At 68.6% G+C, this 226472-nt stretch carries 206 protein-coding genes and 1 riboswitch (1 of these 207 running past the window's edge); of the genes, 116 read left to right on the forward strand and 90 right to left on the reverse strand.

Translation table 11 applies throughout. From position 1 onward, the window contains the following. The 6 genes from QTH86_RS18520 to QTH86_RS18545 form a co-directional block, all read left to right on the forward strand. On the forward strand, positions 1-906 hold a 906-nt coding region (locus tag QTH86_RS18520; protein WP_286649400.1), incomplete at its 5' end, for a type VI secretion system Vgr family protein. A gap of 74 nt (positions 907-980) precedes the next feature. Next, positions 981-1898, forward strand: coding sequence for a hypothetical protein (locus tag QTH86_RS18525; RefSeq protein WP_286647701.1), 918 nt, complete (start codon positions 981-983; stop codon positions 1896-1898). A gap of 48 nt (positions 1899-1946) precedes the next feature. Further along, positions 1947-4877: a T6SS effector BTH_I2691 family protein gene (locus QTH86_RS18530; protein WP_286647702.1), complete on the forward strand. Its 2931-nt coding sequence runs from the start codon at positions 1947-1949 to the stop codon at positions 4875-4877. A gap of 2 nt (positions 4878-4879) precedes the next feature. Beyond that, positions 4880-5869 carry a DUF6708 domain-containing protein gene (locus QTH86_RS18535; RefSeq protein ID WP_286647703.1) on the forward strand — a complete coding sequence of 330 codons (990 nt, stop codon included), beginning with the start codon at positions 4880-4882 and terminating at the stop codon, positions 5867-5869. A gap of 151 nt (positions 5870-6020) precedes the next feature. Then, positions 6021-6251: a DUF2345 domain-containing protein gene (locus QTH86_RS18540; protein ID WP_286647704.1), complete on the forward strand. Its 231-nt coding sequence runs from the start codon at positions 6021-6023 to the stop codon at positions 6249-6251. 79 nt (positions 6252-6330) lie between these two features. Next, positions 6331-7953: an MFS transporter gene (locus QTH86_RS18545; RefSeq protein WP_286647705.1), complete on the forward strand. Its 1623-nt coding sequence runs from the start codon at positions 6331-6333 to the stop codon at positions 7951-7953. Here QTH86_RS18545 and otnI read toward each other — a convergent pair. The 5 genes from otnI to QTH86_RS18570 form a co-directional block, all read right to left on the reverse strand. Next, positions 7943-8764 carry a 2-oxo-tetronate isomerase gene (gene otnI / locus QTH86_RS18550; RefSeq protein WP_286647706.1) on the reverse strand — a complete coding sequence of 274 codons (822 nt, stop codon included), beginning with the start codon at positions 8762-8764 and terminating at the stop codon, positions 7943-7945. The genes QTH86_RS18545 and otnI overlap by 11 nt on opposite strands. A 23-nt stretch (positions 8765-8787) precedes the next feature. Further along, on the reverse strand, positions 8788-9450 hold the full coding sequence (locus tag QTH86_RS18555; RefSeq protein ID WP_286647707.1) for a class II aldolase/adducin family protein: 663 nt from the start codon (positions 9448-9450) through the stop codon (positions 8788-8790). Continuing rightward, positions 9447-10709, reverse strand: a complete 1263-nt coding sequence (gene otnK, locus QTH86_RS18560; RefSeq protein ID WP_286647708.1) for a 3-oxo-tetronate kinase — start codon at positions 10707-10709, stop codon at positions 9447-9449. The genes QTH86_RS18555 and otnK overlap by 4 nt, the downstream gene beginning before the upstream one ends. Further along, positions 10706-11599, reverse strand: coding sequence for an L-threonate dehydrogenase (ltnD, locus tag QTH86_RS18565; protein ID WP_286647709.1), 894 nt, complete (start codon positions 11597-11599; stop codon positions 10706-10708). The genes otnK and ltnD overlap by 4 nt, the downstream gene beginning before the upstream one ends. Before the next feature lie 90 nt (positions 11600-11689). Then, positions 11690-13375, reverse strand: coding sequence for a tannase/feruloyl esterase family alpha/beta hydrolase (locus tag QTH86_RS18570; RefSeq protein ID WP_286647710.1), 1686 nt, complete (start codon positions 13373-13375; stop codon positions 11690-11692). A gap of 312 nt (positions 13376-13687) precedes the next feature. Here QTH86_RS18570 and QTH86_RS18575 point away from each other — a divergent pair, with 312 nt between their 5' ends. Further along, on the forward strand, positions 13688-14140 hold the full coding sequence (locus QTH86_RS18575) for a MarR family winged helix-turn-helix transcriptional regulator (RefSeq protein WP_286647711.1): 453 nt from the start codon (positions 13688-13690) through the stop codon (positions 14138-14140). A 33-nt stretch (positions 14141-14173) separates the two neighbouring features. Here QTH86_RS18575 and mdeB read toward each other — a convergent pair whose 3' ends face one another. Next, a complete protein-coding gene (gene mdeB, locus QTH86_RS18580) occupies positions 14174-16822 on the reverse strand; it encodes an alpha-ketoglutarate dehydrogenase (RefSeq protein ID WP_286647712.1) in 2649 nt (882 codons plus the stop codon). A gap of 106 nt (positions 16823-16928) precedes the next feature. On the opposite strand from mdeB, the gene QTH86_RS18585 reads away from it, so the two are divergent. Further along, positions 16929-17396: an Lrp/AsnC family transcriptional regulator gene (locus tag QTH86_RS18585; RefSeq protein ID WP_286647713.1), complete on the forward strand. Its 468-nt coding sequence runs from the start codon at positions 16929-16931 to the stop codon at positions 17394-17396. 33 nt (positions 17397-17429) lie between these two features. Here the strand turns inward: QTH86_RS18585 and QTH86_RS18590 are convergent, their stop codons facing one another. The 6 genes from QTH86_RS18590 to mltA form a co-directional block, all read right to left on the reverse strand. Continuing rightward, on the reverse strand, positions 17430-19439 hold the full coding sequence (locus QTH86_RS18590) for a PhoX family protein (protein WP_286647714.1): 2010 nt from the start codon (positions 19437-19439) through the stop codon (positions 17430-17432). A gap of 177 nt (positions 19440-19616) precedes the next feature. Beyond that, positions 19617-21059, reverse strand: a complete 1443-nt coding sequence (locus tag QTH86_RS18595) for a glycosyltransferase family 87 protein (RefSeq protein ID WP_286647715.1) — start codon at positions 21057-21059, stop codon at positions 19617-19619. 24 nt (positions 21060-21083) lie between these two features. Further along, positions 21084-22319 carry a hypothetical protein gene (locus QTH86_RS18600; protein WP_286647716.1) on the reverse strand — a complete coding sequence of 412 codons (1236 nt, stop codon included), beginning with the start codon at positions 22317-22319 and terminating at the stop codon, positions 21084-21086. Continuing rightward, positions 22316-23737, reverse strand: coding sequence for a UbiA family prenyltransferase (locus QTH86_RS18605; RefSeq protein WP_286647717.1), 1422 nt, complete (start codon positions 23735-23737; stop codon positions 22316-22318). Before QTH86_RS18605 ends, QTH86_RS18600 begins: the two co-directional genes overlap by 4 nt. Positions 23738-23740: 3 nt before the next feature. Continuing rightward, complete coding sequence (locus QTH86_RS18610) at positions 23741-24145, reverse strand: DMT family transporter (RefSeq protein ID WP_286648398.1); 405 nt, start codon at positions 24143-24145, stop codon at positions 23741-23743. A gap of 62 nt (positions 24146-24207) precedes the next feature. Then, positions 24208-25353: a murein transglycosylase A gene (mltA, locus tag QTH86_RS18615; RefSeq protein WP_286647718.1), complete on the reverse strand. Its 1146-nt coding sequence runs from the start codon at positions 25351-25353 to the stop codon at positions 24208-24210. On the opposite strand from mltA, the gene QTH86_RS18620 reads away from it, so the two are divergent. Continuing rightward, entirely contained in the window at positions 25352-25498 is a 147-nt protein-coding gene (locus QTH86_RS18620; RefSeq protein WP_286647719.1) for a hypothetical protein, read from the forward strand. The two genes, mltA and QTH86_RS18620, sit on opposite strands and share 2 nt — an antisense overlap. A gap of 251 nt (positions 25499-25749) precedes the next feature. Next, positions 25750-26397 (forward strand): YiaD family glycine zipper/OmpA-like lipoprotein, encoded by a 648-nt coding sequence (locus QTH86_RS18625; RefSeq protein WP_286647720.1) that lies wholly within the window; start codon positions 25750-25752, stop codon positions 26395-26397. Between the two features lie 6 nt (positions 26398-26403). Here QTH86_RS18625 and QTH86_RS18630 read toward each other — a convergent pair whose 3' ends face one another. The 4 genes from QTH86_RS18630 to QTH86_RS18645 form a co-directional block, all read right to left on the reverse strand. After that, positions 26404-27030 carry a response regulator transcription factor gene (locus tag QTH86_RS18630; RefSeq protein ID WP_286647721.1) on the reverse strand — a complete coding sequence of 209 codons (627 nt, stop codon included), beginning with the start codon at positions 27028-27030 and terminating at the stop codon, positions 26404-26406. 7 nt (positions 27031-27037) lie between these two features. Beyond that, positions 27038-29056, reverse strand: coding sequence for a two-component system sensor histidine kinase NtrB (locus QTH86_RS18635; protein WP_286648399.1), 2019 nt, complete (start codon positions 29054-29056; stop codon positions 27038-27040). A gap of 76 nt (positions 29057-29132) precedes the next feature. Further along, the gene (locus QTH86_RS18640; RefSeq protein WP_286647722.1) at positions 29133-29948 is read right to left on the reverse strand and encodes a carbon-nitrogen hydrolase family protein; all 816 of its coding nucleotides are present in this window, start codon (positions 29946-29948) and stop codon (positions 29133-29135) included. After that, positions 29945-33994: a YhdP family protein gene (locus QTH86_RS18645; protein WP_286647723.1), complete on the reverse strand. Its 4050-nt coding sequence runs from the start codon at positions 33992-33994 to the stop codon at positions 29945-29947. Before QTH86_RS18645 ends, QTH86_RS18640 begins: the two co-directional genes overlap by 4 nt. Positions 33995-34018: 24 nt before the next feature. Between QTH86_RS18645 and glnE the strand changes: the two genes are divergently transcribed. Beyond that, positions 34019-36805, forward strand: a complete 2787-nt coding sequence (glnE, locus tag QTH86_RS18650; protein WP_286647724.1) for a bifunctional [glutamate--ammonia ligase]-adenylyl-L-tyrosine phosphorylase/[glutamate--ammonia-ligase] adenylyltransferase — start codon at positions 34019-34021, stop codon at positions 36803-36805. Continuing rightward, positions 36789-37877, forward strand: a complete 1089-nt coding sequence (locus tag QTH86_RS18655) for a septal ring lytic transglycosylase RlpA family protein (RefSeq protein WP_286647725.1) — start codon at positions 36789-36791, stop codon at positions 37875-37877. Before glnE ends, QTH86_RS18655 begins: the two co-directional genes overlap by 17 nt. Before the next feature lie 3 nt (positions 37878-37880). Here QTH86_RS18655 and QTH86_RS18660 read toward each other — a convergent pair whose 3' ends face one another. From QTH86_RS18660 to QTH86_RS18670, 3 genes are all read right to left on the reverse strand, one after another. Next, on the reverse strand, positions 37881-38339 hold the full coding sequence (locus tag QTH86_RS18660) for a carboxymuconolactone decarboxylase family protein (RefSeq protein ID WP_286647726.1): 459 nt from the start codon (positions 38337-38339) through the stop codon (positions 37881-37883). 66 nt (positions 38340-38405) lie between these two features. After that, on the reverse strand, positions 38406-39296 hold the full coding sequence (locus QTH86_RS18665) for an RNA polymerase sigma-70 factor (protein ID WP_286647727.1): 891 nt from the start codon (positions 39294-39296) through the stop codon (positions 38406-38408). A 49-nt stretch (positions 39297-39345) separates the two neighbouring features. Continuing rightward, positions 39346-40203 carry a ferritin family protein gene (locus QTH86_RS18670; RefSeq protein ID WP_286647728.1) on the reverse strand — a complete coding sequence of 286 codons (858 nt, stop codon included), beginning with the start codon at positions 40201-40203 and terminating at the stop codon, positions 39346-39348. A 612-nt stretch (positions 40204-40815) separates the two neighbouring features. On the opposite strand from QTH86_RS18670, the gene yajC reads away from it, so the two are divergent. The 4 genes from yajC (at position 40816) to QTH86_RS18690 (ending at position 46535) form a co-directional block, all read left to right on the forward strand. Further along, a complete protein-coding gene (yajC, locus tag QTH86_RS18675) occupies positions 40816-41148 on the forward strand; it encodes a preprotein translocase subunit YajC (RefSeq protein WP_286647729.1) in 333 nt (110 codons plus the stop codon). 41 nt (positions 41149-41189) lie between these two features. After that, positions 41190-43073: a protein translocase subunit SecD gene (gene secD / locus QTH86_RS18680; protein ID WP_286647730.1), complete on the forward strand. Its 1884-nt coding sequence runs from the start codon at positions 41190-41192 to the stop codon at positions 43071-43073. 12 nt (positions 43074-43085) lie between these two features. Further along, positions 43086-44039 carry a protein translocase subunit SecF gene (secF, locus tag QTH86_RS18685; protein ID WP_286647731.1) on the forward strand — a complete coding sequence of 318 codons (954 nt, stop codon included), beginning with the start codon at positions 43086-43088 and terminating at the stop codon, positions 44037-44039. A 135-nt stretch (positions 44040-44174) separates the two neighbouring features. Beyond that, positions 44175-46535: a DUF1631 family protein gene (locus QTH86_RS18690; protein WP_286647732.1), complete on the forward strand. Its 2361-nt coding sequence runs from the start codon at positions 44175-44177 to the stop codon at positions 46533-46535. A gap of 27 nt (positions 46536-46562) precedes the next feature. Here QTH86_RS18690 and QTH86_RS18695 read toward each other — a convergent pair whose 3' ends face one another. From QTH86_RS18695 to QTH86_RS18705, 3 genes are all read right to left on the reverse strand, one after another. After that, on the reverse strand, positions 46563-47078 hold the full coding sequence (locus tag QTH86_RS18695) for a Smg family protein (RefSeq protein ID WP_286647733.1): 516 nt from the start codon (positions 47076-47078) through the stop codon (positions 46563-46565). Between the two features lie 79 nt (positions 47079-47157). Beyond that, complete coding sequence (dprA, locus tag QTH86_RS18700) at positions 47158-48306, reverse strand: DNA-processing protein DprA (RefSeq protein ID WP_286647734.1); 1149 nt, start codon at positions 48304-48306, stop codon at positions 47158-47160. Between the two features lie 24 nt (positions 48307-48330). Next, positions 48331-49536, reverse strand: a complete 1206-nt coding sequence (locus QTH86_RS18705; RefSeq protein WP_286647735.1) for a LysM peptidoglycan-binding domain-containing protein — start codon at positions 49534-49536, stop codon at positions 48331-48333. A 162-nt stretch (positions 49537-49698) separates the two neighbouring features. Here QTH86_RS18705 and def point away from each other — a divergent pair, with 162 nt between their 5' ends. The 6 genes from def to QTH86_RS18735 all read left to right on the forward strand — a co-directional run bounded on the left by def (position 49699) and on the right by QTH86_RS18735 (position 54004). Then, a complete protein-coding gene (def, locus tag QTH86_RS18710; RefSeq protein ID WP_286647736.1) occupies positions 49699-50220 on the forward strand; it encodes a peptide deformylase in 522 nt (173 codons plus the stop codon). Continuing rightward, the gene (locus tag QTH86_RS18715; RefSeq protein WP_286647737.1) at positions 50217-50705 is read left to right on the forward strand and encodes a hypothetical protein; all 489 of its coding nucleotides are present in this window, start codon (positions 50217-50219) and stop codon (positions 50703-50705) included. The genes def and QTH86_RS18715 overlap by 4 nt, the downstream gene beginning before the upstream one ends. A gap of 13 nt (positions 50706-50718) precedes the next feature. Beyond that, positions 50719-51669, forward strand: a complete 951-nt coding sequence (gene fmt, locus QTH86_RS18720) for a methionyl-tRNA formyltransferase (RefSeq protein ID WP_286648400.1) — start codon at positions 50719-50721, stop codon at positions 51667-51669. Next, positions 51669-52406 carry an AzlC family ABC transporter permease gene (locus tag QTH86_RS18725; protein ID WP_286647738.1) on the forward strand — a complete coding sequence of 246 codons (738 nt, stop codon included), beginning with the start codon at positions 51669-51671 and terminating at the stop codon, positions 52404-52406. The genes fmt and QTH86_RS18725 overlap by 1 nt, the downstream gene beginning before the upstream one ends. Then, positions 52403-52741, forward strand: a complete 339-nt coding sequence (locus tag QTH86_RS18730; RefSeq protein ID WP_286647739.1) for an AzlD domain-containing protein — start codon at positions 52403-52405, stop codon at positions 52739-52741. Before QTH86_RS18725 ends, QTH86_RS18730 begins: the two co-directional genes overlap by 4 nt. Before the next feature lie 69 nt (positions 52742-52810). Next, positions 52811-54004 carry a phosphoglycerate kinase gene (locus QTH86_RS18735; RefSeq protein ID WP_286647740.1) on the forward strand — a complete coding sequence of 398 codons (1194 nt, stop codon included), beginning with the start codon at positions 52811-52813 and terminating at the stop codon, positions 54002-54004. A gap of 68 nt (positions 54005-54072) precedes the next feature. Here QTH86_RS18735 and QTH86_RS18740 read toward each other — a convergent pair whose 3' ends face one another. Further along, entirely contained in the window at positions 54073-55182 is a 1110-nt protein-coding gene (locus QTH86_RS18740; RefSeq protein ID WP_286647741.1) for a fatty acid desaturase, read from the reverse strand. 204 nt (positions 55183-55386) lie between these two features. Between QTH86_RS18740 and pyk the strand changes: the two genes are divergently transcribed. The 3 genes from pyk (at position 55387) to QTH86_RS18755 (ending at position 58996) form a co-directional block, all read left to right on the forward strand. After that, the gene (pyk, locus tag QTH86_RS18745; protein ID WP_286647742.1) at positions 55387-56835 is read left to right on the forward strand and encodes a pyruvate kinase; all 1449 of its coding nucleotides are present in this window, start codon (positions 55387-55389) and stop codon (positions 56833-56835) included. Between the two features lie 99 nt (positions 56836-56934). Then, complete coding sequence (fba, locus tag QTH86_RS18750) at positions 56935-57999, forward strand: class II fructose-bisphosphate aldolase (RefSeq protein WP_286647743.1); 1065 nt, start codon at positions 56935-56937, stop codon at positions 57997-57999. Between the two features lie 91 nt (positions 58000-58090). After that, positions 58091-58996 (forward strand): phosphoribosylaminoimidazolesuccinocarboxamide synthase, encoded by a 906-nt coding sequence (locus tag QTH86_RS18755; RefSeq protein ID WP_286647744.1) that lies wholly within the window; start codon positions 58091-58093, stop codon positions 58994-58996. 22 nt (positions 58997-59018) lie between these two features. Here QTH86_RS18755 and QTH86_RS18760 read toward each other — a convergent pair whose 3' ends face one another. The 3 genes from QTH86_RS18760 to QTH86_RS18770 form a co-directional block, all read right to left on the reverse strand. Further along, complete coding sequence (locus QTH86_RS18760) at positions 59019-59456, reverse strand: META domain-containing protein (protein ID WP_286647745.1); 438 nt, start codon at positions 59454-59456, stop codon at positions 59019-59021. 81 nt (positions 59457-59537) lie between these two features. Then, complete coding sequence (locus tag QTH86_RS18765) at positions 59538-60839, reverse strand: aspartate carbamoyltransferase (protein WP_286647746.1); 1302 nt, start codon at positions 60837-60839, stop codon at positions 59538-59540. 40 nt (positions 60840-60879) lie between these two features. Continuing rightward, positions 60880-61800 carry a tetratricopeptide repeat protein gene (locus QTH86_RS18770; RefSeq protein WP_286647747.1) on the reverse strand — a complete coding sequence of 307 codons (921 nt, stop codon included), beginning with the start codon at positions 61798-61800 and terminating at the stop codon, positions 60880-60882. Positions 61801-61836: 36 nt separating this feature from the next. Between QTH86_RS18770 and purE the strand changes: the two genes are divergently transcribed. The 4 genes from purE to QTH86_RS18790 all read left to right on the forward strand — a co-directional run bounded on the left by purE (position 61837) and on the right by QTH86_RS18790 (position 65021). Then, positions 61837-62394: a 5-(carboxyamino)imidazole ribonucleotide mutase gene (gene purE, locus QTH86_RS18775; RefSeq protein ID WP_286647748.1), complete on the forward strand. Its 558-nt coding sequence runs from the start codon at positions 61837-61839 to the stop codon at positions 62392-62394. Beyond that, a complete protein-coding gene (locus tag QTH86_RS18780) occupies positions 62391-63572 on the forward strand; it encodes a 5-(carboxyamino)imidazole ribonucleotide synthase (RefSeq protein ID WP_286647749.1) in 1182 nt (393 codons plus the stop codon). The genes purE and QTH86_RS18780 overlap by 4 nt, the downstream gene beginning before the upstream one ends. Further along, positions 63569-64570: an L-threonylcarbamoyladenylate synthase gene (locus tag QTH86_RS18785; protein ID WP_286647750.1), complete on the forward strand. Its 1002-nt coding sequence runs from the start codon at positions 63569-63571 to the stop codon at positions 64568-64570. The genes QTH86_RS18780 and QTH86_RS18785 overlap by 4 nt, the downstream gene beginning before the upstream one ends. A 136-nt stretch (positions 64571-64706) precedes the next feature. Beyond that, complete coding sequence (locus QTH86_RS18790) at positions 64707-65021, forward strand: hypothetical protein (protein ID WP_286647751.1); 315 nt, start codon at positions 64707-64709, stop codon at positions 65019-65021. A 19-nt stretch (positions 65022-65040) separates the two neighbouring features. Here the strand turns inward: QTH86_RS18790 and dacB are convergent, their stop codons facing one another. Then, positions 65041-66474, reverse strand: coding sequence for a D-alanyl-D-alanine carboxypeptidase/D-alanyl-D-alanine endopeptidase (gene dacB / locus QTH86_RS18795; protein WP_286647752.1), 1434 nt, complete (start codon positions 66472-66474; stop codon positions 65041-65043). 68 nt (positions 66475-66542) lie between these two features. Here dacB and QTH86_RS18800 point away from each other — a divergent pair, with 68 nt between their 5' ends. The 19 genes from QTH86_RS18800 (at position 66543) to QTH86_RS18890 (ending at position 87978) form a co-directional block, all read left to right on the forward strand. Then, on the forward strand, positions 66543-67553 hold the full coding sequence (locus QTH86_RS18800) for a DMT family transporter (protein WP_286647753.1): 1011 nt from the start codon (positions 66543-66545) through the stop codon (positions 67551-67553). Then, positions 67546-68244, forward strand: coding sequence for a tRNA (adenosine(37)-N6)-threonylcarbamoyltransferase complex dimerization subunit type 1 TsaB (gene tsaB / locus QTH86_RS18805; protein WP_286647754.1), 699 nt, complete (start codon positions 67546-67548; stop codon positions 68242-68244). Before QTH86_RS18800 ends, tsaB begins: the two co-directional genes overlap by 8 nt. 9 nt (positions 68245-68253) lie before the next feature. Then, entirely contained in the window at positions 68254-68754 is a 501-nt protein-coding gene (rimI, locus tag QTH86_RS18810; RefSeq protein ID WP_286647755.1) for a ribosomal protein S18-alanine N-acetyltransferase, read from the forward strand. 58 nt (positions 68755-68812) lie between these two features. After that, positions 68813-69601: a uracil-DNA glycosylase family protein gene (locus QTH86_RS18815; RefSeq protein WP_286647756.1), complete on the forward strand. Its 789-nt coding sequence runs from the start codon at positions 68813-68815 to the stop codon at positions 69599-69601. A 42-nt stretch (positions 69602-69643) separates the two neighbouring features. Beyond that, positions 69644-70468, forward strand: a complete 825-nt coding sequence (gene pyrF, locus QTH86_RS18820; RefSeq protein ID WP_286647757.1) for an orotidine-5'-phosphate decarboxylase — start codon at positions 69644-69646, stop codon at positions 70466-70468. Positions 70469-70643: 175 nt separating this feature from the next. Beyond that, a complete protein-coding gene (locus QTH86_RS18825; protein WP_286647758.1) occupies positions 70644-72467 on the forward strand; it encodes a DUF1800 domain-containing protein in 1824 nt (607 codons plus the stop codon). A gap of 19 nt (positions 72468-72486) precedes the next feature. After that, a complete protein-coding gene (locus QTH86_RS18830; protein ID WP_286647759.1) occupies positions 72487-73986 on the forward strand; it encodes a DUF1501 domain-containing protein in 1500 nt (499 codons plus the stop codon). A 75-nt stretch (positions 73987-74061) separates the two neighbouring features. Then, complete coding sequence (locus QTH86_RS18835) at positions 74062-74283, forward strand: hypothetical protein (RefSeq protein WP_286647760.1); 222 nt, start codon at positions 74062-74064, stop codon at positions 74281-74283. A 4-nt stretch (positions 74284-74287) separates the two neighbouring features. Continuing rightward, a complete protein-coding gene (locus QTH86_RS18840; RefSeq protein ID WP_286647761.1) occupies positions 74288-74782 on the forward strand; it encodes a GFA family protein in 495 nt (164 codons plus the stop codon). Positions 74783-74917: 135 nt separating this feature from the next. Then, positions 74918-75961: an L-glyceraldehyde 3-phosphate reductase gene (gene mgrA / locus QTH86_RS18845; protein WP_286647762.1), complete on the forward strand. Its 1044-nt coding sequence runs from the start codon at positions 74918-74920 to the stop codon at positions 75959-75961. A 247-nt stretch (positions 75962-76208) separates the two neighbouring features. Further along, a complete protein-coding gene (locus tag QTH86_RS18850) occupies positions 76209-77336 on the forward strand; it encodes a porin (RefSeq protein WP_286647763.1) in 1128 nt (375 codons plus the stop codon). A gap of 172 nt (positions 77337-77508) precedes the next feature. After that, positions 77509-78363 (forward strand): TauD/TfdA dioxygenase family protein, encoded by an 855-nt coding sequence (locus QTH86_RS18855; RefSeq protein ID WP_286647764.1) that lies wholly within the window; start codon positions 77509-77511, stop codon positions 78361-78363. Between the two features lie 162 nt (positions 78364-78525). Beyond that, positions 78526-80052, forward strand: coding sequence for an ABC transporter substrate-binding protein (locus tag QTH86_RS18860; RefSeq protein WP_286647765.1), 1527 nt, complete (start codon positions 78526-78528; stop codon positions 80050-80052). Between the two features lie 344 nt (positions 80053-80396). After that, complete coding sequence (locus QTH86_RS18865; RefSeq protein ID WP_286649399.1) at positions 80397-81584, forward strand: aromatic ring-hydroxylating oxygenase subunit alpha; 1188 nt, start codon at positions 80397-80399, stop codon at positions 81582-81584. Between the two features lie 36 nt (positions 81585-81620). Next, entirely contained in the window at positions 81621-82697 is a 1077-nt protein-coding gene (locus QTH86_RS18870) for an ABC transporter permease (protein WP_286647767.1), read from the forward strand. Next, entirely contained in the window at positions 82694-83575 is an 882-nt protein-coding gene (locus QTH86_RS18875) for an ABC transporter permease (RefSeq protein ID WP_286647768.1), read from the forward strand. The genes QTH86_RS18870 and QTH86_RS18875 overlap by 4 nt, the downstream gene beginning before the upstream one ends. Positions 83576-83579: 4 nt before the next feature. After that, complete coding sequence (locus QTH86_RS18880; RefSeq protein ID WP_286647769.1) at positions 83580-85508, forward strand: dipeptide ABC transporter ATP-binding protein; 1929 nt, start codon at positions 83580-83582, stop codon at positions 85506-85508. A gap of 99 nt (positions 85509-85607) precedes the next feature. Next, a complete protein-coding gene (locus QTH86_RS18885) occupies positions 85608-86420 on the forward strand; it encodes a TauD/TfdA dioxygenase family protein (RefSeq protein ID WP_286647770.1) in 813 nt (270 codons plus the stop codon). Between the two features lie 34 nt (positions 86421-86454). Next, positions 86455-87978 (forward strand): ABC transporter substrate-binding protein, encoded by a 1524-nt coding sequence (locus QTH86_RS18890; RefSeq protein ID WP_286647771.1) that lies wholly within the window; start codon positions 86455-86457, stop codon positions 87976-87978. 27 nt (positions 87979-88005) lie between these two features. On the opposite strand, the gene QTH86_RS18895 is transcribed toward QTH86_RS18890, so the two are convergent. The 3 genes from QTH86_RS18895 to QTH86_RS18905 all read right to left on the reverse strand — a co-directional run bounded on the left by QTH86_RS18895 (position 88006) and on the right by QTH86_RS18905 (position 91391). After that, the gene (locus tag QTH86_RS18895; protein ID WP_286647772.1) at positions 88006-89286 is read right to left on the reverse strand and encodes a sensor histidine kinase; all 1281 of its coding nucleotides are present in this window, start codon (positions 89284-89286) and stop codon (positions 88006-88008) included. Between the two features lie 51 nt (positions 89287-89337). Continuing rightward, a complete protein-coding gene (locus QTH86_RS18900; RefSeq protein ID WP_286647773.1) occupies positions 89338-90876 on the reverse strand; it encodes an EAL domain-containing protein in 1539 nt (512 codons plus the stop codon). Positions 90877-91178: 302 nt separating this feature from the next. Then, positions 91179-91391, reverse strand: a complete 213-nt coding sequence (locus tag QTH86_RS18905; protein WP_286647774.1) for a SlyX family protein — start codon at positions 91389-91391, stop codon at positions 91179-91181. 65 nt (positions 91392-91456) lie between these two features. Between QTH86_RS18905 and QTH86_RS18910 the strand changes: the two genes are divergently transcribed. The 6 genes from QTH86_RS18910 (at position 91457) to QTH86_RS18935 (ending at position 98471) form a co-directional block, all read left to right on the forward strand. Beyond that, positions 91457-91831 carry a hypothetical protein gene (locus tag QTH86_RS18910; RefSeq protein ID WP_286647775.1) on the forward strand — a complete coding sequence of 125 codons (375 nt, stop codon included), beginning with the start codon at positions 91457-91459 and terminating at the stop codon, positions 91829-91831. Positions 91832-91983: 152 nt separating this feature from the next. Further along, the gene (locus tag QTH86_RS18915) at positions 91984-93246 is read left to right on the forward strand and encodes a TolC family protein (protein WP_286647776.1); all 1263 of its coding nucleotides are present in this window, start codon (positions 91984-91986) and stop codon (positions 93244-93246) included. Positions 93247-93277: 31 nt separating this feature from the next. Continuing rightward, complete coding sequence (locus QTH86_RS18920) at positions 93278-93823, forward strand: hypothetical protein (protein WP_286647777.1); 546 nt, start codon at positions 93278-93280, stop codon at positions 93821-93823. Further along, complete coding sequence (locus tag QTH86_RS18925; protein WP_286647778.1) at positions 93820-94926, forward strand: efflux RND transporter periplasmic adaptor subunit; 1107 nt, start codon at positions 93820-93822, stop codon at positions 94924-94926. The genes QTH86_RS18920 and QTH86_RS18925 overlap by 4 nt, the downstream gene beginning before the upstream one ends. A 10-nt stretch (positions 94927-94936) precedes the next feature. After that, positions 94937-98056: an efflux RND transporter permease subunit gene (locus QTH86_RS18930; RefSeq protein ID WP_286647779.1), complete on the forward strand. Its 3120-nt coding sequence runs from the start codon at positions 94937-94939 to the stop codon at positions 98054-98056. Positions 98057-98090: 34 nt separating this feature from the next. Further along, positions 98091-98471, forward strand: coding sequence for a hypothetical protein (locus tag QTH86_RS18935; protein ID WP_286647780.1), 381 nt, complete (start codon positions 98091-98093; stop codon positions 98469-98471). On the opposite strand, the gene rbsK is transcribed toward QTH86_RS18935, so the two are convergent. After that, complete coding sequence (rbsK, locus tag QTH86_RS18940; RefSeq protein ID WP_286647781.1) at positions 98458-99378, reverse strand: ribokinase; 921 nt, start codon at positions 99376-99378, stop codon at positions 98458-98460. The two genes, QTH86_RS18935 and rbsK, sit on opposite strands and share 14 nt — an antisense overlap. 138 nt (positions 99379-99516) lie before the next feature. Here rbsK and QTH86_RS18945 point away from each other — a divergent pair, with 138 nt between their 5' ends. Continuing rightward, positions 99517-100305 carry an NADPH-dependent F420 reductase gene (locus QTH86_RS18945; RefSeq protein ID WP_286647782.1) on the forward strand — a complete coding sequence of 263 codons (789 nt, stop codon included), beginning with the start codon at positions 99517-99519 and terminating at the stop codon, positions 100303-100305. A gap of 200 nt (positions 100306-100505) precedes the next feature. On the opposite strand, the gene QTH86_RS18950 is transcribed toward QTH86_RS18945, so the two are convergent. The 4 genes from QTH86_RS18950 to QTH86_RS18965 form a co-directional block, all read right to left on the reverse strand. Then, positions 100506-101495 (reverse strand): AraC family transcriptional regulator, encoded by a 990-nt coding sequence (locus tag QTH86_RS18950; RefSeq protein ID WP_286647783.1) that lies wholly within the window; start codon positions 101493-101495, stop codon positions 100506-100508. A 173-nt stretch (positions 101496-101668) separates the two neighbouring features. Next, entirely contained in the window at positions 101669-102577 is a 909-nt protein-coding gene (locus tag QTH86_RS18955; protein ID WP_286647784.1) for a LysR family transcriptional regulator, read from the reverse strand. Between the two features lie 13 nt (positions 102578-102590). Then, positions 102591-103667 carry an acetamidase/formamidase family protein gene (locus tag QTH86_RS18960; protein WP_286647785.1) on the reverse strand — a complete coding sequence of 359 codons (1077 nt, stop codon included), beginning with the start codon at positions 103665-103667 and terminating at the stop codon, positions 102591-102593. A gap of 52 nt (positions 103668-103719) precedes the next feature. Beyond that, complete coding sequence (locus QTH86_RS18965; protein ID WP_286647786.1) at positions 103720-104757, reverse strand: PDR/VanB family oxidoreductase; 1038 nt, start codon at positions 104755-104757, stop codon at positions 103720-103722. A gap of 209 nt (positions 104758-104966) precedes the next feature. Here QTH86_RS18965 and QTH86_RS18970 point away from each other — a divergent pair, with 209 nt between their 5' ends. Genes QTH86_RS18970 through QTH86_RS18990 form a run of 5 tightly spaced genes read left to right on the forward strand, consistent with a single transcriptional unit; the run spans position 104967 to position 106950 of the window. Beyond that, positions 104967-105530, forward strand: a complete 564-nt coding sequence (locus QTH86_RS18970; RefSeq protein WP_286647787.1) for a PAAR domain-containing protein — start codon at positions 104967-104969, stop codon at positions 105528-105530. Next, positions 105527-105982 (forward strand): M35 family metalloendopeptidase, encoded by a 456-nt coding sequence (locus QTH86_RS18975; protein WP_286647788.1) that lies wholly within the window; start codon positions 105527-105529, stop codon positions 105980-105982. The genes QTH86_RS18970 and QTH86_RS18975 overlap by 4 nt, the downstream gene beginning before the upstream one ends. Beyond that, positions 105979-106416, forward strand: a complete 438-nt coding sequence (locus QTH86_RS18980; protein ID WP_286647789.1) for a hypothetical protein — start codon at positions 105979-105981, stop codon at positions 106414-106416. Before QTH86_RS18975 ends, QTH86_RS18980 begins: the two co-directional genes overlap by 4 nt. Before the next feature lie 53 nt (positions 106417-106469). Then, positions 106470-106700, forward strand: a complete 231-nt coding sequence (locus tag QTH86_RS18985) for a hypothetical protein (RefSeq protein WP_286647790.1) — start codon at positions 106470-106472, stop codon at positions 106698-106700. Continuing rightward, entirely contained in the window at positions 106684-106950 is a 267-nt protein-coding gene (locus QTH86_RS18990; RefSeq protein WP_286647791.1) for a hypothetical protein, read from the forward strand. Before QTH86_RS18985 ends, QTH86_RS18990 begins: the two co-directional genes overlap by 17 nt. A gap of 192 nt (positions 106951-107142) precedes the next feature. On the opposite strand, the gene QTH86_RS18995 is transcribed toward QTH86_RS18990, so the two are convergent. The 5 genes from QTH86_RS18995 to QTH86_RS19015 form a co-directional block, all read right to left on the reverse strand. Next, the gene (locus QTH86_RS18995; RefSeq protein WP_286647792.1) at positions 107143-108252 is read right to left on the reverse strand and encodes a type I restriction endonuclease; all 1110 of its coding nucleotides are present in this window, start codon (positions 108250-108252) and stop codon (positions 107143-107145) included. Between the two features lie 136 nt (positions 108253-108388). Next, positions 108389-108871, reverse strand: coding sequence for a DUF6152 family protein (locus QTH86_RS19000; RefSeq protein WP_286648401.1), 483 nt, complete (start codon positions 108869-108871; stop codon positions 108389-108391). A 31-nt stretch (positions 108872-108902) separates the two neighbouring features. Then, positions 108903-109319, reverse strand: coding sequence for a hypothetical protein (locus QTH86_RS19005; protein WP_286647793.1), 417 nt, complete (start codon positions 109317-109319; stop codon positions 108903-108905). A gap of 45 nt (positions 109320-109364) precedes the next feature. After that, entirely contained in the window at positions 109365-110534 is a 1170-nt protein-coding gene (locus QTH86_RS19010) for a GGDEF domain-containing protein (protein WP_286647794.1), read from the reverse strand. A 2-nt stretch (positions 110535-110536) separates the two neighbouring features. Then, a complete protein-coding gene (locus tag QTH86_RS19015) occupies positions 110537-111430 on the reverse strand; it encodes an IclR family transcriptional regulator (protein WP_286647795.1) in 894 nt (297 codons plus the stop codon). A 137-nt stretch (positions 111431-111567) separates the two neighbouring features. On the opposite strand from QTH86_RS19015, the gene hmgA reads away from it, so the two are divergent. The 3 genes from hmgA to fahA are packed head-to-tail and all read left to right on the forward strand — an operon-like array spanning position 111568 to position 115230. Further along, positions 111568-112929 (forward strand): homogentisate 1,2-dioxygenase, encoded by a 1362-nt coding sequence (gene hmgA / locus QTH86_RS19020; RefSeq protein WP_286647796.1) that lies wholly within the window; start codon positions 111568-111570, stop codon positions 112927-112929. A 31-nt stretch (positions 112930-112960) separates the two neighbouring features. Then, a complete protein-coding gene (locus QTH86_RS19025) occupies positions 112961-113947 on the forward strand; it encodes a Bug family tripartite tricarboxylate transporter substrate binding protein (RefSeq protein ID WP_286647797.1) in 987 nt (328 codons plus the stop codon). An 8-nt stretch (positions 113948-113955) separates the two neighbouring features. After that, entirely contained in the window at positions 113956-115230 is a 1275-nt protein-coding gene (fahA, locus tag QTH86_RS19030) for a fumarylacetoacetase (protein WP_286647798.1), read from the forward strand. A gap of 3 nt (positions 115231-115233) precedes the next feature. On the opposite strand, the gene QTH86_RS19035 is transcribed toward fahA, so the two are convergent. Together QTH86_RS19035 and QTH86_RS19040 are read right to left on the reverse strand one after the other, a co-directional pair. After that, on the reverse strand, positions 115234-115707 hold the full coding sequence (locus QTH86_RS19035; RefSeq protein WP_262076009.1) for an acyl-CoA thioesterase: 474 nt from the start codon (positions 115705-115707) through the stop codon (positions 115234-115236). A gap of 43 nt (positions 115708-115750) precedes the next feature. Next, entirely contained in the window at positions 115751-116647 is an 897-nt protein-coding gene (locus tag QTH86_RS19040) for a LysR family transcriptional regulator (protein WP_286647799.1), read from the reverse strand. A 149-nt stretch (positions 116648-116796) separates the two neighbouring features. Between QTH86_RS19040 and gtdA the strand changes: the two genes are divergently transcribed. From gtdA to QTH86_RS19100, 12 genes are all read left to right on the forward strand, one after another. Beyond that, positions 116797-117867, forward strand: a complete 1071-nt coding sequence (gtdA, locus tag QTH86_RS19045) for a gentisate 1,2-dioxygenase (protein WP_286647800.1) — start codon at positions 116797-116799, stop codon at positions 117865-117867. A gap of 110 nt (positions 117868-117977) precedes the next feature. Further along, entirely contained in the window at positions 117978-118682 is a 705-nt protein-coding gene (locus tag QTH86_RS19050; protein ID WP_286647801.1) for a fumarylacetoacetate hydrolase family protein, read from the forward strand. Positions 118683-118704: 22 nt separating this feature from the next. Beyond that, positions 118705-119976: a 3-hydroxybenzoate 6-monooxygenase gene (locus tag QTH86_RS19055; protein WP_286647802.1), complete on the forward strand. Its 1272-nt coding sequence runs from the start codon at positions 118705-118707 to the stop codon at positions 119974-119976. A gap of 108 nt (positions 119977-120084) precedes the next feature. Next, positions 120085-121077: a Bug family tripartite tricarboxylate transporter substrate binding protein gene (locus QTH86_RS19060; RefSeq protein WP_286647803.1), complete on the forward strand. Its 993-nt coding sequence runs from the start codon at positions 120085-120087 to the stop codon at positions 121075-121077. Positions 121078-121105: 28 nt separating this feature from the next. Beyond that, positions 121106-122071 (forward strand): Bug family tripartite tricarboxylate transporter substrate binding protein, encoded by a 966-nt coding sequence (locus QTH86_RS19065; RefSeq protein WP_286647804.1) that lies wholly within the window; start codon positions 121106-121108, stop codon positions 122069-122071. Further along, entirely contained in the window at positions 122068-123417 is a 1350-nt protein-coding gene (locus QTH86_RS19070) for an FAD-dependent oxidoreductase (RefSeq protein WP_286647805.1), read from the forward strand. The genes QTH86_RS19065 and QTH86_RS19070 overlap by 4 nt, the downstream gene beginning before the upstream one ends. A gap of 103 nt (positions 123418-123520) precedes the next feature. Further along, the gene (locus tag QTH86_RS19075) at positions 123521-124426 is read left to right on the forward strand and encodes an acyl-CoA thioesterase (RefSeq protein ID WP_286647806.1); all 906 of its coding nucleotides are present in this window, start codon (positions 123521-123523) and stop codon (positions 124424-124426) included. Next, positions 124423-125535, forward strand: coding sequence for an NADH:flavin oxidoreductase/NADH oxidase (locus QTH86_RS19080; protein ID WP_286647807.1), 1113 nt, complete (start codon positions 124423-124425; stop codon positions 125533-125535). The genes QTH86_RS19075 and QTH86_RS19080 overlap by 4 nt, the downstream gene beginning before the upstream one ends. A 27-nt stretch (positions 125536-125562) precedes the next feature. Further along, positions 125563-126375: a PPK2 family polyphosphate kinase gene (locus QTH86_RS19085; RefSeq protein ID WP_286647808.1), complete on the forward strand. Its 813-nt coding sequence runs from the start codon at positions 125563-125565 to the stop codon at positions 126373-126375. A gap of 256 nt (positions 126376-126631) precedes the next feature. Next, positions 126632-128017 carry a cytochrome c gene (locus tag QTH86_RS19090; protein WP_286649398.1) on the forward strand — a complete coding sequence of 462 codons (1386 nt, stop codon included), beginning with the start codon at positions 126632-126634 and terminating at the stop codon, positions 128015-128017. Positions 128018-128022: 5 nt separating this feature from the next. After that, positions 128023-128592 (forward strand): sugar dehydrogenase complex small subunit, encoded by a 570-nt coding sequence (locus tag QTH86_RS19095; RefSeq protein ID WP_286647810.1) that lies wholly within the window; start codon positions 128023-128025, stop codon positions 128590-128592. Further along, on the forward strand, positions 128589-130223 hold the full coding sequence (locus QTH86_RS19100) for a GMC family oxidoreductase (RefSeq protein WP_286647811.1): 1635 nt from the start codon (positions 128589-128591) through the stop codon (positions 130221-130223). Before QTH86_RS19095 ends, QTH86_RS19100 begins: the two co-directional genes overlap by 4 nt. Here QTH86_RS19100 and QTH86_RS19105 read toward each other — a convergent pair. The 3 genes from QTH86_RS19105 to QTH86_RS19115 are packed head-to-tail and all read right to left on the reverse strand — an operon-like array spanning position 130210 to position 131427. After that, positions 130210-130659, reverse strand: coding sequence for a DUF6691 family protein (locus QTH86_RS19105; protein WP_286647812.1), 450 nt, complete (start codon positions 130657-130659; stop codon positions 130210-130212). The two genes, QTH86_RS19100 and QTH86_RS19105, sit on opposite strands and share 14 nt — an antisense overlap. Positions 130660-130672: 13 nt before the next feature. Further along, on the reverse strand, positions 130673-131107 hold the full coding sequence (locus QTH86_RS19110; protein ID WP_286647813.1) for a YeeE/YedE family protein: 435 nt from the start codon (positions 131105-131107) through the stop codon (positions 130673-130675). A 2-nt stretch (positions 131108-131109) separates the two neighbouring features. Beyond that, positions 131110-131427 carry an ArsR/SmtB family transcription factor gene (locus QTH86_RS19115; RefSeq protein WP_286647814.1) on the reverse strand — a complete coding sequence of 106 codons (318 nt, stop codon included), beginning with the start codon at positions 131425-131427 and terminating at the stop codon, positions 131110-131112. An 80-nt stretch (positions 131428-131507) separates the two neighbouring features. Between QTH86_RS19115 and QTH86_RS19120 the strand changes: the two genes are divergently transcribed. Continuing rightward, entirely contained in the window at positions 131508-132419 is a 912-nt protein-coding gene (locus QTH86_RS19120; protein WP_286647815.1) for an MBL fold metallo-hydrolase, read from the forward strand. Here QTH86_RS19120 and QTH86_RS19125 read toward each other — a convergent pair. The 7 genes from QTH86_RS19125 to QTH86_RS19155 form a co-directional block, all read right to left on the reverse strand. Next, a complete protein-coding gene (locus tag QTH86_RS19125; RefSeq protein WP_286647816.1) occupies positions 132404-133114 on the reverse strand; it encodes an ABC transporter ATP-binding protein in 711 nt (236 codons plus the stop codon). The two genes, QTH86_RS19120 and QTH86_RS19125, sit on opposite strands and share 16 nt — an antisense overlap. After that, on the reverse strand, positions 133111-133866 hold the full coding sequence (locus QTH86_RS19130; protein WP_286647817.1) for an ABC transporter ATP-binding protein: 756 nt from the start codon (positions 133864-133866) through the stop codon (positions 133111-133113). Before QTH86_RS19130 ends, QTH86_RS19125 begins: the two co-directional genes overlap by 4 nt. Further along, positions 133863-134807 (reverse strand): branched-chain amino acid ABC transporter permease, encoded by a 945-nt coding sequence (locus QTH86_RS19135; RefSeq protein ID WP_286647818.1) that lies wholly within the window; start codon positions 134805-134807, stop codon positions 133863-133865. Before QTH86_RS19135 ends, QTH86_RS19130 begins: the two co-directional genes overlap by 4 nt. Before the next feature lie 115 nt (positions 134808-134922). Further along, entirely contained in the window at positions 134923-135843 is a 921-nt protein-coding gene (locus QTH86_RS19140) for a branched-chain amino acid ABC transporter permease (protein WP_286647819.1), read from the reverse strand. Positions 135844-135859: 16 nt separating this feature from the next. Beyond that, positions 135860-137071 carry an ABC transporter substrate-binding protein gene (locus QTH86_RS19145; protein ID WP_286647820.1) on the reverse strand — a complete coding sequence of 404 codons (1212 nt, stop codon included), beginning with the start codon at positions 137069-137071 and terminating at the stop codon, positions 135860-135862. 150 nt (positions 137072-137221) lie between these two features. Continuing rightward, positions 137222-138103 carry a DMT family transporter gene (locus QTH86_RS19150; protein ID WP_286647821.1) on the reverse strand — a complete coding sequence of 294 codons (882 nt, stop codon included), beginning with the start codon at positions 138101-138103 and terminating at the stop codon, positions 137222-137224. Between the two features lie 58 nt (positions 138104-138161). Then, the gene (locus tag QTH86_RS19155; RefSeq protein WP_286647822.1) at positions 138162-139712 is read right to left on the reverse strand and encodes a tannase/feruloyl esterase family alpha/beta hydrolase; all 1551 of its coding nucleotides are present in this window, start codon (positions 139710-139712) and stop codon (positions 138162-138164) included. Positions 139713-139811: 99 nt separating this feature from the next. Between QTH86_RS19155 and QTH86_RS19160 the strand changes: the two genes are divergently transcribed. Continuing rightward, positions 139812-140507, forward strand: a complete 696-nt coding sequence (locus QTH86_RS19160) for a Crp/Fnr family transcriptional regulator (RefSeq protein WP_286647823.1) — start codon at positions 139812-139814, stop codon at positions 140505-140507. A gap of 18 nt (positions 140508-140525) precedes the next feature. On the opposite strand, the gene QTH86_RS19165 is transcribed toward QTH86_RS19160, so the two are convergent. Genes QTH86_RS19165 through QTH86_RS19175 form a run of 3 tightly spaced genes read right to left on the reverse strand, consistent with a single transcriptional unit; the run spans position 140526 to position 143222 of the window. Further along, positions 140526-141443 (reverse strand): EamA family transporter, encoded by a 918-nt coding sequence (locus QTH86_RS19165; RefSeq protein WP_286647824.1) that lies wholly within the window; start codon positions 141441-141443, stop codon positions 140526-140528. Further along, the gene (locus tag QTH86_RS19170; RefSeq protein ID WP_286647825.1) at positions 141443-142843 is read right to left on the reverse strand and encodes an NAD(P)/FAD-dependent oxidoreductase; all 1401 of its coding nucleotides are present in this window, start codon (positions 142841-142843) and stop codon (positions 141443-141445) included. The genes QTH86_RS19165 and QTH86_RS19170 overlap by 1 nt, the downstream gene beginning before the upstream one ends. A 13-nt stretch (positions 142844-142856) precedes the next feature. After that, the gene (locus tag QTH86_RS19175; RefSeq protein WP_286648402.1) at positions 142857-143222 is read right to left on the reverse strand and encodes a nuclear transport factor 2 family protein; all 366 of its coding nucleotides are present in this window, start codon (positions 143220-143222) and stop codon (positions 142857-142859) included. 238 nt (positions 143223-143460) lie between these two features. Here QTH86_RS19175 and pdxR point away from each other — a divergent pair, with 238 nt between their 5' ends. The 6 genes from pdxR to QTH86_RS19205 all read left to right on the forward strand — a co-directional run bounded on the left by pdxR (position 143461) and on the right by QTH86_RS19205 (position 148457). Further along, a complete protein-coding gene (gene pdxR, locus QTH86_RS19180) occupies positions 143461-144987 on the forward strand; it encodes a MocR-like pyridoxine biosynthesis transcription factor PdxR (protein ID WP_286647826.1) in 1527 nt (508 codons plus the stop codon). A gap of 365 nt (positions 144988-145352) precedes the next feature. Further along, on the forward strand, positions 145353-145655 hold the full coding sequence (locus QTH86_RS19185) for a hypothetical protein (RefSeq protein ID WP_286647827.1): 303 nt from the start codon (positions 145353-145355) through the stop codon (positions 145653-145655). A 48-nt stretch (positions 145656-145703) separates the two neighbouring features. Continuing rightward, positions 145704-146738 (forward strand): hypothetical protein, encoded by a 1035-nt coding sequence (locus tag QTH86_RS19190; protein WP_286647828.1) that lies wholly within the window; start codon positions 145704-145706, stop codon positions 146736-146738. A 10-nt stretch (positions 146739-146748) separates the two neighbouring features. Then, entirely contained in the window at positions 146749-147348 is a 600-nt protein-coding gene (locus QTH86_RS19195) for an AbiU2 domain-containing protein (RefSeq protein ID WP_286647829.1), read from the forward strand. Positions 147349-147690: 342 nt separating this feature from the next. Then, on the forward strand, positions 147691-148071 hold the full coding sequence (locus tag QTH86_RS19200) for a VOC family protein (protein WP_286647830.1): 381 nt from the start codon (positions 147691-147693) through the stop codon (positions 148069-148071). After that, entirely contained in the window at positions 148068-148457 is a 390-nt protein-coding gene (locus tag QTH86_RS19205) for a VOC family protein (protein WP_286647831.1), read from the forward strand. The genes QTH86_RS19200 and QTH86_RS19205 overlap by 4 nt, the downstream gene beginning before the upstream one ends. Positions 148458-148476: 19 nt before the next feature. On the opposite strand, the gene QTH86_RS19210 is transcribed toward QTH86_RS19205, so the two are convergent. The 7 genes from QTH86_RS19210 to QTH86_RS19240 all read right to left on the reverse strand — a co-directional run bounded on the left by QTH86_RS19210 (position 148477) and on the right by QTH86_RS19240 (position 157870). Then, on the reverse strand, positions 148477-149256 hold the full coding sequence (locus QTH86_RS19210; protein WP_286647832.1) for a TerC family protein: 780 nt from the start codon (positions 149254-149256) through the stop codon (positions 148477-148479). A gap of 115 nt (positions 149257-149371) precedes the next feature. Further along, entirely contained in the window at positions 149372-150457 is a 1086-nt protein-coding gene (locus QTH86_RS19215) for a sensor histidine kinase (RefSeq protein WP_286647833.1), read from the reverse strand. A gap of 102 nt (positions 150458-150559) precedes the next feature. After that, entirely contained in the window at positions 150560-151447 is an 888-nt protein-coding gene (locus QTH86_RS19220) for an ABC transporter permease subunit (protein WP_286647834.1), read from the reverse strand. Continuing rightward, entirely contained in the window at positions 151440-152228 is a 789-nt protein-coding gene (locus QTH86_RS19225; RefSeq protein WP_286647835.1) for a taurine ABC transporter ATP-binding protein, read from the reverse strand. The genes QTH86_RS19220 and QTH86_RS19225 overlap by 8 nt, the downstream gene beginning before the upstream one ends. 8 nt (positions 152229-152236) lie before the next feature. Continuing rightward, positions 152237-153232, reverse strand: a complete 996-nt coding sequence (tauA, locus tag QTH86_RS19230; RefSeq protein WP_286647836.1) for a taurine ABC transporter substrate-binding protein — start codon at positions 153230-153232, stop codon at positions 152237-152239. A gap of 191 nt (positions 153233-153423) precedes the next feature. Further along, positions 153424-156456: an excinuclease ABC subunit UvrA gene (uvrA, locus tag QTH86_RS19235; RefSeq protein WP_286647837.1), complete on the reverse strand. Its 3033-nt coding sequence runs from the start codon at positions 156454-156456 to the stop codon at positions 153424-153426. 49 nt (positions 156457-156505) lie between these two features. Next, positions 156506-157870 carry a chloride channel protein gene (locus QTH86_RS19240; RefSeq protein WP_286647838.1) on the reverse strand — a complete coding sequence of 455 codons (1365 nt, stop codon included), beginning with the start codon at positions 157868-157870 and terminating at the stop codon, positions 156506-156508. A gap of 102 nt (positions 157871-157972) precedes the next feature. On the opposite strand from QTH86_RS19240, the gene ssb reads away from it, so the two are divergent. The 3 genes from ssb (at position 157973) to QTH86_RS19255 (ending at position 159742) form a co-directional block, all read left to right on the forward strand. Next, positions 157973-158503, forward strand: a complete 531-nt coding sequence (gene ssb, locus QTH86_RS19245) for a single-stranded DNA-binding protein (RefSeq protein ID WP_286647839.1) — start codon at positions 157973-157975, stop codon at positions 158501-158503. A gap of 147 nt (positions 158504-158650) precedes the next feature. Beyond that, a complete protein-coding gene (locus QTH86_RS19250) occupies positions 158651-159259 on the forward strand; it encodes a class I SAM-dependent methyltransferase (protein WP_286647840.1) in 609 nt (202 codons plus the stop codon). 87 nt (positions 159260-159346) lie between these two features. Next, entirely contained in the window at positions 159347-159742 is a 396-nt protein-coding gene (locus tag QTH86_RS19255) for a tautomerase family protein (RefSeq protein WP_286647841.1), read from the forward strand. Positions 159743-159773: 31 nt separating this feature from the next. On the opposite strand, the gene QTH86_RS19260 is transcribed toward QTH86_RS19255, so the two are convergent. Beyond that, positions 159774-161180, reverse strand: coding sequence for a heavy metal sensor histidine kinase (locus QTH86_RS19260; protein WP_286647842.1), 1407 nt, complete (start codon positions 161178-161180; stop codon positions 159774-159776). Next, a complete protein-coding gene (locus QTH86_RS19265) occupies positions 161177-161872 on the reverse strand; it encodes a heavy metal response regulator transcription factor (RefSeq protein ID WP_286647843.1) in 696 nt (231 codons plus the stop codon). The genes QTH86_RS19260 and QTH86_RS19265 overlap by 4 nt, the downstream gene beginning before the upstream one ends. A 123-nt stretch (positions 161873-161995) precedes the next feature. On the opposite strand from QTH86_RS19265, the gene QTH86_RS19270 reads away from it, so the two are divergent. The 10 genes from QTH86_RS19270 (at position 161996) to QTH86_RS19315 (ending at position 175414) form a co-directional block, all read left to right on the forward strand. Beyond that, positions 161996-162502, forward strand: coding sequence for a hypothetical protein (locus tag QTH86_RS19270; RefSeq protein WP_286647844.1), 507 nt, complete (start codon positions 161996-161998; stop codon positions 162500-162502). A 133-nt stretch (positions 162503-162635) separates the two neighbouring features. Further along, a riboswitch (cobalamin riboswitch) is annotated at positions 162636-162891 on the forward strand. 118 nt (positions 162892-163009) lie between these two features. Further along, on the forward strand, positions 163010-165175 hold the full coding sequence (locus tag QTH86_RS19275; RefSeq protein ID WP_286647845.1) for a TonB-dependent receptor: 2166 nt from the start codon (positions 163010-163012) through the stop codon (positions 165173-165175). Between the two features lie 2 nt (positions 165176-165177). Further along, on the forward strand, positions 165178-166059 hold the full coding sequence (locus QTH86_RS19280; RefSeq protein WP_286647846.1) for an ABC transporter substrate-binding protein: 882 nt from the start codon (positions 165178-165180) through the stop codon (positions 166057-166059). Further along, positions 166056-167051, forward strand: a complete 996-nt coding sequence (locus QTH86_RS19285; RefSeq protein WP_286647847.1) for a FecCD family ABC transporter permease — start codon at positions 166056-166058, stop codon at positions 167049-167051. Before QTH86_RS19280 ends, QTH86_RS19285 begins: the two co-directional genes overlap by 4 nt. Beyond that, positions 167048-167833, forward strand: coding sequence for an ABC transporter ATP-binding protein (locus tag QTH86_RS19290; RefSeq protein ID WP_286647848.1), 786 nt, complete (start codon positions 167048-167050; stop codon positions 167831-167833). The genes QTH86_RS19285 and QTH86_RS19290 overlap by 4 nt, the downstream gene beginning before the upstream one ends. Next, complete coding sequence (locus QTH86_RS19295) at positions 167833-168753, forward strand: LLM class flavin-dependent oxidoreductase (protein WP_444814037.1); 921 nt, start codon at positions 167833-167835, stop codon at positions 168751-168753. Before QTH86_RS19290 ends, QTH86_RS19295 begins: the two co-directional genes overlap by 1 nt. 26 nt (positions 168754-168779) lie before the next feature. Then, positions 168780-169838 (forward strand): cobalamin biosynthesis protein CobW, encoded by a 1059-nt coding sequence (gene cobW / locus QTH86_RS19300; RefSeq protein WP_286647850.1) that lies wholly within the window; start codon positions 168780-168782, stop codon positions 169836-169838. 19 nt (positions 169839-169857) lie between these two features. Further along, positions 169858-173688, forward strand: coding sequence for a cobaltochelatase subunit CobN (cobN, locus tag QTH86_RS19305; protein ID WP_286647851.1), 3831 nt, complete (start codon positions 169858-169860; stop codon positions 173686-173688). After that, on the forward strand, positions 173685-174755 hold the full coding sequence (locus QTH86_RS19310; protein ID WP_286647852.1) for a magnesium chelatase ATPase subunit I: 1071 nt from the start codon (positions 173685-173687) through the stop codon (positions 174753-174755). The genes cobN and QTH86_RS19310 overlap by 4 nt, the downstream gene beginning before the upstream one ends. Positions 174756-174841: 86 nt before the next feature. Beyond that, entirely contained in the window at positions 174842-175414 is a 573-nt protein-coding gene (locus QTH86_RS19315) for a vWA domain-containing protein (RefSeq protein WP_286647853.1), read from the forward strand. A 9-nt stretch (positions 175415-175423) separates the two neighbouring features. Here the strand turns inward: QTH86_RS19315 and QTH86_RS19320 are convergent, their stop codons facing one another. The 3 genes from QTH86_RS19320 to ilvB are packed head-to-tail and all read right to left on the reverse strand — an operon-like array spanning position 175424 to position 179015. After that, entirely contained in the window at positions 175424-176233 is an 810-nt protein-coding gene (locus QTH86_RS19320) for a hypothetical protein (protein WP_286647854.1), read from the reverse strand. Positions 176234-176259: 26 nt separating this feature from the next. Beyond that, the gene (locus tag QTH86_RS19325; protein WP_286647855.1) at positions 176260-177156 is read right to left on the reverse strand and encodes an ABC transporter substrate-binding protein; all 897 of its coding nucleotides are present in this window, start codon (positions 177154-177156) and stop codon (positions 176260-176262) included. A 59-nt stretch (positions 177157-177215) separates the two neighbouring features. Beyond that, positions 177216-179015, reverse strand: coding sequence for a biosynthetic-type acetolactate synthase large subunit (gene ilvB, locus QTH86_RS19330; protein WP_286647856.1), 1800 nt, complete (start codon positions 179013-179015; stop codon positions 177216-177218). Positions 179016-179079: 64 nt separating this feature from the next. Between ilvB and QTH86_RS19335 the strand changes: the two genes are divergently transcribed. After that, a complete protein-coding gene (locus QTH86_RS19335; RefSeq protein WP_286647857.1) occupies positions 179080-179574 on the forward strand; it encodes an Lrp/AsnC family transcriptional regulator in 495 nt (164 codons plus the stop codon). A 9-nt stretch (positions 179575-179583) separates the two neighbouring features. Here QTH86_RS19335 and QTH86_RS19340 read toward each other — a convergent pair whose 3' ends face one another. Then, positions 179584-181119 carry a glycosyltransferase family 39 protein gene (locus QTH86_RS19340; RefSeq protein WP_286647858.1) on the reverse strand — a complete coding sequence of 512 codons (1536 nt, stop codon included), beginning with the start codon at positions 181117-181119 and terminating at the stop codon, positions 179584-179586. A 64-nt stretch (positions 181120-181183) separates the two neighbouring features. Here QTH86_RS19340 and QTH86_RS19345 point away from each other — a divergent pair, with 64 nt between their 5' ends. From QTH86_RS19345 to QTH86_RS19355, 3 genes are read left to right on the forward strand one after another with little or no spacing between them, the layout of a single operon-like run. Next, complete coding sequence (locus tag QTH86_RS19345; protein ID WP_286647859.1) at positions 181184-182212, forward strand: glycosyltransferase family 2 protein; 1029 nt, start codon at positions 181184-181186, stop codon at positions 182210-182212. 7 nt (positions 182213-182219) lie between these two features. After that, positions 182220-183053, forward strand: coding sequence for a ChbG/HpnK family deacetylase (locus QTH86_RS19350; RefSeq protein ID WP_286647860.1), 834 nt, complete (start codon positions 182220-182222; stop codon positions 183051-183053). 59 nt (positions 183054-183112) lie between these two features. Beyond that, positions 183113-184114 (forward strand): LLM class flavin-dependent oxidoreductase, encoded by a 1002-nt coding sequence (locus tag QTH86_RS19355; protein WP_286647861.1) that lies wholly within the window; start codon positions 183113-183115, stop codon positions 184112-184114. Positions 184115-184462: 348 nt separating this feature from the next. On the opposite strand, the gene QTH86_RS19360 is transcribed toward QTH86_RS19355, so the two are convergent. The 11 genes from QTH86_RS19360 to QTH86_RS19410 all read right to left on the reverse strand — a co-directional run bounded on the left by QTH86_RS19360 (position 184463) and on the right by QTH86_RS19410 (position 193899). Next, positions 184463-184921: a PH domain-containing protein gene (locus QTH86_RS19360; protein WP_286647862.1), complete on the reverse strand. Its 459-nt coding sequence runs from the start codon at positions 184919-184921 to the stop codon at positions 184463-184465. Between the two features lie 109 nt (positions 184922-185030). Continuing rightward, entirely contained in the window at positions 185031-185405 is a 375-nt protein-coding gene (locus QTH86_RS19365) for a nuclear transport factor 2 family protein (protein ID WP_286647863.1), read from the reverse strand. 134 nt (positions 185406-185539) lie between these two features. Further along, positions 185540-185920 carry a RidA family protein gene (locus tag QTH86_RS19370; protein WP_286647864.1) on the reverse strand — a complete coding sequence of 127 codons (381 nt, stop codon included), beginning with the start codon at positions 185918-185920 and terminating at the stop codon, positions 185540-185542. Between the two features lie 92 nt (positions 185921-186012). Further along, positions 186013-186327, reverse strand: coding sequence for a hypothetical protein (locus QTH86_RS19375; RefSeq protein ID WP_286647865.1), 315 nt, complete (start codon positions 186325-186327; stop codon positions 186013-186015). A gap of 100 nt (positions 186328-186427) precedes the next feature. After that, the gene (locus QTH86_RS19380) at positions 186428-187072 is read right to left on the reverse strand and encodes a hypothetical protein (RefSeq protein WP_286649397.1); all 645 of its coding nucleotides are present in this window, start codon (positions 187070-187072) and stop codon (positions 186428-186430) included. Between the two features lie 879 nt (positions 187073-187951). Continuing rightward, a complete protein-coding gene (locus tag QTH86_RS19385) occupies positions 187952-188620 on the reverse strand; it encodes an aspartate/glutamate racemase family protein (protein WP_286647867.1) in 669 nt (222 codons plus the stop codon). A 656-nt stretch (positions 188621-189276) separates the two neighbouring features. Then, positions 189277-189453 carry a hypothetical protein gene (locus QTH86_RS19390; RefSeq protein ID WP_353505999.1) on the reverse strand — a complete coding sequence of 59 codons (177 nt, stop codon included), beginning with the start codon at positions 189451-189453 and terminating at the stop codon, positions 189277-189279. Between the two features lie 162 nt (positions 189454-189615). Further along, complete coding sequence (locus tag QTH86_RS19395; protein WP_286647869.1) at positions 189616-189846, reverse strand: DUF7661 family protein; 231 nt, start codon at positions 189844-189846, stop codon at positions 189616-189618. A 210-nt stretch (positions 189847-190056) separates the two neighbouring features. Then, the gene (locus QTH86_RS19400; protein WP_286647870.1) at positions 190057-191208 is read right to left on the reverse strand and encodes an alpha-hydroxy acid oxidase; all 1152 of its coding nucleotides are present in this window, start codon (positions 191206-191208) and stop codon (positions 190057-190059) included. Further along, positions 191205-192866, reverse strand: coding sequence for an L-lactate permease (locus QTH86_RS19405; RefSeq protein ID WP_286647871.1), 1662 nt, complete (start codon positions 192864-192866; stop codon positions 191205-191207). Before QTH86_RS19405 ends, QTH86_RS19400 begins: the two co-directional genes overlap by 4 nt. A 22-nt stretch (positions 192867-192888) precedes the next feature. Next, complete coding sequence (locus QTH86_RS19410; RefSeq protein ID WP_286647872.1) at positions 192889-193899, reverse strand: Bug family tripartite tricarboxylate transporter substrate binding protein; 1011 nt, start codon at positions 193897-193899, stop codon at positions 192889-192891. A gap of 127 nt (positions 193900-194026) precedes the next feature. Between QTH86_RS19410 and mnmA the strand changes: the two genes are divergently transcribed. After that, the gene (mnmA, locus tag QTH86_RS19415; protein ID WP_286647873.1) at positions 194027-195160 is read left to right on the forward strand and encodes a tRNA 2-thiouridine(34) synthase MnmA; all 1134 of its coding nucleotides are present in this window, start codon (positions 194027-194029) and stop codon (positions 195158-195160) included. Positions 195161-195176: 16 nt separating this feature from the next. Here the strand turns inward: mnmA and QTH86_RS19420 are convergent, their stop codons facing one another. From QTH86_RS19420 to QTH86_RS19440, 5 genes are read right to left on the reverse strand one after another with little or no spacing between them, the layout of a single operon-like run. Continuing rightward, complete coding sequence (locus QTH86_RS19420) at positions 195177-195692, reverse strand: NUDIX hydrolase (RefSeq protein ID WP_286647874.1); 516 nt, start codon at positions 195690-195692, stop codon at positions 195177-195179. A 17-nt stretch (positions 195693-195709) separates the two neighbouring features. Further along, positions 195710-196129 carry a DUF4019 domain-containing protein gene (locus tag QTH86_RS19425; protein WP_286647875.1) on the reverse strand — a complete coding sequence of 140 codons (420 nt, stop codon included), beginning with the start codon at positions 196127-196129 and terminating at the stop codon, positions 195710-195712. A gap of 17 nt (positions 196130-196146) precedes the next feature. After that, the gene (locus QTH86_RS19430) at positions 196147-198555 is read right to left on the reverse strand and encodes a CHASE2 domain-containing protein (protein ID WP_286647876.1); all 2409 of its coding nucleotides are present in this window, start codon (positions 198553-198555) and stop codon (positions 196147-196149) included. 8 nt (positions 198556-198563) lie between these two features. Next, the gene (locus QTH86_RS19435; RefSeq protein ID WP_286647877.1) at positions 198564-200285 is read right to left on the reverse strand and encodes a FecR family protein; all 1722 of its coding nucleotides are present in this window, start codon (positions 200283-200285) and stop codon (positions 198564-198566) included. Continuing rightward, positions 200282-201010: a response regulator transcription factor gene (locus QTH86_RS19440; protein WP_286647878.1), complete on the reverse strand. Its 729-nt coding sequence runs from the start codon at positions 201008-201010 to the stop codon at positions 200282-200284. The genes QTH86_RS19435 and QTH86_RS19440 overlap by 4 nt, the downstream gene beginning before the upstream one ends. A gap of 270 nt (positions 201011-201280) precedes the next feature. On the opposite strand from QTH86_RS19440, the gene QTH86_RS19445 reads away from it, so the two are divergent. The 6 genes from QTH86_RS19445 (at position 201281) to QTH86_RS19470 (ending at position 207177) form a co-directional block, all read left to right on the forward strand. Further along, positions 201281-201694 (forward strand): outer membrane protein assembly factor BamE, encoded by a 414-nt coding sequence (locus QTH86_RS19445; protein WP_286647879.1) that lies wholly within the window; start codon positions 201281-201283, stop codon positions 201692-201694. A gap of 116 nt (positions 201695-201810) precedes the next feature. After that, positions 201811-202941 carry a Re/Si-specific NAD(P)(+) transhydrogenase subunit alpha gene (locus QTH86_RS19450; protein WP_286647880.1) on the forward strand — a complete coding sequence of 377 codons (1131 nt, stop codon included), beginning with the start codon at positions 201811-201813 and terminating at the stop codon, positions 202939-202941. 3 nt (positions 202942-202944) lie between these two features. Beyond that, positions 202945-203280 carry an NAD(P) transhydrogenase subunit alpha part 2 gene (locus QTH86_RS19455; protein ID WP_286647881.1) on the forward strand — a complete coding sequence of 112 codons (336 nt, stop codon included), beginning with the start codon at positions 202945-202947 and terminating at the stop codon, positions 203278-203280. Beyond that, entirely contained in the window at positions 203277-204701 is a 1425-nt protein-coding gene (locus QTH86_RS19460) for an NAD(P)(+) transhydrogenase (Re/Si-specific) subunit beta (protein WP_286647882.1), read from the forward strand. The genes QTH86_RS19455 and QTH86_RS19460 overlap by 4 nt, the downstream gene beginning before the upstream one ends. Before the next feature lie 74 nt (positions 204702-204775). Then, positions 204776-206455, forward strand: a complete 1680-nt coding sequence (locus tag QTH86_RS19465) for a long-chain-fatty-acid--CoA ligase (RefSeq protein ID WP_286647883.1) — start codon at positions 204776-204778, stop codon at positions 206453-206455. A 38-nt stretch (positions 206456-206493) separates the two neighbouring features. Beyond that, on the forward strand, positions 206494-207177 hold the full coding sequence (locus tag QTH86_RS19470) for a 5'-methylthioadenosine/adenosylhomocysteine nucleosidase (protein WP_444814038.1): 684 nt from the start codon (positions 206494-206496) through the stop codon (positions 207175-207177). A 97-nt stretch (positions 207178-207274) separates the two neighbouring features. On the opposite strand, the gene QTH86_RS19475 is transcribed toward QTH86_RS19470, so the two are convergent. Then, on the reverse strand, positions 207275-208264 hold the full coding sequence (locus QTH86_RS19475) for a magnesium and cobalt transport protein CorA (protein WP_286647885.1): 990 nt from the start codon (positions 208262-208264) through the stop codon (positions 207275-207277). A 216-nt stretch (positions 208265-208480) separates the two neighbouring features. Here QTH86_RS19475 and QTH86_RS19480 point away from each other — a divergent pair, with 216 nt between their 5' ends. The 4 genes from QTH86_RS19480 (at position 208481) to hprK (ending at position 212786) form a co-directional block, all read left to right on the forward strand. Then, on the forward strand, positions 208481-210601 hold the full coding sequence (locus tag QTH86_RS19480; protein WP_286647886.1) for an ATP-dependent helicase: 2121 nt from the start codon (positions 208481-208483) through the stop codon (positions 210599-210601). Positions 210602-210918: 317 nt separating this feature from the next. Beyond that, positions 210919-211248, forward strand: a complete 330-nt coding sequence (gene hpf, locus QTH86_RS19485) for a ribosome hibernation-promoting factor, HPF/YfiA family (protein WP_262077167.1) — start codon at positions 210919-210921, stop codon at positions 211246-211248. A gap of 94 nt (positions 211249-211342) precedes the next feature. Next, entirely contained in the window at positions 211343-211810 is a 468-nt protein-coding gene (locus tag QTH86_RS19490) for a PTS sugar transporter subunit IIA (protein WP_286647887.1), read from the forward strand. A gap of 19 nt (positions 211811-211829) precedes the next feature. After that, entirely contained in the window at positions 211830-212786 is a 957-nt protein-coding gene (gene hprK / locus QTH86_RS19495; RefSeq protein WP_286647888.1) for an HPr(Ser) kinase/phosphatase, read from the forward strand. A 15-nt stretch (positions 212787-212801) separates the two neighbouring features. On the opposite strand, the gene fur is transcribed toward hprK, so the two are convergent. Continuing rightward, on the reverse strand, positions 212802-213221 hold the full coding sequence (gene fur, locus QTH86_RS19500) for a ferric iron uptake transcriptional regulator (protein WP_286647889.1): 420 nt from the start codon (positions 213219-213221) through the stop codon (positions 212802-212804). An 88-nt stretch (positions 213222-213309) separates the two neighbouring features. Between fur and QTH86_RS19505 the strand changes: the two genes are divergently transcribed. The 4 genes from QTH86_RS19505 (at position 213310) to QTH86_RS19520 (ending at position 215932) form a co-directional block, all read left to right on the forward strand. Further along, positions 213310-213864 carry an outer membrane protein assembly factor BamE gene (locus tag QTH86_RS19505; protein ID WP_286647890.1) on the forward strand — a complete coding sequence of 185 codons (555 nt, stop codon included), beginning with the start codon at positions 213310-213312 and terminating at the stop codon, positions 213862-213864. Positions 213865-213953: 89 nt separating this feature from the next. Beyond that, entirely contained in the window at positions 213954-214754 is an 801-nt protein-coding gene (gene dapB / locus QTH86_RS19510) for a 4-hydroxy-tetrahydrodipicolinate reductase (protein WP_444814039.1), read from the forward strand. A 13-nt stretch (positions 214755-214767) separates the two neighbouring features. Then, on the forward strand, positions 214768-215460 hold the full coding sequence (locus tag QTH86_RS19515; protein WP_286647892.1) for a MotA/TolQ/ExbB proton channel family protein: 693 nt from the start codon (positions 214768-214770) through the stop codon (positions 215458-215460). Between the two features lie 13 nt (positions 215461-215473). Beyond that, positions 215474-215932 carry an ExbD/TolR family protein gene (locus QTH86_RS19520; protein WP_286647893.1) on the forward strand — a complete coding sequence of 153 codons (459 nt, stop codon included), beginning with the start codon at positions 215474-215476 and terminating at the stop codon, positions 215930-215932. Here the strand turns inward: QTH86_RS19520 and QTH86_RS19525 are convergent. The 4 genes from QTH86_RS19525 to glgX are packed head-to-tail and all read right to left on the reverse strand — an operon-like array spanning position 215929 to position 223302. Then, positions 215929-218409, reverse strand: coding sequence for a glycogen/starch/alpha-glucan phosphorylase (locus QTH86_RS19525; RefSeq protein WP_286647894.1), 2481 nt, complete (start codon positions 218407-218409; stop codon positions 215929-215931). The genes QTH86_RS19520 and QTH86_RS19525 overlap by 4 nt on opposite strands. 32 nt (positions 218410-218441) lie before the next feature. Then, entirely contained in the window at positions 218442-219902 is a 1461-nt protein-coding gene (glgA, locus tag QTH86_RS19530) for a glycogen synthase GlgA (protein WP_286647895.1), read from the reverse strand. Continuing rightward, positions 219902-221206 carry a glucose-1-phosphate adenylyltransferase gene (gene glgC, locus QTH86_RS19535; protein WP_286647896.1) on the reverse strand — a complete coding sequence of 435 codons (1305 nt, stop codon included), beginning with the start codon at positions 221204-221206 and terminating at the stop codon, positions 219902-219904. The genes glgA and glgC overlap by 1 nt, the downstream gene beginning before the upstream one ends. Before the next feature lie 26 nt (positions 221207-221232). Further along, positions 221233-223302 carry a glycogen debranching protein GlgX gene (gene glgX / locus QTH86_RS19540; protein ID WP_286647897.1) on the reverse strand — a complete coding sequence of 690 codons (2070 nt, stop codon included), beginning with the start codon at positions 223300-223302 and terminating at the stop codon, positions 221233-221235. 649 nt (positions 223303-223951) lie between these two features. Between glgX and leuS the strand changes: the two genes are divergently transcribed. Beyond that, positions 223952-226472: the 5' portion of a leucine--tRNA ligase gene (gene leuS, locus QTH86_RS19545; RefSeq protein WP_286647898.1), read on the forward strand. It continues 125 nt past the right edge of the window; only the first 2521 of its 2646 coding nucleotides appear in the window; it begins with the start codon at positions 223952-223954; its stop codon lies off the right edge, out of view.

Raw genomic sequence — 226472 nt, forward strand, 5'->3', positions numbered from 1 at the left:
ATCCAGGCGCAGCTCAAGAGCGACCACCAGTCGAGCTCGCTGAGCCTGGGGTTCATCACGCGGGTGGAGGACAACGCGGGGAGGAAGGACCCGAGGGGGGAGGGGTTCGAGTTGAGGACCGATGGGCACGGGGCGCTCAGAGCGAGCAACGGGATGCTGATCACCACCGAGGCTCGAGCCAACGCGGCGAATCATGTCAAGGACTCGGGCGAGACGGTGCAACGTCTGGCGCAGGCCCAGGCGCAGCACGACGCACTGGCACAGGCCGCCAGCACCGCCAAGGCACAGCACAGGGGCGCAGACCAAGGCGCGGTCGCCAAGGCCTTGACGCGTCAGAACGACGCGCTCGAAGGTCAGGGCAAGGCCGACCCGGAACGCGGGCGCTTCCCCGAAATCGACCAAGCCCACCTGACACTCGCCTCGGCCGCGGGCATCGCCGCGACGACAGCGCAAAGCATGCACCTGCAGGCCGGCGAGCACATCGCCTTCACCAGCCAGCGCCACCTCAGCATCAGCGCGGCCAAGCGCCTGCTTGTCAGCGCGAAGGATGGCATCCGGCTGTTCTCCCTCAAGGGCGGCATGAAGTTCATCGCCGGCAGCGGCAAGGTGCAGATCGAAGCGCACAAGGACCGGATCGACATCATGGCCAGACAGGCCGTGCGCATCACCAGCACCACCGAATCGATCTTCATCACCGCGCCGAAGAAGGTGGTCTTCAACGGCGGGGGCAGCTTCTCCGAGTGGAGCAGTGCGGGCATCGTGCACGGCACCAAAGGTTCGTGGGTCGAGCATGCGGGCAGCCATGGGAAGAAGGGGCCGACGAAGTTGGCGTTGGAACCGGAAGCCTTCAAAAAATGCGCTCCGAACGACTCCAGCGCCGTGACTGGCGGCGGGGCAGTCATATGAGCTCGACTTATGGAGATTTGACGACTCATCCGGGCACCACGCAAAACACGCTTTCCGGATGGCCATGGCGCGACTTGCCTGACGCCCTGGTGCCGCAGTTGACGGACACCTTGGCGCACCATCTCACGACCGGTCCGTTGTATGTACTGATCGATCCATTCGCAGGTGACCTCGACCTTGGCATCGATGCCACGGGCAAACCCCACCGGCGCATTCAAGTTTCTGGTACAGATTTGAATCAGGCCGCCGAACAATTGCCCTTTCTGGTCGAAATCGAGGACGCCCTTGATCCTCTGTTGGCTCAAAGCGTCGAATGGGCCGCTCTGGAGCACATGGTCGCTTGCGGCGCTGGCGACGGCCCCTATCGCATTGGCGGTTGGCTGCAGCCGCACGCCACCGGAACCGGCGCCACCCTCGCGCGGCAGGTCGATGCGTTACTTCACGCCAGCGGCGAGCCCCATGGTGGCCGATATCTGCGGCTTGCGGATCGACGGGTGCTGGCGCTGCTGCGGCACGCCCCGCTCTTGTCTGCGGCCATGCCCGCCACATCCACCTTGCGCCCCATCGATTGGCACACGCAGTTGCAGGGCATTGCCACCTGGACCTACCTCGACGCGAACTTCGGGCTGCAACGCCTGGAAGGCCGCCAGGGCGCGTCGACCAACGCTCCGCTGAAGGTGGACGACGCGTACTGGCAGTTATTGGGCGACTCCGAAACCATCAACCGAACCCTGATGGCGTGGCAGAGCAAGCAACATCCGCTCCCCGCCGATGCCTTGGTGCGAACAGTGCAGCGCCTGGTGCTCGCTCGGGAGGCCGGCTTGCGCGATCCGCAGGACTGCGTGGCCTATGCCACCGAGGCGCTGAACTTTCCGGCCTTTTCAACGTGGAAGAACCTGCAGGGCTACATCGCGCATTGCCAAAAGAAACAACAGGCCTTCGCCGAAGAATTGCCGGCGTTGCGCCGGCACTGGGCCACAGCCCCTTTTTGACTTCTTCCTTTCAGCCCCCGCACGCGCGGCACAGAAAACACCGACCCCATGGCCGACACCTCCTGCAAGAAGTGCGAAAACAAAACCGGCATCTCGATCCTGCCGGTGCGCCTCACTGCCCTCGCGATCGATCCACAGCTAGCACCGCCCGGCGCCTTTGCCCTCAAGCCTGCCAACGACATCGGCGTCGCGCTTGGCGCAGGTCTGATTCCCCGCAAGAAGTCGAACTTGGCGCTACGCCTGCTGCGCGAAGAAGGTTTTGTCTATGTCTACTTTCCGGGTGCCACGCCGAACGGTCAGACGAGCAAGTGGAACATCTACAAAGTCAGCGCGCGTGCCGGGCTGTTGCCGGTGGGCGAGTTCTCGCTGGGCCAGAGCGAAAAGGCCTGCAGCAAGAAACCGTCCCACCCGCACGACCTGCGCACCATCTGCATCGCAGAGCCCGACAAAGTCAAGACTGCGTGGATCGGCTTCAGCATGAACTGGTGGAGCGAGAAGGTCAAAAACCGCATGGCCACCAGCGCAAAAACCCGCCAGGCCGCTTGTATGGTCGAAGTGCAACTCAACCAAGGGCCGCCGGCCAGCGGTTTCGAAGCGACCGAACAAGCGCTCTTCACGCGCGTGGCCGACTACTCGCTGCAACGTCTTCAACATGCCGGGGTCGAGAGCGCCGCGCGCTTCACCACGTCCGACCTCAGCACTTCGCTGCAGGAGTCGCAGACGCTCGCGAGGGTCATGCAAAAGCAAAGCACCAGTAGCAAGCCCATGGTGCTGGGCCTGTTCGACCCCGTGGGCCTGGCCGCCGACCTGAACGGTATCCGTCAGGCGCGCGACAAGCTCTTCAAGGACGAGGGCCTCAAAGCCGACACCAACGGCTGGCCCAACGTGTGCAACGCGTCGTTGAACACCCTGCAAGCCAGCATGCAGATGGCCGGCGCGATGCGTGCTGAACTCCAAGGCCATGGCACACCCATCTCCAAAAGTGAGTGGGAAACGCGGCTCAAGTCCCTGCCTTACTACCAGGGCTACGAATGGGTTCCCTCTGCCGAAGGCGCCAGTGTCGGACACGTCGAGCTTCCTGGCAACTCCCTGCAGAAGCGAAATGTCGACCGTTATGGCAAACGAATCGGCAAGCTCGACTGGAGCGGCATCCAGAGCCAAATTGACACCGGCCAACGCGAAGCCTGGCAAAAGGCACGCGACGCAACATTCGAAAAAGAGGCCACCGAACTCGGCGAGTACGAGGCCGACTGGCTGGCGGCCATGAAGGCCAAACCCACGCTCGATTGCTTTGCACACCACTACGACCCCGAAGACGACACGCCGCCTCACGCCTATTTTCAGCCGGGGCGTGTCTACGCCAGCGAGAGCCACCTCATCCACTTCCCCCAGCCCCTGAGCACCAAAGAGCGGCGCGAGGAGTACGTCAAGCAAACGCTCGACCAGGCCGTGGTCGAAGAAGCGGCCGTTGCCCTGCGGGCCCTCGTCGGCAACCAGAAAGCGGCCATCACGCTGATGCACGAAATGCTCGTCGGCCGCTGGGATCGCTATTCCGACGAGAACGAAGGCATCCCCGACAACCTTCGCGACAAAACCTACGACTTCATCAAGGGCCTGGTGCCTGAAGCGGCCAGACTGAAATACGGTTGGCTGACCAACGCCGTGATGGCGTTCTCGGCGGGCCAGATCGCCGCGTTGAGCGCCGCTGTCACCAGCCTGATTCAGAGCAAGGCCGACATCGACAAGCTGGAGCCCCGCCTGACCAGGACACTTCAAGTCGTGCTGGTGCAACAAGCCACCGAAAGCGCGCTGGGTGCCAGCCGGCGTGGCGGCACGTTGGACATGCCGCTGCTGCGCAAGCTGGACTTCGATGCGAAAAGCGCGCTGGGCTTGATGGCCGGCTCGGCGGCAACCCGGGCGCCGACGTCGGCCTGGATGCAAAGCGCCGAGCAGTGCCAGCAGAAGGTGCGCATGCTGGTGATGGTGCGCCTGAGCGAATGGAATGCCGCTGGCGGCATGCCGAGCACGGGCGACTTCGAGGTCCGGGCCGAGAACGTGCGCCTGTTGCCCAACGACAAGGCCCTGGCGCTGGTCAAGGCCCAGCAGCAGCAAGCCCAGGCGCTGGCGGCTGCCAACGAAGAAATCTTCAAAAGCAACGTGGAAGCGCGCCTGGCCATCGGCGGGCTGATCGTGCAGGGCTTGGGCATGGTGTGGGCCGTGCCCAAGCTGTGGGCGGCCCTGCATGCCGAGAAGCGAAACCCGGCGCAGTTGCGCGAAGCCTGGCTGGGGGTGGCCGATGGCACATCGGGGCTGGTGGCGGCGCTGGCCGAACTGGCCAAGGCGGGGCTCACGATGCGGTTGGCGAAGACGGGGGGCAAAGCGGCGGTGGTTGCCAGCATGCGCTTGCCTGTGTTGTGGATGGCGGCGGCGCTGGCGGGCATTGCAGGGGGACTCATTAACGGGATGGCTTGTGCGGACAAGGCGGAGGGAGCGGCGGGCAAGGGGGATAGAGATGCCGCCTCTGCTTATGCGGCTGCGTCTCGCGCGTTTTACGTAAGCGTCTTACCGGCTTCTACTCTCACTATGCAAGCCGGCGCCACCGTTATCGCCAGATTTCTGGTGCGGCAAGGCATTGTGGTCGGCGCCACCGTTACGGCACTGTCCGAACTCACGGTCGGCGGCGTGGCGATCGGCAGCGCGGTGTCAGGTTTAGGTGTCGTCCTTCTAGGCGTGGGCATCGTGTCCCTGTTGGTGGCAACGCAGGAGCCCACGGAGCTGGAACGCTGGGCCAGCGGTTGTTATTTCGGCAGGTCGCAGCGCCGGACCAAATTCGAGAGCTTGGAGAAGGAGCAGGAAGGCCTGGAAGACGCCTTGCATCCAAAGCCTAAGGAGGCACTCAAGTTCGATGTGGAGAAGGTCAACGAAGAGAACCGGCGCTTGGCATCCAAGCCCGGCCAGACGCCCGTGTACGGAGATTGACGATGGGCACCAAGGCAACCAAAAGGCGCATCGATGTCCTGACGCGCTTCGAGCGGCACCGCATGGCCAGCGGCGATGCGACCGACCTTGGGCTGGTTCAGAAGGTCTATGCGCAGGCGATCACGTTTGGGGGGGAGAGTGCGCAGTTCATGAGGGGGCTGTCGCAGGTGGTCGGGCTGTGGGGAATAGGGTTCTGTTTTTTCTTAGGTGATCTAGGATGGTCGGACCTTTCCAAGCCTGATACGTTCAGTCGAGGACTTGGCACCATCACATTGCTGTTTTGCGCGTTATTCGGTGTTGCCTTCTTTGTCTACACCTACTTCCTCACCTTCTTCCTCCCCGGCGACAGCAGCGTGGTCTTCGACCGCAAGAACAAGTGCGTCCACTGGGTCACGGCCGACCGCGCCAAGGCCACCCGGCTGTCGGCGCTGGGCCGCATGCCCCTGCGCGTGGTCAGCGTCCCCTGGTCTCAGATCGATGCCGAGCACCGAGCCGTCTTCCGGGCCAACACCGCCTCGGCCAGCTACGACCATGACCTGGCCTTCATCGTGCACCGCAGTGCGACCGATCCCACCGTGGTGGAAGAGTTCGGTCTGGCCCCCAGCATGCTGCTGGGCCGCGAGACGGTGCCTGCGCTGTACGAGCACATCCGCCGCTACATGGAAGAAGAGGGGCCACCCTGGTCGCCCGGTGTGACCGAACCTGCGCCCTTCATCCCCAAGCCCAGGAACTGGTGGCAGAGCATGGGCTTGGTCGGCCCCTTCGGCCCCAAGTACTTGGCGTGGTGGAAACAGCATCCTGGCCTCACGCTGGCCGTGCATATCCTGCTGCCCATCACGCTCCCGGTCTATCTGCTGTGGAGTCTGTTCAACTGGCTCAGCTACGCCACCGAACAGAAGGTGGTCTGGCCGCAGAAGGTGCTGGACACGCTGGGGCCGGTGCTGACCGACGATGAAGTGCGGGCCGGCAAGGGCGGGAAGCTGGTGGCGTGATCGTGCGGGGTTCCATGAATTCGATCACTGCCGCAGATGGGCCGGGTGCAACGGGCCGATTTTCATCTGGGGCTCTTGTTGACAAGGCTCGCATCCAGAATTTGCGACGCAGGTCTGGCGCAGGCTGCGAGCGCCGCCAGGGCGCAATCCAATGGGCAGGACCAGGGAGGCGATCGCCAAGGTCCTCGAAGCCCAGCACGATGCCCTCGAGGGCGAGGGCCAGGTCGACCTCGACAAGGCGGTCTTCCCGGAGATGTCCGGGGCGCACCTCGTGCTCGCGTCGACCGCGGGCGTGGCGGCCACCACGTCGCAAAGCGTGCACCTGCAGGCGGGCGAGCACATTGCGATCACCAGAGTTGTGGCGGTGGATTCGATCAAGTGAACAAGCGCGGCACCAACAGATTCCCGTGTCCGTCCGTACGCGCATCGCAAGCGAGGCGATCGAAGGACAATAGCCCTCGATGCCTCCCATCTCCCCCGACGAATCCCCCGTCCCGCCGATGCGCGTCACGCCTGCGCGCATCGGCCCCTTCACCCCGCTGAAGCTGCCGGTCTTCCGCATGCTGTGGAGCACCTGGCTGCTCGCGAACATCTGCATGTGGATGAACGACGTGGCGGCGGCGTGGATGATGACGACGCTGACCACCACGCCGCTGTGGGTGGCGTTGGTGCAGTCGGCCTCGACGCTGCCGGTCTTCCTGCTGGGGCTGCCGAGCGGCGCACTGGCCGACATCCTCGACCGCCGCCGCTGGCTGATGGCGACGCAGTTCTGGCTGGCCGGGGTGGCGATCGTGCTGTGCGCGGCGGTGGCGCTGGACATGATGACCGCGCCGCTGCTGCTGGCGCTCACCTTCGCCAACGGCATCGGCCTGGCGCTGCGCTGGCCGGTGTTCGCGGCCATCGTGCCGGAGCTGGTGCCGCGGCCGCAGCTGCCGGCGGCGCTGGGCCTGAACGGCATCGCGATGAACGCCTCGCGCATCATCGGCCCGCTGGTAGCGGGTGCGCTGATCGCCAGCGCCGGCAGCCTGTGGGTCTTCGTGCTCAACGCAGTGATGTCGGTGGCCTCGGGCTTCATCGTGCTGCGCTGGCGGCGCGAGCACACGCCCAACCCGCTGGGCCGCGAGAAGCTCATCAGCGCGATGCGCGTGGGCGTGCAGTTCGTGCGCCAGTCGCTGCGCATGCGTGCGGTGCTCACGCGCATCTCGATCTTCTTCCTGCATTCGACCGCGCTGCTCGCGCTGCTGCCGCTGCTGGCCCGTGGGCTCGAGGGCGGCGGGGCCGGCACCTTCACGCTGCTGCTGGCGGCCATGGGCTCCGGGGCCATTGGCGCGGTGCTCGTGATGCCGCGGCTGCGCCAGGCCTATGTGCGTGACCAGCTGGTGCTGCGCGGCGCGCTCCTGCAGTCGGCCGCGACGGCGGTGATGGCCGTCGCGCCCAACACCTGGGTGGCAGTGCCGGCCATGTTCTTCGGCGGCGCGGCGTGGATCACGGTGGCCAACTCGTTGTCGGTGTCGGCACAGCTCGCGCTGCCCGACTGGGTGCGCGCGCGCGGCATGTCGATGTTCCAGATGTCGATCATGGGCGCGAGCGCTTTCGGCGCGGCGCTGTGGGGGCACATCGCGACCGTTAGCTCGCTGCAGGCCAGCCTGCTGATCGCGTCGGTCACCGGCGTGCTGATGATGGGCGCGGCCCTGCGCTACGTGCTGGACGGCGGCGTCGACGACGACGTCAGCCCCGCTGCACCGGGCTGGGCCGACGCACCGCCGCATGCGCCGCCGGGCGATGGGCGGCTGGTCATCAACGTCGAGTACCTGATCGACCCGGCCCGCGCCGCGGCCTTCCACGTCGTGATGCAGCAAACGCGCCGCACGCGGCTGAGCGAAGGCGCGATCGGCTGGGAGCTGCTGCACGACATCGCCGAGCCGGGTCGCTACGTGGAACAGATCATCGACGAGTCATGGACCGGCCACCTGCGCCGCTTCCACCGCGCGACCGCGGCCGACCTGGCGCTGCGCGAGCGCCGGCTGGCCTTCCACCTCGGCGACGGGCCGCCGCTGGTGACGCGCTACGTGGTCAGGCGCTGAGCGCCTTCGCGGCGCGCAGCCAGCCCAGTCCGTCCGACGTGCCGTTGGGCACCGCGCCGCGCGCCGGGCGGTACTCGCCGCCGACCCAGCCGTCCCAGCCGCACTGAGCCGACACTTCGTCGATCACCTTGAACAGGTACGGATGGTTCAGCTCGCCGATGTCCGGTTCGTGCCGCTCGGGCACGCCGGCGATCTGGATGTGGCCGACGCGGCCGGTCGGCAGGTACTGGCGGATCTTCATCGCCACGTCGCCCTCGACGATCTGGCAGTGGTACAGGTCGAACTGCACCTTGAGGTTCGGCGCGCCGATGGCTTCGGCGATGGCGTGCGCCTCGTCCTGGCGGTTGAGGAAGAAGCCGGGGATGTCGCGCGTGTTGATGGGTTCGATCAGCAGGTCGCGCCCGGCCTTCGCGGCCTCGGCGGCGGCCCACCGGAGGTTCTCGATGTAGGCCGCCTTGGCCGTTTCGCGCGGCAGGCTTGCCGGCAGTAGGCCGGCCATCACATGGACGCGGGGGCAGTCGAGCGCAGCGGCGTAGTCGAGTGCGCGGGCGATGCCGTCGCGGAACTCGCTCTCGCGCCCCGGCAGGCAGGCCAGGCCGCGCTCGCCGCCGTCCCAGTGGCCGGGCGGCGCATTGAAGAGCACCTGCTTCAGGCCGTTGGCCTGCAGCCGTGCCGCGATCTCGGCCGCGGGAAACGCATAGGGGAACAGGTATTCGACGCCTGGGAAGCCGTCCTTGGCGGCGGCATCGAAGCGGTCGAGGAAGTCGAACTCCGGGTAGAGCATCGAGAGGTTGGCGGCAAAACGGGGCATGGTGATCTCTGGAAAAGATGGGGTTACCAGCGCGCGCCGAAGGTGCGGCGCAGCTCGTCGATCGCGTCCTCGCCGAGCGGCGTCGGTTCGGTGGCAGACAGCAGGCGCAGGCGCGCCGTTTCTTCGAGTTCTTCGAGCACCGCCATGGCCGCGGCCGGCGTGTCGTGCCAGACGTTCGGGCCGAGCCGCGCGAGCATCACGGCGCGGATCGGCTTGCCCGCCTCGCCGTACTGCGCGATCGCGGCGGCCACCGCTTCGGCCGCTTCCGCGGCGCCGGGCCGGTGGTACGGAATCACCGGCACGTGGCCGACCTTCATCACGAAGTAGGGCGTCAGCGCCCCGAGCAGTTCCTCGCCGGTCGGGCGCAGCGTGAGGCCGACGCAGTGCGTGCTGTGCGTGTGGATGACGCAGGCCGTGGCGGTGTCGAAGCGCCGTGCCGCGGCATAGATGCGGGTGTGCAGCGCGATGGTCTTGCTCGCCCGGTCGCCCGACAGCTGCGAGCCGTTCGGGTCGAGTCGCGCGAGTTTCACCGGCTCGAGAAAGCCCAGGCACGCGTCCGTGGGCGTGATGAGGAAGCCATCGTCGAGCCGCACGCTGATATTGCCGGCCGTGGCATGCACGTAGCCGCGCTCGAACAGGCTGTGCCCGACGCGGCAGATCTCGTCGCGCGCCTCGTTCTCGGTCATGCGAGCGCCTTGAAGGCCTTGGTGAAGAAATCCGCGCTGCCGAAGTTGCCCGACTTCAACGCGACGTGCAGTGGGACCTCCCCCGACAGCGCATGGCACCACGGCACGCCGGGGTCGATTTGCGCGCCGATCTGCAGCTGCGTGATGTCGAGCGCTTGCACGCACGCGCCGGAGGTCTCGCCGCCGGCGACCACCAGCTGACGCACGCCGAGCGCGACCAGGCCGCGCGCGATGGCGCCGAGCGCCCGTTCGACCATGGCGCCGGCCTCGTCGACGCCGAGCTGCGCCTGCACCGCCTTCACGGCCGACGGCTCGGCGGTCGAATAGACCAGCACCGGCCCCTGCGCCAGCAACGGCGCGGCCCAGGCGAGGGCCTGCGTGACCACGTCGTCGCCCTGCATCAGCCGCAACGGATCGACCGCGAAGGCCGGCCCGCCGGCCTCGACGAAGGCCTTCACCTGCTGGTTGGTCGCCACCGAGCAACTGCCCGACACCACCGCCTGCCACCCCGTCGCCGGCGGCAGCGCACTGGCGGTGGACGACGGCGCGAGCCCGAAGTTGGCCGGCAGCCCGATCGCCACGCCCGAGCCGGCCGTGACCAGCGGCATGCCGGCCAGGGCCTTGCCCAGCCGCACGAGGTCGTCGTTGCTCACTGCATCGACCACCGCCACGCCCACGCCGTCGGCGCGCAAGGCCGCGATGCGCTCGCGGATCGCGCCGTCGCCCTGCGCCACCGTGCGATGGTCGATCAGCCCGACCTTGCGCCGCGTCTGCGCCTGCATCACGCGCACGAGGTTGGCGTCGGTCATCGGCGTGAGCGGATGGTCCTTCATGCCGCTTTCGCTCAGCAGCACGTCGCCGACGAAGAGATAGCCCTTGAAGACCGTGCGACCGTTGTCGGGGAAGGCGGGTGTGGCGATGGTGAAGTCGCTGCCCAGCGCGTCCATCAGCGCCTCGGTCACCGGGCCGATGTTGCCGGCCGCGGTGCTGTCGAAGGTCGAGCAGTACTTGAAGTAGATCTGCTGCGCGCCTTGCGCCTGCAGCCAGCGTAGCGCAGCGAGCGACTGGTCGATGGCGGCCTGCGGGGCGATGGTGCGCGACTTGAGCGCCACCACCACCGCATCGACTTCCGCCGCCAGGGGGCCTTCGGGCACGCCGATGACCTGCACCACGCGCATGCCGGCGCGCACCAGGTTGTTGGCGAGATCGGTCGCGCCGGTGAAGTCGTCGGCGATGCAGCCGAGCTGGATGAGGCTCATGCTGTCTTGCCTTTCGGCAGCTCGATGCCCGGGAAGATCTTGATCACCGCGCTGTCGTCTTCCTTCGCGAAGCCGGTGGTCGAGGCCTGCATGAACATCTGGTGCGCGGTCGAGGCCAGCGGCAGCGGAAACTTGCTGGCGCGCGCGGTGTCGAGCACCAGGCCCAGGTCCTTCACGAAGATGTCGACGGCCGACAGCGGCGTGTAGTCGGCCGCCAGCACGTGCGCCATGCGGTTCTCGAACATCCAGCTGTTGCCGGCACTGTTCGTGATCACCTCGTACAGCGCCGCCGCGTCGACGCCCTCGCGCAAGCCGAGTGCCATCGCCTCGGCCGCGGCGGCGATGTGCACGCCGGCCAGCAGCTGGTTGATGATCTTCACCTTGCTGCCCGCGCCCGCGCTGTCGCCCAGCCGGTACACCTTGCCCGCCATCGCATCGAGCACCGCGCCGGCCGCTGCATAGGCCTCGGGTTTGGCGGCCGACATCACGGTCATCTGGCCGCTGGCCGCCTTGGCGGCGCCGCCGGAGATCGGCGCGTCGATGTAATGGATGCCGGCGTCGTTCAGCCGCTGCTCGAGCGCGACCGACCAGTTCGGGTCGACCGTCGAGCACATCACGAAGGTGCTGCCCGGCTTCATCGCGGCGGCGGCGCCGTGCTCGCCGAAGAGTACGGCTTCGGTCTGCGCCGCGTTGACCACCACGCTCACGACCACCGCGCAGGCAGCAGCGACGTCGGCCGGGTTGGCGTGCGCCACGCCGCCCTGCGTGACGAAGGCGTCGGCCACGCCCGGCCGCACATCGCAGACGTGCACTTCGTACCCGTGGCTGCGCAGCGTGTGCGCGATGCCGGCGCCCATGGCCCCGAGGCCGATCAATCCCACTGTGTTCATGGCGAGGCCCGCAGGCATGCTGATTCAGAGGGAACGAACATACCGCGGGATCGGCGCGGCACCATCGGGGCAAGCCCGCGATGCGGGGCGCTACTGGCAGCTGAAGTTCGCCGCGTCCTCGATGCTGCCCGAGCCCTTGTAGATCGCCTCCTTCGGATAGGCGCAGATCGGGCGGGTACGGCCCGGCCAGGCCACGCCGGCGGCGGCGCGGGCGGTGGAGATCATGACGTCGGGAGCCGTGCCCTTCTCGACCCAGTCGACCATGGCCGTCATGGCGTCGAACTGGTCGGTACCGTACGAGCCGCCGCTGCAATGCGCCATGCCGGGAATGAAGAAGGCCCGTGCGAAGTTCGCGGTCTGCTCGGCGCCGTAACGGCCCTGAACCGACTTGTAGTACGTCTCGACGTCGCGGATCGAGAAGGCCAGGTCGGCCGACCCGTTGTAGATCATGAGCTTGCCGTTGCGGGCGCGGAAGGCGTCCATGTTCGGCGACTCGGCGTTGGTGAACGAATTCCCCGAGCGCACGAAGGTCGTGTTGGTGGCCGACAGCTTGGCGTATTCCAGATCGATGTTGGCCGTGAGCGAATAGCCCACCAGGTCGGTGGTGATGGTCGGCGGGGTGGTGTAGATGTGCGACGCTTCGCCCGCGAAGATGGTGAGGAAGGGGTTGCTCGTCTGCGCGGCCATGCCCGGATCGAAAGGCCAGGGCGCGTAGATTTGCTCGCCGCTGCTGGTCTTCGCGCCGTCGAACAACTTCTTCACGTAGTCGGCCTTCGCCGTCGACAGGCAATTGGTGGTGTTGCCGGCGCTGCAGGCCCAGGTGAGCGGATCCGGGAGGCACGCACTCATCTTGCTGACCATGCCGTCGACGGCGCCGTCGAGCGCGTCGCAGGCGCCGAGGATCCGGCTGCGCACGACGGCCTGCTCGTCGGGGCTCAGCGTCTTGGTGATGTCGGGCCGGCCATCGGCACCCAGCGGTGCGACCGCGGCCGCGATCTGCGCCTGGTACGGCGCGCCCTGGATGGATGCCTGCGTCAGGCGGAAGCCCGGGGCGGCGGCGATGATGCCGTCGAAGAGTTCCGGATAGCGCTGTGCGGCGATCATCGCCTGCCGGCCCCCGTTGGAGCAGCCGAAGAAATAGGACTTGGCGGGTGGCGTACCGTACATCCGGCCGATCACGGACTTGGCCGCGCCGGTGACGGGCTGGATCTGCTGGTCCCCATATTCGTAACGGGCCTGCGGGTCGGCACCGAAAAGAAAGCTGCCATTGGCCGGGCCGACTTCGGCGACGTGGCCGGAATCGGTCGTGACCACCGCGAAGCCGTCGAGCAGGGCATTGCGCGTCGTGCCGCCACCGCCGTAGGTACCCACCGCCGTGAACAGCGTGCCGTCCACGCCCGAGCCGCCCTGGTAGTAGAAGCGGCTGTTCCAGGTGCGCGGCAGACGCAGTTCGAAGCGCAACGCGTAGGGCTTGCCGTCGATGCCGGTGCGCTTGTTCATTGCGCCACGGACCAGGCAGTGCTGTGGCACTGAGGCGGCGGTGACATCGCCGGTCGAGGCCGGGGTGTACGTGGCCTCCGTCACGGCACCGCCGTCGACCGCCACGCCGTTGAGCGCGACGCAGGCCGCGGTGAATGCTTCGACGCTCAGCGGGACGGCCGCCACCGGTGCGGTAGTCGTCGAGCCCGATCCGCCACCGCCGCCGCAAGCTTGCAGGGCCAGCGCGGCAAGGAGAGAAAGAGGAATGAACGCAGGGCGAAAGACAGCGTGGGACATGGGCACTCCTGAAAGGTGGTGGGCATCATGCGAACCTCGAATCTGCAGGGCTGCAGTCTCGAAATTGCAGCGTGTGCGCTGCAATTGCTTCAACGCATAACCCATGCCACCGGAGATCGATCGAAAATCGCCTATGAATCTGTCTAGACCGCCATCGAGAGGTGCGTCTGCAGTATCGAATTTGCAGTGTATGCACCATGCATAGCCCGTGCCGGCAGCATGAATGCGCCACGCGCACCTCGAAGGCGCACGTGCGCACGGCTGCGCTTTCTAGAATCGCCCACCGCGCTTTGCGGACCCCGAAAGTCCACCTTGACTGTCCTGAAAGATTCTCCTGCCGAGCCCCCGTACGACGTGACCGCCCAGGTCGGCCATCTGCTGCGCCGGGCCTTCCAGCGCCACACGGCGCTCTTTCAGCAGGAAATACCGGCCGGCCAGCTGACGGCGGCGCAGTTCGCGGCGTTGTGCGCGGCGCGCGACCTGGGCGCCTGCTCGCTCACGGACCTGATGCAGAAGACGGCGATCGATCAGGCCACCATCCGCGGCATCGTCGAGCGGCTGGCCAACCGGGCGCTCGTCTCCGTCGAAGACGACAAGAGCGACGGCCGAAAACGGCTGATCGCCCTGACCCCGGCGGGCGCCGCCTTGCTCGAGACCACGGTGCCGTTGGCCCGCCAGGTCACCGAGCAGACCTTCGGCGAACTGAATGTCGCGGAGCGGGTGGCCCTGGTGTTCCTGCTGCGCAAGATGTGCGCGATGGAATAGGCGTCGTGGGACCGCGGCCGGACAGGCCCGCGCTCAGCGCAGCGCGTGCTTCGCCGCCCGCACGATGCTCGCCGCATCCACGCCGAAGAAGTCGCGCAGCGCGGCGCGCGTGTCGCTGCGGCCGAAGCCGTCGGTGCCCAGCGTGAGGTAGCGCCGCCCTTCGGGCAGGAAGGCGCGCACGCTCTCGGGCACGGCGCGCACGTAGTCGGTGGCGGCGACGATGGGGCCGCTGGACGCCGCGAGCTGCTGCGCGATGAAGGGGGGGCCGGCGTCTTCGCCGTTCAGGGCACGCGCCTCGCAGGCTTGGCCGTCGCGCGCCAGTTCGCTCCAGCTGGTCACGCTGATCACCTCGGCGGTGATGCCTTCGGCCGCGAGCTGCTGGGCGGCCTTGACGACCTCTGTGAGGATGGCGCCCGAGCCCATGAGCGTCACCTGCGGCGAGCCGCCTTTCGCCGATCCATCGCGCCAGCCCTCGTAGCGCCAGCCGCCGCGCAGGATGTCCGCGGCGGCTTCGACCGGGACGTCGGGCTGCGCGTAGTTTTCATTCATGAGCGTGACGTAATAGAAGACGTCCTGCTGCTCGAGCATCATCTCGCGGATGCCCGCGTCGACGATCACGGCCATCTCGCCGGCGAAGCCGGGGTCCCAGGCCTTGCAGTTCGGGATGGTCGCGGCCACCAGGTGGCTGCTGCCGTCCTGGTGCTGTAGCCCTTCGCCGCCGAGCGTGGTGCGGCCGGAGGTGGCGCCGAGCAGGAAGCCGCGTGCGCGCTGGTCGGCGGCGGCCCAGATGGCGTCACCCACGCGCTGGAAGCCGAACATCGAGTAGTAGATGTAGAAGGGCAGCATCGCCAGCCCGTGCACGCTGTAGCTGGTGGCCGCGGCCGTCCAGCTGGCGATGGCGCCGGCTTCGCTGATGCCCTCTTCCAGGATCTGCCCGTCGGTCGCTTCTCGGTAGCTGAGGATCGAGTCGATGTCTTCCGGCGAATAACGCTGGCCCACGCTCGAGTAGATGCCGACCTGCTTGAACAGGTTGGCCATGCCGAAAGTGCGCGCCTCGTCGGCCACGATGGGCACGATGCGCGGGCCCAGCGCCTGGTCCTTCATCAGGTTGCCGAGCATGCGTACGAAGGCCATGGTCGTGCTCATCTCCTTGCCGGCGGCCGCCACGGCGAACTGCGCGTAGGCCGCGAGCTCGGGCTTGGGCACCGCGTCGCAGGCTGTCTCGCGCCGCGGCATCGAGCCGCCGAGCGCCGCGCGATGCTGCTTCAGGTAGCGCATCTCGACGCTGTCTTCGGCCGGCTTGTAGAACGCGAGCGAGGTCGCCTGCTCGTCGGAGAGCGGCAGGTTGAAACGGTTGCGAAAGCCGATCAGGTCCGCGCTCTCGAACTTCTTGTGCGAGTGCGTGGTCATCTTGCCCTGGCCCGCCGCGCCCATGCCGTAGCCCTTCTTGGTGTGGGCGAGGATGACGGTCGGCTGGCCGACGTGCGCGGCAGCCGCGGCATAGGCGGCGTGGATCTTCACCAGGTCGTGCCCGCCGCGCTTGAGGCGATCGATCTGCTCGTCGGTCATGCCCTGGGCAAGGCGCGCGAGCTCGGGGTCCTGGCCGAAGAAAGACTCGCGGTTGAAGCGGCCGTCCTTCGCCGCGAAGGTCTGCATCTGGCCGTCGACCGTGTGCGCAAAGGCACGCGCGAGCGCACCGGTGGTGTCGCGGGCGAAGAGGCCATCCCAGTCGCTGCCCCACACCAGCTTGATGACGTTCCAGCCCGCGCCGGCGAAGAGCTTCTCCAGCTCGTCGATGATGCGGCCGTTGCCGCGCACCGGCCCGTCCAGGCGCTGCAGATTGCAGTTGACCACCCACACCAGGTTGTCGAGCTTCTCGCGTGCGGCGAGCGTCAGCGCACTCATCGACTCGGGCTCGTCCATCTCGCCGTCGCCGAACACGCCCCACACCTTGCGGCCGCTGCAGTCGATCAGTTGCCGATCGGTGAGATAGCGCATGAAGCGCGCGTGGTAGATCGAGCTGATGGGGCCGATGCCCATCGAGCCGGTCGGGAACTGCCAGAAGTCCGGCATCAGGTACGGGTGTGGGTAGCTCGAGAGGCCGCGTGCGCCCGTGCCTTGCGTGAAGGCGGGTGCGGTCAACTCCTGCCGGTAGTGCGCCAGGTCGTCTTCGCTCAGGCGCCCTTCGAGGAAGGCCCGGGCATACACACCGGGCGAGCTGTGCGGCTGGAAGAAGACCAGGTCGCCGCGATGCGCTTCATTCCGCGCATGGAAGAAGTGGTTGAAGCCGACCTCGAACAGATCCGCCGCGCTCGCGTAGCTGGCGATATGGCCGCCGAGTTCGCCATACGCCTGGTTGGCGCGCACCACCATCGCGAGCGCGTTCCAGCGCATCAGCGACGCGAGCCGTTCCTCGACGGCGAGATCGCCCGGGAACGCGGGCTGCAGGTCGACGCCGATGGTGTTGACGTACGGCGTCGCCAGCTCGGGCTGCCAGCCGATGCGCCGATCGCGCGCGACCCGGGCGAGTTCGTCGAGCATCTGCCGCGCGCGCTCGGCGCCGTGCGCCTGCACCAGCGCGTCGAAGGCCTCGCGCCATTCCGCGGTTTCCTGCGGATCCGGGTCGGTTGCTGCGGGGCTCAGCAGCGCGTGCATCTGGGAGGCGGAGATCGGGGCGTTCATGCTCGGCACTTTAGGCCGCTCCGCGCCGAATGGGCTGCTGTCCCGCCGGATGGTTATCCTCACTCAAGAAATAATATGCCGTCAAAACGAGAAATGGCGGCATTTCATGAAACTCGACCCCATCGACCTGCGTATCCTGGATGAACTGCAGCGCGACGGCGCGCTGTCCAACGTCGAACTCGCGCGCCGCGTGCACCTGTCGCCCTCGCCCTGCCTGGCGCGGGTCAAGGCGCTGGAGACGGCCGGCGTGATCGACCGCTACGTCGCGCTGGCCAGCGCGAGCGCGCTGGGCCTGGGGCTGAACGTCTTCATCTCGATCAGCCTCAAGACGCAGAGCAAGGAGTCGCTGGGCGACTTCGAGCGGCGCATCGCCGAGCACGACGAGGTGATGGAGTGCTACCTGATGACCGGCGACAGCGACTACCTGATCCGCATCGCCGTGGCCGACATGGCGGCGCTGGAGAAGTTCATCCTCGAACAGCTCACGCCGATCCCCGGCATCGAGAAGATCCGATCGAGCTTCGCGCTCAAGCAGGTGCGCTACAAAACGGCGCTGCCGCTGCCCCGGGGATGAGGCAGCGGCAGCGCGGGGTGGCGTGGGCGCCGGTCAGGCCTTCGCGAGCGCAGGCTGCTTCGGATCGGCCGTGAGGTAGCCGACGGCCGAGCCGAACTTGTTCTTGTAGTTGGCATCGATCAGCGGATTGAGCGCGGTGTAGACCTTCGCGTGCAAACCGTCGGCAGGCGTGCCGGAAGCACCCTTGCCCCAGTCACCGGCGTGCTGGAAGTTGCTCATGATGTAGGTCCAGCCGTTGAGTTCGTCCACAGCGTGCAGGCCGGTCGACTCGCCGCCCGCAGGGATCGACATCAGGCGCGACAGCGCCTTGGTGTCGACGTTGTAGGCCCACAGGAAGTTGTTGACGTGCTGGCTGCTGTCCTCGCCGATGAAGAGCGTGCGCATCTTCTCGGAGAACTTCAGGTTGTCGGGGTTGCCGACCTTCGCGGGATTGGCCGTGTTGCCGATGGCGTCCGCCGTGATGTCCTCGCCGACGAGCAGGGCCTTGGTGTCGACCGGCATCCATTCGCTGTTGATCGCCGCGCCGAGTGTGTCCTTCACGCCGCCTTGCAGCTTGAGCGCCATGACGGCGCCGGCGTTGACCGCCTTGGCGAGCGCCACGCCCTTGGCCGGGTCGTTCAGCGCGTTGCCGGCAACCATGGAGGTCTGGCAGTTCTGCAGCGCCGAGTAGGCGATCTTGTCCTTGATGTTGACCGTGGTGCCTTCCATCTTGGTGAACGCCGTCGAGGCGCCGACCAGGCTGGCGTAGCGGTGCGTCTCGAGGAAGGCGGCCGCCTTCTCCATGCCCGGCACCAGCTTGATCCACTCGGTCTTGCCGTTGGCGGCCACTTTGGTGAACGTCGGGTCGACCGGGTCGGCCGTCCGCACGTCCATGATGTCCGTCGCCTTGAGGGTGGTGGCCAGCTTCTTGATCTCGGCGCTGGTGGCGGAGCCCAGCTTGATCCAGGTCAGCGGCGCGCCGGCGGCGGCGGGGTCGAGCGAGAAACCGGCACCGACCTTGGCGGCATAGAGGCTGCCCGAGGACAGGTCCTTTTCCTTGTCGGCCACGAAGACGAAGTAGGCGCTGTTGGTCGCGTCGTCGCCCATGAAGACGGTGCGGTTGTCCGGCATCACCTGTACCAGCTCGTGCGAGATGCGGCCCAGGCAGTAGTGCTTCTTGATCGAGCCGGTGCCGTCGGCATTCACCGTCACTTCCGGCAGGTGGCCGTAGTTGTACGGGTTGGCGGCGGTTTCGCTGCCGTAGACGTTCTTGCTGAAGGCCTTGAATTGCGCGTCCGTCGCGGCCGTGAAGGCGTTGGGTTCGTACTCTTCGCTCGAGAGGTGCGTGCCCCACGGCGAGAGGCTGGCGCCGCAGGTGATCCAGAGGCCGGCCACGTTCGACGTGTCGACGTTGTGGTACTTCACCAGGCTGAGCTTGCCGGTGGCCGGGTCCTGGTCCAGCGTGAGCACGGCGATCGGCGAGGGTAGCTTGCCGTACATGTCCGTCACCTTGTCCTGCGCCCAGGTGGTGTACTCGAACTGCACCACGGCGAACACCGTGTTGCCCTTGACGCCGTCGACCTTGGCGCCGGGGATGCTCAGCAGCGAGGTGCCGTCCGGCGAGTCGGAGAAGAACTGGCGCGGGCTGGCCGGCACGGTCGTGTCGATGATCGGCTGGTTGTAGATGTCGACGTAGCCGCCGGCGAGGATGGTGCCGCCCTTGCCGTCCGGCACCAGGTCGCCGGTGATGAAGAAGGGCTTGTACGACAGCGTGTAGTCGGTGCTGCTGCCGTCGTCGTAGGCGATCTTGAGCGACGAGCCGACGCTGGTCGTGGCCATCGCGGCCGCATCGGAGAGGGTCGGGGCGGCCATGCCGGTGAAGGTTGCCGACACGTAGTTCGGCTTCGGCGTCGGGGCGGGCGCAGGCGCCGGGGCCGGCGAATCGTCACCGCCGCCGCCGCAGGCGGTCAGAAAGGCGACGCCGCCCAGGGGCAGCATGGGGGCGGCGCTGAGGAACTTGAGGGCTTGGCGGCGGGATGCGCGGGGTGCGGCGGTTTCGGACATGACGGTGCTTCGCTTCCAGGGTCGTGGGTGATTTATGACCGAGCAGCGAATGCAGGCGTGCGCCCCGGGCCGCGTCGGCCAGCCGAGCTTAGGAAGCCCTTGTGACGCGGTTGTGCAGCGTGTGTGACGGAACGGTGACGGTCACGTGGCGGCTGCCGCCACGTTTGGGGACTCGACTCAGCTGAGGCGCGCTCGCGCGATGGGCGCGCGTTCCATCCACGAGAGCCGGTACAGCAGCGCCAGCACCAGCAGCCCGCCGAAGAAGATGTACGACTGCAGGACGTTCAGCCGTGTGTCGGCCAGCAGGTTCACGGCAGTCATGAAGGTCTGGCCCGTGAGCGCGAGCGCCAGCCACAGCAGCGGCTCGGTGCGTCGGCCCCAGGGGCGGGTCTGGAGTGCCATCGGGAACGCGAGCGCGAAGATCGGGAACAACACGGCGTAGTGGTGCTCCCAGGCGATCGGCGAGGCGATCGTCAGGCTCAGCATGATGAGCGCGAGGTCGATGGCGGTCGGCGCCTTGCGCAGGCGCCAGAACATCGCCAGCGCCAGGATGACGGCCGAGGACACCACGGTCGCGACGTAGACCGTCGCGTGGTAGGGCGGGAAGTCGGTGCCCGACCAGACCAGACCGCGCCCGAACAGGTTGGCGCCGTTGAACAACAGCCGGTTCATCAGGCCGTTGACCGACTGGTTGATGAAGTAGCTCTCGCCGTGCCGGCCGAGGAAGGAGACGACCGTCAGGTAGTCGAGGTTGTTGCGCAGGCCGTAGTAGGCCACCGACACGGCCAGGAACGCGACGCCGGTGAGCGTCGCCGCGATCGCGAACTTCCATTGCCGGCGCAGCAGCGCCCACACGACCACCAACGCCCACTGCGGCTTGATGATGCAGCACAGGGCCACCAGGAAACCCGACAGGCGCGGCTGGTCGCGCTGCCAGGCCAGCAGCGCCAGGCCGGCGGCCAGCGTCATGGCGGTCTGGATCTGGCCGTGGTGCTCGCTGCGAGCGAGCGGGTAGAACAGTGCCGCGCTCACCAGGCACAGCACGAAGAGCGTGGCCGTCGACTTTGGCAGCAGCGCTGGCGCGCGCTCGCCGGCCGGCGCCAGCTGCTGCGATGCGCCCATGAAGAGCTTCATGAAGACGAGCGCGATCACCGGCACGCACAGCCGCGAGAGCACCTTGTAGACCACCACCAGCTGCTCGCCGCTGATCGGGAGCAGCGCCAGCGGAATGTCGATGAAGAGCAGCGCCGTCAACGGGTACTGGAACTTCACGTGCTGCTCGAAGAAGATGGCCTGGTAGAACGGCACGTCCGGGTGCGCGTGGAACTGCGCCGAGGCGCGCAGCATCGGCATCCACGAATCGTCGCCCGCATAGGCGCGCAGCAGGGTGCGCACGTAGGCCGTCGCACTTTCGTAGGGGTCGCCGCCCACCAGCGCGACGAGGCTGCTCAGCGCCACGCCGCTGAAGACGAAGCAGGCCCACAGCCGCCATTGGCGGGACAGACGGTCGGTCGAGGGGCTGCCCGGCTGCGCGGCCAGCAGCGGTTGCCGGCGCCAGAGGTAGGCGACGATGGCGGCCGAGATCAGGGCGGTCAGCAAGACCCCGATGAACATCTTCATGGTGCGATTCCCTCCGGGGCGCTCTCAGGGCGCCGGTGTCGCGTGCTGCAGCAGGTGGGCCGCGGCGGCATGCATGTCGAAATTGTGGAAGCCGACCAGTGCGGCGAGCAGCACGGCCAGCACCGGCGCCGCGCGGCCCAGCGGCGATCGGCCTGCGAAGAGCGCGACGGCCATCAGCAGCGGCAGGAAATGCGCCGCGTACAGAAAGGTCTCGTCGCCGTACACCAGGTGCAGCGCGATCTGCGCGGCCAGCGTCAGCCCGAGCACCTTGCCGAAGGCATGCCAGCGCGGCGAACGGACCAGGCCGACCACGCCGGCAGCCAGCAGCAGCGCCCAGATCAGGACGGCGGCCCAGCTGGCCGCGTCGACGAGGCCGGCGCCGTTCATCTGCACCGAGATGCTGTTGAGCGCTGGTGGCACCTGCTCCTGCACCCGCACCTCGGGAAGGCGGATCGGGTACCACAGCATCCCGATCAGGCGGTCGCCGAGCGAGCCGCCGCCGGCCTGGTTGATGTAGTGCAGTTCCTCGCGGCTGCCGAGGAAGAACAGCATCGACCAGTGGTAGAGCTGGCGCTGTACCAGGGCCAGGACCGAGACGATCAACAGCGCCACGGCGCTGAGCCCCACGGCGCGGCGCCACGGGCGCTGCACGATCGCGAGGGCGAGCCCGGCCACCCAGTTGGTCACGGTGATGCTCAGGCTGGCCACGCTGGCCGCGACCAGCCAGCGGTCGCCGACGGGGCGGTGCACCGCGACGGCCGCCACCAGCAGCACCATCAGCAGCGTGAGCGAGCCTGCGAAGAAGGTCTCGGCCAGCGAGAACCAGAACTGGAAGGCGGCGCTGGCGACGGCGAGCGCCGTGAAGCAGACGCTGGCGATGCGCCCGGCGCCGGACAGGCGGCCCAGCGCGTAGAAGCCGATGGCCCAAAGCACGCCGACGAACTTGACGACCCGCATCGCGGCTTCCAGGTCGCTGCCGGCCCAGACCGAGCGCACGGCCACCGTCACCGGATGCAGCAGCAGCGAGGAAATGGGGTGGACCTTGGTCCGGTAGTGGTTGCTCTGCGCATCGACCATGTTGGCCAGCGTGCGCGGCGTGTCGGCGCCGAACCAGACGTCCCCACCGGACTGCTGCTGGTACAGGCCTGGCGGCAGATGCAGCATCAGCGCGCGCAGCAGCCACACCACCGCCAGGCCCAGGAGCACGGCGATCAGCACATCCGGCGCCCAGCGGCGCCATGTCGATGCCGGCGCGCTCAACCTGCGATCCAGAGAAGCAGGGCGCCGATCCCCACGGCCGTGAGGCTGACCCAGTCGCGTGCCGCGAAGACCACTGGGTCTTCGTGGAGCAGCCCGCGCACGGCCTTGAGCCAGATGCGCATCGTCCAAAACAGGAACACCGGGATCAGCATCCAGAGCCACACCGGGTTGTCGTAGCGGCCCATCATGTCCTGGTCGTTGATGTACAGGCCGAGCAGCAGCACCGACATCTGGCCGGCCGACACGCCGCCGCACAGGACGAAGGTCAGGTCGTTCGGCAGGTAGCCGCGGTCGGTGTTGAGCTTGCTCGGATCGTCGACCGCGCTGGCCAGTTCGACATACCGCTTGGCCAGTGCCAGGCTCAGGAAGATGAACAGCGAGAAGGACAGGACCCAGAACGAGAGCGGCAGGCCGGTGGCCGCCGTGCCCGCGGCGATGCGGATGGTGTAGAGCGCGGCCAGCGAGAAGACGTCCACCACCGCCCGGCGCTTGAGGTGCACCGAGTACGCGGTGGTCAGCGCCATGTAGATGAGCAGCACGTAAAGGAACTCGATCGGCAGCGTGGCGATCGACAGCGCGAGCGATGCCGCGCTGAGCCCCACGGCCATCAGCAGGCCGCGGCCGACCGAGATCTCGCCGGCGGCGAAGGGGCGTCGGCGCTTGCGGTGGTGGCGCCGGTCCGAGCCGAGGTCGAGCAGGTCGTTCACCACGTAGATGCCCGAGGCCATCAGCCCGAAGGCGAGGAAGGCGAGCGACGCATTGACCACCAGGCCCAGCGTCAGCTCGTGCAGCGAGGGCAGCAGCGGCAGGAAGATCAGCAGGTTCTTGAGCCACTGGTGCAGACGCATGCCGTAGATGTAGCGCTGCAGCCGCGCGGCCTGCGGCCGGATCACGGCTTCGATCGTCGTGCGCTGTGCCGCGCGCTGGTTCAGCCGGCTGGAGCCGCTGACGACCACGGCGGCGTGTGCGCGCTGCCAGATCGGTAGGTCGACGTGGTGATCCCCGGCATAGGCGAAAGGCAGGCCCCCGGCGTCGCGCTGGATGGCCGCGAGCTTGCCTTCGCCGCGCAGGTTGTCCACGCCGTTGGAGGCGATCACCTCGTCGAACAGGTCCAGGTGGTGGGCGATCTGCCGGGCGAACTTCATGTCGCTGGCGGTGGCGAGCACCACGCGCCGTCCGGCGGTCCGGGCCTCGCGTGCCAGCCGCAGCACTTCCTCCCGATAGGGCAGGGTCGTCACGTCGATCTCGACGCGCTGCGCGACCTCGTGTTTGAGCGTTGCCTTTCCACGCGCCAGCCAGGCCGGCAGCATGAACAGCGACAGGGGGGACGCCCGCACCAGTTGCAGCAGGGACTCGTGCAGCAGATCGGTGGTGATCAGCGTGCCATCCAGATCGATGTAGAGCGCCGGTGCCGTCATGGGTCAGGCCCGGCTGAGAACGACGACGCCGACCAGGATGATCGCGATGCCGGCGATCCGCCCGGGCGTCAGCGCCTCGCCGAAGATCTGCCAGGCCAGGACCGCCGCGATGACATAGCCCATGGACAGCAGGGGATAGGCCACAGTCACATCCACGCGCGTGAGGGCCACGATCCACAACCCTGCACTGAGAAAGTAGCAGCACAGCCCGGCCAGGATCCAGGGGTGCACGGCGGCCTGCATCGCGGCGTTCAGCATCGAACTGCCGCTGGTCATGGAAATGCCCTGCAAGGTCCTGGCGCCGGCCTTCAACATCAATTGGGCACCGGAGTTCAGCAGGACACCGGCAAAGATCACCAGAAAGGTGGAAAAGGTCATGGAAGGCAGGGGGTTGATGGTCAACGCCATCATGCGCGGACCCCGGCCATATTCTGCAACACTTGTTAAAAACTTAGTGCAAAAGTTGTCAACTAGGGAAACTGTTTAGGCCAAAAGGCCCATAGCCTTAAGGTCTGGTTCACAGTGGCTGCCAGTTTTCCAGCCTCTGGCCCCGTGCCCGCGAAGTAGTCGGCCCGCACCGCACCGAGGATGGCGCTGCCGGTGTCCTGCGCCACCACCAGCTTCTGCAGCGCCACCGTCGGCCCCGGCGAGGCCAGCCAGACGGGGGTGCCGTACGGGATGCTCTCGCGGTCGACCGCGATCGAGCGCCCGGCCGTCAGCGGCACGCCCTGCGCGCCGCGTGGGCCGAAGGCGGCGTCGACCTCGTTGAGCGCCTCTTCGCGGAAGAACACGTAGCGCGGGTTGCTCCACATCAGCTGCGGCACCCGCTGCGGGTTCTGGGCGACCCAGGCCTTGGTGTCGTCGGGCCAGCGGCTCACGCGCGTCGCGCCCTGGCTGACCAGCCACTGCTGGATGCTGCGGTAGGGCTGCTCGTTGGTGGCGGCGAAGGCCACGCGCACGGTGCGCTGGCTGCCGTCGGCTTCGGTGATGCGCAGGCGCCCCGAGCCCTGGATGTGCAGCATCATCGCGTCGACCGGGTCCGCCATCCAGGCGATCTCGCGGCCACGCAGCGCGGCCTGCGCCTCGGGCAGGGTTTCGATCTGCTGGCGGGTGTACCAGGGGCGGCGCGGCACCAGGCCGGCGGGCGGCGCGTACAGCGGCACGTTGAACTGCGCCGTCGGCTGGCGCGTGGCGTCATAGACCGGTTCGTAATAGCTCGTGAGCTGGCCGTCGCTCTGGCCGGTGAGCGATTCCACCCGGTAGGGCTGCAGCCGCTCGGTCATCCACTGGCGCTGCGCGTCCGGCTCGGCGATGGCCAGGCGCCGCACCTCCGGGCACAGCGGTGCGAAGGCGGCGTTGGGGCGGGCGCAGTTGCTGACCATCGCGTCCCAGCCCTCGTGCAGTTCGTCGTCGGCGAAGCCCGGCAGTTCGGACCACGCCACCGGCACCCATCGGCTCTTCGGATGGGTGAGCGGACCGGTCAGCGGACCTTGGACCGGCGGTTGAGCAATCGTGGGTGGCGTGGCCTGCGTAGGCGGCAGGCGTGTGCCGGTCGAGCAGGCGGCCAGCATTGCTACGATCGCCAACCCAACCAGCCTCCGGAGTCCTTGTGTCATGGGCCTGATTCTCCTTGAAGCGTTCGGCGCTCTCGTGCTGCTGGTGTTCATCGTGTGGTGGACCATGTTCTCGGGCCGCAAGGGCGGCGAGATCGACGAGCCGCAGACGCGTGACGGCCCGGACGACGGGGGACCGCGCGGTTGAATGTCACGTTTTCCCTGTCGGGCGATGGCTCAAGGTATCGTGGGGTAACAGAGGGGTTGCTCCTGTTCCAGGAGCGATGAACTCCGCTGCGACAAGGCTTTCGAAGGGACTGCCCCGGCGCCATGGTGATGCGTCGGGTGGGGCCGCTGCTCGCGAACCGGGCGGTCGATGACCATAATCCGACCACGTTCCGCAGCCATGGCGCCATCGCGCCGTTGCGGTGTAGTCCTCATCGATCGAAGGGAAACTCCATGAAAAAAATCGTCCTCTCCACCGCCGCCCTGGCCGTCCTCCTCACCGGCTGCGCCGGCGGCATGACCGACACGCAACGCAACACCGGCATCGGCGCAGGCGCCGGTGCGCTGGGCGGCGCGGCCATCGGCGCCATGACCGGCGGCCGGGCCGGCACCGGTGCCGTGATCGGCGCCGGCGTGGGTGCACTGGGTGGCTACCTGTGGTCGCAGCGCATGGAAAACCAGAAGCGCGAAATGGAAGCCGCCACCCGCGGCACCGGCATCGGCGTGACGCAGACTGCCAACAACGAACTGAAGCTGGCGATCCCGAGCGACGTGTCCTTCGACACCGGCCGCTCGGCCATCAAGCCGAACTTTGCGCCGGTCCTGAACCAGTTCGCCAACGGCCTGCGCAACAACCCGAACGCCGAGGTGCGCATCATCGGCCACACCGACAGCACCGGCTCCGATGCCATCAACAACCCGCTGTCGGTCGACCGCGCCGCCAGCACGCGTGACTACCTGATCGCCCGCGGCGTGCCATCGACGGCCTTCCGCATCGAAGGCCGCGGCTCGCGCGAACCGGTCGCCGACAACAACAGCGATGCCGGCCGCGCGCAGAATCGCCGCGTCGAGATCTACGTGGGCGAGCGCCCGCAAGGCTGATCGCGCTCAGAGCCCTCTGAGCAGGTTGGCCAGTTCCACGGCCGACTTCACTTCCATCTTCTCGAACACGCGCGCGCGGTGGACCTCCACCGTGCGCACGCTGATGGCCAGCTGATCGGCGATCAGCTTGTTCGGCAATCCCTCGACCACCAGCCGCATCACGTCGCGCTCCCGTTCGGTGAGCTCGTCGATGTGCGCGCGCAGGGCGGCGCGCGTGACTTGTGCCTCGACGGCACGCAGCGACGCGCCCAGGGCCTTCTCGATGCGGTCGACCAGCGCGTTGTCCGAAAACGGCTTCTCGCAAAAATCGAAGGCCCCGCGCTTCACGGCATCGACGGCAGTCGGCACGTCCGCGTGGCCGGTGAGGAAGATCACCGGCATGGTGTCCAGCAGGCCCCGTTCGGCCAGCCGGTCGAATAGCACCAGTCCGCTGGTGCCGGGCATGCGCACGTCCAGCAGCAGGACGTGCGGTTGCGGCGGCAGCGACTGGGTGTCGAGGTAGGCCTCGAACGCATCGGCGCTGGCGAAATGCTCGCTGGCCAGGCGGCGTGAGCGCAGCAGCCAGGCGAGCGCCTCGCGCACGCTGGCGTCGTCGTCCACGATGAAGATCAGGCCGTCGATGAGGGGTTGCATGGGGAGTTCACGCGATCGGTAGAGTGAAGCGGAAGATGGTGCCGCGGGGGTGGTGGGGCTCGTGCATGAGCACGCCGCCGTGCTGCTCGACCACCGTGCGGCACAGGCTCAGGCCGAGGCCCATGCCGTCGGCACGCGTGGTGAAGAAGGGCGTGAACAGGCGCTCGGCGACGTCGGGACTGATGCCGCTGCCGATGTCGGCCACCGAGAACGCGAGCCACTGGCGCATGTCGGCCGGTGCATCGGGCGCCCCGATGCGACCGGCACGGGTCACGCGCAGGGTCAGCACACGCTCGCGCAGCTCGGGCATGTCCATCGCTTGCATCGCGTTGCGGGCCAAGTTGAGCAGCACCTGCTCGACCAGCGTGCGGTCGCACAGCACGGTGGGCAGCGCGTCGGCCAGCACCAGGTCGATGCGCACGCCGAGCTTGCGCGCCTGCAGCCGCACCAGCGGCAGCACCGCGTCGATCAGCGCTTGCGGCACCACTGGCTCGCGCGTGCGGTCGCGCCGCCGCACGAAGTCGTGCACGCTGCGGATCACCTGGCCGGCGCGGTCGGCCTGCTCGGCGATGCGTCGCACCGCCATGGCCACCTCGGCGCCGTCGCCCTTCGCCCCCTGCAACAGGTTCAGCGAGCCGCTCGCGTAGCTGGCGATGGCGGCCAGCGGCTGCGTCAGCTCGTGGCTGAGCAGTGAGGCCATCTCGCCGACGGTGGCGAGCCGGGCGCTGGCCTGCAGCCGCTCCTGCGTGGCGCGCGAGAGCTCTTCGACGCGGCGCTGTTCGCTCACGTCGATGAACGCGCTCATCCAGCCGGTCTGCACGCCGTGCGCGTTGATCAGCGGCGCTTCGAAGATGAGCACCGGAAAACGCGAGCCGTCCTTGTGCATGAAGACCGACTCGAAGCCTTCGCGCGGTGGCATGCCGCCGGCCAGCCGCAGCGTCTGGCGCTTCTGGTATTCGTGCGCCAGTTCGGTCGGCCAGTAGGGCGCTTCGCCGGTGCCGGCCTGGATCAGCTCCTCGGCGCTGAAGCCGACCATCTCGCAGAAGGCGGGGTTGACGTAGGTGATGCGGCCTTGCAGGTCGCGCGCGCGCAGGCCGGTGATGACCGAGTCCTCCATCGCCTTGCGGAAGGCCAGCGTGTCGGCCAGTTCGTTCTCGGCGCGCAGCCGGCGCCGCGTGTCGCGCGCCAGCAGCACCAGCACCGACACCAGCGCGATCGAGATGGCCGTGACCAGGCCGGTCAAGAGGTTGGGGAACACGTCGGGCGCCGCACGCCAGCCGTCGACACGCAGCACCAGTGCCGCGCCGGGCAGGTCGATCAGCTGCTGCGTGCTGAACACGCGGCTGCCGCTGCGCCGTGCGGTGCCCACCGATGCGAGTCGCGTACCGTCGGGTTCGGTCAGCGACACCTCCTGGCCCCGCCGCAGCGTTGGCGCGACCAGCTCGATCAGCACGTCGCGCAGCGTGTACGTGGCGATCAGGTAGTCGCCGCCTTCCGTCGGCAGGCACAGCTCCATCACCTCGATGCCGCCGCTGTCGGGCAGCGCGACGTAGTGGCTGGGCGAGTAGGCGGCGCCATCGGTCTTGCGGGCCGAGGCGCAGGCCAGCGCGACGTCGGACTGTGCGCTGCGACGGCTGTCGTCGTCGAAGTGGCGCACGCGGTAGGGCGTGTCGGCGGCGGCCACCGTGCGCAGCGTGCGGTCGCGCCATTCGAGGCGCAGCCACTCGCGGTGGCCGCGCATCAGCGCCGTCGACTCGGTAGCCCAGCGCTCGGGGTCCAGGCCCGGGGACTGCAGCGCGTGCAGGCTCTGCACGTTGCGCTGCAGGCCGGCCCGCAGGTCGGCGGCGGCGTCGGCCGTGTCGCGGTCGAGCGCGGCCTGCACCTGCTCGGCTTCGTGCCGGCCCGCCAGCCACACGACGGTGACCAGCAGGGCCGACACCAGCACCGCCAGCAGCACCCACAGGAACCAGCGCTGCCACACCGAGCGCAGGCTCAGGAAGGCCTGCCCGCCGACGCGGATCGCCAGCCGCGTGGCGAGGTTCTCGCGCGCTGTGGCGGTGCCGGCTGGGTCGAAGGGCGGTGCGGACACGTCTCGGGGTGGGCTAGAGCACGGCGTGCGACAGCGCCGGCAGCTGCGCGCGCGACGCGGCGGTGCGCGCTGCGTCGATGTCGAACAGCACCACGCCTTCGCCCGTCGCCTGCTGCGCGACGACCGTGCCCCAGGGGTCGACGATCATCGACTGGCCCCAGGTCTGGCGGCCGTTCTCGTGCAGGCCGCCCTGTGCCGGCGCCACGACCCAGGCGAGGTTCTCGACGGCACGCGCGCGCAGCAGCAGCTCCCAGTGCGCGGCGCCGGTGGTGTGGGTGAAGGCGCTGGGCACCAGCAGCAGGTCGGCGCCCTGCCTGGACAGCGTGCGGTACAGCTCGGGAAAGCGCAGGTCGTAGCAGACCGACAGCCCGATGCGCCACGCATGGCCGTCGCGCGAGGGCAGGTCGAACAGCACCGGCTCGCTGCCGGGCACGATGACGCGGCGTTCGTCGAAGCGCTCGCGGCCGTTGTCGAAGAAGAAAAGATGGATCTTGTCGTAGCGCGCGACGTACTCGCCCGACGGCGCATAGACCACCGAACTGTTGAAGACGTGCTGGTCGTCGCCGGCCTCGATCGGCAGCGTGCCGCCGACGATCCACAGCCCGAATTCGCGCGCCGCCTCGGCCAGGAAGCGCTGCACCGCGCCGTCGCCCGGCACCTCGCGAATCGCGAGCTTGTCCGTGTCCTTCGCGCCCATGAGGCAGAAGTACTCGGGCAGCACCGCCAGCTCTGCGCCGGCCGCTGCGGCCTCGGCCAGCAGGGCGTGTGCGCGCGCCAGGTTGGTCTCGCGGTCGATGGCCGAGACCATCTGCAGGGCAGCGACTTTCATGGGGTGATCTCCTTCGTCAGCGCATCGCGTGCGGCCGGCAGCGCACGGCGTGGCACCTTGGTGATCTTCGGGTCGGTCCAGGTGCCCTCGATCTGGAACTCCTGCGTGGCCGCGGCCGCCAGCGGCTTGCTCAGCAGCGCCTGCGCGAGGAAGGTGCTCAGGCCGATCAGCGGGTTGATGGCGGTGGCCACCAGCGCGGCGGTGCCGGCGCTGATCTCGGGCACGACCACCACGCGCAGGTTCTGCGTCTCGTGCGCGATGTCGGCCGAGCCGTCCATCAGCACCGCGGCGTTCACGCCCTTCATCTGCAGGTTGTTGGTGCTGGCCACGCCGTTGGCGATGGTCGCATCGCCGCGCACGAAGTCGAAGGCGAAGCCCTCGCTGAAGATGTCGCGGAAGTCGAGCGTGAGCCGCCGCGGCAGCGCCTGCAGGCTCAGCACGCCCAGCAGCTTGGCCAGGCCCGGGTCGGCCTTGAGGAACTGCCCGGTCGCCACATCGAGGTGCACCTGGCCATTGAGGCTCGGGTAGTCGAGCGACAGTGGCGAGCCGCGCCAGTCGACCGAGCCTTCGAGCTGACCGCGGCCACGACGGATCACGTCCTTCATGTTGAAGCGGCCCAGCAGCTTGCCCGCGTCGGCGATGTCGAGCGTGAAGTCCATGGCCGTGCGGCGCTGCGCCGTGTCGGTGCCGGTCCAGCTGCCTTTGGCTGTGAAGCTCGCCTCGGGCATGGTGAAGGCAAGCTTGTTGAGCCGCCATTCGCGCTGGGCGCCACCGCGGTTGACCGCATCGATCTCGGCGCGGCCGAGGTGCCGGCCGAGCAGTTCGAAGTCGTCCACCACGATGTCGAGCGCGGGCAGCGTGCCCGGCTTTTCGTCGAGCAGCGACTCGACGTTCTTCGCCTCGCTGGCGGCGATCTTCAGCCGCGACAGCCGTGCATAGATGCGGCCGTCCTGCGCCTGGCGGTATTCCATGTAGCCGCTCAGCTCGGCGGCGTCGACGTTGGCGCGCCACACGGCACCCTCGCGCGAGCCGCCCAGCACCACGTCGTGCAGCGTGCGGCCGCCGCCGATGTCCAGCGCCCGCGCGCGCACCGCGATGGCGGTCGGCAGGTAGGCCGAGGGCTCGGTGCCGTTGCCGCCGCTGTCGCCGGTGCCGACCGCGCTGCCCGTGGCTTCGCCGAAGAGCGCTTGCCAGGCGGGCAGATTGAAGTCGTCGAGGTGGAAGGTGGCCTGCACCCCGCGCGTCGGTGCGACGGGCGTCTCGCCGGCCGGCATGCCCACGCCGAGCGCGCCCTGCAGCACCCGTGCCTCGGCGCCCCCCAGGTCGCGCACGTAGAAGGCCGAGGCGACGTTGCCGAGTTCGACCGAGATGCGGTCGTGCAAGAAGGGCGGCGCGCCCGCACGGGCTTCGCGCAGCACCACCTTCTTCTCGACCTGCAGCGGCATCGACGCGTCGGCGGGCTTGGACAGCGGTGCCGGCAGTTCGAGCCCCAGGCCCTGCAGGGTGCTGGAGAGCGAGAACTCGGGTGTGCCGTCGCGCACCGACAGCGTCGCGGCGTAGGCCGTGCCGCCGCTGGCCTTGGCCGCCAGACGCGGCAGCCAGTCGACCTCACGCATGGCGCGCAGGCCGTCGGCCGTGATGCTGCCCTGCGCGCGGAAGCTCATCTCGGACGACGCGCCGGTGGCATAGCGGCCGCGGCCTTCGACGCGGGTCTCGCCGCCAGCGATGCGCCCCTGCACCCCCGTCAACTGGAAGCCGCTCTCCGTGAAGCTCAGGGTGCCGCGGGCCTGGCCGACGACCGGCGCGTCGGGTGCCAGCTGCAGGTCGTTGCCGCCGAGCACCACGCTGGCCTGGACCTTGGTCTTGTCCATGTTCTCCAGCGGCAGGTCGAGCTTGAGCTGGTAGTCGGCGTTCCCGGTGGCGCGGATCGCGGCGACCGAGGCGGCCACCTCGCCCGTCAGCGGTGCGCCGGCCTTGAGCAGCTCGCCCAGCGGCCCGCGCGCCTGGGCGTCGACCCCGAGCATCGGCGCCGGATGTGCCATGTCCTCGATCTGGACGTCGGCCTTGGTCACCTCGATGCCCGGTGCGCCCACGATGCGGCCGCGTGCGTTGCGCACCCGCATGCCGTTGCGCTCGAAGATCAGGTCGCCCGAGACGCCGGTGAGCGCCGGCCACGCCTGCGTCTTGCCCGTCGTCACCAGCGACGGCGGCACATAGGCGTAGTTCACGTCGCTCACCTTGGCGGCGATGCGGAAATCGCCGTCGCGCGGGTCCGGGAAGGGCACGTCGTGCAGGTCGCCACGCACCCGGAAATCGACCGTGCTGGCCACACCCTTGGTCACGCTTTCCTGCACGTAGCTGCGCGTATGTTTCGGAATTTCCAGCGGCAGGTAGCGGTGCACGCGGGTCCCGTTGGCGCGGGTGAGCTGGCCCTGCAGATCGAGCACGCCGGGGTAGCGTGACTTGCTGCGCGAGGTGGCCGGGTCGCTGGTGCGCCAGGTGGCGCGGGCCTCGCCGGCGGCATCGACGTTCTCGAAGCGCAGCTCGCTCACCTGCAACTGCACCTGGTCGCCGTCGCGCTTCCACTGGAGCTGGGTAGAGAGCTGGTCGATGGGGATGCGCGGTTCCTCGAACACGCCCGGGAAGTCGAGCACGCCCTGCGCGATGGCCAGCGTGGCCTTGCCGCCGTCCTGGGTGGCGTCGAAGCTGATGGCGGCGCCGCTCAGGCCGGGCGTGCCGGTGTGCGGCGCCGGCGCGGGTTGCGAGGCCAGGCTGAAGGCGCTCACGCTGCCGCGGGCCTTGTACTGGTGCGGGTCGCCGAGGGCGCCCTGCCAGCTGGCATCGATGTGTTCGACCACGCCGCGCGGCGCGTAGGCGGCCAGCACGCGGTGCGTGGCGTCGCCCAGCGGCAGGCGCGCGGCGATCAGGCTCAGCGCGGCCAGGTCGAGCCGGTCGGCGCGAAAGGCGCCGCGCTCGGGCGTGCGGCCCTGCACGGGCGTGTGCTGGAACCACAGGTTGCCGCCGGGCCAGCGCAGGCCGTCGGCGGTGTCGAACTGCAGCGCTGTCGTCGAGAACTCGAGGGTCTGGTCCTTCAGCTGGCCGGCCACGCGGCCCGTGACCGCGCGCAGCACCAGCGGCTCGAGGGCCGCGTCGAGCGAGGCGTCGATGCGGTCGAGCGCGAGGTCGACCGCGCCGCCCGCGACCTGTCCCTCGCGCACATCGGCCCAGGCGCGCAGGCCGCCGCGGCCATCGCGGATGCGCGCATCGAGCGACACGTAGTTGCCGAGCCGGCGCACGTCGATGTGCGGCAGCTCGGCGTAGAGCTGGCCGGCCCAGCGCTGCCAGTTGCCGCGGCGCACCGACAGGAGCGGCTGGCGGAATTCGCCACGCAGGGTGAAGCGGTCGCCCCAGCCGGCGGGCGGGGTGGCGTCCAGGCGCATCGCGTGGCGGCGGCTGCCGTTGCGGGCGATGAAGCGCACGTCGGTCAGCAGCAGCGGCTCGGCGCGGCGGCGCTCGTCGGTCCAGCGCACCGTGCCGCCTTCGATGACGAATTCGCGCTGGCTGAAGAACCAGTCGGCGGCATGGGTGTCGCTGCCGCCGGTGTCGCCCGACATGTCGAGCCCGGCCACGTGGAGCTTGCCCAACGCGTCGAGCCGCACGTCGAGCTGCGGGTTCTGGATGTAGAGCTGCACGAAGCTCAGACGCCACAGCGAGCGCGGCGACACGCTCGCGACCACCCGCGCCAGGCGCAGCGCCTCGCGCCCGCTGGCGTCGCGCACGACCACGTCGTTCAACTCGAAGGTGGGGAACAGGGTGCCAGATTTCGCACCGATGGCGCCGATCTGCACCGGTACCCCGATGATCCGGCTGGCTTGTGCTTCGACGAAGCCGCGGTACTCGCCGATTCGCGGCACAATCCAGCCGTGTAGGACCACCACCGACACCGCGAACAAGAGCCACGCAGCGATCAGCACACCGAGCAGCCACTTCGCCGAGACAGCGGTGATCTTGAGCAGCCGTGAAGGGTGAGTCGCCGTGTCGTTCATTGAGGATCGCGCTGTGCAGGAATTATGACCCCCAGCCTCTCGACAGGTTCCGACCCGACCGATGCCCTCGTGCATCCCTCGCCTGCCGCCGAGACGCCGCAGTCCACGCTGCCGTTGTCGTCTCATTCGCGCTTCGTGCAACGCCTGCGCCGACGCTATGCCGACGAGCTGCACCTGCTGCCGGCCGGTGCGCCGCTGCGTCCGGCCATGGCCCAGGCCTACGCGCAACTGCGTGTGCGCGGCGACAGTGCCGCCGATGCGCTGCGCATCGTCCGCCAGCTGGTCATGGAGCGGCTCGTCACGCTCGATTGCGACGCGCAGGCGCCGCTGGCGGTCGTCACCACGGCCGTCACGCAGCTGGCCGAGTTCGCGCTCGACATCGCCTGCACCGAGAGCGCCGCCGAGCTCGACGCGCGCCACGGCGCACCCATCGGCCCGGATGGCCGCCGCGCGCAATTCTGGGTCGTGGGCATGGGCAAGCTCGGCGCGCGCGAACTCAACGTGTCGAGCGACATCGACCTCATCTACCTCTACGACCAGGACGGCGAGACCGCCGGCGACGCGGCCGGCCGCGGCCGCATCTCGAACCACGAGTACTTCGCCCACGCGGTCAAGCGCCTCTACGCGCTGATCGGCGACACCACCGAACACGGCTTCGTCTTCCGCGTCGACCTGGCACTGCGGCCCAACGGCAACTCGGGCCCGAGCGTGGTGTCGGTCGATGCGCTCGAGGAATACCTGCAGGTCCAGGGCCGCGAATGGGAGCGCTTCGCCTGGATGAAGAGCCGCGTGGTCGCACCGGCCTCGGTCATCGCCGACGGCTCGGCCCAGGCTTTGCGCAGCGTGGTGCTGCCCTTCGTCTTCCGCCGCTACCTCGACTACAGCGTGTTCGATTCGCTGCGCACGCTGCACCGCCAGATCCGCGAGCAGGCGCTGCGCCGCTGCGCCGGCCGCCCCGAGCGGGCCAACGACGTGAAGCTGTCGCGCGGGGGCATCCGCGAGATCGAGTTCACCGTGCAACTGCTGCAGGTGGTGCGCGGCGGCCAGTTCCCCGAACTGCGCACCCGCCCGACGCTCGATGCGCTGCAGCGGCTGGCCCGCGCCGGCCTGATGCCGCAGGAGACGGCCGATACGCTGGCGGCGGCCTACACCTTCCTGCGCCGGGTCGAGCACCGCATCCAGTACCTGGACGACCAGCAGACCCATGTGCTGCCGGTCGACGACGAGGACGTGCGCTGGATCGCCCGTTCCCTCGGCCTGGCCGACAGCTGCGTCTTCCTGGCCGAACTCGACAGCCACCGCGAGTTCGTCGCCGAGGAGTTCGACAAGCTGCTGGGCGGCGACAAGCAATGCGTCGGCTGCAACGGCAAGACCAAGCTCGAGCCGCCGATCGACCTGAACGACCTGATCGCGCAACTGCCCGCGGCCTTCGGTGCGCGCATGGAACGCTGGCGCGAGAGCCCGCGCATCCTGGCGCTGCGCGACGAGACGCGGGCCCGCCTGCGTCAGCTGGTGCGTCGCACCGGCCACTGGATCCACGCGGCCGACGGCGACGAGGCCGCCGCGCAGCGCACCGATGCCGCGCTGCGCTGGGCCGACTGGATCGAGCCGCTGCTGCGCCGTGAGAGCTACCTGGCGCTGCTGGTCGAGCGCCCGACGGTGCAGGAGCGGCTGCTGCGCCTGCTCGGCGCGGCCAAGTGGCCCGCGCGCTACCTGATGCAGCACCCGGGCGTCATCGACGAACTGGCCAGCGACGAGATGCTGGCGGGCCGCTTCGTCGCGGAGGAATTCGAGCGCGAGCTGGAGATGCGCCTGGCCTCGCTGCGCCGTACCGGCGAGGACGACGAGGAACGGCTGCTCAACCTGCTGCGCCATGCGCACCATGCCGAAGTCTTCCGCACCCTGGCGCGCGATGTCGACGGCCGCATCACGGTCGAGCAGGTGGCCGACGACCTGAGCGCCATGGCCGATACCGTGCTGCGCATCACCGCGCGCTGGTGCTGGCCGCATGTGCGCAACCGCCACCGCGAGACGCCGCAGTTCGCCATCATCGGCTACGGCAAGCTGGGCGGAAAGGAGCTGGGCTACGGCAGCGACCTGGACATCGTCTTCGTCTACGAAGACGACGACGAGCGCGCCGGCGAGGTCTATGCGGCCTACGTGCGCAAGCTGATCAACTGGCTCACCGTCAAGACGCGCGAGGGCGACCTGTTCGAGATCGACACCGCGCTGAGGCCCAACGGCAACTCCGGCCTGCTCACCACCAGCTTCGCCGCCTACGAGAAGTACCAGTTGGGCCGCGGCGGCAACACGGCGTGGACCTGGGAGCACCAGGCCATGACGCGTGCCCGCTTCGTGCTGGGCGACCCGGCCCTGGGCGCGCGCTTCGACCGCGTGCGCGACGCCGTCATCTGCGCGCCACGGGACCGCGATGCGCTCAAGGCCGAGATCGTGGCGATGCGCGACAAGGTGCGCGCGGCGCACCCGGTCAAGGCCGGGCGCTTCGACGTCAAGCACAGCCCGGGCGGCATGGTCGATGCGGAATTCGCCGTGCAGTACCTGGTGCTGTCGCAGGCCTGCCTGCACCCCGAGCTGGTACCCAACCTCGGCAACATCGCGCTACTGCAGCGCGCCGAGGCGACCGGCCTGCTGCCCGACGACGTCGGCCGCAGCGCGGCGGTTGCCTACCGCGAACTGCGCCGCGTGCAGCACCGCGCCCGGCTCAACGAAGAGCCCACGCAGGTGCTGCTGCCCGGCCTGGCGGCGGAGCGCGAGGCCATGCTGGCGCTGTGGCATGCGGTCTTCGGCTGAACGGACGCCTTCGTGCAACGGCCGTGCCGCGCTGGCGTTGATCGGCGTGGCCTTGGTGCTGGCCGGCTGCGCGAGCAGCCCCAAGGGCGGGTCCTTCGGTCGCGACGGTGCACCGGCGACGCCGCCCTCGAACCTGGGCGCCGTGCCCGATGCCGAGCCGCGCGTCGAACCCATTCGCGGCAGCGGCGGCACCAGCAAGCCGTACACCGTGCTCGGCCGCGCCTACGTGCCGATCACCGACGACCGGCCGTTCCGCGAATCGGGCCTCGCCTCCTGGTACGGCACCAAATTCCACAGCCAGTCGACCGCCAGCGGCGAGCCCTACGACATGTACGCGATGACCGCCGCGCACAAGACGCTGCCGCTGCCGAGCTACGTGCGCGTGCGCAACCCGGCCAACGGCCGCGAAGTGATCGTGCGCGTGAACGACCGCGGCCCGTTCCACGACGGGCGCGTGATCGACCTGAGCTACACGGCGGCGCTCAAGCTCGACCTGCTGCGCGGCGTCGCGCCGGTGGAGATCGAGCGGCTGACGAACGAGGACATCCGCACCGGCGCCTGGCGCCGTGGCGGCGACACGATGCTGGCGGCGGCGCCGGCCGTCGGCACGGCGGTGTCGGTGCCTTCGGGCTGGACCGCCAACGTCGCAGCGACGCCCATCGAAGCGGCGGCTTCCGAGGCGTCGGCGCAGGCCGTCGTCTCCGCGGCACCGCCCCCGCCCGCGCCGCTGGTCGTGACCGAGCTGCCGCCGATGGCGCCCATCGCGTCGGTGCCGGCCGCCGCGTCCATGGCGTCGACTGCAACGCAGACGGTCGATGCGCCAGCGAGCGTCGCGCCCGCCGGCTTCTGGGTCCAGCTCGGCGCCTTCCGCGAACGCGACGGCGCCGAGAGCCTGCGCACCCGTGCGTCGCGCGGCCTGCCGACATTGGCGCCGCTGCTGCGTGTCTTCACCGACGCCGAAACGCACCGGCTGCAGGCTGGCCCCTTCGCCACGCGCGAGGCGGCGTCGGCCACCGTCGCGCAGGTGCGCGACGAGCTGCGCATGGCGGCGATCGTCGTCGAGCGCCGATGAGGCTTATTCGATCGGCTTGTCGGCCACGGGCAGGTGCATACCGACGCCCAGCCGGTTCCACGCATTGATCTGCGCGATCAGTACCGTCAGGTCGACGATCTCCTGGTCGCTGAAGACGGCCTGTAATTGCGCGAAGTCGGCATCGCGATCGCCATGGTCCTCGACCAGGCGCGTGATGCTCTCGGCCCAGTTCAGCGCGGCGCGCTCGCGGGCGTCGTAGAAGCCGACTTCGCGCCAGGTGGCGATGCTGTTGATGTGCTGCCAGGGCGCACCGGCCTTGCGCAGGTCGCGCACGTGCATGTCGAGGCAGAAGGCGCAGCCGTTGAGCTGCGAGACGCGGGTCTGGACGATCTCGTACAGGCGCTGGCCGAGGGTATGGGTGGCGATGGCGCCGTTGACGCCGAGCATGGCCTGGTAGGCCTTGGGCGCGATCTTGAACCAGGGGAGGCGGGGGCTGTTCATGGTGGTTTCCTTTGCTTGAAAAGTGATGACACCCTCAAGACGCGCCAGCCCTCCGGTTTGTGACGCTCAGCGTGAAAATTCTGCGGCGATGCGGGCCAGCTTGTCCGGATTGCGCTGGGCATGGATGCGCACGATGCGCTCGCCGTCCCATTCGATGCCCTGCACCGATTCCAGCACGCCGTCGACCCAGCGCAGCAGGCCGGGGACGCCGTTCACGTCGACCACCTCGATGCGCACCGCGCCGGGAAAGCGCCGCGCCACGGCGAAATAGATCTGCGCCACGCGCTGGCCACCGACGACCGGCTGGCCGAAGGACGGCACCTTGCCGCCGCCGTCGCCGATGATCGCGACGTCTTCCGTCAGCAGCGCCTTGAGCGCATGCAGGTCGCCCCGCTGCGCCGCGTCCGCAAAGCCCCGGAGCAATCGCAGATGGATATCGCGCGGCACCGCCTGTTTCGGGCGATCGTCCTCGCGCACCTGCGTCTTCGCGCGGTGCACCAGCTGGCGGCAGGCCGCCTGGGATTTGCCCAGCGTCTGCGCGATCTCGTCGTAGTCCACCTCGAAGACCTCGCGCAGCAGGAAGGCGGCTCGCGCCTCCGGCGCCAGTCGCTCCAGCACCGTGAGGAAAGCCATCGAGAGGTCCTCGGCGCGGCCCAGCAACTGTTCGGGCGTGGCCGGGCCCTCCGGGTCGTCATTCACGAACGGCTCCGGCAGCCAGGTGCCGACGTAGTGCGTGCGCTGCGCCTGGGCGGCGCGCAGCCGGTCGATGGCGATGCGGGTGGTCACGGTGACGAGCCAGGCCTCGGCGCTCTCGAGCGCGTCGTGCGCCGCCTCGTTCCAGCGCAGCCAGGCGTCCTGCACCACGTCCTCGGCCTCCGCCACGGAGCCCAGCATGCGGTAGGCGATGCCCTTCAGCCGAGGGCGGTGGCGGTCGAAGGCGAGGGTGGCGGCGTCCATGCGGCGATGATGGCACCGCCCGCCCACGGCGCCATCCGGAGGGTCGCCCTCAGGCGCCTTGGTACTCTGGCTTCGGGCCGAGCGCGGCGGCCAGTTCCTTGCGGTACTTGTTGAGTTCCTGCACGCTCTTGAAGCTGCGGTTCATCAGCAGGCTCAGGTTGTGCAGGATGCGCTCGCCGACCTTGGTCTCCCACACGGCGTCGAACTTGATCTGGTTGTCGAGCCAGTGCTCGAGCCAGTCCGGGTCGGGCATGCGGCTCTGGATGGTGTCGTTCGGGAACAGGGCCTTGCTGACGTGCAGGTTGGTCGGGTGCAGCGCCTGGGCTGTGCGGCGCGCGCTGGCCATCAGCACGCCGACCTTGGTGAAGGCGGCGCGGGCCTCGTCGCCGAACTTCTCCATGGCGCGCTTCATGTAGCGCAGGTAGGCGCCGCCGTGGCGGGCCTCGTCCTGGCTCAGCGTGGTGTAGATGTGCTTGATCACCGGCTCCGTGTGCCACTCGGCGGCCCGGCGGTACCAGTGGTTCAGGCGGATCTCGCCGCAGAAATGCAGCATCAGCGTTTCCAGCGGCGGCGCCGGGTCGAAGTCGAAGCGGATGTCGTGCAGTTCCTGCTCGGTCGGTGCGTGCTGTGGGCTGAAGCGCTTGAGGTATTCCATCAGCACCAGCGAATGCTTCTGCTCCTCGAAGAACCAGATCGACATGAAGGCGGAGAAATCGCTGTCGTGCCGGTTGTCGCGCAGGAACATCTCGGTGGCCGGCAGCGCCGCCCATTCCGTGATGGCGTTCATCTTGATGGTTTGGGCCTGTTCGTCCGACAGCTTGGTGCCGTCGAACGACTGCCAGGGAATGTCCTTGTCCATGTCCCAGCGGACGGACTCGAGCTGTCTGAAGAGTTCTGGATAGAGCATGGTCGTCCTTCGTGAGCCGGCGCATTCTAGTGTCGCGATGTGACTGCGCGAACCGGCTTCAAAAACACGAGCCTAAGCGCCCCAGCAAGGGGCCGCGTCATCCACCCTGGGCCTCGCAGGGTCGGACGGCACGCCGCGTCGCGAAGCAATTGGTCACAAAACCCCGGCGCGACATGGGGAACCCGGTTCCTCGGCTGGCGCTCATACCGGCTCGTGCTCTTCAGGAGTCCACTGTTTTCATGTTGCGAGGTCTTCGTGGCGCTGTCATGGTGCCGCGTTGAAATCCCGGAGCGATTCTCCTCCTCCTCCCTCCTCCCTCCTTCGCCCGGGGCGCCTCGCAACATTTTTGTCTACCCGACGCGCCCGTTCTGGGCGCGTTCCCGCGATCCCACGCTGCACCTGTTCCTGCCCTTTGGCAGGGCAGCGTGCCGTGGCGCCTCCGGAATGCCCCGAGGCGTTCCGCGGGGAAGGTCCCGATGCGCTGCGGCCTGCCGAATACAATGCTCGGTGCTGCGCGCAGCTCCCTGCTGCGCGCCGTGGTCGCCCATCGCGGCCACGTAGGCGCGAACTCCGTCCGCGCTCTTTCTACTCTCTCTTCTGCTGGAGACTCTCTTGTTCATTTCCTCTGCTTTCGCCCAGACCGCACCGGCCGCTGCCGCGGGCGGCGACATGTTGTCCTCGCTGGGCAGCATGCTGCCGCTGGTGCTCATGTTCGTGGTGCTGTACTTCGTCATGATCCGTCCGCAGATGAAGCGCCAGAAGGAAGCACGCGCCATGATCGAAGCACTGGCCAAGGGCGACGAAGTGGCCACGGCCGGCGGCCTGCTGGGCAAGATCACCTCGCTGGGTGACCAGTACCTCGGCCTGGAGATCGCCGGCGGCGTGGAAGTCAAGATCCAGCGTACCGCCGTGGTCCAGGTGCTGCCCAAGGGCGCCATCAAGTAAGTTGTGTCAGTCCATGCGGCACTGCCGCACAAAGCGCGATCATGAACCGTTACCCGGTGTGGAAGTACGCGATCATCGTGATCGTGCTGCTGGTGGGGCTCGTCTATGCCCTGCCCAATTTCTTCGGCGAGGCCCCTGCGGTGCAGGTGTCGGCGGCCAAGGCGACCGTGAAGGTCGACGCGGGCACGCAGGCCCGCGTGCAGGAAGCGCTCAAGGCCGGCGGCCTGACGCCCGACATGCTGACCCTGGACGCCACCTCGGTGCGCGCCCGCTTCGTCACCACCGACGACCAGCTCAAGGCGCGTGACGTCCTGCAGCGCGCGTTCGTGCCCGACGCCAGCGACCCGCCCTACGTGGTGGCGCTCAACCTGGTGTCGCGTTCGCCGACCTGGCTGACGGCGCTGCACGCCTTCCCGATGTACCTGGGCCTGGACTTGCGCGGTGGGGTCGACTTCCTGCTGCAGGTCGACATGAAGGGCGCGATCGACAAGCGGGCCGAGTCCTTCGCCGGCGACCTGCGCACCAGCCTGCGCGACAAGAACATCCGCGGCAGCGCGGTGAGCCGCAACGGCCAGACCATCGAGGTCCGGTTCCGCGACGCGGCCAGCCTCCAGGCGGCCAAGCAGCTGGTGCAGGACCAGTTCGCGGACCTTTCCACCGTCGACAGCCAGGAAGGCAGCGACTGGAAGCTGACCGCCTCGATCAAGCCCGAGGCGGCCCGCCGTCTGCAGGACGCGGCGCTCAAGCAGAACATCACCACGCTGCACAACCGGATCAACGAACTCGGCGTGGCCGAGCCGGTGATCCAGCAGCAGGGCATCGACCGCATCGTCGTGCAGCTGCCCGGCGTGCAGGACACGGCCAAGGCCAAGGACATCCTGGGCCGCACCGCCACGCTCGAGATGCGCCTGGTCGACGAATCGACCGAAGGCCGCGCGGCGGAGCTGGGCAACGGACCGGTGCCGTTCGGCTCGGAACGCTTTCTCGACCGCGAAGGGCGAGCCATCATCGTCAAGAAGCAGGTGCTGGTCACCGGCGAGAACCTGACCGACGCGCAGCCCGGCTTCGACTCGCAGACCCAGCAACCGAAGGTCGACCTGACGATGGACGCGAAGGGCGGCCGCATCATGCGCGACGTCAGCCGCGACAACTATCGCAAGCGCATGGCCATGCTGATCTTCGAGAAGGGCAAGGGCGAGGTGCTCACGGCCCCGTCGATCAACGGCGAGCTGGGCAACCGCTTCCAGATTTCCGGCTCGATGAGCGTGGTGGAAGCCAACGACCTGGCGCTGCTGCTGCGTGCCGGCTCGCTGGCCGCGCCGATGGAGATCATCCAGGAACGCACCATCGGTCCGAGCCTGGGGGCCGACAACATCAACAAGGGCTTCAAGAGCGTGATGTACGGCTTCATCGCCATCATGGTCTTCATGTGCGCCTACTACGCGCTGTTCGGCGTGTTCTCGTCGATCGCGCTGGCCGTCAACCTGCTGCTGCTGGTCGCCATCTTGTCGATGCTGCAGGCCACGCTCACGCTGCCTGGCATCGCGGCCATGGCGCTGGCCATCGGCGTGGCGATCGACTCCAACGTGCTGATCAACGAGCGCGTGCGCGAAGAGCTGCGCAACGGCGCCTCGCCGCAGGCGGCCATCCATGCCGGCTACGACCGCGCCTGGGGCACCATCCTCGACTCCAATGTGACGACGCTGATCGCCGGCGTGGCGTTGCTGGCCTTCGGCTCGGGCCCGGTGCGCGGCTTCGCGGTGGTGCACTGCATCGGCATCGTGACCTCGATGTTCTCGGCCGTGTTCTTCTCGCGCGGCCTGGTGAACCTCTGGTACGGCGGCAAGAAGAAGCTCAAGACCGTGTCGATCGGCACGGTGTGGCGGCCCAAGACCGACGGCACGGCCGTGGTCGAAGCGAAATAAGGGGCGCAGGCCATGGAATTCTTCCGCATCCACAAGACCATCCCGTTCATGCGCCATGCCAAGGTGCTGAACATCATCTCCTTCGTGACCTTCGCGCTGGCGGTGTTCTTCCTGGCCCATCGCGGGCTGCACCTGTCGGTGGAGTTCACCGGCGGCACGGTGATGGAGGTCGCCTACCAGCAGTCGGTCGATGTCGGCAAGGTCCGCGAGACGGTCGGCAAGCTCGGCTACCCGGACGTGCAGGTCCAGAACTACGGCACCTCGCGCGACGTGCAGATCCGCCTGCCGGTCCAGAAGGGCCAGACCTCGGCGCAGCAGAGCGCGCAGGTGATGGACGCGCTCAAGGCGGTCGACCCGACCGCCGTGCTGCGCGGCAACGAGTTCGTGGGCCCGCAGGTCGGCGAGGAGCTCACCACCAACGGCATCAAGGCGCTGGCCATGGTGGTGATCGGCATCATGATCTACCTGGCCTTCCGCTTCGAGTGGAAGTTCGCGCTGTCCACCGTGCTGGCCAACCTGCACGACGTGGTGATCATCCTGGGCTTCTTCGCCTTCTTCCAGTGGGAGTTCTCGCTGGCGGTGCTGGCCGCGGTGCTGGCGGTGCTGGGCTACTCCGTGAACGAATCGGTCGTGATCTTCGACCGGATCCGCGAGAACTTCCGGCGCTACCGCAAGATGAGCACGGTCGAGACGATCGACAACGCGATCACCTCGACCATCAGCCGGACCATCATCACCCACGGCTCCACGCAGCTGGTGGTGCTCTCGATGTTCTTCTTCGGCGGGCCGACGCTCCACTACTTCGCCCTGGCGTTGACCATCGGCATCTGCTTCGGCATCTATTCGTCGTGCTTCGTCGCCGCGGCGATCGCCATGTGGCTGGGCGTCAAGCGCGAAGACCTGATCAAGGCGCCGCCCAAGCGCGACGGCGACCCGGACGACCCGAACGCCGGCGCCACTGTTTGATCGACCGCGTCGTGGTCAAATCGGCCATCCCCATACGCCGTTCGGGTAGCCGAGCATGGTGCGCACTTGTGCAGCGCGTCAGACCCGGGCAAGCTCGCAGGGTCCGATGACGTTTACTTGCAATCCTGACTTTTCATGAGCACTGCGCGGCCTCACGCCATCTCCCTGCAAATCGCGCGCGAAACGCGCGAGCGCTTCGTCTCCGCCACCGTCGCGGCGATCGAGCCCACCGAGCAGGCGATCCGTGAGCGGCTCACGGCGGCCGCCAACGCCATGGGCAGCGCCCGCGACATGCAGAACTGGCGCGACGATTTCCTGGCGTTCCAGGGCCAGGGTGCGCATTGGGTGACGGCGTCGCAGGTCGCCTGGCGCAAGACGCTGGGCGTGGCGGTCGCCAGCGGCAACGCCAACTCGCTCCGGCTGGAGCTGATGGGCGACGACGTCGTCGAAACCACCATCCTGTCGTCCCGGCTGGCGCAGGCCATCCAGGGCAAGGCGAATTTCGAGATCAACGACCTGCGCCTGCGCGTGCAGTACCTGGAAGACGGCGTCGAGCTCGACAGCAAGGACGTGCTGCGGCCCGAGGCCCTGGCCAAGGTGCTGGTCGAGCAGTGGCTGGCGGTCGGCCTGACGCGGGTGCTCTGGATCCGGGTGCAGGACGTGATCGAGCGCCAGATCGTCGAGGCCGCGGCCGAGGCCTACAAGGCGGCCAACACCTACCTGATCGACAAGGGCGTCATGCCCGAGATCGACCTCAAGAGTTTCGTCAAGCGCACCGGCGGGGCCGGCTCGGGGGCCATGCCGCTCGGTGGCGGCAATGGCGGCGGCTTTCACAGTGGCCAGGTGGCCACCGGGACGCAGCACTTCACGCCGGGCACGGGTGGGGCCGGCATGACGGGGGCCTTGCAGGGACGACCGTTGGGCGGGAGCGCGGCGGGCGGCAACGGGCCGGGCGCCACCGGCGGCACGCCCTTGCTGATGGCCCGCCAGCGCGCCCAGGGCGTGCTGATGAACCTCAAGCGCTTCGTCACCGCTCGCATCGGCGGCGACTTCTCGCAGCAGCGCGGGCCCGCCGGCCAAGGCGCCATGGCCGGCGGCGGTGGCGTGCTGGTGCCGCAGGCCTTCGCCGCCGCCATCGCCGACGCAGGTGCCGCCTACCAGGCCGCGTCGTCCCAGTACGTGGTGGGCAACGATGCCACCGCCTTGCAGCACAGTGCGGCCGACCTGCGCCGCCGCAGCAGCGAGCTCAAGCGCCGTGCGCCGACCACGGCCGACAAGGCGACGGTCGAGATCGTGGCGCTGATGTTCCAGGCCATTCTGGCCGAGGAGCGCATTCCTTTTTCGGCGCGCGTCTGGTTCGCGCGCCTGCAGATGCCGGTCTTGCGGGTGGCGATCGCCGAGCCCGAGTTCTTCGGCACGCTGCAGCACCCGGCGCGCATGCTGATCGACCGCATGGGCTCGGTCGTGATGGGCTTCGACGCCGCCGCCATCTCGGGCAGTGCGCTCGAGGGCGAGATCCGCCGTGTGGTGCAGGTCATCGAGCAGTACCCGGAAACCGGCCAGCGCGTCTTCAAGCTGGTGTTCGACGAATTCGTCGCCTTCCTGAACAAGTACCTGACCCAGAGCGATACCACGCAGCGCGTGATGAGCGTGGCGCAGCAGGTCGAGCAGAAGGAGACGATGGCGATCCAGTACACCATCGAGTTGCGCAAGATGCTCAACGACATGCCGGTGCGCGACGAGATCCGCGAATTCCTGTTCAAGGTGTGGGCCGAGGTGCTGGCCATTGCCGCGCTCAAGTACGGCGCGCAGGACGACCAGACCGTCACGCTCAAGCGCGCCGCGTCCGAGCTGGTGTGGGCCGCCAGCGCCAAGCCCAACCGGAACGATCGCACCCGCGTCATCCAGGACCTGCCCAAGCTGCTGCAGCGCCTGCGCGCCGGCATGGCGCTGCTCGGCATCGTCGGTGATCCGCAGGAGGCGCACATCAAGACGATCGGCGCCACGCTGTCGGACGCCTTCATGTCCAAGACCGAGGCGATCCCCCAGGCCAAGATCGAGGCCATGGCCGTGCGTCTGGCCAACCTCGAGGACTTCGTCAGCGACGAGGGCACCGGCGACCTGCCGCTCGACGCCGCCAGCATCGAACTGCTGCTGGGCGTCGACGCCGCCTCCATCGAGGTGGTGCCGGACACCGGCGTCAAGGTCGAGGAAGACATGCTGGCGTGGGCCCACGAACTGCAGGTCGGCAACTGGTTCATGCTCGACCACAACAACCGGGCGAGCCAGGTCCAGTTCGTTTGGCGCAGCACGCGCAAGCAGCTGCACCTGTTCGCCTCGGCCGACGGCCGCAGCTTCCTGATCCAGGCCGGTCGCCTGGCGTCCTACCTGCAGGCGGGTCTCCTGGTGCCGGCGGAAGAAGAGACGCTCACGGTGCGCGCCACGCGCGAGGCGCTGGCCAAGCTCGACGCCAACCCCGAGCGCTTGCTGGATTGACGGCACTGGCGGCCGGAGCGCCGGCGTTCAGTGGGCGATGCGGCCTTCGCGCCCGTCGCACAGTTCGTCGAGCACCAGCGCGTCGGGCTCGATGCCGCTGCTCCAGTGGACCATCAGCAGGATGATCTTGAGTTCGTCGAGCGCCATCGGCTGCTCGGACGTCGCCATGGCGCGTTCGATCACGATCTCGCGCAGTGCACCCGACAGCACGCCCGCTGCCTCGAGGAAATGGATGAAGCCCAGGCATTCGGCGCCAAGGTGGTCCTGCTCGGCGGCGGAATAGATGCGCATCGCGTCGGGCGAGGGGGCGCGCACGCTGTCGGCGGAGGCGCGACGCCCGATCGTCACCTCGGACGCATCGATGCCGCGCTCCAGGGGCAGGCCCTGCATTGCGGCGCTGAGGTCGTCGAGCCATTGCAGCGCGGCGCGGATCTCGTCGGCCTCGAAGCCGTGCGCGCTGAGCTTGCGGCTCAGTTGCTCGGGTTCGGGACACGCGTCGCCGCGCCAGTAGTTTTCGTAAACGAACACGAGCACTTCAAACATGGGTTCAATATAGCCCAGCGGCGGCGCTGCGCCCGTGCTGTTGCGCGGATGCTGCGCGTCCGGAGCCGCCGACCGTGCGTCAGCCGCGTGCCTGGCGCTGAAAGAGCCCGCCGGGCAGCCGTGCCACATGGTCGGCCAGCTCGAGTTCGAGCAGCAGCGCCTGCAGCCGCGCGGTGGTTTCGCCGGTGCGCGCCACCAGGTCGTCGAGGCCGACCGGGTCGAAGCCCAGCGAGGCCAGCAAGGCGACGGCCTCGGGTGGCACGGTGAGGTGGTGGTGCGCCGTGCTCGCGGTCGATGTCACAGCGGCTTCGTCCGTCGGCAGTTCCTCCAGCACGTCGTGCACCGACTCGACCAGCTTGGCGCCCTGGCGGATCAGTGCATGGCAGCCGCGCGACTGCGGCGAGTGGATCGAGCCCGGGATGGCGAAGACCTCGCGACCCTGCTCGGCCGCCATGCGGGCCGTGATGAGCGAGCCGGAAGCCAGCGCGGCCTCGACCACCAGCGTACCGCGGGTCAGGCCCGAAATGATGCGGTTGCGCCGCGGAAAGTTCTGGTTCAGCGGCGGCGTGCCGAGCGCGAACTCGCTGACGATCAGTCCCTGCGCCGTGATGCGGTGCGCCAGGGCGCGGTGGCGCGCCGGGTACACGCGGTCGAGGCCGGTTCCCACCACCGCCACGGTGGCCAGTCGGCCCGGCGCAGCGGCGGCACCATCGAGCGCGCCCTGGTGCGCCGCGCCGTCGATGCCCAGCGCGAGGCCCGACACGATCGGAAGACCGGCCTCGACAAAGGCGCGTGCGAAGGCCTTGGCATTCGCCTCGCCCTGCGGCGTCGGGTTGCGGCTGCCGACGATGGCCAGGCTCCGGCCCAGTTGGGTGAGGTCGAAGTCCACCGCGCCGAGCAGATAGAGCATCACCGGCGGGTCAGCTGTCTCGAGCAGCGACGTGGGATAAGCAGCGTCGCCCAGCGTCACCAGGCGCCGCACCACACCGTCGGGCTCGGCCTCCTGCAGCCAGCGCAGCGTCAGGCCGATCTGGGCGGCCAGCCCTTCGGGCGCCTGCCGCAGCGCGGTGGTCTGGGCGGGTGTGACGATCTCGCGCAGGGCCGCGGCCGGCTGCCGGAAGATGTTCTCCGGCAGGCCGAAGGCGGCCAGCAGCCGGCGTGCCGCGGTGTCGCCGATGCCGGGTGTCAGCGTGAGCCGAAGCCAGTCGGCAAGTTCGTCGCGGTCCACGCGGACGGGCGGTGAAGCGTCAGTTCAGGGGTTGACGAGCAAGTCGCCGACCTTCGGCGTGTCGCTGATCTCGAGCACCAGCGCGTACGACACCCGGTCGAAGGGGCGGAACACCATCAGCAGGCCGATGCGTTCGTTGGGCAGCTTGAGCGTTTCCTTGGCGCCGCCGGTCTTGTCGACGATGGTTTCGCCATTCTTCAGAATGGCCAGCACGTGGCCGTTCTCGATGCCGTCGCGCAGGCCCTTGTTGATGGCCACCACTTGGTTCTGCGCCGCGAACTGCACCGCGTTGCCGTAGACCGAGACGATGCGGCCGTCGAAGGTGGCTGTCGGCGCGTGGGGCGTGTAGCTCAGCAACTGGCGGGCCGGCTCGGGCAGCAGGCGGTCGCCGGCGCGCATTTCCTCGCGGGCTGCCACGATGTCGATGGTCGCAGGCACGACGGTGGTCAGCTCCTTGCCGCCCTCCAGCGAGCGCTCGACGGTTTCGCCGCGCTGCAATTGCGCTTTGCCCAGGTACTGGGCCTCGTAGCCCAGGATCTCGCCGGTGCCCGGGTCCTGCAGCGGTGTGGCGTTGCGGAAGATGCGGAAAGTCTTGATCGGGCCGGCCGTCTCGACCAGGGGCGAATTCACCTCGCCGCGGGCGTAGGCGCGGTCGCCGCGCGCCAGCAGCACGCGGCCGTCGTTGCCCGCCACGATGCGGGGTGCGGCCAGGAGCGTGCCCTCGTCCACCACGATGGGCTCGCTGAGGAAGGGTTCGATCAGGGACGGATTGAGCGTCGGCAGCGCCATGCCCGAGAGGGACTCGTAGCGGGTGCGGGGCGACAGCCGGATCGTCTGGTCGCCGCCCGTGCCGCCGCGGCGCGTGCTGAGGCGGGCCCGGCCACCGGTCTTGTCCAGGTACAGCACCTGGCCGGGGTAGATGCGGTGCGGGTTGCTGATTTCGGCGAGGTTCATGCCCCACAGTTCCGGCCAGCGCCACGGGCTGCGCAGGTACAGGCGCGAGATGGCCCAGAGCGTGTCGCCGGACTTGATGGTGTATTCGTCCGGGGCGTTCGGCGCAAGTTCGCTGACGGGGATGCCGGCCTGGGCGGTCTGCTGCGCGGTGGCGCGCTGCTGCGGCGTGACGGGATAGTTCTGCGCCAGCGCCTGGTTGCCGAAGCCGATCGCGGCGAGCGTCGCCAGCGTTGTGAGGACGGCCGGCCGCCGGCGAAGGATGCGGAGTTTGTTCATGGTTGGTTCGATGGTCACGCAGTCGCCACGCCGGGCGTACGAATCCTCACAATTTGCAACGAATTTTGCGCTGAAGCCCTTGAATGGGCAACGCTTATCGCGTTTGGCGGCGGCGGCACGGCTTGGAATTGGCGAAAATAGCCACAATTTCCTTCCCGTTTCATGGCCAAAAGAACCATCCTGAGCTTCCCCGATCCGCGCCTGCACACCGTGGCCAAGCCCGTGCAGGGCGTGGATGCGCGCATCAAGGCGCTGGTCGCCGACATGCTCGAAACCATGTACGACGCCAAGGGCATCGGCCTGGCGGCGACGCAGATCGACGTCCACGAGCGGCTGGTCGTCATCGACGTTTCCGAAGAGCGCGACGAACCGATCGTCCTGATCAACCCGGAAATCGTGTGGGCCAGCGACGAGAAGGTGCTCAACGAAGAGGGCTGCCTGTCGGTGCCCGGCATCTACGATGGCGTGGAGCGCGCCACCGCCGTCCGCGTGACGGCGCTCGATGCCGACGGCAATCCGCAGACGATCGAGGCCGACGGCCTGCTGGCGGTCTGCATCCAGCACGAACTCGACCACCTGCTGGGGAAAGTGTTCGTCGAGTACCTGTCGCCGCTCAAGCGCAACCGCATCAAGAGCAAGTTGCTCAAGCAACAGCGCGAAGAGCTGCGGGACGCCGGGCGGTGATCGGTCTTCGCGCGCTGTCGCTCGCACTGACCGGCGTGTTGCTGGCGGGGTGCATCAGCGAGCCGACCCGCCTGCCGCTGGGAACGATGCGTGCCGATGCCCTGCAGCGCCTGGGCACGCCAACCGCCGTGTACCCGCTCGCCGACGGTGAACGCCTGCAGTATTCGCGCGCACCGATGGGTACCGAGGTGAACAATGTCGACCTCGATGCCGGCGGTCGCGTCGTTTCGATCCGCCAGGAACTCGACCCGTCGCTCTTCGACCGCACCATCCGCCCCGGCGTGTGGCGCGAAGCCGACGTGCTGCGCACCTATGGCCGACCGTTCGAGATCACCCGCGTGTCGTCCTTCGACGGCGTGATCTGGACCTGGCGCTTCAAGGCCCTCAACGAGCCCCGCCTTCTCCATATCTACATCGACCCGACCGGGCTGGTGGCGCGCTATCACACGGCCGACGACCTGATGCGCGACGACTTCCGCTGGTGAGGCCTTCTTGACCCTGAAGATCGGATTTGCGGGCACGCCCGAGTTCGCCCGCGTCGCCCTCGAGGCGCTGCACGCCGGCGGCTTCGACATCGCGCTGGTGCTGAGCCAGCCCGACCGCCCGGCCGGCCGCGGCATGAAGCTGCAGGCCTCGCCGGTCAAGCAGTTCGCGCTGCAGCACGGCTGGCCGGTCGCGCAGCCGCGCAGCCTGCGGCTCGACGGCAAGTACCCGGACGAGGCGCAGGCCGCGCACGGCACGCTGCAGGCCGCCGCGCTCGACGTGCTGGTCGTCGCGGCCTATGGCCTCATCCTGCCGCAATGGGTGCTCGACATGCCGCGCCTGGGCTGCCTCAACATCCATGCGAGCCTGCTGCCACGTTGGCGCGGCGCCGCGCCGATCCACCGTGCCATCGAGGCGGGCGACGCCGAGACGGGGGTGACCATCATGCAGATGGACGCCGGCCTGGACACCGGCGCCATGCTGTTGCGCGAGTCGCTCGCCATCGGCGACGACAGCACGGCGCAGCTGCACGATCGGCTGGCTGCCATGGGCGGGCGCCTGATCGTCGATGCGCTGCACCAGGCCGCCGCCGGCACGCTGCAGCCGGTGCCGCAGCCGGCCGAGGGCGTGACCTACGCGCACAAGATCGAGAAGCACGAGGCGGCGGTCGACTGGACGCAGGATGCCCAGACGATCGCCCGCCGCGTCCGCGCCTTCGACCCCTTCCCCGGCGCCAGCAGCACCCTCGATGGTGCCGCGGTCAAGTTCTGGGCGGCCCAGGCGCGCGCCGCCACGGTGGCCGAAGCGCCGGGCACGGTGCTGGCCGTCTCGCCGGCCGGCATCGAGGTGGCCGCGCGTGATTCCATCGTGAGCTTCACCGAACTGCAACGCCCCGGCGGCAAGCGCCTGCCGGTGGCCGACTTCCTGCACGGCTTCGACGTGAAGGCCGGCCAGGTGTTCGGCTGATGTTCCTGAGCGCCGACATCCGCCGCCGCCCCACCTTCCGGGAGGGCGTCGCTCAGATGGCGCCCATGGCGGTGGGCATCGGCGCCTGGGGCCTGATGACCGGCGTGGCGATGGTCAAGTCGGGCATGAGCGTGATCGAGGCGCTGGCCATGACCTTCCTGGTCTACGCCGGCAGTTCGCAGCTGGCGGCCATCCCGCTGCTGGTGGCCGGCGCGCCGGCCTGGGTCATCCTGGCCACGGGCTTCTGCGTCAATCTGCGCTTCGTGGTGTTCAGTCTGCACCTGCGGCCCTACCTCATGCACATGCCGCGCTGGCGCCGGCTGGTGCACGGTTACCTGACCGCCGACCTGAGCTACGCGACCTTCACCACGCGCTACCCGTCGCCACCGACCCACCGTGACGAGGAGCGCGCCCAGGAGGCCTACCTGACCGGCGGCTACTTCATCACCTGGAGTGCCTGGATGGGCATGAGCACCGTCGGCATCGCGCTGGCCAACCTGATCCCGCAGGCCTGGGGGCTGGGCTTCGCCGGCGTGCTGAGCCTGGTGGGCATCCTGTGCTCGATGGCCACCACGCGCCTGCGCGTCCTGTCGGCGCTGATCGCCGGCGCGACGGCGGTGGCGGCCTATGCGCTGCCGCTCAAGCTCAACATCGTGACCGGCATCGGCGTGGCCGTGCTGCTGTGCTTCTGGCTGGAAAAGCAGTTCGTGCGCGATCCGGCGGAGGCGGATGAATGAGCGGACAGACCGACCTTTGGAGCCTCGCGGTCATCGTCGGCCTGGCCGCCGTGACCGTGCTGACGCGTTGCTTCTTCTTCATCCTCGACCGGCCCTGGGGCCTGCCGGAGTGGGCGCACCGCGCGCTGCATTACGCGCCGGTCGCGGCGCTGGCGGCGGTCATCGTGCCGGAAATCGTGATGACGCAAGGCCATCTCGTGTCGACTTGGCAGGACGCGCGCATCTTCGGCGCCCTGGCGGGCGCGGCCTACTATTTCTGGCGGCGCGGCGTCCTGGGCACGATGCTGGTGGGCATGGCGGTGTATCTGCCGCTGCACCTCGGCCTCGGCTGGTAACGGGCGGGAAGCGCAAAACTACAATAGTTAAAGCTTTCTTATTCCTTTCATCTTCATCCCACCCCTCCCATGAACGTCATCCGCTTCACCGATCTCTGTGCGCAAGGCAAGGTTGCCGGCCAGCGTGTCTTCATCCGTGCCGACCTCAACGTGCCGCAGGACGACGCGGGCCGCATCACCGAAGACACGCGCGTGCGCGCCTCGGTGCCCTGCATCCAGGCTGCGCTCGACGCCGGTGCGGCGGTGATGGTCACGTCGCACCTCGGCCGCCCGACCGAGGGCGCCTTCAAGCCCGGGGATTCGCTCGCGCCGGTGGCCGAACGCCTGGCCGAGCTGCTCGGCCGCCCGGTGCCGCTGGTGGCGAACTGGGTCGACGGCGTCGACGTGGCGCCGGGCCAGGTCGTGCTGCTGGAGAACTGCCGCGTCAACAAGGGCGAGAAGAAGAACGACGAGACGCTCGCCAGGAAGATGGCCGCGCTCTGCGACATCTACGTGAACGACGCCTTCGGCACCGCGCACCGCGCCGAAGCCACCACCTACGGCATCGCGCAATTCGCCAGAATCGCTTCGGCCGGCCCGCTGCTGGCGGCCGAAATCGACGCCATCACCAAGGCGCTGGCCCACCCCGCGCGGCCGCTGGTGGCGATCGTCGCCGGCTCCAAGGTCAGCACCAAGCTCACCATCCTCAAGGCGCTGGCCGAGAAGGTCGACCAGCTCATCGTCGGCGGCGGCATCGCCAACACCTTCATGCTGGCCTCGGGCCTGTCGATCGGCAAGTCGCTGGCCGAGCCCGACCTGCTCGACCAGGCCAAGGCGGTGATCGAGGCGATGCGTGCCCGCGGCGCCGACGTGCCGATCCCGGTCGACGTGGTCACGGCCAAGACCTTCGCGGCGGATGCCGTGGCCACCGTCAAGGCGGCCGATGCCGTCGACGCAGACGACCTCATCCTGGACATCGGCCCCAAGACCGCCGAGATGCTGGCCGCGCAATTGCGCGAAGCCGGCACCATCGTGTGGAACGGCCCGGTCGGCGTGTTCGAGTTCGAGGCCTTCTCGCACGGCACCGAAGCCATCGCCCGCGCCATCGCCGAGAGCAAGGCCTTCTCGATCGCCGGCGGCGGCGACACGCTGGCCGCCATCGCCAAGTACGGCATCGAGAAGGATGTCGGCTACATCTCGACCGGTGGCGGGGCCTTCCTGGAAATCCTGGAAGGCAAGACGCTGCCGGCGTTCGAAATTTTGAGCAAGCGCGCGGCCGGCTGAACCTCCCCCTGGCGCCCATGAAAAAGCCCGCATCCGCGGGCTTTTTGCTGTCGTCGCGGGCCTGAGCCTCAGGCCATGGCGGTCGCTGGTGCACGCAGCGCGCTGGTCGCGCGGCCCTGGAAGTCGGTCCAGCACTGGCGCGAGAAGTCGTAGAGCTTGCAGGCGCGCGCGGTCGAGAAGTACCACTTCCACGAGAAAGGCTGGACGATGATGCGTTCGGGCAGCAGGTGCTCGAGCATCTTCTGGGCCTCCTTCAGTTTGTAGAGCGGGATGCTCATGTCCACATGGTGCGCCGTGTGCTCCATGATGTGGTGAATGAGCGCGCCGATCTGCAGCGGGAAGGTCAGGTGCACGGTGGTCGACACGAAGGGCTGCGCGCGCTGCCAGGCGGCCTTCTCGTCGTGCCACTGCACCTTGACGTGCGTGTGGTGCCCGTAGATCACGAAGCCCATCATGTTGAACCAGAAGGCCATCGGCACCACGAAGCCGAGCAGCAGGGCCAGCAGCACCGACTGGCTGGTGGCCAGCGCGGCAGCGGTCAGCGCGGCGATCCAGAGGGCGGCGAAGCCGGTCACGAGCGCGCAGTCCTTGGCGAAGATCGGGCGGTAGCTGTTGCCCATCGTGGCCCGGGACGGGAACATCATCTTCTTCCACCAGATCTCGACCATGTAGTAGAGGCCCGGGCCCCAGCCGCTGCGGTAGATGCGCTCGAGGGCGCGGCGCACCGGCGACAGCGCACGGTATTCGGCCTGCGTCAGCGGCGCCCAGACGAAGTCGACGCCCTTGAGGTTGGTGAAGCCGTGGTGCACCACGTTGTGCCCCATGTCCCAGAGGCTGTAGGCGGTGAGCGAGGGCAGGAAGGCGATGCGGCCCAGCCACTTGTTCAGGCGACGGTGCGGCGTCAGGCTCTGGTGGCAGCCGTCGTGGCCGATGATGAAGAGCCGGCCGATGACGAAGCCCGCCAGCAGGCCGGCGAGCAACTTGAGCCAGACCGGCTTGAGCAGCACCGTTCCCGTGACGAGCGCGCCGAACAGCAGGTAGTCGATGGCCAGCAGCACGAAGGCGCGCACGGTCGTGCGCTGCGAGATCGGGATCAGCCAGGAGCGGATGACCTTGCGGTGCGGCAGCGGCATTTCCGGCGACAGGGGCGTGGGAACAGGATCGGTTGGGGTCTGCATAAGACGAGGCGAAAGAAAGGAAAAACGACGGCGCGGGTGGGCACCGTAACGCATTCATCGGAAGGGGTGATGACGAAGATCAAGCTGCGTGGGGTTGTCGAAGCAACCGTGTCGTATCGCGCAACGACATCTCCACATGTGAGAATTGTGCCAAAACCCCGGTCCGCCCCCGGAACGGATCCCCCGACAGCCCCAGGAGACACTGTGGACACGACTCGCCTTCCCCGCCATGCCACCAAGATCGTCGCGACGCTCGGCCCCGCGTCGAACACGCTCGAACTGATCGAGCAGATGATCGTCCACAAGGTGAGCGTGGTGCGGCTGAACTTCAGCCACGGCACCGCGCAGGACCACATCGACCGCGCCGCCATGGTCCGCGAAGCCGCGCGCCGCGCCGGCCGCGAGGTCGCCATCATGGCCGACCTGCAGGGGCCGAAGATCCGCGTGGGCAAGTTCGCGCAGGGCAAGATCTGGCTCGAGCCGGGCGCCAAGTTCGTCCTCGACGCGTCGCGTACCGAACTGGGCGACGTCGACGCGGTCGGCCTCGACTACAAGGACCTGCCGCGCGATGTGAAGGCCGGTGACCGCCTGCTGCTCAACGACGGCCTCATCGTGCTGATCGTGAACCTGGTCAAGGGCCAGGCGGTGCACACCACGGTGCTGCTGGGGGGCGAGCTGTCGAACAACAAGGGCATCAACAAGCAGGGTGGCGGCCTCACGGCGCCGGCGCTGACGGCCAAGGACATGGAGGACATCAAGACCGCCATGAGCTTCCAGGCCGACTACGTGGCGGTGAGCTTCCCGAAGAACGCGACCGACATGGAGATGGCGCGCCAGCTCTGCAACGTGGCGGCGGCCGAGTTCGGCCACCGGCCGGGGATGATCGCCAAGATCGAGCGTGCCGAGGCGATCCCGAAGCTCGAAGAGATCCTGCGCGCCAGCGACGGCATCATGGTCGCCCGCGGCGACCTGGCGGTCGAGGTCGGCAATGCGGCCGTGCCGGCGCTGCAGAAGAAGATGATCCGCATGGCGCGCGAGATGGACAAGGTCGCCATCACCGCCACGCAGATGATGGAGTCGATGATCACCAACCCGGTGCCCACGCGCGCCGAGGTGAGCGACGTGGCCAACGCGGTGCTCGACGGCACCGACGCGGTGATGCTCAGCGCCGAGACCGCGTCGGGCCGCTATCCGCTGGAGACCGTGCAGGAGATGAGCCGCATCTGCGAGGCCGCCGAGCAGGCCGAGGACACGGCCCGCGACACCGATTTCAGCGGCCACACCTACGCCCGCATCGACCAGGCCATCGCCATGGGCGCGCTCTTCACCGCGCACCACCTGGGCGCCAAGGCGATCGTCGCGCTGACCGAATCGGGCTCGACGCCGCTGTGGATGAGCCGCCATTCGGCGCACATCCCGGTCTACGCGCTCACCTCGCGCCTGTCGACGCAGCGCAGGATGGCGCTGTACCGCAACGTGCGCCCGCTGCTGATGGATTCGCACACCGACCGCGACACCGCCCTCGAGCAGGCCGAGTCGCACCTGAAGAAACGCGGCATCGTGCAGAGCGGCGACGTCTATGCCATCACCTGCGGCGAGCCGATGGGCGCGCCGGGCGGCACCAACATGCTGAAGATCTGCCGCGCCACCTGAGCGCGCCACAGGCCGTGGGACCCGTCCCACAAGGGGGCTCGGTAGAATTGAGGCAGTTTTTCTTCATTCTTCATCTTCCATTCCCGCGAGGTATTTCCCATGGCTCTCGTCTCGATGCGCGAACTGCTGGACCACGCAGCCGCCAACGGCTACGGCATTCCGGCTTTCAACGTCAACAACCTCGAACAGGTGCAGGCCGTGATGGAAGCCGCCAAGGAAACCGGCGCGCCGGTCATCCTCCAGGCCAGCGCCGGCGCCCGCAAGTACGCGGGCGAGGGCTTCATCAAGCACCTGATCCAGGCGGCGATCGAAAGCTACCCGAACATTCCGCTGGTGATGCACCAGGACCACGGCCAGAACCCGGACGTGTGCCAGGGCGCCATCGACCTTGGTTTCTCGTCCGTGATGATGGACGGCTCGCTCGAGGCCGACGGCAAGACCATCGCCAGCTACGAGTACAACGTCGAAGTCACCAAGAAGGTGGCGCAGCTGGCGCACCGCGTGGGCGTTACCGTCGAAGGCGAACTGGGTTGCCTGGGCTCGCTCGAGACCATGAAGGGCGACAAGGAAGACGGCCACGGCACCGACGCGACCATGACGCGCGAGCAGCTGCTGACCGACCCGGAGCAGGCCGCCGACTTCGTCAAGCGCACCCAGATCGACGCGCTGGCCATCGCCATCGGCACCAGCCACGGCCCGTTCAAGTTCACCCGCAAGCCCACCGGCGACATCCTGGCGATCGATCGCATCAAGGAAATCCACCAGCGCATTCCGAGCACCCACCTGGTGATGCACGGATCGTCGTCGGTGCCGCAGGACCTGCTGGCGATCATTCGCCAGTACGGCGGCCAGATCAAGGAAACCTACGGCGTGCCCGTCGAGGAAATCCAGGAAGCCATCAAGCACGGCGTGCGCAAGATCAACATCGACACCGACATCCGTCTGGCCATGACCGGCGCGGTGCGCAAGTTCATGTTCGAGAACCCGGAAAAGTTCGATGCCCGCGAATGGCTCAAGCCGGCGCGCGAAGCCGCCAAGCTGGTCTGCAAGCAGCGCTACATCGAGTTCGGCTGCGAAGGCCAGGGCGCGAAGATCAAGGGCGATACGCTGCAGGTCGTGGCGGCGAAGTACGCCAAGGGCGAGCTCGCACAAGAAGTGCGCTGAGCATCTCCCGTCTGCTCAAGCCACCGCTCGCGGTGGCTTTTTTCTGCGCGCACAATCCGCCTTTCCCTTCCGTTTTCTTCACGTCTTCGCCATGACCACCGTCCACACCTCCTCCATCCAAAGCCTGCCCCTGCTCGCGCGTGGCAAGGTGCGCGACAACTACGCCGTGGGCGACGACCGCATCCTGATGGTCGCGAGCGATCGGCTCTCGGCCTTCGACGTGATCATGGGCGAACCCATCCCCGGCAAGGGCGTGATCCTCACGCAGATGGCGCTGTGGTGGTTCGACCGGCTCGGCCACCTGTGCCCCAACCACCTGACCGGCGATGCGCCGGAAAGCGTGGTGACCGAGGCCGAAGTACCGCAGGTCAAGGACCGCTCGATGCTGGTCAAGCGCCTGAAGCCGATCCCCGTCGAGGCGGTGGTGCGCGGCTACCTCGCTGGCAGCGGCTGGAAGGAGTACCAGGAGAACCGTGCCGTCTGCGGCGTGCCGCTGCCCGAGGGCCTGACCAATGCCAGCCAGCTGCCGCGGCCGATCTTCACGCCCGCCGCCAAGGCCGCCGCCGGCGAGCACGACGAGAACATCAGCTACGACCGCGTGGTCGAGGTCGTCGGCCCGGCGCTGGCGCAGAAGATCCGCGAGACCAGCATCGCCATCTACGAGGCCGCCGCCGAGATCGCGCTGACCAAGGGCATGATCATTGCCGACACCAAGTTCGAGTTCGGCCTGGACGAGGCCGGCACGCTGGTGCTGATGGACGAGGTGCTCACGCCCGACAGCTCGCGCTACTGGCCGGTCGAAGGCTACGAAGAGGCGCTGCGCAACGGCACCAACCCGCCGAGCTACGACAAGCAGTTCGTGCGCGACTGGCTCGAGGCCACCAAGGTCAACGGCAAGCCCTGGGACAAGACGCCGCCGGCCCCGCGCCTGCCGGCCGAGATCATCGAGAAGACCGCGGCCAAGTACCGCGAGGCGCTGGAGCGGCTGACGGGCTGAGGCCCGTTCCGAGCGGTGCCGCTCAGCGGCTGTCCAGCACCGCCAGCGTCCGCCCGCTGTCGTCGAGCAGCGTGAGTTGGCTGCCGAGCCGGCTGTAGCCCGTGGTGGCCTGCAGCGCGGCGAAGAAGCTGCTTTCCATCGCGCCGCGTTCGGGTTCGATGCAGGCCATGCGCGTCGCCGCCAGCGGGCCGATCGTCAGGCGGTGGCCGGTGCGCTGGTAGGGGCCCGAGACGCGGTTGCAGCCGCCGGAGCCGCTCACGCGCGACCCATCGAACTGCAGCTGCGCATCGCGCCGCGGGTCGGCATCGCGCGGGGCTGGCTGGGTGCCGACGCTGAGCAGGCGCCAGGTCTGCGATTCGATCGGCTCGTCGAGGCTCACGCTGGTGCCGCAACCGGCCAGCAGGGCGATGCCGAGGACCGGCAGGGCGAAGCACAGGGAAAGGTGGCGGATGAGCGGCATGGAAATCCTGTGTCGGTGCTTGCGGCGACGCCCGCCGCGCCGCGATGGTAATGCGGCGTGCGTCGCTGCTGCATCAGGCTGTCAGGCTTCGAGCGCGTCGAAGGCCGCGTCGTCGGGGCCGATCGCCGCGGGCGGCCGCCAGCCGGCGTCGCGCATCGAGCGCGGCACCTGGTCTTCCACGCCGAGCAACACCGCGAACAGCGCCATGCGCACCGGGATGCCGTTGTCGGTCTGGCGGAAGATGGCCAGCCGCGGGTCGTGGTTCAGGTCCGTGCTCAGGTCGTTGGCGCCGGGCCGGCTGTCGCGCGGCAGCGGGTGCATCACCAGCGTGCGCGGGCTGCAGTGGGCATCGATCAGCGCCTGGTGGATCTGGAAGTCCGGCGTGTAGCCCTCGAACTGCTCCTGCTCCTTCGGCTCGAAGCGTTCCTTCTGGATGCGCGTGGCATACACCACGTCGGCGCCCGCCAGGCCTTCGGCCAGCGACGCGGTCTGTACCACCACGTGGCCGTTGCGCGAGATGCGGTCGGCCAGGTGCGCCGGCAGTTCGAGCCCCGCGGGCGCGATCAGCGTGAACTTCAGCCCCCGGTAGAGCGACAGCAGCTTCACCAGCGAATGCACCGTGCGGCCGTACTTCAGGTCGCCGACGAAGGCGACATGCGCACCGTCGACGATGCGCCCGAGCCGCGAGAACTCGCGCTGGATCGTGTACAGGTCGAGCAGCGCCTGGCTCGGGTGTTCGCCGGCGCCGTCGCCACCGTTGATCACCGGGATGTTGGTGGCCCGCGCGAATTCCGCGACCGAGCCCTGCTCGGGATGACGCACCACCAGCGCGTCGACGTAGCCGCTCATGACGCGGCTGGTGTCGTAGATCGACTCGCCCTTGGCCATCGACGAGAAGGTGAAGCCGGTGGTGTCGCAGACCGAGCCGCCGAGCCGGCAGAAGGCCGCGCCGAAGCTCACGCGCGTGCGGGTGCTGGCCTCGAAGAAGAGGTTGCCGAGCACCGCGCCCTCCAGCACCCGCGACACCTTCTGGCGCCGCGCGATGGGCTGCATGATGTCCGCCACCCGGAACAGCGCCTCGACCGACTCGCGCGAGAACTGGTCGACCGACAGCAGCTGCGGCCGTCCCTCGAACAGGATGCGGTCGCGCAGGGCGCCGGAGTGTACGCTCTGCGTCGCCTCGGTAGCGCTCGCCGCCTGCAGGATCTCCGAGACGAAGCGCTGGACGATCTCCGGCATGCCCCGCGCTTCCGACGATCCTTCCGGCAGCAGCCAGGTATCGAGCGCGCGGCGCGTCACGCCGATGCGCTGCGAGAAGGCTTCGCGGGTGAGGTTGAGACGCCGCATGGCGTCACGAAGAAAGGTCTGCTGGTCGGCGTTCATGTCAGAAATGTACGCGATGCGTACATTTCTGTCGACGCCCTCAGCTCAGGACGACGCTGCTCAGTCGGCGGCGGTAGGTCGCCACGGTCGGGTCGTCCGGCGGGATCTGGCCGTCGGCCACCTTGGGCTTGGGCGGCTCGATGATCTCCAGGATGGCGATGTAGGTCTTGCGCGCCAGCTCGTCGTTCCAGGCCTTGTCGCGCATCAGGATCTCGAGCAGTTCGTCCATCGCGTCGGTCCAGCGTTGCTCGGTCATCAGCAGTTGCGCGCGCGCGAAGCGCGCATCGAAGTCGCGCTTGCCGGCAGCGATGCGAGCGTCGGCATCGGCCAGCGTCGGTGCGGCGCCGGTCGGCGGCGCGGCGAAGTCGATGGCGTTCATCCAGCGCTGGAGCGCGTCGAAGCGGCGCACGGCCGGCGCCTTGGCGATGACCGGCGCGAAGGCGACCTTGGCGTCGTCGCTGCGGCCCAGCTGCAGCAGCAGCTTGATGTAGTCGAAGCGCGCGTCGTCGTTGGCCGGGTCGGTGGCCACGGCGTGCTGCAGCTTCTCGAGCGCGCCTTCGGTGTCGCCTTCGGCCAGGGCTTCCTGCGCGGCTTCTTCCTCGGCGGCGGCCTCCAGTTCCTCCGCGGCCGGCACATGCTTGTCGAGGAACTCGCGGATCTGCGCGGCGGGGATGGCGCCGACGAAGCCGTCGACCGGCTGGCCGCCCTTGAACATCACGCAGAAGGGAATGCTGCGCACGCCGAACATCTCGCTGAGCTGGCCCGAGATCTGCGGCACCTTGTCGGCGTCGAGCTTGGCCAGCGTGAAGCGGCCGCCGTAGTCGACTTCGAGCTTTTCGAGCACCGGCCCGAGCTGCTTGCACGGCCCGCACCATTCGGCCCAGATGTCGAGCAGCACCGGCGTGGTCATGGAACCGTCGATCAGCGCGGTCTGGAAGTTTTCGAGGGTGATATCGATCATCGGGTGGAGATGGGGGCGAAACGTAAAATTGCGACCATGAACCAAACAATCCAGGTCGGCGTGGTGATGGGCTCGAACTCCGACTGGGAGACGATGCGTCACGCGGTCGAGATTCTCCAGCAATTCGGCATCGCCCACGAAGCGCGGGTGGTCTCGGCCCACCGCATGCCGGACGAACTCTTCGCCTACGCCGAGAGCGCCGCCTCGCGCGGGCTCGCCGCGATCATCGCCGGCGCCGGCGGCGCGGCCCACCTGCCGGGCATGCTGGCCGCCAAGACCACGGTGCCGGTGCTGGGCGTGCCGGTGGCGAGCCGCCATCTCCAGGGCGTCGATTCGCTCTACAGCATCGTGCAGATGCCCAAGGGCGTACCGGTCGCCACCTTCGCCATCGGCAACGCGGGTGCGGCCAACGCGGCGCTGTTCGCCGTGGCCATGATGGCGGTCGGCAATCCGCGGCTGCGCACGCAGCTCGACACCTTCCGCGCGGCGCAGACCGCCGCGGCCCAGGCCATGACGCTGCCACCGCCCGAGGCCGGCGCGCCCGCCGCGGCGCCGGTGTCGCCCTTCTCGCCGCAAGGCGGGGGCGCGCTGTGAGTGCGCCGACGCCCCATGTGCTGCCCGGCGCCACGCTGGGCGTGATCGGCGGCGGGCAGCTGGGCCGCATGTTCGTGCACGCGGCCCAGCGCATGGGCTACTTCACCGCGGTGCTCGACCCCGACGCCGAAAGTCCGGCGGGCCGCGTGAGCCACCACCACATCCACACCGATTACACCGACGTCGACGGCCTGGCGCGCCTGGCCGGTCTGGCCGAGGCGATCACGACCGAATTCGAGAACGTGCCGGCGCCATCGCTGGAGAACCTCGCCGTGGCGCGCCCGGTCGCACCGGCCGCCGCGTCGGTGGCGATCGCGCAGGACCGCATCCGGGAGAAGGCGCATTTCGTCCGCTGTGGCGTGGCCTGCGCGCCCTATGCCGTGATCGAGACGGCCGAGCAGCTCGCGGCAGTGGCCGACGACCTGCTCCCGGGCATCCTGAAGACCGCACGGCTCGGCTACGACGGCAAGGGCCAGCAACGCGTCGCCACCCCGGCAGAGCTCGCAGCGGCATGGGAGGCCACCGGCGGCGTGCCCTGCGTGCTGGAGAAGCGGCTCGCGCTCGACTACGAATGCTCGGTCATCGTGGCGCGCGGACAGGACGGCCAGATGGTCCACTTCCCGCCGCAGCGCAACCTGCACCGCGACGGCATCCTGGCCGTCACGGAGGTCTACCCGGGCAACATCCCGGTGGGCCAGGCGGCGCGCGCCATCGAATCCACCCGCGCCATCGCCGACGGCCTGGGCTACGTGGGCGTGCTGTGCGTCGAATACTTCGTGCTGGCCGACGGCACGATGGTGGTCAACGAGATGGCGCCGCGCCCGCACAACAGCGGCCACTGGTCGATGGACGCCTGCGACCTGTCGCAGTTCGACCTGCAGGTGCGCACCGTCGCCGGCCTGCCCCTGTCGACGCCGCGCCAGCACAGCCCGGCCGTCATGCTCAACCTGCTGGGCGACCTGTGGTTCGTCGATGCGAGCGACACGACGGTCGAGCCGCCGTGGGCCGACGTGCTGGCGCTGCCGGGCGTGCACCTGCATCTCTACGGCAAGACCGACGCGCGGCGTGGCCGCAAGATGGGCCACCTGAACATCACGGGGCCGGACATCGACACCGTGCGCAGCACGGCCGACTTCGCGGCGGCGGTGCTGGGGTTGCCGATCCCCTTGTCCGAATGATTGTCGACGGCCAATCGTCCGAGGCCATCGCCGCCGCCGCCGACCGGCTGCGCGCGGGCGATCTGGTGGTCTTCCCGACCGAGACCGTCTATGGCCTGGGCGCCGACGCGGGCAGCGATGCGGCGGTGGCCGGCATCTTCCGGGCGAAGGGCCGGCCGTCGGACCATCCGCTGATCGTCCATGTCGCGGCCGGCGCCAAGGGCACCCAGGCGCTGTCGCATTTCGCGCAGCCGCTGCCGCCCTTCGCCGAGAAACTGGTGCGCGCCTTCTGGCCCGGCCCGCTGACGCTGATCGTCACGCGCCAGCCGGGCGTCGGCGCCGCCGCCGCTGGTGGGCAGGACACCATCGGCTTGCGCTGCCCCGCGCACGCCGTGGCGCAGGCGCTGCTCGAGGCCTGCGCCGAACGCGGCGTGCTCGGCCTGGCCGGCCCCAGCGCCAACCGCTTCGGCCGCGTCAGCCCGACCACCGCACAGCACGTGCAGGACGAGTTCGGCGACGAGCTGCTCATCGTCGACGGCGGCGCGTGCGCGGTGGGCATCGAATCCACCATCGTCGACTGCAGCCGTGGCGCGCCGGTGCTGCTGCGGCCAGGTGCCATCACCCGCGACCAGGTCGAGGCGGCCTGCGGCGAGCCGTTGCGCGACAAGGCCGACCTCGCCGCGCCCGACCCGCGGGCGTCGGGCACGCTCGAGGCGCACTACGCGCCCGACGCCAAGGTCAGGCTGATGGACGCCAAGGCGCTGCAGTCGGCGCTCGACGTGCTCGGCGCGCAAGCGGCGCACATCGCGGTGTGGGCGCGTTCGCCGCTCAAGAGCCGCTCGCAGCGCGTGCTGCAGCGGCGCATGCCCGACGATGCGGCGACCGCGGCGCAGCAACTGTTCGCCGTGCTGCGCGGCTTCGACGCCGAGGGCGCGAAGCTGATCTGGATCGAAACGCCGCCGGACACGCCCGAATGGGAGGGCGTGCGCGACCGCCTGCAGCGCGCCGCCGCGGCCTGACGGGTCGCGATCGGCCGCCGCCGGGTCGTTCGCCGCAGAATACTTTCGTTGACGTTCGTGAAATTGTTGCACTCCGATGGCCGGGCCCGCTGGCAACATCTGCGGTTACAAAAAAAGTAACTTCAGGGAGAAGCCGATGATCACGACGCTCAGCGATGCTGCGCTGATCGACAGTGCCGTGGCCGCCATAGGCGATCTGCTGGCACGCATCGAAGACGATGCCAGCGGTCGTCAAAGCACCGAACGACCCGACGAGAACCGCGCGATCCAGCGCTGCCTCACCTCCGCCGTCGCCCTGCTCGACGTGAGCCGCACGCTGGTTCTCAAGCCCGTCTCGCCCACCCCGCTGGAAACGGTGCGCCACTGGGACGCGCTGGTGCAGCAGACCAAGACCGCCGGGCGCGCCGCCTACGAAGCGGCGCTGATGCTGGCCGAGGGCCATCCCACGTGAAGCGCGGCCCGCCGAGTCCTCAATCCTGGGTCGCCCAGTCCACCAGCGCGTCGAAGGCCGGCCGGGCGGCCGCGGCGTTGGCGTGGTTGGCGATCGCCACCACCACGTAGCGCCGCCCGCTGGCGCCGTCGACGTAGCCGGCCACACCCGCCGCGTCGCGCAGCGTGCCGGTCTTCAGGTGCGCGGCGCCGCCCGAGCGCAGCGCGCGCCGCCGCAGCGTGCCGTCGACGCCGGACGCCGGCAAGGACGACATCAGCTCCGACATCACCGGCGAGCGCCAGGCCACCTGCAGCATCTTGGCCAGTTCCCCCGCCGTGATGCGCTCGTCGCGCGACAGCCCCGAGCCGTTGTCGAACACCGGCTGGCCCTCGCCGGTGCCGATGCGATTGTTCCACCACTGGCGCATCGTCGTGCGCGACGCGTCCAGCGAACCGCGCTTCTTCTGCTGCAGCCCGAGCGTGAGGAACAGCTGCTGGGCCATCACGTTGTTGCTGTACTTGTTGATGTCGCGGATCACCTCGGCCAGCGGTGGCGAAACGATCTCGAAGGCCGGCTTCAGCTCGGCCGGCACGCGGCCGTCGCGCACCGTCCCCTTCAGGCGCCCGCCGACCTCGGCCCACATGCCACCGACGGCGCGTGCGGCGTAGCTGCGCGGGTCGGCATAGGCCAGCGCCCAGGTCTTCTCGCCGCAGGCCGTCGGGTAGCTGCCGGAAAAGCGCAGGCGCGCCGGGTCGGCCACGTCGGCGGCCAGCGTGCCGTGCCAGTCGCCGCAGTCGCCGGCCGACAGCGGCACCGTCGGCTGCATCGCCACGCCGGCGAGCGGCGGGTCGAAGCTCACCTGCGCGGTCGCCGCGCCGCGGTTGGGAACGAAGGTCATGACGACCGACTTGAAGTTCACCAGCAACGCATCGGGCGAGGCGTTGTAGGGCCGCAGGCCCTCGCCGTCGAAGGCGTTCGGGTCGGCTTCGATCGCCTCGAAGGCGCTGCGGTCGAGCACGATGTCGCCCTCGATGGCCTGGATGCCCAGGCCCTGCACGCGGCGCAGCAGCAGCCAGAGCCGTTCGATGACCAGCTTCGGATCGCCCTGGCCCTTGATGTAGAGGTTGCCCTGCAGCACGCCGTGGCGGATCGGCCCGTCGACGTAGACCGGTGTGGCCCAGGTGAAGGCCGGGCCCAGCAGGTCGAGGCCGGCGTAGGTCGTCACCAGCTTCATGATCGACGCCGGGTTCACCGGTACCTGGCTGCGCCAGGCCAGGCGCGGCGGCTGCACCGCATCGGCGTCGGCCACCAGCAGCGTGACCGCGTCGCGCGGCACCTTGGCGCGGGCCAGGGCGGCGTCGACCTCGGGGGGCAGCTGCTGGAACGGCTGTTGCGCGGCGGCGCTGGCGCCGACAAGAACGGCGAAGGCGGCGACCAGGGCGGCGCGGCGGGCCGGGAGGAAGGCGAGAGGCATCGGGCCATTATCCGGACGGCATGGCCCCACGGCGGCGGCCGGTCACGCCCGGCCCGGATAATCCCGGGATGCCTGCCGCCGTCCGCTTCTTCCCGCGCCTCTCCGCGCGCCAGCTGGGCATCGGTGCGGCCGTCGTCACCGTGTTGGTGTGGACGGCGTTCATCCTGATCGCCCGTGCCTCGGCGGCCCGCTCGCTCACGCCGTTCGACCTCGCCTTTGCGCGCATCGTCGGCGCCAGCGTGGTGCTGGTGCCCTGGGGCGCGTGGCTGGTGGCGCGGGAGCGCTTGCGCCACCCGGGCCGGCCGGCCGGTTCGCTGCTCGGCCTCTCGCCGCTGGCGCTGCGCATCACGGTGCGCGCCGGCATCTTCGGCGGGTTGCTCTACGCCCTGCTGGCGTACTGCGGGTTCTTTTTCGCGCCCGCCTCGCATGCGTCGGTGCTGCTGCCCGGCAGCCTGCCGCTCTGGACCACGCTGCTGGCCGCGGTCGTGCTGCACGACCGCATCACGCCCGCACGTGCGGTGGGGTTGGGATTGATCGTCGTCGGCGACCTGTTCGTCGGCGGCCGCAGCCTGCTGCACGCCTTCGAGGGCGGCGATGTCTGGAAAGGCGACCTGCTCTTCATGAGCGCGGCCTTCTGCTGGGCCTGCTACAGCGTGGTGGCGCGCCGCCACGGGCTCGATGCGGTGCGCGCCACCGTCGCGATCACCGTCTTCGCCTTCGTTACCTACGTGCCGGTCTACACGCTGCTGGTGGCCGGCGGCTGGGTGGCCAGCCGGCTGGGCAGCGCGCCGGCCGGCGAGATCGTCTTCCAGATGGCCTTCCAGGGCATCGGGTCGGTGGTGGTCTCGGGCATCACCTTCACGCGGATGATCCAGTACTTCGGGCCGGTGCGCTCCACCATGATCACGGCGCTGGTGCCCAGCCTGTCGGCCCTGGGCGCGGTGCTGCTGCTCGACGAGCCGATGCACTGGACGCTGCTGGCCGGGCTGGTGCTGGTCACCGGCGGCATCCTGTTCGGCGTGCGCCGGGCCGTGGTGGCACCGGCCCCGACCCCCTTGCCGCGAGGCTGCGATGCCTGAACCGAAACTGCTCGCCTTCGACACCAGCACCGACGTGCTGTCGGTCGCCGTGCGCCATGGCGATCGCATCGTCGCCCACAGCGGCGCCGGCGGTGCGCAGGCGTCGAGCACGCTGATCCCGCTGATCCGCCGCCTGCTGGCCGAGGCCGGCGTCACGCTGGCCGAGCTCGACGCCATCGCCTTCGGTCGCGGCCCGGGCTCCTTCACCGGCCTGCGCACCGCCTGCGCGGTGGCGCAGGGCCTGGGCTTCGGCGCCGGCGTGCCGCTGTTGCCGATCGACACGCTACAGGCCGTCGCCGACGAGGCGCGCCACCGCTTCGGCGTCGTGCGCGTGGTGGCGCTGCTCGACGCGCGCATGGACCAGGTCTATGCCGCGCACTACGCCTTCGACGGCGACAGCGCGGCCGTGCCCGCGCTGCTGGCGCCCGAGCAGGTCGACGTGCCCGACGGCTGGGCGCTGGCCGGCAACGCCTTCGCGGCCTATGGTGAGCGCCTGCCCAGCGGCACCGCGCGACACGCCGTGCTGCCCACCGCCGAGGCGCTGCTGCGGCTGGCGCCGGCGCTGCTGGCGGCCGGCGGCAGCGTGGCGCCAGCCGATGCGTGGCCGCTGTACGTTCGCGATAAAGTCGCGCAGACCACCGAAGAACGCGCGGCCCTCAAGGCTGCTGCGGCATCCGCTGCCACCCTCTGAACCCCTGACATGAGCGCCGTCCTGCAACCGCTGGAAGCCCGCCTCGACGCGATGACCGTCGAGCGCCTGGACGCGGTCTGCGCGGTCGAGAACCAGGCCTACACCCATCCCTGGACGCATGCCAACTTCATCGATTCGCTGGCGGCCGGCTACCACTGCCAGCTGCTGCTGGGGGGCGAGACGGTCATCGGCTACTTCGTCGCCATGAAGGGCGTGGACGAGGTGCACCTGCTCAACATCACCGTGGCGCCCGAGTTCCAGCGCCAGGGCTGGGCGCCGCTCATGCTCGAGGCGCTGGCCGGCTGGTCGCGCGGGCAGGGCGCGCAATGGCTGTGGCTCGAGGTGCGCACGGGCAACGCCCGGGCATTGCAGATCTACGAGCGCAACGGCTTCCGCCGCGTCGGCGTGCGCAAGGGCTACTACCCGGCGCACGGCGGCCGCGAAGACGCCGTCGTGATGAGCCTGAGGCTGCACGAACCGACCAGCGCCTGGGGCGGGTTGCTGCCATGAGCGCCGCCCGGCCGCCCGAAGGCGCTCAGCACCGCAGCCCGCAGGGCGGAGGTTATCAATGAGCGCCTCATCAATGAACCTCGACGCCCGCCAGCGCGCCATGCTCGACGAGATGGGCGTGAAGGTCTGGTGGCCGGTGGCGGCGGCGCCCGTCGACGTGGACGTCGCCGTCGCCCCGGTGGCCGAGCCTCCTGCGCCGCACCGTGTCGCGGCGGTCGAAGAAGCGCCGTACGAGGCACCGCGCGCTGCGCCGACACCCGTGCGCGCGCCGATCGCTGTGCCGGCACCCAGTGCGCCTGCTCCACCTGCTCCACCTGCCGCACGCGCCCACGGCGCCGCCGTGCTGGTGGCGCCGCCGCACCGCCTGTACGCGACCGAGGGGGCGGCCGAGGGCGGCTGGCTGGTGGTCGCCGACATGCCGCCCGAGGCCGACGGCCGCCACGGCGAGCCCCTGGCCGGCGACGCGGGTCGGCTGCTCGACAACATGCTGCGCGCCTTGCAATTGCACGCCGGCGACATGCCGGTGCATCTGATGCGCACCCACCGCGGCGTGGCCTCCGGCCGCGATGGCAGCCCGCAGCCCTTCGCCGACGCCTTCCTGCCGCAGGCCCAGGCGCTGGCGCCCCGCCTGATCTTCGCCATGGGGCCGCTCGCCGCGCAGACCCTGCTGCAGAGCGCGGAGCCGCTGGGCAAGCTGCGCGGCCGTGCCGCCCGCCTCGACGCACTGGGCGGCACGCCGGTCGTGGTGAGCTACCACCCGGCCTACCTGCTGCGCAATCCGGCCGATAAGGCCCGCGCGTGGGTCGACCTCTGCCTGGCGGCCGACGCGCTCGCGGCCGTCCGCTAGCGCCCCGCGGTCGGCTCGCCGGCCCGCCACCTAAAATTCGGCATGACTTTCATCGACCAGCTGCGCGCCGCCGAGCGGCAGAACCGCTCCCTCCTGTGCGTCGGCCTCGACCCGGAACCCACCCGGTTCCCGGCGCGCCTGAAGGGCGACGCCAACAAGATCTACGACTTCTGCGCACGCATCGTCGACGCCACGGCCGACCTGGTGATCGCCTTCAAGCCGCAGATCGCCTACTTTGCGGCGCACCGCGCCGAGGGCCAGCTGGAGCGGCTGATGGAGCACATCCGCCGCGTTGCGCCGCAGGTGCCGATCATCCTGGACGCCAAGCGCGGCGACATCGGCTCGACCGCCGACCAGTACGCGATCGAAGCCTTCGAGCGCTATGGCGCGGACGCGGTCACGCTGTCGCCCTTCATGGGCTTCGACTCGGTCGCGCCCTACCTCAAGTACCCCGAGAAGGGCGCTTTCCTGCTGTGCCGCACCAGCAATCCGGGCGGCGCCGACCTGCAGGGTCAGCGCCTGGCCAGCGTCGACGGCCAGCCTTTGTTGTATGAACATGTAGCCCGCCTCGCCCAGGGCCCGTGGAACCTGAACGGGCAACTGGGGCTGGTCGTGGGCGCCACCTACCCGGCCGAAATCGAGCGCGTGCGGGCGCTCGCGCCGACCGTTCCGCTGCTGATCCCGGGCGTCGGCGCGCAGGGCGGCGATGCCGTCGCCACGGTGCGCGCCGGGTGGCGGACGGATGCGCCGATCGTCGTGAACTCCTCGCGCGCGATCTGCTACGCGTCCGACGGCGACGACTTCGCGGACGCCGCGCGCCGCGAGGCGCTGCGCACCCGGGACGGTCTCGAAGCGGCCAAGCCCTGACCGACATTTCGTGTCACTTCAAGCCCCTGGTTGTGTCCAGGAGACGGAAAAAGTCACGTTTATTAACAGCGCTTGTCTGACAGACGGCGCTTAGAGTCCTTGCAGCCCGGTGAACGCCGGGCATGGCGTTTGCCTTGAAAGGCATAGGGCGCATCGCGCCGAGGAGCGGGGACTCATGGTGGAAGCAATGGTGACGGGCCGCGTCGGCGTGCCCGGGGAAGGCGTGCGCGAGGACGAACGGCCCGGTGCGGCAGACGCGACGTCGGGCGCACCGGCACTGTCGCTGGCGGCGACCCTGGCCGCCGCGGCGGCGCTCGCGGCCTGCGGGGGCGGCGGCGGTGGTGGCAGCGGCAGCACCGGTTCGGCCAGCACGAGCGACGGGGCGGGCTCGCTGTCGGCACTGGCGACCACGGCGACCGCCCAGACCTATGTCTACACCAAGCCGCAGAACGACGCCGAAGCGGCGCGCTTCCTGCTGCAGGCGCAGCTCTCCGCGTCCGAGACGGAGATCGCCGACGTGAGCGCCAAGGGCTACTTGCCGTGGCTGGGCGAACAGTTCGACGCGGCACCCACCCTCACCGGGTGGGCCTGGATCGCCAGCAAGGCCTACAACGCGGTCGACACCGACGGCATGATCTGGCAGCAGCTCATGACCTCGCGCGACAGCCTGCGCAAGCGCATGGCGCTCGCGCTGACGGAGATCTTCGTGGTGTCGGCCAACGACATCGGTTCCAACTGGCCGCAGTACATGATGGCCCAGTACTGGGACATGCTGGTGGCCGGCGTCACCGGCAACTTCCGCACGCTGCTGGAGAACGTCACGCTGAACCCGGCGATGGGCTACTACCTGAACACGCGCGGCAACCAGAAAGAAAATTCATCGGGCCGCCAGCCCGACGAGAACTACGCCCGCGAGGTCATGCAGCTGATGACCATCGGGCTGTACCAGCTCAACCCCGACGGCACGGTCAAGCGCGGCGCCGACGGCACGCCGCTCGACAGCTATACGCTCGACGACGTCACCAACCTGGCACGCGTCTTCACCGGCTACGACCTCGACATCGCCACCGCCGACAAGGGGGCCTTCACCCCGCCCGGCGCCACCTACACGATCGAGAGCAACGCCTGGACCACACGGCCGATGGCGCTCACCGCCAGCCGGCATTCGACGCTGGCCGCCACGTTCCTCGGCACCACGGTGGCCGCGGGAACCGAAGGCAAGGCCGCACTCAAGACGGCGCTCGACACCCTCTTCAACCACCCGAACGTCGGGCCCTTCATCGGCAAGCAGCTGATCCAGCGGCTGGTCACGAGCAACCCGAGTGCGGCCTACGTGGCACGCGTCTCGGCGGTGTTCGCGAACAACGGCGCGGGCGTGCGCGGCGACATGAAGAGCGTGATGGCCGCGGTGCTGCTCGACAACGAGGCGCGCAGCCCGGCCGGCCTCACGGATCCCGGCTTCGGCCGGCTGCGCGAGCCCATGCTGCGCTTCGTGCAGTGGGGGCGCACCTTCGGCATCGGCTCGACGCTCGACACCTGGAAGATCGGCAACCTTTCGGGCACCGCCAACCAGCTCGGCCAGAGCCCGCTTCGCTCGCCCTCGGTCTTCAACTTCTTCCGGCCCGGTTACGTGCCGCCCGGCACCGCGCTGGTCGAAGGCGGCCAGGTGGCGCCCGAGTTCCAGCTGGTCAACGAGACTACGGTGGGCGGCTACCTCAACTTCATGCAGGGCGCCATCCAGAACGGCTTCAGCAGCAAGGATGTGATCCCGACCTACGCGGCCGAGAAGGCGCTGGTGCTCGAGCCCGCGAAGCTGGTGCAGCGGCTGAACCTGCTGATGACGGCCAACCAGCTGCCGGCCGACACGCTCAAGCTGATCACCGATGCGCTCGCGCAGCCGGCGGTCACTGCGACGAGCACCGATGCCGTCAAGGCCAACCGGGTCTACGCGGCCGTGCTCATGGTCATGGCGTCGGCCGAATACCTCATCCAGAAGTAAGAAACCGGAAGCCAAGGCCATGCACTTCATCGATCCCCAGGGCCACACGCGCCGCGCCTTCCTGCGCCGTTCGGGCCAGCTCGCGATGGCCGGCACGGCGCTGCCCTTCGCACTCAATCTCGCCGCCATGGGTGAGGCCGCCGCGCAGAGCGCCACCGACTACAAGGCGCTGGTCTGCGTCTTCCTGTACGGCGGCAACGACTACGCCAACACCGTCGTGACGTACGACGACCCGAGCTACCTGGCCTACAGCCAGATCCGTGGCGGCAACGGATTGGCCGGCGGCGGCGTCGCCATCCCCAAGGCGGCCCTCACGCCCACGCTGCTCAGCCCGACGACCGCGCTGCCCGACGGCCGGCAGTACGCGCTGCACCCCGCCATGACGCAGCTGGCGAACCTGTACAACACCGACGGCAAGGTGGCGGTGCAGCTGAACGTCGGCCCGCTGGTGGTGCCGCTCACGCGGGCGCAGTACCAGGGCAGCGACCGCCGCAACTACCCCGTGCCGCCGAAGCTCTTCTCGCACAACGACCAGCAGTCGACCTGGCAGTCGTCGTCGCCCGAGGGCTCGACCGTCGGCTGGGGCGGCAACCTCGGCGACCTGGCGATGACGCAGAACGGCAACTCGCTGTTCACCTGCATGTCGGTGTCGGGTAACGCGGTGTTCCTGTCGGGCGACAACGCGCTGCAGTACCAGGTGAGCACCAACGGTGCGATCCCCATCAACAGCGTGAAGAGCAACGTGTACGGTTCCTCGTCGGTGAAGGCCGCGATGACGCAACTGGTGCAGCAGACGCGCGGCCACACGCTGGAGAACGAATACAACCGCATCACGGTGCGGGCAGTGCAGGCCGAAGGACAGGTGAACTCGGCGAGCGGTATCGCCTATCCGAACGGCGAACCGGGTGTTGCCGGCACCTTCCCGTACAACGTCACCACCGGCGGCGTGCCGTACAACGGCAATGGCCTGGCCTCGCAGCTGGCCATGGTGGCGCGGCTTATCCGCGGTCGCAGCACGCTCGGCGCCAAGCGCCAGGTGTTCTTCGTGTCGATGGGCGGTTTCGATCTGCACGACAACCTGATCGCCAACCAGCCCGGCCTCATGGCGCGCCTGAGCGACGCGATGGCCGCCTTCCACAAGGAGATGGTCGCGCTCGGCCTGGGCAACAACGTCACGAGCTTCACCGCGTCCGATTTCGGCCGCACGCTGGCGAGCAACGGCGACGGCTCCGACCATGGCTGGGGCGGCCACCACCTCGTGGTCGGCGGCGCCGTCAAGGGCAAGGACAAGCTCTACGGCAAGGCGCCGGTGGTGAGCATCAACAACGACTCGAAGCTGGCCGGCTACGAAGGCCACGTGGGGCAGGGGCGCCTGATCCCCGGCACCTCGGTCGACCAGTACGCGGGCACCCTCGCCAAGTGGTTCGGCGTGCCGGCGGCCGACCTGGGCAGCATCCTGCCGAACCTCAAGAACTTCGGCAGCGCGGACTACCCGACGGACCTGGGCTTCATGGCGTAGCCGCACGGCCTGCTGCGTAACGGGGGGCACAATGCGCGGGCCGGCGCACCTGCCGGTCGAAGGAGGACCCTCACCATGAACGCAACCCGCATCGTCGGCATCCTGCTGATCGTCGCCGGCATCGCCGGCCTGTCGATCGGCGGCTTCAGCTTCACCAAGGAAACCCACCAGGCCAAGCTCGGCCCGCTGGAGTTGTCGGTGAAGGAGCGCGAGAACGTCAACATCCCCACCTGGGCCGGTGTGGCCGCCATCGTGGTGGGCGGCATCCTTCTGGTGGTCGGCGGCAAGAAGGGCTGATTCCGTGACGGCCGCGCAAGGCGGTTGCACCTGCCGCGCGGTGCGCTACTGCCTCACCGATACGCCACTCTTCGTGCACTGCTGCCACTGCCGGTGGTGTCAGCGCGAGAGCGGCAGCGCCTTCGCCCTCAACGCCATGATCGAAGCCGATCGGGTGACGCTGCTGGCCGGCGCGCCCGAGCCGCTGCACACGCCGTCGGCCAGCGGCCGTGGGCAGACGATCGTGCGCTGCCCGCAGTGCCGCGTCGCGCTGTGGAGCCACTATGCCGGCGCCGGCCCGTCGGTCAGCTTCGTGCGCGTCGGCACGCTCGATGCGCCGGATGCCTTCCCGCCGGACATCCACATCTTCACCGCGTCGAAGCAGCCCTGGGTGCAGCTGCCGACCGGCGCGCTGGCCGTCGACGCGTACTACGACCGCACGACCTGCTGGCCGGCCGCTGCCCTGGCGCGCATGGACGCGCTGCGGGCGCACCGCGACCCGCCGCCGCCTGCGGCCTGACGCTGCCGCCCGCCGCCGCGGGCAAGAACCCGGACGCGCTGGAACAAGAAGCGCCGACTCGATCCGCGTAGCCTTTCTCTGCAGGCCGGCCGTCCTGGCCGGCATTTCCTTGCCTCACAGAGAAAACGCGAATCCATGACCTACATCGCCGCCGCCGAACGCTACCAGCAGATGCAATACCGGCACACCGGCCGCAGCGGGCTCAAGCTGCCCGTGCTGTCGCTGGGCCTCTGGCACAACTTCGGCGACACCACCCCGTTCGAACGCCAGCGCGACATGCTGCGCACCGCCTTCGACCTGGGCATCACGCACTTCGACCTGGCCAACAACTACGGTCCGCCCTTCGGCAGCGCCGAGCGCAACTTCGGCCGCCACCTGAAGGACGATTTCAAGAGCCACCGCGACGAACTGGTGATCTCGACCAAGGCCGGCTGGAGCATGTGGCAGGGCCCGTACGGGCGTGGCGGCGGTTCGCGCAAGCACATCTTCGCGAGCCTCGACCAGTCGCTCGGCCGCCTGGGGCTGGACTACGTCGACATCTTCTATTCGCACCGCTTCGACGCCGACACGCCGCTGGAGGAAACCGCCGCGGCCTACGCCAGCGCGGTGCAGCAGGGCAAGGCGCTGTATGTCGGCATCTCCTCGTACTCGGCCAACAAGACGCGCGAATTCGCACGCCTGCTGGCCGAGCACCGGGTGCCGCTGCTGATCCACCAGCCGGCCTACAACATGCTCAACCGCTGGATCGAGCCGGAGCTGACCGGCACGCTCGAGACGCTGGGCGCCGGCTGCATCGCCTTCACGCCGCTGGCGCAGGGCCTCTTGACCGACAAGTACCTGAACGGCATTCCGCCCGATGCACGCATCAACCAGCCGGGCGGCGATTCGCTGCCGGCCTCGCACCTGAGCGAGCGCAATCTGGCCGCCGTGCGCATGCTCAATGAACTGGCGCAGGGCCGCGGCCAGACGCTCGCGCAGATGGCGGTGGCGTGGATCCTGCGGGACCCGCGCATGACGTCCGTGCTCATCGGTGCCAGCAGTGCGAAGCAGATCCGAGAAAACGTCAAGGCGCTGGAGCGCCTGGATTTCACCGCCGAGGAATTGGCTGAGATCGATCGCCACCTGATCGATGGCGGCGTGAACCTCTGGGAAAAGCCCTCGACGGACCAGCGGATCTGAACCCTGGCGACATGTCGCCCGAAGGCAGGACTTGATCGCAAATGAACCGAAAACCGCCAAAAGACGCCAATGCGGTTATCTGCAAGTTCTTGAACATTCTCGAACAAGAAGGAGTGCAGTGCTCTGAAATAACCTGAAAGAACTGATGCGGCATATCGGAGGAGGAATTCCAAGTGCCTGTCGGAGCTGCGTTTTTTCAACGTTGAAAACGCAAGGTTCTTCATCTCGGAACACTGAGGGTATTGAAATGATCAAGCGTTGTCTTTGGGGTGCGATGGCCGCCTTGTCCTTGTCGGCCCATGCGCAGAGTTCGGTCACCATCTACGGCATCATCGATGCGGGTATTACCTATATCGACAATCAGGGGGGCGGAACGCAATACAAATTCGCCGACGGGGTCAATTACGGAAATCGTCTCGGATTTCGAGGCACCGAAGACCTGGGGGGCGGCTTGCGTGCGCTGTTCAATCTCGAAATGGGCTTCAACCTGCGCAATGGAACCCTGGGCCAGGGCGGTCGCGCCTTCGGCCGGCAATCGTGGGTCGGGCTGGAAAGCGCTTCGCTCGGCACCGTGACCCTGGGCCGCCAGTACGACTTCGTGCGGGACTATCTCACCCAGTTCAACTACGGCGGCTTCGCCAGTGTCTACGCCGGCCACCAGGGCGACTACGACCGCATTTCCGGCAAGCAGATGGACAACACCATCAAGTACGTGACGCCCAGTGTCGGCGGCTTCACGGCAGGCGCCATGTTCGCGTTCGGCGAGCAGATCGACGCCTTCAACACCAAGACGGCCTTCAGCCTGGGCAGTGGCTACAAGAACGGTCCGCTGAGCGTCGGCGCTGCCTATGTACGGCTCAACGACACCAACGTCTATCCGTACGCGCAGACCGGTGTGTTCTCGTTCATGGGGGTTCCCGTGGCGGTCGCCGATCCCGCCACGAACACCGTGACCGATCTCTACGGGACGACGGGTTCGGGCTTTCTCGTGGACAAGCAGGAAATCGCCGGCATCGGCATCAGCTACAACTTCGAGAAGTTCCTGCTCGCGGCCAACACCACGGCCACCAAGTTCACCAAGGGCGACAACAGCACGACACAGCACGTGTACGAGCTCGGCGGGATGTACTTCCTCGGCGGCCCGTGGGCACTCGTCGGCGGCTACCAGCACGTGACCATGGCCGACGACAAGTGGGACCAGTACACCGGGGGGGTGCGCTACAGCCTGTCCAAGCGCACCACCCTCTACGCATCGGCGTCCTATCTGCATGCGTCGTCGAATGTCGATGCCTCGCAAGGCGCCGGCTTCTACACGCTGCCCTCGAACGACAACTCGCAGACGACCTACCGCGTCGCGCTGGTCCATACCTTCTGACGACGGGGAGGGGCGCGCGCATGAACCCGTCGATGCCGCTGCGCTACTGGTGGCTGTGCCTGTTCCGAGCGGCCGAGCATGTTCCGCCTGACCGGCATGTGACTTGCAGCCCCGTCGGTGCAACTCGCCGCCGGACGCCTCCTTTTCCTGAACGAATGCCCGAAAGAACCCCATGACCATCGCAGAGACCCTTTCCATCCGCAAACTCAAGGACAACTACGGCGCCGAAGTGCTCGGCGTCGACGTGTCCGCCCGCGACGCCGACACGCTGCAGGAGGTCGTGAACACCTTCAACCTGCATGGCGCCGTGCTGCTGCGCGGCCAGTCGCTCACCCCCGAGCAACTGGTGAACTTCGCGCGCGCCTTCGGCCAGCCCGAAGGCCACACCATCAAGGAGCACACGATGCCGGGCTTTCCGGAGATCTACATGCTCTCCAACCGCGAAGTGAACGGCAAGCCGATCGGCAGCCACCGTGACGGCGTGGGCTGGCACACCGACTACTCCTACAAGGAAGAGCCGGTGATGTGCACGATGCTCTACGCGGTCGAGGTGCCGGCCGAGGGCGGCGACACGCTGCTGGCCGACATGTGCGCGGCCTACGACGCGCTGCCCGAAGCCAAGCGCGCCGAGCTCGACGGCCTGAAGGTGCACCACAGCTACGAGCACCTGATGACCACGCGGCTCTATGCCAAGCGGGAACTCTCGCCCGAACTCAAGGCTGAGAACCCCGACGTGATCCATCCGCTGATCCGCACGCACCCGGCCAACGGGCGCAAGGCGCTGTGGCCCAGCAGCGGCACGGTCAAGGGCGTGATCGGCATGGAGAACCCCGCGGGCGTCGACCTGGTCGATTCGCTGGTCGCGTACGGCACGCAGGATCAGTTCGTCTACCGCCACCAGTGGCAGGTGGGTGACCTGCTGGTGTGGGACAACCGCTGTTCGCTGCACACCGGCTCGCTGTTCGACGACAAGAAGTACATCCGCGAGGCGCATCGTCTCTGGGTCAAGGGCGACCGTCCCTTCTGAACGCACGAATGAGCCTGCTGCGCGACCCGATCTCGCACCTGCGGTCCTCGCCGCACGAGAGTGCGGCTCCGGTCCTCGATGCAAGCTCGGGCCGCTCGCGACGGCTCCTTCGCACGTTCATCGCTCCCTGATGACGCTTTGTTTTTCCGCTGAGGAACCGCCATGATCAATCGCCGCAATTTCACGCAGTCCGTTCCCGCCGGCATCGCCGGCCTGCTGCTCGCGCAATGGGGCATCGATGCCAACGCCGCGGCGGAGCAGGTGCGCATCGCCTACCCGATCGATGTGCCGAGCTGGGACCCGAGCAAGAGCGCGGCGCCCAACCCGACCGCGCTCTTCAAGTGCGTATTCGACCAGCCGCTCGAATACACGCCCGACTCCAAGCTGCAGCCCGGCGTAGTCAAGCACTACGAGTGGCTCGACAAGGAGGGCCTGGTGCTGCAGGTCGACCTGCGCGACGACGTGTTCTTTCACAACGGCGACAAGCTCACGTCGGAAGATTTCAAGTTCACCTTCTTCGACCGCCTGCGCGCCGAGAAGGGGCTGCAGCTGAGCTTCATCTGGAGCGGCATCACGGCCATCGAGACGCCGTCGCCCACGCGTGCGGTCATCCGTTTCAGCAAGCCGATGGTCACGGCGCCGCAGTTCCTCGGCTACAGCGCGGCCTTCATCCTGCCCAAGGCCTATTACGAGAAGGTCGGGCTCGACGGCTTCCTCGCCAAGCCTGTCGGCTCGGGGCCGTACAAGCTGGTCGACTACCAGCGCGACTCGAGCATCACGCTCGAGGCCTTCGACCGCTACTGGCGCGGCCCGGCGAAGATTCGCAAGATCGTGTTCCAGGTCGTGAAGGACCCGACCACGCGCGTCTCGGCCGTGCAGTCCGGCCAGGTGCAGCTGGCCGCTGCGCTGCCGATGCGCGAGGCGCTGCGCCTGGGCCAGAGTCCGGGCCTGGCCAACAGCCTCACGCCCACGGTCGACACCTACCTCGTGCAGATGGTCAACAGCGGCCCGCTGGTCGACAGGAACGTGCGCCTCGCCATGCACCACGCGATCGACAAGCAGGCCCTCTCCAAGGCCTTCTTCAACAGCATCGCGGCGCCGCTCTCGACCGCGGCGGCGCCCGGCACCCCGGCCTATGCACCCGACTACACCTTCGCCTTCGACCCGGCCCGCTCGCAGGCGCTGCTGAAGGAGTCCGGTTATGGCCCCGGCAAGCCCGTGCAGTTCCGCTTCTTCGCCACCAACGGCATCTACCCCAACGATTTCGAGATGGCCCGCGCCCTCGTGCAGATGTGGAAGAAGGTCGGCATCGACGCGGCGCTGGAGGTGATCGAGCCGGCCCAGTACTACACCAAGGTGCAGGCCGGCAAGCTCGAGGGCCCGACGCTCTGGTTCTGGACCAACGCCACCGGCGACCCGGAGCTGTCGGCCGGCTACTACCTGGACCCGAAGAAAAGCTTCTCGGTCTGGCGCAGCCCCGATGTCTCGACGCATCTCGATCCGCTGCTGGTCGAACTCAATCTGGAGAAGCGCATCGAGGGCTACAAGAAATTCCACGTCTGGGCGGTGGAGCAAGGCTATTCGCTGCCGCTGGTGCAGGGCGTGTCCACCGTGGCCTATGCCAAGGCCGAGGCCGGCTACAAGCCGTTCCGGAACGGGTGGATCCTGCCGTACTACTGGAGCGCCTGAGCGCGGCATCGATCTGAACGTCCGGCGGAAGGCCGCGGCGCCGGTGCATGCCGGACCGCGGCCTTGTCGCATCCGCGCGCACCGATGGCGCGGTTCTCGCTACGAGGTCGGACCTCATGTTTTTGCTGCTTTTGCGTTCGATCGCCCACGGCCCAAGATGGTGCGCCCCCAGGCCATTGGCCGTGCGCCTGATGGCAAGACCCACCCGGGGACGGCTCCTAAGATCGTTTGCACTCCAGGCCTTTTCGGGGAACGAGACTCCCGCGAAAAGAATTCATCTCGAAGGCGCAGCAATGACTTTTTCTCCCACGGACCAATTCTTTGAAGAACTCGACAGCTCGGTCTTGTCCGTTCAAAAGGCGCAGGCACTGCCCCCGGTGTGCTACACGGATCGCAATTTCTACGAGTTCGAAAAAGAGGCGGTCTTCAACCACGAATGGCTGTGCGTCGGCCGCGAGTCGTGGGTGACCCGGCCCGGCGATTACTTCACCACGAAGATCATCGGCGAGCCGCTCGTCATCGCGCGCAACCGCGCCGGTGAGATCAAGGCGATGTCGTCGGTGTGCCAGCACCGCGCCATGCTGGTGGCCGAGGGCCACGGCAACACCAACGCCTTTCTCTGCCCGTACCACCACTGGGCCTATTCGCTCGACGGCGACCTGATCGGCGCGCCCGCCATGGAGCAGACCCTGGGCTTTGACAAGAAGGCCTTCTGCCTGCCGACGCTGAAGGTCGAGGTCTGGCAGGGCTTCGTCTTCGTGAACTTCGATCCCATGGCCGAGCCGCTGGCACCGCGCCTGGCCGAGGTGACCGAAGCGCTGGCCAACTTCGACCTGGCCCATCTCGACGGCCCGCGGCCCGACAAGCCGGCTCACTTCGCGTGGAACTGGAAGGTCATGTTCGAGAACAACAACGACGGCTACCACGCCAACCGGCTGCACCACGGCCCGCTGCACGACTTCGTGCCGAGCGCGATGGCGAGCTTTCCGGACCTGCCCGAGACCACCGCCGGCTACTACCGCTTCAACGGCACGCTGCACCAGGACGCGAGCTTCAACGCGACGCAGAAGGCCATCCTGCCGGTGTTCCCCAAGCTCAACACCGAAGAGCGCAACCGCATGATGTTCGCCAACATCCCGCCCACGCTGTCGCTGGTGATGATGAGCGACATGGTCATCTACATGATCCTGCGCGCCGACGGCCCCGAGACGCACGAGATGGACACCGGCCTCTTGTTCGCGCCCGGCGCCATGAAGGACCCGCTGTTCCAGCAGCGCATGGCGATGAACATGCACGCGGCCAACGAGATCATCGCGCAGGACCTGCATGTCGACGAGCTGGTGCAGGTGGGCCTGCGCTCGCGCTTCGCCACGCGCGGACGCTATTCGTGGCAGGAGCAGGCGCAGCGCGAGTTCAACAACTGGCTGGTGCCGCGCTACCAGGCCGCCTGGAAAGCCAGCGGCAAGAAGGCCGCGCGCATTCCGATCCACCAGGCCGAGGCCCGGACCGACGCTGTCACCCACGACTGCTGATCGCCCTTCGGGGCGCGTCACCCACCACCCATCGCCATGCTCACCTCTCCCGCCCTGTCCACGCCGGCATCGACCGGCCGCCTGAGCGCCATCGCCGGGCGCAGCCTCGCCGCGATGCCGACCGTGTGGCGCATCCTGTGGCGCGTGCCGATGCTGCTGGCCCTCGCGGCGCTCGTGTTCTTCGTGCTGCGCGTGTTGCCCGCCGACCCGATGGGCATGTTGCTGCCGCCGAGCGCGACGCCGGCCGACGTGAAGGCGCTGACCGAAGCGCTCGGCCTCGACAAACCGATTCCGGTGCAGTTCGGCATCTGGCTGGGCAACGCGTTGCACGGCGACCTCGGTCGCACGCTGACGTCGGGGCTGCAGGTCACGCCGCTCATCCTGAAGGCGCTGCCGACCACGCTGCAGCTGATCGCCTGCGGCCTCTTGCTGGGCATGGTGTTCGGCATCGGCGGCGGGCTGCTGGCCTTTCGCTACCGCGGCACGCGCATCGAGCGCGCGGTGGAAGTCGTCAACAGCATCTCGATCTCGGTGCCCGAGTTCCTCTGGGCCATCCTGCTGATCCTCGGCGTGGGCATCGGGCTGAAGCTGCTGCCCTTCCTCGGGCAGCTCGACGCCGGCCTGACGGTGCCGAACGTGACCGGCTTCCTGCTGGTCGACGCCGTGGTGGCCGGTGACTTCGCCGCGCTGTGGAGCGCGCTGAAGCACCTGGCACTGCCCGCCTTCGCCCTGTCGCTGGGCATCGCGCCGCCGCTGATGCGCATCCTGCATTCGAGCCTGCTCGACGCCTACACCGAGGACTACGTGTCGGCCGCCCGCCTGCGCGGCCTGAGCGAGAACCGCATCCTGGTGCGCCATGCGCTCAAGAACGCGGCGCTGCCGACCGTCAGCATGCTGGGCATCCAGGCCAGCACGGTGATCGGCGGCACGCTGCTGATCGAGACCATCTTCGGCTTTCCCGGCATCGGCAGCCTGATGGTCAACGCCATCGGCGCGCACGACCTGCCGATGATCCAGGGCCTGGCGCTGACCTACGCCGTCGCCGTGCAGGCGGTGAACATGGTCACCGATGCGGTCCTGCTGCTGCTCAACCCCCGACTGCGCACGCCATGAGCTCCCTCGCACTCCCCGCATCGGCACCGCTTCGGCGCGTGCTCGGCGAACCCCGCGTCGTCATCGGCGTCAGCCTGCTGCTGCTCCTGATCGCGCTCGCGATCTTCGCCCCCTGGCTCGCGCCGCACGCGCCCAACGAGCAGGACCTGCTCAATACCGTGCTGCCGCCCGCGTGGGCGCCGGGCGGCGATCCCAGCTTTCCGCTGGGCACCGACGCGCTCGGCCAGTGCATCCTCTCGCGCCTGATCTACAGCACACGCGTCACGGTGATCATCGCGCTCACCGCCCCGCTGGGGGCTGCGCTGCTGGGCTGCACGCTGGCGCTCATCGCGGGCTACCGCGGCGGGCGCATCGAGTGGGCCATCCTGCGCATGGTCGACCTGTGGATGTCCTTCCCCGCCATCGTGCTCGCACTGGTGCTGATGGTCGCGCTCTCGCCCGGCCTGCTCAACGTGATCGTCGCCATCATCCTGGTCGACTGGACGCGCTTTTGCCGCGTGATCCGCGCCGACGTGGTGGTGCTGCGCCGCAAGGACTACGTGGCCGCGGCGCGCATCACCGGCGCCTCGCACTGGCAGGTGGTGATGAAGGACATCGTGCCCGGCATCCTGCCGACGCTGATCTCGCTGATCAGCCTGGAGATGGGCATCTCGGTGGTCGCGGAAAGCATCCTGTCCTTCGTCGGCATGTCGGTCGAGCCCAACGTGCCGACCTGGGGCGTGATGATCGCCGACGGCCTCAAGAGCGTGTTCAGTTCGCCGTGGGGCCTGATCGCGCCGGTGGGGTGCACCGTGCTCACGGTGCTTGCGACCACCTGCCTGGGCGACGGCCTGCGCCGCACCACCGACCCCCGCCTGTTCAATCGTTCGGGGACCTGACCTCATGAGCCTCGCCCACGCCATCCCCTACGCATCGGCCGTGCCGCCGCTGCCGCCCGTTCAGGCCAGGCCCGCCGGCGCCGTCCTGCTCGAAGCCCGCGGTCTGACCGTCTCGGCGCCCGGCCGGCCCGAGCGCCTGCAGGTGCTGCGCGACGTGAGCTTCACACTGCGCGCCGGCGCGACGCTCGGCCTGGTTGGCGAATCCGGCGCCGGCAAGAGCATGCTCGGCCGCGTGATCGCGCGCCACCTGCCCGACGGCTTCACGGTCGATGCCGGCACGCTGCGCTTCGGCCATGGCGATGGCGATGGCGAGGGCGGCGTCGACCTGCTCGGCATGCCCGCTGAGGCGCACCGCGCCTTGCTGGGCGCGCGCATCGCCTTCATCCCGCAGGAGCCGATGACCGCGCTGAACCCGGTGCTCACCATCGGCCAGCAGCTGCAGGAGCACCTGCTGCGCCTGGGCGTGGCGAAGGACGAATGGCGCGAGCGCGCCACCGCGATGCTGGCCGAGGTGCGCATCCACCAGCCGGCGCAGGTGCTCGACAAGTACGCCTTCCAGCTCTCGGGCGGCATGTGCCAGCGCGTGATGATCGCGATGGCTTTCGCCGGAGACCCGCAGCTGGTGGTGTCCGACGAGGCCACCACGGCGCTCGACGCCAGCACGCAGGCGCACATCGTCACGCTGATCCGCGGGCTGCAGGAGCGGCGCGGCACCGGTGTGATCTTCGTGACGCACGACCTCGGCCTGGCCGCGCACGTGTGCGACGAGCTGGTGGTGCTCTATGCCGGCGAGATGGCCGAGCGCGGCCCGGCCAAGCGCATCTTCACGCGCTCGCTGCACCCCTACACGCAGGCGCTGCAGCGCGCCAACCCGCACCTCACCGGCCCACGCCGCCTGCTGTTTTCGCTGCCGGGCCAGATGCCGGGCATCAGCGACTTCCCGTCGCTGAAGGGCTGCCGCTTCCAGCCGCGCTGCGCGGTGGCGACCGAGGCCTGCGCGACGGCCGTGCCCGCGATGCGCGAGGTGCTCCCCGACCACCACGTGCGCTGCGTGCATGGCGCAGCCGCGCCCGAGCCGCTGCTGGCCGCCGACGCGAGCGACGCGACGATCTTCCACGCACCGCGCATGAGCGACGCGCCCTTTCTGCAGGTCGAGGGCCTGTCGAAGGTCTACACCCCGCGCGGCGGCTGGTTGCGGCGCGATGCCGGCGTGCATGCGGTGAAGGATGTCGACCTGACCATCGCGCCCGGCGAATTCGTCGGCATCGTGGGCGAGAGCGGCAGCGGCAAGTCGAGTCTCGCCCGGCTGGTGATGGGGCTGGAGACGCCGAGCGAAGGCCGCATCCTGCTCAACGGCAAGGCGTTGGTCGCGAGGGCGGAAGACTGGGCGCGCCGCATCGCATCGATCCAGATGATCTTCCAGGACGCGCGCTCGGCGCTCAACCCGCGGCGGCGTGTGCAGAGCCTGGTCACGCAGTCGATGGAGAGCCGGCCGAACCTGCACAGCGACCGCCAGGCGCGTGCCCGCGAGCTGGTGGCCGACGTCGGCCTCGCACCCGACATGCTCACGCGCTTTCCGTCGCAGATGTCGGGCGGCCAGCGCCAGCGCGTGAACATCGGCCGCGCGCTGTGCGACCTGCCGCAACTGCTGGTGGCCGACGAGATCGTCTCGGGCCTCGACGTGTCGGTGCAGGCGCAGATCCTCAACCTGCTGCTGCGCATCCGCCGCGAACACAAGATTTCGCTGCTGCTGATCTCGCACGACCTCGCGGTGGTGCGCTACCTGTGCAGCCGCGTGCTGGTGATGCACCAGGGCGTGGTGGTGGAAAGTGGTGAGACCGAGGCGGTGCTGGCCAACCCGCAGCACGCCTACACGAAGAGCCTGCTGGCGGCCGTGCCGCCGCGTGACCTCGGCGTGCGCTGGCCGCAGTGACCCGCGCTTGCGCATGGCGCGCAAGTCGCCATGCGCCGCGAAGCAAGAGCAATCGTGCCCCTCGGGCCAAGAATGGATGCATCCAGGAGTGAATGGACCATGCAGTACGAGACGATCCAGGTGGCGCCGATGACGCTCACCATCGGCGCCGAGATCGGTGGCGTCGACCTCACGCAGCCGCTGCACGCGCAGCAGGTGCACGAGATCCACGAGGCCCTGATGAGGCACCAGGTGGTGTTCTTTCGCGACCAGAAGCTGGACTTCGAATCGCACCAGCGCTTCGCGCGCCACTACGGCGATCTGGTGCTGCACACCGGTGGCTTCGGTGTCGAGGGCTATCCGTACGTGGTGCCGATCCATGGCGATGCGAATTCGAAGTCGGTGGCCGGCGAGAGCTGGCATTCGGACCTCAGCTGCAACGAGGAGCCGCCGATGGGCAGCATCCTGCACCTGCACATCGTGCCGCCGATCGGTGGCGACACGCTGTTCTCGAGCCAGTACGCGGCCTACGAGGCACTGTCCGACCGCATGAAGGGCTACCTCGACGGCCTGACGGCCGTGCACGACGCCGAGCACATCTACCGCAAGTACACGACCGACCCGAACAAGCGTTTTCCGGCGACCGCGCAGCCCATCGTGCGCACGCACCCGGTGACGAAGCGCAAGTGCCTGTTCGCCGACGCGCAGTACACGACGCACATCGTGGGCCTCGACAAGCCCGAGAGCGACGCGATCCTGAAGTTCCTGTTCGCGCACTGCCAGAACCCGAACTTCCAGGTGCGCTTCCGCTGGCAGCCGCACTCGGTCGCTTTCTGGGACAACCGCTGCGTCGAGCACCACGCGGTGTGGGACTACTTTCCGCAGACACGCTCCGGGCATCGCGTGACCATCCAGGGCGACAAGCCCTTCTGATCCCTTCGATCCTTTTCACGGAGCGCTTGCTGCCATGACCCACCGCAGAGATTTCGTCACCAGGCTGCCGCTCGCGCTGTTCGGCGCGTCGATGGCCACCACCTTCGGCACCGGCGCCTTCGCGCAGGACGCGCGCACCGTCACGGTCGCGTTCCCGATGGACATCCTGAGCTGGGACCCGGTGTCGCTCAACCCGACGCAGTCGGCCGTCATCAAGTGCGTGTACGACCAGCCGCTGGAACTCGCGCCCGACCTGAAGTTCGCGCCCAGTGTGGTGTCGAGCTACAAGTGGCTCGACACCACCTGCACCCTGCTGGAGCTGAACTTCCGCGACGGCGTGACCTTCCACAACGGCGACAAGCTCACGTCCGCCGATTTCAAGTTCTCCTTCTTCGACCGGCCGCGCGCACAGAAGGCGTCGCTGCTGGCCGGCGTGTGGTCGGCCATCGAATCGATCGACACGCCCACGCCGCTGAAGGCGGTGGTGAAGTTCAGCGCGCCGATGGCGATCGCGCCGGTGATGTTCGCGGACATTCCGGCCTACATCCTGCCCAAGGCCTACTACGAGAAGGTCGGCAAGGACGGCTTCGAGGCCAGGCCCGTCGGCTCCGGCCCGTACAGGCTGGTCGAGTACCAGCGCGACCAGCGCATCGTGCTCGAGGCCTACGAGAACTACTGGCGCGGTGCGGCGAAGGTCAAGCGCCTGGTGTTCCAGGTGACCAAGGACCCGACCGCACGCGCCGCCGCCATGCAGGCCGGCCAGGCCGACCTGACGATGAACATCCCGGTGCGCGAAGCCGAGCGCCTGGGCGCACTACCCGGCCTGTCGCCGCACCTGGACGCGACCACCGGCGTGGTGTTCCTGCAGATGGCGAACAAGGGCCTCCTCACCGACAAGAACGTACGGCTGGCCTGCCACCACGCGATCGACAAGGCGGCCATCTCGAAGGCGCTGTTCGGCGGCCACGCCACGGCGGTCTCCATGCCGGCCGGCCCAGGCTTCCCGGCCTATGTGCCCGACTTCAAGATCGCCTTCGACCCCGAGAAGGCCAAGGCACTGCTGGCGGCCTCGGGCTACAACGCGGCCAACCCGGCGAAGCTGAACTTCTACACGAGCAAGGGCGTGTTCGCGAGCGACTTCGACACCGCGCGGGTCATCGCGCAGATGTGGCAGAAAGTCGGCATCGAGGTCAACCTGCAGGTGCTCGACAGCCCGACGCTCTACGAATACCAGCGCACCGGCAAGTTCGACGGCCCGGTGCTCAAGCCCTTCAATCCGGCGGCGGGCGATCCGGGCACCTACTCGGGCTACATGCTCGACCCGAAGATGAGCTTCTCGATCTGGAAGGGCGAGGACATCCCGCCGAAGCTCTACCCGCTGATGGGTGAGTCCGACGATGCCAAGCGCATCGACGGCTTCAAGGCCTTCGACATGTGGCAGGTGGAGCAGGGCTACTCGATCCCGCTGTTCCTCGGGCTGAGCACCATCGTGGCGAAGAAGTCGCTGGGCTTCAAGCCGTACAAGAGCGGCATCCTCATTCCGTACAGCTGGGCCTGAGGCGCGGGGCGCCAGGCCTGCCGCGTGTCAGGCCACGTAGGTCTTGGGGAAGAGCACGCGGAAGGTGGTGCCCATCCCCGCGTCGGACTCGAGTTCGATGCTGGCGTCCAGCAGATCGGCCAAGCGCTTGACGATCGACAGGCCGATGCCCTCGCCCGGTCCGATGCGCGCAGGAGCGGCGCTGCCGGCCGGCGCGGTGATGGTGTGCGCGACCGCCTCGTCCACGGACACGCCTTTCTCGACGCCCAGGGTGAGCTGGGTCGCGCCCTGCAGGGCCACGGCCATCTGCGAGCCAGGCCCGGCCTGGATGCCGGGCCCCGTGTCCTGGACGCTGAGCACCCAGCGCGGGTCGTCGTAGGCCAGCGTTTCTTCCCACAGCACGTCGACGCCGCCGGTCGGCGTGTACTTCAACGCATTGAGCACCAGGTTCTGCACCAGGCGCCGCGTCTTGACCGGATCGCCGGTCACGACAAAGGGCGCCGGGCCGCGGGTCCGCAGGTACAGGCCGCGCTCCTGCGCGAGCACCTGCAGGCCTTCGCACAGGCTGCTCACCTCGACCGCCACGTCCATCTCGACCAGCTGGCGGGTTTCGGTGCCGGCCTGCAGCCGCGCGAGGCTGGTGACGTCGTCCAGCAGGTGCTTGAGCGAGCTCACGTTGTGCCCCAGCGCGCGGATGAACTTGTCGCGCGAGGCATCGGCCGCGGCGCCTTGCGACAGGCCGCGCGCCGCGGTCGCCACGACGCCGACGTTGCCGCGCAGGTCGTGCGCGATCTGGCGCCACAGCTCAGCCCGTTGCGATTCGAGTTCGTTGAGGCGTTCCAGCGCGGCTTCCAGGTCCTTCACATGCCCGGCCGCTTCCACCCGCTGCAAGCGGAAGTACTGCGAGGTGCTCTCTTCGAGATCGGTCGACGTGGAGGCGGCCCAGATCTGCCGCGCATGGGCCATCACGGCATGCGGCACCTCGGGGCGGGTCTCGGCGTAGGCGTCGAGCTCGGTGACCATGCAGCGGTTGAGCGTGCCCAGCTCGCGCGTGACCTCGTGCAGGTCGTAGCCCTGCTGCCAGCGGTGCACCCCGTGGGCGCTGGCTTCGGCACTGGGCGCGAGCTGCGTCACCGGGGCGGGTGGCGCGCGCAACGCGTCTTCGAACGCGGCCAGCACGCCCGGGACGTGGTCGTTGAGCTGCGAGCGCGGCAGCGCGTGGCTGGTCGTCAGTGCCGGGTCGCGGCGGACCGCCGTGCGCCAGGCACGGAGGATCTCTTCACGGCGCTGTCCAAGGTGGTCGGCCAGCCTGGCCAGTTCGGGGTGCATGGCTCAAGTGTGCCCGTTGCCGCGCCCGCCGCGAAACTTTTCGTGGCCGGTTCAGGCGGCGAACAGCCGACCCGCCTCGACCGGTTTGCTGAAGAGCCAGCCCTGGGCCAGCGCCGTGGGCGCGAGTGCCAGGAAGTACGCGGCCTGCTGCTCTTCCTCGATGCCTTCGATGACCATGCTCAGGCCCAGTACCTCGGCCATCGCGACGATCTGCGGCGCGATGGTGTCCTGGTCGCTCTGGTCGTGCAGGGCCTGCATGAAGGCCCGGTTGATCTTGATGGCGTCGACCCGCAGCCGCGACAGGTACGACAGGCTGGAATAGTCGGTGCCGAAGTCGTCGATGTAGACCTTGTGCCCGGCCTCGCGCAGCCGGGCGATGGCCTTGCCCAGCTCCCGGCTGTTGGCCGTGGTGCGCTCGGTCAGCTCCAGGCCGATGCAGGTCGGCGGCAGGCCGGCCGCCTGCAGCCGCGCGCTGAGGAAGGGGGCGAAGGCGTTGTCCAGGATGTCGCTGGCGGCGACGTTGACCGTGACCTGGAAATCCGGCCGGCGGCGCAGCTCGTCGTGCAGTTCCTCCAGCACGCGGGTCACCACGAAGCGGGTGACCTGCCCGATGAAGCCCTCGTTCTCCGCCGTGGCGATGAAGGCGTCCGGGCTGACCGGCTTGCCGGTCGGGTCGGTCCAGCGCAGCAGCGCTTCCGCGCCGACCTGGCGCCGGTCGGACAGCCGCACGATCGGCTGGTAGACCACCTTGAGCTGGCCCGAGCGCATCGCGACGCGCAACTGCTTGCCGAGCGACCGGGATCGCCCGATGGCCACGCTCGCCGCGAAGCCGCCGCTCAGCCCCATCAACAGGCCGAACATGCCGAACTCGACGATGACCGGCGAATGGAAGATCGAGGGGGGCTGGTGCAACGTCGCAATGAGGCAGCTGGCATAGCGCGGCGAGCAGCGCACTTCGTAGCGGCGGCCGCTCAGGTGCAGCGGCTGATCCGCCAGCAACTGAACCCCCTCGAGGTTCGGCAGGGGGCCGACGGCCCGGAGCACCCGCAGCGGTGCCTGCCGACCGCTCACGATCAGGTAATCGAGCCGGGGATCCACGGCTTCGATGTAGGCCTGGCCGTTGAGGCTGACGGCGGCGTCGCCGCGCTGCATCAGCATGGCGTTCGCGCCAGGCACGCCCACCTGCGGTACCTTGAAGCTGATGTTGAGGCCGTTGTCGCTCAGCACCTCCGGCGGTGGTACCGGGACCGGCGGGTCGATGACGCCCACGGTCGAGCTGCAGAACGCCGCGCCGTTGCGCAGGCGGCTGGTGCTCTTGAGGTAGCGGGACGTCAGCACGATGCGGCGCAGCCGCGACACCTCGGCGTCGGAGCAGGTCGTGTCGCTGGTGCGCTCGATCTCGGCCAGCGCATCGATCGCTTCACCGCTGATCCGGTCAGCCCGGTCGATGTAGGCGTCGGCCATCTCGGCGACGTCGGCTTGCTGCTGGCGGCGCACCGTCCAGTCCCCGACCACGAGCGCGAGCACGCAAGCGATCAGGGCGCCGCACCCCATCGCAATCACGGTACGTGCCAGCGGCTTGCGGATCATGGGCGAGGTGTGTGGCGGGTGGCGCGCCCGGTGGCAGGGAGCCCGTCGGGGGCCACGAAAGGATGACGCATGGTGCAGCGGGTGTGATGACAGTGTGGTGAGCTGCGTCGCGGTCGATCGATCCGGGGGCGGCGCGGATGCGCGACAGACGCACAGCTGCTCTGGGGCCGATCATCGCTGCTTATGGACGAATTCTGTACGAACGTGAAGGGCGGCACTTCCATACCACGCACTTTCTTCAGACGCTGTCGCCTGAAAGCCTCATATGTGACTCAACGTAGCGCAATTTGTATCTAAATGAATCAGTAGTGCGGTGGCAGCTCGTCGCGCGCGCTGCGTGTGCCGCTGCCTTCGGGCATCTGCTGTCGCAGCTGCGCCAGTTGTTGAACGAGACGGTCGATCTGCTCCTGCTGCCGGAAGATCGTCAGATTCAGCTGGTCCAGCAGGTCATCGGCAAAGCTGGCCTTGATCTCCAGGTCTTCGATGCGTCGTTCGAGCGCTTGGGTGTGTTCCATGCCCCTATTGGACAGGACGATTTGTCCCAGGCGGCCGCGATGTCGAGCCCCTACACTCGCCACCCATGCGTCATTGGTTGTGCGTCCTTCTGCTCGCCCTGCTGCCGATCCAGTTCAGCTGGGCGGCGGTGACGGGCTATTGCACGCACGAATCCAGCACGCAGGTGCGGCACCTCGGCCATCACCAGCATGCGCACGGCGATGCCGCGGCCGACTCGACCGCCGATACAGCGGCCAGCGCCGCCGACGATGGCCGTGCCAGCGCCAGCATCGACCCCGACTGCGGCCACTGCCATGGTCTGGGGGTCGGCCTGCCGATGCCGGGGGACGCCATGGCAGGCCCGGCCAAGGCGCGCGACAGTGTCCCGTCGACCGCCCCCGGCCGATGGCTGCGGGTGATCGCCCCGCCCGACCGCCCGCAGTGGCTGCCCCTCGCCTGATCGGCGAGGCGGACCGGCCCTTCACACCCCGTTCCCGTCCGCGCGACAGCGCGCCCTCGATGCCCGAGGGCGGCTGACGCGCCGCAGCGCGATCGTTCCGATCGCGCCCCTCGCCGATCTCCCCGTGGCTTGTTCCATCAACGGAGATCCGGATGCACCGACAGATATCACGACGTTCGATCCGCGTGCGCGCCCTCGGCGCGGCGCTGTTTTTCATGGGGGGCGCGGGCCTGGCCGGCGCGCAGGCTTCCGCAGGCCTGGGCCCGCTGCGGCAGGCCTTCGAGGCGGCCTGGGCGCGCCAGCCCGAAGCCGCCACGCTGCAACTGCGTCGCGATGCCGCTGCTGCGCAGGGCCGTGCGGCACAGGCGTGGACGCCCGAGGCGCCCGCGCTGGAGCTGTCGAACCGCTCTGACCGCTGGCATGACAACCAGGGCGTGCGGGAGTTGGAGGCCGGCGTCTCCGTGCCGCTGTGGCTGCCCGGCGAGCGCGACCGCAGCGGCGCGCTCGCCGACGCCGGCGCGCGCGCGGTCGAAAGCCGCGCCGACGCTGCGCGGCTGCGTGTCGCCGAGGCGCTGCGCGAGGCGCACTGGGCCTGGCAGCGCAGCGCGGTCGATGTCGCGGTGGCGCGCGACCAGCAGGCCGCCGCGCGCCGCCTGGCCGACGACGTCGCGCGTCGCCTGAAAGCCGGCGACCTGGCGCGGTCCGACCAGCACCAGGCCGACGGCGCCGTCGCTGCGGCCGACGCGGCGTTGGCCCAGGCGATGGCCGCACGCACGCTGGCCGAGCAGCGCTGGCGCGCGGTCGTGGGGCCGGTGTTCACGGCCTCGGCGACGGACGACGCCACCCCCGCGATGGAGCCCGAGCCGCTGGCGCCGGCGACCGAGGCCCATCCCGCTCTGCGAGACCTGCAGGACCGCGCCGCCGTGGCCGACCGCGCGGCGGCGCTCGCGGCCTTGCGCACCCGCGCCAACCCCGAACTGCTGCTGGCCACCACGCGCGAACGCGACGGCCGCGGCGAGCCGACGCTGCGCACCCTCACGCTCGGCATCCGCATCCCCTTCGGTGCGGGCGAGCGGCAGGCCGCCGTGGCCGCCACCGCGCGTGCCGAGGCGACCGAGCTGGATGTCGAGCGCGCGCTGGCCGCCGACCGCCTCGCTGGCGAGTCCGACGCGGCACGCGCCCAGGTCGAGGCCGCGAAGGTGCAGCTCGCCGCGTCCGAGCGCCGCGCGCAGCTCGCGACCGAATCGCGCGGCTTCTTCGACCGATCCTTCCGCCTCGGCGAAACCGACCTGCCGACACGCCTGCGCATCGAGGGCGAAGCCGCCGAGGCGCAACGCCAGGCGGCCCGCAGCCGCATCGACCTGGCGGCCGCCATCTCGCACTGGCGCCAGGCGCTGGGCCTGCTGCCCGAATGACGGCCATCTCCTCTTTCTCGAAAGCATCGACATGATTTCCCGACACCTTCTCGCCGCGCTCTGCGCGACCCTTCTGCTGGTGGCCGGCGCCCCCGCGCAGGCCGATGCCGGCCACGACCACGGCGATGCGCCCGCCGTGCCCACTGGCTCCGCACTGCCGCGCTTCACCGCGGTCTCCGACACCTTCGAACTCGTCGGCGTGCTCGACGGCAAGTTGCTGACGCTGTACCTCGACCGCTTCGCCGACAACAGCCCGGTGCCGAAGGCCACGCTCGAGCTCGAGATCGGCGGAACGACTGTCAAGGCCGAGCCGCATGGCGAAGGCCTCTTCGAAGTGCAGCTGGCCGACGCGCCCGCGCCGGGCGTGCTGCCCGTCACCGCCACGGTGATCGCCGGCAGCGAGACCGACCTGCTGGCCGGCGAGCTCGACATCCATGCCGATGCGCACGAAGACGCCGCGGCGCAGCGCAACTGGCGACGCATCGTCGGCGGCGCGCTTGGCGGTGCCGTCGTCCTGGCGTTGCTGTTCGCATTGGCGCGACGCGCGCGCACTCCGCAAGCGGGAGGTGCCGCATGAACGCCGCACGCATGCTCATCGCGCTCGCTCTGGGCGCCGCATTGGTCAACAACGCACACGCCGACGAAGGCCACAGCCATGGCGAGGCACCTGCTGCCGCCAATGCCAACGGCCCGCAGCGCCTGCCCGACGGCAGCGTGTTCCTGCCCAAGCCCGCGCAGCGGCAGCTCGCGGTGCGCACCGTCGTCGCCGAATCCGCCGAGCTGCCCCGCACCACCGAACTGGCCGGCAAGGTGCTGATGGACCCGAATGCCGGCGGCAAGGTGCAGGCGCTGGTGGCAGGCCGCGTCGAACCCGGCCCGCGCGGCCTGCCCGAACCCGGGCAGACGGTGCGCAAGGGCGAAGTGCTGGCGTACGTGGTCGCATCGGCCGCGCCGGTCGAACGATCGAACCAGGCGGCGCAACTGGCCGAGCTGCGCGCCGCCAAGGCGCTGGCCGACCGGCGCGTCGCACGGCTGCGCGAGCTGGCCGACACCGTGCCGCGCAAGGACATCGAGGCGGCCGAGAGCGATGCTGCGAGCCTGCAGCAGCGCGCGGCGGCCATCGGCGCCGGCCTGTCGCATCGCGACGCGCTGGTCGCCCCGGTGTCGGGCGTCATCGCCTCGGCCAGCGTGGTGGCAGGCCAGGTGGTCGATGCACGCGAGTTGCTGTTCGAGGTCATCGACCCGACCCGCCTGCGCGTGGAGGCGCTGGCCTTCGACACGGCCATCGGCGCCGACATCGCCGACGCCGCCATCGCGGTCGGCGACGCGCGCGTGCCGCTGGCCTTCGTCGGTGCGGCGCGCAGCCTGCGCGAACAGGCCCTGCCACTGCAGTTCCGCGCGGAAGGCGCGGCGCTCGCGCGGCTTGCCGTCGGCCAGTCGGTGCAGGTCTTCGTGCGCAGCAAGCAGACGATCACGGGTATCGCCGTGCCGAGCGCGGCGCTGATGCGCAACCCGGCCAACCAGACCATCGTGTGGGTCAAGACCGAGGCCGAGCGCTTCGTGCCGCGCACCGTGACCACCGTGCCGCTCGATGGCGTGCACGTGGCCGTCACCGCCGGCCTGCAGGCCGGCGACCGCGTGGCGACGCAGGGCGCCACGCTCATCAACCAGCTCCGCTGAAGGCCGCACGATGTTCAAGTGGCTACTCGACTTCAGCCTCGGCAACCGGCTGCTGGTGCTCATCGCCGGCGTGGTGCTGATGGGCTATGGCGCCTTCACGCTGTCACGCATGCCGGTGGATGTGTTCCCCGACCTCAACAAACCCACCGTGACCATCGTCACCGAAGCCGGCGGCATGGCGCCCGAAGAGGTGGAGCAACTCATCACGCTGCCGCTCGAAACCACGATGAACGGGCTGCCCGGCGTGGAGTCGGTGCGCTCGGTCTCGTCGGCCGGGCTCTCCTTCCTCTACGTCACCTTCGACTGGTCGACCGACATCTACCGCGCGCGCCAGCTGGTGGCCGAGCGGCTCGGTTCGATGGAAGAGAGCATGGCCGCCGGCATCACGCCGCGCATGGGGCCGGTGAGTTCGATCATGGGCGAGATCATGCAGATCGCGATCCCGATCGACACCACCAAGGTCAGCCCGATGGCGGTGCGCGAGTACGCCGACTGGGTGCTGCGGCCGCGGCTGCTGTCGGTGCAGGGCGTCGCGCAGGTGATCCCGATCGGCGGCGAGGTGCGGCAGTTCCAGGTGCAGCCCGACACGGTGCGCATGGGTGATCTCGGCATCACGCACGAACAGCTCGAGGCCGCGCTGAAAGGCTTCTCGGGCAACACCTCGGGCGGCTTCCTCGAGCTCAACGGGCGCGAATACCTCATCCGCCACCTGGGCCGCACCTCGCGGCTCGACGACCTGAAGAACCTCGCGCTCACGGCCAAGGGCGGCCAGCCGATCCTGCTGCGGCAGATCGCCGAGGTCACCTTCGCCGCGGCCATCAAGCGCGGCGACGCGGGCTTCGAAGGCAAGCCGGCGGTCATCCTCGGCATCCAGAAGCAGCCGACGGCCGACACCATCGCGCTGACGCGGTCGATCGAGGACGCGCTGGTCGGTCTCAAAGCCTCGCTGCCCGCCGGCATGGAGGCGCCGAAGGTCACCTTCCGGCAGGCCAGCTTCATCGAGGCGTCGATCACCACGCTGCAGGGCAAGCTGATCGGCGCGTCGGTGTTCGTCGCGGTGATCCTGTTCTTCTTCCTCGGCACGATCCGGCCGACGGTCATCGCGCTGGTCGCCATACCCGTGTCGATCTTCATCACCGCGCTGGTATTCCGCTGGTTCGGCCTGTCGATCAACACCATGACGCTCGGCGGCCTGGCCATCGCCATCGGCGGTCTGGTCGACGACGCGGTGGTCGACGTTGAGAACATCCTGCGCCGCCTGAAGGAAGACCGCGCCAAGCCGGCCGCGCAGCGCATGAACCTGCTGGCCCTGGTGGCCAAGGCGTCGATGGAGGTGCGCTCGGGCATCCTCTATGCGACGGTGATCATCGTGCTGGTGTTCATCCCGCTGTTCGCGCTGCCGGGGCTGGAGGGCAAGCTCTTCGTGCCGCTGGGCATCGCCTTCATCGTGTCGACGCTGGCCTCGCTGGTGGTGTCGGTCACGGTCACGCCGGTGCTGAGCTACTACCTGCTGCCGAAGATGAAGCGACTCGAGCATGGCGACACGAAGGTGCTGGCGTGGCTGAAGGCTGGCTACCGCGGCGGCCTACAGTCGGTGCTGGCGCGGCCCAAGGCGGCGCTCGTTGCGGCCGGTGCGGCGGTGCTGGTTGCGGGCGCGGCAGTGCCCTTCTTCCCCACCACCTTCCTGCCGCCCTTCAACGAAGGCACGCTCTTGATCGGCATGCGCCTGAACCCCGGCGTGACGTTGGCCGAGAGCGCGGCGCTCGCGCGCCAGGCCGAGGTGCTGGTCAAGCAGGTGCCCGAGGTGACGCACGTCGGCCGGCGCAGCGGCCGCGCGGAACTCGACGAGCATGCCGAGGGCGTCCACGTGAGCGAGCTCGACGTCGGCCTCAAGCCGACGGCCGAACTCACGCGCTCCATGGACGAGATCGGTGCCGACATCCGCGCGCGCCTGGCCAACCTGCCGGCCTCCATCGGCGTCGGCCAGCCGATTTCGCACCGCATCGACCACATGCTCTCGGGCGTGCGCTCGCAGATCGCGATCAAGATCTTCGGCGAAGACCTGGACGTGCTGCGCGGCCAGGCCGATGCATTGCGCGCCAAGCTCGCAGCCATCCCCGGGCTGGCCGACCTGGAGATCGAGAAGCAGGTGCTGGCGCCGCAGATCAAGGTGCGCATCGACTACGCCGCCGCGGCGCGCTACGGCGTGCCGGCGCCGCAGGTGCTCGCCACGCTGCAGAGCCTGGTCGAAGGCGAGAAGGTCGCGCAGATCGTCGAGGGCAATCGCCGCTTCGCGCTGGTGGTGCGCCTGCCCGAGACGGCACGCTCCATCGAGGGCCTCGGCCAGATCCTGATCGACACGCCCACCGGCCGCGTGCCGCTGTCGAAGATCGCCAGCATCGAGGACGGCGACGGCCCCAACCAGATCAGCCGCGACGATGGCAAGCGCCGCATCGTGCTCTCGGCCAACGCGCAGGGGCGGGCGCTGTCCGACGTGGTGGCCGACATCCGCGCGGCCGTGGCGGCGACGCCGCTGCCCGAGGGCTATTTCGTGACGCTGGGCGGCCAGTTCCAGGCGCAGGAAGAGGCGTCGCGCCTGATCGGCGTGCTGTCGCTGGTGTCGCTGGCGCTGATGGCCGTGGTGCTCTACAGCCGCTACCGGTCGATGGTGCTGTCGGCGCTCATCATGGCCAACATCCCGCTGGCGCTGGTCGGCGCGGTGCTCGGCCTGTGGCTGTCGGGCCAGCCGCTGTCGGTGGCGGCGCTGGTCGGCTTCATCACGCTGGCCGGCGTCTCGGTGCGCAACGGCATCCTGAAGGTGAGCCACTACGTCAACCTGATGCGCTACGAGGGCGAGGCCTTCGGCGTGCCGATGATCGTGCGCGGCTCGCTGGAGCGATTGGCGCCGGTGCTGATGACCGCGCTGGTCACGGCCTTCGCGCTGGCGCCGCTGCTGTTCGAGGCCGAGCGGCCCGGCACCGAGGTGCTGCACCCCGTGGCCGTGGTGATCTTCTGCGGGCTCATCAGCTCGACGCTGCTCGACACCTTCCTCACGCCTGCGATGTTCTGGCTGTTCGGCCGCAAGGCCGCGCAACGGCTGGCCGACGACGACAGCGCCGAAGCGCTGTGACCTGTTCTTCCCTCATCCTTCCAAGGAGTCTTTCATGACGTTGCGTTCCCTTCTTCTCGCCGCATCCCTCGTTGCCTTCGCAGGCTCGGCCCTGGCGCACGGCGACGAACATGCCCACACGCCGCTGCATGGCGGCGTGGTCACCGAGGTCAAGGACATGGACTACGAACTCGTCGCCAAGCCCGGCGTGGTGCAGCTGTACCTGCGCGACCACGGCAAGCCCGCCGACGTCGCCAAGGCCAGCGCCAGGCTCACGCTGCTGGCCGGCACCGACAAGCAGGACATCGATCTCAAGCCGGCCGGCGACCGGCTCGAAGCCGCCGGCAGCTTCAAGACCGCAGCCGGTACCAAGGCGGTGGTGGTGGTGCGGATCGACGGCAAGCCGGCGTCGACTGCGCGCTTCACGCTGCGCTGATCTCGCGCAGCGTCGGGATCGACGTCTGCGCCCCGTGCCGCGTGACCGACAGCGCCGCGGCGGCCTGGCCGAAGCGGATCGCCTCGGCCGCCGAAGCGCCTGCGGCCAGCCGCGCCGCGAAGCCGCCGATGAAGGTGTCGCCGGCGGCCGTGGTGTCGACCGCTTCGACCACGGGCGCGGGGTGGTGCTGCATGCCGCCGGCGTGCGCATGCAGCACGCCTTGCGCGCCGAGCGTGATCAGCACGTGCGCGCAGCCCCTCGCCAGCAGCACCGCAGCCGCCTGCTGTGCCGAGGCGATGCCCGTCACGGCGATGCCGCTGAGCATCGATGCCTCGACCTCGTTCGGCACCAGCCAGTCGACCTGCGCCAGCAGCGCCGCGTCGAGCGGCCGCGCGGGCGCCGGGTTCAGCACGGTGGTCTTGCCGGCGGCCTTGGCACGCTGCAGCGCCTGCTGCACGGTGAGCATCGGCACTTCGAGCTGGCAGACGACGACGGCCGCCTCCGCCAGCGACGCCTCGGCCGCGTCGAGGTCGGCGGTGCCCAGCGTGTCGTTGGCGCCGGGCACTAGCACGATGTGGTTGCGGCTCGCACGGTCGACCGCGATCAGCGCCATTCCGGTGGGTTGCGTGGCATGCGTGCGCAATGCGCGCAGGTCGATGCCTTCGTGCCGCAGGCCGTCGCGCAGCAGGCGGCCGTGCGTGTCGTCGCCCACGCAGCCGACCATCGCGGTGGGCGCACCCAGCCGCGCCGCGGCCACGGCCTGGTTGGCGCCCTTGCCGCCAGCGACGGTGGCGAAGCCTTCGCTGGCCAAGGTCTCGCCCGGCGCGGGCAGGTGCGGCACGCGCGCCACCAGGTCCATGTTGAGGCTGCCGATGACGAGAACCCAAGCGTCGTTGGAAGAGGGCATGGCGTGACAGTGTAGGGAGCGTGTCGGCGCGGGAACTTGTGTGGACGTGCACGACCTCTGGGCTGCGCTGTCGGGCGTCGACGGGCATGGCGCGCGGCGGGACCCGCGCAACCCCTTGTCGCGCATGGGCCGTGTGCGATGCATGGGCGCCGCCTGCGTCGATTGTCCCGTCGGCCGGGACAGTCGTCGCGCTGCGCGGCGTTTATCGCCACTGTGCTTCTGGCTATCTTGCGACCCGTGCCGCACGGCGTGCGGCGCATTCATCGCCAACGCTCCACCTCACATTTCTCCAAGGACATCTCCATGACGCTCACCATCGTCGGTTACGGCAACGTCGGCTCCGGCCTCGCCAAGCAATTCGTCAAGGCAGGCCACAGCGTGACGCTGACCGGCCGTTCGCTCGACAAGGCCCAGGCCGTGGCCGAAGCCGTGGGTGCCAAGGCACTGCCGATGGCCGAGGCCGCGAAGAACGTCGAAGTCGTCGTGCTCGCCGTGCCCTACGACCAGGCCCCCGCTGCGCTCGCCGCGCTCGGCGACCTGAAGGGCAAGGTCATCGTCGACGTCTCGAACCCGCTGACCGCCGACTACATGGGCCTGACCGTCGGCTTCAGCACCTCGGCCGCCGAAGAGATCGCCAAGGCCGCGCCCACGGCGTACATCGTGAAGGCTTTCAACACCTTGTTCGCACAGGTCATGCACCAGGGCGCGGGCTTCGGCGACGCCAAGGGCAGCGTCTTCTTCGCCGGCGACGAGCCGAAGGCCAAGGACACAGTCAAGGCGCTGATCGAGAGCATCGGCTTCGACGCGGTCGACGCCGGCGGCCTGAAGAACGCGCGCTACCTCGAGCCGGTCGCCGGCCTGAACATCTACTTCGGCTACGGCGCGGGCCTGGGCACGCAGATCGCGCCGGCCTGGCTCAAGCGCTGAGCGCGTGTGAATGAACCTGCTGCGCGCCCCGATCTCGCCTCTGCGGTCCTCACCGCACGCGAGTGCGGTTCCGGTCCTCGACGCAAGCTCGGGGCGCTCGCGACGGTTCCTTCACACGTTCTGAGACCCGCGGACCCGAGGCCGCCCATGGGTCCTGAAATCGAAACCCGGCGCGGCCGGGTTTTTTTTGAGCGCGCGGCTCAGGCGTGCAACGCCTCCGCCACCTCGGCCGACTCGCTCTCCGTGATACCCAGCTGCGCCTGCCGGTACGCCCGCGGCGTGGTGCCGAATTCGGCGCGGAAGGTGCGGCTGAAATGCGCCGGGTCGCTGAAGCCCCAGCGGAAGCAGATGTCGGAGATCGACAGGTGGCGGTGCAGCGTGCTCTGCAGGTCGGAGCGGCAGCGCTCCAGCCGGCGCTGGCGCAGGTACTGGCCGAAGCTGTGGCCGGCGGCTTCGAAGAGCTTCTGGATGTAGCGCAGCGACGCGTGCTGTTCGGCGGCGATCTTGCCGACGGTGAGTTCCGGGTCGCCCAGCTGGTTCTCGATCGACTGGCAGATGCGCTGGTAGTGCACCAGCCGCGCGGTACTGCCGAAGGCCTGCACCGCGGTGCTGCCGGCCAGGCTCACCACCACGAACTCGGTCAGTGCGAGCTCGATGGGGCGCAGCTCGGCGGCGTCGAGTTCTTCCATGTTCTCGGCCACCGACGTGAGCATGCCCGCGAAGATACGGTTGATCGCCTTGTGGCCCGAGAGCGTGCCGGTGCGCAGCGAGCCCAGGTTGATCAGGCGCGGGTGCAGCATCAGTTGCGGGATCTTCACGTAGAGCATGCGGAAGTCGCTCTTGAGCGTGAGCGTCGAATCCACGCCGGTGGGCCCGTAGATGATGTCGCCCGGTGTCAGGTCGATCACGGGTTCGCCCTTGCCACCGCCGAAGGCGAAGCGGCCTTCCATCAGGATCGACAGCCACACCGAGAAGGGCTGCTCGCCCGAGCGCCCCGAGATGGTCTGCGGCGACGCGCTCATGCGGGCGAACTCGATGCCCTGCGGCGACACCAGGCTGGCCACGTCGCCGTGCACGCCGGCATCCGGCTGGTCGACGGTGGGCAGATGCAGGCGCGAGAGGGCCTGTTGCCACACGCGGGGGCGCTCGCCCTGGATGTAGGCGTTGGTCGAGAAATTCCATGCGTTCACGATGAACCTCCGGTGGCTGGTTCTGAAAAGGTGCGGCGCACCCCGTCTTCGACTTGCGTCAAGGAACAGAGCAATTTCCCGGCCACCGGGGCGCGAATTCGCGAAATGGCAAGAGTTCGTGCGCTTTCAGCCGGTCCGGCGGCGCGCGGGTGTGCGCAAAGAGAGACGACGGCTCAGCGCGCGAGCCAGTCGGCGCCGGCCAGGGACTCGACCAGGAAGTCGATGGCCACGCGCACCTTCATCGGCAGCTGGCGCCGGCTCGGGTACACCGCGTGGATGCCCACGCTGCGCAGCGGGTAGCGCTGCAGCACCGGCACCAGCTCGCCGCGCCGCAGGCTGTCGGCCAGCAGGAAGCTGGGCTGCATGACGATGCCGAGCCCCGCGCATGCCGCCGCCAGGCAGGTGTCGCCGTTGTTGGCGCACAGCCGGGCCTGCGTGCGCACCGCGATCGGGCCTCGGTCACTGTCGAAGTGCCAGACGTCACCTTCCGCGGCGTAGGTGTAGCCGATGACGGCGTGGTCCGCGAGTTCGTCCGGGTGCATCGGCTCGCCGTGCCGTGCCAGGTAGGCCGGTGCCGCGCAGGCGATCAGCCGCGTGCTCCCCAGCGGCCGGCTGATGAAGGAGGGGTGCTGGCGGTCGGAGATGCGCACGGCCAGGTCGAAGCGCTCGTCGTTCAGGTCGAGCAGTGCGTCGCTCAGGTGCACGTCCAGCCGCAGCCCCGGATGGCGTGCCAGCAGTTGCGGCCAGAGCGGCGCCAGGTGCTGCGTGCCGAAGCTCATCGGCGCCTGCACGCGCAGCAGGCCGGCGGGCTGCTGCGCATCACCGGCCACCAGCTCGTCGGCCTCGTCCAGCGCCTGCACGATGGGCTTGCAGCGCGCCAGGTACAGCGTGCCGGCCGGCGTGAGCGACACGCGGCGCGTGCTGCGCTGGAACAGCCGCGCCCCCAGGCGCTGCTCCAGCTCGATCACGCTGCGCGAGACCGCCGTCTTCGACACGCCGATGGCGTCGGCCGCGCGCACGAAGCTGCCCGACTCCGCGACCGAGATGAAGCACTCGATCTCGCGCAGCTTGTTGCTGCTCATCTGGCGTGAGCGTTCAGAAGCCCTTCGGCGGAAAGATGTTGCGCGGGATGCGCACGTGTGCGCCCTGCGTGGCGTCGACCACCTGCGTCACGCCGAAGTCGGCCGCCACGCTCATGAGCGAGTAGCTGTCGTTGCGCGACAGGCCGTGGTGCTCGTTGAGCAGCCTGAGCATGTCGAGCGCGGCGTTGCGCGTGGCCACGTTCAGGTCGGGGTCGAAGCCGTGCACGATGAAGGCGTCTTCGGTCTCCAGCAGCGGCGAGGGGAAGAAGAAGTCCTTGCGCAGGATGATCTGCATCGTCACGTTGAGCGAACTCTCGATGGCGGTGCCGCTGATCTCGCCGTCGCCCTGCGACACGTGCGGGTCGCCGATGGAGAACAGCGCGCCGTCGACCTGCACCGGGTAGTACATGGTGGCGCCGGCGCCGATGCGCCAGTTGTCGATGTTGCCGCCGTGCAGGCCCGGGGGGATGGTGCTCACGCGGCCGTGCACGTCGGGTGCCACGCCGGCCGTGCCCAGGTGGGGACGCACCGGCACGCGCACACCCTTGAGCGCCTCCTGCCGGTCGCACACCGGGCATTCGGTGACGGTGCCCGGCACCAGGTACTTGCCGGGGAAGTCGTAGGCGTACAGGGCGCGTGCGTTGTTCGAGTTCGGGTCCAGCTCATAGATGGTCACGCGTTCCTTCTCGCCGAACTCCTTGTACAGATAGCCCCAGTTGGCCGCGAGGTTGGAGCCGTAGTTGTTGCGCGGCGTCATGCGGTGGTAGCGCACCTCGAGCATGTCGCCCGGCTTCGCGCCCTCGACGAAGATCGGCCCCGTCATGATGTGCACGCCGGGGTTGCGGTCCTCCTCGGGGATCTCCTTGAAGATCTTCCACACCGCGTCGTCCATCATCAGCGCGGGCGCGTCGCCCGCGTGGTGCGTGATCGCCTCGGCGACCACCAGGTCGCCGCTCTTCACGGTCAGCGACGGCGCCTGGGCCGGATCGAAGTAGCCCCAGTGCACGTTCTGCGGCGTGGCGCGCAGCGTGTGCAGGGCGCTGGGTTCGACGTGGGCGCGGCGTTGGTTGTGTTCGCAGATCAGGGCCATCGTGGTGCTCGTGACGTGTGGTGAAAGAGAAGAAAGGTCGTGCGCTTGCGGGTCAGAGGTCGAGCACGAGCAAGGGGGTCTTCGAGCGCGAGCAGCAGGGCGTGAACTCGGTGTTCGCCGCCTGCTCCTCGGGGCTCAGCAGCAGGTCACGGTGGTCGGGCACGCCGGCCAGCACGCGGGTGCGGCAGCTGCCGCACACACCGACCTCGCACGACATCGGGATGTGCACGCCGGCCGCGGCCAGCGCGGTCACGATGCTCTGGTCCGCCGCGATCGGGATGCGCCTGCCGGTGGAGGCGATCTCGACTTCGAAGGCCTCGCAGGTGTCGCCGCCGGTCGCAGTGCCGGGCGGCAGGGCGGCCGGTGCGCCGAAACGCTCGAAGTGGATATGGTCGCCGGCCCAGCCTTGTGCTCGCGCGATGCGGTCGGCCGCGTCGATCATCCCGCCCGGCCCGCACACGTACAGGTGGCGCCCCGGCTTGCCGCTGCCCAGCAGCGTCGGCAGGTCCATCGGCGCCACGCCCCGGCCGTCGTCGGCATACAGGTGCACGCGGTGGCCGAACACGCCCGAGCGCAGCAGCGGCAGGAAGGCCATGTGCTCCAGCGAGCGACCGCTGAAATGCAGCTCGAAGTCGAGCCCCGCGGCCGTCAGTTCCAGCGCCATGCACAGCACCGGCGTCACGCCGATGCCACCGGCCAGCAGCAGCGGCGGCTGCGCGGCGGGCTGCTGCAGCGCGAAGTGGTTGAAGGGGCCGCGCACCGCCAGCGTGTCGCCGGGGCCGACGGTGTCGCACAGCAGCGCCGAGCCGCCGCGCCCGGCCGTCTCGCGCTGCACCGCGATGCGGTAGTGCGCGCGGTCGTCCGGCGAACTGCACAGCGAGTAGTGGCGGATCAGCCCGCCGACCTGCACCTCGAGGTGCGCGCCGGCCGTGAAGGACGGCAGCGTCGCGCCGTCGGCCAGCGCCAGGTCGAACACGACGATGTCACGCGTCTCGTTGCGCCGCGACACCACCTGCAGCGCGAACCACTGGCTCGGATCGATCAGGGACGCAGGCGCAGCGGGGCGCTGGACGAGGGGCGCGGAAGACATGCGGTGAAGGGGCTGGAAAGTCGCTTGGATCACGGTGAGGTGATCCTAGGGACGCCGCTTCAGGGTGTCTTGCGCGTGGGTGCACGGGGGCTTGATGGTGGGGCGCGACCGCGGCTCTGTGCGGAAAGTCACAGGCTGCCCAGCGCGCCTCAGGCTATTCTTGAATCACCGGCCGGCACAGACCGGCGGGTAGAACAGGGAGCGAAAAAATGATGCGAAGAACCATCGTGGTCGGCGATGCGCCGGCCTGTGGCGGCCGTGTGTTGCCGTACACGGCCGAGTTGGCGTCCACCATCCAAGGCCACCCCGTGGCGCTGATCGGCGGACGGGTCTACTGCGAGGGCTGTCACAGCGTCGGCATCATCGCCAAGGCCGGCGGCCCCCGGCGCGAGGGGTTCATCAGCGAGGTGGCGCTGGAGGGCGATGTGGTCGTCTGCCACTGCCCCAAGCCCCCGCCGCTCATCTCGACACTTCAGACCACCTCGTACAACGACGATGGCGCCGGCACGCATCGAGCGGCCGATGTCGCCGGCCTCGCGGCATTGTCCGTCGTGTCGGGTGCCCAGGACATCGCGGCGGCCAAGAAGCTGGTCGATGCGGAGGTCGTGCATCCGCCGGAGGCGGAGCAGACAGAAAGGATCTGTCCGAATATGACGAACAAGGCGTTCGCCACCCTCGTGATGGAACTGCGGGACACAGCCTCGGCTACATCACCGAGCGGCGGCTGCCTGAACTTGAGCGCTGGGACAAAGAGGCTCGGGCACGTGTTGTGACGTGGTTCGGAACAGCGGACAGAGAGATACGCGAGTACCTGCATAGAGGCCTGACCGAATGCGCTCGCGTGCTACGAGAGCTCGAACCTGGAAACTTCGTCCGCTTTATCGAAGGCGGAAAACTGGCAACATGCGTGATGGGGAGTGCGATTGGAACTGTTGCTGCGGTCTGCAAATCGGACACGGCGTCTCACACCATCGCTATCAACATCGACTTCTGTACTTTGGCAAAGACGACTGCATTACATGGCATGGATGTGATGGTGGATGGCGACTCGCAACTGTTGGCATTGCTCCATGAGGTCACGCATTTCAATGACACCTTCGGATCGGACGATCCGTGGTACGGGACGAGAAAGTCCCGGGCTCAGGCGGCGAAGCCGGGCAAACAGGCCGAAGTACGCACGACCGCGGACAACATCGCTGCGTACGTTCTTGGAGTTGGAAATTGAAGCGCTTTTACCGCGCCGTAGTCGTCGCTCTGATGGCGCTTCCGATGTGTGTCTTGGCATGTTCCTTTGCCGGGCTCGAGCACGAAGTGAGATTCCGCAGAGATAGCTTGGCTCTGGAAGGCGCCGAGGTTCGTCGTCTTGCAGACTGGTACATCGACAAGCGCGACGGACTCAAAATCGGGGAAGTGGACGTCTTTGCCAAGGCGGAAGGGGGCAGGCCCACCTCGGTGCGGAAGGCCAGGGCCCGGGTGGCCAGCCTGGCGCGCCTGATTGACGCGCTGGGAGCGCGCGCGCCGGTGCCGGTACACACGACGATCGAGACTGTCGATGAATCGCGACGTCGCGAGCCCGGATACCTCGACACAGTGGTCGTCGGCGTCCAGCCTGCATGCGTGAAGACCCAGTCATGTTGCAGCTCGACAGTCGTGAAATAGAACGGGTCATCTGTGCTCGTTCAGTCATACCTGCACGCTCTCGAGGTCTCTTCATGAGCGATCACCGGTACCGCGCTTTTTTGTCTCTCATGGCCGCGCTACTGCTGCCTGCCTCAACCGCGCTGGCCTGCAGCCCGATCAAGAGCATCGGCATTCTGTTTGAGCGGAACTCCGCGCAAGTCCCTGCCGAGCAGCTTTTCAAGCTCGCGAACTGGACCGCCATGCTTCGTGCCAGGTATCCGAACCGCGAGGCTGTCTTCATTCTTCATGTCTACGCAGGCTGATTTCGGTGAGCGCGACGCCAGCAGGTTGGGCGTGCAACGTGCAAGGAATGTGGCAAAAATTCTCGAGCAGGATCTGCAGTTCACCGTGCCCAAAGTCAAGCTTCCCAGCGAAGGCGACGTCGCTGCAATCCCGGCGCCCAAGGGCAGCGAGTTGGTCAAGCGCGTCGATGTCGAATTTTTGCCCGCGTGCCCGCACGAGTGCCCGTGTCAGATGAACGATCCGCTCTATGTGCCGCGGCCGGGTCGATGAAGCGCTCGAACAGATGCGTCTTTGTCTATTTGGCTCGGATGCGATGAGTGATCCACGCAGACGAAGATCTGCGCCGTGCTTGGCCGACGACGACCATGCCAGCTCAGTTGAGCCCGAACTTCAGTGCTAACGCCGAAGCTTGCAAGCCATGTTGTTCACACGTTCCTGCGTGGTGCGTGTTGACGCTGTGGGCTAAGCAGCGCCCGCCGCGGCCGGTTCTGCAGCCTTGCCTGCATTGAGGTAGCCAACGACGCATGCACTAAGCCTGTCTGCAAAGTCGAAGATGTCGTCAACGCTTGAGATGGCGACTCGCTCCTCTTCTTTGCTTTCGCCGAACACACCGATCACCAGTTTGCTTTCGTTGTTGAAACGGAGTCGGCAAATCGGTTTGCGGTTGTTGTCATCGAAGAGGATCGCGCAGTAGCTTGCTGCGTCGCGGATGAAGATTCGCCCGGGTTTCACAACAGGGCGAAGAATCGCGCGGATGACTTGAAAAGCTTCCAGTTCGAGAGTGGATGGAACGAAGGCCTCAGCTGCTGTTGCTTGGTCTTCCGCAATAACGGCGACCTCGGGCGTCAAGACAGGTTCTGGCGTCATTGCGCCTTTCAAGCGCTCGTTGATCTTGTCGCCGACAAGCTGCTGGAAAGCGCGCTTCGTGATCAGCGTGAATTGATCCTTGACTGCGCTCCTAAACTGCTTTCCCGCCAAGAACTCTGCCGACACCAGTCGGACGAAATCTTCGGGCGGGTTGGTCATCCAATCCGTCAAAGTGTTCTGAATCGCACGTGTGTACTTCAGATGGTGGGCCGTGGTCAGGATGCTTTCGACATCGAACGCAGCTTTGGCGAACTTCTTCAATTCATCGACATCCTGATCGCGAAAATCGAGAATGTTGAACTCAAAAAAAGGCTTCTCGTCCATCTTGTTGGGTTTCTCTAAATCGGTGAAGAACCGATACACGAGACCATTCGTGAGTACCCCGAATCGCGCTTCGGTAACGTGGAAGTAGCGAAACAGCTGGCTCGCGTGATTGATGCTTAGATCGCCGCCGCTCTTCTTGCACTCGAACAACATGATGGGTTTGCCATCTTTCAAGATGGCGTAGTCGACCTTCTCGCCCTTCTTAGTCCCAACGTCGGCTATTAACTCGGGCGTGACCTCCATCGGGTCGAAAACGTTGTAGCCGAGAAGCTGGATGAAAGGCATGACCATTGCATTTTTGGTCGCTTCCTCTGTCTGCAGAAGATTCTTAGCAACTGCAACTCGGGATGCGAGCGCTCTGACTTGATCGATGAAATCCAATTTCTGCTCCTCGTTATATGGCCGGGCGAGCCACATTCTGGGCAAGAGCAGTCAGCGCCGCAAGGTTTGCTTACAAATGTCAAATTAACTAAGCCGCAGTTGCCAAGAAGTTCGCGTCCGTTACGAAGCCTCGCCCTCACACCGGGCTCGACCTCAGCCCATACGTCTTCCCGCCCACGAACAGGTACTCCACCCGCATCACGGCCTCCCCCGCCTCGTCCTTGAAGGTGAAGCCCACCGCCGAGACCGCATCGCCCGCCTTGATCTCGGCCACCTTCCACGCCGACATGCGGGTGAGCGGCGCCAGTTCCAGTTCCCAGCGGCGGTCCTTGCGTTTGGGCAACACGGCCTTGGCCAGCAGGGCGGGGCCGTCGACGCCTGCGCTTTGCGCCGGCAGCGGGCGCTGCTTGAGGTCGGCGGGCAGCGCCAGGCCGGGACTCAGGTCGATCAGCAGTTCGGCATGCGGGTTCTGCCACTTGCTGCTGACCACCTTGCCTTCGAGGTAGATCGGCCGGTCCTGGTCGAAGCTGCTCCAGCCGTGGTGGGCCCACGCAGTCGGTAGTGCAAGAGGTGTCGCCGAAGCGGCGGCGGTGGCGAGGACGAGGCGGCGGCGGGACATCGGCATGGCGGCACTCCTGGAGGGTTGGGAATCAGTAGGCGATCCAGCGTCCGCAGACGACGACGCCCAGCCAGATCGCAGTGGACACCAACATCTGAACCCGCGCCGTCAGGTCGAGTTTTTCCAGCGAGCCGCGGCCATGGAACCACGCGGCATTGCAACCGGCGGCGGCGAGCAGGCCCATCTTCAGCACGAAGCTGCGGTTGGCGAGCAGTTCGGCCGGCTGGGTGGCGAACATGAGCAGGCCGCTGGCGGCGGCCAGCGCGAAGCCGCCGAGCGCGATGCCGAGCGACAGCCGCGCCAGCGCCTTCACCGGCAAGGCCGCGGCGCCGCCCCAGACGCGGATTTCGAGCGCCAGCAGATTGCCCAGCAGCAGGGCGATGCCGACGATGTGGACCACTTCGAGCGCGGGATAGGCCCAGACGTGGGCGCGGAGTTCGCTGAGCATGGGTGGGCCTTTCCGTGGTCGTGAATCGCGCAGCGCGGCGAGCCCCTAGACCCGCTCCGTCCGCCCCCGCCCGTCCGCCTTCGCCTGGTACAGCCCGCGGTCCGCCCGGTCGATCGCCTGTTCGATGGCCTCGTCTACGCGGTGCTCGCTGATGCCGGCAGAGAAGTTCAGGCGCAGCCCCGGCACACCGGGGGCGATCGGGGTGTCGGCCAGCTGCCGGCGCAGGCGCTCGAGGCTGGCTTCGGCCGTGCGGTCGGGCGTGTACGGCAGCAGGATCAGGAATTCCTCGCCGCCCCAGCGCGCGATGATGTCGGTGTCGTGCAGCGCGCGGCGGGCGATGTCGGCGAAGCCCTGCAGCACCTCGTCGCCGACGGCGTGGCTCCACACGTCGTTGATCTGCTTGAAATGGTCGAGGTCGACCAGCGCGATCGAGAAGGCGTCACCGCCGTTGCGGTGCACCTCCGCCCGCAGATGGAGCAGCAGCGTCATGTGGCGCCGGTTCATCAGGCCGGTCAGGTCGTCGTAGGTGGCCAGCCGGCGCATGCTCTCGTGTGCCGTGGCGAGTTCCTCCGCGCGCCGTTCGAGCAGCACGTGCGCACGCTGCCGCGCCTCGTAGTCGCCCGACACCAGCGCGATGATCTTGAGGGCGTAGAAGAAGAACAGCACGAAGACGGTCGCCAGCGCCCAGTTCGCATAGCCGCCCTGCAAAGCCAGCACGACGCAGGTCGGGCCGAGCAGCAAGGGCGCATACCAGCGTGCCAGCGGCGCGTCGATGGCCATGATGGCCGTGGCGCCGGCGGCGAGACCGATGGTGGCCATCAGCATCGACCAGCGCATCGGCTCACTCTCGGCCGTGCCCACGATGTACGCGCACAGCAGGCCCCAATAACCCTGAAAGATCCACGATGCCCAGGCGAAGCTTCGTTGCGCCAGGCGGAAGTCATGGCTTGCGAAACGCGCGAGCCGCCCCTCCAGCCCATACCGCGCGGCTGCCCCGACGACCAGGCCCAGGGCGGCAATGAGCGTGAACACCGGGTGCGTGGACGCATACGCGTAGACGTGCACGATCACCAGCCAGAACAGCGGGTACAGAAACAGGCCGCTGCGAGAGCGTTTCGCGACGTCGAGCAGGCGCTGGCGCTTGCAGGCCAGCGGGAGCTCCGCGCCGTCGTCGACCAGGCTCGGGCGCGGCACGTTCGGACGAGCTGCGGGCATGGCTAGTCCTCGGCGTCGACCGCCGGGGCCGACGGCCGGCGAGGCGCCTGTGCCGGCGTGCCGAGCCGGTCGGACACCTGCCGCGCACAGCGCACGAGCGCCGTCGCCACCGAGCCGGCCCAGCGGGTGTCGAAGATGCCCGACGGACCGATCGCGGTCACGGCCAGCACGATGGCGCCGGTGTGGTCGAACACCGGGGCGGCCATGGCGCTGACGCCGGGGATCACCTCGTTCTCCGACCGGCTCGCGCCGTGCGCGCGCACCTCGTCCAGCTGCGTCTCGAACGCGCTCCACGACGGCAGCGGCTGCACCGGCGGCAAGCCGGGCTGGGCGGGGGTATCGGCCTTGCGCTGCTTCTCGCGGCGGCGTTCGTCTTCCAGCATCCGGCGGACCTCGGCGGGCGGCAGGTAGGCCGCGAACAGCCGGCCCGAGGCGGTGCGCGTCAGCGAGAAGACGGTGCCGTGCCGCAGGCTCACGTGCACGGGCGAGGGCGCTTCGGCGATGTGCACCATGGTCGCGCCGCGCGCGCCCCACACGGCCAGGCCGACGGTCTGGCCGATCTGCTCGGCCAGCGGCGCCATCAGCGGCGTGGCGATGTGCACCGGGTCGGCCTGCTGCAGTCCGATCAGTCCCAGTTGCAAGGCCAGCGGTCCGAGCCGATAGTGGCCGCTGGCGCTGTCCTGTTCGATGAGGCCGAGCCGGCCGAAGCTCACCATGTACGGGTGCGCCTTGGCGGCCGTCATCTCGGCCTCGCGCGCCAGGTCCTTCAGCGCCATCGGACGGCCGTGGTGCACCAGCGCCCGCAGCAGCTGGCCACCGACCTCGATGCTCTGGATGCCCCGTTGGGCGGGGCCTTCCCGCGTGCTGACGCTGCGCTTGCTGCTGCTGCTGGCCATCCGGTCCCGTCTCTTGCCATGGGGTCGTTCGTGAAGGAAGAAGCGATTAGACATGAACTCGCACCGGCATTACACTTCGCGAATTCGCTCAATGCGAACGCATTTGGATTAGACGAATTCCCGATGGAGGCAAAGCCATGAACACCACGCTGACCGACCGCCTGCCGACCCGGGCCGATGCGTCCCCCCGGACACCGCCTGCCGAGACCGCCCTGCGCTACCAGCACGGCTTCGGCAACGAGTACGCGAGCGAGGCCGTGCCCGGCGCGCTGCCGCAGGGTCGCAACAGCCCGCAGCGCGCGCCCTTCGACCTGTACCCCGAGCTGATCTCGGGCACCGCCTTCACCGCGCCGCGCCACACCAATCGCCGCACCTGGCTGTACCGCCGCCAGCCGTCGGTGGTGGCAGGCCGCTACCAGCCCTATGCGCAGCCGCTGTGGGCGACCGGTGCCGACCGTGACATGGCGGTGGCGCCCGAGCCGCTGCGCTGGCATCCGATTCCGTTCGACGCCTCCGCGGCCACCACCGACTTCGTCGACGGCATGCACACGCTGGCCGCCAACGGCGACGCCGAGATGCAGGCCGGCGTCGCCGCGCACGTGTACCTGGCCGGCCGCTCGATGGAGCGCCGCGCCTTCGTCAACGCCGACGGCGAGATGCTGCTGGTGCCGCAGCAGGGGCGGCTGGTCATCACCACCGAGATGGGCGTGCTCGACGTGAAGCCGGGCGAGATCGTGCTGCTGCCCCGCGGCGTGGCCTTCAAGGTGGCGCTGCCCGATGGCGTGTCGCGCGGCTACGTCTGCGAGAACTACGGCGCGCAGTTCCGCCTGCCCGAGCTGGGCCCGATCGGCTCCAACGGCCTGGCGAATGCGCGCGACTTCCAGGCGCCGGTGGCGGCGTACGAGGACGGCGAGGGCGCCTACGAGGTGGTCAAGAAATTCGGTGGCCGCTTCTGGCGCGCGCCGATGAAGCAGTCGCCCTTCAACGTGGTGGCGTGGCACGGCAACCTGGCGCCGGTGAAGTACGACACGGCGAACTTCATGACCATCGGCTCGATCAGCTTCGACCACCCGGACCCGTCGATCTTCACCGTGCTCACCTCGCCGAGCGACACGCCCGGCACCGCCAACTGCGACTTCGTGATCTTCCCGCCCCGCTGGCTGGTGATGGAAGACACCTTCCGTCCGCCGTGGTACCACCGCAACCTCATGAGCGAGTTCATGGGCCTGGTGTACGGCGAATACGACGCCAAGCCCGGTGGCTTCAAGCCCGGTGGTGCCAGCCTGCACAACCCGATGGTGCCGCACGGCCCGGACGAGGAAGCCTTCGACAAGGCCAGCCACGCATCGCTCGCACCGCAGAAGCTCGACAACACGCTGGCCTTCATGTTCGAGAGCCGCTACCGTTTCGTGCCGACGCCCTTCGCGATGCAGAGCCCGGCGCTCGACGACGCCTATGCGGACTGCTGGGCCGGGCTCAAGGACCAGTTCAAGAAGTAAGCCCGTTCAACCCACAAGAAAGACAAGAGACATGCGATTCGATTCGTCCCGCCGCGCGAGCTTCGCCGCGCTCGTCGCCACTGCCGCGATCGGCCTGCCCTTCGCTACCGCGCAGGCCGCCGACTACCCGAGCAAGCCGATCCGCTTCGTCGTGCCCTATACCGCCGGCGGCACCACCGACCTGGTGGCGCGCACGGTGGGCCAGAAGGTGTCCGAGAAGCTGGGCCAGCCGGTGATCATCGAAAACCGCGGCGGCGCCGGCGGCAACATCGGCATGGACGCCGTGGCCAAGGCCGCGCCCGACGGCTACACGATCGGCTTCGGCGCCATCTCGACCAATGCGCTCAATCCGCACATCTACAAGTCGATGGCCTTCGACCCACGCAAGGACTTCACCGCGATCAGCCTGCTGGGCACGTCGACCATCGTGCTGGAAGTGCCCGCGACCTCGCCCATCAAGAGCGTGGCCGACCTGATTGCCGCCGCGAAGAAGGCGCCCGGCCTGCCGTACGCCACCGCGGGCGCCGGCACCTCGATGAACCTGGCCGGCGTGATGTTCGCGCAGATGACGGGCACCGAGCTCACGCACGTCGCCTACAAGGGCAGCGGCCCGGCCATCAACGACATGCTGGGCAACACCATCGGCGTGATGTTCGACAACCTGCCCGCGTCGCTGCCGCACATCCAGGCCGGCAAGCTGCGCGCGCTGGCGGTGGCCGGTCCGGCGCGCTCGCCGTCGCTGCCCGACGTGCCGACCATCGCCGAGGCAGGCCTGAAGGGCTACGCGCTCGACCCGTGGTTCGGCGTGTACGGCCCGGCCCACCTGCCCGCGCCGATCGTCAAGGCGCTCAACGACGCCTTCACCGAAGCGCTCGCGCTGCCCGAGGTGAAGGACAAGCTCACGCAGGCGGGCTTCACGCCACGTGGCTCGTCGGCCGAAGCGCTGGCGAAGCTCACCCAATCCGAATACCAACGCCTCGGTGAAGTCGCCAAGAAGGCCGGCATGACCGCAGACTGAAAGCACCCATGACCACACTCGACGCCACCCACACCCCGACGCTGCGCAGCTGGGTCGAATCCGCCAACGTGGCGGGCACCGACTTCCCCATCCAGAACCTGCCCTTCGGCCGCTTCCGGCCAGCCGGCACCGACGAAGCGTTCCGCATCGGCGTGGCCATCGGCGACCAGGTGCTGGACCTGAAGGCCGCGAAGCTGGTCGACCATGCCGACATGAACCTGCTGATGGCCGCCACACAGGCCGAGCGCGCGGCGCTGCGCACGGCGCTGTCCGAGGGCCTGCAGGAAGGCAGCGCCAAGAAGGGCGAGTGGGAGATCGCGCTGTATGCGCAGGCGGCGGTCGAGATGGCGCTGCCCTGCCGCATCGGCGACTACAGCGACTTCTACACCGGCATCCAGCACGCGACCACCGTCGGCAAGCTGTTCCGCCCCGACCAGCCGCTGTTGCCCAACTACAAGTGGGTGCCCATCGGCTACCACGGCCGTGCGTCGTCCCTCCGCGTGAGCGGCCAGCGCTTCAAGCGCCCGCAAGGCCAGACGAAGGCACCCGATGCCGAAGTGCCGACCTTCGGTCCGTCGAAGCGGCTCGACTACGAACTCGAATTGGGCTTCCTCATCGGCCGCGGCAACGAACTGGGCGAGCCCATCCCCATCGCCGATGCCGAGCAGCACCTGTTCGGCGTGACGCTGCTCAACGACTGGTCGGCGCGCGACCTGCAGGCCTGGGAATACCAGCCGCTCGGCCCGTTCCTCTCGAAGAGCTTCGCATCGACGCTGTCGCCCTGGATCGTCACCATGGAGGCGCTCGCGCCCTTCCGCGCGAAGTTCGAGCGCCCCGCGGGCGACCCGCAGCCGCTGCCTTACCTCGATTCGCCCGCCAACCGCGAACGTGGCGCATTGGCCATCACGCTCGAGGTCTGGCTGCAGACCGCGAAGATGCGCGAGGCCGGCGAGCCCGCCGTGCGGCTGACGCGCGGCAACACCCTGCAGGCCGCGTACTGGACGCCCGCGCAACTCGTCGCGCACCACACGGTCAACGGCTGCAACCTGCAGCCGGGCGACATGCTGGGGTCGGGCACGCTGTCGGGCCCGACGCCGGACGAAGCCGGCTCGCTGCTGGAGATCACGATGGGCGGCAAGCAGCCGATGACGCTGCCCAACGGCGAGACGCGCGCCTTCCTGGAAGACGGCGACACACTGACGCTGCGTGGCTACTGCGAGCGCGACGGCGCGGTGCGCATCGGGCTGGGCGAGGTGAGCGGCACGGTGCTCCCGGCCGCCTGAACTTCAGTTGTCGGTGGGGGCGGGCGCCGGGGCCGATGCGCCCGCCGCGCGGCTCGCATCGAGGTGCGCCCGCGCGCGCTCGGCCAGTGCCATCTCGCCCGGTGTCGCCGGCGTGAAGCTGTCGACCGGCAGCGGCTGGCCGTGCGAATCGACCGAGACGAAGACGATCAGGCATTCGGTCGTCTTGTGCATGCCGCCCCCCTTCATGTCGCCGCTGCGCACCTCCACCGAGATGTTCATGCTGGTGCGGCCGGTGTAGACCAGGCGCGCTTCGACTTCGACCAGGTCGCCGATCATGATCGGCCGGTGGAAGCGGATGCTGCCGATGAACACGGTCACGCAGTAGCGCTTCGACCAGCTCGTGGCGCAGGCGTAGCCCGCCTCGTCGATCCACTTCATGACGGTGCCGCCATGGACTTTGCCGCCGAAGTTGACGGTGCTCGGTTCGGCCAGGAAGCGCAGGGTGATGGAGGACATGGCGTTTTTTCGTGGGGCGGTGGGAGCGGATTATGTGCGCGGCTCAGCCGCCGCCGAACAGTTGCGCCACCGTGCGCCGCAGCCACGCATTCCCGGGCTCGGCGTGGAAGCGCTCGTGCCAGTGCTGCTTGACCGCGTACGAGGGCAGGGCGAAGGGCAACTCCATCAGCCGCACCGGCTCCTGCGTCGCCAGCACCTCGCCGAGCACGCGCGGCACGGTGACGATCAGCTCGGTGTGCGCCACGATGCGCGCCACGCTCAGAAAGCTCGACAGCCGTGCCACCACGTGGCGCTGCACGCCCAGCCGCGCCAGCGTCTTGTCGACGATGGCGTGGCCCGTGCCCGATGACGAGATCACCGCATGCGCCTCGGTTTCGAAGCGCTTCTTCGTCAGCCGCGCGCCGATGCGTGGATGGTGCTGCGCGACCAGGCAGACGAAGTTCTGCATGAAGAGCGTCTGCTGGTAGAAGCCGGCGTCGAGTTGCGGCATGAAGCCCACCGCCAGGTCGACCTCGCCGTTCTCCAGCCGCCGGCCGCTGTCGGTCGAGACGATCTCCGTCTCCAGCTGAACGCCCGGCGCTACCCGGCGCAGGTGGTCGAGCAGGCCGGGCAGCAGCACGACCTCGCTGATGTCCGTCATGCAGATGCGGAAGCTGCGCTGCGCGCGCGCCGGGTCGAAGGCCGCATGGCTGCCGCGTGCGGCCTCCAGTTGCGACAGCGCCTCGCGCAGGTGCGGACGGATGCGCTCCGCATGCGGCGTCGGCTGCATGCCGCGCGCGGTGCGCGTGAACAGCCGGTCGTCGAAGTGCACGCGCAGCTTGTTGAGCATGGTGCTGGCCGCCGCCTGCGCCAGCCCCAGGCGGTCGGCCGCCTTCGACACGCTGCCGGTCTGGTAGACCGCGTCGAACACGGCGATCCAGTCGAGGTCGAGCTTGGCCATGGTGCAACTCCTGGAAGGCGAGAGGCGCCATTATCGAAAAACGCGATAACGGGTATTGGTGGGCGGTCTTGATTCCATAGTGGGGCGCGACGAACAATGGCGCACCGAGGCACGGCACCGATGCCCGTCCTCCCCAGGAGACAAGCCCCATGAACACCGCCACCCTGCGCGCCGTCGCACCCCAGGCCGACGAACGCCGCGCCTACTACGAGCGTATCCGGCCGCTGCACCTCACGCCGCTGTGGGAGTCGCTCCACGCACTGGTGCCGCGCGAGCCGCAGACGCCTTGCGTGCCGGCGCTCTGGCGCTACGACGACATCCGCCCGCTGCTGATGGAGTCGGCCGAACTCATCACCGCCGAAGAGGCCGTGCGCCGCGTGCTGGTGCTGGAGAACCCGGCGATCCCGGGCCGCTCGTCCATCACGCAGTCGCTCTACGCCGGCCTGCAGCTCATCATGCCGGGCGAAGTGGCGCCGTCGCACCGCCATGTGCAGTCGGCGCTGCGCTTCATCGTCGACGGCAAGGGGGCGTACACCACTGTCGGCGGCGAGCGCACCACGATGCACCCCGGCGACTTCATCATCACGCCCTCGTGGGCGTGGCACGACCATGGCAACGAAGGCATCGAAGGTGTCAGCGAGCCGGTGGTGTGGCTCGACGGCCTCGACATCCCGATGGTGCGTTTCTTCGACGCCGGCTTCGCCGAGAACGCCGACGCCAAGGTGCAGCACGTGGCCCGACCCGAGGGCCACAGCCTGGCGCGCTTCGGCCACAACATGGTGCCGGTGCGGCACGACCACACGTCGGCCACCTCGCCGATCTTCAACTACCCCTATGCCCGCAGCCGCGAGGCGCTGGCGCAGTTGCAGAGGCAGGAAGCGCCCGACGCCTGGCTGGGCCACAAGCTGCGCTACATCAACCCGCTGACCGGCGGCTCGCCGATGCCGACCATCGCGACGAACCTGCAGCTGCTGCCGCGTGGCTTCGCCGGCCGGACGCACCGCATGACCGATGGCGCGGTCTACAGCGTGGTCGAAGGTCGCGGCCATGCCGACATCGGCGACCAGCGCTTCGACTTCGGACCGCGCGACACCTTCGTCGTGCCTTCGTGGGCACCGCTGAAGTTGGTGGCCACGGACGACGTCGTGCTCTTCAGCTTTTCCGATCGTCCGGTGCAGCAGGCCATGGGCGTTCTGCGCGAAGCCTTCGTCGAAGACTAGGGCCTGTTAACGCTATTCCCGGAAATTGCGTTAACAGGCCCCTGGCCAGCACCGGTTCGCCCTCTGCTTTTCATCTCGACCATGCGCCGCCGCGAGCGGCAGGAGTTCCCATGTCCTACGTCTTCACCCCCACGCCCACCGTCGGCCTGCCCATCGTCGGCAGCGACGCGCTGTTCCCGGTGCGCCGCGTCTACTGCGTCGGCCGCAACTACGCGGCGCATGCCCGCGAGATGGGCTTCGACCCGACCCGCGAGCCGCCCTTCTTCTTCTGCAAGCCGAACGACGATGCGTCGGTGGTGCCGGTGGCCGAAGGCGCGACGGCCACGCTGCCCTACCCGCCGCTGACGAAGAACTACCACTACGAGGCCGAGCTGGTCGTCGCCATCGGCCAGGGGGGGCGCGACATCGCGCAGGCCGATGCCGCCTCGCACATCTACGGCTACGCGGTGGGCCTGGACATGACGCGGCGCGACCTGCAGATCGCCGCCCGCGAGAAGGGCCGACCGTGGGAAGTGGGCAAGGCCTTCGACTTCTCCGCGCCCATCGCGCCGATCGTGCGCCGCGCCGACGCGGCCGGCATCGACAGCGCGGGCATCGCGCTCGAGGTCGACGGCACGGTGCGCCAGCAGGCCACCATCGCCCACCTGATCTGGTCGGTCGACGAGGTGATCGCCAACCTGTCGTCCCTCTTCACGCTGCAGCCCGGCGACCTGATCTTCACCGGCACGCCCGAAGGCGTGGGCGCGGTGCAGCGCGGGCAATCGATGGTGGTGCGCATCGACGGGCTGCCGTCGCTGTCGGTCCGCATCGCGTGAACCGCCACGCAGGAGGCCCACGATGAACGCATCCCCTACGACAAACGACACACCCCGCGTCCTGCTCATCGGCGGCGGCATCGGCGGCATGGCCGCGGCCCTGTCGCTGGCCCGGCTCGGCCTGGCGGTCGACCTGCTGGAGCAGAGCGCCACCATCGGCGAGATCGGTGCCGGCCTGCAGCTCGGCCCCAACGCCTTCGCCGCGCTCGATGCGCTGGGCGTGGGCGACGCGGTGCGCAGCGGCTCGGTCTTCACCGACCGGCTGGTGATGATGGACGCCGTCGACTGCGGCGAGGTCGCCTCGGTGCCGGTGGGCGAGGCCTTCCGCGCGCGCTTTGGCAACCCGTATGCGGTGAGCCACCGGGCCGACCTGCATGGCGCGCTGGTCGGCGCGGTGCAGCGGCAGCCGCTGATCCGCGTGCACACCGGCGCGCAGGTCGATGCGCTCGAGCTCGGCGGTGTGCGCGTGCAGGCACACACGCACGACGGTCGGCACTTCAGCGCCGACGCGGTGGTCGGCTGCGACGGCGTGAAGTCGATCGTGCGGTCGCAGCTGATCGGCGACGCGCCGCGCGTGTCGGGCCACGTGGTCTACCGCGCGGTCGTGCCGGCCGACGACATGCCGGCCGACCTGCGCTGGAACGCGCCGGTGGTGTGGGCCGGCCCCAACTGCCACCTGGTGCACTACCCCTTGCGCCATGGCGAGCTGTACAACCTGGTCGTGACCTTCCATAGCCGCGACAAGGAGGTGTGGGGCGTGAGCGAGGGCAGCCAGGCCGAGGTGCTGTCGTACTTCGACGGCGTGCATGCGCGCCCGCGGCAGCTGCTCGACCGGCCGAGCTCGTGGCGCCGCTGGAGCACCGCCGACCGAGACCCGGTCGCCAACTGGAGCGAGGGCAACGCGACGCTGCTGGGCGACGCGGCGCATCCCATGATGCAGTACCTCGCGCAGGGCGCCTGCATGGCGCTGGAAGACGCGGTCACGCTGGGCGCTGCCGTGCAGGCCTGCCGCACCGGCGACGGCCGCTTCGACCTGCCCGCCGCCTTCCGCCTCTATGCCGCGGCTCGCGTGCCGCGCACCGCGCGCGTCGTGCTGTCGGTGCGCGAGATGGGCCGGCTCTACCACGCGAAGGGCGTCGAGCGCCTGGTGCGCAACAGCCTGTGGGTGGGTCGCACGCCGGAGCGCTTCTACGATGCGGTCGAGTGGCTCTACGCGTGGCGGCCGGAGCGTTGCCTCGACGACGCCGACCCGGCCTTGCGCCTGTCGGCACGCGACTTGCACGCGGCGCACTGACCATGCTGGCGCTGCGTGTCGAGGTCCGGACACACGGGCACGGCATGATCGCGCCCTGCGGCCATCACGGCACCACCGATACCCATACCAACCGCCCGGAGACACGCCATGCCATCGACCCGCCGACTGTTCACCGCGGCCACCGCCGCTGCCGCCTTGCTGCTGAGCGCAGGCGCACAGGCCCAGACGGCCGCCGCCGACTTCCCCAGCAAGCCGGTGACGCTGGTCACGCCCTTCGCGGCGGGCAGCGGCCCCGACGCGGTGCTGCGCCTGGTCTCGGACAAGCTCTCGCGCCTGTGGAATCAGCGCGTGGTGGTCGACAACAAGCCCGGCGGCGGCGGCTTCATCGCCATCGAGCAGGCGCGCCGTGCGGCGCCCGACGGCTACACGCTGCTGCAGCTCGACAGCGAGCACATCGCCGCGCTGCCGCACCTGTACAAGTCGCGCAACTTCGTGACGCTGCAGCACTTCGACCCGGTGGCTTCGCTGTTCCGCACGCCCTTCTTCGTGGCGGTGGGCACCGACGCCAAGTACAAGACCATGACCGACCTGATCGCCGACGCCAAGGCGCACCCGGGCCAGGTCAGCTACGGCTCGTGGGGCGTGGGCAGCCCTGGCCACCTGGGCGGCCAGCAGCTCGAGGCGCTGACCGGCATCCGCATGCAGCACGTGCCCTACCGCGAGGTGTCGCAGCTGTTCGCCAACGTCGGCACGGGCGACGTGCCGTGGAGCTTCGCGAGCATCCCGTCGAGCCAGGGCATCTACAAGGCCGGCAAGCTGCGCTACATCGCCGTGGCCGCGTCCAGGCGCGTTCCGCAGATGCCCGACGTGCCCACCATGGCCGAGGCCGGCGGGCCGCCCTCGCTCGAAGTGAATTCCTTCGTCTCACTGCTCGCGCCCAAGGGCGTGTCCGCCGCCATCAAGGCGAAAATCAACGCCGATGTCGCGAAGGTCATCGCCGATCCGGAGATCCGTGCGCGCTTCGACACCTTTGCCTTCGAGCCCCTGGCCTGGTCGCCGGAGGAGATCGAACGCAACGCCGAAGCGAAGTCCAAGGTCTACGGCGAGCTGGTGCGCATCGGCAACATCAGCCTCGAATAGTCCCGTTCTTTTGTAGAAAGCGAATTCCATGCGTCGTTCCCTTCTCGTTCTCGCCCTGGCCGCTGCAATGGCACTGCCCCTGGCTGCATCGGCACAGGGCGCCGCCTGGCCCGCCAAGCCGATTCGCCTGCTGGTCGGCTTCCCCGGCGGGTCGACGCCGGACATCGCGGCGCGTGCGATCGCCGAGCCGCTGTCGCGCGCGCTGGGGCAGCCGGTGGTGGTGGACAACCGGGCCGGTGCGTCGGGCAACATCGCGGCCGACATCGTGGCGAAGGCGGCCGACGACCACACGATCGGGATCGTCATCAACGGCAACCTCACCTCGTCGAAGATGTTGTATTCGCGGCTGCCCTACGACCCGGCCAAGGACTTCACCTACCTGTCGCTCATCGCCACCGCACCGCTGGTGCTGGTCGCGCAGAACAGCCTGCCGAGCGGCGCTGCCTTCTTCGATGCCGCCCGCAAGGCCGGCGACACGTGGAGCTATGGGTCGGTCGGCGTGGGCTCGGTCGGCCACCTCGGCACCGAGTTGCTCAAGAGCAAGGTGCCCGGCATGAAGGCCGTGCACGTGCCCTACCAGGGCAACCCGCAGGTCGTGACCGACCTGATCGGCAACCAGATCCAGTTCGCGCTGATCCCCCCGGGCGTCGCGCTGCCGCAGATCAAGGCCGGCAAGCTCAAGGCCATCGGCCTGACCAGCGGCCGCAGCCCGCTCGCGCCGGAGATCCCGCCGCTGGCCGACGCCGGCGTGAAGGACCTCAACCTCGAAGTGTGGGTCGCGCTGCTCGCCCCGGCCACGTTGTCGAAGCCCGCGCAGGAGCGCATCACGAAGGAGCTGGCCGTGATCATGAAGGCCCCCGAGGTGCGCCAGAAGCTCTTCGAGCAGGGCTGGCAGGCGGTCGGCACCTCGCCCGAGGGCATGCAGGTGCGCGTGAAGGAAGAGGCGGCCATCATGAGCCGCATCATTTCGTCGCAAGGGATCAAGCTCCAATGACCGCCGTGTCGATGCAGGAGCCGGCGCGTGCATTGCCGGTCTACGGTGCATACGACGTCGTCGTGGTCGGCGGTGGGCCGGCCGGCCTGGCGGCGGCGGTGAGCGCAGCGCGCCACGGCGCGCGCACGCTGCTGGTCGAACGCTACGGCTTCCTCGGTGGCATGGGCACCGCGGGCGGCGTGACCAACTTCGCCGGCCTCTACGCCAAGCGCCGCGGGAAGATGACGCAGGTGGTGCACGGCGTGGCCGACGACCTGCTCGCGCGCATGGACGCGATGGGCGGGCTGAACAAGCCGCAGGACGGCATGCAGGGCCGCATCCGCGTGCGTTCCTACGACACCTCGGTCTACAAGTGCGCGGCCGACCAGCTGCTGCTCGATGCCGGGGTGGAGCTGCTGTTCCACGCCTACGCCGCCGCCGTGCTGATGGACGGTGCGCGCATCGCGGCGCTGGTGGTCGAGACCAAGTCGGGCCGCCAGGCGATCCGTGCCAACGCCTTCGTCGACGGCAGCGGCGACGCCGATGTGGCGGCCTTCGCCGGCGTGCCCTTCGAGGTGGGCGACGGCCACGGCAGCGGCCTGTTCCCGACCACCATGTTCCGCGTCGGCCAGGTCGACGCGCCGCGGGCGCTGGCCGCGGTGGGCGAGTTCAAGGCGATCAACGACCTGATGAACGTCGTGCGCGAGCGCAGCCCCGACGCCTACCGCTTCCCGCGCGACGGCGCCATCCTGCGGCCCAACATCGACCCGCGCGAATGGCGCGCCAACGTCACGCAGATCCGCAATGCCGGGGGCACGGCGATGAACGGCGTCGACGCGCGCGAGCTGAGCGACGGCGAACTCGAAGGCCGCCGCCAGATCGCCGAGTACTTCCGCTTCCTGCGCGCCGAGGTGCCGGGCTTCGAGCAGTCGGCCATCGTCGAGATCGCGCCGCAGGTGGGCCTGCGCGAGACGCGCCGCATCGAGGGCGTCTACGCGCTGACCGGCGAGGACATCCTCTCGTCCGCGAAGTTCGACGACGTGATCGGCCTGAACGGCTGGCCGATGGAGATGCATGCCGACGGCCGCATCCAGTGGGCCTTCCCGCGCGACGACGCCAACACCTACAACCACCTGCCCTGGCGCATGCTGGTGCCCCGGGCGGTCGACAACCTGCTGGTGGCCGGCCGCTGCGCCGCCATGACACACGAAGGCCAGTCGGCCGCACGCGCGAGCGGTGGCTGCTTCGTGATGGGGCAGGCGGCGGGCACGGCGGCGGCCACGCTGGGCGGCGCGCGCTTCGCGGAGGTGGATGTGGTGGCGCTGCAGAAGAAGCTGGCGGCGGACGGCGCCGACCTCGACCGCTGAGCCCTGCACGCCCCGGAGGCGCTGCCACGGCCGACGCCCCGGCGTCAGCGCGACGGCGCCGCCTTTGTTATCGTGCAAGGCTCTCCCCGCCTTCGACCGCCCGATGACCGAACCCGCCAGCGCCGCCCGTCTTGTCGACGACCTCGTCGACCTCATGCAACTGGAGGTGCTGGGCGACGACCGCTTCCGCGCGCAGAGCGAAGACCTGGGCACACCCGCGGTGTTCGGCGGCCAGGTACTGGGCCAGTCACTGATGGCGGCGAGCCGCACGGTCGACGCCGACCGGCCGGTGCATTCGATGCATGCCTACTTCCTGCTGCCCGGCGAGCATGCCCCCATCGACTACGCGGTGGACCGCGTGCGCGACGGCCGCAGCTTCACCACCCGCCACGTGGTGGCACGCCAGGGCGACCGCATCATCTTCGAGATGTCGGCCTCGTTCCAGACGGTGGACCCGGGCGTCGAGCACCAGTGGCCGATGCCCGCCGTGGCCGGCCCCGAGGGCGTGAAGAGCGACCTGCAGCGGCGCATCGACCTGGGCGACCGCCTGCCCGAGCGGGCGCGCATCAAGGGCGTGCAGCCGCACGGCATCGAGTTCCGCTCGGTGGAGGCCGACGACCTGCTGGCGCCGGCGCGGCGCGAGGCCGAGCGATCGATCTGGATGCGCACGGTCGCGCCGCTGCCGGACGACCCGCTCATGCACCGCGCCCTGCTGGCCTACGCATCCGACCACGGGCTGCTCGGCGCGGCCCTGCTGCCGCACGGCCTGAGCTACATGCAGCCGGGCGTGCGCATGGCGAGCCTCGACCACGCGATGTGGTTCCACCGCGATTTCCGCCTGGACGACTGGCTGCTCTACCGGCTCGATTCGCCCAGCGCCAGCGGCGCGCGCGGGCTCGCGCGCGGCAGCATCTACACCCGCGACGGACGCCTCGTCGCATCGACCGCGCAGGAAGGCATGGTGCGCGCCCGCGACCCCCATCCCAACGTCAATCCAAGGACTTCATGAGCACGCTCTTCTCTCCGCTGCAGGTCGGTGCCCTGACGCTGCCCAACCGCATCGTGATCGCCCCGATGTGCCAGTACTCCGCCGAGGACGGCAACATGACCGACTGGCACCTGATCCATCTCGGCCAGCTCGCGCTGTCGGGGGCCGGTCTGCTGATCATCGAGGCCACCGGGGTCGAGGCCATCGGCCGCATCACGCCGCAGGACGTGGGCCTGTACAACGACGACAACCAGGCGGCCATGGCGCGCGTGCTGAAGGCGATGCGCCAGCACTCGCGCATGCCCATCGCGATCCAGCTCGGCCACGCCGGGCGCAAGGCATCGAGCCACATCCCCTGGGAAGGCGGCCAGGCCCTCGGGCCGGACGAGGGTGCATGGCAGACGGTGTCGGCCTCGGCCCTGCCGCATGCGGCCGGCGAGCCCGCGCCGCTGGCGCTCGACGCGGCCGGCCTGGCGCGCGTGAAGGCGGCGTTCGTGCAGGCCGCGCAGCGCGCGCAGGCGCTGGGCATCGACGCGATCGAGTTGCACGGCGCGCACGGCTACCTGCTGCATCAGTTCCTCTCGCCGCTGTCCAACCAGCGCGCCGACGACTACGGTGGCGCGCTCGAGAACCGCCTGCGCTTCCCGCTAGAGGTGTTCGAGGCGGTGCGTGCTGCGGTACCGGCGTCGATGCCGGTGGGCATGCGCCTCTCGGCCACCGACTGGGTCGAAGGCGGCTGGGACATCGACGGCAGCGTCGCGTTCTCGAAGGCGCTGGCGGCCCGCGGCTGCGATTTCGTGCACGTGTCCTCCGGCGGCGTCTCGCCGCAGCAGAAGATCCCGCTGTCGCCGGGCTACCAGGTGCCACTGGCCGAGCGCATCAAGGCCGAGGTCGAGGTGCCGGTCTTCGCGGTCGGCCTCATCACCGAGCCGAAGCAGGCCGAGGCGGTGATCGCGGCAGGGCAGGCCGATGCGGTGGCCATCGCGCGCGCCGCGCTGTTCGAGCCGCACTGGCCGTGGCGCGCCGCCGCCGAACTGGGCGCGCAGGTGGAGGCGCCGCCGCAGTACTGGCGTTCGCAGCCGCGCGAGCTCAAGGCCCTCTTCGGCGACACGCGCATCGGCGCCCGCTGACCCTCTTCACGCACCCGGGAGACGACCATGGCCAGCTTCAAGAAGTACCGCGTCGGCGCCAAGGTGGGGCTGGCCGACATCGACCCGGGCGACGAGCGCTTCCTGGAGGACTGCGAGAGCGACAGCGAACAGCGGCTGCGGCTCGATGCGCTCGCCGAGTCGCTCGACGAGCTGCAGAACCTGCTGCATGCGGAGGGCAAGCGCAAGCTGCTGCTGGTGCTGCAGGGCATGGACACCAGCGGCAAGGACGGCACCATCCGCTGGGTCTTCTCGCGCACCTCGCCCCTGGGCGTGCGCGTGGCGGCCTTCAAGGCGCCGTCGATCGAGGAGCTGGCCCACGACTTCCTATGGCGCTGCCACGCGGTGGTGCCGCGCAGCGGCGAGATCGCGGTGTGGAACCGCAGCCACTACGAAGACGTGCTGGTGCCGGTGGTCGAAGGCTGGATCGACAAGGCCGAGACGCAGCGCCGCTACGCGCACATCAACGACTTCGAGCGCCTGCTGACCGAGACCGGCACGGTGGTGCTCAAGTGCATGCTGCACATCGGCGCCGACGAGCAGCGCGAACGCCTGCAGGCGCGCATCGACGAACCTGCGAAGAACTGGAAGTTCGCCATGGGCGATCTCGACGCCCGCAAGAAGTGGGGCCTCTACCAACGCGCCTATGCGCGTGCGCTGGAGGCCACGTCGACCGATGCGGCGCCGTGGTACGTGGTCCCCGCGAACCACAAGACGCATCGCAACCTGATGATCGCGCAGCTGCTGGTGAAGACGCTGAAAGATATGAAGCTCAGCGTGCCGCCGGCCGATCCGGCGTTGCGCGGGTTGATCGTTCCCTGACCGTCGTTCGACGCGCTTGGGGTGCGTGCAATACAGATTGCCAGATCCAACGGCGCCGCGTGCGCAATCAGGGTAAACGTGACTAGATCGCACGGGTAAGCGCGGCGTCGCGCCTTGATCCACGTCATCGAAGCCAGAATGAATCTTCAAAAAAGGTCCGCCGCGGATGTGCCGAGGCGCGGGCGCTACAACAACACGAAGGTTCGGCACGATGCGTTCACGCGAGTCGGTTTTTGGCATCTCTCTTTGGAGGTGGATGCTGGGGTTGGGGGTGATGGTGGGTATGGGTCTGGCGCAGGCGCAGACCGCAGCGACTGACACCACCCTGGTCGAGAAGGGCCGCCTGCTGGCGGTCGCCGCCGATTGCGCGGCCTGTCACACGACGCCGAAGGGGGGTGCGCCTTTCGCGGGCGGCTACCGCATCGAGTCGCCGCTCGGCGCCATCGTCGCGTCGAACATCACGCCCTCGAAGTCCGCCGGCATCGGCGACTACACGCTCGACGAGTTCAGCCGCTCGCTGCGGCAAGGCGTGCGCAAGGACGGCGCACACCTCTACCCCGCGATGCCGTACACCGCGTACACGCAGCTGAGCGACGACGACACGGCCGCGCTCTACGCGTACTTCATGCACGGGGTCGCACCGGTCGACAAGCCGGCGCCGCAGACCGAGTTGCCCTTCCCGTTCAACCTGCGCATCTCGATGGCGGTGTGGAACGCGCTCTTCCTGAAGGACGAGCGCTTCGTGCCCGACGCATCGAAGACCGCCGAGTGGAACCGCGGCGCCTACCTGGCCGGCGCGCTCGCGCATTGCAGCACCTGCCACACGCCGCGCAATGCGCTGATGGCCGAGCAGGGCGACAAGGCCTTCCTGTCGGGCGGTTCGCTGGGGGCGTGGTATGCGCCGAACATCACCGGCGATGCCACCAGCGGCATCGGCGCGTGGAGCGAGGCCGAGCTGGTGCAATACCTGCGCACCGGCCGCGTGGCCGGCAAGGCGCAGGCGGCCGGCCCGATGGCCGAGGCCATCGAGCACAGCCTGCAGCACCTGCCCGACGCCGACCTGAAGGCCATCGCCGTGTACCTCAAGCAGGTGCCCGGCGTGGCCAGCGCCGAAGCCAAGCCGCGCTTCGCCTATGGCGAGGCCTCGACCACCGAGATCGACCAGCGCGGCCTCAAGGATGGCGTCGACCCCGGCTGGCGCGTGTTCAGCGGCAGCTGCGCCCATTGCCACCAGGAAGGCGGTGCCGGCACCCAGAACGGCGCATACCCCTCGCTGTTCCACAACACCGCCACCGGTGCCGACCGGCCCGACAACCTGGTCGCGACCATCCTGCATGGCGTGGACCGTACCGTCGACGGCAAGGCGCACTTCATGCCCGCCTTCGGCGACGCGGCCTCGTTCACCGATCGCCTGAGCGACCAGGAGATCGCCGACGTCAGCAACTACGTCCTCCGCCAGTACGGCAACCCCGCGGTCAAGGTGAGCGTCGGCGACGTGCAGACACTGCGCGCCGGTGGCAAGCCGCCCCTCATCGCGCAGCTGCGGCCGTTGATCGTGCCGGGCATCGTGGTGCTCGCGGTCCTGCTCGTTCTCATCGCGGCCCTTCGTTCGCGCGCCAGGCGCCGCACCCAATGGAGCTGACCCCCATGTCGAATCCGATCCCCGACCGCACCGAACACATCGTCCGCATGCCCGTCTCGCGCCGCGCCCTCGTGGCGGGTACGGCCGTGGTGGGCGCCGCCATCGCCCTCGGTGGTGTGTCGGTGCTGGGCACCACCAACGCCTTCGCCGCGGCGACCGCGTCGAACGACTTCCTGCGCCTGTCCGAATTCCTCACCGGCGGCAAGCCGCTCGCGGCCGGCCTGGCCACGCGCTACCAGGCTTCGCTGGCGCGCCTCGACCCGAAATTCGCCGCCGCGGCGGCCGAACTGCAGCGCTATGTGAGCGATGCCAAGGCCTCGCACATCGATGAATTGCTGGCCCGCCCCGACCTGAGCGAACCGCTGCGCAAGACCATCACGCAGATCGTGTCGGCCTGGTACCTCGGCATCGTCAACAACGACACCGAGGTCGAGCTGATCAGCTATGCGGATGCGCTGATGTACCGGCCGACGGCCGATGTGCTGGTCGTCCCCAGCTACGGCGGCGGCCCCGATTCGTGGGGCGAGAAGCCGGCCAACCTGTCGACCACGCCGAACAAAGAGATGACACGATGAGCGCCAAGGAATTCGATGCAGACCTGATCGTGATCGGATCGGGCGTGATGGGCGGCGTGATCGCCAGCCGGCTGGCCAAGGCCGGCAAGTCGGTGATCATCCTGGAAGCCGGCCCGCGGGTGAAGCGGGCCGACATCGTCGAGACCTACCGCAATTCGCCGGTCAAGCTGTCGCTCGCGAACATGAAAGCGCAGGGTTCGGGCTCGCCGTTTCCCAACCCGCCGCACATCCCGTCGACCTACGGCAATTACCTGCAGCAGACCGGCCCGGTGTCGTACCCGACCAAGTACCTGCGGGTGGTGGGCGGCACGACCTGGCACTTCGGCTCGGCGCTGTGGCGCATGATTCCCAACGACTTCAAGCTCAAGACGCTGTACGGCCGCGGCCGCGACTGGCCGCTCAGCTACGAGGAGCTGGAGCCCTACTACTGCGAGGCCGAAGCCGAGCTGGGCGTGTCGGGTGTCGACGGGCAGGACGAGAGCGGCCATGGCGGCCCCGCCTGGCCACCGCGCTCCAAGCCCTTCCCGATGAAGGGCCTGAACGAGCCGTACTTCATGACGCGCGCCGCCGAGCTGCTCGCGCCCGGCGGCTACAACCCGGTGATCGAGCCGCACGGCCGCGCGACGCGCCCGTACGGCAACCGCCCGGTCTGCGCCGGCAACAACAACTGCAACCCGGTGTGCCCGATCGGCGCCAAGTACGACGGCTCGATGCACATCGACGAAGCAGAACGCGCCGGCGCCAAGCTGCTCGACAACGCGGTGGTCTACAAGATCGAGGCGGGCGACGACGGCAAGATCACGGCCGTGCTTTACAAGAAGCCCGACGGCACCTCGCACCGCCTCACGGCGCGCCACTTCGTGCTGGCGGCCTATGCCATCGAGGGGCCGAAGCTGCTGCTGATGTCGACCTCGGAGAAGTACCCGAACGGCATCGCCAACTCGTCGGACCAGGTCGGCCGCAACCTGATGGGCCACACCGGCATCAGCATGAACATCATGATGAACGAGGACGTCTGGCCGGGCCAGGGGCCGACGGAACTGCTGGTGTACCTGAACTACCGAGACGGCGAATTCCGCAAGGACATCCCGAGCTACAAGACCAAGTTCCGCAACACCGTGCCGAGCTCGCAGATCGCGTCCTCCCTGCTCGCCAAGGGCGTGCTGGGCAGCAAGCTCGATGCCGAGATCCGTCGCCAGTCGGCGCGCTCGCTCAACGTGGCCGTCGACTTCGAGACTGAAGCGCAGCCGCAGAACCGCATCGTGCCGAGCAAGACCAAGACCGACGGCATCGGCCTGCCGGTGCCCGAGATCTACTACAGCGTGAACGACTACTGGAACGCCGGCCGCGACTTCGCGCTGAAGGACCTGGCACGCATGGCCCAGCTGCTCAATGCCGATGTGCTGAACGTCGACACCAAGCACCAAGACCGCCAGCACATCATGGGCACCACGATCATGGGGGACGATCCGAAGAACTCGGTGGTCGACCGCGACTGCCGCACGCACGACCATCCCAACCTGTTCATCGCAGGCACCGGCGTCATGCCCTCCGCCTCGTGCATGAACCCCACGCTCACCGGCGCGGCGCTCAGCGTGCGCATTGCCGAGCAGCTGATCAAGGAGATCTGAGCGGCGGGCGCGTGCGTTCGCGGGCACGTCGCCGCTCGATTGCTTCGAACAGGCCCATGCCGGCCAGCATCGCGGCCACGAAGACCAGCGCCGGCGCCAGGCCCATGCCGAGCGCGACCAGGGCGGGGCCGGGGCAGAACCCGGCGATGCCCCAGCCGATGCCGAACAGCAGGCTGCCGCCGACCAGGCGCCGGTCGACCTGGCGCGCCTTCGGCAGGCGCATCGGCGCACCAATCAGCGACACCGCGCGCCGGCGGGCCAGCGCGAAGGCCGGCAGGCCGACGGCGATCGCGCCGGCCATGACGAGGGCCAGCGACGGGTCCCACGCGCCGGCGAGGTCGAGGAAGCCCAGGACCTTGGCCGGGTCGGCCATGCCGGAGAGGATCAGGCCGAGGCCGAACACCAGGCCCGCCAGCAGAGACGTCAGGATCTGCATGGAAAGGCGCCTTTCAAACACCGACGACGTGCCGTGCCACGAACACCGTGGCGAAGCCCGCGCCCATGAAGGCCAGCGTGGCGACCAGCGAGCGCGGCGACAGGCGCGACAGCCCGCACACGCCGTGGCCACTGGTACAGCCCGCACCGTAGCGCGTACCCACGCCGACCAGCAGCCCCGCCAGCACCAGTGCGCCGGTGCCCGCATCGATGCGCGGCACGGGCAGCGTGTCGAACAGCCGGTAGGCCAGCGGCGCCGCGACCAGGCCCGCCACGAAGGCCACGCGCCAGCCGATGTCGTCGCGGGTGGGATTCAGCAGCCCACCCAGCACGCCGCTGATGCCGGCGATGCGGCCGTTGAGCAGCACGAACATCGCGGCCGCGAGACCGATGAGTGCGCCGCCGGCCAGTGCGGACCACGGCGTGAAGTGCTGCCAGTCGATCGTCATCGTCATTCCTTGGGACAGTAGAGCTTGTAGAGCAGCGCGAGGATCTGCAGCACGGCGGGGTCGACCACGCTGTAGAAGATGTTCTTGCCTTCGCGGCGCGTCTGCACCACGCCTTCGTTGCGCAGCACGCCCAGTTGCTGCGACAGCGTGGGCTGGTGGATGTCGAGCGCCTGTTCCAGGTCGCTCACGCACATCTCGCCCTGCGAGAGCTGGCACAGCAGCAGCAGGCGCTCGGGGTTGGCCAGCAGCTTGAGCACGCCGACGGCCTGGCCGGCGGCGCCGCGCAGGGCTTCGGGATCGATGACGGGGGCGCGAGGCATGGATGTTCAGTCTGTCTTTTGATAGTATATCGATAAATATAATGTAGGTCGATCGATCCAGACCGTCACGAGGGCACCGCATGACCGCACGTACCACCACCGAAGGCTTCTTCGACCCCCGCACCGGCACCATCTCCTATGTGGTGTGGGACACGGCGAGCCGCCATGCCGCGGTGATCGACCCGGTGCTGGGCTTCGACGTGAAGTCCGGTCACACCGACACCGGCGCGGCCGACGAACTGCTGGCCTGCATCGCACGCGAAGGCCTGCAGGTCGACTGGATCCTCGAGACCCACGCGCATGCCGACCACCTGTCGGCCGCACGCCATGTACAGGCGAAGGTGGGTGGGCGCATCGGCATCGGCGCGAACATCCGCACGGTGCAGGCCACCTTCGGCAAGCTCTTCAACCTCGAACGGGGCTTCCTGCCCGACGGCAGCCAGTTCGACCATCTGTTCGAGGACGGCGAGACCTTCCGCATCGGCGATGCCGAGGTCACGGCGCTCTGGGTGCCGGGCCACACGCCGGCCGACATGGCGTACCTGGTCGACGGCGCGGTGTTCGTCGGCGACACGCTCTTCATGCCCGATCTGGGCAGCGCCCGCGCGGACTTCCCCGGCGGCGACGCGCGGCAGCTCTATGCGTCGATGCGGCGCCTGCTCGCGCTACCGCCCGAGACCGTGGTCTATGTGTGCCACGACTACCCGCCGGCCACGCGCGCGCCGGCCTGGAAGACCACGGTCGCCGAACAGCGCGCAGCCAACATCCATGTGCGCGACGGCATCGATGAAGAAGCGTTTGTGGCGATGCGCACCGCGCGCGACGCGACGCTCGAGGTGCCGTCGCTCATCCTGCCGTCGATCCAGGTGAACATCCGCGCCGGCCACTTCCCGCCGGCGGACGACAACGGCGTGGCCTACCTGCGCATTCCTCTGAACGCGCTGCCGTTGCAAAGCACGCCCGGCGGGGCGGACGCTCAGACGCCGAGGTAACGCGTCCAGAGCCCGCGGTCGGCGTCGAGCGCGGCGGAGTCGCCCGTCCACACCACCCGGCCGCGTTCGAGGATGAGGTGCCGGTCGGCCAGCGGCAGCAGGCGCTGCACGTACTTGTCGACCACCAGGATCGCTTCGCCCTCGGCCTTGAGCGTGGCCAGGCAGCGCCAGATCTCCTCGCGGATGACCGGCGCCAGGCCTTCGGTCGCTTCGTCGAGGATCAGCAGCTTGGGGTGCGTCGACAGCGCACGCGCGATGGCCAGCATCTGCTGCTCGCCGCCCGAGAGCTGGTTGCCGGCGTTGGCCTTGCGTTCGCCGAGCCGCGGGAACAGGCCGTAGAGCGCATCGGCCGTCCAGCGCGGCGCCTGCCCGGCACGGGGCCGCGCGAAGGCGCGCAGGTGCTCGTCGACGCTCAGGTTCGGGAACACGTGGCGGCCTTCGGGCACGATGGCCACGCCGCGCCGGCCGATGGCGTCGGGTCGCGCACCACCGATGTCGGCGCCCTCGAAGCGCACGCCGCCGCGCATCGGCTTGAGGGTGCCGGTCAGCACCTTCAGCAGCGTGCTCTTGCCCATGCCGTTGCGCCCGAGCAGCGCCATCACCTCGCCGGGCTTCACGTCGATGTCGATGCCGAACAGCACCTGGCTCGCGCCGTAGCCGGCCTCGATGCCGGTCGCCTCGAGCAGCTTGCTCATGAATGTCCCTCTGCTTCGGTGCCCAGATACACGGCCTGCACGTCCGGGTGGCCGCGCACCTCGTCGGCGGTGCCGGTCATCAGCACCTTGCCCTGCACCAGCACCGTCAGGCGGTTGGCCAGGCGGAACACCGCGTCCATGTCGTGTTCGATCAGCAGGATGGCCATCTCGCTGCGCAGCGATTCGATCAGCGCCACCATGCGCGCCGATTCGTCCGGCCCCATGCCCGCCATCGGCTCGTCGAGCAGCAGCAGCTTCGGATTCGCGGCCAATGCCAGCGCCACGTCGAGGGCGCGCTGCGCACCGTGCGGCAGCGTGCCCGCGATGCGGTGGCGTTCGCTCGCGAGGCCCACGCGTTCGGCCAGTGCCTCAGCTTTGGAAACCAGTTCGCTTTCGCTGGCACGCGGCGCCATGAAGCGCAGGCTGCTGCCCGCGTGCGCCTGCACCGCGAGCATCAGGTTGTCGTGCACCGTCTCCTTCGCGAAGACGCGCGTCACCTGGAAGCAGCGCGACAGGCCGGCGCCCACGCGCTGGTGGTCCTTCAGCGGCGTGATGTCGTGGTCGCCGAGCCAGATGCGGCCGGCGTCGGCCTTCAGCAGGCCGGAGATGAGGTTGACCAGCGTCGTCTTGCCGGCGCCGTTGGGGCCGATGAGCGCATGGATCTCGCCGGCATCGACCGTGAGGTTCACATGGTCGGTCGCCAGCAGGCCGCCGAAGCGCTTGACCAGTCCTTCGATGCGGAACAGGCTCATGCCGTCACCGCCTTCTTCCTGCGGGACAGCGCAGCGAGACCCTTCGGTGCCCACAGCGCGACCGCAATCAGCAGCAGGCCGAGCGGCAAGTGCCAGTACTCGCTGTATTGCTTGAGCACCTCTTCCAGCAGCAGCCACACGGCGGCGCCCACCGGCCCGCCCCAGCTGCGACCCAGGCCACCGATGACGACCATCACCACCAGCGTGGCCGACTGCGTCCAGTGCATGGCACCCGGGCTGATGAAGCCGTTGCCGCCGGCCAGCAGCGCACCGGCCAGCCCCGCCACCGCGCCCGCGATGGCGAAGGCCACCAGCTGGATGCGGAACACCGGGTAGCCCAGCGCGCGCATGCGCGTCTCGTTGTCGCGGATGCCCATCAGCGCATGGCCGAAGCGCGAGCGCGTGGCGCGGTGCATCCAGCCCAGCGCCAGCGCCACCAACACCAGCACCACCCAGTAGAAGGTCGACTCGTTGGCGAGGTCGATGCCCCGGCCCAGTTCGGGCCGGGCCGGCAGCGTGTAGCCGTCGTCGCCGCCGTATTTGCGCAGCGATACGGCGATGAAGTACAGCATTTGCGCGAAGGCCAGCGTGGTCATGATGAAGTACACGCCGCGGGTGCGCAGGGCCACGGTGCCGATCAACGCGGCGACGAGGCCGGCCACCAGCGCGGCCATCGGCCACAGCACCCAGGCCGACATCACGCCGGCGTCGGCGAAGGCGACCACGGTGTACGCCCCGACGCCGATGAAGCCCGCATGCCCCAGCGCCACCATGCCGCCGAAGCCGAGGATGAAGTTGAGGCTGGCCGCGGCCAGCGCCATGATCAGCACACGCCGCACGAAGCCGATGTAGAACTCCATGCCGAAGAGCGGCGCGACCAGCGGGAAGGCAGCCAGTGCGACGAGCAGCACCAGCGTTGGGATGACGACGCTCTTCTTCATGGCTGCGCTGCCTCTTCGTGAAACACCGCGGAACCGGCTTTGCCGGGCCGCTGGTGTTGCCCCCTGACAGGGGGTTGGCGAAGCGACACGCAGTGCGCGAAGACTGGGGGGGAGCTCATGTTCTGGCCGAGAAGAGGCCCGAGGGCCGGAAGATCAGGACGACCACCATCAGCGCGTACATCGCGACTTCGGCGAAGAGTGGGCCGAGGTCGGCCGCGGTGGCCGGCGGCAGCGTGGCACGCAGCAGCATCGGTAGGAAGGCGCGGCCGATGGTGTCGACCAGGCCCACCAGCAGCGCGGCCACGAAGGCGCCGCGCACCGAGCCGATGCCGCCGATGACCAGCACCACCAGCGCGGGGATCAGGATCTGCTCGCCCATGCCGACCTGCACCGCGACGATCGGGCCCATCAGCGCACCGGCCAGCGCAGCGAGCGCCGCACCCAGCAGGAACACGCCGTTGAAGATGCGGCCCACGTGCACACCCATCAGCTCGGCCATCGGCCGGTCCGACGCACCGGCACGCACCCGCATGCCGACGCGCGTGTGGTTCACCAGCAGGTACAGCGCCAGCGCGACGAGCACGCCCGCGCCGAGGATGACCAGGCGGTACGCGGGGTAGGGCAGGCCGTCGATGATCTCGATCGGCCCGCTCAGCGCGGCGGGCGTTGGCGCCATCACCGGCGACGGGCCCCAGATCATCTTGACGAGGTCGTCGGCCACCAGGATCACGCCGAAGGTCGCCAGCACCTGCGCCAGGTGGTCGCGCTTGTAGAGCTGGCGCATCAGCAGCACTTCGAGCAGCGCCGCGACGACGACGGTGACGAGCACCGCCAGCGCGATCGCCGCCACGAAGGAGCCGCTCTGCTGGTGCGCCTGCGCCGCCACGTACGCGCCCGACATGAACAGCGAGCCGTGCGCCAGGTTCAGCACGTCCATGATGCCGAACACCAGCGTCAGGCCGGCGGCCAGCAGGAACAGCATCAGCCCGAAGCCGAGGCCGTTGAGCAGTTGCTCGAGAAAAAGAATGCCAGTCATGCGCCGAGAAAACGATTCACTTCATCGGGCATTTGTCGGAATACGTGTCGCCGTAGTTGGTCAACAGGGTGCTCACCGTCTTGTTCGTGATCTTCCCTTGCGCGTCCTTGCCGATCACGCGCAGGTAGAAGTTCTCGATGGGGTAGTGGTTGTTCGCGTACTTGAAGCTGCCGCGCGTCGACGCGTAGTTGGCCTTCTTCAGCGCGGCGATCACCGCTTCGCGGTTCTGCGCGTTGCCACCGGCCTGCTTGACGGCGGCGTCCATCGCCAGGATCACATCGTAGGCCTGGGCGGCGTACACCGACGGGTAGCGGCCGTTGTATTCCTTCTTGAAGGCGTCGACGAAGGCCTTGTTGGCGGCGTTGTCCAGGTCATGCGCCCAATGCGAGGTGTTGAACAGACCCAGCATCGGCTCGCCCACGGCACCGATCACGTCTTCGTCGGCCGAGAAGCCGCTGGTGACCAGCGTGATGTCCTTCGACAGGCCCGCGCCCACGAACTGCTTGATGAAGTTGATGCCCATCGCACCGGGGAGGAAGAAGTAGATCGAATCGGGCTTGGCCGCGCGGATCTGCGCGAGCTCGGCGGCGTAGTCGATCTGGCCGAGCTTGGTGTAGAGCTCGTCGGCCACCTGGCCCTTGAACTGGCGCTTGGCACCGCCCAGCGCATCCTTGCCCGCCGGGTAGTTGGGGGCGATCATCACCATCTTCTTGAAGCCGCGGTCTTGCGCGAACTTGCCGGCCGCCTCGTGGAACTGGTCGTTCTGGTAGGCCGTGCCGAAGAAGTAGGCGTTGCACTGCGCGCCGGCGAATTGGCTGGGGCCGGCGTTGGACGAGAGGTAGGGCACCTTCGCGGCGAACAGCGTCGGGCCGACGGCCAGGGCGATGTTCGAGCCGATCGGGCCCGAGAACAGGTCGATCTTGTCGCGCTGGATCATGCGGTCGACCAGCTGCTTGGCCTGGTCGGGGCTGCCGGCCATGTCGGCCTGGACGAACTCCACCGGCTGGCCGCCGAGCTTGCCGCCCAGCTGCTTGATGCCCAGCGCGAAGCCGTCGCGGGCTTCGGCGCCCAGGGCGGCGAAGGGGCCGGAGATGTCGAGCGCCAGGCCCACCTTCACGGGGGCGGCCAGTGCCGCGCCGGCCACGCCGAAGGCGGACGCGAGCATCAGGGAGCGCAGCGTGCGGGACAGGGCGGTCGCGACGGGCGGCTTGGTGGACTTCGAGCGCATGGGGAAGACTCCGGTTAGGTCAGGTTGGCACCACTTCGATGCACGTGGCCCCGGCATTGTGCGGGCCACTTCATTCACAAGTAAATACTTTATGCATGAAGCATCTGGTGTCAATCGGGCTTGCACGAACAGTGCCAGCCTGAATACCTGCTAAGTGCCCCGAGCCGGCGCCAGCACCGCGGCGATCGCCACCACCATCAGCACCACGGCCGCCCAGTCCTGCCAGTGCAGCACCTCGCCCAGCCAGATGGCGCCGCTGAACACGCCGAGCACCGGGATCAGCATCACGCTCAGCGTCGAGGCAATGGGCGGCAGCCCGCGGGCCAGCGAGAACCAGGCCGCGTGCGCGAAGCCGAAGATCAGGATCGCGTTGTAGAGGACCGACCCCCAGGTGACGGTGCCGGGCATCGTCCATTGCGGCCGCTCGAACAGCGTCGCCAGCACGGTGATCACGACAGCGGCGAGCGCGGTCATCCAGAACGAGATGGCCAGCGTGGGCACCGGCATCGTCGAGCGGCGCAGCAGCTGCGTGCCCAGCGCCCAGGTCGCCGCGGCCAGCAGCGCCAGCGCCATGTAGCCGGGCTTGCCGGCCATGCCGACGAGCTCGTGCCACAGCAGCAGCGCCACGCCCAGCGCCGCGGCGGCGACGCCCATCCAGGCGCGCGCGCTCGGGCGATTCGAGAAGAGCCACGCGCCGATCACCGCCGAGAAGATCGGCATGGTGTAGCCGAGGATGGCCGAGCGCCCGCTCGACAGCGCCTTGACCGCCAGCATCATGCAGGTGTGCCACACGAACATGTTGGTGGCCGCCAGCCACAGCAGCTCCGGCCAGTGGCGACGCGGGATGCGGAACGGCACCTTCATCGCCACCAGCGCCAGGCCGAGCACCGGCAGGCCGATCCACAGCGACAGCGCGCGAAAGCTCAGCGGCGGAAAGTCCGTCACGCCCAGCTTCATCACCGGCCAGTTGAGGCCCCACACCAGCGTGAGGGGAACGAGCAGCGCGAGCTGGCGGCGGGTGAGGGTCTCCATGCGCACGCATTGTGGCGGCATGCCGATGCGCATGCCGACCCGCCTGCCGCCCGTGCGGTCAGCTGCTCTGGCAAGTGAAGCTGTCGGCCGAATTCAAGTCGCCGCTGCCCTTGTACTTCGGGAAGGTCGGGTACTTGCACAGGGGGCGTGTCTGCACGGTGGCCTGGCTCGTCGGATTGAGCTTCCTGGCCACGATGCTCTGGGCCGAGGGCTTGGCGCCGCCTTCTCGCCACTTGGCCACGGCGTCCACCAGGTCGACGGTGTCCGGGCCGACCCCGCCGGCGCAATGCTGAACGCCCGGCTGGAGGAAGAACTCCATCGAGGCATCCCGGGTGGACGCGCCACCGACCGCCGTCGCGACATCGTTGAAGTACTTGATCGAGCCCTTGTAGCTGATCGCCCAGTCATGCGTGCCGTGGACCAGGATCATCTTGCCGCCTTGGCCGAAGAAGGAGCGAAGGTCGGGCGTCGCATCGAGCGTGGTGGCTGCCAGCCGCAATCCGGCCGTGTAGATCTCGGGGTCGAAGGTCAGGACGTTGAAGGCCGGATCGCCGGTCACCCAGTACTTCACCAGACCGCTGCCGAACTGGAACTGGAGGCCGGTACCGCCGACCGCGGAGCCGGTGACCCACACCGGCCAGCCCAGGTCTTCGCCGCCCGGTCCCCAGCCCGGGTACACGCTGGTGCTGTCCGCGCGCTTGAGCTCCGAATAGATCGTGTTGGCCGTCGCGATCTGCGCGTCGGTCAGGCAGGTGTCCGCGTCGCCCGAGGCGCATCGCAGCACCGCCGGGTTGAAGGTGCAGGCGGCCTGGTTGCTGACGATGCCATCGGCCGCACCATCCAGCCCGTCGCACTGCGCGGTGACGGTCTTGCCGATGAGCGAGGCCTTCGCGTCGTTGATTTGGCCGCCCGGCGCGGCGAGCGCCTTTCCGTTCGCCACGAAGGCCTGGAACAGCTCGGTGAACGAGTACGCCGGCGCACGCACGACGATGCCGTCGAAGTCGTTCGGAAAGCGGGTGGCCTGGATCAGCGCTTCGCGTCCCCCGTTGGAGCAACCTTCGAAGTAGCTGAACTGCGCGTCGGTGCCATAGCGCTGGCGAACGATCTCGTTGCTGACCTCCTTCACCGAGTGGATCGAGAGGTAGCCGAAGTCGGCTTGCGCGGTGGAGTTGTTCAGGAAGACCGACGCGTCCAGTGCATTGCCTTGCCGGCCCCCGTCCGAGGCCACCAGAACGTAGCCGCCCGTCGAGCCGCTCGGAGAGCTGGGCACGATGTTGATGCTGCCGTCCCAGCCGCCGCCGCCGGCGTACAGCAGCTTGTTGTTCCAGACGGTAGGCAGGTGCATCTCGAAATTCAGCGTGCTGTGCAGCGTGCCCGTCACCTTGCAGTACTCCGCGGACGCGGCGCTGGCCGCGACCAGGCTGGCGTCGTTGATCGACGCGCCGGCGACCGACGTGCCCGCGAACGCCTTGCACTTGTCGGCCGCCGATACGACCGGCGGTGCCGATGCGGCGGGCGGGTTTCCGTCACCGCCACCGCCGCCGCAGGCCACCAGCAAGAACGGAATGCCCAGCAGGGCCACGCGGGCCCCTGAGAGAGGGTTTCTCATGATTTGTCTCCTGTTTGTACAGTCGCCTAATCAGGCCGCCGCGAGCGGGGCCTGCGACATGGATGCTAGGCAGCGAGGCGGCAAAAGAAAGTCCTTCTGATGACAAAGCATGTGCAGACCATCGAGATGTTGCGCGCGGCCGCCTGGGCCCAGGGCCTCTCCGACGAAGAGTTCGGGCGGGTCCGGGCGGAGACGGTGGACCGCTTCTATTCGGCGGGCGAGGTGGTCTGCCGCAAGTCCAGCCTGGCCACGCACTGGATCGGCGTGGTCGACGGCATGCTCAAGGTGGACATCCTGTCTGCCGACGGTCGCAGCACCACCTTGAGCGGCACCTCCGTGGGCGGATGGCTGGGCGAGGGCTCGGTGCTCAAGCGCGAGCACCGACCGTACGAAGTGGCCGCGTTGCGCGACAGCCGGGTCGCACTGGTGCCGAGCCACACCTTCCACTACCTGCTGGAGACCAACCTGGCGTTCTGCCATTTCATGATCAAGCAGCTCAACGCGCGGGTGGGTCAGTTCATCGCGCTGGCCGAGAGCTACCGGATGCACGACCTGAGCTCCAGGGTGGCGCACTGCCTGGCCGAACTGTTCAATCCGCAGCTGAACCCCCATACCGATCCGATCCTGCAGATCTCGCAGGAAGAGATCGGTCGACTCGCGGGGATTTCACGTCAGCATGCGCACCGCGCCTTGCACGAGCTCGAGGATGCCGGGCTGGTCTGCATCGCCTACGGCAGCATCGGTGTCGTCAACATCGACGGCCTGCGGGCCTACGCGCGAGAACACAGCGAGTGAGTTCCGGGGCGCCTGCCGTCAGCCCCGGCGCCACCGCCCGCCGAACATCACGACGGCCAGCGCCATCACCACGCACGCACTGCCGGCCCATTGCCAGGCTGAGACCGTCTCGCCCAGCGCGAGCATGCCCGCCGCCAGCCCGATCACCGGCACGCCGAGGCTGAAGGGCGCCACGCGATTGGCCGCATGGCGCTTGAGCAGCCAGGTCCACATCGCATAGGCCGCGACGGTGGCGAACCAGCCGAGGTAGGCCACGCCGGCCCAGGCGCCGAAGCTCGCGTGCGTCCATTGCCAGCGCGTGGCGGCGGGCTCGAAGCACCACGCCATCACCGCGAACGGCAGGATGGGCACCACCGACATCCACACCACGAAGCCCAGCGGGTCGTAGCCCGGCTGCGACTGTTGCGCGCGCCGCACGATGATGTTCGACACCGCCCACATCGACGCCGCGCCCAGGTTCAGCAGCAGGCTCAGCAGCGTGATGCCCCCACTGCCACCGCCGAGGTTCACCGCGAAGCAGGCCAGGCCCGCCGCGGCCAGGACCAGCCCCGCGCGCAACGGCCCGCTGAGCCGCTCGTGCAACAGGATGATGCCCAGCAGCGTGGTGAAGAACACCTGCGTCTGCATCAGCACCGAGGCCAGCGCCGCCGTCATGCCCACCTGCAGCGCGACGAACAGCAGGCCGAACTGCCCCAGCTGCGCCAGCCCCGCCGGCAGCAGCCAGCGCCACGACAGCGCCGGCTTCCTGATGAAGAGCAGCAGCGGCAGGACCGCGAACACATAGCGGAAGGTGCCGAGCTGGAAGGGCGTGAAGTCGCGCAGCGAGAACTTCATCGCGACGAAGTTGAGCCCCCAGATCACGACCACGCCGAGTGCGGCGAGGAGGTCCAGGCCCATCAGGGGCGCTTGTGCATTCGCCAGTGGCCGAGCGCTCATCAGAGCACTTCGTCGCGCAGTTGATACCAGCGGTACAGCATGCTTTGGCCAAGACGGCGGAAGGGCGCGGCCCACTCGCCCTGCGCGGGAAAGGGCAAGGGGCTGTCGTAGATCGGAAGGTCGAACATGGCGTCATCATGCCCTGCGATGCGCTGGGCCATCCGCCGCCCCGCATGCGCCGAGAACGACACGCCGTTGCCGCCATAGCCCAGCGCATAGAACACGCTCTGCTTGGCATCCGGCTGCACGATGCGCGGCATCATGTCGTGGGCCACGTCGACCCAGCCCCACCACGAGTAGTCGATGGGGATGCCCTTGAGCGCCGGGAACTTGCGCTCCAGCCCGTCGACCAGCAGCCTGTAGTGTGCGTCGCGGTGCGCATCGGCGCCGGTGATGGCGCTGCGGCTGCCGATCTGCACGCGCTTGTCGGGCAGCAGGCGGTAATAGAAGCGCAGCGTGCGTGTGTCGGTGATGGCTTCGTGCGTCAGGAAGTTCGTCGCCTTCAGCTCGGCATCGGTCAGTGGCCGCGTGACGCTCGAGTTCGACAGCACCGGGAACAGGCGGTTCTTCAGCGTCGGGTGCAGGCCAGGCGCGGTGTACGCACCCGTCGCGATGCCGACCGCGCGGGCGCGCACCGTGCCGCCGGGCGTCTTCAGGTGGTGCACGCCGTTCTTCGTTTCCCAGCCGATCACCGGGCTCGACGGATGCACGCGCGCACCGCCGGCGCGGGCGCGCTTGAGGTAGCTGTAGGCCAACTTGAGCGGGTGCACGCAGATGCCCTCGGGCTCGTGCATGGCGCCGTGCGCGTCGCGGTCGTCGCAGTAGCGGCTGCGCACCTCGTCGGCGCTGAGCATGCGGGCGTCGTAGCCGAAGTGGTCGCGCATCACGCGCGTCTCGTTCTCGAGAAAGGCCAGCTTCTTCGCGCGGTGCGCGATGTACAGGTGGCCGCCGCCCTGCGGCTCGCAGTCGGCCGTGGCCACCAGGTCCTTGAAGGTCTGGAAGCCGTAGCGGATCTCGGCGTCGAGCCGCTTGGCCGTGGCCAGGCCCCAGCGCTCGATCCACTGCGAGCGGTACAGCCGCCCGCTCGCGTTCTGTCCCTGCCCGCCGTTGCGGCTGGTGCAGCCCCAGGCCACGCGGTTGGCTTCGAGCACCACGGCCTTGATGCCGTGTTCTTCCGCGAGGAACAGCGCCGTCGCGAGGCCGGTGAAGCCCGAGCCGATGATGACCACGTCGGCATCGACATCGCCCGCCACCGGGCCGTCGTCGTCGGGTGCCGGGCCGGCGGTGGCGGCCCAGTAGGTCGGTGCGTAGTCGCGGTTGCGGCCGGGCCCGTCGGACACCAGCGGGTCATAGGCCGGGTCGTAGGGCGCGAAGAGTTCGCGCGGCGTGGTGATGCTCATGGCAGCGCCCGGGTCAGAGTGGTGGCAGGGCGGGGCGGGCCTTGCGGAACACGTTCTTCACGAGGATCTTTCCGTCCTTGAAGGTGAACAGGTCGACCCCGTCGGACTCGCTGCGCGTGCCGTCGAGCGCGGTGCCGGTGAAGGTCCATTCGGACAGGCCGCGGTCGCCCATCACCATGTGCCGGCCGTTGCGCCACTGCGCATCGGGGAAGTTCGTCCACGCCGCAGCGAAGGCCTTGGCCACGGCCTCGTGCCCGGTGTGGCGCGTGCCGAAGGCCTCGGGCCCGGCGGCGGTGTCGAACACGCAGTCCACGTGCATGAAGGACATCAGCGCGGGCAGGTCGTGGCGGTTCCATGCGTCGGAAAACGCGGCGAGCATGTCGGTGGTGACGGCGGTGGCGGGGGTGGTCAAGAAGCTTCCTTGGCAGGGTCGGATCGGTGTGGCGAACGGCACGCAAACTGCGTGTGTGTGCGAGTGACCAAAGGTTAAGCTCCGCCCCTTCCGACCCATAGAGCCAGTCCGCCCCCATCGTGAAAGCCAGACCCGACACCGCATGCACCATCGACGTCCGCGCGCCCTCTTCGGGTGCGTGCGCACGCCAGGCGCGACGCGAACGATGAGCGCGCTGCCGCCCGCGTCGAGCCCGCTGTGGGCCCAGCTCTTCATGCTGGACGACAACACCCGCCTGCCGCTGCAGGCGCGGCTGCGGCTCAAGGTGGTGCAGGTCATCCTCGACGGCCGCCTCGCCCCCGGTGCGGCATTGCCGTCGTCACGCGACCTCGCGCAGGCGCTGGGCCTGAGCCGCAACACCGTCACCGCCGTGTACCAGCAACTGGTGGACGAGGCCTACCTCGAAGCGCGCCCGCGCTCGGGCGTGTTCGTGCGCCAGGGCGCACGCCCCGCCACCATCGGCGACCCCGCGCACATCGTCGACCCCTTCAGCCGAGAAGGCGCCGCGAGCGGCACGCCGCCGCACTGGGGCACGCGCGTGCTGCGCTCGCTGACCGACCAGCCCACGCTGTCGAAGCCCGACCGCTGGCGCGAAGTGCCTTACCCCTTCGTCTACGGCACGCACGACGCGCAGCTCTTTCCCACTGAAGACTTCCGCGAGTGCTGCGTGCGCAGTCTGGCGCGCTCGCAGCTGCCCCACTGGACGCCCGACTTCGAGACCGACGACGTGCCCGACCTCGTCGAGCAGATCCGCACGCGCCTCTTGCCCAAGCGCGGCGTCTTCGCGCGGCCCGAGGAGATCCTCGTCACCGTCGGCGCGCAGCACGCCTGCTACCTCATCGCCGAAGCCCTGTTCGACCGCCACACGCGCGTGGGCTTCGAAGAGCCCGGCTACCCGCATGCGCGCAACACCTTCTCGCTGCGCACGTCGCAGATCATCGGCGTGCCGGTCGACGAAGAGGGGCTGGTGGTCGAGTCGCTGCCCGCGCTCGACTACGTCTTCGTCACCCCGTCGCACCAGAGTCCGACCACGCAAACGCTGAGCCTGGAGCGCCGCCAGTGGCTGCTGCGCAAGGCCACGCTGCAGGACTTCGTCGTCATCGAAGACGACTACGAGGCCGAGAACCTCTACGCCGGCGAACCCACGCCCGCCCTCAAGAGCCTCGACAAGACCGGCCGCGTCATTTACATCGGGTCTCTGAGCAAGAGCCTGTCGCCCGCACTACGGCTCGGCTACATCGTGGCGCCGAAGGAACTGGTGAGCGAACTGCGCGTGCTGCGCCACGCCATGGTGCGGCACCCCAGCGCCTTCCTGCAGCACGCGTATGCGCTGTTCCTCTCGCTCGGCCACCACGACTCGCACGCGCGCCGCGTGAACCAGGTGCTGCGCCAGCGCATGGACGCCGCCACGAAGGCGCTGGCCGATCACATCCCCGAATTCGAATGCACGCCCGCGCAGGGCGGCGCGTCGCTATGGGTGAAGACGCCCGATTGGCTGGATGGCGGCGAGTTGGCCGTGCGGGCACGCGAGCATGGTGTGTTGATCGAACCCGGTGACGTGTTCTTTGCGCAGCCGCCGCGGCCTTGTCCGTATTTCAGGCTGCGGCTGTCGTCGATCGATGTGGGGCAGATCGAGGCGGGGGTTCGGGCGTTGAGGGAGGCGGTGAAGGGGATGGGGCGGGAGCGGGGGTGATAGGTCTGCTTCAGGTTGGCTGATCATAGGATCGCTCAGTGCCTGATAGCCGGCGTCCAGCGGTCTGAAAGGGTTGTGTGAGGCTGCGGCGTGCCGGCACTTTGCTTCAGCCTGCACCCCGGCTTTGATTCTGGCTCGTTCGGCAGAGTCTAGGATGTAGCCGCGTTCGACCATGTCACGCAACGCCTGAAAGCCCTGCGAGGTATTGCTGAGGCACTGTATTCGCTCTTCGAACGTCACTTCCATTGATCAATCTGTACCGGCCAGCGGCCGCTCGCCACAGTACACATTGCTTCAAGCTGACGCCGGCTGCGGCTCAATTTCGCATCGCCCGAGTACCATGCACCCAACAACGGAGAGACGGGATGAAGCAACTTGCAGTCTTGGCCTCAATGCTCGCCGGCGCCGCGGCGGCGCAGTCAATTCAAGTGCTGCCGGCGCCACGAGGTGAGCCGATGGCTGTTGCTATGCGCGTGATCCGCGAGGCCGAGCACCCTTGCCCCAAGGTGGTACGCGCCAGCCGAGCCCAGGATCAGTCGATCCTCGCGGCCTGTTCGAACAAAGAGAGTTATCTCGTGTTCTCGATTCGGAAGAGTTCCGGCGCGGTCATGGACGTCGCGATGAAGTGCAGCGCCGCCCGGGCCTTGGGCGTCAAGGGCGCCTGCTAGGCCCAGCGGAGACGGCGAATGCGGTCATCAATTCCTGGACTCGAGGCCGTGTACTACGGCTCCCCCATTCCGCGCGGAAAAGCTCAGCTGACCGCGCTTGCGTTGGTGTTCGATCGGATTCACTTTCCCAACGTACAGCTGCCATACGAGGGGGTGGACTTCGAAGCAGTCGAGCATGAGGCGCGGCGCATCGAGGGCTATGGGCATAGGGATCACGACACGTTGCTCGTGGTAGCCATGCTCCGCATCCTCCCCCACGTCGGCGATCTCCGAGAGTTCTGTACGTTCACAGGCGACTTCGATTCGATCTTCGGAAGCAAAGAGTCGCCCCGAGCGCATGCGCTTGTTGCCGCTCTCGAAGAGAAGCTATGGGGGCCACGTCCAGAAGGCTTTATCCCGACGTACCAACCAGCTTCCCACAAAGCCATCCCAGCTGACCGGACGGCGTCGCTCAACTATGCGAGCCCGCTCTTCTATCCGGCCAAGGCAATGATCTACGCAGCCGAAAAGGGCCTACCCTTAGTCAACGACAGCGGATTGCCCGTGCCTGGATTAGGCGGCGACTCTGTGAAAGACAATGCGCCATTGCTCGCCAGTATCTTGGCCCTAGAGTGTGTGTTCCTGGCCCTGCCTACCGTTCCGTCGTTGTCGCCGAAGGAGATCATCGCGTTGCGGGCCGAACTGCGCGGATCGATCGTCCCGTTCCGGGCGGGTTTGCTGCGCCTAGCCGTTCAGCTGAATGAGGGAATTGCGAAGGGTGCGGTGCACCAGGACATCATGGCACGCGCGCGCTTCCTCGTACAAACCGAAGTGGCCGCGAATCTTGAACAACTGCGAGCAGACGTTGAGAGAGCATCGAAGCCGTTTCTGTCCAAGGCGTTTGAAGTCGTCAAGCACGCGCCTACGCTTGCGTCTACCTATGCGACGATGGGTCTGGAGATGGCGATTGCGCAGGCGTTGGCCGCCGTCGGTGCCATCGTTCTAGACCAACGAGAAAACGGTCCCAACGCTGTCGCTGCTCGATCGCCGATGTACTACCTGTTGCGGCTGCAGCAGGTTGCTGGAGAACGCAGGGTCTTCTGATACTTCTCGCATGTCAATCCAATCGCCACTCGCAATGCCAGGTGGGCTGCGTCAGCAGTACGACCAGCTCTATCACGAAATCTTGGATCTGCACTTCACTTGGTCGCACTACCTGACGCTGTTTGGAAAGGATGCTGCGCGCGTTGACCTGCTGAACGCATGCAGTCCCAACTTCTTCGCGTTGGTGGAGCGAGAATTGTGGAACTCCATGCTTTTGCGCCTCACACGAATCACTGCCGAGGCTCAGAGCGGCCACAAGGCGAGCACGCAGATGAACCTCACCATTCGAACCTTGCCGCGCTTAGTCGATGTGCCCGCTAAGAGCGCGGTCAAATCAGCGGTGCGGAATGCGATTGAAGGCATTGAGTTCTGCGCGGCGGCTCGAAATAAATACTTGGCGCACTTGGCAGTCGGCGTGGCACTGGATCGCGAGAATGCCGGCTTCGATCTTGGCAGCCGAAAGCAAATCAATGGCGCGCTCCGTACCTTGGTGACTGTGCTGGATGCAGTCACCTCGTATTACGACGGAACCACGCACCTTTTCGACGTTCACGCTGACGCAGAGGCGCTACTTCGCGTGCTCGGACACCCAAGGTCGTTGGCAACTTGACCGCGAGCAAGGCTTTATGCGCGGGAGCGTTCCTTCTTATCGCGGCCCCTAACTGCGGGGGCAGCGTCTGCAACACTGCATTGCAGACACTTGCTCACTTACAGGGGATAACCCCGATCGCCCAAACACATCAGTAAGAAAACCCACTCCGCCCCCGATCGCGACGTTTGTGCACAGGCGCCGATGCGTTCAAGAGCACCATCTGACCCAGGCGGACGTTGGCGGTGACCACATCGACGTCACCAGCGTCGTTCACTCGAAACCGATGGCGATGCGCGCATCGTGTTGAGCTTGCCCCTACGCATAGAAAATGCCGTCCTCACCTTCCTCAGAGGAGTGCCCGTGCCACTTCGCAATGACCCACGTCCCTTCGCATTCGTACTAGCCGTCCCCGACCTCGACCGCAACACCGCGTACTTCCGCGACGCACTCGGCTTCACCGTCGAATGGCCGGGCCGGACGGACTGGCAACTCGTTCGTCGTGGCAGCGTCAGCATCATGCTGGGCCATTGCCCGGACGCACTGTTGCCTTCGGCCACCGGCGACCATGCCTACTTCGCCTACCTGCACGTGGACGATGCCCACGCCCTGCATGCGGAGTGGGCGCAGCGCGGCGCCATCGTGCTGCACCCACCCATCGACCGCGACTGGGGCATGCGCGAATTCGCGATCGCCACACCGGATGGACATCGCCTGATGGTCGGCGAGATACTGCCCTCATGATCGACCACACCGGCCTCCAAGTCTCGGACCTCTCCCGCAGCAAGCGCTTCTACGAACCCGTGCTGGCCACCCTGGGCCATGTGCCGCGGCGTGACCTGGGCGATGCTGTTGGGTACGGCAAGGCAACGCCGGGGCCGTTCGATGATCCGGCCGGGGAGTTCTGGCTGATCGAAGGCACGCCGCTCGAGCCGCGGATCCACATCGCTTTTCGCGCGCACAGCCGCGAGAGCGTGGATGCGTTCCATCGCGCCGCGCTCGCCGCGGGTGGCACGGACAACGGCGCGCCGGGCATCCGGCTGGTCTACCACCCGCACTACTACGCCTGCTTCGTGCTGGACCCGGACGGCTACAACGTCGAGGCGGTCTGCCACGCGCCGCCGGGCTGAAGGCCCGCGTGGCGCGCGGTCAGGCCGACCGGCTCTTGGCGCGCCGCGAGAGCATGTTGAGCACTTCGACCAGCGTCGAGAAGGCCATCGCAGCGTAGATGTAGCCCTTGGGCACATGCACGCCGAAGCCGTCCGCGATCAGCACGGCGCCGATCATCAGCAGGAAGCCGAGCGCCAGCATCACGACGGTCGGGTTGCGGTTGATGAAGTTCGCCAGCGGCTCGGCGGCCAGCAGCATCACGGTGACGGCGGCGATCACGGCGATCACCATCACGGCCAGGTTGTCGGTCATGCCGACGGCGGTGAGGATGGAGTCGACCGAGAACACCATGTCCAGCAGCACGATCTGCACGAGCACCGACGAGAACGCGATGGTCGCCACGGCGGCGCCGTTGGCCGTGACCGTTGCGGGGACCGGGTCGACATGGTGGTGGATTTCCTTCGTCGCCTTCCAGATCAGGAAGAGGCCGCCGGCGATCAGGATCAGGTCGCGCCACGAGAACAGCGTCTCGAAGCTCGGCGTGCCGTGCGAATCCACGGTGCCCGTCCAGCCGAGGTCGAACACCGGCGCCGTGAGCCCGACCAGCCACGCGATCATCGACAGCAGGGCGAGCCGCATGATCAGCGCCAGGCCGATGCCGATGCGCCGCGCCCGCTTGCGCTGGTGTTCCGGCAGCTTGTTCGACAGGATCGAGATGAAGATCAGGTTGTCGATGCCGAGCACGACTTCCATGATCACCAGGGCGACCAGTGCCGCCCAGGCGGTCGGGTCGGAAAACAGGGCTTGGAGGCTTTGCACGTCGTTCGGGCGGAGTGGGGGTGGGCGGATGATGCCCGCTGCGGGCGCCTCCTTCGTCGATGTCCGGCCTTTGGCTGGGCCTTTGGGCGGAGCGCCCGCTGCGCGCGTGGCGCCGTCAGGCCGGCGCCAGCGGCAACATCACGCTCACCGTGCTGCCCTGCCCAAGCCCCGCGCTCGTGGCCGACACGGTGCCCCCATGCCGCTCGACGATCTTCTTCACGATCGCCAGCCCCAGTCCCAGCCCACCTTCCGCATTCGACGCAGCCCCGGGCGCCTGCACGAAGGGCTCGAACAGGTCGTTGATCGACTCGGGCTGCATGCCGATGCCGTTGTCTCGCACGGTGACGGCCACCTTGCGTGCGGCGGTGGTGCGCAGGGCCAGCGTCACGTCGCCGCCCGGGTCGGTGTATTTGGACGCGTTGTTCAGCAGGTTCGCGAACACCTGTACGAGGCGCGTTGCGTCGCCAAGCACTTCCACCGGCTCGGTGCCCAGGTCGGTGTGGAGCCGATGGCCCTTCTTCGCGATGAGCGGCCCGCTTTGTTCGAGCGCCTGGGCCAGAACCTTCCGCAGGTCGACCGGCTGCTGCGCGATCTGGAATTCGCCGCGCATCACGCCCGAAAGGTCGACGAGGTCGTCCGCCATGCGCGTCATCTGCAGCACCTGTCGCCCGATGAGTTCGCTGGCCCACACCACCCGCTTCGCGTCGTCGGGCGCGCGGCGCAGCACTTCCTGCGCGGTGTGCAGGGCCGACAGCGGGTTGCGGATTTCGTGCCCCAGCGTGGCCATCGCGTTGTCCTTGGCGCGGTTGCTGGCCCGCAACTGCCGCACGCTTTCTGCCAGGTCGTGGCGCGACGTACGCAGTCGGCCGCCGATCACCGCGATGCTCAGCCCGATGAGCAGGAACAGCACGGTCCGGCTGATGTTCTGGGGCTGGAAGAAGTCCTGTCCGAGGCCGCTGCCGATGAAGAAATAGGTGCCGATGGAAACGCTCAGCACCGTCGCGAACAGTGCAGGCCCGAAGCCGCCGTAGAACGCGGCGACCACGATGGCCAGCGACAGGATGAGGTACGGCCCCTGCTGGCCCAGCAGCGGGTTCATCAGGAAGCGCAGTCCCAGTGCAGCCAGCACGGCCGCGAACGCGACAACATAGTCGCGCTGTTGTGCGCCGGCGGTGGGTTGCTCGGGTGGCAACAGCTGCATCGGTCTGGGCTTGGGTTCGCGGCGTCGGAAGTGGGGTTCGAGCCTGGCGCCCGAGCAACAAAGTCTAGCGAGCCTGCCAACCGGCGATGTCGGCGGAGGCGCCTACATGCGGCCTTTCCACGGCACCACCTTGCGTTCGACCCAGCGCATCAGCAGGTCGAACAGATACGCCACCACGCCGATCACGATGATGCCCATGATCACGATGTCGGTGCGCAGGAAGTTCGATGCGTTCAGCACCATCTGGCCCAGGCCGACGTTGGCGGCCACCATCTCGGCGGCGACCAGCGTGGTCCAGCCGAAGCCGATGGCGATGCGCATGCCGATCAGGATGTCGGGCATGGCCGAGGGCAGGATGACGTGGCGGATCACCTGCAGGTAGGTCGCGCCCATCGAGTAGGCAGCGTTGATCTGCTCCTGCGACGCGCTGCGCATGCCCGATCGCGCAGCGAGCGCCAGCGGTGCGAAGCAGCTCAGGAAGATCAGCAGCACCTTGGGCACTTCGTCGATGCCGAACCAGATGATGATCAGCGGCAGGTAGGCCAGCGGCGGCAGTGGCCGGTAGAACTCCAGCGGCGGGTCGAAGATGCCGCGCACCGTGCGCGACATGCCCATCGCGATGCCGATGGGAATCGCCGTCACGCAGGCCAGCACGAAGGCCGAGAACACGCGTAGCATGCTCGCGAGGAAGTGCTGCCACAGCGGCTTGTCGTTGGCCTGGCCGGTGAGGTAGTCGTAGAACTGCTGAAACACGGCCTGCGGTGTGGGCAGGAAGATCGGCTTGACCCAGCCGAGGTTGGTCACGGCGAACCACACGGCGATGAGCACCGCCACGGTGACCACGCTGATGCCCGCGCTGTTGCCTTCTCCGGGCACCTTGAAGCGCGTGGTCTTGGGCTTGGCGGCGGTGGCCGTCTGCATGGGCGCTGCAGGGGAGGCGGGTGCGGTCGGCACGGCGGCTGCCGGGGCGTCGATGGCGAGTTCAGGCATGGGCAGCCTCGCGTTGGTGAATGATGGCGAGCACCTCTTCGCGCATGCGGATGAAGGCCGGCTCCGACTTGACCTTGCGGGCGTCGCCGTGCGCCAGGAACTGGCGCGAGAAGGGCACGTCGTCGTAGACATGCGAGATGCGGCCGGGGCTGGGGCTCATCACGATCAACCGGGTGCCGAGGAACAGCGCCTCTTCCACCGAGTGCGTGATGAAGAAGACCATCTTGTTCGACTGTTGCCACGCGTGCAGCAGGATCTCCTGCACGGTCTCGCGCGTGAAGGCGTCGAGCGCACCCATGGGTTCGTCCATCAGCAGCACGGCCGGGTCGCTGGCCAGTGCACGGGCGATGCCCACGCGCTGCTGCATGCCGCCCGACAGCTCGTACACCGCGCGGTCGGCGTACTTCTCGAGGCCCACCAGCGCGAGCTTCTGTTCGGCGATGGCGTCGCGCGCAGCCTTGTCCATGCCGGCCAGGCGCAGGCCCAGTGCGACGTTGTCGCGCACGTTGAGCCACGGCATCAGCGCATGCTTCTGGAAGACCACGCCGCGGTCGGCGCCGGGGCCGGTCACGGGCTGGCCGTCGAGCAGCACCTGCCCGCTCGACGGCGGCAGGAAGCCGGCGATGCAGTTGAGCAGCGTGCTCTTGCCGCAGCCCGACGCGCCGAGCGCGACGACGAAGTCGCCGTCGTGCATCGTCAGGTTGACGGGCGCCAGTGCCTGCAGCGAGCCGCCCTTGACGGCGTAGTGGACCTCGAGGTCGCGGATGTCGAGCGTGGGCATGGGGGCGCCTACTTGGCCATCGCCTTCTGCACGTACGCGGTCGTCACGAACGCGCTGTAGTCGGGCTTGACCTCCTGCACGCGGCCCTGCTCCTTCAGGAAGGCCGCGGTGTTGGCCATGGCCTTGGCCGCGCCGCCGCCCAGCCACGCGGGCGACACCTGCTCGGCCAGCGTGGGGAAGGTGTAGAGCGCCATGGCCGGGCCGACGTCGGCCGGGTTGGCCTTGGTCCACTTGGCCATTGCCTTGGTTTGGGCGGAGTCGGCGGTCCAGCTCTTGCCCGAGGCCTTGTACTCGTCGTTGGCGCGGTTCAGCGCCTTCACGAAAGCGACCATGAAGGGCTCGTTGGCAGCGGCCCATTGCTTGTTGACGATGAGGCCTTCGAAGGTCGGTGCGCCCTTCTTGCCGATGCTGCCCGACGTGGCGATGACCTTGCCGTTGCCCTTGATCTTCGACAGCACCGGGTCCCAGATGAAGGTGGCGTCGATGTCGCCGCGCTCCCAGGCGGCAGCGATCTCGGGCGGGCGCATGTTCATCACGTTGACGTCGCGGCCGGCCACGCCGTCCATCTTCATCGCGGCCATCAGCTGGTAGTGCGCGGTCGAGACGAAGGGCGTGGCGACCTTCTTGCCCTTGAGGTCCTTCAGGCTCGTGATGTTGCTGCCGTTGCGCGCGACCAGCGCCTCGGCGTCGGCGATGTCGGCCGAGATCCAGAACAGCTGGATGTCCTGGCCCTGGCTGGCGGCCGCGGTCAGCGGGCTGGAGCCGGCTTCGCCCATCTGCACGTCGCCCGACGCCATCGCGCGGATCACGTCGCCGCCGCCCGAGAACATGCGCCAGTTGATCTTGTAGCCGGTGGCCTTCTCGACTTCGCCCGACTCCATGACCAGGCGCAGCGGCACCAGCATGTCCTGGTGGGCGAAGGTCAGTTCCTTGGTTTGCGCCGTGGCCGCACCGCTCAACACGCAGGCCGCGAAGGCCATCGACAGACAGGGGATGAATTTCATGGGAGCTCCTGAGATCGACATCTGGAATGCAGCATCTCCACGATGCCGCGCCGATGTCGACTGTGCAGGCAAGCCCCGCGCCCGGTAAGTGCCAGCCAGGCGCTGCGTTTGGGGCCAGTGGCGGCCGGCACGCTGTCGTTCTGGTGCGTGGCCGGCGGGTCGCACTCAGGCGGTGCGCATCATTCTGGCGCCTACAGCAGGCGCTTGAGGTACTTGCCCGTATGGCTCGCCTCGTTCGCCGCGATGTCTTCCGGCGTGCCTTCGCCCACCACCATGCCGCCGCCGGCACCGCCTTCGGGGCCCATGTCGATGAGCCAGTCGGCGGTCTTGATGACGTCCAGGTTGTGCTCGATCACGACGATGGTGTTGCCGGCGTCGCGCAGCTGGTGCAGCACCCGCAGCAGCAGCTCGATGTCGGCGAAGTGCAGGCCGGTGGTCGGTTCGTCCAGGATGTAGAGCGTGCGGCCGGTGTCGCGCTTGCTCAGCTCCAGCGCCAACTTCACGCGCTGTGCCTCGCCGCCCGAGAGCGTCGTGGCGGCCTGGCCCAGCTTGATGTACGAGAGGCCCACGTCGAGCAGCGTGTGCAGCTTGCGCTCGATGGTCGGCACTGCCTTCAAAAACTCGTGCGCGGCCTCGACCGTCATCTCCAGGATCTGCGCGATGTTCTTGCCCTTGTACTGGACCTCGAGCGTCTCGCGGTTGTAGCGCTGGCCGTGGCAGACCTCGCAGGGCACGTACACGTCGGGTAGGAAGTGCATCTCGACCTTCACCACGCCGTCGCCCTGGCAGGCCTCGCAGCGGCCGCCGGCGACGTTGAAGCTGAAGCGGCCCGGGCCGTAGCCGCGTTCGCGCGCGGTGTTGGTCTCGGCCATCAGCTCGCGGATGGGCGTGAACAGGCCGGTGTAGGTGGCCGGGTTGCTGCGTGGCGTGCGGCCGATGGGGCTCTGGTCGACGTTGATGACCTTGTCGAAGTACTCGATGCCTTCGATCGCTTCGTGCTCGGCCGGCTCGTCGTGCGCGCGGTAGAGCGTGCGTGCGACCGCGCTGTAGAGCGTGTCGTTCACCAGCGTGGACTTGCCCGAGCCCGACACGCCGGTCACGCAGGTCAAGAGGCCGACCGGGAAGGCGACGCTCACGTTCTTCAGGTTGTTGCCGCTTGCGCCGACCACGCGGATTTCCTGCAGGTCGGTTTGCGTGGCGAGGTGGGCCGCTTCGCGTGCGGCGCGGCGTTCGGCCGCCGGGCTCTGCGGGAAGCGCGAGGCCTTCTTGCCTTCGTTGAAGGCCGGCTTGGTCACCACCGGCAGCCACGCGGTGCGGTGCTTGGGCACCTCGATCTTCTTCGCGCCCGACAGGTACTGGCCGGTCAGCGAGTTCGGGTTGGCCTTGACCTCTTCGTAGGTGCCCTCGGCCATCACCCGGCCGCCATGCACGCCGGCGCCGGGGCCCATGTCGATGACGTGGTCGGCGGCGGCGATCATGTCCTCGTCGTGCTCGACCACGATCACGCTGTTGCCGATGTTGCGCAGGTGCTTGAGCGTGCCGATGAGCCGGTCATTGTCGCGCTGGTGCAGGCCGATGCTCGGCTCGTCGAGCACGTACATCACGCCGGTCAGGCCCGAGCCGATTTGCGACGCGAGCCGGATGCGCTGCGACTCGCCGCCCGACAGCGTCTCGGCGCTGCGGTCCAGGCTCAGGTAATTGAGACCCACGTCGTTCAGGAACTTGAGCCGCAGCCCGATCTCGCGCACCACCTTGTCGGCGATCTCGGCCTTGGCGCCGCGCAGCTTGAGCGTCTGGAAGTAGGCGAGGCTGTCGCGCAGCGTGAGGTGGCTCACCTCGTAGATCGCCAAACGTGGTGGCGTGCTGCCATCGTCGCGCGGCGTGTCGTCGACCAGGAAGACGTTGCGCGCCTCAATGCGCAGCCGCGAGCCGCCGCAGTCGGGGCAGGGCTGCAAGTTGCGGTAGCGCGCCAGGTCTTCGCGCACCAGCGTGGAGTCGGTCTCGCGGTAGCGCCGCTCCATGTTCGGGATGATCCCTTCGAACGGGTGCTTCTTCGTGAGCTTCTTGCCGGCCGAGGCGCCCGACTCCATCGTGTAGTTGAACTTGATCTCTTCCTCGCCGGAGCCCTGCAGCAACACCGCCTGCACTTCGGGTGTGAGCGATTCGAAGGGTGCGTCGATGTCGAACCGGTAGTGCTTGGCGATGCTCTCCAGCATGCTGAAGTAGTAGCCGTTGCGCCGGTCCCAGCCCTTGATCGCGCCGCTGGCGAGCGACAGCGACGGGAAGCCGACCACGCGCGCCGGGTCGAAGAACTCGCGGTGGCCCAGGCCGTCGCAGCTCGGGCAGGCGCCCACCGGCGAGTTGAAGGAAAAGAGACGCGGCTCCAGCTCTGCCAGGGAGTAGTGGCAGATCGGGCAGGCGAACTTGGCGTTGAACAGGTGTTCCTTGCCGTTCGCCCCCTCGTCGCCCATCTCCATCGCGATGGCGCGGCCGTCGGCCAGGCGCAGTGCCGCCTCGAAGCTCTCGGCCAGGCGCTGCTGCATGTCGGGGCGCGCGCGCAGGCGGTCGATCACCACGTCGATGTCGTGCTTCTCGGTCTTCTTGAGCTTGGGCAGGTCGTTGTATTCGTAGGTCTGCCCGTCGACGCGGAAGCGCACGTAGCCGGCCGCCTGCATCTCGGCGAAGAGCTCGAGGAACTCGCCCTTCTTCTCGCGCGCCACCGGCGCCAGGATCATCAGCCGAGGCTCGTCGGGGATGGCCAGCGTGGCGTCCACCATCTGCGAGACGGTCTGGGCCTGCAGCGGCAGGTGGTGGTCGGGGCAGAAGGGCGTGCCGGCGCGCGCATACAAGAGGCGCAGGTAGTCGTGGATCTCGGTGACGGTGCCCACGGTGGAACGCGGGTTGTGGCTGGTCGCCTTCTGCTCGATGCTGATCGCGGGCGACAGGCCCTCGATCACGTCGACGTCGGGTTTGTCCATCAGCTGCAGGAACTGCCGTGCATAGGCCGACAGGCTCTCGACGTAGCGGCGCTGGCCTTCGGCGTAGAGCGTGTCGAAGGCCAGGCTCGACTTGCCCGAGCCCGACAGGCCGGTGATCACCACCAGCTTGTTGCGCGGAATATCGAGGTCGACGTTCTTCAGGTTGTGGGTGCGCGCGCCGCGGATGCTGATGCGCTGCTGCGCGAGCACGGCGCCGAGGTAGACGTCATCGGGGGGCGAATTCACTGGGGGCGGTCCGTTCGGGGCAACCGAACATGATAGACGCCCGCGTGTTTCAGGGCAGGGTCGGCGGCGGGTGCACTTCGGCGGGCACGGGCTTTTGCGGCGCCCGCGCGCTGGCCGCACCCACCAGGTGCTCGGCCAGCGCCTCGTACAGCGGCCGGCTGATCATGCGCGACACCAGGCTGGCCAGCATGGCGCAGGCCATCAGGCTGAGCACCATCGAATGGCCGTCGACCATCTCCATCACGATGATGAAGGCGGTGAGCGGCGCCTGCGTCACCGCGGCCAGGAAGCCGGCCATGCCCATGGCGATCAGCGCCGGGCCGAGATCGGCGCCCGCCAGTTGCGCGATGCCGTCGCCGATGCCCGCGCCGATCGACAGCGACGGCGCAAAGATGCCGCCCGGCACGCCGCACCAGGCGGTGAGCCAGGTGGCGATGAACTTGAGCAGCGTGTAGAGCGGCGTCAGTTCGTCGTGCCCGGCGAGCATCTGCTTGACCGCCTCGGACCCCGCGCCGAAGGTGACGCCGCCCGTGACGAGACCGATCACCGCGATCAGCAGCCCGCCGACCGCCGCGAAGCGCACCGGCCAGCGCGCCCGCCAGCGGTTCAGGCGCTGCGGCGCGCCGGTGAGCGACGCGATCATCAGCCGCGAAAAGAGGCCGCCGGCCACACCGCTCGCCAATGCGACCGCCAGGCCGGGGCCGAGCAGGTTCCAGCCGACCGGCGGCACGCGGATCACGCCGAAGTAGCTCAGGTTTCCGAACACCGAGACGGCCACCAGGCCCGCCAGCACGATGCCGGTGATGATCACGCCGCTGGCGCGCGCCTCCAGCCGGCCGCTCAACTCCTCGATGGCGAAGACCACGCCGGCCAGCGGTGCGTTGAAGGCGGCTGCGATGCCGGCCGCGCCGCCGGCCACCAGCAGCGAGCGCGTGTCGATGGTGCTGTGCGGCGACAGCCAGCGCTTCGCGTGCTGCATCACGCCGGCCGCCACCTGCACCGAGGGGCCTTCGCGGCCGATCGACAGGCCGGCGAGGAAGCCCGCCGCGCCCAGGCCGATCTTGGCGACGGTCAGGCGCAGCGAGGCGAAGAGGCCGCGCTGCTCGGGCGGCAGGTCGGGGTTGAGCGCCGCCTTGATCTGCGGAATGCCCGAGCCCGAGGCGCCGCGGAACCACCGGCGCGTGGCCCAGACGATGGCGGCCGTGAGCGCCGGCGTCCAGACCAGCACCGCCCACGGGTGGCTGCCGTGCAGCGACTGGAACATCGAGAACGCCCATTCGCTCGCCATCGTGAAGCCGACCACGAACAGCCCGGCCGCCACCGCATAACCCAGCACGATGGCCCGGTCGACCCAGAGGCGAACGCTGGACAACTCGGCGCGCAGGTTCTGGAAGAAGTCGGGTTCGTGATTCACCGCATCGATTCTGAACGTTCCGCAGCGCCGGTCGGCGCGCGGCGTGGATAATCGCCGGTTCTCTTTTCCTTCCCTTCCATCCATTCATCAGGGGCAGTGCACATGGCATCGGTCAACAAAGTCATCCTCGTCGGCAATCTCGGCCGCGACCCAGAAACCAGAACCTTCCCGAGCGGCGACCAGATCTGCAACGTGACGCTGGCCACCACCGACAAGTGGAAGGACAAGGCGAGCGGCGAGATGAAGGAGGCCACCGAGTGGCACCGCCTGGTGTTCAACGGCCGCCTCGCCGAGATCGCCGCGCAGTACCTGCGCAAGGGCTCGCAGATCTACGTCGAAGGCCAGATCCGCACCCGCAAGTACCAGGACAAGGACGGCGTCGAGAAGTACGCCACCGACATCCGCGTCGACCAGATGCAGATGCTGGGCAGCCGGCAGGGCATGGGCGGTCCGTCGGGCGGCGGTGACGACGACGGCGGCTACTCGCAAGGCGGTGGCGGTGGCGGTGGTGGTGGCGGCGGTTACTCGCGCCCCCCGGCCGCGGCGCCGCGCGCACCGGCCGCACGTCCGGCCCCGGCCCCGGCCAAGTCGTCGTCCGGCTTCGACGACATGGACGACGACATTCCGTTCTGACGCCTGTCGACGGGTCGTCCACGAGGGCCGGCAGCGTTACGCTGCCGGCCTTTTTTGCGCCCGCCGTTGGGGGTGAGGGTCTTCCCCTGGCCGCGGTCGAGCGGATGGAAGCACGAAGCGCGACGGCGCGTGCAAGTAGGATCGGGCATGGAATCTGTCGACGCTGCCACCTTTGACGAGGCGTACTACGCGCGCTACTACTTCGACAAGAAGACCAAGGTGGCCGACCCGCAGCACGTCGAGCGGCTCGGTGCCTTCGTGAGTTCGTACCTCAAGTACCTCCGCGTCCCCGTCCGGCGCGTGCTGGACGTCGGCTGCGGCGTGGGCCTCTGGCGCGACATCGTCGCCCGGCACTTCCCGCAGGCGAGCTATCACGGCGTCGAGGTCAGCGAGTACCTGTGCCGCCGCTACGGCTGGGAGCGCGGCTCGGTGGTGGACTACCGTGCCCCGGAACCCTTCGACTTCGTCATCTGCCAGGGCGTGCTGGCCTACCTGAATCCCGTCGACCTGAAGCAGGCCCTGCGCAACCTCGGAACCTTGAGCCGTGGCGCGCTCTACCTCGAGGCGGTGACGCTCGAGGACTACGAGAACGACATCGTCGACGAGGACCTGACCGACCCGCTGCTGTTTCGGCACCGTGCCGATCTCTATCGGCGCGGGCTGTCGAGGAAGTTCCAGGCCTTGGGTGGCGGCATGTGGCTGAGCCGACGGGCCGATGTGCCGCTGTTTGCGCTGGAAGGCGCGGGGGCGACCTAGCGCGGTTGGCGCTGGGCACCCCTTCGGCTGGTCAACAACGGTCGCAGGTCATCACGGCCGCGGAAGGCCGCCTAGGAAAGGGTTTCGATGCCATACCTTCAGCTCGACGTGACCGGACATTATTCGACTGCAGACAAGCGCCGGCTTGCCGCTTCGATGAGCCAGACGTACGCACGCATGATGTCCGTCGACATCCGGCGGATCAGTGTGGCCGTGCGCGAGCTCGGCGATGGATCCATCTGGCGCATTGCGGCAGAAGGCGAAGCGCCCACGGCGGTCTCGGTGATGATGCTGGACATCCGCAAGGGCCGCTCTGCCGAGCTCCGCATGGCGGTGGCCCAGGCCCTGTGCGCGCACTGTGTCGAGATCCTGGGGCTGCGCGAGGACCGTCTCAACGTGGAGTTCACCCAACACGACGGCGATGAGATGTACCACCCGGCGCTGGGCGGCTACAGCCCCGACTGGACGCCGGACGAGGGCTGAGCGGGACCGGAGCCATCGGTCGTTCTTCGTCTCAATGAGGAAACCGTAGCTCGAACCGGATGGTGCCCGTCGCGGAACTCGATGCCGTGACTTCGCCCCCGTGCAAGTCCATGATGGCCTTCACGATCGCCAACCCCAGGCCGCTCGACTCGGCAGGGCGGGCGTGCACCGCATCGGCACGGTAGAAGCGGTCGAACAGCCGCTCCATCTGCGCGGGCGGAATGGGCATGCCTTCGTTCTCGACCGCCATGGTCGACATCGCGTCGCCGTGACGGGCGCTCAAGCGCACGATGGTGCCCGGCGTGCTGTAGCGCACCGCATTGGCCACGAGGTTGTGGAGGGCGCGCCGACACAGTGCGGCGTTGACCCGTGCCGTTCCGCTGGCCTGCACGTCGAACCGCAGGCCCGCCTCGTCCGCGGGGCCTTCGAAGTACTCGGCGATCCGCCCCAACTCTTCGGCCATCTCCAGCGTCGCGCGCTCGATCTGGAGGGTGGCGTGGTCGGCCTGGGCCAGAAACAGGATGTTGTCGACGGTCAGGCTGAGCCGGTTCAATTCCTGCAGGTTCGATTCGAGCACCTGCTGGTAGTCGTCGGCACTGCGCGTGCGGCTGAGGGCGACCTGCGTCTGTCCGATCAGGGCGCCGACCGGCGTGCGGATTTCGTGCGCGAGGTCCGCCGACGACTGCGAGAGTCGGTCGTAGCCGATGGCGATGCGGTCGAGCATCGCGTTGAAGGCCGCCACCATGTGCTGCAGCTCGAGCGGCGCGTCGTGCTTGGGCAGCCGGATGGCCAGGTTGGCCGGTGCGATCAGGGAGGCTTGCGCGGCCACCTGATGCAGCGATCGCAAGCCCCGGCGCAGCACCAGATAGACCAGCAGCAAGGAGGCCAGGACGGCAAGGACGGTGCTGAACAGCACCTGATTGCGGGCGCGACCGATCATCTGCGCTTCGCTGGCCAGCGGATGGCCCGTCGTGATCTCGACCAGGGCGCCGTCGTGTCCGGATCGTGCCAGGGCGGTGATCCAGCGTCCGCGCGGCAGGTCGGGGGCTCGGGCATCGCACACATCCGGCCGACCGATCGGCCGATCGGATGCGACCGGCGGCGCACAGCCTGGCAGCGGGAGACGCTCGGGATTGACGTCCACCCAAGGCAGCGCCTCGCCCGGGTGGCGCACGACGAGGACATCGCCTGCATTGCCGAGAATGGCAACGAGCAGCAGGGACTGGTCGCGCAGTTCGCTGGCCGTGCGGGCATCGCCGACCAGGCGTCGAAAGTGCTCGGTGCGCGCGATCAGCTGTTCGTCGGCATGGGTCAGGACGGCGGTGCGTACGGCGAAGAAGTAGTTGGCCCCCAGCATGCCGGTGATCGCCACGGCGATCAGCCCGCACAGCAAGGTCACGCGGACCGCGAGTGAACGCGGGCGCCACGCAGCGGTCAACGATCGCTCCCGACCGTGTCGCCCGCCGGGTCTCCGAAGGCGTAGCCGACGTTGCGCACGGTGTGAATCAAAGGCGTCGCGAACGGGCGATCCACCTTGGCGCGCAGACGCTTGACGGCGACGTCGACGACGTTGGTGTCACTGTCGAAGTTCATGTTCCAGACCTCCGAGGCGATCAAGGTGCGCGACAGGGCCTCCCCCTGCCGCTTGACCAGCAGGTGCAGCAGCAGGAACTCCTTGTTCGTCAGCGAGATCTCCTCGCCCTGGCGCGTGACCTTGCGTCGGAGCACATCGAGCTTGAGGTCGCCGATCTCGTAGGCATCGGCGTCGCGCACGGGCCCGCGGCGCAGCAGGGTGCGGATCCGCAGCACCAGCTCGGTGAAGGAGAAGGGCTTGACGAGGTAGTCGTCCGCGCCGAGTTCGAGCCCGCGGATGCGGTCGCTCAGCTGGTCGCGCGCGGTCAGGAACAGCACGCGCAGATCGTCCTTCTCGCGCAGCGCCGACATGATCTTCCAGCCGTCGATGCCGGGCAGGTTGACGTCGAGAACGACCAGGTCGTAGGCGTTGGTCAACGCCATCGCCAGGCCGTCGGTGCCCGTGCGCGACAGGTCGACGGTGTAGCCGCTTTCGCGCAGGCCCTTCTTCAGGTAGTCGCCGGTCCCGGGGTCGTCCTCGATGATCAGGATCTTCATGCCGATGGATTCTCCGCCCCGGAAACGCACGGGCCGATGACGATTTTGTCATTCACCTGTCACCCCCGGCCGCTGCCGGAATTCCTACAGTCTCGCCATCCCCACGACGAGAGACCGCTTCCCATGCCTCACCCGCTTTCCTCCCTCGGCATCGCCCATACGGTGATCAGTCTCCTGCCGCTCGGCGCAGGTCTCTACAGCCTGGCCCGCTTCGGCACCATCGAGCCGAGTGCCCGGTCCGGCCGCGTCTACCTGGTTGGCATGGTGCTGTCGGTGCTGACGGCGTTCGGCCTGTCGAGCACCGGCAAGTTCAATGCAGGGCATGCGCTGGGCATCCTGGCGTTGCTGGCCATGGTCGGCGCATGGTCGGTGCCGAAGCTGCAATTCCTCGGCAGCGCCCGCACCTACCTCGCGACGCTGGGTTGGTCCTTCAGCTTCTTCCTGTTGCTCGTGCCCGGCATCAACGAGACGCTGAGCCGTCTGCCACCGTCCCGGCCACTGGCCAGCGGTCCGGATTCGCCGCTGGTGCGGGGGGCGTTGCTGGCATGGCTGGTCGTGTTCGTCGTGGGCTATGCATGGCAAGCGAGGACCCTGTATCGACGCCGGCGACCCGGTGCGACGCAGCGCTGAAGCATCGATCCGGCCAAGCCCCGGGCATCCATCCCGGTTGGCGCTGAACTGAACCGGCTGGCGCAACGCCGCCGCTCCGGCCGCCAGGCCGCGTTCCTATAATCCGCGCGGGTTCGAGTCGGCATCAGGCCGGCTCGCCCACGGTTCGAAGGTGCCCCGACTGCGTGATGCGTCGGGGTTAAACGGGAAGCAGGTGACGCGCGTCGCAACACGCGCCAGGCCTGCGCTGCCCCCGCAACGGTCAGCGGATTGGGACCTCCTCACGGGCTGCTTCGGCAGGCCAGCCACTGCGTCTTTCGACGTGGGAAGGCGAGGAGTCCGGTCTGGGTGCGCGCCATGCACGCAGACGCTCCGCGAGCCCGGATACCGGCCTTCGCAACCGCTTCGGACGCTGCGGGCGTGCGTCGTTCCGGGCCGGTGGGTGTGCATGCACTGCGCCTGCCTGCGGCGTGCCCTGCGGCGAATTGCAATGGGTCCCGCGGGGTCGCGGGACGCTTTGGAGCACGCATGCGCACGTTGTCCCCCGTTCCCGCCCGCCTGGGCCTCCTGGCCTTGTTGTCGCTGGCTGCCGGCGACGGCATGGCGCAAGAGGCCGATGCGATGGCCGAGATCTTCGTCACCGCCACTGCGCGGCCCGAAGCGCGCAGCCGCATCGCGGCCACCACGCAGGTCATCGACCGCGCAGCCATCGAGCGTTCGACCGCCAAGTCGGTCACCGACCTGCTGGCCGAGAACGCCGTCGGCTTCTTCAGCGAATGGACCGCTGCACAGACCTCCATCAACATCCGCGGCGCCACCAGCGACGGCCAGGGCCGCGACTACAAGGGCCAGGTGCTGGTGCTGGTCAACGGCCGGCGCGCCGGCACGGCCAACATCTCGAAGCTCGGCACCCGCGAGATCGAACGCATCGAGATCGTGCGCGGCCCGGCGTCGGTGATCTACGGCAGCCAGAACATGGGCGGCGTGATCAACATCATCATGAAGAGCGGCGAGAACGCACCGCCCAGCGAGGTCGGCATCACGGGCGGCTCCTGGGGCCTGGTGAACGGCTATGCGCAGAGCAGCGGCGGCAACGACAAGATCGACTGGTACTTCGGCGTGTCGGGCGGCAAGCGCGACGACTACCGCTCGGGCAAGGGCGGCAGCACGATGGAGAACACGTCGTGGGAGCGCCGCGGCTTCGCCGGCAGCGTCGGCCTGCAGATCGACGAGCTCAACCGGCTCGAATTCAAGCTGCGCACCGACGGCATCTACAACGCGGGCTTCCGCGGATCGGGCGCCAACACGATCAGCCAGGACGATCGCACCAACGCGTCTTTCGACGCGACCTACGAAGGCCGCACGAGGGACGACCGCATGGGCTGGATGGCGCAGTTCTATTCGGTGAAGGACGAGGACGAATTCAAGTGGGCGTCGCCGGTGGTGCGCACGGGCACGGCGGCCACGCCGGGCACGTCACGCGACCACAACGACCGCCAGCTCGACATCATCGGCACGCGCCTGCAGCCGCGCTTCCAGCTGGGCGAGGGCAACGACCTGCTGCTGGGCTACGACTGGGAACGCAGCCGATTGCGCTCCGAGCGCTTTCGCGTGGCGCTGCCCGGCGGCCCGACCGGCCAGGTCGCGCCCTACGACAACAACCAGACCGAGCACGTCAACGCACTGTACTTCGAGGACGCGCAGAAGTTCTTCAGCGACAAGCTCACGGTGCGCGGTGGCGCCCGCCGCACCTGGGGCACGACCCGCTTCGACCCGACACCCAACCTGCCCCTGCAGCGCAGCGGCAGCCAGGACTACAGCGAGACCACCTGGTCGACCGGCGCGACCTGGCGCGCGCTCGACGTGCTCAACCTGCGCACCGGCATCTCCACCGGCTTCCGCGCGCCCACGTCGACCGAGCTCGGTGCCGACTTCACCGCGGTCGGCGGCGGCCGCACTTTCGGCAACCCCAGCCTGAAGCCCGAGAGCAACCGGCAGATCGAGTTCGGCAGCACGCTGCAGATGCCGGTGTGGACCGTGGACATGGCGCTGTTCCAGAACACCATCGCCGACCGCATCGTCACGGTGTCGCGCGGGCCGACGACCAACACGTCGGACTACGCCAACAACGCGGCCGACATCGTGGTGCGCGGGCTCGAGACGAATGTCGACGTGGACCTGGCCAAGGCGCTCGACTTCGGCGCCGGGGCCCACAGCCTGCACGCCTACGGCAACGGCTATTACAACTTCACCATGCGCGACAAGGGCGCGACCGCGCTCGACACCGACCGCGTGCAGCGCATGTACAAGTACGAAGCCTCGGTGGGCCTGCGCTACGGCCGCGGCACCGGCAAGCTGGCGAACGACTGGAGCCTGCAGATCGGTGCCCTGCTGCGCGGACCGATGTGGTACGACACCGAAGAGGTGCTGCTGATCCCGCAGGGCGAACCGCGCAGCACCTTCATCCACCGCAAGGGCGCCTTCACCACCTGGAACCTGCGCGGCGACTGGCGCATCGCGCCGAACGTGAAGGTGTTCGCGGGCATCAACAACCTCTTCGACCTCAACCGCAGCCCGATCTTCATCGCGCTGGACCAGAAGCCGTGCATCGCCGACGCGCGCTTCCAGAACGGCGGATGCGGCACCTCCATGCCTGGCCGCGAGTTGCAGGTCGGCATGCAGGTCACGTTCTGACGATGAAGCGAATCGCGCTGGCCTTCGGTGTGTGCGTGGCGGCGCTGGCGCACGCCGCGCCCATCGAAGTGCGCGACGCACTGGGCCGCACCGTGGTGCTGCCCGCGCCGCCGCAGCGGCTGGTGACCATCTTCGCGTCGAACACCGAATTGGTCGCCGCGCTCGGCCTGGTCGACCGCATCGTCGGCGTCGAGGAATACACGCGCTTCCCACAGGAGGCCGCGGCCAAGCCCAAGGTCGGCGGGCGGCTGGGCTTCTCGGTCGACGCGGTGGTGGCGCAGCGGCCCGACCTGGTCATCGTCACGCCGGCGCGACAGGCGGCCCACCAGCTGGTCGATCCGATGGAACGCCTCGGCGTGCCGGTGATTGTGCTGCTGAGCCGCTCGGTCGGTGAGGTGCTCGACAACATCCGCCTGATCGGCCGCGCCACCGGCGTGTCCGAGCGCGGCGATGCGCTCGCGCAGTCGCTGCAGGTGCGGCTCGACCGCGTCGCGCAGCAGGTGGCCGGCCGGCCCGCGCCGCGCATCGTGATGGTCACCGGCCGCGTCGGCAACGGCATGCTGCTGGTCGCGCGGTCGGACACCTACACCGGCGAGGCGATGGTCCTGGCCGGTGGCCGCTTCGCCATCGCCGGGCGCGGCGCCGTCGCGCAGGTGTCGCCCGAGGCGATCCTCGCGTCGAACCCCGACGTGCTGCTGTTCGCCGGCACGCAGGCGGCGCTGGACGACTTGGTCCAGTTGCCCGGCTGGCGCGACATGCGGGCGGTGCGCGAGCAGCGCGCCGTCACGGTGTCGCGCAGTGAATTCCTCATCCCCGGCCCGCGCACCATCGACGGCATCGAAAGCCTCGCGCGCTGGCTGCATCCCGTGAAGGCCAGCCCATGAATCGCCGCAGCACGCGTGCCTGGTTGATCGCGACGGCGGTGCTGGTGGCCGCGCTCCTGCTCGCCGCCTGCGCGGGCCACGAATGGTCGTCGCCGTGCGCCATCGTCCGTGCGCTGGCCGGCGACGACAGCCTGCGCAGCCGGCTGCTGCTGCAATGGCGCCTGCCGCGCGTGTTCGCGGCGGCGCTGGTCGGCGCGCTGCTGGGCCTGTCGGGCGCGGTGTTCCAGGGCGTCTTCCGCAATCCGCTCGCGGAGCCCTACCTGCTCGGCGCATCGGGCGGCGCGGCGCTCGGCGCCACGGTCGCGCTGCTGGTGCCGCTGGGCGTGCCGCAGGCGTATGTGCTGCCGGTGCTGGCCTTCGCTGGCGCGTGGGGCGCGACCGCGCTGGTGCTCGGCGTGTCGCGCGTCGCGGGCGCGCTCGATGCGGCGGGCATGCTGCTGGCCGGCGTCGCCATCGCGGCGATGCTCGGCGCGTTGCGGTCCTTCCTGATGCTCGCGCTGTCCGACGAAACGGTGAGCTTGCAGGTCGTGATGAGCTGGGTGCTCGGTGGCATCCAGACGCCGTCGTGGCCCGGCCTCGGGCTGCTGGCCGCCTTGTGCGTGGCGTGCCTGCTGGCGACGTCGCGCATCGCGCACGGGCTCGACCTGCTCGGGCTCGGCACGCGCGCGGCGCAGGGCTTCGGGCTCGACGTGGCGCGCTTCACGCCGCGGGCGGTCGTCGTCGGTTCGCTGGTGGTCGCGGCCGCGGTGGCCTACGGCGGGCTGGTGGCCTTCGTCGGCCTGGCGGCACCGCACATCGCGCGCTGGATGGTCGGGCCGCTGCACCGGGGGCTGCTGCCGGCATCGGCATTGACGGGCGCCATCGTCGTGACGGTGGCCGATGCCATCGCACGCTCGGCGCTGCCGCCGGCGGAGATTCCGCTGGGGCTGGTCACGGCCGTCGCGGGCGGCCCCTTCTTCATCGTGCTGCTGGCGCGGCGGCTGCGATCATGAGCGACACATCGCCCCTGCTGCTCGCAGCCCGAGGGCTGGGCGTATCGCGCCGCGGCCAATCCATCCTGCGCGACGTGTCGATCGGCTTCGGCGCGACCGGCTCCGTCGCCATCATCGGTCCCAACGGGGCCGGCAAGTCGACGCTGCTCGCGCTGCTGGCCGGCCTCGAGAAGCCGGCGACGGGCGAGGTGCGGCTCGGCACGCATCCGGTGGCCGACGTGCCTGCGGCCGAGCGCGCGCAATCGATCGGCTTCATGCCGCAGCACTTCGAGCCGCATTGGGACCTGGTGCTGGAAGAGCTGCTCGGCATGCGGCTCACGCCGCCGCGCGGGCAGGCCGCCGGCGTGTGGCCGACCGTCGACGAAGTGATCGCGCGCCACCAGCTCGAGGCCTTCCGCGGCCGCCGCTGGTCGACGCTCTCGGGCGGCGAGCAGGCGCGCGTGCTGCTCGCGACCGTGCTCGCGACCGACCCGCCGATCCTGCTGGCCGACGAACCCGGCGCCGCGCTCGACGTGCGGCATCGGCTCACGCTGGTCGAGGCGCTGGCGCAGCGCGGCCGCACGCGGCTGGTGATCGTGGCGATGCACGACCTCGACCTGGCCTTTCGCCACTTCGACCGCATCGTGGTGGTGGCCGACGGCCGCATCGCCATCGATGGTGGCGAAGAACTCATCCATGCCGCGCTACTCGACGAGAGCTTCGGCGTGGTGTTCGACCGCATCGGCGTGCCGCCGGGTGTGATGCTGCGCGCGCGCCTGCGCCAGCAGGGTGCGGCCCCATGATGCGCATCGACCTCGCCGGCTGGACCCGCGAAGCCACGCAAGGCGACCCGCGTGCCTTCTTCGCGCTGTTCGACGCGGCCGATCGCCTCGGCTTCGACGGCGTGTGGTTCAGCGAATTCCGGCTGCCCAGCGCCGACTGGCCGTACCCGTCGCCGCTGCTGCTGGCCGCCGCGCTGCTGGCGCGCACCGAGCGGCTGCGCGTCGGCACGTCGGTGCTGGTGCTGCCCCTGCACCAGCCGTTGATGCTCGCGGACGAGATCGCGCAGCTGGCGTTCCAGAGCGGCGGGCGCATCGACATCGGTGTGGGCCGCGGTACCGAGGCGGCGACGCTGGCCGCGCTGGCGATCGATCCATCGGAAACGCGTGCGCGTTTCGAGCAGCACTGCGCCGTGCTGCAGGCGAAGGCCGCGCAGGTGCCCCTCTACATCGCCGGGTCGACCCCCGAGACCCTCGGCTTCGCCGTTGCGCGGGACATCCCGCTGCTGCTGAGCCTGGAGCCGCCGGAGACCACGCAGCTCGGCCATGTCGCCGACATCCTGCAGGGGCGCCCGTCGACCCTGCTGCAACGCTCGTCGCTGGCGCGCTACGTCTGCATCGGCGCGACCGCGGCGCAGGTGACGGCGCAGCTCGACGGCCTCTGGCCGAAGCTGCAGGAACGCCGCAACTTCTTCGCGGCGAAGCGCGGCGTGCCGCCCGACCAGGTGCCGCGCATCGACCCCGAGCGCATGCTGCGCGAACAGTTCATCCATGGCGACCCGGCGCAGTGCCATGTGCAGATCGCCGCCCTGCGGCAGCGCAGCGGCATCGGCGCGTTGCGCTGCGTCTTCAACGCCAACGGCCTGCTCGACAACACCCAAGCCCTCGCCGGCATGACGCTCTTTGCGAACGAGGTGCTGACCGCGCTTCGCGCGCCGGCATGATTCCTCCCCTCTTCGAAAGTCACACCATGCAAAGCGCAAAGATCCCCGTCACCATCGTCACCGGCTTCCTCGGCAGTGGCAAGACCACGCTGCTGCGCCACATCCTCGGCAACGCCGAAGGCAGGCGCATCGCCGTCATCGTCAACGAGTTCGGCGAACTGGGTATCGACGGCGAGATCCTGCGCGGCTGCGGCATCGGCTGCGACGATGAGGGCAACGAACGCGAAGGCGCGCTCTATGAACTGGCCAACGGCTGCGTCTGCTGCACCGTGCAAGAGGAGTTCCAGCCCGTGATGCTGCAACTGGCCGCGCGCCGCGGCGACATCGACGCGGTGATCATCGAGACCTCGGGCCTCGCGCTGCCCAAGCCGCTGGTGCAGGCCTTCCAGTGGCCGGAGATCGCGAACGTGTTCACCGTCGACGCGGTGGTCACGGTGGTCGACGGCCCGGCCGCCGCGTCGGGTCAGTTTGCCGAAGACACCGACGCGGTCGACGCGCAGCGCCGTGCCGACCCCAACCTCGACCACGAGTCGCCGCTGCACGAACTCTTCGAAGACCAGCTTTCGGCCGCCGACCTCGTGGTGCTCAACAAGAGCGACCTGATGGACGACGCCACGCGCATGCAGGTCGAGGCGCTGGTTCGCGCCGAGATCCCGGCCGAGGTGAAGATGGTCACGGCCAGCCAGGGCCGGCTGCCGCTCGCGCTGCTGCTGGGCCAGGGCCGCGCCGCCGAGACCACCATCGACCAGCGCACCAGCCACCACGACCATGAAGAGGACCACGACCACGACGAGTTCGACTCGCTCGTGATCGAGCTCCCCGCCGTCGACCGCGACCGCCTGATTGCCGCGCTCGAGCAACTGGTCGCGGCGCACACCATCTACCGCATCAAGGGCTTCGTCGCGATCCCGGGCAAGCCAATGCGTCTGCTGGTGCAGGGCGTCGGTAAGCGCTTCGACCACCACTTCGACCGCGCCTGGCGCGAGGGCGAGGCCAAGCGCACGCAACTCGTCTTCATCGGCGAAGACCTCGACGAAGCGGTGCTGCGCGAGGCGCTGCAAGGTGCGCTCGCCGCGATGGTCTGAATCTGCGCGCCGGCCCGCCATGCACCTGCTGAGCACCCAGCCCGGACGCTTCGTCGAAGACGACAGCGTCGTCACCCGGCTCGACCAGACGCCGGGCGACATCGTGGTGCTGAGCTCGGCCGACACCACGCTGGCGCTGCTCGCCGCGGCCCGCACCGCGCTCGCCACGAGCGACCCGGGCTATCCGTCGCTGCGGCTGGCCAACCTGCAGTACCTGCGCCAGCCCGCGTCGCTCGACCTGTACGTCGACGAGGTGCTGCAGCACGCGCGCGTCGTCATCGTCGACCACCTGGGCGCCGAGTCGGCCTGGTCGTACGGCCTGCAGCAGATCGAGAAGCTCGCGCGCCGCCAGGGTCAGCAGCTCGCCATCTTCTCGGGTGACCTGCAGGAGGACGAAGACCTGCTCGCACGCAGCACGCTGCCGCAGGCGGTCGGTCGGCAGCTGTGGCAGTACACGCGGTCGGGCGGCGCTGCGAATGCGCTTCAGTTCCTGCGCGCCATCGCCTTCCACGGCATGGGCCACGGCGAGGCGCCGCAGCCGCCGCGCAGCCTGCCGCAGGTGGCGCTGCATGTGCCCGGCGTGGTCTTCGGCGCCGGCCGCATGGTGGCCGGCATCGACGACCTGCGCGCCGGCTGGCGTGATGGCGCACCGGTGGTGGCGCTGGTCTTCTACCGCTCGCACCTGCAGTCGGGCAACACGGCGGTGTTCGATGCGATGGCGGCGGCCTTGCAGGCCGAAGGGCTGAACCCGCTGCCCATCGCGCTCGATTCGCTGAAGGACCCGCTGTGTCTCTCGACCTTGCGCGACCTGTGCCGTGAACATGCCGTGCAGCTGGTGCTCAACACCACGGCCTTCGCGGCGTTGGGGCAAGGCGGCAATGCAGGCGACGCGCTGACCGAATTGGCTGGCGATGCGCCGGTGCTGCAAGTGATCGTGAGCGGCGGCAACCGCGAGGACTGGCTGGCCGACAGCCAGGGCCTGCGCCCGCGCGACATCGCCATGCAGATCTCGCTGCCCGAGATGGACGGCCGCATCGTCACGCGTGCCATCAGCTTCAAGGGACTGTCGCACCGCGACGAACTCACGCAGACCGAGGTTGTGACCTACCAACCCGAGCCCGACCGCATCGCCTTCGTGGCCGAGCTCGCGCGGCGCTGGTGCCGGCTGCGCAGCCTGCCGGCGGCGGACAAGCACATCGCGCTGATCCTCGCCAACTACCCCGGCAGCGAAGGGCGCATCGGCAGCGGCGTGGGGCTGGACACGCCGGCGTCGGTGATGGTGATCCTGCGCGCGCTGGCGGGCGAGGGCTACATGCTGGGCGATGCATCAAAGCAGCCCGCCGACGGCGACGGGCTGATGCGCACGCTGCAGCAGGGCATCGCCAACGACCCCGCGCAATGGCCGACGCGGCCGGCCTGGCAGAGCTACGCGCTGGCCGACTACCGTGCACGCCTCGCCGGGTTGCCTGAGGGCATGGCCGCGGCCATTGACGCGCGCTGGGGCACGCCCGAGCAGGACCCGTCGCTGCGGCAGGGCCGCTTCATGATCGCGGGGCTGCGGCTCGGCCAGGTCTTCATCGGCATTCAGCCCGCGCGATCGCTGGCGATGCAGGGGACGCCAGAGCCAAATGCCTACGCGAGCTACCACGACGCCGAGCTGGTGCCGCCGCACGCTTACCTTGCCTTCTACTTCTGGCTGCGCGACGTGTTCGCCATCGATGCGGTGGTGCACGTCGGCAAGCACGGCAATCTCGAATGGCTGCCGGGCAAGAGCCTGGCGCTGTCGCAGACCTGCTGGCCCGACGCCATCCTCGGGCCGCTGCCCAACATCTACCCCTTCATCGTCAACGACCCGGGCGAAGGCGCGCAGGCCAAGCGTCGCACGCAGGCCGTGATCGTCGACCACCTGATGCCACCGCTCACGCGGGCCGAGAACCATGGGCCGCTGCAGGACCTGGAGCGTCAGGTCGACGAGTACTACGACGCGCTGCTGGTCGACGCGCGCCGTGCCCGTGTGCTGCGCGCTCAGATCCTCGCGACGGTGCGCGAGCAGCATCTGGTGGAGGAGCTGGCGCTGAACGCCGCTGCTGCCGACGACGACGCGGTGCTCGCGCGTGTCGATGCCTACCTGTGCGAGCTCAAGGAAACGCAGATCCGCGACGGCCTGCACGTCTTTGGCCAGTCGCCCGAAGGCCGGCTGCGACGCGACACGCTGCTCGCGCTGGCGCGCTATCCGTTGGGCGACGGCGCGGGCGAGAACGCCGGTCTGCTGATGGCGCTGTCGCGCGACCTGCTGCCCCACGATGCCTTCGACCCGCTCGACATCGATGCGGCCGCGCCGTGGCAGGGTGCGCGGCCGGCGCCGCTGCAGTCGGTGGGCGACGACGCGTGGCGCCACCAGGGCGACACGCGCGAGCGGCTGGAGCTGCTGGCGCAGCGGCTGCTCGATGACGCAAAGCTCGCGGACGAACTGCCGCACACCCGCGCCGTGCTCGCCCGCATCGAACGCCGCCTCGCGCCAGACCTCGACGCCTGCGGCACGCAGGAACTCGCGCAGCTGTCGCGCGCGCTGCAAGGCCGCTTCGTGCCCGCCGGCCCGAGCGGCTCGCCCTCGCGCGGCCGGCCCGACGTGCTGCCGACCGGGCGCAACTTCTACTCGGTCGACACGCGCGCCATCCCGACGCCGACGGCCTGGATGCTCGGCCTCCAATCCGCGGCGCGGCTGGTCGAACTGCATCTGCAGGAACACGGCGAGTACCCGGTCGCGATGGGCCTGTCGGTCTGGGGCACGGCGACGATGCGCACCGGCGGCGACGACCTGGCGCAGGCCTTCGCGTTGATCGGCGTGCGCCCCAAGTGGGCGGCGGGCAGCCAGCGCGTGGTCGACTTCGAGGTGTTGCCGACCGTCGGCATGGGGCGCCCGCGCATCGATGTGACGCTGCGCATCTCGGGCTTCTTCCGCGATGCCTTTCCCGCGGCCGTGCAGATGTTCGACGCGGCCGTGCAGGCCGTGGCCGCGCAGGACGACGAGGACGCCGAGCGCAACCCGATCCGCGCACGCATCCTGCGCGAAGCGGCTGCGCTGGAAGCGAGCGGCGTCGCTGCCGAGGCCGCGCGTGCGCAGGCCGGCTGGCGCGTCTTCGGCTCGGCACCGGGGCACTACGGTTCGGGCCTGCAGCCGCTCTTCGACCGTGGCGACTGGCAGCGCGACGAGGATCTCGCGCGCGCCTATGTCGACGGCGGCGCGCACGCGTACGGGCAGGGCAGTGACGGCGTGCCCGCGCAGGACGCGCTGGTGCGCCGCCTGCAGACCATGGACGTCGTGCTGCAGAACCAGGACAGCCGCGAGCACGACCTGCTCGACTCCAACGATTACTACCAGTTCCAGGGCGGCATGGTCGCTGCCGTGCGGCACCTGAGCGGTCAGCAACCCGCGATGTACCACGGCGACCACGGCAACCCGCAAGCGCCGCGCATGCGCACGCTGAAGGAAGAGATCGCGCGCGTCGTCCGCGCGCGCGTGGTCAACCCGAAGTGGATCGACGGCGTGAAGCGCCACGGCTACAAGGGCGCCTTCGAGATGGCCGCGACGGTCGACTACCTGTTTGGCTTCGACGCCACCGCGCGCGTGGTCGGCGACCACCAGTACGCGATGGTGGCCGACGCCTACGTGCGCGATGCGGCGACGCGTCGGTTCATTCAAGACCACAACCCGCAGGCGCTGCATGACATCCTGAGTCGCCTGCTCGAAGCGATGCAGCGCGGGCTGTGGCAGGCCCCGGGCGATTACCGACAACAACTGGAAGACCTGCTGCTTCAACAGGAAGCGCAGATGGAAGGACGCCGATGACCACCCCCGACAGCGCGGCCCTGCCGCTGCCGTTCCCCTTCGCCGCCATCGCGGGCCAGCCGCAGCTGCGCCAGGCGCTGCTGCTCGCCGCGGTCGACCCCGGCCTCGGCGGTGTGCTGATCGAAGGCCCGCGCGGCACCGCCAAGTCGACGGCGGCGCGTGCGCTGGCCGAACTGCTGGCAGGCGCGCCCTTCGTCACGCTGCCGCTCGGCGCGAGCCTGGAGCACCTGGTCGGCACGCTCGACCTGGGGCAGGCACTGGCCGGCCATGAAGTCCACTTCGCGCCCGGCCTGCTGGCCCGCGCGCATGGGGGCGTGCTGTACGTGGACGAGGTCAACCTGCTGCCCGATGCGCTGATCGATTCGCTGCTCGACGTGGCGGCGAGCGGCGTCAACCGCGTCGAGCGCGACGGCATCTCGCACCGCCATGCCGCGCGCTTCGTGCTGGTCGGCACGATGAACCCGGAGGAGGGCGAACTGCGCCCGCAGCTGCTCGACCGCTTCGGCCTGTGCGTGCGGCTGCACAACATCGACGACGCGGCGGCGCGCACGGCCATCGTGCGGGCGCGGCTCGCCTTCGATGCCGACCCATCGGGCTTTCGCGCCGCGCATGCCGACGCGCAGGGCGCGCTCGCGCTGTCGCTCGGACGCGCCCGCGCGACCGTGGCGGACCGCGACGCGCTGCCCTATGACGATGCGGTGCATGCCGCCGTCGGCGCGCTGTGCCTGGCCGCACAGGTCGATGGCCTGCGCGCCGACCTCGTGATGCTGCGGGCCGCGCGCGCGCTGGCGGCGTGGGAGCAGGCCGAGCGCCTCACGCCCGGCCACGTGCAGCAGGTGGCCGAACTGGTGCTGCTGCACCGGCGCAAGCCCGGTACCGAACGCGACGCGGCGGCGGCGGCGACGAGCCCGTCGGCGGGCGGCCCGGCATCCGGCACCCCGCCGAGCGCCTCCGACGATGCCGACTGGGGCGCACTGTCGCCCGAGCCCGTCGGCATCGAGCGCGTCAAGCCGCTGCGCCCGTTGATCGCCGCACCCGTACCGCAAGGCGCCGCAAAAAAAGCCTGAGCCTCCGGGACGCCGTCCCCGCTGGCGCGCGCCAGGGTGACCGGAGGCAGGGCACGCAACGGGACGCAGGGCGCATTGCATCGTCGATGGGCAACGCCTACGACTGGCCGCGCACGCTGATGGCGCGCGGTGCCGATGCGCTGCGGGCCGAGCACCTGCGCCGCCGCCCGCAGGAGGCGTGCAGCGGCGCGCTGCATTGCTTCCTGCTCGACTGCTCGGCCTCGATGGTGACCGGCGGCAAGCTCGCGCGCGCCAAGGGCGTGCTGCTCGCGCTGATGGACGAGGCCTACCGGCGGCGCGACCGCGTGGCCTTGCTGTGCTTCGGTGGCGACACGGTCGAGCTGCGCGTGCCGCCACGCCGCGCGGGCGCATGGGACGACACATGGCTGGCGCCGATCGGCGGTGGCGGCGGCACGCCCCTGGCCCTCGGCGTGCAGCAGGCCGCCGCGCTGCTCGCCAAGCACGACAGCGCGCGGCGATGGCTATGGCTGCTGACCGACGGCCGCAGCACCGAGCACCCGGCACGGCCCGCGGGCCTCGACGCGATCTCGGTGCTCGACTTCGAGCCGCCGCGTCAGGCGCTGCGCCGTGCCGCGGCACTGGCCGAACGCTGGCAGGCGCGCTACATGCACGCCGACGAAGCGGCCGTCATCGGCTGAGCCCGGCGACTACTGCGGCCCGCTGCAGAACGGCGCGGCATCGCCGCCGCGATCGGTGAAGCGGGTCACGCGGGTGCGTGTGGCGCGTGCCGGCTCGTGCGCCGCCCAGTCGCTCTGGCGCCAGGTGTACGACCAGCCGTAGTCGCCGCCAGGCTTCGACGGCGCCGCGTAGGCGATGCGCAGGCTGCCGGTGCTCTCGTCGTGGCAGTGCGGCGAGGTCCTGTATTCCTTCTCGCTGAAGCAGGCGCGGACCATCTTGTAGCAGTCGAAAGGCACGCCGGTATGCGCTAGGCCGTCGGCCTGCTTCGGCCCGTCCACCGGCACGAAGTCCGCCGTGCGGAAGGACGCGCCGCCGCCCGAGTAGCTCTCGGTGACGGACCACAGCACGGCCACCGCCCAGCGGCCGTCGGCCAGCGGGTACAGCGCCGGCGCGAGCGACAGCGGTGGCGGTTCCGAGGCGCCGTTGTCGGTCTTCGGGTCCGCCATCGAATGGCGGTAGCCGCGAAAGTCGTGCAGGGTGTCGAGCTTCCAGCCGGCGCCCGGCACGTACGTGGCGCGCGCCATGGCGAGCGGCTGCGCGGACAGCACGACATAAGCATCGGCGCCTGCCGCACGCGGCCGCAGCAGTTGCAGCGATGCCGCCTCGCACGGCTGGGGCATCAGCGCGCAGAGGCCGGTACGCCATTGCGGGTCGATGCGCTCGGGCTTGTCGACGGCATCGAAGGGCTGGGCCGCCGGGCCGGCTGGTGCGGCCGATGCGTGGAAGGCCGCGGCGGCGGACAGCAGAAGCAACGCGGGCAGAAGAAGGGGAGATCGCATGGGCGCATGCTAGCGCCGCGATGCCCTCAAGGCAGCCGCGTGCTCAGCCGAGCGAGGCAGGCGACCACCTCGTCGGCGGCCTCGTCCAGGCGCGGGCCGGGCCGCATCATCACGTCGAGCCGGTCGGGCGCGAACGCGCAGGTCTGGCTGCCGCGGATCGCCTTCATGCGCGACCAGCCGGGCCGGCCGGTCATGGCGATGAGTTCGCTGTGCGCCGAGGCCATCAGCAGGTCGGGGTCGGCGCGCACGACGAACTCCGGGTTGACGCGCGCGAAGGGGCCCGATGCGGCGGGCACGATGTTCTTCAGCCCCAGCCGCGCCAGCGTCTCGCCGATGAAGGACGCCTCGCCGGCGGCCGAGGCGCCGTGCACCTCGAAGTAGACGCGTGCGCCCGACCAGGCCGGCGGCACGCGCGCGGCGGCAACGGCGAGGTTCTTCTCGATGCGCTGCCAGGGCGCGTCGCCGGCACCGGGCCGCCCCACCGCGACGGCCAGCGTCTGCATCACCCGCCGCACGTCGGCGTGCGTCTTCGCGTCCAGTGCCAGCACGGGGATGCCCAGGCTTTCCAATTGATCGGCGACCTTGCTGCGCGGCTTGAGCAGCACCAGGTCGGGCTTGAGCGCCACGATGCCCTCGACCTGCGGATGGTCGACGCTGCCGACCTTGGGCAGCGCGAGCACCGACGCGGGCCAGCTCGCGTAGCGGTCGACGCCGACCAGGCGGTCGCAGGCGCCGATGGCACAGACGGCTTCGGAGAGCGATGGCGTGAGCGAGACGATGCGCCGGGCCGGCGCCGGCAGGGTGACGGCCTGCCCGCGGTCGTCGACGATCCGCACCTGGGCGCGGGCCGGCTGCGCCGTCGCCAATGCCGCCGCAACGAGCAGCAGCACAGCGAGGGAACGGGGAGCGCGAAAGAGGGTCATGCAGGCGGGGCGGAATCCTAATCGATCGCCGCCTGCGCCTCTCTCCCGCGCAACGGCGATCAGCCTTCCTCGTACCAGCGGTCCTTGCCCAGCATCACGCGGTGGTGGCCCTGGCCCGACGGCATCATCGGGAAGCAGTTCTCCTCTGCGGCCACCTGCACGTCGAGGAAGAAGGGCCCGTCGTAGGCCAGGCATTCGGCCAGCGCGGCGTCGAGTTCGGCCGGGTCGCTGACGCGGGCCGCGCCCCAGCCGAAGGCCTTGGCCAGTGCGACGAAGTCGGGCAGCGCCTCGTTCCAGCTGTGGGAGAGGCGGTTGCCGTGGTTGAGCTCCTGCCACTGCCGCACCATGCCCATGTAGCCGTTGTTCGACAGCACCAGCTTCACCTTCGTGCGGTGCTGCACGGCGGTCGACAGTTCCTGGATGTTCATCAGCACCGACGCGTCGCCGCTGACGCACACCACCAGCGCGTCGGGGTGCCCGATCTGCGCGCCGATCGCGGCGGGCAGGCCGTAGCCCATGGTGCCGGCGCCGCCCGAGGTGAGCCAGCGGCGCGGGCGCTCGAAGCGCAGGTACTGCGCGGCCCACATCTGGTGCTGGCCGACGTCGGTGGAGACGATCGCATCGCGGCCGTGCAGGCGCTGCTGCAGCGTGGCCATGAGCTGTTGCGGCAGGATGGCATCGGTGCGCGGCACATAGGCCAGGCAATCCACCGCGCGGCGGCGCGCGATGCGTTCCCACCAGGGCGCCAGGCGCTCGGGCGCGAGGCCGTCGAGCTCGGGCATCGCGAGCAAGGCGTCGAGCACGGCCCCGCAGTCGCCCACCATCGGCACGTCGACCTTCACCACCTTGTTGATGCTGCTGGGGTCGATGTCGATGTGGATCTTGCGGGCGTGCGGGCAGAACTCGTCGAGCTTGCCTGTCACGCGGTCGTCGAAGCGCGCGCCGACGCACACCACCAGGTCGGCCTCGTGCATCGCCAGGTTGGCCTCGAGCGTGCCGTGCATGCCGAGCATGCCGATGAACAGCGGGTCGGACGCGGGGAAGGCGCCCAGGCCCATCAGCGTGAGCGTGCAGGGCGCGCCAAGCCGCCGCACCAGGTCCGTGAAGGCGGCGCAGGCGGCGGGCCCGGCATTGACGAGGCCGCCGCCGCCGTAGAGCACCGGCCGGCGCGCGGTCGAGAGCAGGTCGGCGGCGCGCTGCAGGCTGCCGCGCGGCGGCAGGGCGCGGGCGCTGCGGCCTTCGTCACGGCGCGCGCGGGTCGGCACGGCCGCTGCGGCGCCGGTCAGGGGCATCAGCTGCACGTCCTTCGGCACGTCGAGCAGCACCGGCCCCGGCCGGCCCGAGCTCGCGATCTGCAGCGCGCGCCGCACCGCGGCCGGCACGTCGTCCGGCGCGCGCAGCTGGTGGTTCCACTTGGTGACCGACCGCGACATGCCCAGCGCGTCGCTTTCCTGAAAGGCGTTGGTGCCGATCACGGCGGTCGCCACCTGCCCGCTGATGCACAGCACCGGCACCGAGTCGCTCATGGCGTCGAGCAGCCCGGTGATGGTGTTGCCCACACCCGGCCCGGAGGTGACCAGCACCACGCCGACGCGGCCGGTGCTGCGCGCGTAGCCTTCGGCCGCGTGCACCGCCGCCTGCTCGTGGCGCACGAGGACATGCCGTAGGCGCGGCTCGCCGTGCAGGGCGTCGTACAGCGGCAGCGCGGCGCCGCCGGGGTAGCCGAAGATCGTGTCGACGCCGCAGGCGACCAGGGTGTCGAGCAGCGCTTCGGCGCCGTTGCGCAGGGTAGGGGCCGGGGCGGCCGGCGCCTCGTGAGCGAAGGCCGATGCGGCGGTGACGGTGGCGGTGAGGTTCATGCCTCGATTCTTCCGACGTCGAGGCAGAATGTGCTTTATTCTTTCGACTGAATCGGGGCATAAATTGAAAGCTATTCGCGAAACGGGCAAATCGTCCGAAGATTCTTTCGACAAGACCGATCTGGCCATCCTGGCGATCCTGCTGAAGGACTCGCGCCGCACCCTGCAGGACATCGGCGCCGAGGTCGGCCTGTCGCCCACCACCTGCTGGGGGCGCATCAAGCGCCTGGAGGCCCAGGGCGTGATCCGCCGCTACACGGTCGACATCGACCCGGCCAAGCTGGGCTACCACGACTCGGTCATCGTGCAGGTCACGCTCGAGAGCCACACCGACGAGACGCTCTACGACTTCGGCCGCGTGCTGGCCACCATCCCGGAGATCCAGGAGGCCTACCTGGTCTCCGGCGACTACGACTACTACATCCGCATCGCCGTGCGCGACACGCGCGATTACGAGCGGCTGTTGCGCGAGAAGCTCTACAAGATCCCCGGCATCCGCCACAGCCAGTCGCACTTCGTGCTGCGCGTGCTCAAGGAAGCGAGCGTGCCGCTGGGGTGATGCCGGGCGTCACGGCGGCGCCGGCGGCAGGATGGCCCAGCCGGCGCGCACCGTGAAGTCGCGGCCGAAGCGGCGCACGTCGAGCGTCAGCGGCGGCTGTACCTGCAGCGCAGGGAAGCGCACCAGCCAGTCGGCCGGCGGTGTCTCCAGAGCGCGGCCGGGCGCCGCTTCCCACACGAACACGCCGCCGCGCGCGCGGGTCTTCGCGTCGTCCAGCCACTGCGCCGCCACGGGATCGACCTGGATGTAGACCGACGGGCGGCCACCGGCCTGCGGCGGCAGGTACGCGGCCACGTTGCCGGCGGCCCACATGTCGCCCGCGACGATCGGCACCGGCACGCCGGCGCCACGGGCCTGCTGCCAGCCTTGCGAGATGGCGGCGGCCAGTTCCCTTCCCGGGTAGTGGATGCGCGAGAGATTGCCCCGCAGCCACGGCCCGCCGATGGCCAGCGCGCCATACAGCGCGACCAGGATCAGGGCCCAGCCGCCAAAGACGCGGGCGAAGCGCTTCGGGTGCCGCAGCTGCAGCCCCCAGGCCATCGCGAGCGCCGGGCCGGCGACCAGCAGCACCGGCGACCCCCACATGTCGTGCAGGCGCACGCCCACCACGCCGGCCACCAGGTAGACCGCGAGCGGCCCGCCGCCCATGGCCAGCAGCACCCAACCGTCGCGCCCGGGGCGGCGCCAGAGACGCCCGCCGTCCGTGGCCGAACGGGGCCGACCGCCGGCAGCCCATAGCAACACCAGCATCGGCGCCAGCGCAGCGAGTTGCGCAGCGCTGAAGCTCAGCAGCACCTCGAGGCGGCTCAACACCGGGTTGGCGATCGTCGATTCGCCCCGGCCGGTGGCGTAGCGAAGCGTCGGGAAATCGTGGGCCTGCGCCCACAGCAGGTGCGGCGCGAACACCGCCGCCGCGATCGCCAGCGCGAGCCAGGGGCCGGCACCGCGCCACTGGCTGCGCAGCGCAGGCACGGCGACCAGCGCCAGCACCATCGAGGCCGGCAGCAGCAGGAAGGAGTATTTGCCCAGCAGGCCGCCGCCGCAGGCCAGGCCCAGCAGCGCCCACCAGCCGAGGCCGGCGCCCTTGGTGCAGCGCACCGCGCGCCAGAAGGCCAGCGCCCCAAGCCCCCAGAACGGGTACTGCACGACGTTGGCGTTGAACTCCAGGCTGGTGAGGTTGTAGTAGTGCACGCCCTCCAGCGCCATCGCAGCGACCAGCGCCGCCGGGGGCGACAGCACGTCGCCCATCATTTCCCACACGGCCCAGAACGCGACGCCGACGGCCAGCTGCGGCAGCAGGAGCAGCGGCCAGTCGGCCGTGCCCCAGCGGAAGAGCTCGGCCAGCCAGCCGGACATCGGCGGATGCTTCGCGTACCCGGCGGCCCATTCGCGGCCCCAGCTCAGGGCCTCGATGGTGTCCAGCGGGAGGTTGTACGTCAGCAGCACGGGGAGCAACGTCCACACCAGCACATGCAGGGTGACGAAGATGCCGAAGGCCCGGGCCGGTGCACCGGCCTTGCGGCGAGAATTCGCGGATATGTCCATGGGCCGCGAGCGTACATGTCCCCCGGGGCCCGCCGCCGGCCCCGACCTCCTTCAGACCGAGACCATGACCCTCCCTACCCCTGCCGCCGCGCCGGTCGTCCGCCCGCCGCTTCGCCTGACCTGCGTGGTGCCGGCGTACAACGAGGCGGCGCACCTGGCCGCCTTTCTGGAGGCACTGCACGCCACGGCGAAGACGCTGACGAGCGAGGTCGAGATCATCGTGGTCAACGACGGCAGCCGGGACGCCACGCAGGCGATCGCCCGCGAACTCGGTCCTCGGCTGGGCCTGCGCTACCTCGAGCTGTCGCGCAACTTCGGCAAGGAGGCCGCGCTGACGGCCGGGCTCGCCCATGCGCGCGGCAATGCGGTGCTGCTGATCGACGCCGACTTCCAGCATCCGCTGTCGCTCGTGCCCGAGATGGCGGCCCTGTGGCGCAGCGGCTACGACATGGTCTACGGCGTGATCGCCGAGCGCGCCGGCGAAGCCTGGACCAAGCGCGTCGGCACGCGGCTCTTCTATGGCCTGCTGCACGCCGGCAGCTCGATCGACATGCCGCAGCACGCCGGCGACTTCCGGTGGATGGACGGCCGGGTGGTCGAGGCCCTGCGCCAGATGCCCGAGCGCAACCGCTACATGAAGGGCCTCTATGCCTGGGTCGGTTTCCGGTCGGTGGCGCTGCCCTTCACGCCCGATACGCGCCGCAGCGGCGAGTCGCATTTCAGCCTGCGCAACCTCGTCATGCTGGCGCTCGAGGGGCTGACCTCGTTCAGCTCGCTGCCCCTGCGGGTGTGGAGCGCGGCCGGGTTGATCATCTCCTTCCTGGCCATCTGCTATGGCCTGTGGATCGCCATCGAAGCGATGCTGTTCGGCAACCCGCTGAACGGCTGGCCGACGCTGGCTGCCGGCCTGATGCTGTTCTCGGGCGTGCAGCTGCTGTCGATCGGCATCCTGGGCGAATACATCGGCCGCATCTACACCGAGGTGAAGGGGCGCCCGCTCTACCTGCTGGCCGAAGATCTGGACCACAGTGCGTTGAACCCCGCGGCGAGGGCCGCGGCCGACGACGCGGACGACCGGCCCCGTGATGCATGAACGCCTGATGCCCGCCGTGTCCGCCGCCCCCGCCGGCGGCAAGCGCGTGCTGCTCTGCGCGGACGACTTCGCGCTGCATCCGGCGGTCGACACCGCCGTCGTCGCACTTGCCCGGCAGGGCCGGCTGAGCGCCACCAGCTGCATGACCACATCGCCCCGCTGGGCCGAGGCGGCACGCCTGCTCGAGGCCGTGCCTGCCCTGGCGCGCGGGCTGCACCTGAACATGACCGAAGGGCACGGCCAGCCCGCGCCGACGCTGGGCGCGGTGCTGCGCAGCGCCTATGCGCACCGGCTGTCGCCGGCGCAGGTGCGCGAGCAGGTCACGCGCCAGCTCGACGACTTCGAGCGGGTGCTCGACATGCAGCCCGACTTCATCGACGGGCATCAGCACGTGCACCAGCTCCCGGGCGTGCGTGAGGTGTTGCTGGCCGTGCTGGCCGAACGCTACGGCGCGGCGGCTCCGTGGGTGCGCACGACGGTGCCCGCGACCTGGCGCTGGGGCGCGGGCAAGGCCGGCGTGCTGGCGTTGCTGGGCGGATGGCGCCTGCGGCGGCAGCTCGCGGCGCGCGGCGTGCCGCACAACGCCGGCTTCGCCGGCGTCTACGGTTTCGACGCACCCACGCCGGCCGCCTACGGCCAGCACATGGACCGGTGGCTGGCGGCCAGCCCCGACGGCACGCTGCTGATGTGCCACCCGGCCGACGCGCGGGTGGACGGCGACGCGATCGCCGACGCGCGGAGGGTCGAGTACGCCTACCTCTCCTCCGACGCCTTCGCCGACAGCCTGCGCAAGCACGGCGCTCAGGTGGGTGTCCTCAGGCGCGGTGCAACGCCCGCCTGAGCGTCGGGACAAAAATCCCCGGGCCGGCGGCGGGGCGCGAGCCAGAGGATGATCCGCCCATGACCGCGTTCTCCATCCTCGACCTGTCCCCGATCTGCGAAGGCAGCGATGCCGCGCAGTCGTTCAAGAACTCGCTCGCGCTCGCGCAGCACGGCGAGAAGTTCGGCTACCGACGCTACTGGCTGGCCGAGCACCACGGCATGCCGGGCATCGCCAGTGCCGCGACCGCGGTGCTGCTGGCCTACGTGGGGGCCGGCACCTCGACCATCCGCATCGGCGCTGGTGGCGTGATGCTGCCCAACCACTCGCCCCTGGTGATTGCCGAGCAGTTCGGCACGCTCGAGTCCCTCTACCCCGGCCGCATCGACCTCGGCCTGGGCCGCGCGCCGGGCTCCGACCAGCGCACGGCGCAGGCGCTGCGGCGCAACCTCGAGTCCGACTCGGACCAGTTCCCGCAGGACGTGGTCGAGCTGATGGATTTCATGAGCAAGTCGCCGCGCCAGCCGGTGATGGCCGTGCCGGGCCACGGGCTCGAGGTGCCGATCTGGATCCTTGGCTCCAGCACCTTCGGCGCGCAACTGGCGGCGCACCTCGGCCTGCCCTATGCCTTCGCGTCGCACTTCGCGCCGCAACAGATGATGCAGGCCATCCGCATCTACCGCGAGACCTTCAAGCCGTCAGCGCAACTCGCCAAGCCCTACGTGATGCTGGGCTTCAACGTGTTCGCGGCCGAGACCGACGAAGAGGCGCAGTTCCGCGCCAGCTCGTGGCAGCAGGCCTTCGTGAACCTGCGCAGCGGCCGGCCCGGGCGTCTGCCGCCGCCGGTGAAGGACTACTACGCCAGCGTCGGCCCGTCGGAACGCGCGCTGCTCGACTCGGTGCTGTCGTGCTCGGCCGTGGGTTCGCGCGAGACGGTGCGCAACGGCATCGCGGCCTTCATCGAACGCACCGGTGCCGACGAGCTGATGATCACGTCGCAGGTGTACGACCATGCGACGCGGCTGCGGTCTTACGAGATCGTGGCGTCGCTCAGGGAAGAGGTTGCGACGGCCAAGGGCTGAGGGCAGTGCGTTCCCGGAACTGAAGTTTCGACGTTGTGGTCAGGCCGAGCGCGAAGGGTGCCCCCTTCCGCTCGTGTCCCCGGTCGCGGCCTCCGGCTGCTCCTCCTCCTTTACCTCGCTGCAGGGGGGCACCCTCCGCCTTTGACGCTGGATGCGCAGCAAAGTTACCGCGGGCTGCGGAGCACTTGAGCTCGCTCGAAGCCAGCGACACGGAACTGCAGAATGAAGAGCTGAACGTCGGTTGGCTGGACGGCAGCTTTTGGGTGAGGTGTATGTCTGCAGCGGGCCCAAAGCGGCTGTACGGGGTTCTCCACAGCGGAAGTACGTTTGTCGAAGTAGGTCCCTGCGTTAGCTATGAATGCCAGATTTTTCGACATGCAAGGGCGCTCGCGCACGGAGCTCCTTCATGAACCGTTCCCGGTCGTTCGGCGAAATCAGGTGTGCTGTTCTGGCGCACGAAACCTTTACCCTCATCAATGACAGAGCCGGTGCCGATACGATGCTTCGACTCAACTCGATGCCGACGATGTCCGCGTAGGGAACGACTCGTTTGAGCAAGCCGCATCGAATCTTGAGGTGGCTCTTCGTTAGCGTGTATTTACACGGCACGGTCAGCGCCAGCACGGCGGCAACTGTGAGGCTACCTATTGCAAATGCCATGACGCTCTGTTGGGTCCAAGCTAAGACAAAACACAGGGCGAGGGAAGCGCCAACACAAAGTACCAGCCAGACATCGATGCGCGAGAAAAACACGAGGTCTTCAGCCACTTCCTGATTGCTTGGTTGACTTTGAACGGTAGTTGCCACCTTCACCTCCTACTGAGCAATTGCGTCGACCGGCCGATGCTGGCCGGCCACTGCCAATCGGGTTGTAGACCGACTCCCGGGGCCTTGAGAGAGCGAGCATGCCCGCTGGCTACTTTGCTTCGTGATAATGCAGATGCAGCACCCGCCAGCCTTGGTCTGTCCGTTTCCAAAGTTCTGTGAAAAGAACAACCGAATTTGCACTCCGGGGCGTCGCGACGCGCCCGATTCCTCGAGCCGAGACCAAGCCCTCGCATACCTCGTGCAACTCGAGGTGTCGGTCCTCGCTAAAACTACCAGCAGGGAACCAACGCTCCATTCGCACCGCGGCATCGATACCTTCCAGTTGCTTCGCTCGCGATTGAATGCCTGAGTCGGTCACAACAAAGAATGACAGGTCCTCAAGCTCGGCCATGCGAGCGGTGTCGCCCGCCAAGTAGGCAGCGTACCAATCAGTGCGCGCTGCAAGTAGCTCCTCGTCCTTCATTTCTGTCTTCTCCTGCTGGCGGAAGCTTGCCGTGGCCTATGGCAAGTAAGTGCTCTGATTGTCCACGCGGTCTGACGGCTGCTTCTGGCCGTTAGGGCAAGGTCAGCTTCTGGCCGAAGGCCGCAGTTAAATAACTAGGCCTCGGCGACTGCAGCGATGGAAACCTTCAGGCCGGGGACTCGTACCGGCAACTTCGCTCCTTGCCGCGCTGGTGGATTGGATGGAAACCACCTGAGCCACTCTTCGTTCATGCCCGCGAAGTCGTCCTCATCCGCTAGGACGACGGTAAAGCTCACCGCCTTATCCATGGAGCTACCCGCTTCCTCAAGAATCGCCCGCACATTGGTCAGGCATTGACGGGTTTGTTCCTGAATCGTGCCGCCGACGAATGCACCCGTGACGGCATCTGCTGGCGACGTACCGGAGACGAAAACGAGGCCGGCGGCCTTGACGGCCTGGCTGTATGTCGGGGGTGGCTTGGCAGCCTTCGGTGTGAAAACAATATGACGAGCCATTTGCATCTCCAACAACAAAGGAGGGTAGGTCCAACCAAGCGGCGACAACGAGAGACCGGTCCTGGCCGGGTGCCGGCGTAGCTTCGCCGCGGCTATTGCTCATAAACGAGCCGGCCATCGATGAAGACCTTGGCTTCGTGATACGGGAAAACGTGATGGCCGCAGTGTTCCGTAAACACGGCAACCGCCTTCTTCGTATCGCTCACGATGAAGAACGCAAACCTGAACTCCACTAAGGAACCGTCCATCAGTTCCATGCGAACCGTCTCCAAGGGAAACTTCATGACCGCTTCGGAGCGCTCGCGCACGTCAACGGCGGAGCAGCCCAAGTGAACTCCAAGCTCTTCTGACCAGTCGCTCGCGGTCTGCGCCGCCAAACGAGGCACGGGGTACTTAAAAACAGGCATGAAAGTTCCAGGTGCGGCTTGTGGCCATGGTGTGTCGGCCAATCGTGGCACTGTACCGACCGGCTGCTGCTGGCCGCATTCTGCCGGCTAACGTCTACGCTCAGAGAACGGCCTGCCCGGGTCTCCATTTCCAGCTGCTGGCGATGACATCCAGATAATCGTCATGCCCGAGAAGCAGAAAGTGACGCGCGTCGCAAGGATGGCCTAGAGCCGCAAGCCAGAGCGAACCTTCTACCTCATACATCCCGGGGTCCGGACAAGCTCCCGTGGACAACCAAAGGTCGTGAATACGTTGAACGCAGGCTTCGGCAGTCTCGTCCTCTCGCATGTTGCTTGGGACGAGCGACCAGTCGTACGCCTCTTCCTCGACAACCTCCGCATCGGCGAAAGCCGGGGTTTGTCGAACCCGTAAGCAGTTCGAGAATTCAAGCTGCACCAGCCTGTGCCTGGAGCCGTGCCAATCGGATGCTTCGACGAAATCCTCGGGGGCCGGGATGGTAGCCGCGACCGAATCGGCGGCCGCATCCAGACCGGCGGTTTTGAAAAACCCGATAAAGGTCACATACGCGCTGCGGTCGACGTCGGGCTGGGTGACGCCAATGTGCGGGACCGACGGACTGACCTTCCAGGGGACCGTAGGCGGACGAAGACGTGGCTTCATGCCCGTTTTCCGCTGGCGAAACTGCAAATCAGAAGGCTCATCGGAATGTCTGGTCTTGGCCGCATCCTGCCACATGCCCAGCACGTCGCGGCAGGTCCTAAGCTGGGTTTGAAGGATGGCCCGCCAGCGCGATGTCCAGGCCCAAGGTCATCGGCGGGTATGTGTGCCTCACAGTAAGCGCGACCCCGCTTCCCAAGATGAGCTGGATAGCAGATTCGGGCCCTTCGCCTAAGGCATCCCAAACTCTCACCTGCGCAATCGTGCCAGGTAGATGCCGCTGAACCTCGTCAAGTTGCTCCAGTGCTCGCCAGCCCTCAGGCCAGGTCGGTGGTACATCTTGTGCATGCAACGACTCATGGAGTTCGATGCCAAGTGCCGGATACGCGCCAGGGATTGGGACCTCGCAAGGCAACACCTGGACCGAGGAGCCTCCGACCAGCGCAAAATTGACGAGGTCGGTACTGATAGCCGCCGTGGTTCCGTCGACCCATGCAGGGTGCGCCTCCCTTGGCGGACTCATCCAGAGTGCTTCAAGGGTCTGACCAACCATCGACGAATGATTCATTTTTGTGCTTGTTGCGCCCGATTCTCCAACGGCCGCTATTGGCCGACAGGAGAAGTTGACGGAGTCGAGGCTGCTCCAACGTCTAACAGCACACTCGGTTGCTTAGGAGGGCGAATACGACCGCTAGGAGGATGACGTACCCGAAGAAAACTATGACAAGCAGCTTCAGCAATATCAAGACGATACGGACGAGGAGGGGTCTCTTCTGCGGGATGTCAGCCTGAGAAACCTCGCCTAACAGCTCGCGGATGGTTGGTTTTTCCACAACTTCAGGTCTCTCGAGGAATGCTTCTTGCCTACTGTAGCCGGTCGGTCCTACCGGCCCTTTGGAGCGAACTGGACCCAGTCGACGAATGTCTTCTCTTGGCCGCATGCTGCCTCAGCGAGCCGTATGCTACTCAACTCGTTGCGCCCAGACCCAGGTGGGGCGACGCCGCCTCCAGCGCCGCAGCCAGGCCGGCTGTTGGGCTGCTAAGGGAGCGCGGGCCTGCTGAAACTAACGCGGCGGCACCGCTCATTGACGCTTGTGCCAGAGCAACAATTGAAGCACCGCTTGCATAGGCGCCGTCCGCGGCCTTAGCTATGGTCGCCAGGTAGCCGCCCAGGTCGCCGGCCTTGAACATGACCCACGCTTCGGGAACAAGCTGTACCTCGACGGTAGCCTCCGATTGCTGCACGGCATCGAAGAAGAGACGGGACGTCGGGTCGATGGTCGTCTCGACCGTGCACAAGGCGACGATTCTGCCGCCCGCACGGGCTGCTGCTGCCGCCAACGCACCGTCCGTCCTCAGGACGGGTGCCCTCGAGTTTGCTGCGATGGTGTCGACCGACGCCCCCAAGGTCGAACAGGTTAGAACCACAGCATCTGCGCTTTGAGCGAGGGAAAGCAGCTCAAGCCTCGTGGTGTCGGCGATATCGGCAGTCAATCCGCCGGCACCTTCGGCTGCGGCCAAAAGGTCAGCTCGGACTTCATGGCGCAAAACATCAGGCGGAATGCCAAGTTCCCTTGCTGCGGCTTCAAAAACCGCGATGTTGCTCTCGGCTGTGTGGAGACAGGCAATTCGCATAGGCCGCATTCACTTCTTTTATCTTGGATACCTCGGAACGACGCAACGGCGCGGAGGTCATCCAGAAACAGCTTACTGGACTTGACCGTCGAAGGCCCGCTAGTGGCCGGAACCGGGCTTACGGCTTGCCTGTTAGCTCTTCAATCTTCATGCGCATCTGCCGTTCGATAGCTGCACTTTCCTCAAGGGGAAGCTGGAGGGATTGAGGCTCGGGTCTGGGGAGAAGCAGTTGAAGGCTCATTGCGAACCCAGCACAGACCACAAGAGTGGCGATTGTTCCAGTCGCCCAAATTGGAGCGCGGTGAGCCCCGCGCCAAAGTTCCGGGCTAGCTCTGGTCAAACCGCGCGCCCATACCCATGCGCCGCCCGAAGTCATCAAGCTCAATAGACACAACGGAACCCCAAGCCAAACCACGCCCACCGCAGCCCAAGGCATTAGTCCACCACTGAGCGCAAGGAGCACAAGCCAAAAAGCGGCCGGCGCAGCGCCAAGAAGAATCAGAACGTTGGCAACGTTTCGCCTATTACGAGGAGTCATCCGACAACGGTATCCAAAAGCCGAGCGGAGTTCGCTCTTCAGCCTCAATCAAGTCGAGCAATTGTGGCGAACGGCCGCTCCTGGCCGCATTCGGATATCGGCCCACTATTCTTTGCCATCATGGGAAGGTCAAGTCCAAACCGAGCATCGTGCTAAGGCCGAAGGTGAGGAGCGAGAGGCCCAGCAGCGATAGCACGAAGACCGCGGCCACCTTGCCGCCCGCGCGCGCCACCGTGCCCTGTTTCTCCTTCCCGTTCTTGCCTCGCTCATAGTGCCACTTGATGGCGAAGAACATGCCTGCGCCGAACACGATAACTTTGAACGTAACGAAGGCTATAGGGACCCAATCCATCATTTTTCGTATTTCTGAAGTTATTTCTTGACGCTATGGTTCAGGGCGTCGGATGTCTGGTCCTGGCCGAATGAAGCCGGCCAAGGGATGGCGAACCACGATGCGCTAGCTATTCTGACCAGGGGAAATCTCGAAGACATCGCCGTTGGTGGGCGTCGCAGACTCATGGTAGATGTCGTAGAGGTACTGCGGTAGCTCGGCGTGGGTCACATCGGACGGAATCGCGAGGCCTGCTGGCCGTCGCTTGCCCTCGTTCCCTATCAGGTGCGCAGCCCAGGCGTCATCGACCCGCTCGACGGCAAAGATTCGCCCGAAAACGTTGAAGCGGTAACGCATGGTTCGTTCCCCTAGAACGGCCACAACGGCCGATGTCCACTCCTGGTCGATAGCGGCAGCAACCACCTGATGGATCGGCTTTGACTTTATCGCGTCGTTGACGACTTGAGGGTGCGGGACAAAGCAGTGCCCCCCGCCGGCATGCGCTGCGCTACGACCTTCGCAAGCACGCTCCACCCTGAGCGCAGCAAACGCAGCGAACGAAAACAGTCAAACGGGAAACGTCCCCGGCAGCAAGATCCGCTTGTCCACGTTCCGGATGTCCGTGTGCCCGCAGAAGGCCATGGTCACGTCCAGTTCCTTGTGGATGAGCTGCAGTGCCTTGGTCACGCCGGCTTCGCCCATCGCGCCCAGGCCATAGGCCATCGCGCGGCCGATCATGGTGCCGCGGGCGCCGAGGGCCCAGGCCTTGAGCACGTCCTGGCCGCTGCGGATGCCGCCGTCCATCCAGACCTCGAGCTTGTCGCCGACCGCGTCGACGATCGGCGGCAGCGCCTCGATGCTCGAGGGCGCGCCGTCGAGCTGGCGGCCGCCGTGGTTGCTCACGACGATGGCGTCGGCGCCGACGTCGACGGCCAGTTGCGCATCTTCGGCCACCATGATGCCCTTGAGGATGAGCTTGCCGCCCCATTGCTGCTTGACCCACGCGATGTCGGCCCACGACAGCGTCGGGTCGAACTGCTCGTTGGTCCAGGCCGAGAGCGACTTCATGTCGCTCACGCCCTTCACGTGGCCGACCAGGTTGCCGAAGGTGCGGCGCTTGGTGCCCAGCATGCCCAGGCACCAGCCGGGCTTGGTGGCGAGGTTGATGAGGTTCTTGATGGTCGGCCGCGGCGGCGCGGTCAGGCCGTTCTTCAGGTCTTTGTGGCGCTGGCCGATCACCTGCAGGTCGAGCGTGAGCACCAGCGCGCTGCACTTCGCGACGCGGGCGCGCTCGATCATGCGGGCCATCGATTCGCGGTCGCGCATCATGTAGAGCTGGAACCAGAAGGGCGCCGTGGTGTTCGCGGCGATGTCCTCGATCGAGCAGATGCTCATGGTCGAGAGCGTGAACGGGATGCCGAACTTCTCGGCCGCGCGCGCGGCGTGGATCTCGCCGTCGGCGTGCTGCATGCCGGTCAGGCCCACCGGCGCGATGGCCACCGGCATCTTCACCGCCTGGCCGACCATCGTGGTGGCCAGCGTGCGGCCTTCCATGTTCACCGCCACGCGCTGGCGCAGCTTGATCTTCTTGAAGTCGTCGCTGTTGGCGCGGTAGGTGCTCTCGGTCCACGAACCCGAATCGGCATAGTCGTAGAACATGCGCGGCACGCGCCGCTCGGCGATGACGCGCAGGTCTTCGATGGTCGTGATCACGGTCATTTGACGACCATCAGGGTGAAGGGCCAGACGTAGGCTTGCATGGTGACGTAGAGGCCGACCAGGCAGGCCAGCGCGATGGAGTGGAAGAAGACGTAGCGGAGGATATCGCCTTCGTGGTTGAACCAGCGCGTGGCGGTGGAGGCGACGACGATCGACTGCGCGTCGATCATCTTGCCCATCACGCCGCCCGAGCTGTTGGCCGCGCCCATCAGGTTGGGCGACAGGCCCAGCTGGTCGGCTGCCACCTTCTGCATCCCGCCGAAGAGCACGTTCGATGCGGTGTCGGAGCCCGTGAGCGCCACGCCCAGCCAGCCCATCAGCGTGCCGAAGAAGGGGTAGAACACGCCGGTATTGGCGAAGGCCAGGCCCAGCGTGGTGTCGGTGCCCGAGTAGCGGGTGAGCGTGCCCAGGGCCAGCATCAACACGATGGTCAGCAGCGAATACTTCACCAGCCAGACCGTGTTGAAGAAGGTGCGCACGATGGCGACCGGGTTGTACTTCATGAAGATCGCGCTCACCACCGCCGACAGCAGGATCGCGGTGCCGGTGGCCGACAGGATGTTGAGCGTGTAGACCGCGCCCTCCTTCGTGGGCTGCGGCACGACCGGCGGCATTTTCTCGATCAGGTTGTGCAGCCCGCCCATCGGGAACGCGGGCGCGAACAGGCCGTTGAGCCAGGTCTTGACCTGCGGCAGGCCCCAGATGAACACGAAGACCGACAGGATGACCCAGGGCATCCAGGCGCGCACCAGGTCGGCACGGCTGTGCTGCGTCAGCGGCTGCGGCGGCTTGGCTTCGTGGGCGCTGATGTCCTTGCCGCGGAGCGACGCCGAGGTCCAGATGGTCCGGGGCTTCCACACGCGCAGGAAGGCGACCAGGCAGGCCATCGAGACGATGGCCGCGATGATGTCCACCAGCTCCGGCCCGATGAAGTTCGACACCAGGTACTGCGGGATGGCGAAGGACAGACCCGCCACCAGGATGGCCGGCCAGATCTCCATCATGCCCTTGCGGCCGGCGAAGGCCCAGATGAGCCAGAAGGGCACCAGCAGCGAGAAGAAGGGCAACTGGCGGCCGATCATCGCGGTGACCTCCATCAGGTCGTAGCCGTGCACCTTGGCCAGCGTGATCACCGGGGTGCCCAGCGCGCCGAAGGCCACAGGGGCGGTGTTGGCGATCAGCGAGAGCCCCGAGGCGGCCAGCGGCGAAAAGCCCAGGCCGATCAGGATGGCGGCGGTCACGGCCACGGGCGTGCCGAAACCGGCCGCACCCTCGAAGAAGGCGCCGAAGCAGAAGGCGATCAAGAGCAGCTGGATGCGCCGGTCCTCGGTGATGCCCGAGAGCGAATCCTGCAGCACCTTGAAGCTGCCGTTCTGCTCGGTCAGCTGGTGCAGGAAGATGATGTTCAGCACGATCCAGCCGATGGGCAGCAGGCCGGTGAAGCCGCCGAACAGCGCCGCGCGCCCGGCCATCTCGGCCGGCATGCCGTAGGCGAAGATGGCCACCAGGATGGCCGCGATCAACCCCATGCCGGCCGCGACGTGCGCCTTGATATGGAAGAAGCCGAGCGCGGCCAGCATGACCACCACCGGGATCGCCGCCAGCGCGGTCGAGATGATCATGTTGCCGAAGGGGTCGTAGATTTGTTGCCAGGGCATGTTGTTCTCCGTTCGTTGTCGATCAATCCGGCTTGATGCCGGCCTTCACCACGATCTCTTTCCAGATCTTCTGCTGCGCGGCGATGAAGGCGCCGAACTGCTCGGGCGTGTCGCCCACGCCCAGCGCGGAGTCGTGCGCGAAGCGCTCGGTCACCGGGCCGGTGCGCAGCGCCTTCAGGCTCTCTTCCTGCAGCCGCTTGACGATCGGCGAGGGCGTGCCGGCGGGCGCCAGCAGGCCGTACCACTGCGAGGTCTCGAAGCCCTTGTAGCCGCTCTCGGCGATGGTCGGCACGTCAGGCAGCGCGCCGATGCGCTGTGCCGAGCCGACCGCCAGCGCCCGCAGCTTGCCGCTCTTGATGAAGGCCGAGATGCTGGGCAGGCCGTTCATCGCCACCTGGGTGCGCCCGGCCAGCAGGTCGGTCATCTGCGGGCCGCTGCCGCGGTAGGGGATGTGCGTCATGAAGAAGCCGGCCGTGAGCTTCAGGTATTCCATGCTCAGGTGGCCCGAGCTGCCGTTGCCGGCCGACGAGTAGTTGAGCTTGGCCGGGTTGGCCTTGGCGTAGGCGATGAACTCCTTGAAGTTCTTCACCGGCACGTCCGGGTGCACCACCAGCACGTTCGGCACCTTGGCCAGCAGCGTGACGGGCGTGAAGTCCTTGTTCACGTCGTAGGGCTGGTTGGTCAGCATGTAGGGGTTGACCGCCAGCGTGCCGACATGGCCGAGGATGAGCGTGTAGCCGTCGGCGCCGGCCTTGGCCACGTCCTGCATCGCGATGGTGCCGGCCGCGCCGGGCTTGTTTTCGACGAAGACGCTCTGGCCGAGCAGCTTGGTGAGCTCGCCCGCCACCGATCGCGCCACCACCTCGCTGGAGCCGCCCGGCGCGAAGGGCACGACCAGCCGGATCGGCTTCTGCGGCCAGGCGCCCTGGGCGTGCAGCGCGCCGGTGCCGCCGGCTGCCAGCAGCGCGAGGGATTGGCAGACCCGGCGGCGCGACACGGGCGCGCCGCTGGGCAGGATGGAGGGGACGGGCATGGACTCTCCTGTTGTGATGCTTGTCACCGCATTGTGGAAGTGCGGGCTCGGCAATCCGGCCGCTGCCGTCTCGGGGATTTCCCGTAGACGGGCAACGGCCGGCCGGGGCAGGGACAATGGCGGGCTTATGAAAAAGCAACGCATCGTGGTCGGCCTGAGCGGCGGGGTCGACTCCGCCGTCACCGCGCACCTGCTCCAGCAGCAGGGCCACGAGGTGGTCGGCATCTTCATGAAGAACTGGGAAGACGACGACGACAGCGAGTACTGCTCGTCGAACATCGACTTCGTCGACGCGGCCAGCGTGGCCGACGTGCTGGGCATCGAGATCGAGCACGTCAACTTCGCGGCCGACTACAAGGACCGGGTCTTCGCCGAGTTCCTGCGCGAATACCAGGCCGGCCGCACGCCCAACCCCGACGTGCTGTGCAACGCCGAGATCAAGTTCAAGGCCTTCCTCGACCACGCGATGCGCCTGGGGGCCGAGAAGATCGCCACCGGCCACTACGCGCGCGTCCGCCTGAATGAGGGCACGGGGCGCCACGAACTGCTCAAGGGCCTCGACCCGGCCAAGGACCAGAGCTATTTCCTGCACCGCCTGAACCAGGCGCAGCTGTCGAAGACGCTGTTCCCGGTCGGCGAACTGCACAAGACCGAGGTGCGGCGCATCGCCGACGCCATCGGCCTGCCGAATGCGAAGAAGAAGGACTCGACCGGCATCTGCTTCATCGGCGAGCGGCCGTTCCGCGAGTTCCTCAACCGTTACATCTCCAAGGAACCCGGTCCGATCAAGGACGAGCGCGGCCGCACGCTGGGCGAGCACCAGGGCCTGAGCTTCTACACGCTGGGCCAGCGGCAGGGCCTGGGCATCGGCGGCGTGAAGGCGCGCGGTGCGCAACGTGGCGCGGGCGACCATTCGCCCTGGTTCGTGGCGCGCAAGGACATGGCGGCCAACACGCTGTGGGTGGTGCAGGGCCACGACCATCCGTGGCTGTTGTCGCAGGCGCTGACGGCCGACGATGCGAGCTGGGTGGCGGGCGCGGCGCCGGTTGCCGGTGCGTACGCGGCCAAGTCGCGCTACCGCCAGACCGATGCCGCGTGCACGCTGGCAGCGGGCGCCAATGGCGCCTTCGCCCTCGATTTCCCCGAGGCGCAATGGGCCGTCACGCCGGGCCAGTCGGCCGTGCTGTACGACGGTGAGGTGTGCCTGGGTGGCGGCGTGATCGCCACCGCCACAGCCCCCGCCCCTGCCCCTGCCCGTTGAGGGCGATGCGGCCCGATCAGCGCAGCGGTGGCCCGTACACCGACGCGTCGGTGTGGATCAGCGACAGCGGGTGGCGCGCGCCGCCCAGGTAGTCCTCGATGCATTGCAGCAGCAGCGGGCTGCGGTGCCGATCCACGCTGGCGCGGATCTCGTCGGGTGTCATCCACAGCGTGCGCACGATGCCTTCGTCGAGCGCACGCCCCTGGACGAAGTCCCCGAGCGTGCCCGCGAAGGCGAAGCGCAGGTAGGTGATGTCTTCTTCGCTGTCCCGCCGCTCGGCGCTCGCCACCGGTGGCCGCTGGAAGCGCGCCATGTACACGCCGACCAGCGCGGTGGGCACGAAGTGGTGGGCGGTTTCTTCCAGGGCTTCGCGGGCGCAGCCTTCGGCCGGCGATTCCCCGGGGTCAAGGTGGCCCGCCGGCGTGTTGAGTTTGAGGCCGTGCGAGGTGTGTTCCTCGACCAGCAGAAAGCGGCCGTCGCGTTCGATCACCGCGGCGACGGTGACGTTGGGTTTCCAGCGCAGGTCCGACATGGCGCCTGTGCCTTCGTTCAGCGCAGCACGTAGCCGCTGAAACGCCAGACGCCGTCGCGCTCGAGGTGGAAGCTGACCAGCTCGCGCACCATGGCGGCGGGCTTGTTGGCGAAGCGCGTCTCGTACTCGACGCTGACGTACTGGCCGGTCAGGTCGGCGTCGGCATCGTTGACCACCTGGCGGTTGACCGCGACCCAGGTCCGCTGCTGCGCGGCGCCCAGTGGCGAACGCGCCTTGGTGACCTGGCCGATGAAGTCGGCGCGTGGGGCGCGCTTGCGCGCTCCGGCGGCGGCGCCGTCCCACAGCTCGCCCACCTTGGCCTGGTCGATCATCTGGATCGCCTGCAGCCCGCCGCGCACCATGTCGCTGGGTTCCACGTCCTGCGCGGCGGCCAGGCCGAGCCATCCCGCCAGGCTGGCGGCCAAGAGAAGCTTCATCATCCGGATCATGTGGTTCATTCCTTGTGGTGGGTCGCGGCCTCGATAGCGGCCGCAGGGGGTTGGGGGAGCACCAGGGTGACGGTGCAGCCGGCGTCGGCTGCGCTGTCGATTTCGATCGTCCCGCCATGCCGCTGCACGGCGGTGCGCACCAGCAGCAGTCCCAGGCCCACCCCATGGACCTCCGGATGGCTTTCGCGATGCAGTCGGTGGAAGGGCTGGAACAGCTGTGACTGTAGCTCGGGCGGAATGCCCGGGCCGTGGTCCTTGACGGAGAGCGCCCATGCGCCGGCGCGTGCCTCGACGCTGCAGGGCAGCGTGGCGCCGTGCGGCGAATACTTGAGCGCGTTGCTCAGCACGTTGGTCAGGGCCCGCGTGAGCAGGCTGCGGTCGGCGATGCACGGCGCCTCGTCGAGCGAGGTGACCAGCTGCAGCTGGACCTGCTTCTTGCGCGCGGTGGCCCAGGCGTTGTCCATGGCCTGCTGCAGCAGCGCCACCAGGTCGAGCACCTCGGCGCGGAAGGGCTGGGCCTCGGCGCGCGCGAGGTTGACGAAGCCGTCGGCCAGCTCGAGCCCGGTGCGGGCATGCTGCTCGACGCGGTCGAGCAGGGCTGGGCCGGCCAGCACGTCGGGCCGGGTGCGCGCGAGTTCGAGCGCGGTGAGGATCGACGCGCTCGGCTCGCGGATGTCGTGCGAGATGAAGCGCAGCGCTTCGTCGCGCTGGCTCTGCGCGTTGCGCATCTGCGTGATGTCGACCAGCGCGCTCATCCACCCGGCGTGCTGGTTGCGCGCGTCGAAGAAGGGCACGCAGCGCAGCAGCAGGATGCGACCGGCCGCGTCTTCGCCCTCGCCCAGGATCGGCCCGAGCGTGGCCGCCCGCAGCGCGCCGGGTAGCACCATCGGGCCGCCGGTGGTGCGCCAGCGCAGGTCGGCCAGCAAGCGGTGCGCGTCCTGCCCGACCAGGGCCGGCGCCGGCGTCTTCCAATGCCGCGCGGCGGCCAGGTTGGCGATGAAGACGCGGCCGCCGCGGTCGAGCACGAGCGTGGCGTCGGCCATGTGGTCGATGCCGTCGCGCACGAAGCGGTGCAGGTCGCGCATGCGCAGGCCGGCGGCCGAGGTCGCCGCCATCTGGCGGTCGAGGAAGTCGCCGGCCAGGCGGGGCGGCCGTGCCACCGGCAGGCCGTCCAGGGCCTCGTTGAGCTGTTCGGTGCCCCAGCGCAGGTAGCGCAGCGCCGCCGTGAGCCGCATGAGGCTCCACAGCGGATAGACCAGCGTCAGCCCGAGGAAGCCCGCCGCCGGTGCGAACTGGATGCCGACCCAGGGCCGCGCGTTGTGCAGGCCGAGCCGCAGCGCGAGCATGGCGCCGATCAGCGCGACCACCGCGATGGGCCGCAGCCACAGCAGGCCCAGCAGCGCGATGACCATCGGTGCGAGGTTGTAGACCAGGTCCTGCCACGGGCTGGCGACCACCACGCGGCGGTCGCTCGTCAGGCCCTGCAGCACGCTGGCGAAGATCTCGACGCCGGGCATCAGTCCGGTGGGCTTGGGCGCCGAGGTGGCGTAGTTGTCGCCGAGGCCGGCGGCGGTCGAGCCGACCAGCACATAGCGGTCGCGGAAGGTGCCCGCCGGCACGGTGCCGCGCAGCACGTCGATGTACGGCACGGTGCGAAAGGGCGGTGCGCCGTCGGTGAAGATCACGACCTCGTGATTGCCGCGCAGCCAGGCCCCCGGGCCGGGCGCGGGCGAGGTGTGCGGGTCGGGCGCCGCCGGCATCGCGAGGTCGCGCCCGTAGGCGTCGGCGGCCTGCTGCAGGGCCAGCGCGAAGTGCGGCCAGGCGCGGCCGGCGAGGCCTTCGCGCAGGTAGACGCTGCGCACGATGCCGTCTTCGTCGATCGACAGGTGCGCGTGCCCGATGGCCGAGGCCGCGTCGGCCAGCACCGGCACCGGCAGCAGTTCGGCGTTCGACTGCAGGCCGCGCGACTGCAGCGCCATCGGCAGCACCACACAGCCGGCGTCGGCGATGCCGGCGGCCAGCACGGCGTCGTCGTGTGGATGCTCCGGGTCGGGCTCGGTGAGCAGCAGGTCCAGGCCGATGCAGCGCGGGCCATCGGCGGCGACGCGGCGCAGCAGTTCGGCGTGCAGCGCCCGCCGCCAGGGCCAGCGACCGATCGCGGCCATGCTGGCCTCGTCGATCGCGACGATCACGATGTCCTGCGACGGCGGCTGGCGCATGTCCGCCCGGGCGTTGTCCTGCAGCATGCGGTCGAAGCGCGGCATCGGCTGCGTCAGGGTCAGCAGCGTGACCAGCGTGACCAGGCCGGTGGACAGCAGCAGCCAGGGCAGGCGGTTCAGCAGCATCCGGCGCAGGCGGCTGCGCTGGCCCGCGGGTCGCGGCGCCCTCGGCGGAGGCGGGCGATGGGCGGGCATGGCGATGCTCAGGGGCGACCGACCGGCAGGCCGTCGCTCGCGCCGAGCGTGCCGCCGTCGAGCGTGCGCACCACCGGACCGATGTGGACGCGGCGGGCCGGAGAGAAGGGCCCGACCAGGCCCGACGCGTCGCGGGCCTGCAGGCGCACGTGGTAGCTGCCGCGCGGCATGCCGTGCAGGGTCCAGCTCGGCGTGTCGAGTTCCACGTCGAGCAGCGGGGCGGTGAAGTCGGCATCGCGCGCCAGCTGGGCGCGGAAGGTCTGCCCCGCTTCGGCCTGCCAGCGCAGCGTGGGACTTTCGCTGTTGTCGTCGACGTCGATCCCCCCGACGCTCGGCGCGTCGACCACGGAGAAGGGCTGGGGCGCGGCGAAGGGGCCGCGCCGAAGCGCGCCGTCCGCGTCCCGCACGACCGACGCCGTGCGCCACCCGTAGTCGCCCGGCGACAGCGCAGCGATGCCGAAGCGGCACGGGCCCTGTCGCACCTCGTCGATCACCGGTCGCGTGAAGTCCGACCGGGGGGCGACCTGCAGGTGCACGCCGGCGGTGCCCGCCACGTCGGAGCAGACGAGCTGGCCGGTGTCGCCGGTGATGCGCGCACCCGGCGCGGGCGCCTGGTAGAGCGGCGGCACCGGGCGTGCGTGGATGCGGATGGGCAGGCGGGACTCGGCGCCGGCGAGCCCGTCGGCGTCGACCGCGCGCACGCCGAGCAGGTAGTCGCCGTCGTCCAGCGCCGGGAACTGCACGCGCTCGCTCGGGAACAGGCCGTTGCGCGCCACCGCCTGCATGGCCGTGTCGCGCGCGATGCGCACCGCGTAGCCGGCTACGGTCGGCCGCGGCGCCGGCAGGTGGAGGATGAACAGGGCGGCGTCCTCGAAGGTCGTGGGCAGCGCCGACAGGTCCGGTGCATCGGGCAAGGTCGGCCGCTTGTCCAGCTGGCCGTCGGTGGCCACCACCGCGCCTTGACCGGCCTGGATATCGGCGCTGCGCGCGCCGCGGCGTTTGGGTTGGCGTGGCCGCACCTTCACGATGCCTTCGGCCACCGAGGTGGAGACGCGGCCGTCCTCGGCGACCGTGACGTCGAAGCGCGTGCCGCGCACGCTGGCGACGGCGCCCGGTGCATGGATCTCGAAGCGCCGTCCCTTCGGCTGCGGGGCGACATCGGATTCGACCTTCCCGCGGCGCACGTCGATCACCGATTCGTAGGGGCCGGTCGCGCGCTTGCTGCGCAGCCGCTTGAGTTCCACGTCGGACTCCGCCAGCACCCGCACGACCGAACCGTCGGCCAGGCGCAGCCGCAGGTAGCCGTCCTTCGGCACCTGGATGCGCGTGCCTTCGCCGATGGCGTCGCCTGCGGCCAGCGGGGTGCCCGCCTCGTCGGAGGCCGAGGCGCCCCCGCCGACCTTGCCCGACGTCGTGCCGACCGGCTGGCCCTCGACGAACTCGACCTTGGCCGTCGCCACGCCGGCGGGCCGCAGCAGCCGGCGCGGGATGCGGACGACGGTGCCGGGCACCAGCGCTTGCGGGTCCGAAATCTTGTTCGGCGCCTGCAGCGCACGCCATTGCGAGGGCGCGCGGAGGTAGCGTTCGCCCAGGGCCTGCAGCGTGTCGCCCGCCACGACGCGGTGCTGCAGATCGCTGTCGGGCCATGCCGCCTGCACGCTGCCTAACGCCAACAGCCCGGCCAGCAGCATCGTCGGCAGGGGCCGACGAAACACCAGCGGGCGTCTCATGGGAGGTTGTCGTGGGGCTCGCGTGTGCCGGAAAGGTCGGTGCCGTCGATCGCTTCGAGCCGGTAGCCCAGGCCGTAGATCGCCGACAGCAGGAAGCCGTTCGAGGGGCGGAGGTCGAGCTTCGTGCGAAGGCGGGAGATGTGGGTGTCGAGCGAGCGCGAGGGGTTCTCGGCGCCCAGCCCCCAGACCGCTTCACGCAGGTGCTCGCGCGACAGCAGGCGGCCGAGGTTCTGGAAGAGAAACAGGGCCAACTCGTACTCGCGGTGCTTGAGTTCGGCCGGCTCGCCCTTGAACTTGAGCACCCGCGACTGCGGAAAGAAGTGATACGGGCCGAACACGAGTTCAGGTTCGTGCTGGGCGGGGTAGGCGCGCCGCAGCAGGGCGCGTACCCGCGCCTCGAGCTCGGCGACCCGGATCGGCTTGACCATGAAGTCGTCGGCGCCGGCGCTCAGGCCTTCGACCATGTCGGCCTCTTCGCGCCGGTTGGTCACGAACAGGATGGGAAGACGGCTGTTCAGGTCTTCCCGGATCCATTTGACGACACCAGGACCTTGAACGTCCGGCAATGTCCAGTCGAGGATGAGCAGGTCATAGGTCTGCTGGCGAAGCTCGCGCAGCAGGGATCGGCCGTCGGAAAAGCCATGGCATTCGTGGCCAATACCTTCCATCGTCGACTGAATCAGGTCGAGCTGACCCGCTTCGTCGTCCAGTGCAGCTATGCGCATTTTTTATCACTCCCTTAGTCGACGTCACGAGTCTAGGTGCCCGATACCGTCGGACACCATTGTGGCAAAGATTGCAACTGTCAACTAGTGTCCGGAATGCAATCTCAATGGTTAACAATTGTCATTAAGTGCCAAAGTTCCGCTTTATGGCCCTGTGTGTCGAGACGGGGGCGACGCCGTGCTTACAGTGCGCCTTCGTCGGCTGATGCAGCACATGGGGAGAGAACGTTGAGCAGCATGTTTTTCAGGTTCGGTCGCCTACCGGCCGCCGTGGCGGCGCTCTTCGCCATGGCCGTGCTGTCGGGCTGCTCAGCGCCTCTGAGCGAGGGGCTGACCGACAGCGGTGAAGTCCGGCAGGTCGTCTTCCCGCCCATGTCGAGCGCGACTCGGCCGGAAGGCATCTTTCCCGATCGCACCGTGTTGTACGAGATCGAACCGGGCGTGCGCAAATCACACCTGCTGCAGTGGTTCGGACCGCCGCATTTCAGCGAGGGGATCGCGGGTGTGCGCGAATGGGACTACATCTTTCATTTCTACAGCGGCGGCGGCATCACGACCTGCCGTTACAAGGTGATCTTCGACAGCGCCTATGCCGCACGCCGGTTCCACTGGCGCCCTGACGAGTGCGGACAGTGGCTGTCGCCGTCCCTGACGCGGCAGAAGCCGGCCGATACCGCGCGCTGAGCCCCTCGGCGTGTCTCGGCGACCGGGGCGGGAATGCACGGCCGGCCTGACGAATTTCTTCGGGTAAGCTGCGCCACGAAAAACAACGCAGCCCGCCTGCCCCGAGGAGATTCACCATGTTGATAGGCGTACCGGCCGAGACAGCGGCTGGCGAGACCCGAGTGAGCGTGACGCCCGAGACGGCGAAGAAGCTGGTCGCGCAGGGGCATGCGGTGGTGGTGCAGTCAGGGGCGGGGCTGGCCGCCAGCGTCACCGACGCCGCCTACGAGGCGGCAGGCGCCCAGATCACCGACGCTGCGGGCGCCTTCGCCGCCGAGGTCGTGCTCAAGGTGCGCGCACCGTCGGACGCCGAAGCGTCCCTGCTCAAGCCGGGCGCCGTCGTCGTCGGCATGCTCAACCCCTTCGATGCCGCCGGCCTGCAGCGGCTGGCCACGGCCGGTGCCACGGCCTTCGCGCTCGAAGCCGCGCCGCGCACCACCCGTGCCCAGAGCATGGACGTGCTGTCCTCCCAGGCCAACATCGCCGGCTACAAGGCCGTGATGATCGCGGCCGACACCTACCAGCGCTTCTTCCCGATGCTCATGACGGCCGCCGGCACCGTGAAGGCGGCGCGCGTGGTCGTCCTGGGCGTGGGCGTGGCCGGCTTGCAGGCCATCGCCACCGCCAAGCGGCTCGGAGCGGTCATCGAGGCGAGCGACGTCCGCCCGAGCGTCAAGGAACAGGTCGAGTCGCTCGGTGGCAAGTTCATCGAGGTGTCCTACGACACCGACGAGGAAAAGGAAGCGGCCGTGGGCGTGGGCGGCTACGCCAAGCCGATGCCGGCGAGCTGGCTGGCGCGCCAGCAGGCCGAAGTCGCCAAGCGCGTGGCGCAGGCCGACGTGGTCATCAGCACCGCGCTCATCCCCGGCCGCGCCGCGCCCACCCTCGTCACCGAGGCGATGGTCAAGTCGATGAAGCCCGGCTCGGTGATCGTGGACATCGCCGCAGGCAAGGGCCCGGACGGCGTGGGCGGCAACTGCCCGCTCACCGAGACCGACCGCACCGTGGTCAAGCACGGCGTCACCCTGGTGGGCGAGACCAACCTGCCCGCGCAGGTGGCGGCGGATGCTTCGGCGCTCTATGCGCGCAACGTGCTCGACTTCCTCAAGCTCATCCTGCCCAAGGAGGGCGGCCTGAAGATCGATCTGGAGGACGACATCGTCGCCGCCTGCCGCATGACCCAAGACGGTCAAGTCACAAGAAAGTAGGCCATGGATCCCGTCTCCCATACCGTCATCAACCTGATCATCTTCGTGCTGGCCATCTACGTGGGCTACCACGTGGTGTGGACCGTCACGCCCGCGCTGCACACGCCGCTGATGGCGGTGACGAACGCGATCTCCGCCATCGTGATCGTGGGCGCCATGCTCGCCGCCGCGCTCACCGAAACCACGCTGGGCAAGACCATGGGCGTGCTGGCCGTGGCACTGGCGGCGGTCAACGTCTTCGGCGGCTTCCTGGTCACGCGGCGCATGTTGGAGATGTTCAGGAAGAAAGAGAAGAAGGCGCCTGCCAAGGACGCCAAGGCCGAGGGGGCCGCCCCATGAGCATGAACGTCGTCACGCTGCTCTATCTGGTGGCCAGCGTCTGCTTCATCCAGGCCTTGAAGGGCCTGAGCCATCCGACCACCTCGATCCGCGGCAACATGTTCGGCATGGCCGGCATGGCGATCGCGGCTGTCACCACGGCGGCCCTCATCGTCGAGCTGGCGCACGGCAGCGTGCTCGGCCTCGGCTGGGTGTTGCTGGGTCTGCTGGTGGGCGGAACGGCCGGCACCCTCGCCGCGCAGCGCGTCGAGATGACCAAGATGCCCGAGCTGGTCGCCTTCATGCACAGCATGATCGGCCTGGCGGCGGTGTTCATCGCGGTGGCCGCGGTGGCCGAGCCCTGGGCCTTCGGCATCTCGGCGCACGGCGAGCCGATCCCGGGCGGCAACCGCATCGAGCTGGCGCTCGGCGCCTTCATCGGCGCGGTGACCTTCACCGGCTCGATCATCGCGTTCGGCAAGCTCTCGGGCAAATACAAGTTCCGCCTGTTCCAGGGCGCACCGGTCCAGTTCAAGGGCCAGCACATCCTCAACGCGGTGCTCGGTCTGGCGGCGGCCTTCTTCGTGTTCGGCTTCTGGCATTCGCAGAGCTGGATCGACATCGTGCTGGTCATCGCGCTGGGCTTCGCGTTGGGCGTGCTGCTGATCATCCCGATCGGCGGCGCCGACATGCCGGTGGTGGTGTCGATGCTCAACAGCTACTCGGGCTGGGCGGCGGCGGGCATCGGCTTCAGCCTGAACAACGCGATGCTGATCATCGCGGGCTCGCTGGTGGGCAGCTCGGGCGCGATCCTGAGCTACATCATGTGCAAGGCGATGAACCGCTCGTTCTTCAACGTGATCCTGGGTGGCTTCGGAGGCGATGCCACCGCGGCGGCCGCGAGCGGTGCGGTGCAGCGCAGCGTCAAGAGCGGCAGTGCCGACGATGCGGCCTTCGTGCTGAGCAATGCCGAGACGGTCGTCATCGTGCCGGGCTACGGCCTGGCGGTGGCGCGCGCGCAGCATGCGGTCAAGGAGCTTGCGGCCAAGCTCACCGAGAAGGGCATCACGGTCAAGTACGCGATCCACCCGGTGGCCGGCCGCATGCCGGGTCACATGAACGTGCTGCTGGCCGAGGCCGAGGTTCCCTATGACCAGGTCTTCGAGATGGAGGACATCAACGGCGAATTCGGCCAGGCCGACGTGGCGATCATCCTGGGCGCCAACGACGTCGTGAACCCGGCCGCGCACACCAAGGGCAGCCCGATCTACGGCATGCCGATCCTGGAGGCCTACAAGGCCAAGACCGTGATCGTGAACAAGCGCTCCATGGCCGCGGGCTATGCGGGCCTGGACAACGAACTCTTCTACATGGACAAGACCATGATGGTCTTCGGCGACGCCAAGAAGGTGGTCGAGGACATGGGCAAGGCCATCGAGTAGAAGCGCCCCGTGCCCTCAAGAGCGGCCTCGTGCGGCGATGTCGCGCCCCTTTTTTCTGACATGGAGACAAGACCATGACCGATCGCCCCTGGCTCGGCAGCTATCCGCCGGGTGTCCCGGCCGACATCGATCCCTCGCAGTACAGCTCGCTGGTCGGGCTGATGGACGAGAGCTTCACGAAGTATGCCGACCGCACTGCCTACAGCTTCATGGGCAAGGACGTGAGCTACGCCAGCGTCGACCGCCACAGCCGTGCCTTCGCCGGCTACCTGCAGGGACTGGGTCTGGTCAAGGGGGACCGGGTCGCGGTGATGATGCCCAACTGCCCGCAGTACCCGATCGCGGTCGCGGGCATCCTGCGGGCCGGGCTGATCCTGGTCAACGTCAACCCGCTCTACACGCCGCGGGAGCTCGAGCACCAGCTGCAGGACAGTGGCGCGAAGACCATCGTCATCATGGAGAACTTCGCCGCCACGCTGCAGCACTGCCTGGCGTCCACGCCGGTCAAGCACATCGTGCTCGGTGCGATGGGCGATCGCCTGGGCCTGCTCAAGGGCACGCTCGTCAACTACGTGGTGCGCAAGGTCAAGAAGCTGGTGCCGGCCTACGAGTTGCCGCAGGCAGTGCGCTTCAATGCGGCGCTGGGCGAGGGCGCGGCGCGGGGCGTGAAGACGCCGACCATCGGTCCCGATGACGTGGCGGTGCTGCAATACACCGGCGGCACCACCGGCGTGTCGAAGGGCGCGGTGCTGCTGCACCGCAACGTGATCGCCAACGTGCTGCAGTCCGAGGCCTGGAACGACCCGGTGATGCAGAAGGTGCCGGCCGGCGAGCAACCGACCAGCGTGTGCGCGCTGCCGCTGTATCACATCTTCGCCTTCACGGTGAACATGATGCTGGGCCTGCGCACCGGCGGGAAGGTGATCCTCATCCCCAATCCGCGCGACATGGCGGCCACGCTGAAGGAGCTGTCCAAGCACACCTTCCACAGCTTCCCGGCGGTCAACACGCTCTTCAACGGCATCGCCAACCATCCCGACTTCGGCACCGTCAACTGGAAGAACCTGAAGGTCTCGGTGGGTGGCGGCATGGCGGTGCAGGCGGCCGTGGCCAAGCTCTGGCTCGAGAAGACCGGTTGCCCGATCTGCGAAGGCTATGGGCTGTCCGAAACCTCGCCGTCCGTGAGCTGCAACCCGACCACCAGCAAGGCCTACACCGGCACCATCGGCGTGCCGCTGCCGAGCACGTTCATGACCTTGCTCGACGACGCCGGTCAGCCGGTCCCGCCGGGGCAGCCTGGCGAGATCGCGATCAAGGGGCCCCAGGTGATGGCGGGCTACTGGCAGCGGCCCGACGAGACGGCCAAGGTCATGACGGTCGATGGTTGGTTCAAGTCGGGCGACATCGGCGTCGTCGACGAGCGAGGTTTCTTCAAGATCGTCGACCGCAAGAAGGACATGATCCTGGTGTCGGGCTTCAACGTGTACCCGAACGAGATCGAGGACGTGGCCGCCATGATGCCGGGCGTGCTCGAATGCGCTGCGGTCGGCGTGGCCGACGAGAAGACCGGCGAGGCCGTCAAGCTCGTCATCGTCCGGAAGGACCCGGCCCTGACCGAAGCGCAGGTGCGCGATTTCTGCCGCGAGAACCTCACCGGCTACAAGCGGCCGAAGGTGATCGAGTTCCGCACCGACATGCCCAAGACGCCGGTGGGCAAGATCCTGCGACGCGAACTGCGCGACGCGAAGAAGTGAGCGTCGTGGCCGCCGCGCCCATCGCTATCGTTTCAGCGATGCACGAGGAGTTGGCGGCGGTGCTCGACCTCCTGCCCGACGAGCGCAAGGTCGTGGTGGCGGGGCGCGAATTTTGGCAGGGACATCTGCACGGTCACGAGGTCGTCGCGGTGCTGGCGCGCATCGGCAAGGTGGCTGCGGCCACCACGGCCGCGGTGCTGGCCGAGCGCTTCGAGGTCGGCCGCGTTGTCTTCACCGGCGTGGCCGGCGGGCTGGGCCCCGGCGTGCAGGTGGGCGACGTGGTCGTGGCCAGCGAATTCCTGCAGCACGACATGGACGCCTCGCCGATCTTCCCGCGCCACGAGGTGCCGCTCTACGGCCGCAGCCGCTTCGCAGCCGACGCGGACCTGGCAGCGGCGCTGTGCGAAGCCGCGCGCTCGGCGCTGCCGCAGGCGCGGGTGCATCGAGGACTGGTCGTCAGCGGCGATCGCTTCGTCTCCACCACGGCCGAGGCACGCGTGCTGCAGGCCGAGCTGCCCGACGCGCTCGCGGTGGAGATGGAAGGCGCGGCCTTTGCGCAGGTGTGCCACGATTTCGGGCTGCCCTTCGCGGCGGTGCGCACCATCTCCGACCGCGCCGACGACGCCGCGCATGGCGACTTCCTCGAATTCATCCGCACGGTGGCAAGCCCGCATTCGGCTGCGATCGTCGAGACGCTGCTGCGCAATCTTCCCCGGTCCTGATCCGCGCGCTCTTCGCCAGAGATGCCACGGAACCGGCTTTGCCGGGCCGTCGGCATCGCCCCCTTGAGGGGGAGGGCGCCAGCCCTCGGGGGTGGGTCTATTTCAGCCAACCGCGGCGGCGGAAATACCACATGGGGCCCAGCGCGCTCGCGGCCATCAGCACCAGCACATAGATATAGGCGCCGTTGCCCAGCGCCTGCACCTCGGGGATATTCATGTTCATCCCGTAGATGCTGGCAATCAGCGTCGGCGGCAGCAGCGCGACGCTGGCCACCGAGAAGATCTTGATGGTCTTGTTCTGGTTGATGTTGATGAAACCGACGGTCGCATCCATCAGGAAGTTGATCTTGTCGAACAGAAAGGCCGTGTGATTGTCCAGCGACTCGATGTCGCGCAGGATCTGCCGCGCTTCCTCGAACTGCTCGGCGTTCAGCATGCGGCTGCGCATCATGAAGCTGACCGCGCGGCGCGTGTCCATCACGTTGCGGCGGATGCGGCCGTTCAAGTCTTCCTGGCGCGCGATGGCGCCCAGCACCTCGCCGGCCAGCTCGTCGCTGACGTTGCCTTCGAGCACCTTCTTGCCGGCGACCTCGAGCTCGTCGTAGATGTTCTCCAGCGTGTCGGCCGAGTATTCGGCGTCGGCATCGAAGAGCTTGAGCAGCACTTCCTTCGCGTCCTCGATCAGGCCCGGCGCCCGGCGTGCGCGCATGCGCAGCAGGCGGAACACCGGCACGTCTTCGTCGTGGATCGAGAACAGCACGCCGCGGCTGCGCAGCTCGGCGTTGTGCTGGTTCAGGATGAAGGCGACGCGCACCGAACGCGGGTTCTCGTCGTCGTCGATCAGGAAGTCGCTGCGGATGTGCAGTTCGCCGTTGTCTTCCTCGTAGAAGCGGGCGGACTCCTCGATGTCCTCGTCCATCGCATCCTCGGGGATGGACAGGCCGTAGTACTGCTTGATCCAGCGCTTTTCCTCGACCGTCGGCGATTCGAGGTCGACCCAGATGGGCTGGAACTGGGATAGCTCTTCGAGGGCCTCGATTTCTTCCTGAACGAGGCGCCCGTTGGCGAGCGAGAAGATGTTGAGCATGGCTCACTCCCGGGGAGATGGGGTCTTGCGGTTGGCGGCGGAAGGTGGCGCTTTCAAGACCCTCGCCAACGACGCTCAGAAGGGAGTTGAAAGCTGCCGAGACGGATAGCTGTCCATGCGAAATCTCCGGGGTTGCAGCGAGGCGCGATTATGGCACTGCAGCATGTTGTGATCGGCTATGCGGCTGGATGGGCATCCAGTACAGTGCAGCCTCCGATGCCGACGCCCGACACCGTTTCCCTGCCGCCCCCGGCCTCTGCCCAGAGCACCCAGACCGAGCGCCTAGCCGCCGCGCTGGCCACGCTCAACGACGCGCAGCGCGCCGCGGTCGAGCATGGCGTCGGCGCGGCGCTCGGCGACGTGCGGCCGCTGCTGGTCATCGCCGGCGCCGGTTCGGGCAAGACCAGCACGCTGGCGCACCGTGTCGCCAACCTCATCGCGCAAGGGGCGGACCCGCAGCGCATCCTGCTGCTCACCTTCTCGCGCCGCGCCGCCCAGGAGATGGCGCGTCGCGCCGGGCAGGTCGCCGCGCAGGTGCTCGGCCTGCGCTCGGAGGCCGCGCCGGCCTTGCCCTGGGCCGGCACCTTCCACGGCGTCGGGGCGCGGCTGTTGCGCGAGTACGCCGCGCAGATCGGGCTCGACGAGAACTTCACCATCCACGACCGCGGCGACGCCGAGGACCTGATGGGGCTGGTGCGCCACGAGCTCGGCTTCTCCGCGACGACGAAGCGCTTTCCGCGCAAGGGAACCTGCGTGTCGATCTACTCGCGCACCGTCAACACCTGCGCGCCGCTGGTCGAGGTGCTGGCGCAGGCCTTCCCCTGGTGCGCCGAATGGGAAAGCGAGCTCAAGCGCTTGTTCGCGGGCTATGTAGAGGCCAAGCAGCAACAGCACGTGCTCGACTACGACGACCTGCTGCTCTACTGGGCCGGCATGGTGGCCGAGCCCGCGCTGGCGGCGCATCTGGGCGCACGCTTCGACCACGTGCTGGTCGACGAGTACCAGGACACCAACCGGCTGCAGGCTGCGATCCTGCTGGCGCTCAAGCCCGACGGTCGCGGGCTCACGGTGGTGGGTGACGACGCGCAGTCGATCTATTCCTTCCGCGGCGCCACGGTGCGCAACATCCTCGACTTCCCGGCGCAGTTCGCCGAGCCGGCGCGCGTCGTCGCGCTCGAGCGCAACTACCGTTCCACCCAGCCGATCCTCGACGTCTCGAACGCGGTCATCGCCGCTGCCGCCGAGCGGCACGCCAAGACGCTCTGGACCGACAAGCCTTCCGCCGGCCGGCCGCAACTGGTGCTGGTGCCCGACGAGGCGCAGCAGGCGCAGTGGGTGGCCGACCGGGTGCTGGCGCACCGTGAAGGCGGGCTGGCGCTGAAGTCGCAGGCGGTGCTGTTCCGCACCTCGTACCACAGCGCCGCGCTCGAACTCGAGCTGGCGCGCCGCAACATCCCCTTCGTCAAGTACGGCGGCCTCAAGTTCCTCGAGGCCTCGCACGTCAAGGACCTGCTCGCCGTGCTGCGCTTCGCGCAGAACCCGCGCGGGCGCATGGCCGGTTTCCGCGTGACGCAGCTCATCCCGGGCATCGGCCCGGCCACGGCGACGCGGCTGCTCGATGCGATGGACACGGCCGCCGACCCGACCGCGGCGGTGCAGGACTTCGTGCCGCCGGCGTCGGCGCAGGTCGAGTGGGGGTGCTTTGCCGACACCTATGCCGCGCTGCGTGCGCCGACGCTCGAATGGCCCGCCGACATGGGGCTGGCCCTCGACTGGTACCTCCCGCACCTGGAGCGGCTGCACGACGACGCGGGCGTTCGCCGCGGCGACGTCGAGCAGCTCGCCCGACTGGCCGCCGGTTACGCCTCGCGCGAGCGCTTCCTGACCGAACTCACGCTCGACCCGCCCGAAGCGACCAGCGACCGCGCCGGCCCGCCCTTGCTCGACGAGGACTACCTCATCCTCTCGACCATCCATTCGGCCAAGGGACAGGAATGGACCTCGGTCCATGTGCTGAACGTGGTCGACGGCTGCCTGCCGGCCGACGTGGCCCAGGGCGCGCAGGAACTGGAAGAGGAGCGCCGCCTGCTCTACGTCGCCATGACGCGCGCCAAGGACCATCTGCACCTGCTGGTGCCGCAGCGTTTCTACGTGACGCAGCAGTCGGCTCGCGGCGACCGGCACCTGTACGCCGGACGGAGCCGCTTCATCACCGAAGCGGATGCTGCCCGCTTCGAGCGCTGCACCTGGCCGCCGCCCCCGGTCCAGGCGCCGCACGTGCCGGCACCGGCCGCGGCCATCGACCTGCTGGCGCGGATGCGCGCGGCCTGGCGCTGATCGTCACTTTCGTGGTGACATGCCGGGGTCGGCAGGAGGGCTGCTCGACAGGCAGCCTTTGGTGCTCATGCGCCTCGAACCAGTGACGGTGCCTGAAGCCGGCGCTATGCAATTGGTAGCTGAACGGAGGTGGTGCCGAAAGAAGTGGAAGCGGATGTGACAGGGGCATTGCAATACCGCGGTGCCTTGGGCATAGTGAACCGACCTTCTCTTCTGTCTCGTTCTCTCCGCTTCAACCCCCCGCACCGAATCTCGCCGCTCACGCCCCAATTCCGGAGCGCTGGGCATTTTCCCAACCGTCAATCTGGAGGTCATTCATGAATTTGACGATCAGCGGTCATCACCTCGACGTTTCGCCTGCCCTGCGCAGCTACGTCACCACCAAGTTGGACCGGATCACCCGGCACTTCGATCAGGTGGTCGATGTCAAGGTGATTCTTACGGTGGAAAAGCAGAAGGAGAAGGAGGGCCGCCAGAAGGCGGAATGCAACATCCACGTGAAGGGCAGCGACATGTTCGCGGAATCCAGCCACGCTGATCTCTATGCCGCCGTCGACGAACTGGTCGACAAGCTCGACCGCCAGGTGGTGCGCCACAAGGACCGCCTGCAGGACCACCACCACGCGGCCCCCAAGCGCCTGATGTGACCCTGTTCGGGCAAACACTCTTGCGGGCCACCTCCGGGTGGCCCTTTGCTTTTTGCGGTGCGGGTGCATAATCGCCCCCGCTCCGCCCCCACACATGAATCGCCTCGCGTCCATCCTGCCGCCCGCTCAAGTCCTCGTGAGCGTCGACGCCACCAGCAAGAAACGTGCTTTCGAGGAAGCCGGCTTGCTGTTCGAAAACCTGCACGGCCTGGGTCGCGCGCTCATCACCGACAGCCTGTTCGCGCGCGAACGGCTGGGCTCGACCGGTCTGGGCCACGGCGTGGCCATCCCGCACGGCCGCATCAAGGGGCTGAAGTCGCCGATGGCCGCGGTGTTCCAGCTCGCGCAGGCGATCGGCTTCGACGCGCCGGACGAGCAGCCCGTCGTGCTGCTGATCTTCCTCTTGGTGCCCGAAGCCGCCACGCAGAAGCACCTGGAAATCCTGTCGGAAATCGCCGAGCTGCTGAGCGACGCCGGCCTGCGCGAGCAGATCAAGTCGAGCACCGACGCGGGCGCGCTGCACGCCCTCATCGCCGGCTGGCAATCCGCCCAGATCGCCTGATCCTCGCCGTGGGCTGCGCATGAAGCCGACGGTCATCAGCGCGGACGCGATGTTCGAGGAGTTCCGCGCCTCGCTGCGCTGGGAGTGGCTGGCCGGGCTCGGCGCCTCCGAGCGGCAGTTCGACGCCGAGGTCATCAGCCAGGCGCAATCGGCCGCCGACCTGGTCGGTTACCTCAATTACATCCACCCGTACCGCGTCCAGATCCTGGGGGCGCGCGAGATCGCCTACCTCACGCGGGGAACCGCCGAAGACTGCGCGCGCCGCATCGCCCGCATCGTCACGCTCGAGCCACCGATGCTGGTGCTGGCGGACGGGCAGGCCGCGCCGGACGAACTGCTCTCGATCTGCGAGCGGGCGCAGTTGCCCCTCTTCGCCACACGCGACGGCTCGGCCTACGTCATCGACCTGCTGCGCGCCTACCTGTCGAAGCACTTCGCCGAGCGCACCTCGATGCACGGCGTGTTCATGGACATCCTGGGCCTGGGCGTGATGATCACCGGCGAGTCCGGGCTGGGCAAGAGCGAGCTGGGCCTGGAGTTGATTTCACGCGGCAACGGCCTGGTGGCCGACGATGCGGTCGACCTCTTTCGCATCAACCAGAACACCATCGAGGGCAAGTGCCCCGAGCTGCTGCAAAACCTGCTGGAGGTGCGCGGCATCGGCCTGCTCGACATCCGCGCCATCTTCGGCGAGACGGCGGTGCGCCGGAAGATGCGCCTGAAGCTGATCGTGCACCTGGTGCGCCGCGATAGTTTCGAGCGCGACTACGAGCGCATGCCCGCGGCGCCGTTGACTCAGGACGTGCTGGGCATCCCGGTGCGCAAGGTGATCATCCAGGTGGTGGCGGGCCGCAACATCGCGGTGCTGGTCGAGGCGGCGGTGCGCAACTCCATCCTGCAGCTGCGCGGCATCGACACGTACGCCGACTTCGTGGCGCGGCACCACAAGGCGATGGAAGCCGGCGGTACCGACTGAGCTTCGGTCAGCGAGTCAGCGACGGGCGGCGCAGTCGCCGCAGAGGCCGTACAGCGACATGGCGTGGTCCTGCAGGATCCAGCCCTTGTCCTTGGCGATCATCTGCTGGCGGCGTTCGATCTCGGCGTCGTAGAACTCCTCGACCTTGCCGCACGAGGTGCAGATCAGGTGGTCGTGGTGCGTGCCTTCGTTGAGTTCGTAGACGGCCTTGCCGCTCTCGAAATGGCTGCGCTCCAGGATGCCGGCCTGCTCGAACTGGGTGAGCACGCGGTACACGGTGGCCAGGCCGATGTCGGAATGCTCGTTGAGCAGCACCCGGAACACGTCTTCGGCGGTCATGTGGCGCTGGCCGCCGGCCTGGAAGATCTCGAGGATCTTCAGCCGAGGCAGCGTGGCCTTGAGGCCGGTGTTCTTGAGTTCGTCGATGTTGCCCATGGTCTTTCCTGCGCCAGCCGTGTGGACGGCCTGCCCGAAAAAGGGCTGCCGCTACAATGGGTCGATCATATCGCTCCCTCTTTTTCCGATGCTTGCCAATCCCAAAACGCGCCTGTGGTTGCTGGCGGCCGCCCTTCTCGCGAGCCTGTCACTCGGCGCCTGCGGCGGCATGACCGATCGCACCCGCAGCATGCTGTACGCCGTGACGCCCTACAAGGTCGAGGTGGTGCAGGGCAACTTCGTCTCCAAGGAACAGGTCGACGCGCTCAAGCCCGGCATGTCGCGCCAGCAGGCGCGCGAGATCCTCGGCACCTCCCTGCTGACCGACGTGTTCCACGCCGACCGCTGGGACTACGTGTTCACCATCCGTCGCCAGGGCGTCGAAGAACAGCAACGTCGCCTGACGCTGTTCTTCAAGGGCGAAGTGCTCGAGCGATTCGTCGGCGACGAGATGCCCAGCGAGAAGGATTTCGTGGCCGGGCTGGACGCTCGCCGCTTCAGCGGCAAGGTGCCTGAGCTGGAAGCGTCCGAGGACCAGCTGAAGAAATTCGATCCGCCCAAGAAGGAAGCGACCGCCGGTGCCCCGGCGGTGCCGCTGCCTCCGCTGCCGCCAAGCTACCCGCCGCTCGAACCCACGCGCTGAGCGTGGCCGCCGTTCGGCGGCGTCGAGCGTTTCTCCCCTCCGAAGGCTGAATCCGCGTGACCGAACCCATTTCCTCCCCCTCCGCGGCCGTGCGCCGCATCGCCGTCGCCGGGGCTTCCGGCCGCATGGGCCGCATGCTCGTCGAAGCGGTGCGCAACGCCGACGACCTCCGGCTGGCCGGGGCGCTCGACGTGCCCGGCAGCGCGGCCGTCGGCACCGACGCGGCGGCATTCCTCGGCTTCACGAGCGGGGTTGCCATCGCCTCCGACCTGCGCGCGGGCCTGAAGGACGCGCAGGTGCTGATCGACTTCACCCGCCCCGAAGGCACGCTGGCGCACTTGGCGGTCTGCCGCGAACTGGGCGTGCAGGCCGTCATCGGCACCACGGGCTTCAGCGACGCCGAAAAGGCCGAGATCGCCACGATCGCTAAGGACATCGCGATCGTCATGGCGCCCAACATGAGCGTCGGCGTCAACGTCACCTTCAAGCTGCTGGAGATGGCGGCCAAGGCGCTGTCGACCGGCTACGACATCGAGATCATCGAGGCGCACCACCGCCACAAGGTCGACGCGCCCTCGGGCACCGCGCTGAAGATGGGCGAGGTCATCGCCGACGCACTCGGCCGCGACCTGAAGGAATGCGCCGTGTACGCCCGCGAGGGCATCACCGGCGAGCGCGACCCGTCGACCATCGGCTTCTCGGCCATCCGCGGCGGCGACATCGTTGGCGACCACACCGTGCTCTTCGCCGGCACCGGCGAGCGCATCGAGATCACGCACAAGTCGGCCAGCCGCACGACGTACGCACAGGGCAGCCTGCGCGCGGCGCGCTTCCTGGCCACGCAGAAGACCGGGCTCTTCGACATGTTCGACGTGCTCGGCCTGCGCTGAAGCCGCCTCGCCCATGAACGTCCTCCAGCTGCTGGCCCAGGGCGATGGCGTCAGCCGCAGCGTGGCGGCCCTCTTGCTCCTGATGTCGGTGGCGAGCTGGATCGCGATCCTGCTCAAGGCCTGGCTGCTGCGCGGCGGCACGCGCGCGGTGCTGCGCAGCATCGCCGCGTTCTGGCAGGCACCGTCGATCACCGAGGCCGAGCAGGGCCTGCGCGCCTTCGACGGCCCGCGGCTGGTGCTGCCGGCGGTCGTCGCGCTCAAGGCCCTGGCCGCGGACCCCGGCGGCGCCACGCTCGGCCACGCGGGTGACCGCAACCAGCGCCTCACGCGCACGCTGCGCGATGCACTGCACGCGGCGCTGCGGCGCCTGCAGTCGGGCCAGATCCTGCTGGCGACCATCGGCGCGACCGCGCCCTTCGTCGGCCTGCTCGGCACGGTGTGGGGCATCCATGGCGCGCTCGCGGGCATCGCCGGCGAGGCGGGCGGCTTCACCATCGACAAGGTGGCAGGGCCGGTCGGCGAAGCGCTCATCATGACGGCCTTCGGCCTGGCGGTCGCGATCCCGGCGGTGCTGGGCTACAACGTGTTCGGCCGGATCATCGGTCGCATCGAGGTCGAGCTCGAAGGCTTCGCGCACGACCTGCTGGCCGTCTTCGGCGAAGCGCCCGCTGCGGCGCTGCCGCCGGCGCGGCCCCTGCCGGTCTGAAGGCCTTCGCGCCATGAGCTTCGGCCGCACTTCGCTCGGGTCCGGCGCCAGCGGCAGCCGCGCGACCGGCGGCGGTGGCCAGCGGCCGATGTCCGACATCAACGTGACGCCGCTGGTCGACGTGATGCTGGTGCTGCTGGTGATCTTCATCATCACCGCGCCGCTGATGGCGAGTTCGATCCGCCTGGACCTGCCGCGCACCGACGCCGGCAAGACCGGCGACGTGCCGAAGTCCGTCAGCGTGGCGGTCGACGCGAAGGGCCAGGTCTTCGTGAACGACCAGCCCGTGACCGAGGCCGAATTGGCGGCGCGCCTGACCAGCGCCGCCGCGGCCAGCCGCGACACCGAGGTGCAGCTGCGCGCCGATCAGACCGTGCCCTACGGCCGCATCGTCGCGCTGATGGGCATCGCCAACAAGGCCGGGCTCAGCCGCATCGGTTTCGTGACCGAAGCCCCCGCACCGACGCGTTAGCCCAGCGCCACTGGCTTCGTGTGCCAAATCTGGTGCGCGTACTCGGCGATGGTGCGGTCCGACGAGAAGGCGCCCATGCCGGCCACGTTCAGGATCGCCATGCGCGTCCAGGCGTCGGCATCGCGGTACAGCGCATCGACGCGCGCCTGCGTGGCGACGTAGCTCGCGTAGTCGGCCAGCAGCAGGTACTGGTCGCCCCAGTTCACCAGCGTGTCGAAGATGCCCTGGTAGCGCGCCGGCTCGCCCGGCGAGAAGACGCCGTCGCGGATCGCGTCGAGCACGCGCTGCAGTTCCAGGTTCGATTCGTAGAAGGTGCGGGGCTGGTAGCCGCTGGCGCGGATGTCGGCCACCTGCGGCGTGGTGTTGCCGAAGATGAAGATGTTGTCGTCGCCGACGTTGTCCTTCATCTCGACGTTGGCGCCGTCCAGCGTGCCGATGGTGAGCGCGCCGTTGAGCGCGAACTTCATGTTGCCGGTGCCCGAGGCCTCGGTGCCGGCGGTGGAGATCTGTTCGCTCAGGTCGGCCGCCGGCATGATGATCTCGGCCAGGCTCACGCTGTAGTTCGGCAGGAAGACGACCTTCAGCAGCTTGCCCACGCGCGGGTCGTTGTTGACGACCGCGGCCACGTCGTTGATCAGGCGGATCACCAGCTTGGCCGCGTGGTACGCCGACGCGGCCTTGCCGGCGAACACCACCACGCGCGGCACCAGGTCGCTGGCCTGGCCGGCCTCGTGCGCTGCGACGATGCGCTGGTAGCGCGACACCACGTGCAGCACGTTGAGCAGCTGGCGCTTGTACTCGTGGATGCGCTTGACCTGCACGTCGAACATCGCGTCCGTGTCGACCACGATCCCCATGTGCTGCTCGATCCAGTTGGCCAGGCGCAGCTTGTTCTCGCGCTTGGCATGGCGGAAGGCACGCACGAAGGGCGCCTGCTGCGCCATCGGGCGCAGCGCCTCCAGCTGCGTCAGGTCGCGACGCCAGCCCCGGCCGATGCGCTGGTCGAGCAGCGAAGCCAGCGGCGGGTTGGCCTGCGCCAGCCAGCGCCGCGGCGTGACGCCGTTGGTCTTGTTGTTGAAGCGCTCCGGAAAGATCTTGTTGAAGTCCGCGAAGATCGACTGCTTCATCAGCTCCGAATGCAGCCCCGACACGCCGTTGATCGAGTGGCTCGCCAGCACCGCCACGTAGGCCATGCGCACCCGGCGTTCGCCGGTCTCGTCGATCAGCGACAGGCGGCGCAGCAGTTCGACATCGTGGCCCAGCTTCTGCGTCACCGTCGCCAGGAAGCGCGAGTTCATCTCGTACAGGATCTGCAGGTGGCGCGGCAGGATGCGGCCCATCATCTCGACCGGCCAGGTCTCCAGCGCCTCGTGCATCAGCGTGTGGTTGGTGTAGCTGAAGACCTTCTGCGTGTGCGCCCAGGCGCTGTCCCAGCCGAGGCCGTGCTCGTCGAGCAGCAGTCGCATCAGCTCGGGCACAGCCAGCACCGGGTGCGTGTCGTTCAGGTGGATGCTGACCTTCTCGGGCAGCTTGTCGAAGGTGGTGTGGGTGCGCAGGTAGCGGCGCAGCAGGTCCTGCACGCTGGCGCTGACGAAGAAGTACTCCTGGTGCAGGCGCAGCTCGCGACCCGAGGCGGTCGAGTCGTCGGGGTAGAGCACGCGCGAGACGTTCTCCGAGTGGTTCTTGCTCTCCACCGCCTGCATGTAGTTGCCGCGGTTGAAGGCCGACAGGTCGATCTCCTCGGTGGCCCGGGCCGACCACAGCCGCAGCGTGTTGGTGGCCTGCGTGCCGTAGCCGGGGATGATGGTGTCGTAGGCCACGGCCAGCACGTCGTGCGTGTCGACCCAGTCGGCGGCGCCACCGGCGGTGGCCTCCTCGCGGCGCTGCACGTGGCCGCCGAAGCGCACGCGGTAGGTCACCTCGGGCCGCTGGAATTCCCAGGGATTGCCGCGCGTGAGCCAGTAGTCGGGCGTCTCGACCTGCTGGCCATCCACGATCTTCTGGCGGAACATGCCGTACTCGTAGCGGATGCCATAGCCGAAGCCCGGCACGCCCAGCGTCGCCATCGAGTCGAGGAAGCAGGCGGCCAGCCGGCCGAGGCCGCCGTTGCCCAGCGCGGCGTCGGGCTCGCGCTCGGCGATGGCCGCGATGTCGACGCCGAAGTCGGCCAGCGCCTGCTTCACGATGTCCTGCAGCTCGAGGGCCAGCAGGGCGTTGGTGAAGGTGCGGCCGATGAGGAATTCCATCGACAGGTAGTACACGCGCTTGAGGTCCTGCGCGTAGCTGGCCCGGGTGGTGGCCATCCAGCGCTCGACCAGCTGGTCGCGCACGGCCAGGGCGGTGGCGTTGAGCCAGTCGTCGGGGCTGGCGGCGACCGGGTCCTTGCCGACGGCGTAGATCAGCTTGTTGGCCACCGCGCGCTTGAACGCGGCCACGTCGCGGTCGGGATGGTCGTAGGCGAATTCTTCGATCGTCATGGTGGTGGAGGGGTTGAAGTGAAAGGGGTTCGTCAGGCGAGCGATTGCTCGTACACGCCGATGTACCGTGCCGCGGCGGCCTGCCAGTCGGCCGGCCGCCGCATCGCGGTGCCGCGGACGCGGCGCCAGTCGGCGGGGCGGCGGTACAGCGCGAAGGCGCGTCGCAGTGCGCGGCCGTAGCCGTCGGCATCGAAGCCGTCGAACACGAAGCCGGTGGCGTGGCCGTCGGCGATGTCTTCCAGCGTGCAGTCGACCACCGTGTCGGCCAGCCCGCCCACGCGGTGCACCAGGGGCAGGCTACCGTATTTCAGGCCGTACATCTGTGTCAGTCCGCAGGGCTCGAACATCGAGGGCACCAGGGTCACGTCGCCGGCGCCGAAGAGCCGGTGGGCGAAGCGCTCGTTGTAACCGATGGTGGCGTGGACCGACTGCGGTGCCGCGGCGGCGCGGTCGCGGAACGCGTCTTCGAGCCAGCGCTCGCCGTTGCCCAGCAGCGCCAGCTGGCCGCCTTGCGCGATCAGTGCGTCGAGCCCGTCCAGCACCAGGTGCTGGCCCTTCTGCTCGGTCAGCCGGCTCACCATCACGAAGAGCGGCGCGTCCGGGTCGATGGCCAGGCCGAGTTCCTGCTGCAGGCCGGCCTTGCACAGCGCCTTGCCGCCGGGCCGGCGCACGTCGTAGGGATGGGGCAGCAGGGGGTCGGTGCCCGGGTCCCAGACGGCGTCGTCGACCGCGTTCAGGATGCCGGTGAGCACGCCGCTGCGGCCGCGCAGCAGGCCGTCGAGGCCGCAGCCCTGTTCCGGTGTCTGGATCTCCCGCGCGTAGGTGGGACTCACGGTGGTGAGGCGGTCCGAGAAGTAGAGGCCGGCCTTCATGAACGACAGCTGGCCGTGGTATTCGAGCCCGTTCACGTCGAAGGCCGCGGGCGGCAGGCCGAGCCCGGCGAAATCCGAGGGCGGGAACACGCCCTGGTAGGCCAGGTTGTGCACGGTGAAGACGCTGCCGACGCGCGGCCCGCCCGCGGCGGCGTCGAAGGACAGGTAGGCCGGTGCCAGGCCGGCATGCCAGTCGTGCGCATGCACCACGTCGGGTTGCCAGCTCGGGTCGAGGCCGCGGGCCAGGCGGGCGGCGGCCCATCCGAGCAGCGCGAAGCGACGCGCGTTGTCGGCGTAGGGCTGGCGCGATGCATCTTCATAGGGCGTGCCGGGTCGGTCGTACAGCGCCGGGGCGTCGAGCACGTAGGCCGTGATCGGCGCGCCGCCCGGCGCGGCAATGCGCCCGGCGCGCAGCCGGGCGCGCTGGCCCCACGGTGCCTCGACGTCGGCCACGTCGGTGGTGTCGGTCAACCCGGCCAGGATGGACGGGAAACCGGGCAGCAGCACCCGCACATCCTGACCGGCGGCCGCTAGGGCGAGCGGCAGCGCCCCGGCGACATCCGCCAGCCCGCCGGTCTTGAGAAGGGGAAAGAACTCGGCGCTGACCTGGAGGACGCGCATCAGGGCGTTGGCGTCTCGAGGCGCTGGAGCATCTCGCGCGTGATCAGCACCACGCCGGCGTCGGTGCGTTCGAAGCGCGCCGCATCGGCCGCTGGGTCGTCGCCGACCACCATGCCCGCGGGGATGACGCAACCGCGGTCGACCACCACCTTCGCCAGCCGGGCGCCGCGGCCGACCTCGACATCGGGCAGCAGCACCGCCTCTTTCACGTCGCAGAAGGAATGGATGCGCACATTGGAGAACAGGACCGAATCCTTCACCTGCGAGCCCGAGACGATGCAGCCCCCCGATACGATGGTGTTGACCGTCATGCCGTGGTTGCCGTCGATGTCGAGCACGAACTTGGCCGGGGGCAGTTGCCGCTGGTAGGTCCAGATGGGCCAGTCGGTGTCATAGATGTCGAGCTCGGGGGTGATGGACGCCAGATCGAGGTTGGCCGCCCAGAATGCATCAATCGTGCCCACGTCGCGCCAGTACACCGGCGCATGGGGCCCGCGCGCGCCGCGCGTCACGCACGACAGGCTGAACGGATGGGCCTGCGCCCGGCCCTGCACCACGGCGCGCGGGATGACGTCCTTGCCGAAGTCGTGGCTCGAGGCGGGGTTGGCGTTGTCTTCCTCGAGCAGCTGGTAGAGGTAGGCAGCGTCGAAGACGTAGATGCCCATGCTGGCCAGCGCGATGTCGGGCTTGCCGGGCATCGCGGGCGGGTCGGCGGGCTTCTCGAGGAAGTCGGTGATGGTTCGGTCTTCGTTGACCGCCATCACGCCGAAGGCGGTGGCTTCCATGCGCGGCACCTCGATGCAGCCGACCGTGCAGGCGCGGCCGCTTTTCACATGGTCCATCAGCATGACCGAATAGTCCATCTTGTAGATGTGGTCGCCGGCCAGCACCACAACGTAGTCGTGCTTGGTCGAGCGTGTCTGCAGGATGTCGAGGTTCTGGTAGATCGCATCGGCCGTGCCGCGGTACCAGTGCTCGTCGCCCGTGCGCTGCTGGGCCGGCAGCACGTCGACCATCTCGTTGAGCTCGGCGCGCAGGAAGCTCCAGCCGCGCTGCAGGTGGCGCATGAGCGAATGCGACTTGTACTGCGTGACCACCGCCATGCGCCGGATGCCGGAGTTCAGGCAGTTCGACAGGGCGAAGTCGATGATGCGGAACTTGCCGCCGAAGTACACCGCCGGCTTGGCGCGCCGGTCGGTGAGTTGCTTCAGGCGCGAGCCCCGGCCGCCGGCCAGCACCACGGCGATGGTGCGGCGAACCAGTTGATGGGCCTGCAGGGACCGGGTCGTTGCGTCGTCGGACATGTCTCTTGTCTCGCTTTCGTGGTTCGTCAACTCAGCGTAGCACCGGGATCGCCGCCGCGCACCCTGTGCGCCAGCCACAGCGATCCCGGCTGCAGTCGTTCCGTGGCCGCCATCGGCCGCTCCGGCGCGCCATCGTCGTCGCTCGCCAGCCGGCGCGTCCAGCGGCCGGGCGGCAGGGTGAAGTCGACGGCGTCGGTGCCGGCATGGACCAGCACGAGCCATGCCACCTCGGTCGGCGGCGCGTCGAACAGCACCATCAGCGCCCCGCGGTCGTCGCGCTCCCAGTTCGCCGGTGCCATGTCGCTGCCCTCGGGGCACAGCCACCGCAGCCCGGGGCGGGCCGGGTGGGTGTCGCCCGGCCACCAGTGGGCGCTGCGCAGCGGCGCGGCCTCGCGGCGCAGGGCCAGCAGGTGCGCGACATAGCGTTGCAGCCCGGCATCGGCATGGTCCCAGTCGAGCCAGGTCGTCGGGTTGTCCTGGCAGTAGGCGTTGTTGTTGCCCTGCTGGGTGTGGCCGATCTCGTCACCGGCCAGCAGCATCGGCGTGCCCTGTGACAGCAGCAAGGCGGCAAGCAGCGCCCGCTGCATGCGGGCCCGCTGTTCCAGCACCGCAGGGTCGTCGGTCTCGCCTTCGACGCCGCAGTTGCGGCTGAGGTTGTTGCCGCTGCCGTCGCGGTTGCCTTCGCCGTTGGCCCCGTTGTGCCGTTCGTTGTAGCTGACCAGGTCGCGCAGGGTGAAGCCGTCGTGCGCGGTGATGAAGTTGACGCTGGCGGTGGGGGCTCGCCCGCCATGCCGGAACTGCCCGCTCGACGCGGTGAAGCGGTGGGCGAAGTCGCCCAGGCCGGCGCCATGGCGCAGCCAGACGCTGCGCTGGGTGTCGCGAAAGCGGTCGTTCCATTCGAGCCAGCCCGACGGAAATTCGCCGACGCGGTAGCCGCCGGGGCCGATGTCCCAGGGTTCGGCGATCAGCAGCGCGCGCGACAGCACCGGGTCTTGCGCGACGGCGGCCAGGAAGGGGGCGCGCGCATCGAACGCGCCACCTTCGCGGCGCGCCAGCACCGTCGCCAGATCGAAGCGGAAGCCGTCGGCGCCGAGTTCGGTCACCCAGTGGCGCAGGCTGTCGGTGGCGAGCTGCACCACGCGCGGCTCGGCAAAATTCAGGCAGTTGCCGCAGCCGGTCCAGTTCTCGTAGCGCGCGCGGTCGTCCGGGCGCAGGTGGTAGTAGAGGGCGTTGTCGATGCCGCGCATCGACAGTGTGGGGCCGAACTCGTCGGTCTCGGCGCTGTGGTTGTAGACCACGTCGATCACCAGTTCCATGCCGCGGGCATGGATCGCGTCGGCCATCGCGCGGAACTCGCTGGCGGGCGTGGTGCCGGGCCGGCCGCTCCAGTAGCGCGCCTCGGGCGCGAACCAGCCGATGGTGGTGTAGCCCCAGTAGTTGCTGAGCCCCATTTTCAGCAGCCGCTCCTCGTCGGCGCGGTGCTGCACCGGCATCAGGCTCAGGGTGGTCACGCCGAGCTGCTGCAGGTGGTCGAGCACGGCGGGTTCGGCCAGGCCGGCGTAGGTGCCCTGCAATGCAGGCGCGACGCCCGGGTGCCGGCGCGTCTGGCCGCGCACGTGCAGCTCGTAGATCACGCGCTCGGCGGCCGCCACCCGGGGGCGCGCCACGGTCGACACGCCCAGGTCGGCGGCGACGCGGGCCTTGAGCGCGACCGTGGCGTTGTCGCGGGTGTCCCGCTGCGAGGGGGCGCCCGGCAGGTGACCGAGGAACAGGTCGCTGCCGTCGTAGTGGCCGACGATCTCGCGGGCATAGGGGTCGAGCAGGATCTTGGCCGGGTTGAAGCGCTGGCCGTCGTGCGGCGCCCAGGGGCCGTGAACGCGGTAGCCGTAGACCAGGCCGGCCGCAGCGCCGGGGAATCGGCCGTGCCAGACACCGTCAGTGCAGGCGGGCAGCGGCAGCCGCTGCTGCTCGCTGTGGCCGGCCTGGTCGAACAGGCAAAGCTCCACCCGGCTGGCGTGCGGTGCGGCGAGGGCGAAGTTGATGCCGCGGGCGTCGGGGGTTGCGCCCAGGGGGTAGGGGAGGCCAGGGGTCAGCATTTTTTGTTGTTCAGTTCAAGCGGGTGAGATGGCGTTTGCGGCGTTCGCCCGGCAGGCGGTGCGGGCCGATCGACCCCGGTGCGCCGGCCCTTCGGGCTGCCTTGCGGTGCTCGCCTTTCGCGGGGTCTCGCTCGAACTCGCTTCGCTCAGACATTCGCGAGCCCTGATCCGCGAAAGGCTGCGCTCCTCAGCGGCACACAGGGGATCGCCCGGCCCGCACCGCCTGCCGGGCTTGGTGGGCGCGCGACGATTGCGCTCGCCGAGAAGGATGCACAACGATCGTGTCCACGTCGGTGGGCGGTCGGCCTGTGGGCGGCTGTCCGGCTGCGGCGAGCACCGCAGCGAAAGGCGGATCAGGGCCGCGCGTGTTTGAGCGAAGCGAGTTTGCGCGGACCCCGCCTTTGGCGAGGAGCAGCAGCGAAGTCCGAAGGACCGCAGTCGTCTGCCGTCCACAGGCCTACCGCCCGCCGACGCCCCCGGAACCATCGCCAAAACACTGACAACGTATCGCTTCATCCGTCTCCCAGAAGACGTTTTCATTGTGCATTCGAAATTCGCCCCCAAGCCCCCGCGCCGCCCCGGCCCGCCGCAGCCGCGATAATCCGCGTTCCCCCGGCCGACCGAGCGCCGGGGCCGTTGCCAAAGCCTCATGAACCCCAGCTACCAACCCGCCGACGTCGAGTCCGCCGCCCAGGCCCACTGGACCGCGTCCGACGCCTATCGTGTCATCGAAAACGCGCGTGACGCGCGGGGCAATCCCAAGAAGAAGTACTACGCCTGCTCGATGCTGCCGTACCCCAGCGGCAAGCTGCACATGGGCCACGTGCGCAACTACACCATCAACGACATGCTCACGCGCTACCTGCGCATGTCGGGCTACAACGTGCTCATGCCCATGGGCTGGGACGCCTTCGGCCTGCCGGCCGAGAACGCGGCGCTGAAGAACGGCGTGCCGCCGGCCAAGTGGACCTACGAGAACATCGACTACATGCGCGGCCAGCTCCAGGCCATGGGCCTGGCGATCGACTGGAGCCGCGAGGTCGCCACCTGCGACCCGGCCTACTACAAGTGGAACCAGTGGCTGTTCTTGAAGATGCTCGAGAAGGGCATCGCCTACCGCAAGACCCAGGTCGTCAACTGGGACCCGGTCGACATGACGGTGCTGGCCAACGAGCAGGTGATCGACGGCAAGGGCTGGCGCACCGGCGCCACGGTCGAGCGTCGCGAGATCCCCGGCTACTACCTCAAGATCAGCGACTACGCCCCCGAACTACTCGAACACACCCAGCACAAGCTGCCGGGCTGGCCCGAGCGCGTCAAGCTGATGCAGGAGAACTGGATCGGCAAGAGCGAAGGCGTGCGCTTCGCCTTCACGCACGACATCCGCGGCGACGACGGCCAGGCGATCCAGGACGGCCGCCTGTACGTCTTCACGACGCGCGCCGACACCATCATGGGTGTGACCTTCTGTGCCGTGGCGCCCGAGCATCCGCTGGCGCTGCACGCCGCCAAGCGCGATCCGAAGGTCGCCGCCTTCATCGCCGAAGCCAAGGCCGGCGGCACCACCGAAGCCGAGCTCGCCACGCAGGAGAAGAAGGGCGTGCCGACCGGCCTGACGGTGACCCACCCGATCACCGACGAGCCCGTGCCGGTCTGGGTCGGCAACTACGTGTTGATGAGCTACGGCGACGGCGCGGTGATGGGCGTGCCCGCGCACGACGAGCGCGACTTCGCCTTCGCGAACAAGTACGGCATCGAGATCATCCAGGTGGTGCTGGTCGACGGCGAGCCGCACTTCGACTACCACCGCTGGCAGGACTGGTACGCCGACAAGACGCGCGGCGTGACCATCAATTCCGACAACTTCAGCGGCATGTCCTTCAAGGAGGCGGTGGCCGCCGTGGCGCACGCGCTGGCGCAGAAGGGCCTGGGCGAACTCAAGACCACCTGGCGCCTGCGCGACTGGGGCGTGAGCCGCCAGCGCTACTGGGGCACGCCGATCCCGATCATCCATTGCGACGAGCACGGCGCGGTGCCGGTGCCGGAGAAGGACCTGCCGGTCGTGCTGCCGACCGACTGCGTGCCCGACGGCTCGGGCAACCCGCTGATCAAGCACGAAGGCTTCCACGCCGGCGTCGTCTGCCCGGTGTGCGGCAAGCCTGCGCGCCGCGAGACGGACACGATGGACACCTTCGTCGATTCGTCCTGGTACTTCATGCGCTACTGCGACCCCAAGAACGACCAGGCCATGGTCGGTGAGGGCGCGAAGTACTGGATGCCGATGGACCAGTACATCGGCGGCATCGAGCACGCCATCCTGCACCTGCTGTATGCGCGCTTCTGGACCAAGGTCATGCGTGATCTCGGCCTGGTGAGTTGCGACGAGCCCTTCGCCAAGCTGCTCACGCAGGGCATGGTGCTCAACCACATCTACTACCGCCGTGGGGCGTCGGGCGGCAAGGACTACTTCCCGCCGCTCGAAGTCACGCCGGTGCTCGATGCGCAGGGCCGCATCGTCGGCGGCACGCTGGCCGACGGTTCGTCGGTCGAGTACGGCGGCGTCGGCAAGATGGGCAAGAGCGAGCGCAACGGCGTCGACCCGCAGGACCTGATCGAGAAGTACGGCGCCGACACCGCGCGCCTGTACACCATGTTCACCGCGCCGCCCGAAGCCACGCTGGAATGGAACGACGCGGCGGTCGAAGGCAGCTCGCGCTTCCTGCGCCGCGTGTGGAACTTCGGCGTGGCGCTGCAGGCGGCGCCGACGGCCGGTGCCGCCACCGAATTCGGCAAGGACGCCAAGGCGCTGCGCCGCGAGGTGCACACCGTGCTGCGCCAGGTCGACTACGACTACCAGCGCATGCAATACAACACGGTGGTGTCGGGCGCGATGAAGCTGCTCAACGCCCTGGAAGGTTTCAAGCCCACCGGCACGCCCGGCGATGCCGCCGCGCTGCGCGAGGGTTTCGGCATCCTGCTGCGCGTGCTGTACCCGGCCACGCCGCACATCGCGCAACAGCTCTGGTCGCAGCTGGGCTATGTCGAGGCGTTCGGCGAATTGCTCGACGCGCCCTGGCCGGCGGTCGACACCGACGCCCTGGTGCAGGACGAGATCGAACTCATGCTGCAGATCAACGGCAAGCTGCGCGGCAAGGTGGTGGTGCCGGCCG

Source organism: Variovorax sp. J2L1-78 (assembly GCF_030317205.1).
Classification (GTDB): domain Bacteria; phylum Pseudomonadota; class Gammaproteobacteria; order Burkholderiales; family Burkholderiaceae_C; genus Variovorax; species Variovorax arabinosiphilus.

Excerpts from the sequence above, each read along its gene's own strand:
- QTH86_RS19195 (WP_286647829.1), top strand. The coding sequence starts at position 146,749 with ATGTCAATCCAATCGCCACTCGCAATGCCAGGTGGGCTGCGTCAGCAG.
- QTH86_RS18640 (WP_286647722.1), bottom strand. The coding sequence starts at position 29,948 with ATGAAAGTCGCTGCCCTGCAGATGGTCTCGGCCATCGACCGCGAGACC.
- QTH86_RS19290 (WP_286647848.1), top strand. The coding sequence starts at position 167,048 with ATGAGCGACACATCGCCCCTGCTGCTCGCAGCCCGAGGGCTGGGCGTA.
- QTH86_RS19450 (WP_286647880.1), top strand. The coding sequence starts at position 201,811 with ATGTTGATAGGCGTACCGGCCGAGACAGCGGCTGGCGAGACCCGAGTG.
- QTH86_RS18985 (WP_286647790.1), top strand. The coding sequence starts at position 106,470 with ATGAGCGATCACCGGTACCGCGCTTTTTTGTCTCTCATGGCCGCGCTA.
- QTH86_RS18660 (WP_286647726.1), bottom strand. The coding sequence starts at position 38,339 with ATGAACAGCCCCCGCCTCCCCTGGTTCAAGATCGCGCCCAAGGCCTAC.
- QTH86_RS19035 (WP_262076009.1), bottom strand. The coding sequence starts at position 115,707 with ATGTCCTCCATCACCCTGCGCTTCCTGGCCGAACCGAGCACCGTCAAC.
- QTH86_RS18670 (WP_286647728.1), bottom strand. The coding sequence starts at position 40,203 with ATGCTCTATCCAGAACTCTTCAGACAGCTCGAGTCCGTCCGCTGGGAC.
- QTH86_RS18855 (WP_286647764.1), top strand. The coding sequence starts at position 77,509 with ATGACCATCGCAGAGACCCTTTCCATCCGCAAACTCAAGGACAACTAC.
- QTH86_RS19225 (WP_286647835.1), bottom strand. The coding sequence starts at position 152,228 with ATGCCCACGCTCGACATCCGCGACCTCGAGGTCCACTACGCCGTCAAG.
- QTH86_RS18825 (WP_286647758.1), top strand. The coding sequence starts at position 70,644 with ATGGTGGAAGCAATGGTGACGGGCCGCGTCGGCGTGCCCGGGGAAGGC.
- QTH86_RS19455 (WP_286647881.1), top strand. The coding sequence starts at position 202,945 with ATGGATCCCGTCTCCCATACCGTCATCAACCTGATCATCTTCGTGCTG.
- tsaB (WP_286647754.1), top strand. The coding sequence starts at position 67,546 with ATGCCTGAACCGAAACTGCTCGCCTTCGACACCAGCACCGACGTGCTG.
- def (WP_286647736.1), top strand. The coding sequence starts at position 49,699 with ATGGCCAAAAGAACCATCCTGAGCTTCCCCGATCCGCGCCTGCACACC.
- pyrF (WP_286647757.1), top strand. The coding sequence starts at position 69,644 with ATGACTTTCATCGACCAGCTGCGCGCCGCCGAGCGGCAGAACCGCTCC.
- ltnD (WP_286647709.1), bottom strand. The coding sequence starts at position 11,599 with ATGAACACAGTGGGATTGATCGGCCTCGGGGCCATGGGCGCCGGCATC.
- QTH86_RS19400 (WP_286647870.1), bottom strand. The coding sequence starts at position 191,208 with ATGACCGTGATCACGACCATCGAAGACCTGCGCGTCATCGCCGAGCGG.
- QTH86_RS19365 (WP_286647863.1), bottom strand. The coding sequence starts at position 185,405 with ATGAAGGACGAGGAGCTACTTGCAGCGCGCACTGATTGGTACGCTGCC.
- QTH86_RS19250 (WP_286647840.1), top strand. The coding sequence starts at position 158,651 with ATGGAATCTGTCGACGCTGCCACCTTTGACGAGGCGTACTACGCGCGC.
- QTH86_RS19285 (WP_286647847.1), top strand. The coding sequence starts at position 166,056 with ATGAATCGCCGCAGCACGCGTGCCTGGTTGATCGCGACGGCGGTGCTG.
- glgC (WP_286647896.1), bottom strand. The coding sequence starts at position 221,206 with ATGTCCGACGACGCAACGACCCGGTCCCTGCAGGCCCATCAACTGGTT.
- QTH86_RS18545 (WP_286647705.1), top strand. The coding sequence starts at position 6,331 with ATGCCTCCCATCTCCCCCGACGAATCCCCCGTCCCGCCGATGCGCGTC.
- QTH86_RS18785 (WP_286647750.1), top strand. The coding sequence starts at position 63,569 with ATGATTGTCGACGGCCAATCGTCCGAGGCCATCGCCGCCGCCGCCGAC.
- QTH86_RS18555 (WP_286647707.1), bottom strand. The coding sequence starts at position 9,450 with ATGACCGAGAACGAGGCGCGCGACGAGATCTGCCGCGTCGGGCACAGC.
- QTH86_RS19525 (WP_286647894.1), bottom strand. The coding sequence starts at position 218,409 with ATGACGATCGAAGAATTCGCCTACGACCATCCCGACCGCGACGTGGCC.
- QTH86_RS19160 (WP_286647823.1), top strand. The coding sequence starts at position 139,812 with ATGACAAAGCATGTGCAGACCATCGAGATGTTGCGCGCGGCCGCCTGG.
- QTH86_RS18690 (WP_286647732.1), top strand. The coding sequence starts at position 44,175 with ATGAGCACTGCGCGGCCTCACGCCATCTCCCTGCAAATCGCGCGCGAA.
- QTH86_RS18970 (WP_286647787.1), top strand. The coding sequence starts at position 104,967 with ATGATGCGAAGAACCATCGTGGTCGGCGATGCGCCGGCCTGTGGCGGC.
- QTH86_RS19320 (WP_286647854.1), bottom strand. The coding sequence starts at position 176,233 with ATGCGATCTCCCCTTCTTCTGCCCGCGTTGCTTCTGCTGTCCGCCGCC.
- QTH86_RS18590 (WP_286647714.1), bottom strand. The coding sequence starts at position 19,439 with ATGTCCGAAACCGCCGCACCCCGCGCATCCCGCCGCCAAGCCCTCAAG.
- QTH86_RS19110 (WP_286647813.1), bottom strand. The coding sequence starts at position 131,107 with ATGACGATCGACTGGCAGCACTTCACGCCGTGGTCCGCACTGGCCGGC.
- QTH86_RS19465 (WP_286647883.1), top strand. The coding sequence starts at position 204,776 with ATGACCGATCGCCCCTGGCTCGGCAGCTATCCGCCGGGTGTCCCGGCC.
- QTH86_RS19100 (WP_286647811.1), top strand. The coding sequence starts at position 128,589 with ATGAGCGCCAAGGAATTCGATGCAGACCTGATCGTGATCGGATCGGGC.
- QTH86_RS18755 (WP_286647744.1), top strand. The coding sequence starts at position 58,091 with ATGACCACCGTCCACACCTCCTCCATCCAAAGCCTGCCCCTGCTCGCG.
- QTH86_RS19345 (WP_286647859.1), top strand. The coding sequence starts at position 181,184 with ATGACCCTCCCTACCCCTGCCGCCGCGCCGGTCGTCCGCCCGCCGCTT.
- QTH86_RS18815 (WP_286647756.1), top strand. The coding sequence starts at position 68,813 with ATGAGCGCCTCATCAATGAACCTCGACGCCCGCCAGCGCGCCATGCTC.
- QTH86_RS18880 (WP_286647769.1), top strand. The coding sequence starts at position 83,580 with ATGAGCCTCGCCCACGCCATCCCCTACGCATCGGCCGTGCCGCCGCTG.
- QTH86_RS18655 (WP_286647725.1), top strand. The coding sequence starts at position 36,789 with ATGCGGTCTTCGGCTGAACGGACGCCTTCGTGCAACGGCCGTGCCGCG.
- QTH86_RS18760 (WP_286647745.1), bottom strand. The coding sequence starts at position 59,456 with ATGCCGCTCATCCGCCACCTTTCCCTGTGCTTCGCCCTGCCGGTCCTC.
- QTH86_RS19015 (WP_286647795.1), bottom strand. The coding sequence starts at position 111,430 with ATGGCCAGCAGCAGCAGCAAGCGCAGCGTCAGCACGCGGGAAGGCCCC.
- QTH86_RS18885 (WP_286647770.1), top strand. The coding sequence starts at position 85,608 with ATGCAGTACGAGACGATCCAGGTGGCGCCGATGACGCTCACCATCGGC.
- hmgA (WP_286647796.1), top strand. The coding sequence starts at position 111,568 with ATGAACACCACGCTGACCGACCGCCTGCCGACCCGGGCCGATGCGTCC.
- QTH86_RS18895 (WP_286647772.1), bottom strand. The coding sequence starts at position 89,286 with ATGCACCCCGAACTGGCCAGGCTGGCCGACCACCTTGGACAGCGCCGT.
- QTH86_RS19120 (WP_286647815.1), top strand. The coding sequence starts at position 131,508 with ATGACCGCACGTACCACCACCGAAGGCTTCTTCGACCCCCGCACCGGC.
- QTH86_RS19010 (WP_286647794.1), bottom strand. The coding sequence starts at position 110,534 with ATGCCCGCAGCTCGTCCGAACGTGCCGCGCCCGAGCCTGGTCGACGAC.
- QTH86_RS19265 (WP_286647843.1), bottom strand. The coding sequence starts at position 161,872 with ATGAAGATCCTGATCATCGAGGACGACCCCGGGACCGGCGACTACCTG.
- QTH86_RS19395 (WP_286647869.1), bottom strand. The coding sequence starts at position 189,846 with ATGCGTTACCGCTTCAACGTTTTCGGGCGAATCTTTGCCGTCGAGCGG.
- QTH86_RS19325 (WP_286647855.1), bottom strand. The coding sequence starts at position 177,156 with ATGACCCTCTTTCGCGCTCCCCGTTCCCTCGCTGTGCTGCTGCTCGTT.
- QTH86_RS18605 (WP_286647717.1), bottom strand. The coding sequence starts at position 23,737 with ATGACGGCACCGGCGCTCTACATCGATCTGGATGGCACGCTGATCACC.
- glgA (WP_286647895.1), bottom strand. The coding sequence starts at position 219,902 with ATGCGCGTCCTCCAGGTCAGCGCCGAGTTCTTTCCCCTTCTCAAGACC.
- QTH86_RS18850 (WP_286647763.1), top strand. The coding sequence starts at position 76,209 with ATGATCAAGCGTTGTCTTTGGGGTGCGATGGCCGCCTTGTCCTTGTCG.
- QTH86_RS18740 (WP_286647741.1), bottom strand. The coding sequence starts at position 55,182 with ATGCAGACCCCAACCGATCCTGTTCCCACGCCCCTGTCGCCGGAAATG.
- QTH86_RS19155 (WP_286647822.1), bottom strand. The coding sequence starts at position 139,712 with ATGAGAAACCCTCTCTCAGGGGCCCGCGTGGCCCTGCTGGGCATTCCG.
- QTH86_RS18695 (WP_286647733.1), bottom strand. The coding sequence starts at position 47,078 with ATGTTTGAAGTGCTCGTGTTCGTTTACGAAAACTACTGGCGCGGCGAC.
- QTH86_RS18625 (WP_286647720.1), top strand. The coding sequence starts at position 25,750 with ATGAAAAAAATCGTCCTCTCCACCGCCGCCCTGGCCGTCCTCCTCACC.
- mnmA (WP_286647873.1), top strand. The coding sequence starts at position 194,027 with ATGAAAAAGCAACGCATCGTGGTCGGCCTGAGCGGCGGGGTCGACTCC.
- QTH86_RS19220 (WP_286647834.1), bottom strand. The coding sequence starts at position 151,447 with ATGCCTGAACTCGCCATCGACGCCCCGGCAGCCGCCGTGCCGACCGCA.
- QTH86_RS19115 (WP_286647814.1), bottom strand. The coding sequence starts at position 131,427 with ATGCCTCGCGCCCCCGTCATCGATCCCGAAGCCCTGCGCGGCGCCGCC.
- QTH86_RS19055 (WP_286647802.1), top strand. The coding sequence starts at position 118,705 with ATGAACGCATCCCCTACGACAAACGACACACCCCGCGTCCTGCTCATC.
- QTH86_RS19175 (WP_286648402.1), bottom strand. The coding sequence starts at position 143,222 with ATGCTCGCCGCGTTTTCCGACGCATGGAACCGCCACGACCTGCCCGCG.
- QTH86_RS19440 (WP_286647878.1), bottom strand. The coding sequence starts at position 201,010 with ATGCGCATAGCTGCACTGGACGACGAAGCGGGTCAGCTCGACCTGATT.
- QTH86_RS18960 (WP_286647785.1), bottom strand. The coding sequence starts at position 103,667 with ATGGCCCTGATCTGCGAACACAACCAACGCCGCGCCCACGTCGAACCC.
- QTH86_RS19355 (WP_286647861.1), top strand. The coding sequence starts at position 183,113 with ATGACCGCGTTCTCCATCCTCGACCTGTCCCCGATCTGCGAAGGCAGC.
- QTH86_RS19520 (WP_286647893.1), top strand. The coding sequence starts at position 215,474 with ATGAGCTTCGGCCGCACTTCGCTCGGGTCCGGCGCCAGCGGCAGCCGC.
- otnK (WP_286647708.1), bottom strand. The coding sequence starts at position 10,709 with ATGAGCCTCATCCAGCTCGGCTGCATCGCCGACGACTTCACCGGCGCG.
- tauA (WP_286647836.1), bottom strand. The coding sequence starts at position 153,232 with ATGAAATTCATCCCCTGTCTGTCGATGGCCTTCGCGGCCTGCGTGTTG.
- ssb (WP_286647839.1), top strand. The coding sequence starts at position 157,973 with ATGGCATCGGTCAACAAAGTCATCCTCGTCGGCAATCTCGGCCGCGAC.
- QTH86_RS19255 (WP_286647841.1), top strand. The coding sequence starts at position 159,347 with ATGCCATACCTTCAGCTCGACGTGACCGGACATTATTCGACTGCAGAC.
- QTH86_RS19165 (WP_286647824.1), bottom strand. The coding sequence starts at position 141,443 with ATGAGCGCTCGGCCACTGGCGAATGCACAAGCGCCCCTGATGGGCCTG.
- QTH86_RS18800 (WP_286647753.1), top strand. The coding sequence starts at position 66,543 with ATGCCTGCCGCCGTCCGCTTCTTCCCGCGCCTCTCCGCGCGCCAGCTG.
- QTH86_RS18790 (WP_286647751.1), top strand. The coding sequence starts at position 64,707 with ATGATCACGACGCTCAGCGATGCTGCGCTGATCGACAGTGCCGTGGCC.
- QTH86_RS19460 (WP_286647882.1), top strand. The coding sequence starts at position 203,277 with ATGAGCATGAACGTCGTCACGCTGCTCTATCTGGTGGCCAGCGTCTGC.
- QTH86_RS19370 (WP_286647864.1), bottom strand. The coding sequence starts at position 185,920 with ATGGCTCGTCATATTGTTTTCACACCGAAGGCTGCCAAGCCACCCCCG.
- fur (WP_286647889.1), bottom strand. The coding sequence starts at position 213,221 with ATGGGCAACATCGACGAACTCAAGAACACCGGCCTCAAGGCCACGCTG.
- QTH86_RS18770 (WP_286647747.1), bottom strand. The coding sequence starts at position 61,800 with ATGATCGATATCACCCTCGAAAACTTCCAGACCGCGCTGATCGACGGT.
- QTH86_RS19125 (WP_286647816.1), bottom strand. The coding sequence starts at position 133,114 with ATGAGCAAGCTGCTCGAGGCGACCGGCATCGAGGCCGGCTACGGCGCG.
- QTH86_RS19340 (WP_286647858.1), bottom strand. The coding sequence starts at position 181,119 with ATGGACATATCCGCGAATTCTCGCCGCAAGGCCGGTGCACCGGCCCGG.
- QTH86_RS19280 (WP_286647846.1), top strand. The coding sequence starts at position 165,178 with ATGAAGCGAATCGCGCTGGCCTTCGGTGTGTGCGTGGCGGCGCTGGCG.
- QTH86_RS19095 (WP_286647810.1), top strand. The coding sequence starts at position 128,023 with ATGTCGAATCCGATCCCCGACCGCACCGAACACATCGTCCGCATGCCC.
- QTH86_RS18930 (WP_286647779.1), top strand. The coding sequence starts at position 94,937 with ATGTTCAAGTGGCTACTCGACTTCAGCCTCGGCAACCGGCTGCTGGTG.
- glnE (WP_286647724.1), top strand. The coding sequence starts at position 34,019 with ATGACCCCCAGCCTCTCGACAGGTTCCGACCCGACCGATGCCCTCGTG.
- ilvB (WP_286647856.1), bottom strand. The coding sequence starts at position 179,015 with ATGAACCTCACCGCCACCGTCACCGCCGCATCGGCCTTCGCTCACGAG.
- QTH86_RS18620 (WP_286647719.1), top strand. The coding sequence starts at position 25,352 with ATGGGCCTGATTCTCCTTGAAGCGTTCGGCGCTCTCGTGCTGCTGGTG.
- QTH86_RS19215 (WP_286647833.1), bottom strand. The coding sequence starts at position 150,457 with ATGCAGCTGTTGCCACCCGAGCAACCCACCGCCGGCGCACAACAGCGC.
- QTH86_RS19140 (WP_286647819.1), bottom strand. The coding sequence starts at position 135,843 with ATGACTGGCATTCTTTTTCTCGAGCAACTGCTCAACGGCCTCGGCTTC.
- QTH86_RS18990 (WP_286647791.1), top strand. The coding sequence starts at position 106,684 with ATGTCTACGCAGGCTGATTTCGGTGAGCGCGACGCCAGCAGGTTGGGC.
- QTH86_RS19025 (WP_286647797.1), top strand. The coding sequence starts at position 112,961 with ATGCGATTCGATTCGTCCCGCCGCGCGAGCTTCGCCGCGCTCGTCGCC.
- QTH86_RS19040 (WP_286647799.1), bottom strand. The coding sequence starts at position 116,647 with ATGGCCAAGCTCGACCTCGACTGGATCGCCGTGTTCGACGCGGTCTAC.
- QTH86_RS19060 (WP_286647803.1), top strand. The coding sequence starts at position 120,085 with ATGCCATCGACCCGCCGACTGTTCACCGCGGCCACCGCCGCTGCCGCC.
- secD (WP_286647730.1), top strand. The coding sequence starts at position 41,190 with ATGAACCGTTACCCGGTGTGGAAGTACGCGATCATCGTGATCGTGCTG.
- QTH86_RS19505 (WP_286647890.1), top strand. The coding sequence starts at position 213,310 with ATGCTTGCCAATCCCAAAACGCGCCTGTGGTTGCTGGCGGCCGCCCTT.
- gtdA (WP_286647800.1), top strand. The coding sequence starts at position 116,797 with ATGAACACCGCCACCCTGCGCGCCGTCGCACCCCAGGCCGACGAACGC.
- QTH86_RS18915 (WP_286647776.1), top strand. The coding sequence starts at position 91,984 with ATGCACCGACAGATATCACGACGTTCGATCCGCGTGCGCGCCCTCGGC.
- QTH86_RS18920 (WP_286647777.1), top strand. The coding sequence starts at position 93,278 with ATGATTTCCCGACACCTTCTCGCCGCGCTCTGCGCGACCCTTCTGCTG.
- mdeB (WP_286647712.1), bottom strand. The coding sequence starts at position 16,822 with ATGAACGCCCCGATCTCCGCCTCCCAGATGCACGCGCTGCTGAGCCCC.
- hpf (WP_262077167.1), top strand. The coding sequence starts at position 210,919 with ATGAATTTGACGATCAGCGGTCATCACCTCGACGTTTCGCCTGCCCTG.
- QTH86_RS19070 (WP_286647805.1), top strand. The coding sequence starts at position 122,068 with ATGACCGCCGTGTCGATGCAGGAGCCGGCGCGTGCATTGCCGGTCTAC.
- rimI (WP_286647755.1), top strand. The coding sequence starts at position 68,254 with ATGAGCGCCGTCCTGCAACCGCTGGAAGCCCGCCTCGACGCGATGACC.
- QTH86_RS19005 (WP_286647793.1), bottom strand. The coding sequence starts at position 109,319 with ATGCTCAGCGAACTCCGCGCCCACGTCTGGGCCTATCCCGCGCTCGAA.
- QTH86_RS19135 (WP_286647818.1), bottom strand. The coding sequence starts at position 134,807 with ATGAAGAAGAGCGTCGTCATCCCAACGCTGGTGCTGCTCGTCGCACTG.
- QTH86_RS19420 (WP_286647874.1), bottom strand. The coding sequence starts at position 195,692 with ATGTCGGACCTGCGCTGGAAACCCAACGTCACCGTCGCCGCGGTGATC.
- cobW (WP_286647850.1), top strand. The coding sequence starts at position 168,780 with ATGCAAAGCGCAAAGATCCCCGTCACCATCGTCACCGGCTTCCTCGGC.
- fahA (WP_286647798.1), top strand. The coding sequence starts at position 113,956 with ATGACCACACTCGACGCCACCCACACCCCGACGCTGCGCAGCTGGGTC.
- QTH86_RS18890 (WP_286647771.1), top strand. The coding sequence starts at position 86,455 with ATGACCCACCGCAGAGATTTCGTCACCAGGCTGCCGCTCGCGCTGTTC.
- hprK (WP_286647888.1), top strand. The coding sequence starts at position 211,830 with ATGAAGCCGACGGTCATCAGCGCGGACGCGATGTTCGAGGAGTTCCGC.
- QTH86_RS18835 (WP_286647760.1), top strand. The coding sequence starts at position 74,062 with ATGAACGCAACCCGCATCGTCGGCATCCTGCTGATCGTCGCCGGCATC.
- QTH86_RS19410 (WP_286647872.1), bottom strand. The coding sequence starts at position 193,899 with ATGCCCGTCCCCTCCATCCTGCCCAGCGGCGCGCCCGTGTCGCGCCGC.
- QTH86_RS19310 (WP_286647852.1), top strand. The coding sequence starts at position 173,685 with ATGACCACCCCCGACAGCGCGGCCCTGCCGCTGCCGTTCCCCTTCGCC.
- QTH86_RS19000 (WP_286648401.1), bottom strand. The coding sequence starts at position 108,871 with ATGTCCCGCCGCCGCCTCGTCCTCGCCACCGCCGCCGCTTCGGCGACA.
- QTH86_RS19090 (WP_286649398.1), top strand. The coding sequence starts at position 126,632 with ATGCTGGGGTTGGGGGTGATGGTGGGTATGGGTCTGGCGCAGGCGCAG.
- otnI (WP_286647706.1), bottom strand. The coding sequence starts at position 8,764 with ATGCCCCGTTTTGCCGCCAACCTCTCGATGCTCTACCCGGAGTTCGAC.
- QTH86_RS19130 (WP_286647817.1), bottom strand. The coding sequence starts at position 133,866 with ATGAGCCTGTTCCGCATCGAAGGACTGGTCAAGCGCTTCGGCGGCCTG.
- QTH86_RS18860 (WP_286647765.1), top strand. The coding sequence starts at position 78,526 with ATGATCAATCGCCGCAATTTCACGCAGTCCGTTCCCGCCGGCATCGCC.
- QTH86_RS18875 (WP_286647768.1), top strand. The coding sequence starts at position 82,694 with ATGAGCTCCCTCGCACTCCCCGCATCGGCACCGCTTCGGCGCGTGCTC.
- QTH86_RS18705 (WP_286647735.1), bottom strand. The coding sequence starts at position 49,536 with ATGAACAAACTCCGCATCCTTCGCCGGCGGCCGGCCGTCCTCACAACG.
- mltA (WP_286647718.1), bottom strand. The coding sequence starts at position 25,353 with ATGACACAAGGACTCCGGAGGCTGGTTGGGTTGGCGATCGTAGCAATG.
- QTH86_RS18955 (WP_286647784.1), bottom strand. The coding sequence starts at position 102,577 with ATGAGCAGCAACAAGCTGCGCGAGATCGAGTGCTTCATCTCGGTCGCG.
- QTH86_RS19390 (WP_353505999.1), bottom strand. The coding sequence starts at position 189,453 with ATGTTCTTCGCCATCAAGTGGCACTATGAGCGAGGCAAGAACGGGAAG.
- QTH86_RS18730 (WP_286647739.1), top strand. The coding sequence starts at position 52,403 with ATGAGCGGACAGACCGACCTTTGGAGCCTCGCGGTCATCGTCGGCCTG.
- QTH86_RS18665 (WP_286647727.1), bottom strand. The coding sequence starts at position 39,296 with ATGGACGCCGCCACCCTCGCCTTCGACCGCCACCGCCCTCGGCTGAAG.
- QTH86_RS18585 (WP_286647713.1), top strand. The coding sequence starts at position 16,929 with ATGAAACTCGACCCCATCGACCTGCGTATCCTGGATGAACTGCAGCGC.
- QTH86_RS18530 (WP_286647702.1), top strand. The coding sequence starts at position 1,947 with ATGGCCGACACCTCCTGCAAGAAGTGCGAAAACAAAACCGGCATCTCG.
- cobN (WP_286647851.1), top strand. The coding sequence starts at position 169,858 with ATGCACCTGCTGAGCACCCAGCCCGGACGCTTCGTCGAAGACGACAGC.
- mgrA (WP_286647762.1), top strand. The coding sequence starts at position 74,918 with ATGACCTACATCGCCGCCGCCGAACGCTACCAGCAGATGCAATACCGG.
- QTH86_RS18910 (WP_286647775.1), top strand. The coding sequence starts at position 91,457 with ATGCGTCATTGGTTGTGCGTCCTTCTGCTCGCCCTGCTGCCGATCCAG.
- QTH86_RS19105 (WP_286647812.1), bottom strand. The coding sequence starts at position 130,659 with ATGCAGATCCTGACGTCTCTGCTGGCGGGCCTGGTGTTCGGCCTCGGC.
- QTH86_RS18595 (WP_286647715.1), bottom strand. The coding sequence starts at position 21,059 with ATGAAGATGTTCATCGGGGTCTTGCTGACCGCCCTGATCTCGGCCGCC.
- QTH86_RS19490 (WP_286647887.1), top strand. The coding sequence starts at position 211,343 with ATGAATCGCCTCGCGTCCATCCTGCCGCCCGCTCAAGTCCTCGTGAGC.
- QTH86_RS18570 (WP_286647710.1), bottom strand. The coding sequence starts at position 13,375 with ATGTCCCACGCTGTCTTTCGCCCTGCGTTCATTCCTCTTTCTCTCCTT.
- QTH86_RS19470 (WP_444814038.1), top strand. The coding sequence starts at position 206,494 with ATGCACGAGGAGTTGGCGGCGGTGCTCGACCTCCTGCCCGACGAGCGC.
- QTH86_RS19170 (WP_286647825.1), bottom strand. The coding sequence starts at position 142,843 with ATGAGCATCACCACGCCGCGCGAACTCTTCGCGCCCTACGACCCGGCC.
- QTH86_RS19480 (WP_286647886.1), top strand. The coding sequence starts at position 208,481 with ATGCCGACGCCCGACACCGTTTCCCTGCCGCCCCCGGCCTCTGCCCAG.
- QTH86_RS19315 (WP_286647853.1), top strand. The coding sequence starts at position 174,842 with ATGGGCAACGCCTACGACTGGCCGCGCACGCTGATGGCGCGCGGTGCC.
- QTH86_RS19435 (WP_286647877.1), bottom strand. The coding sequence starts at position 200,285 with ATGAGACGCCCGCTGGTGTTTCGTCGGCCCCTGCCGACGATGCTGCTG.
- QTH86_RS19430 (WP_286647876.1), bottom strand. The coding sequence starts at position 198,555 with ATGCCCGCCCATCGCCCGCCTCCGCCGAGGGCGCCGCGACCCGCGGGC.
- QTH86_RS18905 (WP_286647774.1), bottom strand. The coding sequence starts at position 91,391 with ATGGAACACACCCAAGCGCTCGAACGACGCATCGAAGACCTGGAGATC.
- rbsK (WP_286647781.1), bottom strand. The coding sequence starts at position 99,378 with ATGCCCTCTTCCAACGACGCTTGGGTTCTCGTCATCGGCAGCCTCAAC.
- QTH86_RS18935 (WP_286647780.1), top strand. The coding sequence starts at position 98,091 with ATGACGTTGCGTTCCCTTCTTCTCGCCGCATCCCTCGTTGCCTTCGCA.
- QTH86_RS19145 (WP_286647820.1), bottom strand. The coding sequence starts at position 137,071 with ATGCGCTCGAAGTCCACCAAGCCGCCCGTCGCGACCGCCCTGTCCCGC.
- QTH86_RS18900 (WP_286647773.1), bottom strand. The coding sequence starts at position 90,876 with ATGATCCGCAAGCCGCTGGCACGTACCGTGATTGCGATGGGGTGCGGC.
- QTH86_RS18725 (WP_286647738.1), top strand. The coding sequence starts at position 51,669 with ATGTTCCTGAGCGCCGACATCCGCCGCCGCCCCACCTTCCGGGAGGGC.
- QTH86_RS18645 (WP_286647723.1), bottom strand. The coding sequence starts at position 33,994 with ATGAACGACACGGCGACTCACCCTTCACGGCTGCTCAAGATCACCGCT.
- QTH86_RS19515 (WP_286647892.1), top strand. The coding sequence starts at position 214,768 with ATGAACGTCCTCCAGCTGCTGGCCCAGGGCGATGGCGTCAGCCGCAGC.
- QTH86_RS19080 (WP_286647807.1), top strand. The coding sequence starts at position 124,423 with ATGAGCACGCTCTTCTCTCCGCTGCAGGTCGGTGCCCTGACGCTGCCC.
- QTH86_RS19375 (WP_286647865.1), bottom strand. The coding sequence starts at position 186,327 with ATGCCTGTTTTTAAGTACCCCGTGCCTCGTTTGGCGGCGCAGACCGCG.
- QTH86_RS19150 (WP_286647821.1), bottom strand. The coding sequence starts at position 138,103 with ATGGAGACCCTCACCCGCCGCCAGCTCGCGCTGCTCGTTCCCCTCACG.
- QTH86_RS19050 (WP_286647801.1), top strand. The coding sequence starts at position 117,978 with ATGTCCTACGTCTTCACCCCCACGCCCACCGTCGGCCTGCCCATCGTC.
- glgX (WP_286647897.1), bottom strand. The coding sequence starts at position 223,302 with ATGCTGACCCCTGGCCTCCCCTACCCCCTGGGCGCAACCCCCGACGCC.
- QTH86_RS18610 (WP_286648398.1), bottom strand. The coding sequence starts at position 24,145 with ATGGCGTTGACCATCAACCCCCTGCCTTCCATGACCTTTTCCACCTTT.
- purE (WP_286647748.1), top strand. The coding sequence starts at position 61,837 with ATGAACCAAACAATCCAGGTCGGCGTGGTGATGGGCTCGAACTCCGAC.
- QTH86_RS18735 (WP_286647740.1), top strand. The coding sequence starts at position 52,811 with ATGAACGTCATCCGCTTCACCGATCTCTGTGCGCAAGGCAAGGTTGCC.
- QTH86_RS18535 (WP_286647703.1), top strand. The coding sequence starts at position 4,880 with ATGGGCACCAAGGCAACCAAAAGGCGCATCGATGTCCTGACGCGCTTC.
- QTH86_RS19425 (WP_286647875.1), bottom strand. The coding sequence starts at position 196,129 with ATGAAGCTTCTCTTGGCCGCCAGCCTGGCGGGATGGCTCGGCCTGGCC.
- pdxR (WP_286647826.1), top strand. The coding sequence starts at position 143,461 with ATGAGCGCGCTGCCGCCCGCGTCGAGCCCGCTGTGGGCCCAGCTCTTC.
- QTH86_RS19185 (WP_286647827.1), top strand. The coding sequence starts at position 145,353 with ATGAAGCAACTTGCAGTCTTGGCCTCAATGCTCGCCGGCGCCGCGGCG.
- QTH86_RS18925 (WP_286647778.1), top strand. The coding sequence starts at position 93,820 with ATGAACGCCGCACGCATGCTCATCGCGCTCGCTCTGGGCGCCGCATTG.
- QTH86_RS19205 (WP_286647831.1), top strand. The coding sequence starts at position 148,068 with ATGATCGACCACACCGGCCTCCAAGTCTCGGACCTCTCCCGCAGCAAG.
- QTH86_RS19350 (WP_286647860.1), top strand. The coding sequence starts at position 182,220 with ATGCCCGCCGTGTCCGCCGCCCCCGCCGGCGGCAAGCGCGTGCTGCTC.
- QTH86_RS18945 (WP_286647782.1), top strand. The coding sequence starts at position 99,517 with ATGCATGGGCGCCGCCTGCGTCGATTGTCCCGTCGGCCGGGACAGTCG.
- dacB (WP_286647752.1), bottom strand. The coding sequence starts at position 66,474 with ATGCCTCTCGCCTTCCTCCCGGCCCGCCGCGCCGCCCTGGTCGCCGCC.
- secF (WP_286647731.1), top strand. The coding sequence starts at position 43,086 with ATGGAATTCTTCCGCATCCACAAGACCATCCCGTTCATGCGCCATGCC.
- QTH86_RS19075 (WP_286647806.1), top strand. The coding sequence starts at position 123,521 with ATGACCGAACCCGCCAGCGCCGCCCGTCTTGTCGACGACCTCGTCGAC.
- QTH86_RS19385 (WP_286647867.1), bottom strand. The coding sequence starts at position 188,620 with ATGCGAATTGCCTGTCTCCACACAGCCGAGAGCAACATCGCGGTTTTT.
- QTH86_RS19295 (WP_444814037.1), top strand. The coding sequence starts at position 167,833 with ATGCGCATCGACCTCGCCGGCTGGACCCGCGAAGCCACGCAAGGCGAC.
- QTH86_RS19065 (WP_286647804.1), top strand. The coding sequence starts at position 121,106 with ATGCGTCGTTCCCTTCTCGTTCTCGCCCTGGCCGCTGCAATGGCACTG.
- QTH86_RS18830 (WP_286647759.1), top strand. The coding sequence starts at position 72,487 with ATGCACTTCATCGATCCCCAGGGCCACACGCGCCGCGCCTTCCTGCGC.
- QTH86_RS19405 (WP_286647871.1), bottom strand. The coding sequence starts at position 192,866 with ATGCCCTGGCAACAAATCTACGACCCCTTCGGCAACATGATCATCTCG.
- QTH86_RS18870 (WP_286647767.1), top strand. The coding sequence starts at position 81,621 with ATGCTCACCTCTCCCGCCCTGTCCACGCCGGCATCGACCGGCCGCCTG.
- QTH86_RS19085 (WP_286647808.1), top strand. The coding sequence starts at position 125,563 with ATGGCCAGCTTCAAGAAGTACCGCGTCGGCGCCAAGGTGGGGCTGGCC.
- QTH86_RS18965 (WP_286647786.1), bottom strand. The coding sequence starts at position 104,757 with ATGTCTTCCGCGCCCCTCGTCCAGCGCCCCGCTGCGCCTGCGTCCCTG.
- QTH86_RS18540 (WP_286647704.1), top strand. The coding sequence starts at position 6,021 with ATGGGCAGGACCAGGGAGGCGATCGCCAAGGTCCTCGAAGCCCAGCAC.
- QTH86_RS19475 (WP_286647885.1), bottom strand. The coding sequence starts at position 208,264 with ATGCTCAACATCTTCTCGCTCGCCAACGGGCGCCTCGTTCAGGAAGAA.
- QTH86_RS18765 (WP_286647746.1), bottom strand. The coding sequence starts at position 60,839 with ATGAACGCCGACCAGCAGACCTTTCTTCGTGACGCCATGCGGCGTCTC.
- fba (WP_286647743.1), top strand. The coding sequence starts at position 56,935 with ATGGCTCTCGTCTCGATGCGCGAACTGCTGGACCACGCAGCCGCCAAC.
- QTH86_RS19275 (WP_286647845.1), top strand. The coding sequence starts at position 163,010 with ATGCGCACGTTGTCCCCCGTTCCCGCCCGCCTGGGCCTCCTGGCCTTG.
- QTH86_RS18630 (WP_286647721.1), bottom strand. The coding sequence starts at position 27,030 with ATGCAACCCCTCATCGACGGCCTGATCTTCATCGTGGACGACGACGCC.
- QTH86_RS19270 (WP_286647844.1), top strand. The coding sequence starts at position 161,996 with ATGCCTCACCCGCTTTCCTCCCTCGGCATCGCCCATACGGTGATCAGT.